The 230,686-nt window shown below is 69.0% G+C and carries 193 protein-coding genes and 1 tRNA gene (2 of these 194 cut by a window edge); 87 read left to right on the top strand and 107 right to left on the bottom strand.

The features are described from left to right. The 5 genes in view from KF684_10545 to KF684_10565 are tightly spaced (at most 29 nt apart) and all read right to left on the bottom strand, a layout consistent with a single transcriptional unit that may run on beyond the window. Positions 1 to 120, bottom strand: the beginning of a protein-coding gene (locus KF684_10545; GenBank protein ID MBX3353357.1) for an HYExAFE family protein. The gene continues 465 nt to the left of window position 1, outside the view; 120 of the gene's 585 nt are visible here — the first part of the coding sequence; the start codon lies at positions 118 to 120; its stop codon lies beyond the left edge, outside the window. A 29-nt stretch (positions 121 to 149) separates the two neighbouring features. Further along, entirely contained in the window at positions 150 to 686 is a 537-nt protein-coding gene (locus tag KF684_10550; GenBank protein MBX3353358.1) for a prepilin-type N-terminal cleavage/methylation domain-containing protein, read from the bottom strand. Further along, positions 683 to 2,482, bottom strand: a complete 1,800-nt coding sequence (locus KF684_10555; protein ID MBX3353359.1) for a hypothetical protein — start codon at positions 2,480 to 2,482, stop codon at positions 683 to 685. Before KF684_10555 ends, KF684_10550 begins: the two co-directional genes overlap by 4 nt. Then, positions 2,479 to 3,126, bottom strand: a complete 648-nt coding sequence (locus tag KF684_10560; protein ID MBX3353360.1) for a hypothetical protein — start codon at positions 3,124 to 3,126, stop codon at positions 2,479 to 2,481. The genes KF684_10555 and KF684_10560 overlap by 4 nt, the downstream gene beginning before the upstream one ends. After that, entirely contained in the window at positions 3,123 to 3,584 is a 462-nt protein-coding gene (locus KF684_10565; GenBank protein ID MBX3353361.1) for a hypothetical protein, read from the bottom strand. The genes KF684_10560 and KF684_10565 overlap by 4 nt, the downstream gene beginning before the upstream one ends. Before the next feature lie 279 nt (positions 3,585 to 3,863). Here KF684_10565 and KF684_10570 point away from each other — a divergent pair, with 279 nt between their 5' ends. Continuing rightward, positions 3,864 to 5,663: an LptF/LptG family permease gene (locus KF684_10570; GenBank protein MBX3353362.1), complete on the top strand. Its 1,800-nt coding sequence runs from the start codon at positions 3,864 to 3,866 to the stop codon at positions 5,661 to 5,663. Positions 5,664 to 5,681: 18 nt separating this feature from the next. Continuing rightward, positions 5,682 to 6,761 (top strand): LptF/LptG family permease, encoded by a 1,080-nt coding sequence (locus KF684_10575; protein MBX3353363.1) that lies wholly within the window; start codon positions 5,682 to 5,684, stop codon positions 6,759 to 6,761. A gap of 92 nt (positions 6,762 to 6,853) precedes the next feature. Here the strand turns inward: KF684_10575 and KF684_10580 are convergent, their stop codons facing one another. The 4 genes from KF684_10580 to KF684_10595 all read right to left on the bottom strand — a co-directional run bounded on the left by KF684_10580 (position 6,854) and on the right by KF684_10595 (position 10,185). Then, complete coding sequence (locus tag KF684_10580) at positions 6,854 to 7,696, bottom strand: DUF4190 domain-containing protein (GenBank protein ID MBX3353364.1); 843 nt, start codon at positions 7,694 to 7,696, stop codon at positions 6,854 to 6,856. Positions 7,697 to 7,804: 108 nt separating this feature from the next. Then, positions 7,805 to 8,404 (bottom strand): GNAT family N-acetyltransferase, encoded by a 600-nt coding sequence (locus tag KF684_10585; GenBank protein ID MBX3353365.1) that lies wholly within the window; start codon positions 8,402 to 8,404, stop codon positions 7,805 to 7,807. Between the two features lie 7 nt (positions 8,405 to 8,411). After that, positions 8,412 to 9,326, bottom strand: a complete 915-nt coding sequence (locus KF684_10590) for an aminotransferase class IV (GenBank protein ID MBX3353366.1) — start codon at positions 9,324 to 9,326, stop codon at positions 8,412 to 8,414. 10 nt (positions 9,327 to 9,336) lie between these two features. Further along, on the bottom strand, positions 9,337 to 10,185 hold the full coding sequence (locus KF684_10595) for a hypothetical protein (GenBank protein ID MBX3353367.1): 849 nt from the start codon (positions 10,183 to 10,185) through the stop codon (positions 9,337 to 9,339). A 37-nt stretch (positions 10,186 to 10,222) separates the two neighbouring features. Between KF684_10595 and KF684_10600 the strand changes: the two genes are divergently transcribed. The 3 genes from KF684_10600 to KF684_10610 all read left to right on the top strand — a co-directional run bounded on the left by KF684_10600 (position 10,223) and on the right by KF684_10610 (position 14,545). After that, positions 10,223 to 11,203, top strand: a complete 981-nt coding sequence (locus KF684_10600) for a carbon-nitrogen hydrolase (protein ID MBX3353368.1) — start codon at positions 10,223 to 10,225, stop codon at positions 11,201 to 11,203. A gap of 71 nt (positions 11,204 to 11,274) precedes the next feature. Then, the gene (locus KF684_10605; protein ID MBX3353369.1) at positions 11,275 to 12,345 is read left to right on the top strand and encodes an agmatine deiminase family protein; all 1,071 of its coding nucleotides are present in this window, start codon (positions 11,275 to 11,277) and stop codon (positions 12,343 to 12,345) included. A gap of 286 nt (positions 12,346 to 12,631) precedes the next feature. Then, complete coding sequence (locus KF684_10610; protein MBX3353370.1) at positions 12,632 to 14,545, top strand: PEP-CTERM sorting domain-containing protein; 1,914 nt, start codon at positions 12,632 to 12,634, stop codon at positions 14,543 to 14,545. 150 nt (positions 14,546 to 14,695) lie between these two features. On the opposite strand, the gene gatA is transcribed toward KF684_10610, so the two are convergent. The 4 genes from gatA to KF684_10630 form a co-directional block, all read right to left on the bottom strand. Beyond that, positions 14,696 to 16,207: an Asp-tRNA(Asn)/Glu-tRNA(Gln) amidotransferase subunit GatA gene (gene gatA, locus KF684_10615; GenBank protein ID MBX3353371.1), complete on the bottom strand. Its 1,512-nt coding sequence runs from the start codon at positions 16,205 to 16,207 to the stop codon at positions 14,696 to 14,698. 140 nt (positions 16,208 to 16,347) lie between these two features. Beyond that, entirely contained in the window at positions 16,348 to 17,127 is a 780-nt protein-coding gene (locus tag KF684_10620; GenBank protein ID MBX3353372.1) for a uracil-DNA glycosylase, read from the bottom strand. A 129-nt stretch (positions 17,128 to 17,256) separates the two neighbouring features. Continuing rightward, complete coding sequence (locus KF684_10625) at positions 17,257 to 18,087, bottom strand: response regulator transcription factor (protein ID MBX3353373.1); 831 nt, start codon at positions 18,085 to 18,087, stop codon at positions 17,257 to 17,259. Between the two features lie 234 nt (positions 18,088 to 18,321). Further along, entirely contained in the window at positions 18,322 to 18,936 is a 615-nt protein-coding gene (locus tag KF684_10630; protein MBX3353374.1) for a hypothetical protein, read from the bottom strand. 178 nt (positions 18,937 to 19,114) lie between these two features. Between KF684_10630 and KF684_10635 the strand changes: the two genes are divergently transcribed. The 4 genes from KF684_10635 to KF684_10650 all read left to right on the top strand — a co-directional run bounded on the left by KF684_10635 (position 19,115) and on the right by KF684_10650 (position 23,362). Then, entirely contained in the window at positions 19,115 to 21,010 is a 1,896-nt protein-coding gene (locus tag KF684_10635; GenBank protein MBX3353375.1) for a DUF262 domain-containing protein, read from the top strand. Beyond that, positions 21,007 to 22,218, top strand: coding sequence for an ATP-binding protein (locus KF684_10640; GenBank protein ID MBX3353376.1), 1,212 nt, complete (start codon positions 21,007 to 21,009; stop codon positions 22,216 to 22,218). Before KF684_10635 ends, KF684_10640 begins: the two co-directional genes overlap by 4 nt. A gap of 221 nt (positions 22,219 to 22,439) precedes the next feature. After that, on the top strand, positions 22,440 to 22,865 hold the full coding sequence (locus KF684_10645; GenBank protein MBX3353377.1) for a hypothetical protein: 426 nt from the start codon (positions 22,440 to 22,442) through the stop codon (positions 22,863 to 22,865). A gap of 35 nt (positions 22,866 to 22,900) precedes the next feature. Beyond that, on the top strand, positions 22,901 to 23,362 hold the full coding sequence (locus KF684_10650; GenBank protein ID MBX3353378.1) for a hypothetical protein: 462 nt from the start codon (positions 22,901 to 22,903) through the stop codon (positions 23,360 to 23,362). A 26-nt stretch (positions 23,363 to 23,388) separates the two neighbouring features. Here KF684_10650 and KF684_10655 read toward each other — a convergent pair whose 3' ends face one another. Next, on the bottom strand, positions 23,389 to 24,579 hold the full coding sequence (locus KF684_10655) for a ParB/RepB/Spo0J family partition protein (protein MBX3353379.1): 1,191 nt from the start codon (positions 24,577 to 24,579) through the stop codon (positions 23,389 to 23,391). A 47-nt stretch (positions 24,580 to 24,626) separates the two neighbouring features. Between KF684_10655 and KF684_10660 the strand changes: the two genes are divergently transcribed. After that, positions 24,627 to 25,163 (top strand): NUDIX domain-containing protein, encoded by a 537-nt coding sequence (locus KF684_10660; protein MBX3353380.1) that lies wholly within the window; start codon positions 24,627 to 24,629, stop codon positions 25,161 to 25,163. Between the two features lie 152 nt (positions 25,164 to 25,315). Next, entirely contained in the window at positions 25,316 to 26,257 is a 942-nt protein-coding gene (locus tag KF684_10665; protein ID MBX3353381.1) for a HAMP domain-containing histidine kinase, read from the top strand. 85 nt (positions 26,258 to 26,342) lie between these two features. On the opposite strand, the gene KF684_10670 is transcribed toward KF684_10665, so the two are convergent. Further along, positions 26,343 to 27,452, bottom strand: coding sequence for an ABC transporter ATP-binding protein (locus tag KF684_10670; protein ID MBX3353382.1), 1,110 nt, complete (start codon positions 27,450 to 27,452; stop codon positions 26,343 to 26,345). A gap of 361 nt (positions 27,453 to 27,813) precedes the next feature. Here KF684_10670 and KF684_10675 point away from each other — a divergent pair, with 361 nt between their 5' ends. The 6 genes from KF684_10675 to KF684_10700 all read left to right on the top strand — a co-directional run bounded on the left by KF684_10675 (position 27,814) and on the right by KF684_10700 (position 38,259). Beyond that, the gene (locus KF684_10675) at positions 27,814 to 29,688 is read left to right on the top strand and encodes a hypothetical protein (protein MBX3353383.1); all 1,875 of its coding nucleotides are present in this window, start codon (positions 27,814 to 27,816) and stop codon (positions 29,686 to 29,688) included. Positions 29,689 to 29,703: 15 nt separating this feature from the next. Then, entirely contained in the window at positions 29,704 to 31,566 is a 1,863-nt protein-coding gene (locus KF684_10680) for a hypothetical protein (protein MBX3353384.1), read from the top strand. A 15-nt stretch (positions 31,567 to 31,581) separates the two neighbouring features. Beyond that, positions 31,582 to 33,444 (top strand): hypothetical protein, encoded by a 1,863-nt coding sequence (locus tag KF684_10685; protein MBX3353385.1) that lies wholly within the window; start codon positions 31,582 to 31,584, stop codon positions 33,442 to 33,444. A 110-nt stretch (positions 33,445 to 33,554) separates the two neighbouring features. After that, the gene (locus KF684_10690; protein ID MBX3353386.1) at positions 33,555 to 36,200 is read left to right on the top strand and encodes a hypothetical protein; all 2,646 of its coding nucleotides are present in this window, start codon (positions 33,555 to 33,557) and stop codon (positions 36,198 to 36,200) included. Positions 36,201 to 36,469: 269 nt separating this feature from the next. Continuing rightward, positions 36,470 to 37,018, top strand: coding sequence for an orotate phosphoribosyltransferase (pyrE, locus tag KF684_10695; protein ID MBX3353387.1), 549 nt, complete (start codon positions 36,470 to 36,472; stop codon positions 37,016 to 37,018). Between the two features lie 140 nt (positions 37,019 to 37,158). Continuing rightward, positions 37,159 to 38,259 (top strand): methyltransferase domain-containing protein, encoded by a 1,101-nt coding sequence (locus KF684_10700; GenBank protein ID MBX3353388.1) that lies wholly within the window; start codon positions 37,159 to 37,161, stop codon positions 38,257 to 38,259. 199 nt (positions 38,260 to 38,458) lie between these two features. Here the strand turns inward: KF684_10700 and KF684_10705 are convergent, their stop codons facing one another. After that, positions 38,459 to 39,409 (bottom strand): site-specific DNA-methyltransferase, encoded by a 951-nt coding sequence (locus KF684_10705; protein ID MBX3353389.1) that lies wholly within the window; start codon positions 39,407 to 39,409, stop codon positions 38,459 to 38,461. Between the two features lie 145 nt (positions 39,410 to 39,554). On the opposite strand from KF684_10705, the gene KF684_10710 reads away from it, so the two are divergent. Then, complete coding sequence (locus KF684_10710) at positions 39,555 to 40,760, top strand: 6-phosphofructokinase (protein MBX3353390.1); 1,206 nt, start codon at positions 39,555 to 39,557, stop codon at positions 40,758 to 40,760. 463 nt (positions 40,761 to 41,223) lie between these two features. Beyond that, positions 41,224 to 42,345 (top strand): N(4)-(beta-N-acetylglucosaminyl)-L-asparaginase, encoded by a 1,122-nt coding sequence (locus tag KF684_10715; protein MBX3353391.1) that lies wholly within the window; start codon positions 41,224 to 41,226, stop codon positions 42,343 to 42,345. Between the two features lie 12 nt (positions 42,346 to 42,357). On the opposite strand, the gene KF684_10720 is transcribed toward KF684_10715, so the two are convergent. The 5 genes from KF684_10720 to KF684_10740 all read right to left on the bottom strand — a co-directional run bounded on the left by KF684_10720 (position 42,358) and on the right by KF684_10740 (position 48,972). Next, on the bottom strand, positions 42,358 to 44,751 hold the full coding sequence (locus tag KF684_10720; protein MBX3353392.1) for a hypothetical protein: 2,394 nt from the start codon (positions 44,749 to 44,751) through the stop codon (positions 42,358 to 42,360). Then, positions 44,748 to 45,794, bottom strand: coding sequence for a hypothetical protein (locus KF684_10725; protein MBX3353393.1), 1,047 nt, complete (start codon positions 45,792 to 45,794; stop codon positions 44,748 to 44,750). The genes KF684_10720 and KF684_10725 overlap by 4 nt, the downstream gene beginning before the upstream one ends. After that, positions 45,772 to 46,563, bottom strand: coding sequence for a DoxX family protein (locus tag KF684_10730; protein ID MBX3353394.1), 792 nt, complete (start codon positions 46,561 to 46,563; stop codon positions 45,772 to 45,774). Before KF684_10730 ends, KF684_10725 begins: the two co-directional genes overlap by 23 nt. Before the next feature lie 114 nt (positions 46,564 to 46,677). Next, the gene (locus KF684_10735; GenBank protein ID MBX3353395.1) at positions 46,678 to 47,976 is read right to left on the bottom strand and encodes a hypothetical protein; all 1,299 of its coding nucleotides are present in this window, start codon (positions 47,974 to 47,976) and stop codon (positions 46,678 to 46,680) included. A 39-nt stretch (positions 47,977 to 48,015) separates the two neighbouring features. After that, a complete protein-coding gene (locus KF684_10740) occupies positions 48,016 to 48,972 on the bottom strand; it encodes an ABC transporter ATP-binding protein (protein ID MBX3353396.1) in 957 nt (318 codons plus the stop codon). Positions 48,973 to 49,229: 257 nt separating this feature from the next. On the opposite strand from KF684_10740, the gene KF684_10745 reads away from it, so the two are divergent. The 3 genes from KF684_10745 (at position 49,230) to fliS (ending at position 53,114) form a co-directional block, all read left to right on the top strand. After that, a complete protein-coding gene (locus KF684_10745; protein MBX3353397.1) occupies positions 49,230 to 49,466 on the top strand; it encodes a hypothetical protein in 237 nt (78 codons plus the stop codon). A gap of 109 nt (positions 49,467 to 49,575) precedes the next feature. After that, on the top strand, positions 49,576 to 52,386 hold the full coding sequence (gene fliD, locus KF684_10750; GenBank protein MBX3353398.1) for a flagellar filament capping protein FliD: 2,811 nt from the start codon (positions 49,576 to 49,578) through the stop codon (positions 52,384 to 52,386). A 119-nt stretch (positions 52,387 to 52,505) separates the two neighbouring features. Then, entirely contained in the window at positions 52,506 to 53,114 is a 609-nt protein-coding gene (gene fliS, locus KF684_10755; GenBank protein MBX3353399.1) for a flagellar export chaperone FliS, read from the top strand. Between the two features lie 89 nt (positions 53,115 to 53,203). Here fliS and KF684_10760 read toward each other — a convergent pair whose 3' ends face one another. The 5 genes from KF684_10760 to KF684_10780 form a co-directional block, all read right to left on the bottom strand. After that, positions 53,204 to 54,265, bottom strand: a complete 1,062-nt coding sequence (locus tag KF684_10760) for an AAA family ATPase (GenBank protein MBX3353400.1) — start codon at positions 54,263 to 54,265, stop codon at positions 53,204 to 53,206. A gap of 13 nt (positions 54,266 to 54,278) precedes the next feature. Beyond that, positions 54,279 to 55,910 carry a hypothetical protein gene (locus tag KF684_10765; GenBank protein MBX3353401.1) on the bottom strand — a complete coding sequence of 544 codons (1,632 nt, stop codon included), beginning with the start codon at positions 55,908 to 55,910 and terminating at the stop codon, positions 54,279 to 54,281. 6 nt (positions 55,911 to 55,916) lie between these two features. Continuing rightward, entirely contained in the window at positions 55,917 to 57,503 is a 1,587-nt protein-coding gene (locus KF684_10770; GenBank protein ID MBX3353402.1) for a hypothetical protein, read from the bottom strand. A 33-nt stretch (positions 57,504 to 57,536) separates the two neighbouring features. Continuing rightward, positions 57,537 to 58,916, bottom strand: a complete 1,380-nt coding sequence (locus KF684_10775) for a hypothetical protein (GenBank protein MBX3353403.1) — start codon at positions 58,914 to 58,916, stop codon at positions 57,537 to 57,539. Between the two features lie 244 nt (positions 58,917 to 59,160). Continuing rightward, the gene (locus KF684_10780) at positions 59,161 to 60,738 is read right to left on the bottom strand and encodes a hypothetical protein (GenBank protein ID MBX3353404.1); all 1,578 of its coding nucleotides are present in this window, start codon (positions 60,736 to 60,738) and stop codon (positions 59,161 to 59,163) included. Between the two features lie 172 nt (positions 60,739 to 60,910). Between KF684_10780 and KF684_10785 the strand changes: the two genes are divergently transcribed. Beyond that, entirely contained in the window at positions 60,911 to 61,408 is a 498-nt protein-coding gene (locus tag KF684_10785) for a ferritin-like domain-containing protein (GenBank protein MBX3353405.1), read from the top strand. A 254-nt stretch (positions 61,409 to 61,662) separates the two neighbouring features. On the opposite strand, the gene KF684_10790 is transcribed toward KF684_10785, so the two are convergent. Further along, complete coding sequence (locus tag KF684_10790) at positions 61,663 to 62,052, bottom strand: hypothetical protein (GenBank protein ID MBX3353406.1); 390 nt, start codon at positions 62,050 to 62,052, stop codon at positions 61,663 to 61,665. Between the two features lie 414 nt (positions 62,053 to 62,466). Here KF684_10790 and KF684_10795 point away from each other — a divergent pair, with 414 nt between their 5' ends. The 3 genes from KF684_10795 to KF684_10805 all read left to right on the top strand — a co-directional run bounded on the left by KF684_10795 (position 62,467) and on the right by KF684_10805 (position 65,295). Then, entirely contained in the window at positions 62,467 to 63,123 is a 657-nt protein-coding gene (locus KF684_10795; GenBank protein ID MBX3353407.1) for a hypothetical protein, read from the top strand. 86 nt (positions 63,124 to 63,209) lie between these two features. Continuing rightward, positions 63,210 to 64,643, top strand: coding sequence for an MBL fold metallo-hydrolase (locus tag KF684_10800; GenBank protein ID MBX3353408.1), 1,434 nt, complete (start codon positions 63,210 to 63,212; stop codon positions 64,641 to 64,643). 16 nt (positions 64,644 to 64,659) lie between these two features. After that, positions 64,660 to 65,295, top strand: a complete 636-nt coding sequence (locus KF684_10805; GenBank protein ID MBX3353409.1) for a peroxiredoxin — start codon at positions 64,660 to 64,662, stop codon at positions 65,293 to 65,295. Between the two features lie 204 nt (positions 65,296 to 65,499). Here the strand turns inward: KF684_10805 and KF684_10810 are convergent. Then, a tRNA-Leu gene (locus KF684_10810) sits at positions 65,500 to 65,585 on the bottom strand. Positions 65,586 to 65,620: 35 nt separating this feature from the next. Further along, entirely contained in the window at positions 65,621 to 66,499 is an 879-nt protein-coding gene (locus KF684_10815; GenBank protein ID MBX3353410.1) for a hypothetical protein, read from the bottom strand. Positions 66,500 to 66,830: 331 nt separating this feature from the next. On the opposite strand from KF684_10815, the gene KF684_10820 reads away from it, so the two are divergent. Continuing rightward, on the top strand, positions 66,831 to 67,133 hold the full coding sequence (locus KF684_10820; protein ID MBX3353411.1) for a hypothetical protein: 303 nt from the start codon (positions 66,831 to 66,833) through the stop codon (positions 67,131 to 67,133). Positions 67,134 to 67,268: 135 nt separating this feature from the next. Here the strand turns inward: KF684_10820 and KF684_10825 are convergent, their stop codons facing one another. The 10 genes from KF684_10825 to KF684_10870 form a co-directional block, all read right to left on the bottom strand. Further along, complete coding sequence (locus KF684_10825) at positions 67,269 to 67,817, bottom strand: hypothetical protein (GenBank protein ID MBX3353412.1); 549 nt, start codon at positions 67,815 to 67,817, stop codon at positions 67,269 to 67,271. 124 nt (positions 67,818 to 67,941) lie between these two features. Then, positions 67,942 to 69,555 carry a hypothetical protein gene (locus KF684_10830; GenBank protein MBX3353413.1) on the bottom strand — a complete coding sequence of 538 codons (1,614 nt, stop codon included), beginning with the start codon at positions 69,553 to 69,555 and terminating at the stop codon, positions 67,942 to 67,944. Positions 69,556 to 69,631: 76 nt separating this feature from the next. Next, positions 69,632 to 69,907: a hypothetical protein gene (locus KF684_10835; protein ID MBX3353414.1), complete on the bottom strand. Its 276-nt coding sequence runs from the start codon at positions 69,905 to 69,907 to the stop codon at positions 69,632 to 69,634. Positions 69,908 to 70,100: 193 nt separating this feature from the next. Further along, the gene (locus KF684_10840; protein ID MBX3353415.1) at positions 70,101 to 70,469 is read right to left on the bottom strand and encodes a hypothetical protein; all 369 of its coding nucleotides are present in this window, start codon (positions 70,467 to 70,469) and stop codon (positions 70,101 to 70,103) included. A gap of 18 nt (positions 70,470 to 70,487) precedes the next feature. Then, positions 70,488 to 70,928, bottom strand: coding sequence for a hypothetical protein (locus tag KF684_10845; GenBank protein ID MBX3353416.1), 441 nt, complete (start codon positions 70,926 to 70,928; stop codon positions 70,488 to 70,490). 211 nt (positions 70,929 to 71,139) lie between these two features. Next, positions 71,140 to 71,760 (bottom strand): hypothetical protein, encoded by a 621-nt coding sequence (locus KF684_10850; protein ID MBX3353417.1) that lies wholly within the window; start codon positions 71,758 to 71,760, stop codon positions 71,140 to 71,142. 229 nt (positions 71,761 to 71,989) lie between these two features. Then, positions 71,990 to 73,162: a DUF5309 family protein gene (locus KF684_10855; GenBank protein ID MBX3353418.1), complete on the bottom strand. Its 1,173-nt coding sequence runs from the start codon at positions 73,160 to 73,162 to the stop codon at positions 71,990 to 71,992. Between the two features lie 206 nt (positions 73,163 to 73,368). Continuing rightward, positions 73,369 to 73,857, bottom strand: a complete 489-nt coding sequence (locus KF684_10860; GenBank protein ID MBX3353419.1) for a hypothetical protein — start codon at positions 73,855 to 73,857, stop codon at positions 73,369 to 73,371. A 181-nt stretch (positions 73,858 to 74,038) separates the two neighbouring features. Continuing rightward, a complete protein-coding gene (locus tag KF684_10865) occupies positions 74,039 to 75,583 on the bottom strand; it encodes a phage portal protein (GenBank protein MBX3353420.1) in 1,545 nt (514 codons plus the stop codon). 243 nt (positions 75,584 to 75,826) lie between these two features. Further along, a complete protein-coding gene (locus KF684_10870; GenBank protein MBX3353421.1) occupies positions 75,827 to 76,111 on the bottom strand; it encodes a hypothetical protein in 285 nt (94 codons plus the stop codon). Positions 76,112 to 76,329: 218 nt separating this feature from the next. On the opposite strand from KF684_10870, the gene KF684_10875 reads away from it, so the two are divergent. Then, positions 76,330 to 76,941: a UbiX family flavin prenyltransferase gene (locus KF684_10875; GenBank protein MBX3353422.1), complete on the top strand. Its 612-nt coding sequence runs from the start codon at positions 76,330 to 76,332 to the stop codon at positions 76,939 to 76,941. Between the two features lie 29 nt (positions 76,942 to 76,970). Next, entirely contained in the window at positions 76,971 to 77,936 is a 966-nt protein-coding gene (gene ubiA, locus KF684_10880; protein ID MBX3353423.1) for a putative 4-hydroxybenzoate polyprenyltransferase, read from the top strand. A 259-nt stretch (positions 77,937 to 78,195) separates the two neighbouring features. Here ubiA and KF684_10885 read toward each other — a convergent pair whose 3' ends face one another. From KF684_10885 to KF684_10910, 6 genes are all read right to left on the bottom strand, one after another. After that, positions 78,196 to 79,971 (bottom strand): hypothetical protein, encoded by a 1,776-nt coding sequence (locus KF684_10885; protein MBX3353424.1) that lies wholly within the window; start codon positions 79,969 to 79,971, stop codon positions 78,196 to 78,198. Between the two features lie 231 nt (positions 79,972 to 80,202). Next, a complete protein-coding gene (locus tag KF684_10890; GenBank protein MBX3353425.1) occupies positions 80,203 to 83,097 on the bottom strand; it encodes a zinc-dependent metalloprotease in 2,895 nt (964 codons plus the stop codon). A 215-nt stretch (positions 83,098 to 83,312) separates the two neighbouring features. Next, positions 83,313 to 84,212, bottom strand: coding sequence for a hypothetical protein (locus tag KF684_10895; protein MBX3353426.1), 900 nt, complete (start codon positions 84,210 to 84,212; stop codon positions 83,313 to 83,315). 8 nt (positions 84,213 to 84,220) lie between these two features. Then, on the bottom strand, positions 84,221 to 84,853 hold the full coding sequence (locus KF684_10900; GenBank protein ID MBX3353427.1) for a sigma-70 family RNA polymerase sigma factor: 633 nt from the start codon (positions 84,851 to 84,853) through the stop codon (positions 84,221 to 84,223). Between the two features lie 99 nt (positions 84,854 to 84,952). Then, the gene (locus KF684_10905; GenBank protein ID MBX3353428.1) at positions 84,953 to 87,988 is read right to left on the bottom strand and encodes a VWA domain-containing protein; all 3,036 of its coding nucleotides are present in this window, start codon (positions 87,986 to 87,988) and stop codon (positions 84,953 to 84,955) included. 21 nt (positions 87,989 to 88,009) lie between these two features. Continuing rightward, on the bottom strand, positions 88,010 to 90,376 hold the full coding sequence (locus KF684_10910; protein MBX3353429.1) for a hypothetical protein: 2,367 nt from the start codon (positions 90,374 to 90,376) through the stop codon (positions 88,010 to 88,012). A gap of 83 nt (positions 90,377 to 90,459) precedes the next feature. Here KF684_10910 and KF684_10915 point away from each other — a divergent pair, with 83 nt between their 5' ends. Continuing rightward, entirely contained in the window at positions 90,460 to 91,026 is a 567-nt protein-coding gene (locus KF684_10915) for a DinB family protein (GenBank protein ID MBX3353430.1), read from the top strand. A 21-nt stretch (positions 91,027 to 91,047) separates the two neighbouring features. On the opposite strand, the gene KF684_10920 is transcribed toward KF684_10915, so the two are convergent. Both KF684_10920 and KF684_10925 read right to left on the bottom strand, forming a co-directional pair. Further along, on the bottom strand, positions 91,048 to 92,229 hold the full coding sequence (locus KF684_10920; GenBank protein MBX3353431.1) for a hypothetical protein: 1,182 nt from the start codon (positions 92,227 to 92,229) through the stop codon (positions 91,048 to 91,050). Positions 92,230 to 92,331: 102 nt separating this feature from the next. Next, the gene (locus tag KF684_10925; protein MBX3353432.1) at positions 92,332 to 94,302 is read right to left on the bottom strand and encodes a transketolase; all 1,971 of its coding nucleotides are present in this window, start codon (positions 94,300 to 94,302) and stop codon (positions 92,332 to 92,334) included. A gap of 333 nt (positions 94,303 to 94,635) precedes the next feature. Here KF684_10925 and dnaN point away from each other — a divergent pair, with 333 nt between their 5' ends. From dnaN to KF684_10940, 3 genes are all read left to right on the top strand, one after another. Further along, positions 94,636 to 95,796: a DNA polymerase III subunit beta gene (gene dnaN, locus KF684_10930; GenBank protein MBX3353433.1), complete on the top strand. Its 1,161-nt coding sequence runs from the start codon at positions 94,636 to 94,638 to the stop codon at positions 95,794 to 95,796. Between the two features lie 24 nt (positions 95,797 to 95,820). Further along, positions 95,821 to 96,534: a glycerol-3-phosphate 1-O-acyltransferase PlsY gene (gene plsY, locus KF684_10935; protein ID MBX3353434.1), complete on the top strand. Its 714-nt coding sequence runs from the start codon at positions 95,821 to 95,823 to the stop codon at positions 96,532 to 96,534. A gap of 146 nt (positions 96,535 to 96,680) precedes the next feature. Then, on the top strand, positions 96,681 to 96,959 hold the full coding sequence (locus tag KF684_10940; GenBank protein ID MBX3353435.1) for a hypothetical protein: 279 nt from the start codon (positions 96,681 to 96,683) through the stop codon (positions 96,957 to 96,959). Between the two features lie 12 nt (positions 96,960 to 96,971). Here the strand turns inward: KF684_10940 and KF684_10945 are convergent, their stop codons facing one another. Next, the gene (locus KF684_10945; GenBank protein MBX3353436.1) at positions 96,972 to 98,000 is read right to left on the bottom strand and encodes a UbiA family prenyltransferase; all 1,029 of its coding nucleotides are present in this window, start codon (positions 97,998 to 98,000) and stop codon (positions 96,972 to 96,974) included. Positions 98,001 to 98,104: 104 nt separating this feature from the next. On the opposite strand from KF684_10945, the gene KF684_10950 reads away from it, so the two are divergent. Continuing rightward, complete coding sequence (locus KF684_10950; protein ID MBX3353437.1) at positions 98,105 to 99,526, top strand: hypothetical protein; 1,422 nt, start codon at positions 98,105 to 98,107, stop codon at positions 99,524 to 99,526. A gap of 308 nt (positions 99,527 to 99,834) precedes the next feature. Here KF684_10950 and KF684_10955 read toward each other — a convergent pair whose 3' ends face one another. The 3 genes from KF684_10955 to KF684_10965 all read right to left on the bottom strand — a co-directional run bounded on the left by KF684_10955 (position 99,835) and on the right by KF684_10965 (position 102,838). Beyond that, the gene (locus tag KF684_10955; protein MBX3353438.1) at positions 99,835 to 100,200 is read right to left on the bottom strand and encodes a cupin domain-containing protein; all 366 of its coding nucleotides are present in this window, start codon (positions 100,198 to 100,200) and stop codon (positions 99,835 to 99,837) included. Between the two features lie 216 nt (positions 100,201 to 100,416). Further along, positions 100,417 to 101,772, bottom strand: a complete 1,356-nt coding sequence (locus KF684_10960; protein ID MBX3353439.1) for a UDP-glucose/GDP-mannose dehydrogenase family protein — start codon at positions 101,770 to 101,772, stop codon at positions 100,417 to 100,419. A 70-nt stretch (positions 101,773 to 101,842) separates the two neighbouring features. After that, positions 101,843 to 102,838, bottom strand: a complete 996-nt coding sequence (locus KF684_10965) for an SDR family oxidoreductase (protein MBX3353440.1) — start codon at positions 102,836 to 102,838, stop codon at positions 101,843 to 101,845. A gap of 374 nt (positions 102,839 to 103,212) precedes the next feature. On the opposite strand from KF684_10965, the gene KF684_10970 reads away from it, so the two are divergent. The 10 genes from KF684_10970 (at position 103,213) to KF684_11015 (ending at position 112,410) form a co-directional block, all read left to right on the top strand. Further along, positions 103,213 to 104,271 (top strand): NAD-dependent epimerase/dehydratase family protein, encoded by a 1,059-nt coding sequence (locus tag KF684_10970; GenBank protein ID MBX3353441.1) that lies wholly within the window; start codon positions 103,213 to 103,215, stop codon positions 104,269 to 104,271. Positions 104,272 to 104,299: 28 nt separating this feature from the next. Next, complete coding sequence (locus KF684_10975) at positions 104,300 to 104,929, top strand: hypothetical protein (protein MBX3353442.1); 630 nt, start codon at positions 104,300 to 104,302, stop codon at positions 104,927 to 104,929. Positions 104,930 to 104,936: 7 nt separating this feature from the next. After that, complete coding sequence (locus KF684_10980) at positions 104,937 to 106,202, top strand: glycosyltransferase family 4 protein (GenBank protein MBX3353443.1); 1,266 nt, start codon at positions 104,937 to 104,939, stop codon at positions 106,200 to 106,202. After that, entirely contained in the window at positions 106,199 to 107,869 is a 1,671-nt protein-coding gene (locus tag KF684_10985; GenBank protein ID MBX3353444.1) for a WcaF family extracellular polysaccharide biosynthesis acetyltransferase, read from the top strand. The genes KF684_10980 and KF684_10985 overlap by 4 nt, the downstream gene beginning before the upstream one ends. Beyond that, complete coding sequence (locus KF684_10990) at positions 107,866 to 108,480, top strand: WcaF family extracellular polysaccharide biosynthesis acetyltransferase (protein MBX3353445.1); 615 nt, start codon at positions 107,866 to 107,868, stop codon at positions 108,478 to 108,480. The genes KF684_10985 and KF684_10990 overlap by 4 nt, the downstream gene beginning before the upstream one ends. Next, positions 108,473 to 109,345 (top strand): sulfotransferase, encoded by an 873-nt coding sequence (locus KF684_10995; GenBank protein ID MBX3353446.1) that lies wholly within the window; start codon positions 108,473 to 108,475, stop codon positions 109,343 to 109,345. Before KF684_10990 ends, KF684_10995 begins: the two co-directional genes overlap by 8 nt. Beyond that, complete coding sequence (locus tag KF684_11000; GenBank protein MBX3353447.1) at positions 109,335 to 110,216, top strand: hypothetical protein; 882 nt, start codon at positions 109,335 to 109,337, stop codon at positions 110,214 to 110,216. The genes KF684_10995 and KF684_11000 overlap by 11 nt, the downstream gene beginning before the upstream one ends. Further along, positions 110,213 to 110,812: a class I SAM-dependent methyltransferase gene (locus tag KF684_11005; protein ID MBX3353448.1), complete on the top strand. Its 600-nt coding sequence runs from the start codon at positions 110,213 to 110,215 to the stop codon at positions 110,810 to 110,812. The genes KF684_11000 and KF684_11005 overlap by 4 nt, the downstream gene beginning before the upstream one ends. Before the next feature lie 132 nt (positions 110,813 to 110,944). Then, positions 110,945 to 111,559, top strand: coding sequence for a helix-turn-helix transcriptional regulator (locus KF684_11010; protein MBX3353449.1), 615 nt, complete (start codon positions 110,945 to 110,947; stop codon positions 111,557 to 111,559). After that, entirely contained in the window at positions 111,550 to 112,410 is an 861-nt protein-coding gene (locus KF684_11015; GenBank protein MBX3353450.1) for an SRPBCC domain-containing protein, read from the top strand. The genes KF684_11010 and KF684_11015 overlap by 10 nt, the downstream gene beginning before the upstream one ends. A gap of 24 nt (positions 112,411 to 112,434) precedes the next feature. Here the strand turns inward: KF684_11015 and KF684_11020 are convergent, their stop codons facing one another. Then, positions 112,435 to 113,190 (bottom strand): nucleotidyl transferase AbiEii/AbiGii toxin family protein, encoded by a 756-nt coding sequence (locus KF684_11020; protein ID MBX3353451.1) that lies wholly within the window; start codon positions 113,188 to 113,190, stop codon positions 112,435 to 112,437. Further along, positions 113,187 to 114,173: a hypothetical protein gene (locus tag KF684_11025; GenBank protein MBX3353452.1), complete on the bottom strand. Its 987-nt coding sequence runs from the start codon at positions 114,171 to 114,173 to the stop codon at positions 113,187 to 113,189. The genes KF684_11020 and KF684_11025 overlap by 4 nt, the downstream gene beginning before the upstream one ends. Positions 114,174 to 114,390: 217 nt before the next feature. Here KF684_11025 and sat point away from each other — a divergent pair, with 217 nt between their 5' ends. Then, positions 114,391 to 115,560 (top strand): sulfate adenylyltransferase, encoded by a 1,170-nt coding sequence (gene sat / locus KF684_11030; protein ID MBX3353453.1) that lies wholly within the window; start codon positions 114,391 to 114,393, stop codon positions 115,558 to 115,560. Positions 115,561 to 115,572: 12 nt separating this feature from the next. Here the strand turns inward: sat and KF684_11035 are convergent, their stop codons facing one another. Next, entirely contained in the window at positions 115,573 to 116,400 is an 828-nt protein-coding gene (locus KF684_11035; protein ID MBX3353454.1) for an FkbM family methyltransferase, read from the bottom strand. Between the two features lie 129 nt (positions 116,401 to 116,529). Here KF684_11035 and KF684_11040 point away from each other — a divergent pair, with 129 nt between their 5' ends. Beyond that, complete coding sequence (locus KF684_11040; GenBank protein MBX3353455.1) at positions 116,530 to 117,693, top strand: glycosyltransferase; 1,164 nt, start codon at positions 116,530 to 116,532, stop codon at positions 117,691 to 117,693. Here KF684_11040 and KF684_11045 read toward each other — a convergent pair. Continuing rightward, on the bottom strand, positions 117,690 to 118,919 hold the full coding sequence (locus KF684_11045; GenBank protein MBX3353456.1) for a glycosyltransferase family 4 protein: 1,230 nt from the start codon (positions 118,917 to 118,919) through the stop codon (positions 117,690 to 117,692). The genes KF684_11040 and KF684_11045 overlap by 4 nt on opposite strands. An 85-nt stretch (positions 118,920 to 119,004) precedes the next feature. On the opposite strand from KF684_11045, the gene KF684_11050 reads away from it, so the two are divergent. Together KF684_11050 and KF684_11055 are read left to right on the top strand one after the other, a co-directional pair. Continuing rightward, positions 119,005 to 119,862: a sulfotransferase gene (locus tag KF684_11050; GenBank protein MBX3353457.1), complete on the top strand. Its 858-nt coding sequence runs from the start codon at positions 119,005 to 119,007 to the stop codon at positions 119,860 to 119,862. Between the two features lie 53 nt (positions 119,863 to 119,915). Next, positions 119,916 to 121,280 carry a hypothetical protein gene (locus KF684_11055; GenBank protein MBX3353458.1) on the top strand — a complete coding sequence of 455 codons (1,365 nt, stop codon included), beginning with the start codon at positions 119,916 to 119,918 and terminating at the stop codon, positions 121,278 to 121,280. Positions 121,281 to 121,307: 27 nt separating this feature from the next. On the opposite strand, the gene KF684_11060 is transcribed toward KF684_11055, so the two are convergent. Continuing rightward, positions 121,308 to 122,498, bottom strand: a complete 1,191-nt coding sequence (locus KF684_11060) for a hypothetical protein (GenBank protein ID MBX3353459.1) — start codon at positions 122,496 to 122,498, stop codon at positions 121,308 to 121,310. A 320-nt stretch (positions 122,499 to 122,818) separates the two neighbouring features. Between KF684_11060 and KF684_11065 the strand changes: the two genes are divergently transcribed. Then, the gene (locus KF684_11065) at positions 122,819 to 124,498 is read left to right on the top strand and encodes an oligosaccharide flippase family protein (protein MBX3353460.1); all 1,680 of its coding nucleotides are present in this window, start codon (positions 122,819 to 122,821) and stop codon (positions 124,496 to 124,498) included. On the opposite strand, the gene KF684_11070 is transcribed toward KF684_11065, so the two are convergent. The 5 genes from KF684_11070 to KF684_11090 all read right to left on the bottom strand — a co-directional run bounded on the left by KF684_11070 (position 124,436) and on the right by KF684_11090 (position 130,944). Further along, the gene (locus KF684_11070; protein MBX3353461.1) at positions 124,436 to 125,473 is read right to left on the bottom strand and encodes a hypothetical protein; all 1,038 of its coding nucleotides are present in this window, start codon (positions 125,471 to 125,473) and stop codon (positions 124,436 to 124,438) included. The genes KF684_11065 and KF684_11070 overlap by 63 nt on opposite strands. After that, a complete protein-coding gene (locus KF684_11075) occupies positions 125,474 to 126,400 on the bottom strand; it encodes a helix-turn-helix domain-containing protein (protein MBX3353462.1) in 927 nt (308 codons plus the stop codon). A 408-nt stretch (positions 126,401 to 126,808) separates the two neighbouring features. After that, positions 126,809 to 128,254 carry a hypothetical protein gene (locus KF684_11080; GenBank protein MBX3353463.1) on the bottom strand — a complete coding sequence of 482 codons (1,446 nt, stop codon included), beginning with the start codon at positions 128,252 to 128,254 and terminating at the stop codon, positions 126,809 to 126,811. A gap of 142 nt (positions 128,255 to 128,396) precedes the next feature. After that, a complete protein-coding gene (locus KF684_11085) occupies positions 128,397 to 129,890 on the bottom strand; it encodes a hypothetical protein (GenBank protein ID MBX3353464.1) in 1,494 nt (497 codons plus the stop codon). A gap of 196 nt (positions 129,891 to 130,086) precedes the next feature. After that, positions 130,087 to 130,944, bottom strand: coding sequence for a helix-turn-helix domain-containing protein (locus KF684_11090; GenBank protein MBX3353465.1), 858 nt, complete (start codon positions 130,942 to 130,944; stop codon positions 130,087 to 130,089). A 275-nt stretch (positions 130,945 to 131,219) separates the two neighbouring features. Here KF684_11090 and KF684_11095 point away from each other — a divergent pair, with 275 nt between their 5' ends. From KF684_11095 to KF684_11110, 4 genes are all read left to right on the top strand, one after another. Next, positions 131,220 to 131,633 carry a hypothetical protein gene (locus tag KF684_11095; GenBank protein MBX3353466.1) on the top strand — a complete coding sequence of 138 codons (414 nt, stop codon included), beginning with the start codon at positions 131,220 to 131,222 and terminating at the stop codon, positions 131,631 to 131,633. After that, positions 131,630 to 133,009, top strand: a complete 1,380-nt coding sequence (locus tag KF684_11100; protein MBX3353467.1) for an ATP-binding cassette domain-containing protein — start codon at positions 131,630 to 131,632, stop codon at positions 133,007 to 133,009. The genes KF684_11095 and KF684_11100 overlap by 4 nt, the downstream gene beginning before the upstream one ends. Positions 133,010 to 133,072: 63 nt before the next feature. Beyond that, positions 133,073 to 133,879, top strand: coding sequence for a hypothetical protein (locus KF684_11105; GenBank protein ID MBX3353468.1), 807 nt, complete (start codon positions 133,073 to 133,075; stop codon positions 133,877 to 133,879). Next, entirely contained in the window at positions 133,872 to 135,440 is a 1,569-nt protein-coding gene (locus KF684_11110; protein ID MBX3353469.1) for a hypothetical protein, read from the top strand. Before KF684_11105 ends, KF684_11110 begins: the two co-directional genes overlap by 8 nt. A gap of 136 nt (positions 135,441 to 135,576) precedes the next feature. Here the strand turns inward: KF684_11110 and KF684_11115 are convergent, their stop codons facing one another. Then, entirely contained in the window at positions 135,577 to 135,831 is a 255-nt protein-coding gene (locus tag KF684_11115; protein ID MBX3353470.1) for a hypothetical protein, read from the bottom strand. Beyond that, complete coding sequence (locus KF684_11120; protein ID MBX3353471.1) at positions 135,828 to 136,310, bottom strand: hypothetical protein; 483 nt, start codon at positions 136,308 to 136,310, stop codon at positions 135,828 to 135,830. The genes KF684_11115 and KF684_11120 overlap by 4 nt, the downstream gene beginning before the upstream one ends. A 255-nt stretch (positions 136,311 to 136,565) precedes the next feature. On the opposite strand from KF684_11120, the gene KF684_11125 reads away from it, so the two are divergent. Both KF684_11125 and KF684_11130 read left to right on the top strand, forming a co-directional pair. Next, positions 136,566 to 136,832: a hypothetical protein gene (locus tag KF684_11125; GenBank protein MBX3353472.1), complete on the top strand. Its 267-nt coding sequence runs from the start codon at positions 136,566 to 136,568 to the stop codon at positions 136,830 to 136,832. A 66-nt stretch (positions 136,833 to 136,898) separates the two neighbouring features. Then, a complete protein-coding gene (locus KF684_11130; protein MBX3353473.1) occupies positions 136,899 to 137,402 on the top strand; it encodes a hypothetical protein in 504 nt (167 codons plus the stop codon). Positions 137,403 to 137,774: 372 nt separating this feature from the next. Here KF684_11130 and KF684_11135 read toward each other — a convergent pair whose 3' ends face one another. From KF684_11135 to KF684_11155, 5 genes are all read right to left on the bottom strand, one after another. Further along, entirely contained in the window at positions 137,775 to 138,359 is a 585-nt protein-coding gene (locus tag KF684_11135; GenBank protein ID MBX3353474.1) for a SocA family protein, read from the bottom strand. 92 nt (positions 138,360 to 138,451) lie between these two features. Continuing rightward, positions 138,452 to 139,393 (bottom strand): hypothetical protein, encoded by a 942-nt coding sequence (locus KF684_11140; protein ID MBX3353475.1) that lies wholly within the window; start codon positions 139,391 to 139,393, stop codon positions 138,452 to 138,454. Between the two features lie 55 nt (positions 139,394 to 139,448). Further along, complete coding sequence (locus KF684_11145; protein MBX3353476.1) at positions 139,449 to 140,813, bottom strand: beta-ketoacyl-[acyl-carrier-protein] synthase family protein; 1,365 nt, start codon at positions 140,811 to 140,813, stop codon at positions 139,449 to 139,451. Between the two features lie 64 nt (positions 140,814 to 140,877). Beyond that, the gene (locus KF684_11150; protein MBX3353477.1) at positions 140,878 to 141,369 is read right to left on the bottom strand and encodes a GxxExxY protein; all 492 of its coding nucleotides are present in this window, start codon (positions 141,367 to 141,369) and stop codon (positions 140,878 to 140,880) included. 98 nt (positions 141,370 to 141,467) lie between these two features. Beyond that, positions 141,468 to 142,793, bottom strand: a complete 1,326-nt coding sequence (locus KF684_11155) for a hypothetical protein (GenBank protein MBX3353478.1) — start codon at positions 142,791 to 142,793, stop codon at positions 141,468 to 141,470. Between the two features lie 80 nt (positions 142,794 to 142,873). Here KF684_11155 and gatB point away from each other — a divergent pair, with 80 nt between their 5' ends. Together gatB and KF684_11165 are read left to right on the top strand one after the other, a co-directional pair. Then, positions 142,874 to 144,412 carry an Asp-tRNA(Asn)/Glu-tRNA(Gln) amidotransferase subunit GatB gene (gene gatB / locus KF684_11160; protein ID MBX3353479.1) on the top strand — a complete coding sequence of 513 codons (1,539 nt, stop codon included), beginning with the start codon at positions 142,874 to 142,876 and terminating at the stop codon, positions 144,410 to 144,412. A 253-nt stretch (positions 144,413 to 144,665) separates the two neighbouring features. Beyond that, positions 144,666 to 145,094: a hypothetical protein gene (locus KF684_11165; GenBank protein MBX3353480.1), complete on the top strand. Its 429-nt coding sequence runs from the start codon at positions 144,666 to 144,668 to the stop codon at positions 145,092 to 145,094. Between the two features lie 70 nt (positions 145,095 to 145,164). Here the strand turns inward: KF684_11165 and KF684_11170 are convergent, their stop codons facing one another. The 4 genes from KF684_11170 to KF684_11185 form a co-directional block, all read right to left on the bottom strand. After that, positions 145,165 to 146,565, bottom strand: a complete 1,401-nt coding sequence (locus tag KF684_11170) for a serine hydrolase (GenBank protein MBX3353481.1) — start codon at positions 146,563 to 146,565, stop codon at positions 145,165 to 145,167. A 319-nt stretch (positions 146,566 to 146,884) separates the two neighbouring features. After that, positions 146,885 to 147,877 (bottom strand): hypothetical protein, encoded by a 993-nt coding sequence (locus KF684_11175; GenBank protein ID MBX3353482.1) that lies wholly within the window; start codon positions 147,875 to 147,877, stop codon positions 146,885 to 146,887. A gap of 539 nt (positions 147,878 to 148,416) precedes the next feature. Beyond that, positions 148,417 to 150,195: a hypothetical protein gene (locus KF684_11180; GenBank protein MBX3353483.1), complete on the bottom strand. Its 1,779-nt coding sequence runs from the start codon at positions 150,193 to 150,195 to the stop codon at positions 148,417 to 148,419. Between the two features lie 144 nt (positions 150,196 to 150,339). Continuing rightward, complete coding sequence (locus KF684_11185; GenBank protein MBX3353484.1) at positions 150,340 to 151,383, bottom strand: SUMF1/EgtB/PvdO family nonheme iron enzyme; 1,044 nt, start codon at positions 151,381 to 151,383, stop codon at positions 150,340 to 150,342. Between the two features lie 470 nt (positions 151,384 to 151,853). Between KF684_11185 and KF684_11190 the strand changes: the two genes are divergently transcribed. The 6 genes from KF684_11190 to KF684_11215 all read left to right on the top strand — a co-directional run bounded on the left by KF684_11190 (position 151,854) and on the right by KF684_11215 (position 160,571). Further along, entirely contained in the window at positions 151,854 to 152,612 is a 759-nt protein-coding gene (locus KF684_11190; GenBank protein ID MBX3353485.1) for a sigma-70 family RNA polymerase sigma factor, read from the top strand. Between the two features lie 104 nt (positions 152,613 to 152,716). Next, positions 152,717 to 155,398, top strand: a complete 2,682-nt coding sequence (locus KF684_11195; GenBank protein ID MBX3353486.1) for a hypothetical protein — start codon at positions 152,717 to 152,719, stop codon at positions 155,396 to 155,398. A 30-nt stretch (positions 155,399 to 155,428) separates the two neighbouring features. Then, positions 155,429 to 156,169: an adenylyl-sulfate kinase gene (gene cysC, locus KF684_11200; GenBank protein ID MBX3353487.1), complete on the top strand. Its 741-nt coding sequence runs from the start codon at positions 155,429 to 155,431 to the stop codon at positions 156,167 to 156,169. A gap of 7 nt (positions 156,170 to 156,176) precedes the next feature. Further along, positions 156,177 to 157,199, top strand: a complete 1,023-nt coding sequence (locus KF684_11205) for a 3'(2'),5'-bisphosphate nucleotidase (GenBank protein MBX3353488.1) — start codon at positions 156,177 to 156,179, stop codon at positions 157,197 to 157,199. Positions 157,200 to 157,262: 63 nt separating this feature from the next. After that, positions 157,263 to 159,059, top strand: coding sequence for an SLC13 family permease (locus KF684_11210; protein ID MBX3353489.1), 1,797 nt, complete (start codon positions 157,263 to 157,265; stop codon positions 159,057 to 159,059). Between the two features lie 102 nt (positions 159,060 to 159,161). Further along, positions 159,162 to 160,571: a trypsin-like peptidase domain-containing protein gene (locus KF684_11215; GenBank protein ID MBX3353490.1), complete on the top strand. Its 1,410-nt coding sequence runs from the start codon at positions 159,162 to 159,164 to the stop codon at positions 160,569 to 160,571. Positions 160,572 to 160,750: 179 nt separating this feature from the next. Here the strand turns inward: KF684_11215 and KF684_11220 are convergent, their stop codons facing one another. Beyond that, positions 160,751 to 162,616 carry a hypothetical protein gene (locus tag KF684_11220; GenBank protein ID MBX3353491.1) on the bottom strand — a complete coding sequence of 622 codons (1,866 nt, stop codon included), beginning with the start codon at positions 162,614 to 162,616 and terminating at the stop codon, positions 160,751 to 160,753. A gap of 38 nt (positions 162,617 to 162,654) precedes the next feature. Continuing rightward, complete coding sequence (locus tag KF684_11225; protein MBX3353492.1) at positions 162,655 to 163,662, bottom strand: trypsin-like peptidase domain-containing protein; 1,008 nt, start codon at positions 163,660 to 163,662, stop codon at positions 162,655 to 162,657. 197 nt (positions 163,663 to 163,859) lie between these two features. Between KF684_11225 and KF684_11230 the strand changes: the two genes are divergently transcribed. The 5 genes from KF684_11230 (at position 163,860) to KF684_11250 (ending at position 171,675) form a co-directional block, all read left to right on the top strand. Beyond that, positions 163,860 to 166,334 carry a VCBS repeat-containing protein gene (locus KF684_11230; protein ID MBX3353493.1) on the top strand — a complete coding sequence of 825 codons (2,475 nt, stop codon included), beginning with the start codon at positions 163,860 to 163,862 and terminating at the stop codon, positions 166,332 to 166,334. Positions 166,335 to 166,404: 70 nt separating this feature from the next. Beyond that, positions 166,405 to 167,934 carry an FG-GAP repeat protein gene (locus KF684_11235; protein MBX3353494.1) on the top strand — a complete coding sequence of 510 codons (1,530 nt, stop codon included), beginning with the start codon at positions 166,405 to 166,407 and terminating at the stop codon, positions 167,932 to 167,934. 182 nt (positions 167,935 to 168,116) lie between these two features. Continuing rightward, a complete protein-coding gene (locus tag KF684_11240; protein MBX3353495.1) occupies positions 168,117 to 169,607 on the top strand; it encodes a VCBS repeat-containing protein in 1,491 nt (496 codons plus the stop codon). A gap of 325 nt (positions 169,608 to 169,932) precedes the next feature. Then, complete coding sequence (locus KF684_11245; protein MBX3353496.1) at positions 169,933 to 170,946, top strand: IS110 family transposase; 1,014 nt, start codon at positions 169,933 to 169,935, stop codon at positions 170,944 to 170,946. Between the two features lie 321 nt (positions 170,947 to 171,267). Next, positions 171,268 to 171,675, top strand: a complete 408-nt coding sequence (locus tag KF684_11250; protein ID MBX3353497.1) for a DUF559 domain-containing protein — start codon at positions 171,268 to 171,270, stop codon at positions 171,673 to 171,675. A 244-nt stretch (positions 171,676 to 171,919) separates the two neighbouring features. Here KF684_11250 and KF684_11255 read toward each other — a convergent pair whose 3' ends face one another. Further along, complete coding sequence (locus tag KF684_11255; protein ID MBX3353498.1) at positions 171,920 to 172,933, bottom strand: IS110 family transposase; 1,014 nt, start codon at positions 172,931 to 172,933, stop codon at positions 171,920 to 171,922. Positions 172,934 to 173,225: 292 nt separating this feature from the next. Here KF684_11255 and KF684_11260 point away from each other — a divergent pair, with 292 nt between their 5' ends. After that, positions 173,226 to 174,284, top strand: a complete 1,059-nt coding sequence (locus tag KF684_11260) for an SUMF1/EgtB/PvdO family nonheme iron enzyme (GenBank protein MBX3353499.1) — start codon at positions 173,226 to 173,228, stop codon at positions 174,282 to 174,284. A gap of 49 nt (positions 174,285 to 174,333) precedes the next feature. Here the strand turns inward: KF684_11260 and gatC are convergent, their stop codons facing one another. Further along, complete coding sequence (gene gatC, locus KF684_11265; protein ID MBX3353500.1) at positions 174,334 to 174,654, bottom strand: Asp-tRNA(Asn)/Glu-tRNA(Gln) amidotransferase subunit GatC; 321 nt, start codon at positions 174,652 to 174,654, stop codon at positions 174,334 to 174,336. A 166-nt stretch (positions 174,655 to 174,820) separates the two neighbouring features. On the opposite strand from gatC, the gene KF684_11270 reads away from it, so the two are divergent. Both KF684_11270 and dnaA read left to right on the top strand, forming a co-directional pair. After that, a complete protein-coding gene (locus KF684_11270) occupies positions 174,821 to 175,783 on the top strand; it encodes an MBL fold metallo-hydrolase (GenBank protein MBX3353501.1) in 963 nt (320 codons plus the stop codon). Between the two features lie 244 nt (positions 175,784 to 176,027). Further along, the gene (dnaA, locus tag KF684_11275; protein ID MBX3353502.1) at positions 176,028 to 177,500 is read left to right on the top strand and encodes a chromosomal replication initiator protein DnaA; all 1,473 of its coding nucleotides are present in this window, start codon (positions 176,028 to 176,030) and stop codon (positions 177,498 to 177,500) included. 491 nt (positions 177,501 to 177,991) lie between these two features. On the opposite strand, the gene mutM is transcribed toward dnaA, so the two are convergent. Next, positions 177,992 to 178,813 (bottom strand): bifunctional DNA-formamidopyrimidine glycosylase/DNA-(apurinic or apyrimidinic site) lyase, encoded by an 822-nt coding sequence (gene mutM, locus KF684_11280; protein ID MBX3353503.1) that lies wholly within the window; start codon positions 178,811 to 178,813, stop codon positions 177,992 to 177,994. Between the two features lie 205 nt (positions 178,814 to 179,018). On the opposite strand from mutM, the gene KF684_11285 reads away from it, so the two are divergent. Further along, positions 179,019 to 180,104 carry a MoxR family ATPase gene (locus tag KF684_11285; protein ID MBX3353504.1) on the top strand — a complete coding sequence of 362 codons (1,086 nt, stop codon included), beginning with the start codon at positions 179,019 to 179,021 and terminating at the stop codon, positions 180,102 to 180,104. A gap of 74 nt (positions 180,105 to 180,178) precedes the next feature. Here the strand turns inward: KF684_11285 and KF684_11290 are convergent, their stop codons facing one another. Then, positions 180,179 to 180,874, bottom strand: coding sequence for a hypothetical protein (locus KF684_11290; GenBank protein ID MBX3353505.1), 696 nt, complete (start codon positions 180,872 to 180,874; stop codon positions 180,179 to 180,181). Positions 180,875 to 180,942: 68 nt separating this feature from the next. On the opposite strand from KF684_11290, the gene KF684_11295 reads away from it, so the two are divergent. The 7 genes from KF684_11295 to KF684_11325 are packed head-to-tail and all read left to right on the top strand — an operon-like array spanning position 180,943 to position 193,713. Further along, positions 180,943 to 181,956 carry a DUF58 domain-containing protein gene (locus KF684_11295; GenBank protein ID MBX3353506.1) on the top strand — a complete coding sequence of 338 codons (1,014 nt, stop codon included), beginning with the start codon at positions 180,943 to 180,945 and terminating at the stop codon, positions 181,954 to 181,956. Between the two features lie 54 nt (positions 181,957 to 182,010). After that, positions 182,011 to 184,359 (top strand): BatA domain-containing protein, encoded by a 2,349-nt coding sequence (locus KF684_11300; protein MBX3353507.1) that lies wholly within the window; start codon positions 182,011 to 182,013, stop codon positions 184,357 to 184,359. Continuing rightward, positions 184,356 to 186,767 (top strand): hypothetical protein, encoded by a 2,412-nt coding sequence (locus KF684_11305; protein ID MBX3353508.1) that lies wholly within the window; start codon positions 184,356 to 184,358, stop codon positions 186,765 to 186,767. Before KF684_11300 ends, KF684_11305 begins: the two co-directional genes overlap by 4 nt. A 44-nt stretch (positions 186,768 to 186,811) precedes the next feature. After that, complete coding sequence (locus KF684_11310) at positions 186,812 to 190,618, top strand: hypothetical protein (protein ID MBX3353509.1); 3,807 nt, start codon at positions 186,812 to 186,814, stop codon at positions 190,616 to 190,618. Further along, positions 190,608 to 191,381, top strand: a complete 774-nt coding sequence (locus KF684_11315) for a hypothetical protein (GenBank protein MBX3353510.1) — start codon at positions 190,608 to 190,610, stop codon at positions 191,379 to 191,381. Before KF684_11310 ends, KF684_11315 begins: the two co-directional genes overlap by 11 nt. Beyond that, positions 191,381 to 192,460, top strand: coding sequence for a terpene cyclase/mutase family protein (locus KF684_11320; protein MBX3353511.1), 1,080 nt, complete (start codon positions 191,381 to 191,383; stop codon positions 192,458 to 192,460). Before KF684_11315 ends, KF684_11320 begins: the two co-directional genes overlap by 1 nt. Further along, a complete protein-coding gene (locus KF684_11325) occupies positions 192,457 to 193,713 on the top strand; it encodes a hypothetical protein (GenBank protein ID MBX3353512.1) in 1,257 nt (418 codons plus the stop codon). Before KF684_11320 ends, KF684_11325 begins: the two co-directional genes overlap by 4 nt. A 58-nt stretch (positions 193,714 to 193,771) precedes the next feature. Here KF684_11325 and tmk read toward each other — a convergent pair whose 3' ends face one another. Beyond that, on the bottom strand, positions 193,772 to 194,494 hold the full coding sequence (tmk, locus tag KF684_11330) for a dTMP kinase (GenBank protein MBX3353513.1): 723 nt from the start codon (positions 194,492 to 194,494) through the stop codon (positions 193,772 to 193,774). Positions 194,495 to 194,855: 361 nt separating this feature from the next. Here tmk and KF684_11335 point away from each other — a divergent pair, with 361 nt between their 5' ends. Together KF684_11335 and KF684_11340 are read left to right on the top strand one after the other, a co-directional pair. Continuing rightward, the gene (locus KF684_11335) at positions 194,856 to 195,440 is read left to right on the top strand and encodes a hypothetical protein (GenBank protein MBX3353514.1); all 585 of its coding nucleotides are present in this window, start codon (positions 194,856 to 194,858) and stop codon (positions 195,438 to 195,440) included. 314 nt (positions 195,441 to 195,754) lie between these two features. Further along, the gene (locus KF684_11340) at positions 195,755 to 196,810 is read left to right on the top strand and encodes a hypothetical protein (protein MBX3353515.1); all 1,056 of its coding nucleotides are present in this window, start codon (positions 195,755 to 195,757) and stop codon (positions 196,808 to 196,810) included. On the opposite strand, the gene KF684_11345 is transcribed toward KF684_11340, so the two are convergent. Beyond that, on the bottom strand, positions 196,788 to 198,383 hold the full coding sequence (locus KF684_11345) for a hypothetical protein (GenBank protein MBX3353516.1): 1,596 nt from the start codon (positions 198,381 to 198,383) through the stop codon (positions 196,788 to 196,790). The genes KF684_11340 and KF684_11345 overlap by 23 nt on opposite strands. 56 nt (positions 198,384 to 198,439) lie before the next feature. Next, complete coding sequence (locus tag KF684_11350; protein MBX3353517.1) at positions 198,440 to 199,381, bottom strand: hypothetical protein; 942 nt, start codon at positions 199,379 to 199,381, stop codon at positions 198,440 to 198,442. Positions 199,382 to 199,754: 373 nt separating this feature from the next. On the opposite strand from KF684_11350, the gene KF684_11355 reads away from it, so the two are divergent. Next, entirely contained in the window at positions 199,755 to 201,032 is a 1,278-nt protein-coding gene (locus KF684_11355) for an HlyC/CorC family transporter (protein ID MBX3353518.1), read from the top strand. A gap of 103 nt (positions 201,033 to 201,135) precedes the next feature. On the opposite strand, the gene KF684_11360 is transcribed toward KF684_11355, so the two are convergent. The 8 genes from KF684_11360 to KF684_11395 all read right to left on the bottom strand — a co-directional run bounded on the left by KF684_11360 (position 201,136) and on the right by KF684_11395 (position 209,399). Then, the gene (locus KF684_11360; GenBank protein ID MBX3353519.1) at positions 201,136 to 202,644 is read right to left on the bottom strand and encodes an insulinase family protein; all 1,509 of its coding nucleotides are present in this window, start codon (positions 202,642 to 202,644) and stop codon (positions 201,136 to 201,138) included. An 85-nt stretch (positions 202,645 to 202,729) separates the two neighbouring features. Then, positions 202,730 to 204,472, bottom strand: a complete 1,743-nt coding sequence (locus KF684_11365; protein ID MBX3353520.1) for an insulinase family protein — start codon at positions 204,470 to 204,472, stop codon at positions 202,730 to 202,732. 176 nt (positions 204,473 to 204,648) lie between these two features. Continuing rightward, positions 204,649 to 205,137: an rRNA maturation RNase YbeY gene (ybeY, locus tag KF684_11370; GenBank protein MBX3353521.1), complete on the bottom strand. Its 489-nt coding sequence runs from the start codon at positions 205,135 to 205,137 to the stop codon at positions 204,649 to 204,651. Continuing rightward, complete coding sequence (locus tag KF684_11375) at positions 205,122 to 205,421, bottom strand: hypothetical protein (protein MBX3353522.1); 300 nt, start codon at positions 205,419 to 205,421, stop codon at positions 205,122 to 205,124. The genes ybeY and KF684_11375 overlap by 16 nt, the downstream gene beginning before the upstream one ends. Position 205,422: 1 nt before the next feature. Further along, positions 205,423 to 205,929: a hypothetical protein gene (locus KF684_11380; protein ID MBX3353523.1), complete on the bottom strand. Its 507-nt coding sequence runs from the start codon at positions 205,927 to 205,929 to the stop codon at positions 205,423 to 205,425. A 348-nt stretch (positions 205,930 to 206,277) separates the two neighbouring features. Beyond that, the gene (locus tag KF684_11385; GenBank protein ID MBX3353524.1) at positions 206,278 to 207,183 is read right to left on the bottom strand and encodes a hypothetical protein; all 906 of its coding nucleotides are present in this window, start codon (positions 207,181 to 207,183) and stop codon (positions 206,278 to 206,280) included. 1 nt (position 207,184) lies between these two features. After that, a complete protein-coding gene (nuoF, locus tag KF684_11390) occupies positions 207,185 to 208,549 on the bottom strand; it encodes an NADH-quinone oxidoreductase subunit NuoF (GenBank protein ID MBX3353525.1) in 1,365 nt (454 codons plus the stop codon). A gap of 379 nt (positions 208,550 to 208,928) precedes the next feature. Further along, positions 208,929 to 209,399, bottom strand: a complete 471-nt coding sequence (locus tag KF684_11395) for an META domain-containing protein (GenBank protein ID MBX3353526.1) — start codon at positions 209,397 to 209,399, stop codon at positions 208,929 to 208,931. Between the two features lie 170 nt (positions 209,400 to 209,569). Here KF684_11395 and KF684_11400 point away from each other — a divergent pair, with 170 nt between their 5' ends. Together KF684_11400 and KF684_11405 are read left to right on the top strand one after the other, a co-directional pair. Next, positions 209,570 to 210,313, top strand: a complete 744-nt coding sequence (locus tag KF684_11400; protein ID MBX3353527.1) for a hypothetical protein — start codon at positions 209,570 to 209,572, stop codon at positions 210,311 to 210,313. Between the two features lie 469 nt (positions 210,314 to 210,782). Next, positions 210,783 to 211,223: a hypothetical protein gene (locus KF684_11405; GenBank protein MBX3353528.1), complete on the top strand. Its 441-nt coding sequence runs from the start codon at positions 210,783 to 210,785 to the stop codon at positions 211,221 to 211,223. Positions 211,224 to 211,230: 7 nt separating this feature from the next. Here the strand turns inward: KF684_11405 and KF684_11410 are convergent, their stop codons facing one another. The 6 genes from KF684_11410 to KF684_11435 all read right to left on the bottom strand — a co-directional run bounded on the left by KF684_11410 (position 211,231) and on the right by KF684_11435 (position 217,564). Next, complete coding sequence (locus KF684_11410; GenBank protein ID MBX3353529.1) at positions 211,231 to 212,766, bottom strand: FAD-dependent oxidoreductase; 1,536 nt, start codon at positions 212,764 to 212,766, stop codon at positions 211,231 to 211,233. 10 nt (positions 212,767 to 212,776) lie between these two features. Continuing rightward, positions 212,777 to 212,998 carry a hypothetical protein gene (locus KF684_11415; GenBank protein ID MBX3353530.1) on the bottom strand — a complete coding sequence of 74 codons (222 nt, stop codon included), beginning with the start codon at positions 212,996 to 212,998 and terminating at the stop codon, positions 212,777 to 212,779. A 7-nt stretch (positions 212,999 to 213,005) separates the two neighbouring features. Beyond that, positions 213,006 to 213,539 (bottom strand): NAD(P)H-dependent oxidoreductase subunit E, encoded by a 534-nt coding sequence (locus KF684_11420; protein ID MBX3353531.1) that lies wholly within the window; start codon positions 213,537 to 213,539, stop codon positions 213,006 to 213,008. 431 nt (positions 213,540 to 213,970) lie between these two features. Further along, the gene (locus KF684_11425; protein ID MBX3353532.1) at positions 213,971 to 214,723 is read right to left on the bottom strand and encodes a lamin tail domain-containing protein; all 753 of its coding nucleotides are present in this window, start codon (positions 214,721 to 214,723) and stop codon (positions 213,971 to 213,973) included. A gap of 162 nt (positions 214,724 to 214,885) precedes the next feature. Next, positions 214,886 to 215,764: a hypothetical protein gene (locus tag KF684_11430; GenBank protein ID MBX3353533.1), complete on the bottom strand. Its 879-nt coding sequence runs from the start codon at positions 215,762 to 215,764 to the stop codon at positions 214,886 to 214,888. 561 nt (positions 215,765 to 216,325) lie between these two features. After that, positions 216,326 to 217,564, bottom strand: coding sequence for an NADH-quinone oxidoreductase subunit D (locus KF684_11435; protein ID MBX3353534.1), 1,239 nt, complete (start codon positions 217,562 to 217,564; stop codon positions 216,326 to 216,328). A 395-nt stretch (positions 217,565 to 217,959) separates the two neighbouring features. Between KF684_11435 and KF684_11440 the strand changes: the two genes are divergently transcribed. Both KF684_11440 and KF684_11445 read left to right on the top strand, forming a co-directional pair. After that, complete coding sequence (locus KF684_11440) at positions 217,960 to 218,958, top strand: hypothetical protein (GenBank protein MBX3353535.1); 999 nt, start codon at positions 217,960 to 217,962, stop codon at positions 218,956 to 218,958. A 101-nt stretch (positions 218,959 to 219,059) separates the two neighbouring features. Further along, positions 219,060 to 219,827, top strand: a complete 768-nt coding sequence (locus KF684_11445; protein MBX3353536.1) for an SDR family oxidoreductase — start codon at positions 219,060 to 219,062, stop codon at positions 219,825 to 219,827. 238 nt (positions 219,828 to 220,065) lie between these two features. On the opposite strand, the gene KF684_11450 is transcribed toward KF684_11445, so the two are convergent. From KF684_11450 to KF684_11465, 4 genes are all read right to left on the bottom strand, one after another. Continuing rightward, positions 220,066 to 220,764 carry a hypothetical protein gene (locus KF684_11450; protein ID MBX3353537.1) on the bottom strand — a complete coding sequence of 233 codons (699 nt, stop codon included), beginning with the start codon at positions 220,762 to 220,764 and terminating at the stop codon, positions 220,066 to 220,068. Between the two features lie 45 nt (positions 220,765 to 220,809). After that, positions 220,810 to 221,436 (bottom strand): prepilin-type N-terminal cleavage/methylation domain-containing protein, encoded by a 627-nt coding sequence (locus KF684_11455; GenBank protein MBX3353538.1) that lies wholly within the window; start codon positions 221,434 to 221,436, stop codon positions 220,810 to 220,812. 197 nt (positions 221,437 to 221,633) lie between these two features. Next, complete coding sequence (locus KF684_11460) at positions 221,634 to 222,278, bottom strand: hypothetical protein (protein MBX3353539.1); 645 nt, start codon at positions 222,276 to 222,278, stop codon at positions 221,634 to 221,636. Between the two features lie 191 nt (positions 222,279 to 222,469). Beyond that, positions 222,470 to 223,771 (bottom strand): Glu/Leu/Phe/Val dehydrogenase, encoded by a 1,302-nt coding sequence (locus KF684_11465; GenBank protein ID MBX3353540.1) that lies wholly within the window; start codon positions 223,769 to 223,771, stop codon positions 222,470 to 222,472. A gap of 236 nt (positions 223,772 to 224,007) precedes the next feature. On the opposite strand from KF684_11465, the gene KF684_11470 reads away from it, so the two are divergent. Next, a complete protein-coding gene (locus tag KF684_11470; protein ID MBX3353541.1) occupies positions 224,008 to 224,445 on the top strand; it encodes a hypothetical protein in 438 nt (145 codons plus the stop codon). A gap of 10 nt (positions 224,446 to 224,455) precedes the next feature. Here KF684_11470 and KF684_11475 read toward each other — a convergent pair whose 3' ends face one another. From KF684_11475 to KF684_11510, 8 genes are all read right to left on the bottom strand, one after another. Continuing rightward, entirely contained in the window at positions 224,456 to 225,322 is an 867-nt protein-coding gene (locus KF684_11475) for a hypothetical protein (GenBank protein MBX3353542.1), read from the bottom strand. After that, positions 225,310 to 225,687 (bottom strand): hypothetical protein, encoded by a 378-nt coding sequence (locus KF684_11480; GenBank protein ID MBX3353543.1) that lies wholly within the window; start codon positions 225,685 to 225,687, stop codon positions 225,310 to 225,312. Before KF684_11480 ends, KF684_11475 begins: the two co-directional genes overlap by 13 nt. A 24-nt stretch (positions 225,688 to 225,711) precedes the next feature. Then, positions 225,712 to 226,449 carry a hypothetical protein gene (locus tag KF684_11485; protein ID MBX3353544.1) on the bottom strand — a complete coding sequence of 246 codons (738 nt, stop codon included), beginning with the start codon at positions 226,447 to 226,449 and terminating at the stop codon, positions 225,712 to 225,714. Between the two features lie 169 nt (positions 226,450 to 226,618). Next, a complete protein-coding gene (locus KF684_11490) occupies positions 226,619 to 227,377 on the bottom strand; it encodes a hypothetical protein (protein ID MBX3353545.1) in 759 nt (252 codons plus the stop codon). A gap of 41 nt (positions 227,378 to 227,418) precedes the next feature. Beyond that, the gene (locus tag KF684_11495; GenBank protein ID MBX3353546.1) at positions 227,419 to 227,841 is read right to left on the bottom strand and encodes a hypothetical protein; all 423 of its coding nucleotides are present in this window, start codon (positions 227,839 to 227,841) and stop codon (positions 227,419 to 227,421) included. Positions 227,842 to 227,872: 31 nt separating this feature from the next. Next, positions 227,873 to 228,622, bottom strand: a complete 750-nt coding sequence (locus tag KF684_11500; GenBank protein MBX3353547.1) for a type II secretion system protein — start codon at positions 228,620 to 228,622, stop codon at positions 227,873 to 227,875. A 180-nt stretch (positions 228,623 to 228,802) separates the two neighbouring features. After that, a complete protein-coding gene (locus KF684_11505) occupies positions 228,803 to 229,480 on the bottom strand; it encodes a TrkA family potassium uptake protein (GenBank protein MBX3353548.1) in 678 nt (225 codons plus the stop codon). 53 nt (positions 229,481 to 229,533) lie between these two features. Continuing rightward, positions 229,534 to 230,686, bottom strand: the 3' portion of a protein-coding gene (locus KF684_11510; GenBank protein MBX3353549.1) for a hypothetical protein. 614 nt of this gene lie beyond the right edge of the window; the window shows 1,153 of its 1,767 coding nt (coding positions 615-1,767); its start codon lies off the right edge, out of view; it ends in the stop codon at positions 229,534 to 229,536.

Consider the following 230,686-nt stretch of genomic DNA (forward strand, 5'->3'; position numbering starts at 1 on the left):
CTGCGCGGCGCTGGCCGGGAGGAGGGTGCGGCGTGCCTCGTCGACGGCGACATAGGGCACGCGCCGGGCGCGCAGGTAGTGTTCGAACGCCTGCTCGTAGTGGTGCCGGCGCTGCGCCATGGGCGCAGTGTACCATCGCGCGAGGGGGCTTATTCGATGTAGGCGTCGCCCGTTTCGGCGCGGATGCGCACGACGAGGGCGTCGTTCTCGGTGGAGAGCTCGAAGCGCACATCGACCGCCGGGGCGAGACGCCCGAAGGCGTCGAAGCGGACGAAGGGCAGCGCGCCGGCGACGATGGTGTCGGGGTCGACGCCGCCCGGGGCGAGCCGCACGCTCCAGAGGTTGGAGGCGGGGCCCTCGCCGAAGACGATGCGCCAGTCGCCCCCGACGCCGCTGGGGAGCGTCATCGGCGTGTCGGGATCGGAGTGCCGGGCGAGATACCAGCCGGCGCCTGCCGGGCTGACGACGACGCGGACGGGGTCGCCCGGGTCCTGCACGGTGAGCATGCGCGCGTTCTGGAGGTCTGCGGTGAAGAGGTTGGCGGCGGCGACGAGTCGCGTCCGATCGTCGCGCGAGAACGCGGGGATGACGGCGAAGAGCACGATCGACAGGACCGCCATGACGACGAGGACATCGATCAGCGTGAAGGCGCGCGGGGTGGGGTTGCGTCGTGGCATGCGGGTCATGGCGTGACGGAGACGATCCCGCCTTCCGACGCTTCCTTGTCGGCGTGTGCGTTCTTGCGGACGGTCGACGGGTTCGAGCGCTGCGTCGAGGCGAGCCCCTTCACGGTTGTGGCGAGCGTGCTGTCGTCGCCGGCGGCGAGGGTGGCGCCGAAGAAGGTGGCTTCGGGGAGCGCGCCGGCCTCGATGGCGCGGACGGCGCCCAGGAAATCGGCGACGACGATGTTGCGCAGCGGGTCGCGCGGGTCGGGGAGTGTGGCGCTGATGACGCGCGCGTCGTCGTCGGGGTCTGGCTCGACGCCCTCGCCCTCGAAGACGGTGACGATGTGGGCGATGAGCGAGTTGAGCCCCTGGGTGTTGTCGAAGGTGGCGAGCGCCTTGCGCAGGACGGGGAAGCGCTCGGGGTCGTAGACGGGGCCGAGGGTGTCGGCGATGCCGCCGCCGCGGTTGAGGGCGTGGTCGTAGAGGATGGACGCGTTGTCGCGCATGCGGAGGTCTCGCGCGGCGGCGCGCCCGATGACGGCGGAGTTGGACGCGATGTCGACGAAGGCGCCGGGCGCGTGGATGGCGCCGGCGACGAGCGCGCGGGAGGAGAGGGAGACGACCTGGTCGGCCTCGCCGCCGCCGTGGGTGTCGATGACGAAGATCTTGACGCGCGAGGAGTCGACGACGCCGGAGACGCTCTGGTAGGTGCGTGAGGTGTTGTTGCCGAGGGACTTGGTGAAGCCGACGACGGAGTTGGCGATGGTGACATCGTCGTAGACATAGATCTCGACGCGTGAATCGGCGCCGATGAGTTCGAGCGCGGAGCGGTCGTAGAGCTCGAAGTCGTTCCGGACGAGGATGCGGACATCGCCCGAGACGCGGATGGTGCCGTTGTTGGCGGTGAGGTTGTGGACGGAGTAGTTGCGCCCGAGCGCGCCGTTGAAGGTCACGACGCCGCCGCTGCTGGCGGAGACGTTGGCGGTCGGGCCCGGCGCGACGGTTGCGGGGAGCAGGGCGGTGATCGACGAGACGCCCAGGATGCCCGGGGCGATGGAGGTGAGGGCGGAGGGGACCCGCACGCTGGCGGAGGGGAAGACCAGGTCGCTGACGACGCCTCCGGCGAAGGGGGCGGCGGACGCCGCGTCGCGCAGGGATGCTGTGGCGTTGTCGCTGACGACGAGTCGCGCGTTCGCGAGCGTGCTGGCGCCGGAGACGCTGAGCTGTCCCGACGGGGCGAAGGCGACGCCGACGTTGGCGGTATAGAGGGATGGCCCTCGCACGCTGTCGGGCCAGGGGGCGATGAAGGCGCCGCTCTCGACGCGGAGGCGATCGACGGCGAAGGCGGCGAACTCTGGGAGCGTGGGGTCGATGGCTTCGGTGAGCCGGTTGGTGGGTCGGCGGATGACGCGCTTCTGCTGGATGGAGCCGATCTGGCCGGCGCCGCCGATGGCGCTGACGAGGTAGAAGCGGTCGGTGGCGGCGACCTGCTCGCCGGAGGTGTTGGTGACGAAGGCGTCGGTCTCGCCGAGGCGGAAGGCGGCCTTGGCGACGATCGCGCCGTCCGTGAGGTCGTCGCTGGGGGCGACGGAGGTCTGGAGGATGGCCATGGCGAGGTTGGCGCCGGACTGGGCGGCCCACTTGGCGTTGCTGGAGACCTCGGCGTTGGCGGCGATGGCCGGTGCGGCGTCGCGGCTGGCGACATAGGCGGAGCCCATGACGGTCGCGGTGCCGAGCGCGACGAGCACGAGGAGCATCGCGACGCCGCGGCGGGAGGCGCGCGGGCGAGCGGCGGTGGTGCGTCGTGTGGCGTTCATCGCGAAGGGCTCCTGTGATCGGCGAGGCCGAACGCCGCGAGCATGGTGGTCGTGGTCGCGTCGCCGGGGTCTGCGGCGATCAGGTCGAACTCGACGCGGAGGCGCGCGGAGTTTCTGAGATTCGCCTCGTCGCTGACGGACCAGCGGACAGCGTCGATGCCGGAGGCGAGGACGACCTCGCGCGTCATGCCCATGGAGCGGAAGGCCTCGATCATCGCGATCGGGTTCATGGCGCTGGTGATGACGCTGTTGGAGTTCTGCTTGAGGACGGCGTGCCAGACCTCCGGGAACGCGACGCGCTCGGCGAGGATGCGCTGGCCGGCGCTGTCGAAGCGGATGAGTCGCAGCTCGAGGAGGTTCGCGAAGCCGGGGGACACATCGTCCTCGAGCCAGAGCGCCACGGACGACGCGTCGGCCGAGAGCTGCACGGGCGCGAGCGAGGGCTCGACATAGGCGCGGAGCGATTCGCGCACGGCGTGGGCGCGCAGGAGCGACGAGCGGTTCTCGCGGTCGCCCTGCGCGACGCTGCTGACCGAGGTCATCATCGACGCGATGGCCATCGCGACCATGGCGGTGACGGCGGACGCGAGGAGCAGCTCGACGAGGGTGAGGCCGCGGCGTGATGGGGCGTGCGCGCGGGTCACGACGCGGGCTCCGCGATGAAGAGGGTGGCGGAGCAGAGCTCGCCGGTGTCGTCGAAGGCGAAGACGGTGACGGAACGACCACGGATGATCGCGCCGCTGGCGGATTCCTTGATGGTGACGTCGAGGACCTCGACGCGCCGCCCGACGGGCCAGTAGGCCTGGGGGTAGGGCGCGCCGTCGACGGTCTCGAGGGCGCCGGGGTTCTGGACGAGCTCGTCGAAGTCGGGCAGGTCGTCGTAGGGGACGCCGGAGAGCTCGCTGAGCAGGTCGTCGATGACCATGGCGCCCAGGAAGAGCTTCTGGCTGACGAGGGAGGCGGCCTGGCCGGCGGCGATGGCGCTGGTGAGGGCGAGGACGGTGATGAGAAGGATGGCGCTGGCGAGGAGCGCTTCGAGGAGCGTCACCGCCGCGCGCTGGGCGCCCCGGAAGTTTCGGGATGAGCGGGTCGTGGGTCGCACGAGTGAATCGCTCTCGCCTGGGGTGCGTGCCTGGTGGGATGTCCGAACGGGGTGTGGACCTTCCTCCATGACCGAGTGTCGGCGTTCGGTGGTCGCGGGTTTGGGCGAACGCCCCTCGCGCCGGGGATCGGCCCGAAAGAACCGGTGTGACTTGCCCAAACCCCGGAGAAACCGGGACCCTGACGGGGGAGAACCCCGGGACGCGCGGTTCCCGGTCCCGAACGGGATTCGTCCGAGAACGCGCGGCCCGGCTTGCCGCGAGGGGTCGGGGAGCGCAGGATGCACACACGCATGCGCCCGCGGATACCCCGGACCATCCTGAAGATGCTGAGCGCCGACCTGCTGCGTCTGGTGGTGGTCAGCGCGTCGGTGCTGGTGTCGATCGTGGCGTTCTCGACGGCGGTGAAGCCCCTGGCGGAGGGCACGCTGACGGCGGGGCAGGCGCTGAGCTTCATGGCGCTGGCGGCGCCCCCGATGCTGCAGTACGCCCTGCCCTTCGCGGCGGGGTTCGCGGCGACGCTGGCGTACCACCGCTTCGCGTCGGACAACGAGGCCAACGCCGCGTACGCCGGGGGGATCGGGCATCGGACGCTGCTGCTGCCGGCGCTGAGCGTCGGCGCGCTGCTGCTGATCGTGATGCTGGTGCTGCAGCACAGTCTCATCCCCCGGCTGCTGCGCCAGATGGAAGAGCTTGTGACGCGCGACATCGCGCAGCTGCTGGTGAACGCGGTGGAGCGGGGCGACTCGCTGCGCATCCAGGACGCGATCATCCACGCCGACACGGCGGACCGGCTCGGGCCCGACCCCGTCTCGGGCGCGCGCGAGCGTCTGCTGCTGGAGGGCGTGCTGGCGATCAGCCCGAACCCGGCCGGGGGCCTGTCGTGGGAAGCCACCGCCCAGCGCGCCGTCGTTTGGCTGTTCGACGGCGAGGTCGGGCCCGGCGCGGCGGGGGCGGCGGGAGCGAGCGGGACGCTGCTGTCGTCGACGAGCGGCGTGCCCGACGCGACGACCGAGGGCGCGCAGCGCGGCGCGAGCACGACGACGGTCGTGCTGCAGCTGATCAATCAATCGATCGTGCGCGAGGGGCAGGGGTCGTCGCAGACCGCGGGGGATGTCTACCGCTTCGCGGTGCCGGGGGCGTTCCGCGACAAGCCGAAGTTTTATGACTGGAAGGGGCTGCGCGAGCTGCGTCGCAACCCCGACTCGGTGACGGGCGTCGACCGGCAGAAGCGCGAACTGGCTCAGGCGCTGGCGATCGACGAGACGCGGCGCGCCATCCGGCTGAGCATCGAGGGCGACGGCGTGCTGCCGCTGGTCGACCCGGAGGGCCAGTGGGCGCGGCTGACGGCGGGCGGCCTGCGCTGGGATGAGTCGCGCTCGCGTTATGAGCTGCTGCCCCCTCGCGGCGAGGGCGGCGTCGAGGTGCTCTGGCGCCTCGAGGACGGGCGCGCGCGCATCCAGCGCGCCGAGCGGGCGTGGATCCGCGTCGAGGAATCCCGGGGCGTCGCGGGCGTGCCGACCATCACGCTCGACCTCGAGGGCGTGGCGACGCGCGAGCCGGGGTCGGCGTCGGCGTCGGCGCCGGGCGAGACGGTTCGCACGCGCCTGGAGCTGCGCGACCTGGGGCTGGCCGGGGCGGACCTCGCGTCGCTGTTCCGGCTCGGCTCGGACGGGCTGCTGGCGAAGGCGGACTCGCGCGTGGGGCTTGGCGCCGCGCCGAACTCGACGGACGCGGCGACGGTGGAGGACATCCGGTCGCGCGCGAAGAGCCTGCGCAAGCGCGTGCTGACGGCCAAGAACGAGGCGCTGGCGCTGATGCACGAGCGCGTCGCGATGTCGTTCGCGTGCCTGGTGATGCTGATGGCGGGCGCGGTGGCGGCGCTGCGCCTGCACGAGGCGCGCCCGCTGCTGGTGTATCTGAGGAGTTTCTTCCCGTCGCTGGCGACGGTGATCGCGATCAGCTCGGGGCAGAACGTGGCGACCGAGCGGGGGCCCGTGGGGCTGGCGCTGCTGTGGGGCGCGCTGCTGATCCTGGGCGTGTTTACACTGGTCGAGTATGTCCGCCTGGCGAGGCGATGAATCGGAGCTGAGTGTCTCGTGCGGATCCTCGATCGCTACATCGCGCGTCAGTTCGTCGTGAATCTCGCGACGCTGCTCGTGCTGCTGATGTCGCTGACGGTGGCGATCGACGTGCTGCTCAACCTGAACCGCTTCGTGCGCGTGGGCGCCGAGCTGGCGGGCGAGAGCGGGTCGGTGCGCCATGTCGTGAACACCACGCTGTGGGTGATCGACCTGTGGGGCCCGCGCCTGCTGCAGTTGTTCAACGCGATCGCGGGTCTGACGATGGTGATCGCGATGGGGTTCACCTGCTCGCAGCTGGTGAAGCGGCGCGAGCTGGTGGCGGCGCTGGCGTCGGGGGTGAGTCTGCAGCGTCTGGCGGCGCCCTTCCTAGTCGTGGCGCTGGGCGTGACGGCGCTGCAGGCGCTGAACCAGGAGCTGGTGATGCCCAAGGTGGCGCACCTGCTGACGCGCGGCTCGACCGACGCGCTGCGCCGCGAATTGCGCCCGTTCGAGACGCCGGTAGTGAAGGACGGCTCGGGCCGGCTGTGGTACGCGCGGGTGTTCGACGCCGACACGGAGACGCTCGAGGGCGTCTTTGTGTGGGAGCGCGACGAGCGTGGGCGCGTGGCGCGGCGGATCCAGGCGGACCGGGCGTCGTGGGACGGGGGCGGGTGGCGGTTCGAGAACGGTCGCGCCGGGCCCGACGCGGTCGATCGGATCGCAACGAGTCTCAACCCGCGCGTGCTCGTGACCAGACGGTTCGAGGGCTACGGGAACAACCTGTCGTGGAGACAGATCGGCGACATGTTCGAGGGCGCGCCGATGGAGCCCCAGACGCGCGAGCGGTTCGAGCGCATCCGCTGGGGGCGCTACGCGACGATGGCTGGGAATCTGCTGGCGCTGGTGCTGGTGCTGCCGGCGTTTCTGGTGCGCGAGCCGCGGAACATGCTGACGCAGTCGATGCGTGCCGCGCCGATCGCGGGGCTGGCGCTGGGCGCGTCGGCGTTCGCGCCGGCGTTCGCGTTGCCCGGCGCGCCGCCGCAGGTCGGCGTGTTCGCCGCGGCGTTGATCCTGGCGCCGCTGGCGCTGGCGGCGGCGGTGAGTGTGAGGACCTGAAGAAGGCACGGGGCACGAGGCACAAGGCACACGGGGGAGATGCCTGTGTGGTTTGTGACGTGAAAGTGTTCCTTCGTACGGTCGTTCTCGACTCACTCCGGCGCGTCGGGGAGCGTGGGCGTTATGACGGGGGCCTCGGGGGCCTCGGGGGCCTGGAGGGCGCGGTCGAGGAGTTGCTGGGAGGTGACGGGGGTGAAGTTGAGTCGGATGGCTTCGACCCTGGCCGGGCCGTCGTCGCGCAGGGTGAGGGCCTCGCCGTTGGGGAGCAGGACGAAGATGTCCTGGTAGCGGAAGACCTGCGAGGGCTGACCCGCGGGATCGAAGACGCCGAAGACCGCGACGCCGCCGGCGTCGGTGAAGAGGAGCGTGGGGACAGCGCTCTGGGCGGACCCGCCGAACTGGCCTCCGGTGCGGCCGAAGCCCTCGCCGGCGGCCTGCATCCATTCGTTGAAGGTGACGGGCGCGCCGCGGAACTCGCCGAACTCGGCGCGCATGGCCTGGCCGAAGGCGATGATCTCTTCGTCGGTGATGAGGCCTGCGCCTGCCGGGGTCATCTCGGCGCGGACGGCGGCGACATCGCCGAGGTAGGCGCCCTCAACGATGCGGCTGAGGGGCGGGGTGATATTCGTGACCCAGTACGACAGGCCCGAGCCGGCGCCCATCGCGAGCACGATCCAGCCGATGGTCGAGAGCAGGCCCAGCGCCATGCCGCTGATCGCGGCGGGCATGCCGCCCAGTCGCCCGCGCGAGCGCGAGACGCTGATGGCGCCCAGCATGCCCAGCAGCATGGCCAGCACGCCAAGGCCGGGCAGACAGCACAGCAGCCCCGCGATGAGCGAGAGCACTGCGGGGATGGACAGACGCGACGGGCCGTCGAAGGCGTCGACCGGGTCGTCCTGATAACTGGGGTATGACGCGTAGGGGTTTTCGCTCATGCTGCCTCCAGCGTATCGCTCGGAATCGGGGGATGCGAATTGCGGGGGGAAGGCAAGAGGCACAGGGCACAAGGCACGAGCCGGAAGGGTCTGCTCTGGACGCGTGCCTTATGCCTGATGCCTCGTGCCTGCTTCATCCAGGAGCAAGCCCATCTCGAGGTCGTCGCGTTCGGCGCCGTCGGGGTCGCGGGCGAATCGTCGGCGGTGGCCGATTTTTTCGAAGCCGAGGGACTCGTAGAGCGCGATGGCCCGGTGGTTGTCGGCGAGGACGTTGAGCTGGACGCGGTTCACCTCGGCGGCGCGGGCCCAGTCGAGGAGGCCGACCATGATGGCGCGCCCGACGCCCAGCCCCTGCGCCGCTGGGTGGACCTCGAGCGAGACCTGGACGACGTGGCGGATCTTGGCGGGTTTGAAGCGCCGGAAGTAGCCGGCGCCAAGGATGCGCAGGTCGGCCTCACGAGGGGGCGTTGCTTCGACGACGAGCATGAGCCCGTAATCGTCGGGGTGCTCGTTGGCGACCCATGGTCGGAGGGCTTTGCGATGGGCCTCGACGCTGGGGGGCAGGTCGGACTCGGCGCGGACCATGCCGCGCCCGTCGCGGACGACCTCGTGCTCGAGTCTCAGGATGTCCGGAGAATCGTCGGGCGTGACGCGTCGGAGGAGGGCTTGGGAGCCGTCCTTGAGCGTGATGGCGAGGGGCGGTCGCATGGGCGATTCAGGAATCGGAAGGGTTGTCGAGCGCGTGGAGCCAGCGTGCGCGCAGGTCGCGCGTGACCGGCCCGGGCCGGGCGTCGGCGATGTGTCCGGCCTCGACCTGCACGACCGGGAGGACGCCCCAGGACGAGTTGGTGAGGAAGACCTCGTCGGCGTCGAGGAGGTCGTTGATGGTGAGCATGCGGATGTCGGTCTCGGCGCCGATGTCTTTGGCGAAGTCGAAGATCGCGCTGCGGGTGATGCCCGGGAGGACGGGGGAGCGGAGGGCGCGCCCCTGGTCGGTGGGTTCCTCGCCGCGCGCGATGGGGGTGAAGAGGACGCCGTTCTTGACGAGGAAGAGGTTGCTGACGGCGCCGCCGGCGAGGTGGTTGGAGAGGGTGAAGAAGATGGCTTCCGCGCCGCCTCGTTGCGAGGCGATCTGGAGTTCTCGGAGGCGCATCCAGTAGTTGATGGTTTTGTGGCCGAGGGTCGGGTCGAGTGGGTTGAGGCGTGGCTCGGCGATGCCGACGATGACGCCGCGCTCGAACATGGCGTCGGGGTAGGTGGTGGCGGGCTGGGCGACGATGAGGACGGTGGCCTGGGGCTCGTCGGTCGAACCGGCGCGGGCGGCGGCGAGGAGGTTGGTGTCGCCGGCGGTGATGGTGACGCGGACGCGCGCGTCGGGGAGCTGCGCGCGTTCGATGGTGCGCGTGATGGCTTCGGCGAGTGGGTTGACGCGCAGCTCGGAGGAGAGGCCGAGCTCGCGGGCGGAGTTCTGCAGGCGCGTGAGGTGGCGCCAGAGGTGGAGCGCGCGCCCGTTCCTGGCGTGGAGCGTCTCGAAGAGTCCGACGGCGTGCTGGAAGCCGGCGTCGAAGGCCGAGACCGTGGCGTGCGCCGGGTCGATGAACTCGCCGTTGATCCAGACGGTGGTGGGCATGGGTTGGCGATCAGAATGCCGGAGGGCTGGCGCTGTCGATCTGGGGCGCGGGCTGGGCGCGTTCGGGCGCCGGGGGCCCCGGGGGCGCGTGGGGGTCGCGCGCCGGGAGGTGGACCATGGGCGCGATCCAGAAGAGCAGCTGCACGAACGCCCAGAGGATGAGGTGGGAGAGCGAGAGGACGAAGGCCTCTTTGACGGAGGTACGCGTGGAGAGCCAGACGATCGCGCCATAAATCAGCGCGCCCGACAGCCAGAGGACTGCGCCGGCGAGGGCGAAGTCGAGGGTGAGGGCCATGACGGCGTGGAAGGCGCAGACGGCGACGAAGAGTCGCGCGAGGGCGCCCTTCCAGTAGCCGAGCGGGCGCTCGGTGAGGACCTTGAGGGCGATGAGGGCCGCGAAGCCGAGGGCGGTGTTGATGGGGATGTGGAGGAACTGGTAGCCGACGGCGCGCCAGAGCCCGCCGGGGGTCGCGTTGGTGGCGGCGAGGACGACGGCGACGATGAAGAGTGTCGCGCCGACGAGGAGCGGGGCCTTCCAGCCGAGCTTGCCCATCGCGACGATGGGCCCCTCGTCGCTGCGCAGGGCGTTGGCGCCGGTGTCGGGGTCGGTGAGCACGCGCGGCTTGCGCTTGCCGGTGGAGTGGTCGTACTTCGAGTGCGTGTCGCTGGTCGCGGAGCGCAGGACGGCCTTCTCGTCGCTGGCGGCGTCGACGTCGATGCCCTCGGTGAGCGAGCCGATCGTCTTCAGGGGACGGTCGGGCTGCCTGGGCGCGCCGTCGTCGGGCGCGAGGGTGTACTCGTCGTCCGGGCGGGGCTGGGCGGGGGCGGGCTCGTCGGGCTTGCGGGGCGTCTCGTCCACGGCTCAAGGATACCACGCCCGGCGCTATCATCGCCCGATGACGACGAACACCGATCCTTCACGGTCCCGGGCCCCCACCTTCACCATCGGGCTCGTGCAGCGCGTCTGCGGCGAGGATGTGGCGCAGAACGTGGCGCGCGCGCTGGACGGCGTGCGCGAGGCGGCGTCGAAGGGCGCCCAGATCGTCTGCCTGCAGGAGATGTTCAACACGCGGTATTTCTGCAAGGCCGAGGACCACTCGAAGTTCGACCTGGCGGAGGGGCTGATGCCCCCGGACACGGGCGAAACGGTGCGGCGGGTGCGGGACTGCGCGAAGGAACTGGGCGTGGTCATCATCGCGCCGATCTTCGAGAAGCGCGGGCCGGGGCTGTACCACAACTCGGCGGCGGTGATCGACGCCGACGGTTCGCTGCTGGGCGCGTATCGCAAGATGCACATCCCCGACGACCCGCTCTATTACGAGAAGTTCTTCTTCGCGCCGGGCGAGACCGACGCGCACGCCGGGGCGATCGAGGAGCACGCTGCGAAGGTGCGGTCGGCGAACGGGTTCAAGGTGTGGCGCACGCGCTACGCGGACCTGGGCGTGCTGATCTGCTGGGACCAGTGGTACCCCGAGGGCGCGCGGATCACGGCGCTGCTGGGCGCGGAGATCCTGTTCTATCCCACGGCGATCGGGTGGATCGTGGGGGACGAACACGAGTTCGCCGGCGACCATCGCGAGGGGTGGCGCACGATCCAGCGCTCGCACGCGATCGCGAACGAGGTGTATGTCGCGGCGCCGAACCGCACGGGCAACGAGCCCCACCCCGGCACGCAGGGCGTGCGCTACTGGGGGTCGTCGTTCGTGGCTGACCCGCTTGGCAACATCGTGAAGGACGCGCCGGTGGACGAAGAGGCGGTGCTGGTGCACGTGTGCGAGCGCCGGCAGATCGAGGAGGCGCGCCGGCTGTGGCCGTTCCTGCGCGACCGGCGGATCGACGCGTACGGGCCGATCACGAAGCGTTGGATGGGCGCGTGAGGCGCGTCGCGCGCGACCCCGGATAAACCTGAACACTCACCCTGCCCCACGCTGCGGGCGGAGAACGAACGATGACGAACTATCGCATGCCTGTGGAGTGGGCCCCTCACGAGGCGACCTGGCTTGGGTGGCCGGCGGAGGAGACGGACTGGCCCGGCAAGCTGGAGCAGGCCAAGTGGGGCATGTGCGAGTTTGCGCGGACGATCACGCGCGACAGCGCGCTGCGCGGCGCGCCGGCGGAGCGCGTGGAGATGCTGTGCCGCGATGAATCGCAGCGCGACGAGGCGCACGACTTCCTGCGCATGGCGGGCGTGGACATGGGGCGTGTGCGCCTGCACGTGTTCGAGACGGACCGGACCTGGCTGCGCGACTGCGCCCCCACCTTCGTGCGCGACACGAAGTCGGACGCGCTGGTGGCGATCGACTGGCGGTTCACGGGGTGGGCGCGGTACCCGAACCATCGCAAGGACGACATGGTCCCGACGCTGGTGGAGAAGGTGACGGGGGCGAAGCGCGTGGAGGCGGCGCGTCCGGACAACGGGGAGCGTCTGGTGCTGGAGGGCGGGGCGATCGAGATCGGCGCGAACGGGGTGGTGCTGGTGACGGAGGAGTGCCTGCTGGATCAGGAGAGGCAGTGCCGCAACCCTCGGATGAGCCGGGCGGACTACGAGCGCGCGCTGAAGCAGTATCTGGGCGCGACGCGGGTGGTGTGGCTGGGGATGGGGGCGACGGCGGACGACACGCACGGGCACATCGACGACATCGCGCGGTTCGTGCCGCGGCAGGGGTCGGGCGGTCGCGAGGTGGTGCTGCTGGCGTATGAAGAGGATCGGCAGGACGAGAACCACGAGCCGAGCGTGGAGAACGCGCGCCGGCTGGAGGACGCGGGCTTCGAGGTCGTGAGGGTCCCGTATCCCGAGCCGGTGTTCTTCGACGGCGAGCGCCTGCCGGCGAGTTACGCGAACTTCTACGCGTGCAACGCGGGCGTGCTGGTGCCGGTGTTCAACGACCCGCGCGACGCGGAGGCGCTGCGGATCATCGGCGCGCAGTTCCCGGACCGGCCGGCGCTGCCGGTGTACGCGCGCGACCTTGTTCTCGGAACGGGCACGCTGCATTGCCTGAGCCAGCAGCAGCCGCGCTGAAGAAGGCATGGGGTGCGGGGGAGCAGGGAGCAGGGAGTGGGGAGCGGGAAGAGGGGGCGCGATAACTCGGGTGTGAGCGCCCGGACTCGCCAGACGGCGCAGGCGGTCGCGTGCGCCGGGGAAAGCGTGGTGGGCGCGTGCTTTTGGGGGTTGCGATTTGGATTGTTGGGGTGCGACGTCGGGGAGCCCGGCGGCCCGCGGGGTCGGTTCACCGAACGCCGGCTGCCCTGCCGCTCCCCTCGCGCCGCGATCCTGACGCACGCATCCCCTGGAGATCACCGAACCCATGCGACCGACCGCCCGCCAGACCAAGTTGACGCTGCTCGCCCTCGCCGGGGGCGCTTCGCTTTCGGCGGGCTCGATCGCGGCGCCCATCGTGTTCCACCAGGACTTCGAGAAGGCCAACACCGTCGGCAAGGAGTGGAGCCAGCGGGGCATCTCGAACACGCAGGAGCTCGGCAAGTTCTCCAACCGGATGAACAACGGCGAGCTGACCCTGACCGTGGACACGATGAACAACCAGGTCTACACGCTGGTGTTCGACCTGTATGTGTTCGGCGACTGGAACGGCAAGAACGGGACCTTCAGCGTGCGCGCCGAGGGCAACGAGCTGTTCCGCGAGACCTTCTCGAACACGGGCGACTTCTCGGCGCAGACGTATGCCGGCGCGCCGGACCTGTTCGGGGATCTGGGGTACGCGAAGTCGATGGACTCGGCGTACCGCGCGATCACGATGGAGTTCGACGGGCGCAACCCGTCGACGACGCTGCGCTTCATGGCGCAGGGTCTGGGCAACATGGGCTCGCAGTCGTGGGCGATCGACAATGTCAGCGTGTTCCAGGGCGTGCTGAGCGCGGCGGCGCCCGCGGTGCCCGGGCCCGCGACGACGGTGGGGCTCGGTCTGCTCGGCGGCGCGGCGATGCTGCGGCGCAGGCGCCGGACGGCGGTGGTCGTCGGCGCGCTCGCCGGCGGCGTGGCGGCGTCGGCGAACGCCGGCGTCGTGGTGTACCAGCAGGACTTCGAGAACGCCTCGCTCATCGGGCCCGAGTGGTCGAACACCAAGACCGACTTCGCGCCGGCGTTCACGCGCTTCAGCCAGCGCCGCTCGAACGAGCAGCTCACGCTGATGCTCGACACGACGCCGGGCGGGATGTACTCGCTGCTGTTCGATCTGTACCTGATCGACTCGTGGGACGGTTCGCACCCGAGCTGGGGCAACGACCGCTTCGAGGTGACCATCGGCGGCCAGGTCGTCTTCAGCGAACTGCTGGATAACAAGGTTGACTCGCCGTACTCGACCTATCGAAACCCCGACGAGATCGGGTACTTCGGCTTCGGCGCGCGCGACGTCGACCGCGACACGATCTTCCGCGGCATCGCGCTCGAGTTCGGCGCGACGGGCTCGCAGACGCTCGTGGTGTTCTCGGCGTCGGGGCTGCAGGAGCGCAGCGACGAGTCGTGGGGCATCGACAATGTCTTCGTGACGATGGCGCCGATCCCGTCGCCCGCGACCGCGGGCTTCGCGCTGTTCGGGGCGGCGGCGATGCTTCGGCGCAGGCGCGCCGTCGCGGCTGCGGCTCTGGCCGCTGGGGCTGCGGGCGCGGCCGCGACCTCGGCGAACGCGGGCGTCGTGGTGTACCAGCAGGACTTCGAGCGCGCGTCGCTCATCGGCCCGGAGTGGTCGAGCAACAAGACGGACTTCGCTGCGCCGTTCACGCGGTTCAGCCAGCGTCGCACGAACGACCAGCTGACGCTGACGATCAACACGATCGCCGGGCGCCTGCACACCCTGCAGTTCGATCTGTACCTGATCGATTCGTGGGACGGCTCGGACCCGACCTGGGGCCAGGACCGCTTCAACGTGAAGGCGGACGGGGCGCTCCTGTTCAGCGAGTTTCTGGACAACAGCATGAACTCGCCCAACTCGAGCTATCGCAACCCCGACGAGGTCGGGCACCTGGGGTTCGGGTCGCGTGATTTCGACCGCGACACGATCTATCGGGGCATCACGCTCGAGTTCACGGCGAACCACGCCCAGACGACGTTCGCGTTCTTCGGCTCTGGGCTTCAGAGCAAGAGCGACGAATCGTGGGGGATCGACAACGTGATCGTGACGATGGCGGCGATCCCGTCGCCCGCGACCGCCTGCGTGATGCTGGGCGCCGGCGCGGCGCTCGCCGGGCGTCGTCGTCGCGAATGAACGACCGCTGGAGGAGAGAGAGACCCCGTTCGGCGGCGTGACAGGCGCCGGACGGACGCTCGGAGGGAACCGCGCCGCGAGGCGCGAATGTGTGTACAGGGCGAACGCCGTTCCTGAAAGGGGACGGCGTTCGTTGTTTCGCGTGCGTGCTCAGCGCGCGAGCATGGCGGGCGCGTGGGTGTGCCACTCGGTGGCGTCTTCGTACATGCGCGCGACGCGGAGCATGCGGGATTCTTCGAGTGGAGGGCAGAGGATCTGGAGACCGACGGGGAGGTTCTCGCCCTTGCTGCCGGCCTTCTCGGCGAAGCCCATGGGGATCGACACGCCGGGCACGCCGGCGAGGTTGGCGGTGACGGTGTAGATGTCTTCGAGGTAGAGGGCGAGGGGGTCGCCGGTTTTCTCGCCGATGGTGAAGGCCGGTCCGGGCGCGCTGGGCATGATGATGGCGTGGGCGCCGGGGTTGCCGGGTTCGCAGGAGAAGGCGTTGTCGAAGTCGCGCTTGATGAGGCGGCGGGTCTTGAGGGCGGTGAGGTAGTAGGCGTCGTAGTAGCCGCTGCTGAGCACGTGGGTGCCGAGCATGATGCGGCGCTGGACCTCGGGGCCGAAGCCCTCGGCGCGGCTGCGCGCGTAGAGGGTTTCGAGCGATTCGTCTTTCGTGATGGTCGCGCGTCGGCCGTAGCGGATGCCGTCGAAGCGGGCGAGGTTGGAGGATGCCTCGGCGGGGGCGACGATGTAGTAGGCGGCGATGCCGTAGTCGAGGTGGGGCAGGTCGATGTCGACGATGGTGGCGCCGCGCTCGCGGTAGGTTTCGACGGCGTCTTCGAAGGCGGCGGCGACGGCGGGGTGGTTGCGGTCGCTGCGCGCCTGTCGGGGGACGCCCAGGCGCAGGCCGTCGATGGGGCGGTCGAGATCGTGGAGGAAGTCGGGGGTGTCGATCGCGGCGCTGGTGGAGTCGAGCGGGTCGTGGCCGCAGATCGTGTTGAGCATGAGCGCCGCGTCGGCGACGGTGCGGGTGAAGGGGCCGATCTGGTCGAGACTGCTGGCGAAGGCGACGAGGCCGGAGCGCGAGACGCGCCCGTAGGTGGGCTTGACGCCAACAAGACCCGTCAACGACGCGGGCTGGCGGATGGAGCCGCCGGTGTCGGAGCCGAGGGACGCGCTGACCATGCGTGCGGCGACGCACGACGCGGACCCGCCCGAGGAGCCGCCCGGCACGCGCGTGGGGTCCCAGGGGTTGAAGGTGGGGCCGAAGGCGGAGTGCTCGCACGAGGAGCCCATCGCGAACTCGTCGAGGTTGGTCTTGCCGACGGGGATGGCGCCGGCGTCGAGGAGTTTCTGGACGGCGGTGCCGGTGAAGGGGGATTCGTAGTGCTCGAGGAAGCGGCTGCCGCAGGTCGTGCGCCCGTAGTTGAGGCACATGTTGTCCTTGAGCGCGACGGGGACGCCTGCGAGCGGGCCGACGCGCTCACCGGCGGCGAGGCGTCGGTCGGTTTCCTTCGCGGCGGCGAGGGCGCGGTCGGGGAAGGTCTCGAGGAAGGAGCGCAGCGCGCCGTCGTGCGCGTCGATGCGGTCGAGCGACGCGCGGACGGCGTCGTGGGCCGAGACCTGGCGCTGGTGGATGGCGTCGCGGAGCTCGATGAGCGTGAGGTCGAGTGGGTTCACGGGGGAGGGTAGGGGGGGAAGGCACGGGGCATGAGGCACAAGGCATCAGGGGGGAAGGGAGTGGGGAGCAGGGAGTGGGGAGCAGGGGGAGGGAGATCTGACGGACATGCTCGCGCCTTCTCCCCCCCATTGCCTATTGCCTACTGCCTCTTGCCCTCTTGCAGCCGCTCCATGGCGGCTTTGAGGTCGCTCCAGACTTTTTTGCGGTTTTCGGGGGTGTAGGCGCGGAGGAGGTAGGCGGGGTGGAAGGTGGGCATCAGGGGGATGACGAGGGTGTCGTCGCGGTATTCGTGCCAGACGCCGCGGAGTGAGCCCATGGCGTCGCGGTTGTTGAGCATGTAGTTGGCGGCGGGCTTTCCGAGGGTGACGATGACGCGTGGGTGGATGATGCGGATCTGTTCGCGGAGCCAGACGCCGCAGCGCTCGGACTCGTCGGGCGTGGGCGTGGCGTTGTTGGGCGGGCGGGCCTTGAGGATGTTGGCGATGTAGACGTCTTCGCGCGCGAGGCCCATGGCGCGGATCATGTCGTTGAGTTTCTCGCCGGCGCGTCCGACGAAGGGGCGTCCGGTCTTGTCTTCCTCAGCGCCGGGGGCTTCGCCGATGAACATGAGGCCGGCGTCGGGGTCGCCCTCGCCGAAGACGGTCTGCGTGAAGGGCGGCGCGACGGTGCAGTGGGCGCACTGGGCGTCGTGGCGGCGTTTGAGGTCGTCGAGGAGGGCCTGCTTCCCCCCCACCGGCGCTTCGGGCGCTGGCGCGACGGCGGCTTTGACCTCGACCTCGATGATGGGCGGCTGCCCCCGGGGGGCTTCCTGCACTGCTTCGGGGGCGCGTGAGGAGACGGGGAGGAAGTCGACGCCCATGAGGAGTGCGGTGCGGGCGTGCTGGCGGAGGGCGTTTGACGATGTGCTGCGGGTCGCCATGCGTCGAGTCTATCGATGGGGCACTGACGCCGCCCGCGGCGACGGCGCGAGCTGGGCGGAACGACAACGCCCCGCGCCGTGATGACGGCGCGGGGCGTGGAGGAGTTGAGGCGTGACCGGGGCGGCGTGTTACTCGAGGGGTTCGAGGACGCCGTCTTCGGTTTCGAGGGTCTCGCTGGAGAGGCGGACGCTCTTGCGGTTCTCGAACGCGTCGGCGTGTCCGAGGGCGCGGGCGATGAGCTGGCCGCGGCTGCTCGCGTTGAGTTTGCGGTGCAGCGACTTCACATGGTCGTGGACCGTGTGGGGGCTGCGGCCGAGCTCGTCGGCGATGACGCGGACGCTCAGGCCCAGGGCGAGGAGGTCGAGGATCTCCTGCTCACGCGAGGTGAGCATGCGCGAGGGGACGATCGGCTCGTGGCCGAAGGCCATCACGGCGCGGCGCATCATGGGGCGCATCGACGCGTCGACGCTGAGGCGCAGGATGCTGGGGAACCAGTCGGACTTGGGTCCGACGGCGCCGATCTCGACGACGAGGACGCGCTTGTCGTCCTTGTCGCTGTAGCGAGCGGCGGAGGCGATGACGCCGTGCGCGCCGGCGTCGCGCCACTGGGACGCGGCCTTGGACCTGGCGAACTCCTCGTCCTGGAGGCACTCGCAGGCGGCGGTCTGGACGCGCGCGTTCCAGTCGCTGGGCTCGCAGACGCCCCAGTCGAGGGGCGCGGTGTCGCGGAACCGCGCGTTGAGAGCGCGAAGGGTCTCGGCGGAGACCTGTCGCCCGGAGAGCCCGAAGGCCTCGACGCGAAGCATCTGCCCGTTGAGTTCGCCGATCGCGATCGCGACGGGGCCGGGGGTGAGGTGGGAGACGGCTTGCGCCGCCCGATCGCACCAATCCTGGGTCGCGATCCCCGGAAGATCGCACAGGCGCTCTGTCGCGTGGACGAGCGCATGGGTTGCGGACAAGGCGCCGCTGGGTTCCATACTCATAGCACTACCGCCCTTTCAGTCATGGAAAAGGCCACTGGATGGACAGACAGGACACAACGCACCACTTCCCGAGACCCCGTGTCCGCAGGCGCCGACGGAGCCGCCGACGCGAACCTCACGGAACCTGAACAGGCAGGCACCGCAAGCGGGGAGTGACAAGAATCACCTTACCATGGTTCTTGCTGGTCGTCCAGCCCCGAAGACGCCTGTTCAGGGCCTTTTGGCGTTAACCTTTTGTGCCAACAGGGACTCGGCACGCAAATTTCGCGCTCCGGTGACCGTGTATTCGGGCTCCAGGCCGCGTCCGGCGAGGACACGGTCCGAGAAATCCCAGGCGTAGGCGACGCTGGTGGTGTCGATGCGCCGGCTGGGCCGGTACTCGCGGAGTTCGACCACCTCGAAGCGGAGCGTGCGCGTCCCGGGGTCCAGCCGCAGGTCGGGCGGATTCTTTTTGTCGTCGGCGCTGAACGTCGCCCGGGCCCGCCACGCGGTCCGGTGCAGCGACGCCCCGCCGGCCTGGCGCAGGAGGGGGGACTTGATGGCTTCCATCCCCCCCATCGGCTCGGTGGTGATGACCCCGGCGGCGGCGTCGACGCGATCGATCACGAAGCCGGCGGCCCGCAGCGCGTCGCGGGCGGCGTCGAAGACGGAGGCGTAGTCCTCGGCGCTGACGCTGATCGCCGAGTCGTCGACGAACTCGACGCGCGACTCGGCCCGGGCGGCCCGCTGCGCGCGCGAGTCCGAGGACCCGGCGCAGGCGGCGACCGCCGCGCAGCAGGCGAGGAGCGAGGGGACGAGCAGCAGACGCGAGGGGACGCGGGGCATGGAGGGAGTGTAGCGGAGGGGGCGGCGGGTGCGTGACGAGCATCTCTGCAGCGATTCGCCGCCCTGTCGCGGCTGTCACAGATCAGGTCACCAACAGTTCTACTTTGATACACTCTCCCGCAGATCCCCGGGGAACGGGGAAACTCGTCATCGTCCATATGCACTGGGGAGTTTTTCCATGAGCACGGCCGAGCAGATACAGCGGAAGAACATCGACGGCAAGGGTAAGACCGTCCGCGAGATCCTGTTCTCACGCAAGTTCTTCATCGACTACTACCAGCGCGAGTATAAGTGGCAGGCCAAACAGCTGGATGAGCTTATCAGCGATCTGACCGGCGTCTTTCTGCGCGGGTACGAGCCAGAACACGAGCGCCGCGCTGTCGCCGGATACGACCACTACTTTCTAGGCTCTATCATCGTCAGCCAGAAGGACGGGCGGGACTTCATCATCGACGGACAGCAGCGTCTCACGACGCTCACGCTCCTGCTCCTCTTCCTGATGAAGCGACAGCAAGCCGCGGGCCAGCAGCAGACCCTGCAGGAGATGATCTTTTCCGAAGAGTACGGCGAGAAGTCCTTCAACATCGATGTGCCCGAGCGACGGGATGTCATGCAAGCCCTGTTCAACGGCGAGACGCCCGACGAAGAAGGGCTTGCCGAATCCTCTCGCAACATCATCGCTCGGTACAGCGAGATCGAGGACATGTTCCCCGCCGAGATCGACGAGAACGCGCTGCCGTACTTCGTCGACTGGCTCACGAAGAATGTCCATCTCGTCGAGATCACCGCCTACTCCGACGATGTGGCCTACACCATCTTCGAGACCATGAACGACCGGGGTCTGTCGCTGTCACCGACCGACATGCTCAAGGGATATCTGCTCGCCAACATCACTGACGAGCAGTCGCGTACGCACGCCAGTGCTGAGTGGAAACGGCTGATAGCGACTCTGCGCGCGCTTACCCCCGACTCTCACGAATCAGACGCTGATTTCTTCAAGGCATGGCTCCGCGCCCAGCATGCGGACAGCATCCGCGAGCGCCGGAAGAACGCTCGCCCTCTGGCGTGGGACCTCATCGGAAGCGAGTACCACCGCTGGGTCCGCGACCAAGCCGAGCGCCTCGGACTGGTCCACAACGGGCATCCCAGATCAGGAGCGTACCGTGATTTCATCACGGCCGAGATGGCCTTCTACGCGAAGTGGTACCTCGTCATCCGGCAGGCGGAGATGACGCCCTCGAAGGGCTTCGAAACACTCTTCTGCAACGCCACGAATCAGTTCACGCATCAGCCCACGCTTCTTCTCGCGGCGATCCAGGCGAGTGACAGCGACAACACGATCCGGCTCAAGATGCGTCTCGTCGCCAAGTATGCCGACATCTTTCTCGCGCGACGGCACTGCAACTTCCGCAACACCGATTATAACACGCTTCAATACAATATCTTTACCGTCGTTCGCGACATCCGGCGCAAAGACCCCCCCGAGATCGCCGCGCTCCTGCGCACCCGCCTTGAAGAGCAGGAGGAATCACTCGTCGGGTTCGAGACCCTGTACCTGAACCAGTGGAGCCACAAGCCCATCAAGCGCCTTCTTGCCCGCATGGCTGACTACATCGAGGTTGGCTCCGGCGGTGAGGCCCGCTACGCCGAGTATGTCACGCTCCGCGGCAAGAAGGCCTACGAGGTCGAGCACATCTGGGCCAACCATCCTGAGGACTTCCGCGACGAGTTCCAGCACAAGGCCGACTTCGAGGACTATCGAAACCGTCTTGGCGGCCTACTGCTGCTTCCCAAGCAGTTCAACGCATCTTACGGGGACAAGCCCTACACCGACAAGCTTGAGTATTACTTCGGCCAGAACGCGCTGGCGCGCACGCTGCACCCTCGGGCCTACGAGCACAGCCCCGGCTTCCTGCGCTTCAAGAACGAGCAAGGCCTGCCCTTCGAGCCGCACCCACAGTTCAAGCGCGCCGACCTGAACGCTCGTCAGAATCTCTACCGCGCCATCGCTGAGCGGATCTGGGACCCCGTGTGGCTGGACCGCATCCTCGAGGGTGAGGAGGCGATCCCGTGATCAACAAAGCCATCAAAGATATCACGAGCAGCGACCTCGTTGCACTCGTCGCCAACGGGACCGAAGAGGGTCGAAATCTCGAATTCAAGCGTGAACTGCCGGGCTCCGCAGACAAGGACAAGGCCGAGCTGTGCGCCGATGTGTCCTCCTTCGCCAACACCGCAGGCGGCTACATCCTCTACGGTGTCGAGGAGACGAACGGAGCGGCGTCGGCGGTCCCGGGCCTGCGCGATGCCAACCCAGACGCAACGAACCTTCGGCTCCATCAGATACTGTCTTCGGGGATCGATCCGCCGATCCCGGGTGTTGCATTCCAGGCGATTTCTACGGACTCCGGAGCAGTCGTGATCGCCGTTCATGTGCCGCGGAGCTGGCGAGCGCCCCACCTGGTTAAGTACCGCGGTTCGTTCCGTATGTACGCGCGAACGAGCAATGGCAAACAGCCGCTCGATGCTCAGGAGATCCGGCGCGTGTTCGAGAGCACAGTGAGCGCCGCCGAGGCCATCCGGCGTTGGCGCGACGACCGCATCGCGGGGATCCTCGCGAACGACACTCCGATCCGACTCGTGCAGGGAGCAAAGATGGTGCTCCACATCGTGCCACTCGAATCCCTCGGTGACCCTTTCCGGTTCCCGGCTTCCGACCTCGACGGCAAGCTGAGGGATTTCATGCCGCTTGGCGTGAACGGGTGGGATGGGCGCATCAATCTTGATGGTGGGGTGACGCACGGTGGTCGCCCGTATGGAGACCCAAGTAGTCCAGACAGTTCCTACTGCCAAATATTTCGCTCAGGACGCATCGAGGCAGTCTTTTCAGAACTAGTTCTGGAGCATGCTGGCCGGCGACTCATTGCAAGCATTTGGTATGAGAAGTTGGTTCTGGAAGCTACTGCCAGATACATCAAGGTCTTGGCCGAGGTCGGCGTATCGTACCCGATCGTCGTGATGCTCTGCTTTCTTGAAGCGCGAGAAGCCATAATGGCGATCGATTCCAACCGCTCTGTGCGCGATGTCCACCCAATTGATCGCGATGTGCTCGTTTTTCCCGATGTCGTTCTAGACTCGGCACCTGCAGACTTACCTCGCGCTCTGCGACCAGTCTTCGATGCGGTGTGGAACGCAAGCGGCATCGCGCGCTCGCTCAACTACGACGAGAAAGGAAACTGGACCGCCGATCACCTCTCCGGAGTTCCTCTCGAGCGGGTTTGATGATGCTTGGAGTCGGATGGAGACAACGCTCAATCCCCCCTGTACCCCAACTTCTCCATCACCGAATCGAAGTGGTCCAGGTCGTAGAACTCGAACACGATCGTCCGATGGCTCGCGATCGGCGTGGTTGCGATAGACTGCGGTGGGCGTCGCTGTCGCATGCGCCGCTCGCTTCATGGGTCATGCTCTTGATCACATCTCCAGACAGAGTGCCGCACACCATGCCTTCCCGATCTGTCGGCCTCCGCCCCAAGCGCGTGGCGAAGACGATCAATGCTGCGTGCATGGTCGCCATGCTCATCGGGGCCGTCCTGTTGCGCTTCCGGCACGAGACCCTCGGGTGGTTTCTGTGGGCCGCCAGCGCGTTCACACTCGCGTCGCTGACTTTGTACCTCGTCGTCGCCCGCCGACGCGGACCATTATGGCCCCGCGGCGACGGATCCCCCAGGTGCACGAAGTGCCGTTATCCGATCGAGGCCGACTACGCCGTGTGTCCCGAGTGCGGCCTTGCCCTGACTCCGGAGAAGGTCGAGGCGTCACGCTTTGTCTGGATGGACAGGCGCCTCTTGACCATCCTGCTCGCGATGGCCGCGTTGGGGTTTGGCGGCGGGTTCCTGGCGCTGGGGATGATGCTGCGGGCGATGTGATGGAGGCCGTGCTTCGCGCAGGTACCATGCGAACCATGACGGGCCGATCATCGCGCACTCCTGACGCCCCCCGACAGCGGTTCACCGCGCTGGCGAAGATTTCCTTCCTGCTGGATGCTGTTTACATCTGCGCCGGTATCGCGATCATCGGCGCGATCATCCTCAACACGCAGTCGATCCCGACGCGGACCGCGTTGCTTCTGAGCGCCCTCGTCGTTCTGCTCCCCATGCTTCACACAATCATCTTTGTGACCACCTTTCAGCGTCGTGCGCTGGCGATCGTCCCCGGGCACACGCCCCACTGCCTGCGCTGCGGGTACCCGGCGGATGTGCCGGCGCCGCGGTGTCCGGAGTGCGGCGTGGTTCGGACGGATCGCACCGTGGTGCTCGGCACGCCGCGGTTTCTGCCGGCGGACACGGCGAAGGCGCTGTGGGGGATGATTCTGTTCGGCGCAGTGCTCGTCGCCGGGATGGTCGTGTGGGCGATGCGGTTCTGAGGGGCGAAGAAACCCGCGGCGTCTGCTCAGTCGCCCTTGTATCCCAACTTCTCCATCACCGAATCGAAGTGGTCCAGGTCGTAGAACTCGATCACGATCCTGCCGCGGCTGGCGCCGGGTTTGGCCTTGATCGCGACCTTGGAGCCCAAGTGGTCGCTGAGGGATTTCTCGAGGGAGACGATCTGGGCGGGGCGCTCTGATGCGGGTTCTGAGGCGCCTCCCCCACTCTTCGCGCGCGGCGTCACGAGTGAGGCGTCGCCGGTGATGAGGCCTCGCTCGAGGCGCATGGCGAGGCGGTCGTCGGCGCGGCCTTCGGCGATGGCGCTGAGTTCGTTGGCCGCCTCGCGCTCGAGGACGCGGACCGTCCAGTCGCCCTTGTGGGCCGAGTGGGCGAAGAGGCGGCGCGTCTCGCCCTCGGGGAGGGAGAGGAGGGCCTTGGCGTGGCCGACCGTGAGTTTCGCGTGGGCGAGCAGGTCGAGGATGTCGGGCTCGAGGTCGGTGAGGCGGACGAAGTTGGCGACGGTGGAGCGGTCGACGCCCATGCGCTGGGCGATCTGCGCGTGGGAGAGCCCGAAGCGCTCGGCGAGGGTGCGGAAGGCGCGGGCCTTGTCGACGGGGTTGAGGTCCTCGCGCTGGATGTTCTCGACGAGCGCCCACTGGGCGGCGGTCTCGTCGTCGATGCTCACGACGACGGCGGGGACGAGTTCGAGCCCGGCCAGGCGGCTGGCGCGCCAGCGGCGTTCGCCGGCGATGAGTTCGTAGGGGGGAGAAGACCCTCCCCCCGCCCCCTCCCGCGAGCGGGAGGGGGAGGCGGAAAAGCGGACGACGATGGGCTGCATCACGCCGGCGGTGCGGATCGAGTCGGCGAGTTCTCGCAGGGAGGCCTCGTCCATCTGCATACGCGGCTGGAAGGGGCTGGGCGCGATGTCGTCGAGCCCGAGGTAGGCCAGGCGGCGCTGATCGGACGGGGACGCCGGCGCGGCGGAGTGTTTGTGCGGGGTGGGAGAAGCCCCCCCCGCTCCCGGAGCCGACGGACGCGTCGAGGCGGCGGCGCCGTTGGCTGGAAGTTCTTTCTTTACAGTAGTTTGCGACGCTGGAACCTCGGGCGGCGCGGGCGGCTCGACGGGCACCGGGGCGCCGATCAGCGACGAAAGTCCTCTCCCGAGTCTGGACTTTGTTTGGGTCGTGTTCGTATCGTTCTGCGCTGCTCGGGCCATCCGTGGTCCTCCGTCGTGCGTCGTTGGTGTCCGATAGAGTAGAGTGCATGGGCACGGAACACAATCCCTCGTCATCGAAACCCCCCCACTCCCCTACCGCTGGACGCGATGTCGCCTCGACGATCGAGGTTCTGGCGCGTGGGCTGCTGTTCCACGGGGAACGGGTGCTGCTGTGCCGCAATGTGAAGCACGGCTACCGGTACCTCCCGGGCGGGCATGTGGAGCCGGGCGAGGCGGCGGCGACGGCCCTGGCTCGAGAGTTCCTGGAGGAATCCGGCGTCGCCGTGCGAGTGGGCGAACTGGTCTGTGTGACGGAAGGGGGGTTCATGCAGAAGGGGCGCCCTCGCCACGAGATGAACCTGGTGTTCCACGTGGAACTGGCCGCCGACGCCCCCCCCACCGCTCCCGCTGCGTTCCCGTCGCTCGAGCCCGACATCGCGTTCGACTGGGTGGCGCTGTCCGATATTCCGGGGGCGGACCTGCGTCCGGGCGCGATCCGGGACTGGGTGATTTCCCGGGTGAAGGCGGGCAACCCGGGCGCTGCGGGGCGACCCTGCGGGTGGCTCAGCGACGGGCTGGCGTGAATCGCGACGGCGAGGGCAGGGGGGTCAATCACACCCGAGAACGCGTCGATAGACCCTGCGGGCCCGATCGTTCGCAGGGTGTTCCACGTGGAACGCTTCTCGGACGCCGGCGCACGGATGTGCCGCGTACCCCGGGCCGGGAGGGAAGCGTGATGACTCGCACCCCTGCATCTGTCGACCTGCCGCGATCGGGCGTGAAGCCGTCGATCCCGGCGTCATCCCAAGAATCGGCCCAGGACACGACGGCCAACCCGCTGATGGCCCTCGACTCGATGGACCGCGCCACGCTCGAGCGGACGATGACCGCCGGGCAACTCGCCGGGATGTTCGCGCACGAGCTGTCCAACATCCTGACCCCCCTGCTGAGTTACGCCCAGTTGGCGCTCGCGCAGCCCGACGACGAAGCCCTGAGCCACAAGGCGCTCACCAAGGCCGCCGAGGGCGCGCAGCGGGCCGCGTTCCTCGTGGACGCCCTTCTTGGCAAGCGCGGCGGGCCCGAAACCCGCGATCGAGACGCCGAATCCGCGACCAGCCCCCTGCTGTCGCTCGCGCCGGCCTGCGAGGTCGGCGATTGCGTGCGGCACTCGCTTTCCGCGGTGTTTCGCGCTCCAGGGGCGGCCATGGACCGCTCGCGCATCGCGATCGAGTTGGATCTGAGCCCGAACATGCACGCCGCGATCCACCCGATCGCGCTCGAACAGGTGCTTCACAACCTGCTCAACAACGCCCGCCTCGCGGTTCGCGAGCTGCCCGACGCGTCGATCCGCGTCGAGGTCGGCTCGCCGGCAGGGGGGTGTTCCACGGGGAACAGCGCCGATGGGCGAATCGAGATCCGCGTGCGCGACAGCGGCTACGGCGTGCCCGATCACCTTCGGGCCCGGCTCTTCGAGCCCTTTGTCAGCAGCCGCGCCGGGCAGGGGGGGTTCGGTCTCGGCCTCGCGGTCTGCAAGCGTCTCGTCGAGCAGGCGGGGGGAACGATCACCCTCGAGCCCGCCAGCGAACACGCCGGCGCGTCGTTCCTCGTGACGCTCCCGCGCGCACGCCAGCCCGTCGCGGCGACGCCCGACACGGACGCCAGACGCCTCGCCGCGTAACGATGGGGGGGGCTCACTCGAAACACACAAGGGGTGTTCCACGTGGAACACCCCTTTGTCATTTCACCGGTGGGGGGGGTGGCGCTCAGTCGCGCAGGAGCACGACCTCGCGCGGGTCGATGGTGATCGAGACGGCGTCGCCCGGCGCGTACGCGTGGCGCGGGTTCATCTCGAAGAGCTTGACCCGCCTGGCCGCTCGATCGCCATTTGGCTTGAGTTCAACCCAATGCTGCGCCATCTCGCCGAGGTAAATAGTCTCTAAGTGCTTACCCGACAAAGCGTTATGCCCATCGAGCTCGGACGGGACGCCCTCGCTCCCGGGCCGCAGGTTCATCGACTCGGGCCGGATGAGGCATGTCAACTTCCCGGAAGTGGGGGGTGTTCCAGCGCCGTTCGTCTCGCTCGCCGCCAGCGCGCCGATCTCCGTCGTCACCGTGACACGCCCGTTCGAGCGCTCCGCGACCGAGCCCTCGAAGAAGTTCGTCGGCCCCAGGAAGTCCGCCACGAAGCGGTCGCGAGGCCTCTCGTACAACTCCCGCGGCGCCCCGACCTGCATGATCCGGCCGCCCGACATCACCGCCATCGAGTCGGCCATGCTCAGCGCTTCCTTCTGGTCGTGCGTCACATACACCGCCGTCACGTTCGTCGCGCGGCAGATCCTCCGGATCTCATCACGCAACTCGTGGCGAAGTTTCGCATCAAGGTTGCTCAACGGCTCGTCGAGCAGCAGCACATCCGGCTCGACCACGAGCGCACGCGCGAGCGCGACTCGCTGCTGCTGGCCGCCCGACAACTGCGCAGGGCGGCGCTCCGCCTTGTCGCCCATCTGCACCGCGTCGAGCGCGTGCTTCACGCGCCGTGCGCGGTCTTCCTTCGGCACTTTGCGGGCTTTCAGGCCGAATTCCACGTTGTCCCACACCGTCATGTGCGGCCACAGCGCGTAGCTCTGGAACACCATCCCGGCGTTGCGCTTGTTCGGCGGCAGTCTGGTCACATCGCGCTCGCCGAAGCGGATCGATCCCGCGCTCGGCTCGATGAACCCGGCGATCAAGCGCAGCAGCGTCGTCTTGCCGCAGCCCGAAGGGCCCAGCAGAAAGAACAACTGCCCGCGACCGATCGTCAGCGACACATCGTCCACGGCGACCGTGGTCCCGAAGCGCTTCGTCAGTCCCATCAACGAGATCGGTGTCGTCATATCGCGCACAGGGTAGCGCGGATGAGGCAGCAGGGAGCGGGGAGCAGGGAGCAGGGAGAGGGCAATGGGAAATGGGCAATGGGGGAGGGGGGGAGGGCAGTGGGGGTGGCGTGGTACGGCGCGGCCGTGCCACGATCCATGCGCGTCAGGGAAAGGCGCCCAGCGCACACGCCCAACCTCCCGCCGCTCCCTTCTGTCTGCTCCCCACTCCCTTCCCCCCCCATTGCCCATTGCCGACTGCCCATTGCCTTCCCCCCCGCCTTCTTTTCACAACTTTCATCTTGCACCACAGGACATTCGGTGGTAGTTATTGAACTGTCGCCGCGTGCATCCCCGCGCGGCAGCCGCAAGGGGCAGGTTCATGCGATCGACTTCGTTCGCCACCGTTCTCATCCTCGCCGCAGGTCTCGGGCTTTCGGCCTCCGCACAACCCCTCGAGCGCGCCGGCTCTCCCGCGGACACACGCGTGACGCGGTCCGAGCACCCGGCGCCCACATCCGCTCCGCGCGGCGCCGGCTTCGCGGGCGAGTTCGTCACCATGCGCGACGGGTTCGAGAACTACCCCGTCGGCGTCACTCTCGGTGGCCGCGGGCAGTTCGCGACGCCCTCGTCGTTCACGGGCCCCGATGGCTTCGAGTGGGGCGTGAATCAAGTGCTGGGACAGACGAGCACCGCGTACACCACAGTCGTCGATCTCGCCGGATCGCCCGTCGGTGGCAACGCGACTCGGGCGATCCGCATCACAACCGCCGTCGCACAACCGCCGGGGGGGTTCTTCACCGGCGCGCGGGTCCGCGCCGACCAGGTGCTGGTTGCCGACGCATCGACGACCGCGAGCGCGTCGTTCGAGTACTACGCGACCAGCATCCTCCAGTCCCACACCGTCGAGCCGACGAACTCGCTGGCTGGCTTCATCGTCTCGCGTCTCTACTGGGGCGGCACCAACGAAACGACGGATCTGGGTCTGCCCATCGGTCCCGTTCCCACCATGCATTTCCTTGGCTTATGCGACACCTGCGGGTTCGGCTTCTTCACCTACTTCTATCTCGCCCGGTACTGCGTCGGGTACAACGGCGTGATCGACCCCGACTGCACGCCCCCGATGGGCGTCGAATCAGGCGACGCCGTCGTCCCGCCCATCGGCGCGTGGACACGCGCGATCCTCGAGGTCAAGCCCGACGCGCGATTCCGCTGGTCGCTCGACCTCATGAACGGCGAGCCGCCCTTCCTCATCGGCGAGGACGACATCTTCGTGGCCTCCAACTTCAACCAGATCGGCTCCAACACATCCTTTGAGTCGCAGGACTCGGCGTTCTACTTCGACAACGCCGAGTTCTCCGGCGTGCTCGCCGATGTCCCGATGCCGCCCCCGCTCCTGTGCCCGTACCTCGACGACATCGAATGGCTCCCGCTCGGTGGCTTCCAGGACTCCTCAACGCTGCGCTGGCAGCGTGGCCCCATCAGTTCGTTCACGATCGTCGACGACGGCCCGCGCGGGCGCGTCGTCGCGCAGACCGACCCGGTCCTCGACAACAGGCACAGTTTCGGCTTCGCGACGCTGCTGCCCGCCAACACGCTCACGACCGGCAATGACCACGCCGTCTCCTTCGACGCGCGCCTGACGGGCGACGCGGTCCGCGCCTTCGCGCTCCGCAACAACAGCGGGCTCGTCGCACGCGTCTTCTGGGGCAACGAAGACCGCTCCGTCCCCGGCTCGCCCGTGTTCACCCCTTCGTTCTTCGTCCAGACCGACGGCGCGTTCGACCCCCTCGACTCCGCAGCCGGCAACCCCGACACCGTCCAGCCAGTCGTCGGCGTGCACATCCAGGACACCGGCTTCTCGCTCCCCGACGACGACTACGCGACGATCACCATGCGACTCTCCGCCAACGGCGCGCTCCGCGTCGAGGTCAACGGCCAGCGCGTCTACACAGGCCCCGCCTCATTCCGAGGCGGCTTCGTGAACGCTCTCGCGTTCGAGTCGGAACGCAACATCGCCGCATTCGAGCCAAGCATCCGCGTCGACAACATCGCCATGACCTGCGACGCGCCTTCCTGCGCCACCGACTTCGACTTCGACGACCTCACCTCCTTCTCCGACCTCAACGCCGTCCTCTCCAACTTCGGCGCCACCGGCCTCACCGGCTTCCACCCAGGCGACGCCAACGCCGACGGCGTCGTCAACTTCACCGACCTCAACGCCGTCCTCGCCGCGTTCGGGACATCCTGCAAGTAACCCAAGGGGCATCCGATGCGTGTCGCGACTCGATCATGCTCACTCCTCCTCGCCTGCGGCCTCGCATCGTCTGCGCATGCGGAACCCCTCGCGCCGCTCTCACGCACCGACACGCGCGTCCAGCGGAGCGACCACAGCGCCACGCCGCGCACCGTCGATCTCCGCGGCGAGTTCGCCTCCATGCGCGACGAACTCGAGAACTACCCCGTGGGTGTCAATCTCGCGGCGCCGGGCGTCGTCGCGCTGCCCACCACGACCACCGTCCCCGACGGCTTCGACTGGGGCACGAACAACCTGCGCGGGCAGCCCGCGGGCGAGTATGTCCGCGTCGTCGACCTCGCCGGCTCGCCCGTTGGGGGCAACTCGTCGCAAGCCCTGCGCATCCGCACAGTTACGGCGCAGAATCCCGGCGGTTTCTCCCTGGGCGCGAGTCTGCGCTGGGCCACCTCGCTCTACCCCACCGCCGACCACAACGCGCGTGTCTCCGCCGAGATGTACATCAGCACGATCGCGCAGCAATACACCTTCGAGCCCGTCAGCTTCCGCGTCAGCTTCATCACGGGGCGTCTGCTCTGGGGAGGAACCTGCGTCGAGGTGGACCCCGGTGACTGCACCGATGGCGGCCTCCCCATCGGCCCGATCCCCAACATCCTCGTGCTCGCAAGCACACCCTCGGATTTCTTGCCGCGCTTCTACCCCGCCGCGTACTGCTTCGACATCAACGGCGGCGTCATCCCCGGCTGCGTGCCGCCCCCGGGAGTGTCGGCCGGCGACCCGGTCGCGCCCCCCATCGGCGCGTGGGCGCGATGGGCCGCCGAGACCTCGCCCGACGCCCGCGTCTCGTACTACCTCGACCGCTTCGACGGCGAGGGCGAGTTCCTCATCATCCGACACCAGATCATCACCAGCAATTTCATCGACGCCGTCGCGTGGAACTCGTCCTACGAGTCTCAGGACGCGTTCATGCTCGTCGACAACATCGAGGCCAGCGGCCCGCTCTACACGCTCCCTAAGCCCCCGCCGCTGGACTGCCCGTACCTCGACGACATCGAGTGGCTTGAACTCGGCCTCGTCGGGGGCCAGTCCACGCGCTGGATCATCGGGCAATCGTCGCAACTCCGAGCCATCAGCGACGGCATGAACTCCGTCCTCTCCCAGATCAATGTGTTCCCCGACAACCGCTTCCGGCGGGAGTTCACCACACTCCTCCCAGACTTCGACGCCACGCTCGCCAACGACTTGGTCGTCTCCTTCGACGCGCGCTTCACCGGCAACGCAGTCCGCGCCTTCGCGCTCTTCGACAACACCCAGATGGTCGCCCGCGTCTTCCGCGGCAACGAGGACCGCTCCGTCCCCGGCTCGCCAGCATTCAGCCCGTCGCTCTTCGTCCAGACCGACGGCGGCTTCAACCCCATCGACTCGCCAACCGGCAATCCCGACATCGTGCAGCCCGTCGTCGGCGTGCACATCCAGGACGCCGGCTTCGTCATCCCGCCCGCCGCCTACAGCACGATCACGATGCGCGTCTCGGCCAACGGCGCGCTACGGATTGATGTCGACGGCCAGCGCGTCTACGCGGGGCCAGCCGCGTTCGCGTCCGGCATCGACCGCCTCGCCTTCGAATCCGAGAACAACGCCGCCGCCGAGAACGCCGAGCTGCGCCTCGACAACATCCGCATGACCTGCGACGCGCCTTCCTGCGCCACCGACTTCGACTTCGACGACCTCACCTCCTTCTCCGACCTCAACGCCGTCCTCTCCAACTTCGGCGCCACGGGCCTCACCGGCTTCACCACCGGAGACGCCAACGCCGACGGCGTCGTCAACTTCACCGACCTCAACGCCGTCCTCGCCGCGTTCGGGACATCCTGCAAGTAACCCAAGGGGCATCCGATGCGTGTCGCGACTCGATCATGCTCACTCCTCCTCGCCTGCGGCCTCGCGTCGTCTGCGCATGCGGAACCCCTCGCGCCGCTCTCACGCACCGACACGCGCGTCCAGCGCGATCGCGGCGAGCAGGGCGCCGCGCCGCGCGCGTATGACTTCCGAGGCCAGTTCGCCTCGATGCGCGACGAGCTCGAGCACTACCCCGCTGGCGTCACTCTCGCCACGCCCGGCGCGAGCGCGCTGCCGACATCAACCATCGTCCCGGACGGATTCGACTGGGGCATGAACAACCTCCGCGGCCAGGCCAATGTGAACTATGTCAGCATCGTCGATCTCGCCGGCTCTCCCGTCGGTGGCAACGCGACGCAGTCGCTGCGCATCCGCACCCACAACGCGCAGACCCCGGGCTACTTCTACACGGGCGGCTCGCTCCGATGGGATACATCGATATCGCCATCCCCGGACCAGAACGCTCGCGTGTCCGCCGAACTCTTCATCAGCACCATCGCCGAGCAGTACACATTCGAGCCGATCTCCGGCATCGCCGGGTTTATCGCGGGGCGCCTGCTCTGGGGAGGCACATGCGTTGACCTGTCGACGGGCTACTGCGCAGAGCTCGGACTACCCCTCGGCCCGGTCCCGACCCTCCACGCCCTCTTCGACAACGGCGGGTTCAGCACCGGCAGCTTCTACCCCGTCCGGTTCTGCACGAACATCGCGGGCCAGCCCATCCCCGGGTGCACGCCGCCCCCCGGCTTCACGGCCGGCGACTTCGTCCCTCCGCCCATCGGCGCATGGGCGCGATTCACGGCACAGATCGGGAGCGACGGCCGGCTCACCTACTTCATCGATTACCTCAACGGCGAGCCCGAGGTCGCCATCGCCAACCAGAACCCCTTCCAGGGACGAATCAACCGGCTGGGATGGAACACCTCGTTCGAATCCCAGGACGCGTTCATGCTCGTCGACAACATCGAGGCCAGCGGCACGCTCTCCCAGGTCTTCAGCCCGCCCCCGCTCGAATGCCCCTATTTCGACGACCTCAAGTGGCTGAGCGCCGGGTTGCTTTCCGGCCAGACCCCGCGCTGGATCGTGGACTTGACCGCCGCGCCAAGGGTTCTGAACGACGGCGCTCAGGGCCGCTTCATCCGAGAGATCAACACCGCCGCGAACGACCGATACCGGCAACAGATGCGGACGCAACTCCCGGTGGTCTCCACGACGCTCACCAACGATGTGGTCGCAAGCGTCCGGGTCCGCACCACCGGCTCGACCGTACGCGCCTTCGCGCTCCTGCACAACAACGATGTCGCCGCTCGCGCTTTCATCAATCTTTCGCCGCCAGGTTCGGCCTCGTTCGACAACGGCGTCTTCGTGCAGATCAACCCCGCGTATGACCCCATCGACCCGTTCCTGAGCGGGCCCGTCGACGCGAACAACCCGGTCCTCGACACCGACATCGTTGACACCGGTTTCGACTGGACACCCGACGCCGATCGCAGGCTCGAGATGCGACTCTCCGCGAACGGCGTGCTCCGAGTCTCCATCGACGGGCAGCGCATCTACACCGGCCCGGGCGCTTTCACACACGGGGTCGACTTCTTCGCCTCCGAATCCGAGAACAACAACCTCGGAGCCGGCTCCGTGTTGCAGATCAGCGACATCGCCGTGACCTGCGACGCACCCTCCTGCGCCACCGACTTCGACTTCGACGACCTCACCTCCTTCTCCGACCTCAACGCAGTCCTCTCCAACTTCGGCGCCACGGGCCTCACCGGCTTCACCCCCGGAGACGCCAACGCCGACGGCGTCGTCAACTTCACCGACCTCAACGCGGTCCTCGCCGCGTTCGGATCATCATGTCACTGATCGTTTCCAAACCGCTCGCAGCGCGGGCCCGCACAAGGGGTTCCGGTGCCGCAACACAGGCCCGCGCCGCACACACCCGCGATGGACGCGGGAGAGAGCAAGGGGCTCCTATGAACGCATCGCATCGTCTGATCCTCGTCGCGTCCCTGCTGGGCGTCAGCGGCCACGCCGCCACCGCCTCGCAGCAGCCCGAGCGCGCCGCTCGCGCCCTGACGGACACCGTCATCCCCCTCGCCGAGCGCAACGCCACCGGCGTCTCGCCGCGCGGCGGCGTCTCCGACTTCCGCGGGCTCCTCGAAACCTTCGAGGGCTACCCCGTGGGCGTCTCGCTCAACAACCTCTCCTTCCCGCCAGCCAACTCCTTCGGCCCCCCCGGGTTCGTCTGGCCCAACACCATCGTGCGCGGCCCGGCAAACCCCGGCATCTTCAGCGCGGTCGATCTCTCTGGAGCGCCAATCGGCGGGAACAACACCCGGGCGCTGCGCCTGGTCACACCCAACCCACCCGCCGACCCCGGCTCGTTCGCCCTCGGGTTCTGGCTCCGCTGGGATTCGCCTCCCATCGGCCCCTCGCAAGACGCCAACGCCCGCGCCGCCGCCGATCACTCTCTCAGCACCATCGATCAGCTGTACACCTTCGAAACCGTGAGCGTGAACGCCGGCTTCATCGCGTCGCGCGTCCTCTGGGGCGGCCAGTGCGTCGACGAGAACCCCGGCGACTGCGAGGCCAGCGGCCTGCCCCTCGGGCTCATCCCCACTTTCCACTATCTCTCGCTCGATCCCTTCTCGTTCCTCGCGCCCCGTTTCATCGAGGCGAAGCACTGCACCGACTACCGCGGCAACGCGATCCCCGGCTGCACGCCGCCGCCCGGCGCCCAGATCGGCGACCCTGTCGCACCACCCATCGGCTCGTGGTTCACCCTCGCCACCGAGATCACCCTCGACGCCAATGTGCTCACCCTCGTCGACCTCCACGACGGCGCCGGCGAATCGCTCGTCGGCAGCACGCCCGTCCTCACCGTCGGCAACTTCAACCGCGTGGGCTGGAACACCTCCTACGAGGCCGCCGGCGTCGCGCTCCTCGTCGACAACCTCGATGTCGGCGGCGTGTTCGCGCAGAGCCTCTCCCCGCCGGCGCTCGAGTGTCCCTCCTACCTCGACGACCTCGAGTGGCTCAACACCGGCGCGCTCCTCGGGCAGAACGCGCGCTGGTTCGCCGCCCTCTCCTCCGGAGTCACCGTCGTGAACGCCGGCGCGCCGCAGGGCCAGACGCTCCAGCAGACCAACACCCTCGCGAACAACCTCTACCAGCTCTCCGCGCGCACCACGCTCCCCACGACCTACGCCAACGCGTCGTCCCCGTGGTCGCTCTGCGTCGACGCCTCCACCGGCGCCGGAGACACCGTCCGCGCCCTCGCGATCCACTCTCCCAACGCCGCCGTCGCCGGCGGCCTGGTGACTCGCGTCTTCCTCGGCGCACGCAACCCCATCACCGGCGACTTCGACGACTCGATCTTCGTCCAGATCAACCCCGACTTCGATCCCTTCGACGACGCGCCCGTCGTCGGCGTCGACATCGTCAGCACCGGCGTGCAGTGGCCCGCGGACGACCAGTTCCGCGAGGTCTGCGTCACCGTCGCCTTCGACAACTCGCTCACCCTCGCCGTCGACGGCGTCACCGTCTACAACGGCCTCGCGTTCAACTCCTCCGCCAATTCCTTCCAGTTCGAGACCGCCAACGACGCCGCCGGCGCCGGCTCGCGCCTGCGCATCGACACCATCGCGCTCGAGTGCGCCGCCCTCCCGCAGGTCGTCCTCCCCGAGTTCACCCTGCCCTACTGCGACGACTTCGAGTGGGGCGTCGAGGGCCTCCGCCCCAGCCAGCACAACGCCATCGCCACCGGCGACCCCCCGCCCTCCCAGCGATACTCCGAGAACCCCTATGTCGTGATCGCCGACACCGGCGACGACCTCGCCGTCGCGATGCCCAATGTCTTCCGCGACACGGCGCACACCTCGCCACCCGACATCAACGCCAACGAGGCGTTCATCTTCCAGCAGTTCATCTCCCGCGTGCCCGGCGTCGAAGTCTCCTTCACCACCGGCTGGCGCGTCGACGCGCAGTTCACACTCTCCGACTTCACCACCTCGCGCGGCTGGTCGCCCCTCATGAACAACCCCGCCGGCGCGTCGTACTTCGTCGCCGGCTACGCCTGGTACTCCGCCCTCGACGACCGCTTCTACCTCTTCGGCGCCCAGAGCGCCTCCGCCGCGCCAGGCGCACCGCTCGCCACCGTCGTCGGACCAACCCGCGCCGCGCTCGGCATCGTCGCGGGCGAGCCCTTCGCCGCGTCGTGGCGATACAACCTCGCCGCCGGAACCATCGACTGGTCCATCAACGCCCAGCACATCGGCTCCACCTTCCCCATCGTCGTCATGAACCCCGTCACGAACCAGCCGCTCGTCGTGCGCAACCTCGACGCCGTCGTCATCTGGGGCGGCGACGACGACACCGCCCCGGCCGAACCGCTCTCCACCCTCTTCCTCCACTCCCTCTGCGTCGCCTCCGTCCAGCGCTGCTTCGGCGACACCAACGGCGACGGCGTGATCAACTTCGCCGACCTCAACGCCGTCCTCGGCGACTTCGGCATGGCCAGCTCCGACCCCATCCTCCCCGGCGACACCAACGGCGACGGCGTCGTCAACTTCTTCGACCTCAACATCGTCCTCTCCGGCTTCGGCAACAACTGCGACTGAACCCTCACCCCAGGCGCGAGGATCCCCGCGCCGCGCACTGCTCTCCCCATCGCCCCGCGCCCTCTCCAGCGCGGGGCGATCTGCCTTTCAGGCAATGGGCAATGGGCAATGGGCAATGGGCAATGGGCAATGGGATCGGATCATCCCCCTCCCGCTCGCGGGAGGGGGCAGGGGGAGGGCGATCTGACAGTCGCGCGCCTCGCGCACTCTCTTCCCCATTGCCCATTGCCGACTGCCCATTGCCCACACCTCCCCCCCTAAACTCGCTCATGCCCACCACCGCCTCCCTCGCACAGCACATCGCCGACGCCTGCGTCCTCCGCGGCACATTCACGCTCCGCTCCGGACGCACCTCGTCCTACTACATCGATAAGTACCTCTTCTCCACACGCCCCGAGATCCTCCGCGACCTCGGGCCCCTCTTCGCCCAGCGCATCGCCGCGATGGAGAAGGCCGCCAACGCCAAAGTCGCCCGCCTCGCCGGCGCCGAACTCGGCGGCATCCCCCTCGTCACCGTCGCCTGCATGGCTACCGGCCTGCCCTGCCTCTTCGTGCGCAACCAGAAAAAGAACTACGGCACCGCCAAGCAACTCGAAGGCAAGGTCGAGCCCGGCGACACCGTCATCCTCCTCGAAGATGTCGCCACCACCGGGGGCCAGGCCCTCGAAGCCGTCGAGGCCATCAAGGCCGCTGGCGCGAAGGTCATCGGCGTCATCGCCACGATCGATCGCCAGGAGGGCGCGCGCGAGAACATCGAAAACGCCGGGCTGCGCTTCGACGCGCTGTTCACCAAGGCGGACCTGGGGATCACCGAGTGATCCACGGGGGCACACGGGGGTAAACAGCCGCCTGACATCCTTTTTTCTCAGGTTTCCTGACACAACCCGCCATCGCTTCTCGCTACTCCCCAATGGAGCAGCAGAGCGATGTCCCACGCACCACAGTCAGGAGCCAACCTATGACCACCGCCGCCCGCGCCCCCGCGCCGGTCTCACCCGCGTTCTTCGATGAATTCCGCGCCAACGCCTTCGCCGAGCGCACCCTGCAGCGCATCGTCGACGCCGGCGTCTCGCTCATGACCTCCGTCGGTCATCGCACGGGGCTCTTCGACGCGATGGCGCACCTCCCGCCCTCCACCAGCGCGCAGATCGCCGCCGCCGCCGACCTCGACGAGCGCTACGTGCGCGAGTGGCTCGGCTGCATGACCAGCGCGGGCGTCGTCGAGTACGACCCGCGCGCCAAGACCTATTCCCTCCCGGCCGAGCACGCCGCGTTCCTCACGCGCGACGCCTCGCCCAACAACCTCGCGTGCGTCGCGCAGTGGATCGCCGTCCTCGGACAGGTCGAGGACCAGATCGTCGAGCGCTTCCACGAGGGCGGCGGCCTGCACTACCACTGCTTCTGCCGCTTCCACGAAGTCATGGCCGAAGAGAGCGCACAGACCGTCATCGCCGGCCTGCGCGACCACATCCTGCCCCTCGCGCCCGACATGGTCGCCCTGCTCGAGAAGGGCTGCGACGCGCTCGACCTGGGCTGCGGCAGGGGCCGCGCCCTCATGGCCCTCGCGCAGATGTACCCCAACTCAAGCTTCGTCGGCTGGGACTTCGAGAAGCCCGCCATCGACGCCGCCACCCGCGAAGCGCAGGAGCGCAACATCACCAATGTGCGCTTCGAGGTGCGCGACGCCGCCGCCGTCAACGACACCGGCGCGTTCGATGTGATCTTCACCTTCGACGCCATCCACGACCAGAAGCGCCCCGACACCGTGCTCGCCAACATCCGGCGCGCCCTGCGCCCCGGGGGCGTCTACTTCATGCAGGACATCAAGGCGTCGAGCCATGTCGAGAAGAACCTCGAGAACCCCCTCGCGCCGTTCATCTACACGATCTCGTGCATGCACTGCATGACCGTCTCGCTGGGCCAGGGCGGCATGGGCCTCGGCGCCGCCTGGGGACGCGAACTCGCCGAGCAGATGCTCGCCGACGCCGGCTTCGACGCGCCCGAGGTCCACGAACTCCCCCACGACCCGCTGAACTACTTCTACATCATGAGGGTGTGAGGGCGGAAGGGAGTGGGGAGCAGGCAGCCGGGAGCAGGCAGAGCGCAGAATGGTGGCGTGGTACGGCGCAGCCGTGCCACGAGCGAGCGTCTGCGCGCGCGAGTGCGCACCTGCCAGTTCTCCCTCCCCCTGCCCCCTCCCCCGAGCGGAAGGGGGACACAATCCCTTCCCATTGCCCCCTCCCCCTGCTCCCCACTCCCTACTCCCCACTCCCTACCTTCTTCGACTTCCGCCGCGGCCCGAAGATCGCCGTGCTCTGATTCAGCGCCTCGCCCAGCCGTATCGGCCCCTTCGAGATGCGCTCGAACGCGCTCTTCGCGAGCGTGGGTGAGTACTCGACGCCGATGCCGACGCGTTTCAGCCCCCGCGCCACCGTCGCCGTCGTGCCGCTGCCGTTGAAGGGGTCGAGCACGACGCTGCCCTCGTTCGAGCACGCGCGGATCACGCGCTCCAGATACACCTCGGGCAACTGGTTCTCGTGCGCCGGGCGGCGTTCCTTGTTGTTGCCCTGGATGCGCCCCCAGTGCTTGCCGTACCACACATCCATGGGCATGCGCATCCCCGCAGGGCCGGTGCCTTCCTTCTTGTTGAAGGTGCGCTCGTCGAAATAGATCGTCGCGCGGTCGCTGGGCTCGAGGATGTCCTCGGGGTTCCAGATGCGCTTCTCCACCTCGCGGTGCTTCGCGAAGTACAGCGCGTGCACCTTGCTCATGATGAACGAGCCCATCCGGTTCTGCCCGAACCGGAAGTGCCACACGCACCAGTTGATCATGTGCAGCCCGCGACCCTTCAGGTGCATCACGATCTCGGCGGCGGTGTCGTCGGGGATGTTCACCCAGATCGCGCCCTTGTCGGAGAGCGCGTCCACGCACACATCGAGCCACTTCTCGGTGAAGCGCAGGTACTCGTCGCGAGGCAGCCCGTCGTGCCAGTCGCCGTACTTCACCTGCCAGTTGAAGGGCGGGTCGGCGAAGACCAGATCGACCGACTTGCTCGCCGCCTCCGGGATGCGCGGCACCACCTCGCGGCAGTCGCCCACGAACACGCGCCCCAGCCCGTCGTCGGTGATGAAGGTCGGGTCGAGCAACCCGTCGGCGCGCTCGCGCGCGCGGACAGACTTGCGTGGCTTTGGTTTGGTCTCGGTCGTCATTGGGGGATTCTCTCCGAACGCGGAGGATAGCGCAAATCGGCCCCACGCGCCACCCGGCCACGAACCCCGCGCAGACCGCTTCCACCGGCGCGACCCGGGGGTTTGGGGGATTCTCGCCCCGCCCGAAAGCCACTACACTCCCCTCATGCCCACCCCCAATCTCATCGAAGGCAACGCCGTCATCGGCCAGGGCGGCGGCCCGACCGCCGTCATCAACCAGTCCCTCGTCGGCGTCGTCGAGACGCTGCGCGACCACGGCAGCATCCCCAACATCCTCGGGATGCGCCACGGCGTGAAGGGCATGGTCAACGGCGACCTGACCAACCTCTCCGAGGTCGACCCCTACACCCTCGAAGAGGTCTCCAAGGCCCCCTCCGCCGCGCTGGGCTCCACGCGCGACAAGCCCGATGTCGAGTACTGCGCGCGCATCTTCGACACCTGCAAGCGCCACGATGTCCGCTACTTCTTCTACATCGGGGGCAACGACTCGTCCGACACCTGCCGCATCGTCAACAAGATCGCCGACGAGGGCTCGTACGAACTCCGCTGCTTCCACATCCCCAAAACCATCGACAACGACCTGCTCGAGAACGACCACACGCCCGGCTTCCCCTCCGCCGCCCGCTTCGTCGCGTGGGCCTTCGCCGGCGACGACCGCGACAACGCGGCGCTGCCCGGCATCAAGATCAACGTCGTCATGGGGCGCCACGCCGGCTTCCTGACCGGCGCCAGCGCCATGGCGCGCACGCGCGAAGGCGACGGCCCGCACCTGATCTATCTGCCCGAGCGCAAGTTCGACCTCGAACGCTTCGCCGCCGATGTCGACCGCGTGTACACCAAGCACGGGCGCTGCCTCATCGCCGTCTCCGAGGGCATCCAGAACGAGGACGGGCTCCCCATCGCCGCCGCCCTGTCTGAGCGCGAGCGCGACGCGCACGGCAACATCCAGTTGTCCGGCACGGGCGCGCTGGGCGACATGCTGTCCGACTACCTCAAGAAGAAACTCAAGAGCGCCGGGGGCAAGCCGCCGCGCGTGCGCGCCGACACCTTCGGCTATTCGCAGCGCTGCTGGCCCGACGCGTCGCCTGTCGACGCCTTCGAGTCGCGCCAGTGCGGACGGGCCGCGGCACGCCTCGCGATGTCGGGCGACCTCGACGGCTCCATCGCGATCAAGCGCCTGAGCAACGCGCCCTACCGCGCCGAGTTCGTGCGCGTCGATCTCGACCAGGTCGCCGGCAAAACCCGCCACATGCCCGAAGAGTTCATGCGCGGCCACAACGACGTCAGCGACGCGTTCATCGACTACCTCCGCCCCTTGCTCGGCACGATCCCTTCCTTCGCGCGCCTGTAAGAGAAGAATTCAACGCGGAGGACGCGGAGGGCGCAGAGAAGAGAGGGGGATGGTGAAGAAGAGAGTCACTGGGTGGCGTGGTGCGGCGCGGCCGTGCCACGAACGCTGATCGTGTAGCCACGACACCGTCTGTTCTCCGGTCCCCTCGCCCCTCTGGCGAGAGGGCTGGGTGAGGGGTTCCGATCTGACAGTTGCGTTCGTCTGCGCGATCTTCCCGTGTGCCACTTGCCTCATCACTCGTGCCTTTCGACGCACACCCCTCACCTGGCTCGCTGCGCTCGCCGTCCTCTCCGCGCAAGCGGGGCGAGGGGGCAAAGAAATGCAGGCGGAATGGACACAACAATCAGTTCCCGTGGCACGGCCGCGCCGCACCACGCCACCCCTTCTCTCTGCTCTTCAACCCCTTCCCCTCTCTGCGCCCTCTAGGTCCTCTGCGGTACATCTCTTCCGGTACACTGCGAGCATGGACCACCTCTCCCGCCGGTCGTTTCTCGCTGTTTCCGGTCTGGCCGCCGCGTCGCCGCTGGCGTTTGCACAACTCGGCGCCGCCCGCGCGCCCGAGCGTGACGGTGACGAGACGCGCAAGACCGGTCGCGCGCCCATCGCGATCGCGTCGGCGAACGGCGTCCCCGCGACGACGCGCGCGTACGAGCTCCTGACGCAAGGGGCGGACCCGCTCGACGCCGCCGTCGCCGGCGTGAAGATCACCGAGGACGACCCCGACGACATGACCGTGGGCCTGGGCGGGCTCCCCAACGAAGAGGGCGTTGTCGAACTCGACGCATCGGTGATGCACGGGCCGACGCACCGAGCGGGCGCCGTCGCGAGTCTGCGCAACATCAAGAACCCCGCCGCCGTTGCGAGAGAGGTCGCGCGCCGCACCGACCATGTGCTGCTCGTTGGCGAGGGAGCGCTGCTGTTCGCGAAGCGCATGGGCTTCCAGGAAGAGAACCTGCTCACCGAGAAGGCGCGCGAGGCGTGGCTGAAGTGGCGCTCGACGCTGAGCCGCGACGACAAGTGGCTGCAGGAGGATGAGTTTGATCTGGGGAAGGGAGCAGGGAATAGGGAGCAGGGAGCAGGGGGAGGGGGCGCGCACAACATCGACTGGCGCGACGGCGTGCCGTACACCACCGGCACCATCCACCTCAGCACGCTCGACGCGAAGGGCAACCTCGCCGGCTGCACCACCACCTCGGGACTCTCGTGGAAACTCCCCGGGCGCGTGGGCGATTCGCCCATCATCGGCGCGGGGCTCTACACCGACAACGAGGTCGGCTCCGCCGGTGCGACGGGGCGCGGCGAAGCGGTCATCCAGATCTGCGGCGCCCGCACCATCGTCATGCGCATGGCCATGGGCGATCACCCCACCGACGCGTGCCTCTACGCCGCCAAAATGATCGCCGACAAAACACGCCTCAAGCGCCTGCAGGATGACAAGGGTCGCCCCAACTTCGACGTGAAACTCTACGCGCTGCGCAAGGACGGCGCGTTCGGCAGCGCGTCGATCTTCTCGGGCGGGACACTCGCCGTGTCCGAGGGCGGGCGTCACCGGCTGGAGCCCGCGGCGTACCTCTACGAGCGATGACGCACCGGCTACTCAGCGCGCGCTCTCGATGGCGCGCTCGATCCTGCCCCGGTGCGGCGGGCCCCCCAGCGACGGATCGATCAGGCGCAGTCGCTCGCCCTGCGCGCGGATGGTCGCGCTGCGCGTCCCGTCCGAATTCTGCGCCGAGAGGATCTCGAGCATGCGCCCCCACGCGAGCCAGTGGAACGCGCGTGTCCTCGGGTCGTCGGGGCGCGTCGCGTTCGACAGTTCGCGATAGGCGCCGAACGCGCGGGGCTGATCGCCCGCGACGCGCAGCGCCTCGGCGTACTCGGCGAGGAGCTCAGGCACGCGCCCGACGCGCTGCATGACGCGTTCGATGGAGGCGGCGCTCTCGCGGGCCGCGTCGGCGTCGCCAAGGAACCGCTGGGCGCGCGCGAGCAGCACGCGGTCCCCGTCCGACGCGCCCTCGCGCTGCCCCGAGAGTTCGACGAGCGCGCGCCCGAGGGCGGCGGCCACGCGCGCCGTCGCGCGGTGCGATTCGCTGAACGGCTCGCCCTGCGCATCGACCAGCGCGAGCGATTCGACGAGGCGCGACGCCTCGGCGCGCAGGATCGTCACGGCGCGGGCCGGGTCGGCGTCGGCGAGCCGGGCCGCGGCCCGCATCGCGCCCTGCTCGTCGCCGGTCTGGGCCGCGGCGCGCACCTCGGCCGCGGCGCGCACGGCGCGGGCGCGTTCGAGCGCCGGCGCGCCGTCCTCGCCTGCGCCGGCGGCGACGCGCTCCAGGTCGGCCGCTCGCTGCGCGACGCGTCGCTCGTCGCCGGCTCGCTCGGCGAGGGCCAGGCGCAACTCCGCGGCGCGGACGCCCAGCGCGCCGGCGACGACCTTCGCGAGCGCGTCGTCCGCCTCCTCGTCGCGCCCGCCCGCGGCGAGCAGGCGCCCGAGCTCGAAGCGCCAGGCGTCGGCGCGCGCGTCGCCCGCCGAACGCGGGTCGTCGAGCGCTGCGCGAAGGGTCCGCTCGTACAGCGCCGCCGCTCGCTCGTCCCCGGGCGAGGCGATGGCGACGCGCTGCGCACTGGCGGTGGCCCCGGCGATCGCGCCGAACGCGCGCTGATCGTCGGGAAAACGCTGCGCGAAGTCGAGCAGGAGCGCCGCCGCCTCGCGCTGCGCCGCGGCGTCATCGACGCGCTCGCTGCGCGAGACGCCCAGACGCCAGAGCGCGTCGCCGGCGAAGGGGCCGACCGCTCCCAGGGCCTGCGCGTTGACGCCCGAGCCGGGCAGGAGGATCGCGGCGCGCAGGGCGTCGTCGTCGCCGGTCTCGCGCGCGAGTGCGCGCATGACGCGCTCGAACGCCGACGCGTCGGACGGCTCGCGCGAGAGCCGCAGCAGCAGAGGGCCGCCAGACGCCGCCGCCTTCTCGACCAGCAGCGATCGCAGCGCGGGCCCGGGCGCGCCGGCGACGCCGCGCGCCGCGAGGTCGAGGTACGGGCGCGCCGCGTCGATCGCCCCGGCGCGCAGCGCGTCGGCGTCGGCGAACTCGGCCTGGGCGAGGGCGATGCGCCGGGCGGCGTCGGCGCGCAGGATCGACGCGAGCGCGTCGGCGCGCTCGATCTCGAGCCACGCGTCGTCGCGGGCGAGCGCGTCGATCTGGCGCAGCGCCTCGCGCGGGCCGTCGGTCTGCGCCGTCGCGAGGGCGGCGCCCAGCGCCGCTTCGGCCTTCGCGCGGGGCGACTGCGCGATCTGTCTCGCGCCGGTGAACGACACGCGCGCCTCGAGCGCACGCGCCTCCAGCAGCGACAGGCGAGCCAGGCACAGCAGACGCTGCGCTTCGGCCTCGGCGTTCTCGGCGGCGCCGTGCTCGTCCTCGCGCAGCAGCGATGGCACGGCGCGGATGGCCGACGCGGCGACGACGGCGCGCCGGCGCGTCTCGGCGTCGCCCGTCGACAGCGCCAGCGTGATCCCGGCGCGCGAACGCGCCAGCGCCGCGCGCGCCTCGAGCGCCGGGTCCACGGCGCGGACCGTCTCGCGCGCCTCGTCGAACCGGGCCGCGGCCCGCAGCGCGCGCTGCGAGCCCGCCTCGGCCTGCTCGCGCATCGACGAGGTCAGCACGCCAACGCTCGCCGTCGCGAGCAGCCCCTCCCACGCCATCGCGCTCACGATCGATTCGGCCAGTTCGATCGCGTCGCGCACGCGCGTCTCGGCCGGGGTGTCGCCGCGCTCGAGCCGGTCCTCGAGCGCGTCGATCAGATCGCGCATCGCGTCGAGCCGGTCCTCGCTGCGCAGCGATTCGTCGCCCACGCGCGCTCTGGCCGCGTCGATGCGCGCCCCCGGCGTGAGCGATTCAAGGGTGCGCGCCGGAGGGGGCCCGGGCTGACCCGGCGCGTGGGGCGCCAGCGCGAGACCGGCGCACGCGAGCAGGGCGAGTGTCGGGCGGGGACGGGTGGTCATTCGATGCCAAGCTCTCTGCGTGAGATGAAGCGGTGCCCGCGATCGGCCGGGCTGGTGGAGCCGAAGGCGCCGTGGCGCGCGCCCAGCTCTTCGAGCAGGCCCTCGGCGTCGGCGTCGAAGAACTCGACGGCGCGGATGCGCACCGGGCGCCACCCGGTCGATTCGTCGAGCGGGTTGAGCCGCTCGACCTCGGCGAGGAAGCCGGCGGCGGCGCGGGCGCGCTCGTCGCGCGTCATGCCGCGGTCGGTGATGCCCTTGCTGAGAAGGAAGACCACATCGGGCCGCTTGGTGAGCGCCCAGCGGATGGCGCCGAGCGCCTCCCCGTTGCCGCTGGCGTTCTGACGCTCGAGCCAGCGCCGGGCGGCGGCCTTGTTGGACTCGGTGGCGAGGGTGAAGCCCTGCCGGTCTTCGAGGTTGGAAGGCGACGCGACGCCCCACCCGCCGTAGACACCCACGCTGAAGCGCTGCGTCGGCGCGAGCGCGTCGATGGAGCGCGCCACCTCGCGCATCACGATGGGCAGGGCGGCGACCATGGAGCCCGACGCGTCGACGAGGTAGACGACGCGCTCGGCCTCGCGCTGGCCTCGCACGCCGAACACCGTCGGGGCCGCACGCACCGCGGAGGGCGCCGCCAGCGCGCCCGGGTCGCTCTGGAGCATCGCCGCGCGCAGGTCGGCGACCGGCGGCGCGTCGAGCGGGGCGGCGGCGGCGACGGCGCGATCCACGAGCGTCGCCGGCGCGAGCAGGGCGTCGGCGTGGCGCGCGTGCTCGGCGGGGCGCGTGGGCGCAGGGCGGGGCGCGTCGTCGCGAAGGGGTGCGTCGTCGAGGGGCGCGCCCGAGGTCGCCACCTGCGTCGCGAGCCCGGCCGGGGCCTGCGCCGGGCCGGGCGTGAACCGCTCGGCGCGCGAGAACGCCCCGACCGCGACGCCCAGGCAGACGACGCCCACATGCACGCCCACGGACGCGGCGAGGGCCATCCCGCTCAGGGAATCGATCCCCAGCGCGGCGCGCAGGCCGGGCTTAGTCCTCGTCGTCCTCGTCATCGTCAGAGTTGTACGACGCGTCAGAGCCCCCCGGCGATCCACGCGAGCCGAAGATCCAGCGGTCCACGCTCACCGCACCGGCCCCCCCGAACACCAGCGACAGGGCGCTGAACATCAGCAGGAGCTGCCAAAGGAACTTCGACCACCCGGCGTCGCCGGGGGCGAAGTTGTTGATCGGCGGCAGGAACCACAGCGTGCTCGGCCCGCCCCCGACGGTCGCCGGGCCGATCTGGGTCATCCACAGGGCGGTCCCCATGACGCAGGCGATCGCGAAGCCGGCCAGAGGCGTGAACAGGCCCACGAGCAGGAAGGCGCCGCCGATCAGCTCCGTCCACGCCGCGGCGTGGGCGAGCCGGACGGGCCACGCGTCGCGACCCAGGGTCGCCGGCATGGTGGGCTTGTCTGCGGTGGCGCTGCCCTGGATGAACAGGGCGAGCCCGTAGAGCCCGGGGAGCTGGGCGGGCCCGGAGAAGTCGGCAGGGGTGTAGACGCGACCGGGCGCCGCGCCCTGCGCGAGGATCACGCGCCCGGCGTGGGGCAGGGCGTCCTCGCGCGAGGCGCCCGGGTCGGGCAGCGCGCTCCCGGGCGTCGCGGCGGCGACCCTGGCCCGATCGACGCCCATGTTGGCGAGGCGCGCCAGCTGCTCGGGCGCGAAGTCCATGCGAACCATCACCTTGCCCCAGCCGGCCCAGAGGAAGGTGAGCCCCAGCGCCAGGCGCAGGAGCAGGGGGGTCAGATTCGTCGAGAGGCAGGTGCGCAGGGCGCCCATGGGTGTGTTCCTGTGTGGAGCGAGGGTCGCCGACATTGTTGGACGCGTTGGCGGCGCGATTCCGTCGGGACCTCAGACTTCCATCGGCATTCCGCGCCTTCGGCCCACCGGGATTCAGCGACGCTGGCGCTGGCCGATCACGAGATCGAGGAAGGCCCGCTCGGCCTGCTCGTACGACTGGAACGCGCGGTCGAGACGCGCGCCCATCTCGGCGGCCTGCGCCGGGCTGAGGGGACGCCCTCGCGCCTCGGCGGCGTCGCTGGCCGCCTCCAGGGCGGCGCTCGCGTCGCGCAGGTCGCTGACCGCCTGGGCGTAGATCCGCGCCGAGTCGTACAGCAGCTCGAACTCCAGCTCGCGCGTGTCGGGGCGGTACAGCAGGCGCCACGGGGCGCGCCGGACCTCTTCGAGCGTGAACTTGAGCTGGTCCGCCGCCAGGCGCGCGCTCGCGACCGTCCGGCGCAGCGCGGGCGACGACTCGGCCAGCAGCGCGTCGGCGCGCTCGACCGCGGCCCGCGCGCTCTCGGCGGTCCGTTGCGCGTCCAGCACCATCGCGTCGATCGCCGGCTTCGTGTCGCGCTCGAACGATTCGAGCAGCGAGTGCATCCGCTCCGACGCCGCCCGGGCGTTCTCGAGCGTCGTGCTCACGCGCTCGCGGTTGTCCTCGACGAGCGACCGGGCGTCGGTGACCATGGCGCGCGCGTCGCGCACGCCCTCCTCGACCGACTGGGCGATGCCCGGGAACCTGGCGACGGCGCCGTCGATGTTCCCCACGATGCGATCGCCCGTGGCGAACCAACCGTCGAGGCGCTCGCGTGTCGTCGAGACCATGGCGCGCAGGTCGGGCAGGGCCTCGTCGCGGAACTCGCGCGCGATCTGCTCGAGCTCCTCGGCCAGCTGCGACCCGCGCCGGAGGATGTCCTGCAGCTGGTTCTGCTGCTCGGGCCCGTAGCCGGCCTGCGCCAGGAAGCCCGGGGGCGCGATCATGCCCGGGAACGTGGCGCCCTCGGGCGCGACGGGCGCCTCGCCCACGCTGCCGACGGTCGGGAAGTTGATGGTGGCGCCGGCGCCCAGCAGGGGCCGGTTCAGCAGCGCGATCGGCTCGCCGTAGAAGGTGATCTTCTTGTCGACGAGGATCTCGGCGTACACGCCGTCGGTGAGGTTATTCGTGGAATCGAGCTCGAGGCGGATGCGCTTGACGACGCCGACGGGCCTGCCGTTGACGAGGACGGGCGCTTCGGCCTCGAGCCCCTCGGTGCTGGTCTGGAGGGGGAAGAAGACCTGGTAGCGCGTGCGCGCTTTGAGCGCGTCGCCCGCGCCGGCGAGGATCAGGACAATCGTGAACGCGGCGGCGAGCGCCACCAGCACGAAGAGTCCCGCTCTGATCTTGTCGGCGTCGGTTCGTACGCGAGCCATTGGCTTCCCTCGTGAGTGCGCGCGGGTCGTCGCGGTGCTTCAGCGGTCGCGCGTGGATTCGATGCTCGGGCGGCTGGGCAGAAGGGCGGGCTGGTAGCCGAGCAGGTCCTCGGCGTAACTGGACTGCGCGCGGCGCTCGGTGATGGGCCCGTCGGCGTCGCCGCGCAGGAACTGGCGGATCAGGCGCTCGCGCTGGGGCAGGGTCTGCGCCTCGTCGGCAGGGGTGGTCCGCAGCGCGTCGTACCACTCGCGCGTCTCGACGGCGATCATCTTTCCCTTGTCGAGCATCGCCATCCGGTCGGCGATCGTGAAGGCGCTGTCCATCTCGTGCGTGACCACCACGCTGGTCACGCCCAGCTTGCGCGACAGGTCGACGATCAGCCGGTCGATCTCGGCGCTGGTCACCGGGTCGAGCCCGGCGCTGGGCTCGTCATAAAAGAGCAGCGACGGGTCGAGGGCCAGCGCGCGCGCCAGGCCGGCGCGCTTCTTCATCCCGCCCGACAGCATCCCGGGGTATTTGTCGGCGTGCTCGCGCAGGCCCACCAGCTCGAGCTTGATCTTCACCTGGATATCGATGATGTCGGGGTCGAGCGTGGTGTGCTCGCGCAGGGGCAGGGCGACGTTCTCGGCGACGGTCATCGAGTTGAAGAGCGCGCCGCTCTGGAACAGCACGCCGAAGCGCTTGCGCACCTCGTTCATCCCGCGCTCGTCCAGGCAGGTGATCTCCTCGCCGAACAGCCAGATGCGCCCCTCTTCGGGGATGAGCGAGCCGATCAGGCATCGCAGCATCGTGGACTTTCCCGAGCCCGACCCGCCCATGATGACCATGGTCTCGCCGCGCCTGACCTCGAGCGTCAGCCCCTCGAGGACCGCCTTGCCGTCGAAGCGCTTGGTCATGCCCTCGACGCGGATCGCCGGGGGCGACGGGGGCGCCGGGGGGGGAGCCGTCGGAGCGCGGGCTGGCTGGACAGGGGATGTCCCGTTGGGGTCGGGCATGTTGGTAGACACTCTACAACACCCGGTATCGGTCGTCGCGGCGGCGCGGGTCCGGGAAACGGTCCCCCGGACCCGGGAATGCGCCGATTCTGCGCGGTCCGAGAACTCGACCGTGCCCAGGGGCGGGCCCCTGTTTTGCGTTCCCGTCACAGGTCTCCCGATCCGTTATTCGGCCCTCAAGATGAACCGAGGTTTGGCCGAACCTCCCAGTATCGGGTCGCCGGTCCCACGATGGGCCGGGACCGGAGGGAGTAACGATGGAAAGCACCAAGTCTCTGAACGCCGCGTCCGCCATGCTCCACGCCGATGTGTTCGACGAACACCCGGCCGTCGACCACGCCCATCGCATGTTCCGTCGTCTGGTGGCCTCCTGGGCCTCGGACATGATGTACCTGCGCCGGCTGGGTCTGGACGCCCCCTCGCACCGACCGGGCGACTCGGTCCCGGCGCTCGGCGCCGAGGTTGCGAGCGTCACCGCCAGACGCGCCGCGTGAGCGTGCACGGCGCAACGCACCGACTTTCTGCGCACCCGACGCGCCCCACGCGCGTCGGATGCGCTTCTTCGCCCGGCCACTGAGGGCCATCACAGGGAGGGATCCCACCATGGGCGGCATTTCCAGTTCCGGTCTCGTGTCCGGCATCGACTACCAGAGCATCATCAACCAGCTCCTCGCGATCGAGTCGCGCCCCAAGGTCTTCGCGCAGCAGCGCATCGTGCAGCTGCAGACCCAGCAGGCCGCCTACCTCGATGTCAACTCCTCCCTGCTCGCCCTGCGCACCTCGGCCGCGTCGCTGCGCTTCAACCGCGTCTTCGACTCCGCCAAGGCGTCGTCCTCCAACGCCGGCGTGCTCAGCGCCACCGCCGGGCCCACCGCCGTCCCGGGCGCCTACAGCTTCCTCGTCAACCGCCTCGTCACCACCGACCAGAAGGTCTCGCGCGGGTTCACCGACCGCGACACCTCGGGCGTCGGGCTCACCTCCCTCTCCGTCGAGATCGGGGGCGGGCAGCTCACCACCGAGACCAAGCTCTCCAACCTCAACGGCGGCGCGGGCGTCCAGCGAGGCAAGATCCTCGTCAGCGACCGCGCCGGCGGGTCGGCCGAGGTCGACCTCTCGACCGCGATCACCGTCGACGACGTGCTCAACAGGATCAACGCCGCCGCCGGCGTCCAGGTCCGCGCCTCGGTCGACGGCGACCGCCTCGTCCTCGAAGACCTCTCGGGCGGGGGCGGCTCCCTCAGCGTCCAGGACGTCTTCGGCTCCAACACCGCGTCGTCGCTGGGCATCGAGCAGACCGTCGGCGCCGCTTCGATCACGGGGTCTCGACTCAACTACCTGACCTCGACCTCGGCGCTCGCGTCGCTCAACGACGGCGCCGGCGTCGCGATCCGATCCACCGCCGCCGTCGACATGCGCATCACCTCGCGCGAGGGCACCGTCTACAGCGTGCGCCTCGGCGAGATCAAGAACGCGCAGGGCGAGGTCACGCGCACCACCGCGACGACCATCCAGGACGTCATCGACTACATCAACGAGGACACCGAGGGCAACGTCACCGCCGCGATCGGCGCCGACGGCGTGTCCCTCGTGCTCACCGACAACACGGGCGGCGCGGGCGACCTCATCGTCGCCGAGGCCGACGCCGGACGCACCACGGCGCGCGACCTGGGCCTGCTCGGCTCCTCGTCCACCGGCGAGATCCAGACCCGCCGACTCCTCGCCGGCATCAACTCCACGCTCGTCTCCTCGCTCAACGGCGGGTCGGGCCTCACCGGCGACGAGCTGAGCATCACCACGCGCAACGGCTCGGTCACCAACTTCACCATCGACGCCAACGGGTCGATCTCCGACCTGCTCAAGACCATCAACAACTCCGGCGCAGGCGTCACGGCGCGCATCAACTCCGCCGGCAACGGCATCACGCTCATCGACAACACCGCCGGCCCGGGCCAGCTCATCGTGGGCGGCTCCGCCGCCGAGTCCCTGGGCCTCGACGGCTCGTTCACCGACGGCTCGGCACGCTCGGGCAACCTGCAGACCAAGTGGCTGGGCGGCGCGACGCGCCTGTCCACCCTCAACGCCGGCGCAGGCGTGGGCGTCGGACGCTTCCGCATCATCGACTCCAGCGGCGCGATCGCCCAGATCGATGTCACCAGCAACATGCGCACCCTCGACGACCTGATCGGCGCGATCAACAGCCGCCCGCTCAATGTCAAGGCGCGCATCAACGACAACGGCGACGGCCTCCTCCTCGAAGACTCCTCGGGCGGCGCGCAGGCCATCCGCGTCGAAGACCTCGACGGCAGCGTCGCGCGACGCCTCAACATCGCCGGGACCTCGTCGGGCACGACCCCCGAGACCAACCGACTCGACGGCTCCTTCGAACGCACACTGACCTTCAACGCCAACGACACCCTCCAGCAGGTCGCCGACAAACTCAACTCCGAGGGCATCGGCGTGACCGCCTCCATCGTCAACGACGGCGGCGGCGCCACCCCCTTCCGACTCTCCCTCACCTCGCGCAGCTCGGGCCAGATCGGGCGCATGACCATCGACACCCAGGGCGTCGACCTCGGGCTCTCGACACTCACCAAGGGCCAGGACGCCGTCGTCTTCTACGGCTCGGCAGACCCCGCCGCGGCCATCGCGCTCACCTCGTCCACCAACTCGCTGTCCTCGGTCGTGCAGGGCGTCACCATCGACCTCAACGGCGCATCCAACACCGTCGTCGAGCTCGTCGTCGCGCGCGACACCGCCGCTATCGAGACCAAGATCAAGGAGTTCGTCGACTCCTTCAACAAGGTCATCGAAACCATCAACAAGTACGACTCCTACGACGCCGAGACCAACCGTCGCGGCGCGCTCCTGGGCGATTCGAGCGTCTCGCAGATCCGCTCCGCCCTCTTCAGCGCGATCCAGGGCACGCCCCTGGCCGTCGAAGGACAGTTCCAGCGCCTCTCGCAGGCCGGCGTCAAGATCGGCAGCGGCGCCAAGCTCGAGTTCGACTCCGAACGCTTCCGCCAGGCCTTCGAGACCGACCCGCAGGCGGTCAGGGACCTCTTCGCCGCCTTCGGCCTCGAGGAACGCCAGCCCACCGTGCTCCTCGCGGACGACGACGGCAACCCGCTCATCACCACGCCCAACCGCGACCCTCTGCGCCCCAACAAGATGGGCATCGCCGAGCGCATCAAGGACCTGGCCGACCAGTTCACCAACTCCATCGACGGCCTGCTCACCCGGCGCAAGAACACCCTCGGCGACCAGATCTCTCTGCAGACCACGCGCATCCGAAACTTCGACTCGCAGCTCGCGCGCAAACGCCAAAGACTCGAGGCACAGTTCATCGGCATGGAGCAGGCCATCGCCTCCCTCCAGAGCCAGCAGGCAGCCCTGGGTTCGGTCTTCGGTGGCTAAAGCCCGGCGCAGAAAGACGAAGTGTGGCCCCCCCTCGCCCGGGGGGCCGATGACAAAGACTGGCGTCGTTCTCCCCTCGCTGCTGAACACCCACCCCCGCTGAGCCGATCTTCAGGACGATGACTTCCCCGAACCCAGCCGACGCGTACCTTCGCAGCAAGGTCCTCTCCGCCAGGCCCGAGGAGCTGCGTCTCATGCTCATCGAGGGCGCGATCAAGTTCGCGCGCCAGGGGCGAGAGGGCATCGCGTCGAAGAACTGGGAGCAGGCGTTCAACGGGCTCACGCGCTGCAAGAACATCCTCCTCGAACTCATCTCCTCGCTGCGCCCCGAGATCGCCCCCGACATCTGCGCCAAACTCAGCGCGCTCTACATGTTCATGTACCGGCGCCTGCTCGACGCCAACCTCGAGAAGAGCGCCGGCATGGTCGACGAGGTCATCGAACTCCTCGAGTTCGACCGCGCCACCTGGCTCATGGTCATGGAGAAGGCCCGCGAGGAGCAGGGCCTGCCCCCCCTGCGCCACGAAGACGCCGAGGCGCTCGCCCGCGCCATCAACGACGCCAGCGCGCCCTCCACCCAGCTCACCGACGAGACCGACCCCGTCATCGAGACCCCCAACTCGCCGACCCCAGCGACCACCGCGACCCCGGTCGCGCCCAAGCGCCTGCCCCAGCCGGTGAAGTCCGGCGCCAACGGCGGCTATTCGTCGATCTCGATCGAGGGGTGATCGCCGACGCACGCCCGACGCGTGCCCGAACGCTCAACTCGCCCCAGACCCTCCCCCGGCCCCTCCCGCGAGCGGGAGGGGGGAAGGCGTCACCCGCGCGCCAGCGACGACGCCAGTTCCTCGAACGCGAACTTCGGGTTCACATTCGAGTCGATGTTGCGCTCGCACTCGCCCACGCGCTCGATCGCGTGCAGCGCCCGCTCCGCGTCGTCGGGGGTTCGCGCCGAGCGCAGCGCGAGCCGGGCCTCGTGCGTGAGCAGCGCGAACATCTGACGCGCCCCGTCCTTGTTCGCGGCGTCCTTGCTCGCGTTCTCGCGCGCCTCGACCCACGCCTGGGCGTACTGCTCGATCAGGTCGGCCATCGCCTTGCCCATGTCGGGGTTGAACCGCCCGCGCGACGCGTCGTCGAGCATCGGCGCGAGCGTGCGCGACCAGGTGAACAGCCCCTGCGCGTTCGCGTTGGACGCACGACCCGGGCTGCCGTCGGCGAAAGCCAGCAGCCACTCGCGCTGCTCCTCGCCCACGGCGCGCATCGCCTCGTCCCGCTTGGCCCACGCGCGCATCGAACGCTCGTCGAGCGCGCCGAACGACACGCGCTGGCAGCGGCTGCGGATCGTGGGCAGCAGCCGGCTCTCGCGGCTGGTCACGAGGATGATCACCGTCCCGGTCGCCGGCTCTTCGAGCGTCTTGAGCACCGCGTTCTGCGTGCCCTCGTCGAGGAGTTCGGCCTCGTCCACCACGAACACCTTGCCGGCGCGCGCCCCGGTGGGCACGCGCGCCGTCAGCGTCGCCGGGCGGATCAGGTGCTCGTCGACCACCTGGCGAGGGATCGTCATGAGCTTGCGCGAGCGCACCTGCGCGTCGTCGCTGAACAGCGCGAGTTCCTTCGTGACGATGTGCAGGTCAGGGTGCAGCCCCGCCGCGATGAGGCGCGCCGTCTCGCTGTCCGGGTCGGGCTCGAGCTCGCCCGCGAGGTTCGTCGCGAGCGTCGGGTCGAGCAGCATCGCGGCGAACGCGCGGGCCGTCGTCATCTTCCCCACGCCCTGCGGCCCGTGGAACACCCACGCGTGGTGCACGCGATCCGCAGACAACGCGCCGCGCAGCGTCGAGACGGCGCGGTCCTGGCCCATGATGTCGGAGAGGGAGGGCATGGGAGAGATGGTATCAGTCGGTCGTCGGCGAGGGCCCGGTCGCAGGGAAGAGCATCGGGGACCACTGGCCTTCCCAGCAGCGGAGATCGAGCTCGACGCTGATCGGCACACGGACAGGCTGGCCCGACCACGCGCTCGGACGCTCCGCCGTGCGCATCGCGAGGCCGGGCAGCGCGGTCAGTTCGAGCTCCCACCCCGTCGGGTTCTCGACAAGAAACCTGCCGATGGGCTCGTGCATCCCGAGCGAGAACCCGCCCTCGCCCAGACGACCCGTCGACGGATGGGCGGCCACGCCTGCCACGCCGATGCGCCAGTCCTTGTGGATCAGATCGATGCGCCCGAACACCGCCGGCGCATCGGCGGGCAGGGTCTTCCGATCCGGGCTCGCCGGGGCGATGTACACGAAGTGATCGCCCTGCGCCTGACGCACCACCTTGATGACGCTCCGTGACAGGTGCGCGCGAAGCCAGCTCTCGAAGTCCGGCTGCGAGAGTGTGTCGATCGTGATCGAGCCGTGCGGCACGATGCGCGTCGTGCCGCGGAGCGTGGTGCGCCCCGTGGTCGGCACGCCGCGATGCGCCAGCCATTGCTCGGCGGTCACCCAGCGCCCGGCCTGCTCGGGGTCTTGCTGGAGCCCGTGCTGCCCGCTCTCGCCGAAGTGCCACACAAGTTCGATCTCGACGCCGACCTCTGAGGCCGGGTCGTGCTCGGGCGCAACGGCGTGCGCCCAGGGCCCTCTGTTCACCCACCAGCCGACGGTGCGGACCCGGTGGTGCGCGGGCGTGTACGAGAGCGACCGCAGGTCTCGCAGCTCCTCGGGGATCTCGACCTCTCGCCCGTCGATGCGCATCGCGTCGACGCGGATCGTCGTCTGCCATTCCGTCTGGAGACTGCGCTGGTATCGAGTCACCCACGGCGTGCGTTCGATCAGCGGCGGCCCATGGGTGACCCCCGCCCGATGACGCGCCGTGATCGAGATCGGCACAGGCATCCCCGGCTCGATTGTCTCGGGAAGCGTGAGGCCGAAGATCCACTGGTTCTCCCACTCGCGATTCTGCTGCTCCTCGGTGACGAAGCCCTGCTCGGCGAGCTCGAAGAGCGCGTCCCCCGCGAACCCGAACCCGACGAGCGGATCACGCTGCCAGCGAAGGATGCGCTCGACCACACGCGGCGCGCTCGCCGGATCAATACGACCCGCGGCGGCTCGGTCGAAGAGCTCCTTCTGATGCGGCCAACTGTTGGCTTCGCTGTCCTTCTCCGCCTGACGCAACAACATCCACAGCGGCATGCTGCCGATCGCCTTCATGCTCTGCCACCTCGCGTACCCCTCGAACCCCAGCAGGCCCAACGACGGCAGCGCGAGGACGATCGCCAGCGCGAGCAGCGACCTGAGTTTCTTCCTGGCGCCACGGCGCGCGCGGGATTCGCTCTCCATCACGCGCCCGCACTCTGGACATGTGAGGGGCCATTCTGGCTCGTTCGCTCGCCGTCTCGCGTCGAGCAATTCGCGCAGCGGGTACCGGCACCGACGCGCGCGGCAGCGCGGGTCGCGGTCGACACGCACGCCGCGCACGCCCACGGCAAGAAGGATCGCGGCGAGGGCGAGAACGACGAGCGCGATGCGTGGGTCGAGCCAATGCGGCATGGGCGGTCACTCCGGCGCCGGTGGTCTCATCTGACGCGACCGACTCCCGCCGATCTTCACGGTGAGCGGGATGACGATGGGCTCGCCCGCGACCGCGGGCGCGTCGTTCGCGACATACGCGCCGAGATCGGGGCGCGGCGTGAGGACGAGTTCCCATCCCTCGGGGTTGGCGTGGACGAGCGTGAACAGGCGATCATGGTCGTCCCGGCGCGGCACGCGAGTCGCGAAGGGGTGTTGACCCGCCAGGCCCTGCGTCCAGAGCGTCGGGATCGATTCGTCCCCTCGACGGATGACCGCATCGGCGAGGAAGAGCGTCGGGGTTGGCGGCGGCGTCGGGCGATCGTACAGCGGGCCGAACACCACGATGGCGCCGCCGTCGTACGGCGAGAGATCGGGAACTTCGAGCGTCGCGGGCGCGAAAAGGTTCTCGATGTACGCGCGCATCTCCTTCGACGAATCGGTCCTGCGCGCGAGCGAACCCGTCGGCGCGGCCCTGGCCTCGCCTCGGAGCGTGATGAGACGCGTGGTCGCCAGATTGCGTCTGGTGAGTTCGTAGGTCAGGGAAACATCAACCGGCGGATTCCCCGGGGTCATCTCCAGCGTCGTCCGCGCCCCGATCGGCTCTGCGAGCCAGCGGATCGTGAGCTCGATCGTGGCGCGATCAGCGCTCTCGGATGGCGCCACGATGGACGCCCACACCGGGTCCGTCGCGAAGAACGACCGGTGGATCGTCGTCGGTCTGTCGATCTGCGTGTAGATGTACTGCAGAACGGGGTTGCGGCCTTCGAGGGAGATTTCGCGGCCGTTGATCGCGAGACGCTCGACGCGAAAGAGCGCTCTGGCCAGGATCTCATCATCGCCGTAGCTGGAAGGCAGGTAACTGGAGGGCAGCCTTCCGCCCCCCCGGTATTCGATGCGCACCGCGAAGGGGAAGGGGCCGTCGCGCTCCACCGCCGAGGGCAGCAGCAGCGTGCAGCGCAACGCGTGCTCCCAGAACTGATCGATCTGACGCTGGGGGAGGAGCCCCGGGTCGGCGAGCTCCCAGAAGAGGTCGCCGGCGACCCGCACCGTGCGCGTTGCGTCTTGCTGCCACGCGAGGATGCGCTCCGCGATGCGTTCGGCCTCGGCGCGGGTGATCGCGCCGGCGCGTGCGCGTGCGAGCAGCTCGCGTTGATGACGCCAGTCGTTGTGCTCGGCGTCGCGATCGGCGAGATGAAGGAGCGCCCAGACCGGCATCGACCCGATCGCGCGCACGCTCTGCGCCCGTGCGTAGGCATCGAGGCCGAGCACGCCGATGGATGGCGCCGCGAGAAGCGCGCCGATCACGACCATCGCCCGCACCGCTCGTCGCGCGCCCCACTTCGCGCGCGAGGGCGTCTCCATCACGCGCCCGCACTCGGGGCAGGTGACGGGCCATTCCGGCTCGCTCGCGTTGCGTTTCGCGTCGAGCAGTTCGCGCAGCGGGTACCGGCACCGACGCGCGCGGCAGCGCGGGTCGCGGTCGACACGCACGCCGCGCACGCCGAGGGCGAGCAGGATCGCGCCAATGGTGAGGGCCAGCAGCGCCAGTTGCGGGTTGATCCAGTTCGGCATGCGCGGGGTCTCGCTGACGACGGGCGCGCGGTGTCAGTCCGCGGGTTGGTGGAGGATCACGAAGCCGTCGAGTGATCCCCGGGTCGCGACGGTCAGGGGGACGACGATGGGTTCGCCGCCGAAGGCGACGGTCGAGAAGGCCTTGCGGCGAGCCCGTTCGGGGCGGGGAATGAACACGAGTTCCCAGCCCGTGGGATTGGCGTCGCTGAGCCTCCGGAGCGTGTCGGCATTCGGGCGGGGCACAACGGCCTCCACAATTCCAAGGCCGCTGATTGTGGTCTCCGGAAAGTTCGCGAGGATCTCATGGTCTCCTGCACGGATGACCAGGTCTCCGAACAGCACAGTCGACGAGTTCGGGACGCTGGCGCCATCCGCGAGCCTGGGAAAGCGGACGAACGTGGCGATGTTGTCGGGTCGTTCGGGCGCAATGCCGAGCATGGCTGCACGCATCTGGGATTCGATCCATTTACGCTCTGCGAGATCGTCGACGATCATGATGGGGCGCCCGGCTGCACGCTCCACGCGCGTAAACGCGTCGAGCGTCACCGTGCCCTCCCAGGGGAAACCGGGAACGAAAAGTATGCTTTGGAGCGTGCCCGGCGAGTGCACACGGGCTGGGTCCTGATTTCGAAGCCAGGCTGCTTGCCACTGCACGACGACCCGCAGCGGCAGTTGCGCCGTCGGTGTCTGGGGTGCGCGGACATTACGCCAATGCTCCGTATGTGACCACCATGACCACGCACGGCTGAACTTCCCGGGGGCGCGCAGCCACTCGCGGTGCATGCCGCCCTGACCGTGAGGGATATCGATCTTGTCGCCGCCGATGTGGAGTGAGATGATCTCGATATCCACACTGTTGAAGACATTTCTCAAGCCGATCCGATCGTGGATCGACAGATGCCCGAGTCCTGGGTTGCTGGATTCACCGCCGCGATAGTGTGACACGATCTCGAAGGGCAGCGCCTCGTCAGTCCCCACGCTCTCAGGCGTCGCGAGTTCGAAGCGCCGGATCTGGTTCCAGTACCGGCGCAGCTGCGCCGCGGACATCTCGCCGCTGGCTTCGAGGATCGCCGCGATATCGCCCGGTATCCCGAACTCAACGCGCAGATTGTTCTGCCATTCGAGGATCCGATCGATGACGCGCGTGGCGTCCTTTCCGGTGATGGCGCCTGCGCGTGCGCGCTCAAGAATCTCTTGTTGGTGAACCCAGTTGTTCGCTCGGGTGTCGCTTTCCGCCTGGCGGAGCAGCAGCCACAGCGGCATCACCGTCACCGCCCTCGCGCTCTGCCAGCGCGTGTATCCCTCGAACCCCAGCAGACCGACCGATGGCGCCGCGAGGACGATCCCCAGCGCGAGCAGCGGCCTGAGTTTCTTCCTGGCGCCACGGCGCGCGCGGGATTCGCTCTCCATCACGCGCCCGCACTCGGGGCAGGTGACGGGCCATTCCGGCTCGCTCGCGTTGCGTTTCGCGTCGAGCAGTTCGCGCAGCGGGTACCGGCACCGACGCGCGCGGCAGCGCGGGTCGCGGTCCACACGCACGCCGCGCAGGCCCACGGCGAGCAGGATCGCACCCAGAGCGAGAACGATCATCGCGAGTTGTGGGTCGATCCAGTTCGGCATCGCGAGGGATCTTTGCTTGAGGCGTGTGAGGAGCGGTTCAGTCGGGGGGTCTGCGTCGGGCGGGGAAGCCGTTTGAGGGCGCGTCGGGCTCGACGGTCAGGGGGACGACGATGGGCTCGCCGCCGAAGGCGATGGTGGGGACGGCCTTGTGGCGTGCCCGCTCGGGGCGAGGGATGAAGACGAGTTCCCAGCCGAGGGGGTTCGCGGCGCGGAGCTTTCGGAGCGTGTCGACCTCGGCGCGCGAGGTCGGGGCGCCGGGGATGTCGGCGCCAAGCCGTGTCTCTGTCCAGTTCACGGGGATCTCGCGGTCGCCCACGCGGATGACCATGTCTCCGAAGATCGCGGTGGAGGAGTTCGGGCGCGGCGCGTCCCAGGCGAGGATCGGGAATCGGACGAGCGTGGCGATATTGCCGGGCTGATCGGGCGCGATGAAGAGCGTCGCGGCGCGCATCTGGGATTCGAGCCACGCGCGCTCGGCGGGATCGTTGAGCACGGCGACCGGGGGGACGCCCCGTTCGACGCGCGTGAACGCGTCGAGCGTCAGCGTTCCGTGGGTGGGCAGCCCGGCGTTGTGGAAGACGCTCTCGAGCGTGCGCGGCCCGTGCATGCCGGTCATCGGAAGTCGGAGCCAGTCGGCCTGCCACTCCGCGACGATCTGCAGTCGCAGGCGTGTCACGGGGGCGCCGGGCGCGCGGGCTCGGAGCCACTGGTCCATCTGCGACCGCCACGACCACGCGCGGCTGGTCGGCGCAGAGCGGTGCAGCGTATCGGGGTAGAGCGTTCGTTGTTCCTCGGGGAGATCGATCTCGTTCTCGCCGATGCGCAGGGAGACGATGCTGACACCGAGGCGACTCACGATGTCTCTGTGGCCGATCCCGTCGTGGATCGAGCGACGCGGGACGCCGGGGTTGTGGGAGTCGCCGCCGCGGTAGTGCGATTCGATCACGTAGGGCATCGCCTCGCCGACGCCCACACGCTCGGGGACGACGAGCTCGAATCGCCAGAGCTGGCCCCAATATTGGCGCAGCTGCGGCCCGGTCATTTCACCGAGTTCGTCGAGGGAAGTCGCGACATCGCCGAGGATGAGGAAGTCCACGCGCGTGTCGTTCTGCCAGCGCAGGATCCGCTCGATGACGCGCTGCGCGTCGGCGCCGGTGATGGCGCCCTGACGCGAGCGCGCGAGGAGTTCTTTCTGATGCGCCCAGTTATTGCGCTGGCTGTCGTTGGGCGCCTGCCGCAGCAGCAGCCACAGCGGCATCGTGGAGGTGGCCTTCGTGCTCTGCCAGCGCGCGTAGCCCTCGACGCCCAGCGCGCCGAGCGACGGCAGCGCGAGGACGACCGCGATCGCGATCGGCGCCCTGAGTTTCTTCCTCGCGCCCCGGCGCGTGCGGGACTCGTTCACCATCACGCGCCCGCACTCGGGGCAGGTGATCGGCCATTCGGGCTCGCTCGCGCGCCGTTTCCCGTCGAGCAATTCGCGCAGCGGGTAGCGGCAGCGCCGGGCGCGGCAGCGCGGGTCGCGGTCGAGGCGCACGCCGCGCAGGCCGAGGGCGAGGAGGACGAGGGCCGCGCCGAGGGCGATGAGTGCAAGGGTTGGGTTGAGAAGGGTTTGCATCCCGGGTCTCCCGGCGGTCTTGCGGGCCGCGGGCGCAGGATACCAGATTTCTCGCGGTATGCAGGGGATTTCACGCGCGGTTCATCGCGTGGTCAGGCTGGGTGGCGATGGTGTGGACGCCCCGCGCGACCGGCGTCCGGCGCGTCGCGGGCGACAACCAAGGAGCACTCTCATGTCGATGAAAGTTGATTCGCTTCGGAAGCTGTTCGTCCACTCGCTGAAGGACCTGTACAGCGCCGAAACCCAGTTGCTGGAGGCGTTGCCCAGGATGGCGAAGGCGGCGCACGCGCCCGACCTTCGCGCCGGGTTCGAGGAGCACCTCGAGCAGACGCAGGAGCATGTCCGGCGCATCGAGAAGATCTTCGAGTCGCTGGAGATGAGCCCCCGGGGCGTGCGCTGCGCCGGCATGGAGGGGCTGATCAAGGAAGGCGAGGAGGTCATCAAGGAGGTGAAGGAGCCCGATGTGCGCGACGCGGGGCTGATCGCGGCTGCGCAGAAGGTGGAGCACTACGAGATCGCGTGCTATGGCACCGTGTGCACCTATGCCGAGGTGCTCGGCGATCGCGAGGCGCACGACCTCCTGGGGCGGACGCTCGACGAGGAGAAGGAGACGGACCTGAAACTGACCCAGCTCGCGGAGAGCGGGATCAATGTGGCCGCGGCGGACTGACGCCGCATGCGTGCCCGCCGCCCCGGCCTGCCTCGCGCACGCCGGGGCGGCGCGGCCTTGCTCGCCCGAACAAAGTCTTTACGCGACAAGGTCCCTTGAAGTTATTTCAGACTTTCTGGGACCTCCTCACCCACAATCGCTTTATCGGACCGTGTTCAACTTACCCAGCTTCCGCGACGACGCGCCGGGCGCGCGCCGTGGGCAGTTCTCCACGGTGTGGACATCGCTGGCGCGTCTCGCGTGATGCGGGGCGCTCAGCCCTGGATGTCGAGGGCGCGACCGACGCTGACGCCGGTGGCGGCGGCGTTGCGATCGCTCGGACGCGAATAGATCGAGAGCCCGCCGCCGACGCTCAGGGAGCCGGAGTTGAGGAAGCTGGCGTCGTCGAAGTCGACGCGCCCCGGGACGGTGGCGGCGACGATGCGCTCGATCCTGGCCGCGGCTTCCGGCGCGACGGCCGCGTCGGCGGCGCGAGAGGGCGTCAGGAACGAGACGCCTTGCACGGTGGCGACATCGCGCACGCCGGCGGCGCGGGCTTCGACGCTCGTGGCCGCTGGCCTTGGCGTGGCGACGCCAGCGGCGCGTGCGCGCTGGATGGACGCGGCCTTGAGGAGCGACTCGGTATAGGCGCCGGTGATCTTCATCGCCGGGAGGGTATCGGCGGACAGGGCTCGCCGCACACACAAAGCGGGGCGCGTTGTGGAGGGGACGGACGCTGCCCCTGGCGCGTGGCTCGGGGCCTCGATCGGACGCTTGGGGTCGAGCTTTACCGAATAACTTCGAGGCGACGTTGGGCGCAAGGGATGCGCCATAATTGTCTAATGCTGTGTCCAGAATGGACTTAGAACGATCGAGCCGAAAGTTGCCCAGACCGCGCAGCCGTCCGGGGCGTGTATTTTTGACTGGCGTCGGGCCGAAAAGCCCCGTACATTGTGGACGCCCGATCAAGGGAGCGAGGCCGCCTGTCAGGTGGGATACGGCCCGACGCGGCCGCTTGATCGGGGTGTCAGACGCGACGCACGCACAGGCGTCGCGAGAGAAGTGAAAGAGAGAACACCATGATGCGGACTCTTGCCAGCATTTCGATCGCGGCCTTCGCGGGCTGTTCGGCGTTCGGTTCGTTCGATGCTCTGGGCGGCGGCTCGGGCATGCTCAACGCGGGCGGGATGTCAGAGGCGTTCAATGTTCCGGTGCCCAGCAGTGTGAATGTCGCGCTGCAGGACCCGACGATTGGCTGCTTCGCGATCGTTCAAGGCGGCGCGACGTCGAGCGCCACCTCCTTCGGCTACGAGCTGCTGTTCCAGGGTCAGGGCTCCACCGGGGTGGCGAGCTCGCAGTTCAGCACTCAGATCTCGCTGACGACCGCCGCCGACTTCCTGATGACGGGCACGCTGGCTGGTCTGGCGGGCTATGACCTGCGCTTCCGCCCGCTCGACAACTCGTTCATGATCCGGGAGTACCTGGATTACGACGACCTCGGGTTCTTCGGCACACTGGTCGATGACTTCGAGCAGCCCGTGCCGCACTTCACCGTGCAGGGGATCCTCGGCCCGGGCTCGTACGAGCTCACCTGGACCATTCGTGCCGAGTCGATCGGGAACCAGCCGTACAACGGCGCAGGCGGTTTCAACCTTCGTCTCACCACCGTCCCCACCCCCTCCACCCTCCTCGCGATCGCGCTGCCCGGGGCATTCGCCCTGCGTCGGCGTCGCTGAGGGCGGTTTTTCGGCACGCAACGCACGCCAAGACGCGGGCGCGTCCCGTATCCTCGTAGCGAACGAGGAAAGGGGACCCGCCCGCGATGTTTTTGCGACAGATCTACGACGACGCTCTCGCCCAGGCCGCCTACCTCATCGGGTGCCAGCGCACCGGTGAGGCGGTCGTCATCGACCCCGAGCGCGACATCGACCGCTACCTGCAGCTCGCCCAGCGCGAGGGGCTGCGGATCGTGGGCGCCGTCGAAACCCATATCCACGCAGACTTCCTCTCCGGGGCGCGAGAACTCGCCGAGCACAGCGGCGCGCGTCTCTACCTCTCGGGCGAGGGCGGGCCCGACTGGTCCTACACCTACTTGAATCAAAAGAAAGGCGGCGGTTCGTACGACGCTACGATCCTGAAGCACGCCGACTCGTTCACCGTCGGCAACCTCCACTTCCGCGCGATCCACACCCCCGGGCACACGCCCGAGCACCTGTCCTACCTGCTCACCGACGGCGCGGTGTCGAAAGAGCCCATCGGGCTCTTCACGGGCGACTTCGTGTTCGTGGGCGACATGGGGCGCCCCGACCTGCTCGAGACCGCCGTGGGCGTCAAGGGCGTCAAAGAGGCGTCGGCGCGCGACCTCTTCGCCTCGATCGCCGAGTTCACGAAACTGCCCGAATACCTCCAGGTCTGGCCGGCGCACGGCGCGGGCTCTGCCTGCGGCAAGGCGCTGGGGGCAATCCCCCAGAGCACCGTCGGGTACGAGCTGCGCACGAGCCCCGCCCTCGCCCACGCGCGCGAAGGCCGGCAGGCCTTCGTCGACTTCATCCTCGCCGACCAGCCCGAGCCCCCGACCTATTTCGCGCGCATGAAGCGCCTCAACCGCGACGGCGCGCCCGTGCTCGGCGCGCTGCCGGCGCCGACCAGACTCGCGCCGCGCGAGCTGCTCGACTTCGCGTCGGTCGGCACGCACGTCGTGCTCGACACCCGCGCGTGGGACAACTTCCGCGAGGCGCACCTCCCCGGGTCGCTCTCGGTCATCCTCGACAAGACCTTCCCGACGATCGCCGGGTCGTACGTCGAAGAGGGCGAGCGCCTCGCGCTCATCGTCGACGAATCTCGCCTCGACGAGGCGCTGCGCCTGCTGGTGCGCGTCGGGCTCGATGATGTCGTGCACTACGCGACGCCCGACGCGATCGACGCTCTCAAACGCGAGGGCGCACGCCTCGCCACGACCGACGAGATCGACGCCAGAACGCTCCGCGACATGCTGAAGAAGGGCGGCGTGACGCTGCTCGATGTCCGGCGCGCCAGCGAGCACCACGCCGGGACGATCGGCGATTCGCCCTACACCAACATCGCGCACACCTCGCTGAGCACACGGATCGCCGAGGTGCCGCGCGGCGAGCCGCTCGTCGTGCACTGCGCCGGCGGCGTCCGCTCGGCCCGCGCCGCGTCGTACCTCGAGCGCAAGGGTTTCAACCCGATCAACCTCAAGGGCGGTTACGCCGCCTGGACCAGCGGCAACCGCTAACGGAAGGGAGAGAACGATGGCTCTGCAACTCGGCGACACCGCCCCCGACTTCACGCAGGACTCCACGATGGGCCCGATCCATTTCCACTCGTGGCTGGGCGACTCGTGGGGCGTGCTCTTCTCGCACCCCAAGGACTTCACGCCCGTCTGCACGACCGAACTCGGCGCGGTGTCGAAACTCAAGCCCGAGTTCGAGAAGCGCAATGTGAAGGTGATCGGCCTCTCGGTCGACCCCCTCAAGGATCATCACGCGTGGTCCAAGGACATCGAAGAAACGCAGGGCGCGGCGCTCAACTTCCCGCTGCTCGCGGACCACGACCGCAAGGTGTCGAACCTCTACGGCATGATCCACCCCAAGGCGGACGACACCTTCACGGTGCGCTCCGTGTTCATCGTCGGGCCAGACAAGAAGGTGAAACTCACGCTGACCTATCCCGCCAGCACGGGACGCAACTTCGACGAGCTGCTGCGCGTCATCGACTCGCTGCAGTTGACCGCGAAGCACAAGGTCGCGACGCCGGCGAACTGGCGCGACGGGCAGGACTGCATCATCGTGCCGGCGGTGAGCAACGACGAAGCGAAGAAGTTGTTCCCGAAGGGGTTCAGGGAAGTGAAGCCGTATCTGCGGGTGACGCCGCAGCCGAATAAGTAAGGGAAGGGAGTGGGGAATAGGGAGTAGGGAGCAGGAAGAGAAGAGAAGGGGTGGCGTGGTACGGCGCAGCCGCGCCGCGGGAGGTCCGAGGGTGATCATCACACCAGCCAGTTCCGAACCCTCAGCCCAAACGGGGCCAGAAGGGTGGGTGTGATTCTCTGTCTCCCCCCTGCTCCCCACTCCCTATTCCCTTCCCCAACCAAATGCGGGCGACAGGAGTCGAACCTGCACGGCCTTTTACGGCCACGGGAACCTAAATCCCGTGCGTCTGCCAATTCCGCCACGCCCGCGTGCGTGATGCCGGGGTGATCGTACCGCGGCGCGCTCAGCGCTCGGGGATCTCGACCAGGAACGAGGGCTGGGGCGTCGTGCGCGACGCGCCGGCGGTGCGCTGCTCGAGGCGTCGGCCGTTGAACAGGTTGTAGGGGTGGCGTCGGCGGAACTCTTCGAGGACCGCGCTGGGGATGGGCGAGTCGAGCCCGGCGTCGCGCGCCGTGAAGGCCCCGATGGTGACCATCGAGCGAGATGGGCCGTGGTAGTAGAAGGCCGGCTCCCCGCCGCGACGAAGCTCGACGGCGGCCTGCTCTGCGGCGCGGCGCGCCTCGGCCGGGTTGGCGGATTCGTACACGCCGATCTGCAGCGTGTAGCGGGCGGCGGTCCCGAACTCCTGGGTGGCGCGCGAGAGGTGGAACTGGGGCGCGCCGCCGGTGTCGTTGGTGTCGACGGGCGGCGCGAGGAACGCGGTGGCGAAGGGGCGCTGCCCGTCGAGCTCGAGCTCGCGCACGCGCTGCAGTTCGCGCTGGGCGGCGGGGTCGGAAGGGGCGCTGAAGGAGCCCACGACGATCGCGCTGCCTCGACCGCGATCCTGCACGCGCATCGTGGGCAGCGAGACGCGCGACGAGATGCCTTGCAGGGTGCTCATCGCCTGCGCGCGCGCGTCGGAGCCGGTGTAGGCGCGCAGGACGATCGTCCAGCCGGCGTCCGCCAGTCGCGTGGGGGCGCCGCCCGACGCGCCCGGGGGCGCGAAGACCGCCTGGCCCTCTTCGCGCGTGGGCGCCGCAGCCCGGGTCTGGGCGGGTTCGGACGCGGCGCAGGCGGTCAGGAGGCCCGCGGCGAGGGGGCCGAGAAAGGGGAGGAGAAATGTGAGGAGGCGAACGGGGGAGCGCCGATGATGGATGAGCATGTTTGGTTTCTGATTGGTCATGGGTTCTGGCTCATCGGTGGGGCGGATCGCGCGGTTTTCTGGCGGGTCCGGAAGAAAGTTATTGCTTGCAAACCTTTGAAGGACAGAGATTTAGGGTGTGTGTGCCGGCCTCAGGAAAGGTTGAAGGGTTTTCGGACTGGTCGACGATACAGGTGGGGTCATGGAAGGCAACCTCACCCTTGGAAGGGTACCGGGAGGAGACCGGGGGAGCGCGGCGAGATGGTGGTCGCCGCGACGAGAACGAGGGTTGCCGACGACGGGCTGGTGGGCTCGCGTCGGGTCAGGATGACGGCTCGAAGAGAGGCATTCTGCAGATCGGAGCGTGATGAAGATGACGGACTTTGCACCGATTGATGGGCGTGTGGGTTTGAGCGGCGCCGGCGGCGCTGGGGAAGGCGTGGCGCGTGTTCGTGCCGCGTCCCGCGGGCCGGAGGCGTCGTCGCTGGCGAAGCCGGCGCCGGCGCGCCAGATCGTGGACGAGGTGGACCTGTCGAACGACGCCCTCGCGGCGTCGGGCGGGCTTCGCGCCGACCTGGTCCGGGGGGCGCGTGAGCGCATCGCCTCGGGCTTCTACGACGACCCGCGTGTGACGGATCGCACGATCGACGCGCTGATCCGCGACCTCGTGGCGTGAGCGGCAACGGAGCGCCGCTCCCGGCATGATGGCACGGGGGCACGGGAACGAAGAACTTTCAGTGTTGAGTGACTGAGATCAGTCGCCCCTCTCGCGGAAGCGCGTGAGGGGCGATTTTCGTTCGGGCCGGCGCGATCACTGGGGATTGAGCCGGCGCGTCGCGACCAGACGCCTCCCGTCGGGCGTGGTCAGCTCGACGCGCAGGGTCGCCGGGGCGTTGTCGAAGAGCCACTCGGGCGCGCCGGGCAGGGGGATGACATAGGTCTGGGTGATGCGATCGAACTGTCGCGCGCTGCGCGCCGGGTCGGTCAGGTCGAGGTTCCAGACCGAGTCCTGGAGGGCGGAAGCGGGCGCCGCGTCGGGGTCGACGCCCGGCAGGCCCTGGAACAGCTCGAAGCGCAGGAGCCCGGTGTCGCGCACCGGCAGCCCGAAGGAATCGAGCAGCTCGAGGTGGGCCTCGATCTGCGGGCCCGGGACCTCGGCGTTGAGGGGCGCCGGGGTGACGCGCGTCAGAGGGTGGATGCGCAGCTCGACGGCGGCGAAGGGGCCGGGGTTGTAACTGGGGTTGGAAGGGGCGCCCATGCGCGGGCGCGAGGAGCGCGCGTCGGGAGACTCGCAGGCGCAGAGGGCCCCGGCGAGAGCGAAGAGCGTGAGCGTCGGGATGAGGCGCATCGGAAGGGGCATGGTCGTGGGGAAGTGTAGAGGACGGCGGTGGAAGGACGCCGGGAGCGGGTGAGCGCTCCCGGCGCCGAGACATCGGGGGTGTCAGGGGTGTCGGAGCCGGGGTCAGCGGCCCGAGGTCAGGGAATCAGGGGTACGAGACGACATCGGCGATGCAGTCGAGGAGGGTGTCCCAACTGTCTTCGTAGTCGCTGCTTGTGGGGTTGGGAATGACATCGGAGGTGATGACATCCCAGACGAGGATCTCGCGGACATCCTGCTCACCGGTCCCGGAGCCGATGAGCATCCTGTTGAGGTCCTTCCAGTTGTTCTCGGTGATGTAGTAGAGGTCGTCGTTGGGGGAGTTGTTGCCGTAGGTCTCGTAGTTCGTGTGGTTGTCGGGGAGGCCGTTGGTCACGAGGCGACCGTGGCCGGGTCGGTTGATCCAGGGCAGGAAAGGCTTGGCGGAATTGGCGGCGCGGATGCGCTCGATGGTCTCGCGCGAGTGCGCGATAAGGGCGTCCATGAGGTTGCCGCTGGAGGCGGCCCCCATGCCCGTGAACACGCCGGCGGAGGCGTAGACATCCGAGAACTCGGAGATGGGGTGGACACCCGGGAGATACTGGACATCGTTGTGGAAGTCGAAGGGGTGGGCGCGGTGCTTGTAGCGGTCGGTGAGGTAGTTGACCGAGCCCGTGGGGAAATTGAAGGCCGAGCGCGAGCGGTAGGTGCAGTCGGCCTGGTCGTACTCGGAGTTGGCGACCTGCCACTCGCTGGTCTTGATGCTGGGGAAGACGGCCTTCATGGGCTGGAGGAGGGTGTCGTCGAGCGCGAAGGCGCGGACGATGTCCTTCAGGTTCTTGTTGGCCCAGTCGCTGATGACGGAGTTGCGGTAGTGACCGGCGTTGTGGATCAGGGAGAAGGGCAGGTTGCTGGAGGAGGTGTCGAGGACCGGTCCGGAGGATCCGTAGGGGGTTTCGGCGCAGGCGTCGAGGAGGTCCTGGAGGTCGGCGGCCCAGAGTTGCGCGCCGGTGCGCGTGCCGTCGATGATCTCATTGTTCCAGCGGGTGGTGTCGGCGCTGGGCGCGCCGGAGTCGAGGACGGCGGAGAGCCAGCCCTCGGTCTGGTGGATGGCCTGGTTCTCCTTGGGGCCCTCTTCGAGGTCGAAGTGCATGCGCAGGACGCACTCCTTCTCGGCGGTGGTGAGGTTGTTGTCGAGGAAGTCGGCGTACTCCTCGCCCCAGATGCGCATGAAGTGGCGTGCGCGCGCCGTGAAGGGGGTGTGGAGGTGGCGCGGGTTGGTGTTGGTCGACTCGTCGTAGGTGGAGAGGGCGTCCTCGACGAACTGGCAGAGCGGGATGGAGTTCTTGAAGACCACGCCGTTCTTGTCGCGCCGGCCCCAGTTCTGGAGGAAGATCGACATGGGCTTGTAGCCGTAGATCGCGATGTAGAAGCGGATCCAGTCGATGGTGCGCTTGGCGACGGAGACGGCGGCGTCGCGACAGTTCTGTTCGGTCTGCGAGTCGTTGCCGGGGACATAGATGTCGTAGGTGGGGTAGTTGCCCGAGGCGCTGGGGCCGTCGAAGGGGTCGATGCCGGCGGCGGTGAAGTCGGGGGCGTAGGCGCCGCTGTTGGTGTTGCTGGCGCGGATGCGCACCATGAGACCGACATTGGGGTGATGGAAGAGGTCGTGGTCGGCCGGGCCTTCGAGGCTGGGCATGGTCCACATCCACCAGGTGCGCTTGGGAAGAGAGACTGGCATGAGGGTGTTTCCTTTCGAGAAACGGTGTTGAGCGTCGCGCCGATGGTGGCGCGACGCGGGACGAAGACGGGTTGGATCAGCTGTGGTCGGAGTCGATCGGGCGTGGCGCGTCGTGGCGCTGCGCGAGTCGCTCGACGACCTGGGTGAGGGCGCGCTGGGACGCTTCGAGGGCGGTGATGGCGCGGGTGTTGTCCTTCACGACGAGGAGGAGCGCGTCGAGGTGGGTGCGCGACTCGGTGAGGCGGTCGTGCGCCTCGGTGAGCTGCTTCTCGCGTGCCGCGGAGGCGCGCCGCTCGACCAGCCACATCGCGGCGATGAGCCCGGGGACGCCGAATTGGGTGAGGGTTTCCATGGTTGGGAGAGAGGGAGTAGGGAGTAGGGAGTGGGGAGCAGGGGGGGAGAGGGGTGGCGTGGTACGGCGCAGCCGTGCCACGGTCGATGGGTCGCGTGCGTGCACGTCTGGCAGATCGCCCTCCCCCCGCCCCCTCCCGCAAGCGGGAGGGGTGACAATTCTGTCCCATTGCCCATTGCCCATTGCCTTCGCTTCAAGCAAGCCGGATGTAGTCCGCCGTGTACGCGAGGGAGACGGTGCGGGCGCGGTGGATGGTGGGGGCGCAGCGGAACTGGAGGAAGGTCATGTTGGGCCAGACCTGGCTGGTGCTGTCGATGAGCGTGCCGGTGAGTTGTCCCTCGCCGGCGCTCTTGATCGCGTCGACCTGCGCCCAGAGGTTGGAGACGCTGGGCGCGATCAGTCTTCCCGTCTGGATGATGTGCAACTCGATGGGGCCCACGACATCGACCGTGGATTGGAAGAGGTCGAGCGCGAAGGGCGGGAACCAGAGGGAGCCGACGCGCCGGACGGCGAAGCGGTGCGGCCCGGAGTCGAAGAGGGATTGACCGGCGATAGAGGACATGGCGTGCTCGCGAAAGGGTTAGTGCGCGTCGGAGAGGGTTTCGGTGATGGGGTCGGTGTGGCCGTCGGGGGAGAGGGCGAGGAGCGCGAGGCGCTGACGCGCGACGGTGGTCTGATCTCGGCGCACGAAGTCGTGCTCGACGGAGGTCACGACGACGGTGGCGGCGATGGTGCGGCGCTGCGCGTCGGAGGCGCTGGGCGCGGTGGTGAGGCGCAGTTCGCCCATGTCGCCCGGGCGCACGAGCGTGGGCTCGTCGCGCGTGAGCGTGCGCGTGATGGAGACGGTGACGCGCTGCTCGGGCGCATCGGCGAAGACCAGGTGCGGCCCGTTGTCGGTGCGCTCTTCGGCGAGCGGGCCCGAACGCCGATCAATCGCGACGGCGTCGACCTGGTCGAGGGTGTGCGAGAGGAGAGAGACGGAGGTGGGGGTGAGGGAGAGCATGGGGAAGGCATGAGGCATGAGGCACAAGGCATGAGGGGGGAGAGGAGGGGAGGGCAATGGGCAATGGGGGAAGATGGTCCCCTCCCGCTTGCGGGAGGGGTTAGGGGAGGGCGAGCTGAAGGCGATGCTCATTCCGAAGACCCTCCCCCTGCCCCCTCCCGCGAGCGGGAGGGGGTTCGGGATCGTCTTCTCTTCCCCATTGCCGATTGCCCATTGCCCATTGCCCAATTCACGCTCGCAGCAGGTGGACCACGGTGATGCGGCGCGTCGCGTCGGGGAGGCCGTCGGCGTTGAGGTCGAGGTGGGCGGCGAGGGTGCGCCGGGCGCGGTCGAAGCGCTCGCGGTACAGCGCGGCCTTGGCCCACAGGGGCGACGCGTCGCCCACGAGCGCGGCGGCGGAGGAGAGGATGAGATGCAGCGCGCCGAGGGCTTCGACCAGCGCGAGGTCGTGCGGGTTGGTGACAGACGATGCGCTCTGCTCGTCGAGCCCGAGCGCGGCGAGGAGTTGTCGGTGCACGATCGCGCGCTGCGGGCCGAAGGTGCTGATGCGCAGCGACGCGCCGGACATCGGCAGCGGCGCGATGGGGTCGTCGTGCTCGTCGTCGCGCAGGCGCGAGACGGTGAGCGCGGTTGGCGAGAGAACCTCGACGATCTCGAGGGGCGCGTCATTGACGAGCGCGACCATGCCCGGCGCGATCTGCGCGGCGGTGAAGTCGGACGAGGCGCTGGTGAGCGTCGTCGAGGCGATCGCGGCGTCGCTCGCGGTGAGGCGCGTCTGCGCCGACCAGGCGATGTCGCGGAAGAGGGTGGGTTCGAGGGAGAGGAGGAGACGGTCGGTGGAGTAGGCCATGGGGGGAAGGGAGTAGGGAGTAGGGAGTGGGGAGCAGGAAGAGTGAGAGTGAATAAGCGGCGGAGCGGGGGGGAGACCCGCGCCGCCGCGGGAGAGAGAGAGAGAGAGAGAGAGAGAGAGAAGAGAAGGAACAGGAGGGGTGGAAGGAAGAAGGAGAAGGGGTAGCCCGGGTCAGTGCTGCGCACATGCCCCGGGGCACCGGGCCGATTGCCCAATCCCCATTGCCCTCTTACGAGACGGCGAGGCCGGAAATCATGCCGTGCGCGAGTTCGTTGCGGAACTCCATGGTGTATTCGCCGATGAGTTGGCCGACTTCGGAGTCGCCGGTGGAGGCGAGGGGTTTGTAGTGGAAGGAGCGTCCGGCGAGGGGCAGGACATCGATGCGTGAGGAGTCGAGCAGGAGGACGGCGTTGGCGGGGACCCATCGCGAGAGGACGACGCGCGCGACGCCGAAGTCGGACTCGTAGACGCTGACCATCTCGCGGAAGCGCGCGTCGGCGTTGGTGTAGCCGACATTGCCGGCGATGAAGGAGTTGATGCGCCGCTTCTGGAATCCGTTGACGACGATGGTGTCGATGACGCCGGAGGAGTTCTCCCAGATCTGTTTCATCGCGCCGTTGAGCACGGCTTCGCTGAGGAGGTTGTTGCCGGCGCCGTCGCCGGCGGGGATGCCTCCGACGCCTGGGGTGAAGCGGTTGGTGGCGATGGAGGGGATGACGCCGTTCATGGTTCGTCGGATGGTGGAGGAGCCGACCTGGGTGGCGGAGGGCGCGACGCCGTTGAGGACGCAGTTCTCGAGATCACGGAGGAGTTCGCGTGCGCGTTCCTGCTTCTGGTAGTCGAGTTCATCGGCGACGCCGAGCGATCGGACGGCGAGTTGCGAGCCGGAGACCTCGACGGAGGCGGTGAAGATCTGGGTGTAGTTGGCTTTGCGGGTGCGCGTGGTGAAGCGGGTGGCGGGTCGGTCGTCGCCTTCGAGGGCGGCGTTGCCGAGGATGAGGAGGGGCATGTCGTTGGCGAGCGTGGCGGGTGGCGTGCCGCCGTAGCCGCGGGTGACGGCGAGGGTGTTGGTGGCGACGGCGGTGACGAGCATGACCTCGGTGGAGTTTCCGGGCCTGACGAGGTCGCCTGCGCGGAAGCGCGGTCCGTTGTCGACGGTGATCGCGGTGGCGGTGGTGGGCGAAGGTGTGAACGAGGTCTGGTTGATGGCGTCGGTGTTGGGGAGGAGCGAGTCTTCGAGCCACTCGTGGACGGTGGAGCGCGCGATGCGCGAGGGGTCGCCGAGGTGATCGAGGAGCGGGGTTTCGAAGGGCGAGACGATGCCGATGATGTCGGAGACGTCTTCAGCGATCTCGGGGAGGGAGGGGCCTGCGGTGTAGGTGGCTTTGCCGGTGAAGGGCATTGGGGGTCCTTAGGGAGCAGGGAGTAGGGAGTGGGGAGCAGGGGGAGGGGGAAGGCACGAGGCACGAGGCACGGGGCACAAGGGGGAGAAGAGAAGAGAGAGGCAGAGGAGTGGTCGAGGGGGTAGGCACCACACTTTGTGTGGTGGCGCCGGGAGGGAGAGAGAGAGAGAGAGAGAGAGAGACGGACAGAGGCAGAGAGAGCGCGTCAGAGCGCGCGGCGGAGGCGGAGGTAGCGGAGGAGGGAGGGGCGGTCGCCTTTGGTCGCGGCGAGGTGGAGAGCGTCGTCGAGGTCGGTGGGGGAGTTGATCACAGGGCGAGTTGGGGGCATGGAGGCGGCGTGCGTCGAAGCGCGCAGCGCGCGGAAGAGGTAGGGCTTCTCTCGCTGCAGCGCGGCGACGGCGGCGACGGTGTTCTCGTCGGGCGATGCGTGGTTGAGGAGGACGAGCGCGGCGTCGGGGTCGATCGCGCCGGCGTCGTGCAGCAGCGCGGTGAGTTCGTGCGTGCGATGGAGTGCCGCGAGTTCGGCGCGGGCGCGGTCGAGTTCGGTTGTGAGGTGCGCGGCGAGTGTTTCGGCTTCGAGAGCGCGCGTTCGGTGCTCGGCACAATCGTCGGGGCGCGCGGGATCATCGTTGGTTGATTCAGGTGGAGGGTCGGGGAGATTGCCGGGGTCGGGGAGGTCGGGGTCGGTGGGCATTTTTTGGAAGGGAGTAGGGAGTGGGGAGTGGGGAGCAGGGAAGAGGGCAAGGGGTACGAGGCACGGGGCACAAGGGAGAGTGGGAGACAGAGAGGCGGGAGGAGAGAGGAGGTGGGGGTAGGCATCACACTCGCTGCGCTCGTGTGATGGCACCGGAGCGAAGGGCGGAGAAGAGGAAGGGTCAGGTGAGGCCGGGGTCGGTTGGGGTGTAGCCGAGTTCGGCGAGGATGCGGTCTTTGGGGACGCCGAGTTGTGCTTTGAGGAGCGCGGTGTTGAGTCTGTCGGGTTCGGATTGGGGGAGCGGTTCGGGCCAGACGATGCGGACGGCGCGGTCGCGCGGGTCGGTGGGGAAGAGGCCGGATTCGTGGAAGGCGTGGAGGATGAGTGCGCAGAGTTGCGAGAGGCCGCGGCCGTAGGTGATGTGCTTGCGCTGGGTTTTGGCGAGCATGCCCAGGAGTGTGATGCGCAGGGCGGCTTCGGAGGAGAGGTTTCCGAGTTTGGCGCGCAGGACTCCGGCGGCGACGGGCGTGACGCTGGAGATCTTGTCGAGCGCTTCGCGGATCTCTTCGATGTGTGCGTCTTCGGAGGGGGAGTGCGCGTCGCCGCCGATGGTGGCGATGGAGGCGTCGGGGTTGTCGGTGGAGAAGACAGAACCGGGCGCGACGGGTGTTTGCCCGAATGACTCGACGCCTTTGGCGAGGTACATGCGGAAGGACTGCATGGTGACGCGCGCGGCGCGATCGGAGAGGCGTGTGTTGAGTTCGTCCTGCAGGGGGATCAGCGGCTCGACTTCGGAGAGGCCGAGGTGGTGGAAGGGCTGGCTGATGTTCTGGATGTGGACGACGGGGAGGATGCGCAGGGGGTTGGGCGCGTCGTCGACGAGTTTGTGGTCGTCGTAGACCTGGCGGTGCGTGGCGGAGTGGATCTCGACGACGGGTGCGCGCTTGCGCGTCGCGGGGCGCGGCGTGTGGCCCAGGCGCGAGGCGATGGCGGCGAGTGTTGACTGGAGGGGTGCGCGGTCGAGTTCGGGTGTTTCGCGTTCGTAGTGGAGGATGAGCGCGTCGAGGGTGCGGTAGTCGTGCTGGGAGAGGAGCGGGACGGCGCGGGTTGGGTCGAGGAGTTCGAGGCGCGCGAGGTGGGCGTGTTCGAGGGCGTGGGCGGCGGCGCTGGAAGGAGTGCGCGCGGGTTTGACGGTGAAGAGGTCGTCGGCGCGGAGGAGGAGGTCGACGCCCCCGTAGACAGCGCCGAGGAGTGCGGCGTCGTGGAGGAGTGCGCCGCCGCCGGAGGATTCGAAGACCCGGTCGAGGAGTTGTTCGACGGCGCGGCGGGTTTCGGGGCTGCGCGCCGTTGAGACGATGGAGATGGGTCGCCCGAACATGACATCGACCATGGCGTGGATGCGCCAGGCGATGTCGTTCTCGATGACGATCTCTTTGGAGAGCGTGGGGGCGCGGTCGTCGGAAAGGCGAGACACGGACGCGCCCTGCGCTGCGCCGGCGAAGCGTGGCGGGAGGCCGGTTTCCTGCGCGAGGCGTGGTCGCCTGCGCGGGAGTGTGGTGGACGCGGGCGCGAGCGGGTTGGAGGGGGCGTTGAGCGCGGGGTTGCGGTAGTAGGCCCAGAGCCGCTGGAGGGAAGGGAGTGTGGAGGCGTGGTGCTCGGCGAGCAGATGTGAGAGGAGTTGCTCGTCGAGGTGGATGTCGGAGAAGGGGCTCAGGGAGTAGGGCATGCGTCCGTGTCTCGCTGGTGTGTGCACGCGGTGTGCGTGTACTCAGGGAGGCGCGGACGCTGCGGTGCGCACGGGGGGAGGTTCACCGCAGAGGTCGCGGGGGGCGCGGGGTTGAGAGGGTGTGGATGGAGAGGGAGTTACGGTGCGGGAAGATTTTTCGGGGGACGCGCGCGGAATCCCGCGGCGCGGGGTCGCGTCGTGCGCATGGATCGGTGAGTGGATGGGCGCCCGGTGGAGCGGCGGTTACGCGCTCTGGGTGGTCGGGGCGTCCTGCAGGAGCTCGACCCGGGAGTACTGGTCGAGGTTGCAGACGATGATCTCGCCGTCGTCGCGCTGGAGTTCGAGGCGGTCGAGCCAGACCTTGTTGTCCTTGGCGTGGGCGAACCAGGAGCCGGTTTTCTGCTGCCCGAAGCGGCGGACGACGCCCTCGAGGGTGATCGTGAAGGTGTCGCGGGCGCGCGGGATCTGCTGGGTGATGCGGACGCGCTGACCGACGCGGTACTCGTGGGCGAGGAGGGGGCGGGGCATGGGGGGATTCTAAGAGGGCACGGGGCACAAGGCACAGGGCACGCGGGGAAGATGAAGAGGGGGAGGTCCGGGTCGGGATGAACCGCGGCGCTGGGGGCCGGGGGCCGGGGGGGGAGCATCACACTCGCTGCGCTCGTGTGATGGCACCAGAGAAGGGAGAGAGGAGAGGAGAGGGCGGGGGCTGAATCGGCAATGATGGTGGGGGCGAAGGAGCGGCGATGAAGAAGCGGATCGTGATCGGGATCAGCGGGGCGTCGGGGGCCTTGTACGCGCAGCGGACGGTGAGTCACCTGCTCGAACTGGGGCACGAGGTGCATGTCGTGGCGTCGCCCAGCGGGGTGCGTCTGCTGGTGGATGAACTGGGCGCGGACGGGTTCGACCTGCACCTGCTCGGTGGGTTGAAGAAGGACGAGGACCCGAGGGAGCGGGGGCTGATCAAGCACAACATCCGGGATGTGGGCGCGGTGATCGCGAGCGGGAGTTTCCGGCACGACGGGATGGCGATCGTGCCTTGCTCGAGCCACACGCTGAACGCGGTGGGGTGCGGGCTGGGCGACAACCTGCTGGTGCGCGCGGCGGCGGTGACGCTGAAGGAGCGGAGGCGTCTGGTGGTGCTGCACCGGGAGTCGCCGCTGACGCTGATGGATATCCGGGCGATGGAGACGATCACGCTTGCCGGGGGGATCATCTGCCCGGCGAGCCCTGGGTTTTATCTGTTGCCGAAGTCGGTGGGTGAGATGGTGGACTTCATGGCGGCGCGTGTGCTGGACCTGCTGGGGGTTGAGCACGGTCTGGGGCAGAGGTGGGAGGGGGAGACGCCGAAGCGGTGAGCGAACGCGTCGGCGACTACGCTTGGCGCATGACGACAGCGGCGTCGAGCGGGACAGGTATGGGTGTGTCGACCTTCGGGGCGCGGGTGGGTCTGGCCCTGCGCGACATCAAGTTGGCGCATTCGGTGTTTGCGCTGCCGTTCGCGGTGCTGGGGGTGTTTCTGGCTTGGGGGGAAGGCACGAGGCACGCGGCACAAGGCACGCGAGGGGGAGGCGGGGGAGACCTCGCGATCGTGCTGGGGCTGGTTGTCGCGTGCATGGTGTGTGCGCGGACCTGGGCGATGCTGGTGAACCGGATCGCGGACCGCGAGTTCGACGCGAAGAACCCTCGGACGGCCAGGCGCGCGGTCGCGAGCGGGGCGCTGCGCGCCAGGGACGCGATGGTGTTCGCGGCGGCGTCGGGGGCGGCGTTCGTCGTGTTGACGGCGGGCTTCGGGGTGGTCTTCGGGAACTGGTGGCCGCTGTGGCTGAGCGTGCCGACGCTGCTGTGGATCGGGTTCTATTCGTTCACGAAGCGGTTCACGCCCCTGGCGCATGTGTTCCTGGGCGGGGCGCTGGCGGCGAGCCCTCTGGCGGCGGCGATCGCGGTGGACCCGTCGGCGCTGCGCGAGGTCCCGGCGCTGTGGTTCCTCGCCGGGATGGTGCTGTTCTGGGTGGCGGGGTTCGATGTGCTGTATGCGCTGCAGGACGAGGGGTTTGATCGCGAGGAGGGGCTGCGCAGCATCCCGGCGTGGCTGGGGACGCGCCGGTCGCAGTGGGTGAGCCGCGGGATGCACGTGGTGGCGGCGCTGCTGCTGATCGCGGCGTGGCGGGTCGAGCCGCGGCTGGGCGTGGTGTTCGGGGCGGCGGTGGGGCTGATCTGCGGCGTGCTGGTGGCGGAACACTGGTGGCTGTCGAAGAAGGGGATCGTGGGGCTGCCGATGAGTTTCGGGGTGCTGAACGGGGTGGTGAGTCTGGCGGCGGGGGGCTTCGGGGTGGTGGACCTGCTGGCGTAAGTTCCCCGTTGAAGGGGAGATAAAGGTCCGAGAAAAATGTCACAAAAATGTGACACTTGGGGGTTGTGGTGTAACAAATTTGTGCTATCGTGTCGTCATTGAACTTGCCCCCGGAAGGGCGGCGTGATTGCCTCTGGCGATCCGCCGCCTTTTTACTTTTTCCCTGGTTTTACGGGGTTTTCTCGCGGTTGTCAGGCATGAAAAAACGCCCGTCTCCGAAGGGGAGACGGGCGTGTGTGGTATTGCTGGGAAGGGGGGTTTAGAAGGGGGGCGCGTTGCGGTTGTTGCCGGGGTTCTGGGGGGCGGCGCCGGCGGCGGGGAGGAAGCCCTGGACGATCTCGGCGAGGGCGGCGCCGGTCTTGATGACGGGGGCCGGGACGAAGAGGTCGAACCGCATGGAGGAGTCGGCGGCGGAGACGCTGGCGCCGATGGGGGGCAGTTCAGACGGGATGGCGTTGGGGTCGAGGGGGCGGCCCATCATGCCCAGGAGGGGGGTGATCTGATCGAGGATGGGCTTGGGGGAGAGGTAGGCCTCGAAGATGCGGTTGGGGGCGAGGTTGCTCTGGACCTGGCGCAACACGCGGTTGGCGGCGAGGGGGTTGCCCTTGCCAGACGCGGCGTTGAGCGCGGTCTCCATGAGTCGCTGGTCGGGCTGGGTGGTGACGACGGCGCCCCCGGCGACCTTCCCGACGAAGCCGGACGGTCCGTTGGCGGGGCCGTAGATCATGGCCATGGGTGAGGCGGCCCTCGAGCCGGGGGCGGGCTGGACGCGGACGGAGTAGGCGGAGACCTTGGCGCCCCCGACGGTGGTGGAGTCGAGGTTGAACGCGCCGGAGTAGCTGAGCCCTGCGGTGGACTGGCCGTTGAGAGCGGTGATGGCGGAGCGGTATCCGGAGATGACGGCGTCGGGGTTGGGTGAGGCGAAGTAGTAGACGCCGCGAGCGAGGACGCCGCCGATGAGACCGGCCGGGTTGGGGTAGATGACGCCGGCCTGGCCCGAGAGGTCTTGGCGAACGGCCTGGAGGCCGGGCATCTGGACCTGCTGCTGGATGGGGTTCTGTGCGCGGAGCGTCTCGGCGTTGGCGAGGAGCGTCTGGGCGGTGGGGGCCGAGGCGTCGATGGCGTAGGCGAGGAGGAAGGGCTGATCGGGGAGTTTGGTGAGGAGTTCGGTGGAGTTGCCGCCAGCGGAGAAGAAGGAGGCGAGTTCGGAGTCGGGCTTGAAGTTGGCGGCGAGAGTCGCGGTCAGGCCCATGCCCGAGGCGCGCAGGGAGAGCACGCCGGTGCGTCCGTCGCGGAGGAAGTTGGTGAGGGCGAGTTCGAGCGGGTTGTTGTCAAAGTTGGCGCCCGGTCCGCCGGCGGGGCTGAGGGCGGTGAGCATCTTGAGTTGGTTGCGCGCGTTCTCGAGGGCCGGTGTGAGGAGGGGCGCGAGGGCAGGGATGTTGGCGATGAGGGCGGCGTCGCCCTGCTCGACGACGGAGACGCCGGTCGCGCCGAGCGCGTCGCGATGGGCGTTGAGGAGGCCGGCGTCGCCGGTGTAGCGCTCGAGGATGGAGCGGAGCGGGCTAACGGCGGCGTAGTCGCCCGGGATCTTCTTGATGAAGATGACTTCGCCGGCGGCGTTGCCCTGGGCGAGGGCGCCCGAGGTGTCGGCGCCGAGCGACTGGGCGATGGCGGCGTAGTCGCTGACCGGGAGGAGGAGGAGCGCCGGGGGCACTTCGCCCTGGAGGTCGCCGGGCATGATGGCGAGCGCGACGGCGCGGGTCATGTTGATGCCGCGCGACAGGCCAACGACCGAGAGGAGCTGCGCCGGGCTGGCGACGGCGGGCATCTCGATGGCGGCCAGGAGGGAGCCGATGTTCTTGTCGAGTCGTTCGACGCTGGGGGCGACGACGACGGCGAGCGCGTCGGTGGGGACGCGGTCGAGGGACTCGGGCAGCGCGGACGCGGCGGACGCGAGCGCGACGGCGAGGAGGGAGGCGGCGAAGGCCCCGGTGGTGCGGGGTGCGCGTCGACGGACACAAAGTCGTTGGATCATCGCTCTCTCGTCTCGGCTGGGTGGTGGGTGAGGGGGTCGGCGTGCGACCGACGGGACCAAGGATGATACACGCGGGTTCTGCGCGGGTTCCCTCGGGTGAGGGGGGCCCGTGGTTGTTGGGAAGGGGGTCGGGCGGCTTCCGGGCGGGCGTTGGGTGGGAGCGGAACGAAAGAGGCCGCGCCCTCGATGAGGAGGGCGCGGCCCGAAGGGGATCAGGTGCGTGGAGGCGGGTTAGTTGCCCTGGTTCTGACCGAAGGGCGAGAAGGGGGAGGAGATGTTCACGCGGATGTCGTCGATGTTGTAGATGTACTGCGCGTCGAGGGCCTGCTTGATGCGCTGGTGGCTGTCGGCGAGGTGCGCGAGGGTGTAGCGGTCGAGGCGGTTCTTGTTCTCGACGGCCTTGGTGAGTTTGGCTTCGAGCTCGCGCATCTGGAGAACGGCGAGGTTGGCGACGGGCTTGCCGGAGGCGCCGAAGGAGGCGGAGGGTCGCGCGAGGGCGACGAGACGGTCGATGTGCTGGCGCTGCAGGTTGCGGCGGAGCGAGGAGACCATCGGGTCGCGGTTGGTGTAGGACTTGGAGGGGGTCTTGTCGAGCTCGGTCCAGACCGAGTCCTTGATGGTGTCCATGATCTCGGCGACGGTGAGCGCGTCCTTCTCGTTGGGCACGCGGAATTCGTTGTCGTAGGCGCGACGCAGGGAGGTGGGGTTGAGGATCATGGTCATCGCGGCGGTGTGGATGGCGGCGATGCGGTCATGGACATCGAAGGTGGGGTCCTGGAAGAGGGAGCTGAGGCCGCCCTCGTCCCACCACTTGCTGACGGACATGCGATAGAGGAGCTCGTTGGTCAGGCCGAAGGCGTCGTCGTTGAAGGCGTTGTCGACGACGAAGCGCAGCGCGCGGCGCTGCATCTCGGGGTCGATGTCGACGATGGGGGGCACATCGTTCTTCTCGTCGCGGACGGAGCGGGTGATGTGGGACCCGCCGACCCAGTTGGCGGCGGTGCCGACGGCGAGGGTGTGCTGACCGAGGAGGGTGAGGTAGTGGAAGCGGACCTTTTCCCACTCGTCGCCGTCCTTGATGGCGCGGTCGAGGATCTTCTTGCGCAGGTCCTGGACGAGTCGCATGCGTGAGTCGGCCCAGTCGAGGGGGTTGGCGCCGAAGTCGTAGCGACGGGCGAGGGGATCGGGGCCGAAGGTGTCTTCGTCGGTGAGGTAGCGGTTCTCGCGCTTGGTGTACTCGGCGAGGATCGCGGGGACGTCCTTGTCGTCGGCGTAGCCGTAGCGGATGGCCCAGGTGTCGTAGGGCCCGGGCTCGTTCATGCCCCAGTCGCCCTGGACGGGCCCGTCGCCGTAGTTGATGTTGATGGGGTTGTAGTCCATGACGGACGCGGTGATGGGCCTGCCCTTCATCTCGGGCGAGTTCATCTCTTCGATGGAGTAGAGGGAGGAGGCGACGAAGTTGTGGCGCAGGCCCAGGACGTGGCCGACCTCGTGGATGACGACGTCGCGGATGAGGGGCCCGATGAAGTCCTCGGGGACGCCGTCGATGTTCTGTCCCTTGCTGTCGGCGAGGATGAAGGCGTCGATGGCGTCCATGCCGAGGCGGACCATGCCGATGTCCATGGACTTGAAGGCGCCGTGGTTGCAGTAGCCGGACATCTGGGAGACGCGATGGGAGAGCCCGTCGTACTGCGTGGAGCCGAGCATGTGGTGCGAGGCGTTGGCGGCGGCGTGGCCGGACATGGGGGCCTGATTGCCGGAGGCGCGCTCGGCGTTGCGCTGGGAGATGAGGCGCTCGCGGTCGCCCTTGGCGGCGAAGGCGATGCGCGGGTCGAAGTCGGGGTTCTGGTCGAGCCAGGCGAGGGTTTCGGGGGCGAAGCCCTCCATGGCGATCTCGGGGATGATGCGCTCGAACTGGCGCGCGTAGGCGCGGATCCATCCGTCGTTCATGACGACGTCGGCGTCGAGGATCTGGCCGGTGCGCGGGTCGACGCGCGAGGGCCCGATGGCGAAGGACGCGCCGTTGGCGTTCCAGCGGATGAAGTTGTACTTGACGTTCTCGGGGTCCTTTTCCATGTGGGCGCCGGTGAGGGCGTCCTGCTGGTAGACCTCGATGGCGTTGATGATGCCGACCTGTTCGAACGACTTGTTCCAGGCGGCGACGCCCTCGCGGACCCAGCGCCGGTAGCGCACGGGGGTGGTGTGCTCGAGGTAGAACACGATGGGCTCGCGCGGGGGAGACATCGCGAGCTTGGGGTCGGCCTTCTCGAGCTTCCAGCGGTTGATGTAGCGGGTGTAGGGCTGCTCGGCGGAGGGATCGGCGAGATCGAGGAAGGTGGTGGTGAAGTAGCCGACGCGGCTGTCGGCCTTGCGCGGGCGGTAGCCGGTGTTCTCGGGGAGGACGGAGACGGAGTAGTGGGTCTGGAGGAGTCGTCCGTCGCGGGCCGGGACCTCGAAGCGGAGCTCGACGTTCTCTTCGAAGGCCTTGGCGGAGATGTTGCGCCCGAGCTGGTTGCGCGCGCCGCGGACCTGGTTGCCGAAGAAGGTGTCGGCGCTGTTGACGAAGAGGTTGGAGACATCGATCACCGGGCCGCCGTTGGGGCCCATGGTGAGGATGGGGATGTCGATGATGACGCGGTCGGTGAAGAGCTGATCGCGCGAGGCGCGGACCTGCGCGTCGCTGGTGGCGCGGACGCTGAGGTTCGGCTCGACGAGGGCGAGGCGCTTGTCGTAGCGCTTCCACTTGGCGTACATGTCGCCGTACTGGATGCCGGCGGTGGGGAAGCCGCCCGCGAAGGTGAGGCCGATGAAGAGGTTCTGGTTCTCGTAGTTGCGCGGGAGGGACGCGAGGACCTTGCCGGACTTCTTATCGACGTAGATGTCCCACATGGTGCGCCCGTTGGACACATTGGAGACCTTCTCGTAGCCCTCGATGACCTTGTCGAAGGGGGGGAACTCGTCCTTGTTGTTGGCGGACGCGCCGGCGCCGCCGCGGGCCTGGGCGGCCATCGCGGCGATCTGCTCGGGTGTGGGCATGGCGTCGGGCTGGCCCGACGACTGCGCGAGGGCGGCGGGGACGGAGAGTCCCAGCGCCAGCGCAAGGGTGAAAGACTTTGATGCTCGCATGCGTGCCTCCTGGGCTGTCGCGGGGGGCGAAGACTGTGGATGAACCGTTCCGAAGACGAGTCAACGCGGCGCAGGGCGACGCCCAAGACGCCCGACGGCGCGCTGACGCGAACGCTCTTTATACGGGCTTTGGGGGCGCCGGTGGCGAGCCGGTGAAGATCTCGCGAAGGACGGGACGATCTGGAATCCCCGGAACGGGGACTCAGACGCTCCGGTCATCGCCCGGCGAGGCGTGCGACGATCTGGTCGGCGAGTTCGTCGGTGGGGGCGGCGACGAAGAGGAGGGCGCCGCGAATGTCGACGCGCGCCATGCGCAGGGCCGAGCCGTCGGGGCAGTGCCCGAGGGAGACGGGCGCGCCGGGGAGGGTGTCGGGGCTGCGCGCCGAGGCGTCCTGGAGGAAGACGCTGACCGGGGCGCAGGACTCGTCGTCGGAGACGAAGACGAGGTGGATGGAGGCGCCGCCGCCCGGCACGGCGCAGGGGCCGGCGCCCAGGAAGCGGAAGCCCTCGCCCACGGCGTTGAGGACGCGGTCCGGGTCGGTCGCGACGAAGCGGGCGATGAGGGCGGCTGCGTCCCTGGGGTCGCGCGTGGAGAGTTTGCGGTTGGCGTGGTTGGAGCCGATCTCGGCGCAGCGGCTGTGCTCGGAGGCGAGGAAGCTGACGAGGGAGGCGCTGGCGCCCTCGTGCTCGGACCAGACGGGCGCGCGGAACGCGCTGGAAGAGAGCACCAGCATGCCGGCGACGAGCGCGAGGAGGACGCCGGCGGCGGCGGCGAAGGCCCAGTTGGCGCGGAGGAAGGTGAAGCGGGCCGCGGGCGCGGCGCGTTGATCGCGCGGGTGCGCGTCGGCGCGCGCGGCGCGGAGGACGCGGTCGCGCAGGTCGGAGGGAGTCGGTGGGATGGACGCGAGGAGCGCGCGAGCGGAAGCGGCGCGCAGCGCGCGCTCGGAGGCGATCAGGTCGTCGAGGGCGCGGCGCGCCTCAGGCGTGAGTCGCTCTCGACGCGCGTCGAAGTCGGCGCGCTGGGCGGGGGTGGCCTCCTCGTCGGCGAGGAGACGAACCAGCGCGCCCAGTTCGGGGTCGTGGAGCGTCGGGTTGGCGTCGTCGCGGTTGGTCACGGCGTGTCTCAGTCGGTGTCGGAGGCGAGGGACGGGTCGGACGCGGAGCGGACGCGCACGGCGAGGTCGTCGTCGCTGCGCGAGGTGGCGGCGAGGAGGGTGTCGGCGACGGTGCGGCGCGCGCGGTGCAGGCGGCTCATGACGGTGCCGAGGGGGACGCCGACGATCTCGGCGATCTCGCGGTACTTCATGCCCTCGACGCCCCAGAGCAGCAGCACGGCGCGGTGCTCGTCGGAGAGGGCGTCGATCGCGTTCTTGAGCCGCGCGTCGACGCGCTCCCAGTCGAGGTCGCGCAGGTTCCAGACCGGCGCGTCGTCGGTGGGGAGGGCCGCGTCGTCGGGGGCGGCGTGGAGGGAATCGGAGAGGATCGGGGCGCGCCGGGCCTTGCGCCCGGCGGTGTAGTGCGCGTTGTGGAGGATGCGGAAAAGCCACGCCCGCATCGAGGCGCTGGCGCCCGACTCGCCCTCGCGCGGGGAGACGGAATCGCGCCGCTCGAAGGACTTCCACGCGCGGAACGCGAGGAGGTAGGCCTCCTGCACGAGGTCGGCGGCGGCGTCGGGTTGGCGCGTGAGGGTGTAGGCCATGCGGTGCATCGCGTCGAGGTGCGTGAGCGCGAGTTGTTCGAACTCCGTTCGGTCCAAGGGTCTGGGCACTCCCCACGAGGCCAGTGAGGCAACGCGCGAGGGCGAGGGGCTATTCCCCCAGCGCCCGGGTTGGCTGCGGGGGGGCGAGGGACGGCGTCAGGCGTCGCCCGGGCCCTGCATGCGCTCGCGGGCCCGGCGTTTGGCGGCCAGAAGACCGGCGGCGTTCTCGGGCTCGGCCTGGGGCGTCGCGCTCGGTGGGTCGGCGGCGAGGGGGGGCGCGGGCTGGGGCTGGGCCTGCTCGCGCTGGCGGGTCTGGACGGCGTGCCGGATGGCCTTGCGGCGCTCGGCCTCGGCGCGCGGGTCGAACTGCATGCGCTCGAGCTTCGCCGGGGCGGGCAGGCCATCGGCGTCGGCGCGATCGCGCGCCCGGCGCAGCGCGCCGGTGACGCCGGCGGCCTTGGCGGCCCGGGTGGCGGCGGCGGCTTCGCGCAGGTCGGCGATCGCTTCGCGCGACAGCCAGCGGTCCCACGCGACGCGGCGCGTCGCGACATCCAGCAGGAACACGAGCATCGCGAGCACGAGCAGGGGTCGCCAGATCGGCAGCGACGCGCGGCTGGGCTCGAGCCCGGCGCGGTCGAAGAGACCGGACGCCGTCGGGTCGTCGAGGGAGAGCACGCGTCCCCCGGTGCGCTGCGCGACTTCGCGCAGCAGGCCGACGTTGGATTGGAGGGTGCGCAGTTCGGGGCCGGTGGCGCGCGTCGCGCCGCCCAGGACGGGCGCGAGGGCGCGTTCGCCGAGTCGGGGCGTGAGGGCGACGATGTAGGCGCCGCTCTCGGGCGCGTCGAGGCGCGCCTCGTAGACGCCCGGCCCGGTCTGCGCGAGGGTGACTTCTTCGCGCGTGCCGTCGGGCAGGTAGACAACGCCCGGGACGGTGAGGAGGTCGAGCGGTCTGCCCTCGTCGTCGCGCGCGTCGAGGCGCAGCGCGAGGGTGTCGCCCTGGATGTCGGTCGCGAGGTCGTAGCCGCGCGTCGCGGGCGGGCGCGCGACGGTGCGCGCGAGTTGCGTCCAGAGCTGGGCGTAGCCGGGCCATGCGAGCCAGGCGCGCGCCCAGTTGTCGTGCGCGTCGGAGGTGAAGGCGGCGACGCGTCCGAGCCCGGCGTTCCAGTGCGCGAGGATCGGCTCTCCGGAGGGCGAGTCGATCGCGTAGGTGGCCTGCGCGCCGTCGCGTCGCTGGGTGAGGACATAGCCGAACAGCGGCGGGGTGGAGGGCGAAACGCCCGAGGTGATGGGCGAACCGGAGGGGAGCATGACGGGCGCGAACTCGCCCTCGCGCAGGAGGGGCTTGCGCACGACGCGCGTCTCGCGCAGGAAGATGCGAGGCAGGGTGTTGGGGTCGATGACGCGGTAGAACGCGCCGCTGCCTCGTCGGGCGATTTCCTGGAGGGTTTCGGTGTCGGCGCCGTCGCCCACGGCGATGGTGGAGACGGTGATGCCCTGGTCGCGCATGCGTTCGACGGCGTCGTAGCCGACGCGCGCCGATCCCATGGCGATGCCGTCGGAGAGGACGATGACGTGCTTGACCTGGGCGTCGACCTGCGCGAGGGCGTCGCCGGCCTGGGCGATCGCCGGGTAGAGGTTGGTGCCGCCGCCGGGGACGATGGATCGGACGCGCTGCGCCGAGGCGCGCGCGTCGCGGTTGGGGCCCAGGGGGACGACGAAGCGCGTGGAGTTGTTGAACTCGAGCACGCCCACGAGGTCCTGCTCGTCGAGCGAGAGGATGGCGCGCGCGGCGCCCTCGTTGGCGATGTCCTGCTGGCTGCGCCCGCTGCCCAGGACGGACATCGCCATCGAGCCGGAGGAGTCGAGCACGATGACGATCGCGGCGGGGGGGACGATGAGCTGCTCGGGCAGGTCGAGCGTGACGGGCAGGAGGGGCTCGAGGGGCGAGCCCTTCCAGCCGCCTGCGCCGAAGGAGTTGGGCCCGCCGATCATCACGAGCCCTGCGCCCGAGCGCGTGACGGCGTCGGCGAGGAGCTGCTGCACTCCGAGCGAGACATCGTCGGCGGCGACGTTCTGGAGCGCGATGAGGTCGTAGTTCTGGAGGGTGAGCGGGTCGGGTGGGATCTCGCGCGGCGCAACGACTTCGACATCGACGCCGCCCTGCGCGAGGGTGCGCGCGAGGGTGCGCCCGGGCCCGGCGGGGGAGGCGTCGCTGACGCCGTCGACGAGGAGGACGGCGCCGCGCCCGGGTGAGATGGTGAACGCTTCGGCGCGGTTGTTGGACGCGACGCGATCGCCGATGGGGACGCCTTCGTCGTCGGCGTCGGGGTCGAAGATGGCTTCGAAGCGGTTGACGCGCCGGTCGTCGAGGCGGACCTGGAAGGTCTCGACGGTGCGCCCGGGGCCGAACTCGACGCGGCGCGAGGTTGCGCCGGACTCGTCGCGCACGGGGCGTCCTTCGAGGAAGAGTCGCAGCGTGCCGGCGGTGCGCCCGGTGGCGCGCAGGGTGACGCGCACCGGGACGATGGAGTCGCGCGCGGCGGAGGGCGGCGCGTCGAGGGCTTCGATCATGGTTTCGCGCTGGGGCGCGTAGACGATGGGGAGCACATCGACCGGGGTGGCGGCGGCGCCGGAGGAGAGGTCTCTGGCCGCGGCGAGCGCGTCGCCGCCGGTCTCGACGCCGTCGGAGACCAGGAGGATTCGGCGCGACGCGCCGGGGGGGAACATGGCGTTGGCGAAGCGGAGGGCGTCCTCGATGTTGGTTCCCTCGCGCATGGAGAGGGAGAAGTCGAGCTCCCCGGTGTCGCGCGCCGCCGGCGCGAGGAGCGCGGCGCGCCGGGCGTCGAAGGCGACGACGCCGAAGAGGTCGTCGGGGTTGCGTGTGTCTTTGGCCCGTTCGAACCAGGCGCGCAGGGCGGTGGAGTAGGCCTCGGCGCGATCGGGGAAGGCGAGGGTGCGCACGGAGTCGGAGACATCGACGACGGCGATGACGGCGAGGCGCGTGGTGGTGCGCACGCTCGACGCGCCGGCGAGCGCGCCGGCGATGAGCAGCAACAGGAGCGTGCGCACGACGACGGCGCTCCAGCGCCGGGCGCGCGACATCGCGTGGAGCCATCGCAGCGCGACGAACGCGAGGGGGATCGCGAGGGCGGCGAGCGCGAGCCATGCTGGGTCGTCGAAGCGGATGGTCACGCGTGGGTTCCGGCGCTGTCGTCAGGGCCTGGGGGCGGCGTCGGGGGCTGTCGGCGCTGGGGCGCGCTGGGTGGGAGGCGTCGCGCCGTCGGTCGCCTGTCGTGCCGCGTCGGGGAGGCGCCGGAAGTAGCGGCTGATCATGTCGGCGTAGCGCGGCGGCGTCTGCTGCTCTTCGATGGCGCGCTGGGCGCCGCGGGCGGCGTCGGTGATGCGGCGCTGGGCGTCGGCGCGTCCGACGGCGTCGTCGCGATCGGCGCGTCCCTGAGAGAGCCACTCGGCGATGACGCGCCCGGCGTCGTCGGCGTCGTTGCGCGGGGCCTGGCGCGCGTCGAGATCATCGAAGCGCGGCGCGTCGAAGGGCTGCGTCGGGCCCTGCTCCTGCGCGAGGAGGTCGGCGAGCCGCCTGGCCTGCTCGCGTTCCTCCGGGCTCATCTGCTCGAGGAGTTGCTCGGCCTGTTCGCGCACGCGCTGCGCCGTCTCGCGGCTCTGCTGCGCGTCCTGCTGGCGGCGCTGCATCTCGCGGAGTTTGTCCATCGCGCGTCCGACGCCCTCGCCCTGCGCCGAGCGATCGCCCTCTCGGCCCGAGTCGTCTTGCGCGGCGGACTGCTGCTCGCGCTGCGCGTCCTGGTCGGCGCCGGGCGAGGGCGCGCCCTTGGTGTCGTTCTCCTGCGCGTTGCCCTGGGCGCCGCTTTCTCGCTGCGTGGGCTGCGAGTTGGGGGGCGGGGGCTGGCTGGAGGGCGAGGCGGCGTCGTCCTTGGCGCTCGAGGGCGCGTCCTGCGTGCCGGGCTGGGGCTTCTGCGCGTCGGGCTTCTGCGCGTCGTCGACGGTGCGCCCGCGCTCGGTGGATCGCTGCTGCTCGTCGCCCTGGTCCGTGCCGACATCGCGCGAGGGGCCCTGCTGCGGGTTGCGCTGCTGGGCGCCGGGGTCCTTGTCGGATTGCTTCTGCCCGGGCTGCTGGGGGTCCTCGCGTCCCTGGGTGGAGGGTGAGGTCTGGCGCTGCGGGTCCTGCGCGCCGTCGTCGGGCTGCGGGGGCTGGGGCGGTTGCGCCGGCTCGGGGGGCGGCGGGGGCGGCGGGGGCACGGCGTTGTCGCGCACGTCGCGCGAGAGGTCGCGCAGCGCGTCGGCGAGGTCCTGCGCGTCGCGCTCGGCCTGTTCCTGCGCGTCGAGACGCCGGTTCTGCTCGGCGATCTGTCGCGCGAGCCGGTCGGCCTGCTCGGGGGTGAGCCCCTCGCGCTCGAGGGCGTCGCGCAGGGCGCGCGGGTCGCGCTGGTCGGCGAGTTCGTTCGCGCGTGCGCTGGGGAGGCCCTGCTCGCGCAGCGCGTCGAAGGCGTCCGGGTTGCGAGGGGCGTCGGGCTCGGGCGTGGGGGGAGTGTCGCGAGAGGCGCCGGAGAGTTCGCGCTGGCGGGCGGCGTCCTGGAGCGCGCGGCTGATGGAGTCCAGGTCGCGCGCGAGGCGCTCTCGCGCGCTGTCGGTATCGGCGTCGTTCTGGCTCGCGAGGTCGCGCTGCAGTTGTTCGAGGGCGCGCCGGGCGGCGTCGAAATCGGCGCGTTTCAGGGCGTCTTCGAGGTCTCGTGCGCCGGTCTCGCGCGTGTCGGCGTCGAGGGCGCCGAAGCGCTCGGCGAGCGCGTCGGCGGCGCGGTCGTCGCGATCGGCGCGGTCTTCGAAGGACTGCGCGAGGTCGTCGAGGCGCGAGGCGGCCTGCGCGCGGGCCTCGTCGGGGCGGATGCGCCCCTGCGCGAGCTCCTGCTCGATCTCGTCGAGGGCGGCGAGCTGCTCGGGTGTCGCCGCGTCGACGGCGGCCTGCGCGAGCGCCTCGCGGGCGCGCTGGGCGGCGTCGTCGATGGTGCGCGTCGCCTCGTCGATCTCGGCGCGGCGCGCGACCTCTTCGACGCGCTGCGCGTCGCGCCCGAGCGCGTCCCAAGTGGGCAGCAGGATGGCGCCGGCGAGGAGCGCGCCGGTGGCGATGGGCGCGCCGACCCACCAGTTGTCGAACCGCAGCGGGATGGCCCGGCGCAGGTCGACGGTCTGCGAGGCGCGCTCGCCCTCGCGCTGCGCGAGGATCGCGAACGCGTCGGCGTCGTCGCGTTCGAGGGCGATCGCCGAGGAGACGCGATCGCGCAGGCCCAGCGCGTGGTCGACGACGACGGACGCGTCGCCGGCTCGCCGCCTGGCGCGCGCTCCGAGGGCGAGGGACGCGCCGGCGCCCAGCGCGAGCGGGGCGGCGACCAGCGCCCAAACGGGCAGGTGGAGCGCGAGGGCGCGGTCGGCGAGGACGAACGCGAGACCCCCTGCGGCTGCAAGGGTTGCGCACCGCCCGGCGGCGCGGACCACGCCGGCGAGCCAGAGGCGTCGGTGGGCGGCGTTCGCGATGTCGCGTGCCCGGGTCATCGAGAGATTGTACGGACGCCGCGGGCCGCCTGATCGCGCGCCGGGGCGGGGAATAGACCCAGGCGCACCACTATTGTTCTCGCATGGGACACCAGTTCGAAGGTCGTGATCTTCACCAGCAGAAACATTACATCGCGCAGACCATCATCCCCGGGGCGAAGCGCTCGCACGGGTACGCGCAGACGCTGCTTCCGGGCATCGACCCGAAAGCGGCCAACCTGATGCCGAAGGGGGTGAAGACGAATCACCCGACCTTCGTGTACGGGCATCTCTCGATCTATCCGGACAAGCTCTTCCCGATGCTGGGTCGACCCGACCTGGTGAAGGGCAACCCGGCCCGGTACGACGAGCTGTTCTCGCCGTACGCCGAGTGCGAGCACGACCCGGAGGGGACGAAGTACCCCTCGCTCGACGAGGTCGCGGCGCACTACAACGAGCGGACCTCGGCGCTGATCGAGTTCCTCGGGGGCGTGAACGACGAGGTGCTGGCGTCGGCGAACCCCGGGCCGATGAAGGAGATGTTCCCGACGATCGGCTCGCAGGTGGCGTTCATGCTGCAGGCGCACACGATGATGCACCTGGGTCAGGTGAGCGCGTGGCGTCGCGTGATGGGGCTTGGCGAGGCCATGCCGCGACCGAAGAAGCCCTGACGCGCCGTTCGTGGGCGCCGGTCAGTGGAACTCGGGCTCGGGCATCTCGCGCAGGAACTTGACGAGTTGGTCGAGCGTGGTGGGGGTGCGGTTGCGCACGTAGAACCCGCTGTTGGCGGCGCCCAGCGCGAGGCGGTGGGGCAGCTCGAGGTCGAGGGCCGCGCCCAGGGCGTAGCCGGCGTTGAAGTTGTCGCCTGCGCCGGTGCTGATGGCGGGGTCTTTGGTGAAGGCGGCGTCGAACTGGGCGGAGCCGTGCTCGTTGGCGGCGGCGGCGCGGTGGCGGGTGTGCACGCAGACGGCGTGGATGCCCATGATGTCACGGAGCGCGCCGGCGCGCGGCGCGAGGTCGGCGTCGTTCTCGGGGAGCGGCGCGCCGAGCACGCGCGCGATGCGCGAGGACTCGTTGAAGTTGCAGCCCAGGGTCAGTCGCGCGTGCTGGTTCAGCTCGCGCAGGGCGTCGAGCGCCTCTCGCAGGTCGGCCTCGCTGCGCTTGGTGGGGTCGGCGAGGTCGATGAACACCGCCGGGCGTTTGTCGGCCGGCACGCGCGGCATGACCTCGCGCGCGATGCGTCGCCACAGGTCGGTCATGCCGGTGAGCATCGTCCAGTTCATGGGCGCGAAGAGGGAGGCGTCGGTGAACATGCGCACGAGCGCTTCGGCGCCGCCCACGGCGTCGAGCACGCGCTCCCACGAGACCATGTCCTGGGCGGCGGTTTTGCCGATGATGACCTTGCCGTCGGAGAACTCGCAGGCGTCGGAGAGGGCCGGGGCCGCGACGGGGTAGACCTTCTCGCAGCGCTGGATGAACTCGTCGAAGACGGGGTGGGTCGTGCGCGAGTCGAGGGAGTCGTCGTCGAGGAGGAGCGCGCCGATGTACCAGGTCTTGGCGCCCCACTTGGTGAAGGGGTTGGCGAAGAGGGGCCCGTTGCCGCCGATCTTGACCTGCTCGGCGACGAACTCGATGTTGATGTTGCGTCCGACGTGGGTCTGGATGCGCTCGGCGAACTGGGCCATGGAGCGCATGGGCGAGTAGTCGTCGCGCGAGGCGCGGGTGTCGACGACGCGGATGATGGAGTCGACGGCGCCGTCGAAGCCCGCGATGAGCCGGAGGGCCTGGATGTCGCGCCGTCGCGCGTCGATCGCGTCGGCGGCGGCGTGCGCGAGGGCGAGGCGCTTGGAGGGCTCGTGTGTTTTGGTGCTCACGCAGGCATTGCAGCGTGCCGGGGGGGCGGGATCAAGGGCGTGGAAAAAGAACACGGGCCGAGCGTGGCTCGGCCCGTGCGGGTGTGATTCGGGTGGCGTTGCTCAGACGGCGCCGACGCCCAGGAGCTCGAGGACCCCGGCGACGATGTGCTTGTGCGAGAGCTCGCACATGTCCATCACTTCCTCGGGGGTGCGTGCGCTCTTGGGGATGCGCCGGACGAACATCTGCTTGAGGGTGAAGGCGTCGCCGGACTCGGTCATGGCGTCGGCGACAGCGGAGCCGATGGCGCCGCCGTAGTTGTCTTCGAGGGTGACGACGTAGCCGCCGTTCTTGTTGGCGAGGTCCATGAGTGCCTCGGAGTCGAAGGGGAGGGAGTAGAGGTCGACGAGGGTGGCGGAGACGCCGGCGCGGTCGAGGCCGTCGAGGGCCTTGTTGGCCTCGTGGACCATGTATCCGGAGGCGACGAGGAGGACATCGCGTCCCTCGTTGAGGACTTCGAAGCCGCCCAGGTTGAAGACGGTGTTCTCGTTGTAGAGGAACTCGGTCTCGGGGCGGAGGGTGCGCATGTAGCACATGCCGTCGTGCTCGGCCATGGCTTCGGTGAGGGCGTAGGCGGCGTAGGCGTCGGCGGGCTGGAGGATGTAGCAGCCGGGGTTGCCGCGATGGTCGCGGGTGGTGGAGAGGGATCGGAACCAGGCGATGTCGGGGAGGGACATCTGGCTGGGCCCGTCGGAGGCGAGGGAGATGCCGGCGTGGCTGCCGACGATCTTGATGTTGGCGCCGGAGTTCATCGCCATCTCGATCTGGTCGTAGGCGCGGGTGACGAACTTGGCGAAGGTGGAGACGAAGGGGATGAAGCCGGCGGCGGACATGCCAGCGGCGGCGGAGATCATGTTCTGCTCGGCGATCTTGCACTCGACGAAGCGGTCGCGCAGGGCCTGGTCCTTCTTGAAGTACTCGGCGAAGGTGGAGTTGGAGACATCGGCGTCGAGGACGACGACGCGGTCGTTGGCGTGCCCGAGCGCGCGGAGCCCGACGCCGTAGGCCTTGCGTGTGGCGAGCTTGCCGGTGTGGAGGACGGACTCCATGTCGTACTTACGCATGGTCTGCGCGAGGGGTGGGAGTTCGTCGGCCTTGAACTGGCGCGCCGGGGCCTGGGGCGGGGGCTGGATGGTGAAGCGGTCGGTGGAGGCGAGGGCGCTGGTGAGTTCGGCGCGGCGTTCGTCGAGTTCGGCCTTGGCGCGCTCGAGTTGCGAGCCCTCGGCGGGCTTGCCGTGCCAGCCGCCGCCCTGCATCATCGGGGAGCCCCAGCCCTTGACGGTGCGCGCGACGACGGCCATGGGGGCGGCCTCTTCGGGGAGCGCGACGAAGGCGTCGAAGGCGGCCTTGATCTGGGCGGGGTCGTGCCCGTTGATGTCGTGGACGGTGTAGCCGGCGGCCTTGAGCTTGGCGGCGAGGACATCGGCGGACTGCTGGTTGCTGACCTTGTCGGCCTGCCCGTAGTTGTTGCAGTTGAAGATCGGGAGGACGCGGCAGAGGCGGCGCTCGGCGATGAAGTCGAGCGCCTCGGCGATCTGGCCCTCGCGCGACTCGCCGTCGCCGATGATGCAGTAGATCTTCTTGTCGTACCCGTCGAGACGGGCGCCCTCGGCGAGGCCTGCGGCGACGGAGAGGCCCATGCCCAGCGAGCCGGTGGCGGCGTCGAAGAAGGGGAAGCCCTCCTCGGGGTTGGGGTGCCCGTCGAGGACGGAGTCGGCGTCGCGCAGGTGGACGAGGTCCTCGATCGTGAGGGGGCGGCGTTCGGTGGGGTCCTTGCCGACCATCACGCCCAGTTTGGCGCAGGCGGCGTAGACGACCGGGACGGCGTGGCCCTCGGAGAGGACGAGGCGGTCGGAGGTGGGGTAATCGGGGTGCTCGGGGCTCCAGCGCATCGTGTGGAACATGAGGACCGTCGTGATGTGGCTGAGCGACATCGCGGTGGTCGGGTGCCCGCTCCCGGAGGCGGCGCACATGTCCAGCGACAACTTGCAGAGTTCGATGGCCTGGGCGTGGATTGCGGCTTCGAACGACATGCGGGCTCCTTGCTACAACGATCCCCTGGGAGAGGGGGGAGGTTTTCGGGCAGGGTACAGGCGTCCGGCGCGGCGCCGGGCTTGCACAGTAGTCGGACTGCGTCCCAGTATCCGCTTTCGGCGCAGATTCCACAAGTACGACCGGGGCCGGGGCGCCGGGCCGGGCAAGGGCCTGATCCCGGGTGGCTGGCCCAACCTGTCGGGCGTCGCTGGCGCAGGTACACTGTCCCTCGTTCTCGCGCTGGTCGTTCGGTCCTGATCGTCGACGCGCGAGCGAGCCCTCGAGCGATCCTCGCGTCGGGGGTTGGCTGTTGTACTGAGAGAGGTGCGCTCATGAAGGTCATCTGCGATCGCCCCGCGTTGCTGGACGCGGTCAATCTGGTCAACAGCGTGGTCGCGTCGCGCACGCCGCGCCCTCAGCTCACCTGCGTGAAGCTGTCGGCGACGAAGGGCAAGGAAGGCGGCGTGCTGACGCTGAGCGCGACGGACGCCGAGGTCGCGCTGCGGATGACGACCACGCACGTGGACGTTCAGGAAGCGGGCGAGGCGCTGGTGCCCTCGGCGAAGCTGACGCAGATCATCTCGGCGCAGGAGAGCGACAGCACGATCACGCTCGACGCGGATAAAGAGGTTTGCCACGTGCTGGGGGCGGACGCGAAGTTCAAGGTGTTCGGGTACCCGCCGGGCGAGTTCCCTCCGGTGCCGGGCTACACGGACGCGGCCAAGGGCGCGCGCGACACCTTCGCGATCCACGCCGGCGACCTGGCGACGATCATCGCGCGGACGACCTTCGCGACGGCGCGCGAGACGAGCCGCTACGCGATCAACGGGGTGCTGCTGAAGCGCGACGGGAAGCGCATCGAGATGGTCGCGACGGACGGTCGCCGGCTCGCGCTGGCGAAGGCGTCGCTGACGAACCCTGCGCCGGCGGGCGATCACCCGACGAACTGCATCGTCCCGACCAAGGCGCTGGGGCTGGTGCAGAAGCTGATCGACGAATCGGACGAGGTGGTGCGCATCGCGGTGACGGATTCGCAGATCCTCTTCGCGTTCGGCGAGGGCCCGGGGGGCGAGCCGCGCGCGACGCTGTCGAGCAACCTGGTGGAGGGCGCGTTCCCCCCGTATATGGATGTGATCCCCAAGGATCAGGACAAGAAGGCGTCGTTCGATCGCGACACGCTGCTGTCGGGCGTTCGCCGCGCGGCGCTGCTGACCAACGAGGAGTCTCGCGGCGTGCGTCTGGCGCTGGACAAGGACAAGCTGCGCCTTTCGAGCCGCGCCCCGGAGATGGGCGAGTCGGAGATCGACGTGCCGACGTCGGCGTACGACGGGGAGCCGATCGAGATCGGCTTCAACCCGGCGTTCATCACCGACGCGCTGAAGGTCATCGCCGACGACAGCGTGATCCTGGAGCTGAAGGCGCCGAACAAGCCCGGGCTGTTCAAGTCCGGGGGCGACTTCGTCTATGTCGTGATGCCGGTGAACCTGCAGTGATGAAGCGCTGACGCGCCGATCGCGATGAGCGACACCGCCGCCTTTCTCGTCGCGCTGCTGCTCGCCTACCTCGCGGGGTCGATCCCCTTCGGGCTGCTGCTGGGGTTCGCCAGGGGCGTGGACATCCGCGCGCACGGGTCGGGGAACATCGGCGCGACCAACGCGATGCGCGTGCTGGGGAAGAAAGTCGGTTCGCTGTGCTTCGCGCTCGACGTGCTGAAGGGCCTGCTGCCCACGCTGCTGCTGGGGCTGTGGCTGGGCGTCGCGGCGAACCGCTTCCCGACGACGGCGCAGGCGTTCACGCATCTGGCGCTGGCGGCGGCGACGATCGTGGGGCATGTGTTCCCGGTGTGGCTGCGCTTCAAGGGTGGCAAGGGCGTCGCGACGGGCTTCGGCGCGATGCTGGGGGTGTTCCCCCAGATCACGCTCCCGGCGCTGGGCGCGCTGGTCGTGTGGATCGCGTGCGCGAGGGTGACGAGGTACGTGAGTCTGTCGTCGATCGTCGCGGCGTTGTGCCTGGCGCCCTTCGTGGCGGCGGGGGCGATGCTGGCGTCGCGCGGCGAGACGATCGGCGCGTTCGAGGCCGCGGCGCGCGCGTGGCCGTATTGGACGGTGGGCCTGGCGATGGCGCTGCTGGTGGTGGTGCGCCATCGCGAGAACATCCGGCGCCTGCTCGACGGGACGGAGCGCCGCTTGGGCGGCGCGTCGCGACGCCCGGGAACGACGCCGGACCCCTGATAGAGGGTGACGGGGTGCGCGGTTGGCGCCGGGTAGAGCGCGGCACGGTCCGATAGTGGACCCTTTGCACCGAATGGGGCTGAAGCGGCGGGCGAGTCGGGCCGATCCCACCTTCCAGGAACTGGAAGGAAAGGGGGATCGAACCCATGGTCAACCTCAGGTACATCAACGATCCAAGGCCGGCCCGCGCGAAGCGTTCCGCGACGAGTGAGAGCGAGCCGCGGGCCCTGCGATTCCCCGGCGGCGTGCGCGAGGTGCTCTCGCGCCCCGACCCTCGGGTGATGAATCATCACGAGTTGGCGCAGTCGATCGACAAGACGCTCGATCGCATGCAGAGCGCGCTGGACGCGCTGGCGGGCGATGTCGAGGCGAGCTACAAGCTCAGCGAGTTCCGCGGCGACAACGACCCGAACTCGGCCGCCTGATCGCGTCGCGGGTCAGCGGGTCAGCAGAGCCGCGGCCGCGCCGGGGTCGTTCCCCAGAAACCAGAACCACGACGCGGTGATCACCGCGAAGGCCCCGGCGCTCACCTGGAAGGGAAGGTCCTTCGTGGCGAGCTCGGTGGGGTCGTCGTGCTCGCCTCGTTCGAGGAGCACGATGCAGCGCAGCAGGCAATAGGTGGCCGGGAGCATGGTGATCCACAGCCAGGGGAACTGGCCGTGGTGGTCGGCTTCTTTCGCCTGCGCGTAGGCGGCGTAGCCCATCAGGGTTGCGACGCCGGTGACCACGACCATCATGCGCAGGAGATCGTCGGTGTAGACGGATTGCACGGGTCGATGGGCGCTGGCGTCGCCGGAGATGATCGGCGAGGCGCCGCGAGAGGAGGCGAGCGTTCGTCGTTCGCCCAGGCGCTTGCCGAAGGCGAGGAACATCGCGAGGAAGAGCGTGACGTTGAGGAGCCAGATGGAGGGCGCGATGCCGACGGCGGCGCACCCGCCCATCACGCGCAGGACGAAGCCCATCGCGAGACTCATGACGTCGGCGATGACGATGTGCTTCATGCGCGCCGAGTAGGCGAAGACATTGCCGACATAGAGCGTGAGGAAGAGGGCGACCCAGGGCCTGGCGGGGGATGGGAGCAGGACGAGCCCGCCGAAGGCGAGGACGAGCAGGCAGGCCGCGAAGACGCGTGCGACGGGGACGCGCACGGCGCCGCTGGCGATGGGCCGGCTGCGCTTGCGCGGGTGGAGGCGGTCGGCGTCGCGGTCGGCGATGTCGTTGACGACATAGCACGCGCTGCTGGCGAGGGCGAAGAGGACGGCGGCGGTGAAGGCGGGGATCGCGATGTCGCGCAGGGAGTAGCCCTGGGCGGCGAGGTCGCGCAGGCCGTAGAAGGGCCCGATGAGGACGAAGACGCTCTTGGCCCACTGCTTGGGGCGCGCGAGCTTGAGGAGACTGCGCCAGAGCGGTCGCTGTCGCGCCGCGGAGGCGCCTTCGTCGTCGTGATGCGTTGTGGTGGTCGTCACGCGTGAGGGCTGGTGCGGGGGGGATCCGGTGGAAGGCGGGGTGTCGGCAGGCCGATATGCTACGAAATCGGCCGGATCGCGTTCGGCATGCAGGAAGGGCGCCCGTGAACACGAGGAAGAATCACACGAATCGGCTGGTGGGCGCGCTGGTCGTGGGGGCGATTCTTGCGCTCCTGGCGGGGCCGGTGATCCTGTTCGGGCAGGACCTGGGCGCTCCCGGCGACGACGGGGTGCGGCGGTACACGACGGGCGAGGCGTACGACGCGAACGACTATCACCTGCCCGTGGTGCGGGCGATGGCTGCGCAGTGGCCGGGGGTGAACATCCGCGATTACAACTCGGCGACGGCGCCGGGGTATCACCTGCTGCTGGCGGGGGCGAGCCGCGCCGGCGTGAGTGACGAGGGGCTTCGGGGCGTGACGCTGGCGCTGAGCGTGGTGTTCGTCGGGGCGGCGGCGTGGTTCGCGTCGGCGCTGGCGGGCTGGAAGCGCGGCGTGGCGCTGTGCCTGCCTCTGGTCGCGTCGTCGTATGTGCTCGCGGCGGCGTCGTGGATGACGACCGACAACGCGGCGCTGGGGATGGTCGCGATCGCGGTCGGGTGCGCCGCGTTCGGGGGCGGGCTGGCGTCGAAACTGGCGATCGGCGGGCTGGGCGCGACGCTGGCGGTGGCGACGCGACAGATCCATATCTGGACGATCGCGCCGCTGTTCGTCGCGGCGTGCGCCGGGGCCGGCGCGACGGGGTGGATCGGGTTCGTGCGCCCGATGGCGGATCGCGTCGGGCTCGTGCCGCGCGCAGAGGCGTCGAAGCGCGACGCGGCGGCGCGTCTGGTCGTCGGCGCGTTCGCGTGCCTGGCGCCGCTGGCGCTGCTGGGGTGGTTCGCGTGGATGTGGGGCGGGCTGATCCCGCCTTCGTTCGTGGAGAAGCACGCGAGCGGTGTGTCGCTGTCGGTCCCGGCGCTGGCGCTCTCGCTCGCTGGGATCTTCGGCGCGGCGTTCGTGCCGGCGGCGTGGGAGCAGGCGAAGGCGCTGCGTGCGCGCGACCCGATCGTGCTCGGGACGGTTGCGCTGGGGCTGTTCGCCGCGCTCGCGCCGTCGACGGCGTGGGACGCGGACGCCGGGCGCAAGTTCGGGTGGCTGTGGGAGGTCGTCCGGCGCGCGCCGAGCGTGGGGGATCGTTCGGTGGTGTTCGTCGCGCTGGCGCCGGTCGGCGCGCTGGTGTTGCTGCTGCTGTGGAGAGCGGCGGCGGCGCGGGGCGATGCGCGGGCGCGCTGCGCGACGATCCTGCTGGTGGCGGGCGCGTGCTGGTGCGCGGCGCAGATGGCGAACTCGCAGGCGTGGCAGCGCTATGTCGAGCCCCCGGTGCTGTGCGGCGTGATCTGGCTGGCGGCGTGCGCGCAACCCTCGAGAGAGTCGCTGCGCGCGTGGCCAGCGCCGGTGCGCGTCGCGTGGCTTTTCGGGCCGGTTGCGCTGGCGGGGATGCTGCTGGTGGTGTCGGCGGCGACGATCTATCTGAAGGTGTTGTAGGGGAAGGGAGTGGGGAAGAGGGAGTGGGGAGCAGGGGGGAGAAGGAGGAGACACTGCGCTTCGTGCGGTGTTTGCCCCTTCTTCTTTTCTCAGTTTCGAAGAGCGAGTCAGAGAAGAGGAGCGAAGCCGGGAGGCGGTGAGCACCACACTTCGTGTGGTGGCGCCGAAGAAGAAGAAGAAGAAGAAGCGCAGAGGAGGCAGAGGTTGGGGAGGGAAGCCCGGAGGTTGGGTAGCCCTCACCCCAGCCCTCTCCCATTCGGCTGCGCCGAACAGGAGAGGGGGCAGGAATGAAGACAAACCGGAGCGTGTTACAAGCGTTCGAGGTCGGCGCGCGTGCGCGGGTCGGTGGCGGCGTTGCCGGTGTTGAGGGTGGTGGCGGGCTCGAAGAGGAGGACGTGGCACTCGCCGTCGACGCTGGCGGGGCGGTGCTCGACGCCTCGGGGGACGACGATCATCTCGCCCTCGCGCACGAGTTCGGAGCGGTCGGTGAAGTCCATGCGCATCGTGCCCTTGACGACGAGGAAGAGTTCGTCTTCGTGGTCGTGGTGGTGGAAGACGAACTCGCCCTCGAACTTCACGAGTTTGACCATCTGCCCGTTGAGTTCGGCGGCGATGCGCGGGGACCAGTGGTCGGTGAAGGTTGCGAAGGCGTTGTGGAGGTTGATTGGGTGCATGCGAAAGGCACGGGTGATGAGGCGAGAGGCACGAGGGAAGAGGGCCAGGATTGGTGCAATTGTAAGTGCGTGTGGTTGTTGTGTGTGCGAGGCGGGGTAGCCCGGGTCAGGAATGCCCCGGGGCACCGAGAAGGAGTGGAGAAGAGCATGAAAAAACGGGCGATCTCTCTCGCCCGTTTGGCTCGTGCCTGATGCCTTGTGCCTCGTGCCTTCTTCTTACGCGTCTTTGCCGTTGACGACGGGGGGTCGTCCGACGGAGTAGTAGGTGAAGCCGGCGGTCTTCATGGCTTCGCGGCGGTAGAGGTTTCGGCCGTCGAAGATGACGGGTTCGCGCATGAGTTCGCGGACGGTCTCGAAGTCAGGGGATTTGAAGGAATCCCAGTCGGTGGAGATGACGAGCGCGTCGGCGCCGCGGAGGGCGTCGTCCATGTGGTCGACGAGGTTGATGGAGTCGCCCATTTCCTTGCGGCAGTTGTCCATGGCGACGGGGTCGTAGGCGACGACGTTGCCGCCGGCGTCGAGGACGTTCTGCATGAGTGTGAGTGCGGGGGCCTCGCGGATGTCGTCGGTTTCGGGCTTGAAGGCGATGCCCCAGAAGGCGACGGTTTTGCCCTTGAGTCCGCCCTTGCTCGCGAAGTGCTTCTCGATCTTCTTGAAGAACTCGCGGCGCTGCTGCTGGTTGACGTCGTGGACGGCCTTGAGCAGCGTGGTGGGGTGGTTGGCGCGATCGCCCATGGAGATGCAGGCGAGGACGTCCTTGGGGAAGCAGGAGCCGCCGTAGCCGACGCCGGGGTAGAGGAACTGGTTTCCGATGCGCTTGTCGGCGCACATGCCCTCGCGGACGCGCTTGATGTCGGCGCCGTAGTGCTCGCAGAGGTTGGAGATCTCGTTGACGAAGGAGATCTTGGTGGCGAGCATGGCGTTGCTGGCGTACTTGACCATCTCGCTGGAGAGGATGTCCATGATGAAGATGGGGTGTCCCTGGCGGACGAAGGGCTCGTAGAGGGCGCGCATGGCGTCGGCGGTGTGCTCGTTCTCGACGCCGCAGACGACGCGGTCGGGCTTGTTGAAGTCGTTGATCGCGGCGCCTTCTTTGAGGAACTCGGGGTTGTTGGCGACGTTGAAGGGGTATTCCTTGCCGATGCGCTCGATGATGCGCGCCTTGACGGCGAGGGTGGTGCCGACGGGGACGGTGGACTTGACGACGACGGTCTTGGGCTTCTGGGTTTTGCCGAGGGACTTGATGACGTCGGCGATGTCGTCGGCGGCGCCGAAGACATACTTGAGGTCTGCGTGGCCGCTCTCGTCGGAGGGGGTTCCGACGCAGATGAAGATCATGTCGGCGTCTTTGTACGCCTTGGCCTTGTCGGTGGTGAAGGTGAGCCGTCCGGCGTCGACGTTGCGCTCGATGAGGTCGGTGAGGCCGGGCTCGTAGATGGGGCAGCCGCCGGAGTTGAGGGTGTCGATCTTGGAGGGATCGACGTCGAGGCAGGTGACGTGGTTGCCGGTGTTGGAGAAGCAGGTGCCGGTGACGAGCCCGACGTATCCGGTGCCGACCATGGTGAGACGCATCGATGATCTTCCTGTTGGCTAGGCCGGCGGGTGTGTTGGCCGGCGGGAACGGCGTTACGAGCGGGCCCGGTCAGTAGTTCGGGGTGGGCGCGCGGTACTTGGTCATATCAATGGACTTGAACCAGGCGATGGTCTTCGCGAGACCTTCACGGAGCTGGACGGTTGGCTCCCAGCCGCCCAGCCACTTTTTCGCGAGGTCGATCTGGGGCTGGCGCTGCATCGGGTCGTCAGCGACGGCGGGTCGGAAGACGATGCTGGAGCGCGCGCCGGTGAGTTCCTTGACCAGCTCGGCGAGCTGGAGGATGGTGAACTCGCCGGGGTTGCCGAGGTTGACGGGTCCGACGAACTCGTCGGGCCCGTTCATCATGCGGATGATGCCCTCGACGAGGTCGTCGCAGTAGCAGAAGGATCGGGTCTGGGACCCGTCGCCGTAGATGGTGATGTCCTCGCCCTTGAGTGCCTGGCGGATGAAGTTGGAGACGACGCGTCCGTCGTAGGGGTGCATGCGCGGGCCGTAGGTGTTGAAGATGCGGATGATGCGCATGTTGACGCGGTGCATCCGGTGGTAGTCCATGAAGAGCGTTTCGGCGGCGCGTTTGCCCTCGTCGTAGCAGGCGCGCGGGCCCAGGGTGTTGACCGAGCCCTTGTAGGATTCGGGCTGTGGGTGGACTTCCGGGTCGCCGTAGACCTCGCTGGTGGAGGCCTGGAGGACCTTGGCGCGGCAACGCTTGGCGAGGCCGAGCATGTTGATGGCGCCCATGACGGAGGTCTTCATGGTCTTGATGGGGTTGTACTGGTAGTGGCCCGGTGCGGCGGGGCAGGCCATGTTGTAGATCTCGTCGACCTCGAGCCAGACGGGGTTGACGACGTCGTGGCGGATGAGTTCGAAGTTGGTCCTGCCCAGCAGGTGCTCGATGTTGGATTTCTGGCTGGTGAAGAAGTTGTCGAGGCAGATGACGTCGTGTCCCTGCGCGACGAGTCGGTCGCAGAGGTGGGAGCCGAGGAAGCCGGCGCCGCCGGTGACCAGGATTCGTTTGACGAGCGACACGGTGCGGGCTCCCACCATGGGGGGTTGGAGGGTCGTGGCCCCTGCCGGGGCGTGGTCCGACCGGTCCGGGAAAAAGGGGCGGGACTATAGCGATCGGCCCGTCGGGGGCGCCGGTGAAGCGCGCCGGGGGAAGAACTTGGGATCGCCCGGGGGCGTACGACGCCGGCGGGCGCGTCGTTCGTCGTCGAAAGGGTTTACGCGACGCACACACGCGTTCGGGCCCGGTCGCGGATGGGGGGGTCTACGATTGCGGCTCCCTTGGGTCTCGTGTCGGGGCACGGGCGCTCGCGGGGCTGGATCGAGGGTCGCGGATGGCCGATAAGCCCGCCCGCGACTGGTCAGTTTTCACGCCCCCCGGCGCTCCGGGGCGGCATAGCCAAGAGGTCCCCACGATGCGTGTTCTCGTCACCGGCTCCAGCGGTCTGATCGGCTCCGAAGCGGTCACCTTCTTCGACGCGATGAACTTCGACGTCCACGGCGTGGACAGCAACATGCGCAAGGCGTTCTTCGGGCCCAAGGGGGACACCTCCTGGAACCGCGACCGTCTGAAGAAGGTGTGCAAGCGGTTCACGCACCACGAGATGGACATCCGCAACCGCGAGGGGATCGAGGCGCTGATCTCGAAGGTCAAGCCCGAGCTGATCATCCACGCGGCGGCGCAGCCCAGCCACGACCTGGCGGCGGCGATGCCCTACGAGGACTTCGACACCAACGCGACCGGCACGCTGAACATGCTCGAGGCGACGCGCCGGCACGCGCCCGAGGCGGTGTTCATCCAGGTCAGCACGAACAAGATCTACGGCGACGCGCCGAACTTCATCAAGATGAAGGAGCTCGAGACGCGCTGGGACTACGACGACGCGCGCTACGAGCACGGCATCGCGGAGGACTTCCAGATCGACCGCTGCACGCACTCGCTCTTCGGCGCGAGCAAGCTGGCGGGCGACATCATGGCGCAGGAGTACGGGCGGTACGACTCGATCCGGCTGAAGACCGGCGTGTTCCGCGGCGGGTGCCTGACGGGCCCGAGCCACAGCGGCGTGGAGCTGCACGGCTTTTTGAACTACCTGGTGATGGTGGCGCTGCGCGAGGGCGACTACACGATCTTCGGGTACAAGGGCAAGCAGGTGCGCGACCAGATCCACTCGTACGACGTGATCAACGCGTTCTGGCACTTCGCGCAGAACCCGCGCCCGGGCGAGGTGTACAACCTGGGCGGGGGCAAGGACAACGCGGCGTCGCTGCTGGAGTGCGTGGAGATGATCGCGCAGGCGTCGGGCAAGCGTCCGAAGCTGACCTACAGCGAGACGAACCGCATCGGCGACCACATCTGCTATTACAGCGACATGCGGAAGTTCAAGCAGCATTATCCCAAGTGGGATTGGACCTACTCGCTCGACCGGATCGTCGAGGAGATGGTCGAGGGCGTGGCGTCGCTGCAGCGCGCCTGATCGCCCCGTCCCATTCGGAGACAACGCCGTGGACCAACGCTCGCTGAAGATCCCCAAGACGATCGCGCTTGTGTGCTTTCTGATCCTGGTCGCGTGCACCTACACGGTGCGTGGCAAGGTGATCGAGTTGAACGAGGTGCGGCTGTCGTCCGACCACGCGCGTGCGGAGGCGGGGATGGAGGCGTTCCTGGGCAGCTACGAGGCGCGCCGAGCGGCGTACGACGCGGAGCGCGCGGTGTATGAGCGGGACATGCGCCTGTTCAACGAGAACCTCGAGGAGTTTCTGAGGGAGCAGAGCGAGCGCCGGATGTCGGGCATGTCGCGGGCGCCGCAGATGCCCATGCCGCCGCAGACGCCGGAGGTGACGAGCGAGCTGGCGCGGATCAACGCGGAGTTCCGGGCGGCTCGTCACGAGTATTTCAAGATGGCGCGGTGGCTGAACCTCGTGGCGGGTCTGGCGTCGCTGGGGCTGGTGGGTTCGCTGGTGTATCTGGCGATGACCGACCGCGAGACGGGTCGGTGGGTGTATCTGGGTGTCCTGTCGGTGGCGTTCGTGTTCCTGATCGGTCCTTCGTTCCACACGGTGCTGTCGTCGATCGTGAGCGCGTTGAAACCGCCGCCCTACGAGTCGTTCGGGTACGGGTGGATGCCCTACTGATTCGACCATGCGCATCACGATCATCAATCAGTTCTACACGCCCGATGTCAGCCCGACGGCGCACCTTTCTGCGTCGCTGGCGGAGCATCTGTCGTCGCGCGGGCACTCGGTGACGGTGGTGGCGAGCCGGGGCGGGTATGTGCCGGCGTCGAGGGCGGACGCGCGGGCGCAGGTGGACGGGAACCCGAGCGTGCGTCGGATCTGGACGCCGCAGTTCGGGAAGGCGACGATCGTGAAGCGTTGCGCGGACTACGCGGTGTTCTATCTGGGCGCGTTGTGGACGCTGCTGACGCTGCCGAGGCAGGACGTGGTGGTGTCGCTGACGACGCCGCCGTACATCGCGTGGGCTGGGGTGGCGCACTCGTGGCTGCACCCCGGGACGAAGGTGGTGCTCTGGAACATGGACTGCTACCCGGACGCGGCGGAGCGTCTGGGGGTGATGCGGCGTGGCGGGCTGGCGAGCCGGGCGATGCGCTGGATGAACCGGCGCCTTTTCCGTCGTCTGGACCGGCTGGTGTGCCTGGACACGGCGATGGTGGAGCTGCTGATGAGCCAGTACGGTCCGGACCCGTCGCGCGGGGGGCGTGCGCTGCCGGTGGAGGTGATCCCGAACTGGGAGAAGGCGTCGTTCTTCCCGGATCGCGCGCCCGGGGAAGAGTGGGAGGGCGTGGAGCGTCTGGGGCTGCGTGGGCGGTTCGTGGCGTTGTACCTCGGGAACACCGGGTACGGGCACGAGTTTGACACGGCGCTGGACGCGGCGGCGGCGATGCGGGACGAGCCGGTGACCTTCCTGTTCGTGGGCGGGGGGTCGCGTCTGAAGGAGATCGAGGAGGGGGCGAGGGCTCGCGGGCTTTCCAACGTGGTGGTGCACGGGTATGTTGCGAAGGAGCAGACCCCGGCGCTGATGGCGAGCGCCGGCTGCGCGTTGATCACCCTGCGCGACGAGGCGCTGGGCGTGATGAGCCCGAGCAAGCTTCACTCGAACCTGGCGATGCGCCTCCCCGTGATCTATATCGGCCCCGAGAAGAGCAATGTGGACGACGCGATCCGTCGCTTCGGGTGCGGCGTGAGCGTTCGCATCGGAGAGGTCGATCGCGTGGTGGAGTCGTTGCGGGGGATGATGCGTGACGCGTCGTTGCACGCCGGTCTGCGTGCGAAGGCGCGTGCGGCGTTCGACGGCGCGTACTGCGACCTTCGGACGATGCCCGAGTTCGAGCGCGTGCTGTCGGAGACGACGGGCGCGCGTTCCCCGGCGGAGGGCGTGTCGGCGTGAGCGACCTTGTTTCCCAGAACGGCCCGGGTGCGCCCGGGGTTTCGGACGCGTCGCCCTCGCTGGCGACCGGGGAGTCGCCCGGCGCGTCGGGGGGCGTGCGGACGCGCGCGAACATCGAGGTGGTGATCCCGACCTTCAACGAGGAGCTGAACCTGGCGCACGCGCTGAACAGCGTTGTTGGCTGGGCGGACGCGGTGTGGGTGGTGGACAGCGAATCGACGGACCGGACGCGTGCGATCGCGGAGGACCTGGGCGCGCGGGTGGTGATCAGGCCCTGGCTGGGGTACGCGAAGCAGAAGAACTGGGCGCTGGAGAACCTGCCGATCGAGTCGGACTGGGTGTTCATCCTTGACGCGGACGAGTCGATCTCGCCGGAGCTGCGCGAGGAGTTGCTGGAGATCGCGCGTTCGCCGGTGGAGGAGGTGCGTGAGTCTGGTTTCTACGTGAACCGGCTGACCTATTTCATGGGGAAGGCGATCCGTCACTGCGGGTATTTCCCGAGTTACAACCTTCGTTTCTTCAAGCACGGTCGCGCGTGGTACGAGGACCGCGACGTGCACGAGCACATGGTGGTGAGCGGTTCGACGAGGCGGCTGCGTCACCTGATGCGCCACGAGGACCGGCGGGGTCTCGAGCACTTCATCGCGAAGCACAACCGGTACTCGACGCTGGAGGCGCGCGAGCAGATGCGCGAGCGCGTGCGCGTGCGGAAGGACCGGGCGAAGGAGCTGGAGCGCGGGATCGCGCTGCGCCGGTTCCTGAAGCATCACGTGCAGCCGCGCCTGCCCTTCGCCGGGCTGTGGCGGTTCGTGTACATGTATTTCCTTCGCGCCGGCTTCCTGGACGGGATCAACGGGCTTCGGTTCTGCCTGTTCCTGGCGACCTACGACTTTTTCATCTCGCTGAAACTGCAGGAGTTGAAGCAGCGCGGCGCGCTGGTGAACTCGGCGGTGATCGAGGCGGCTGCGACGCAGGGCCTGGCGGTGCCCGAGGGCGCGAACGCGACGCCCAGCGGGAAGGCGAGCGACCATTACGCGGCGACGCGCGCGGCGGGGAGCGCGCCGGCGGTCGAGCGGCGCGACGCGTCGAGGGTGCGTCACCAGCTGACGCCCGATCCCGGGACGCACCTGGGGCAGATGACGCCGGAGAGCAGCCCGTGGACGACGCGCGAGAAGCTGGCGCGCGCGGTGTGGATGGTGGCGGGCAAGCCGGTGTTCCGCCTGTCGTTCCACAACTGGTACGGGTTCCGCGCGGCGCTGCTGCGCCTGTTCGGAGCGCGGATCGGCCGGGACGTGCGCATCCGCCCGAGCGCGCACATCGAGATCCCCTGGCATGTGACCATCGGCGACGACGTGACGATCGGGGACCACGCGATCCTGTACTCGCTGGGGCACATCACCATCGGCGCGCGGACGATCGTGAGCCAGTACGCGCACCTGTGCGCCGGGACGCACGACTACACGGACAGGCGGTTCCCGCTGCTTCGTCTGCCGATCGAGGTGGGCGAGGACGCGTGGATCTGCGCCGACACCTTTGTCGGGCCGAACGTGAAGATCGGGAAGCTGACCGTGCTTGGCGCGCGTTCGAGCACCTACAAGTCGCTGGAGGCGGGCTGGGTGTACTCGGGGAACCCGGCGAAGGCGCTCAAGCAGAGGGAGCTGCGATGAGCGGCGCGCCTCACGAGACGGGCGGCGGTGGCGCGAGCGGGGCGGTCGATCCGCTGGCGCGGCGCGTGAGCCCGTATTCGTTCCGCCAGAAGGTGATGCGCGTGCTGTGGATGGTCGTGGGGCAGCCCGTGATGCGCATGACCTTCCATAACTGGTATGGCATGCGCTGGTGGTGGGTGCGCCTGTTCGGGGCGAGACTGGGCCCGGGGGTGCGTCTGCGTCCGACGGTGAAGATCGAACAGCCCTGGAACCTGACGATCGGGGAGAACTCGTTCGTCGGCGACCACGTGATCCTGTACTGCCTTGGTCCGGTGACGATCGGGAAGAACGTGAGCGTGAGCCAGTACGCGCACCTGTGCGCCGGGAGCCACGACTACCGGCGTCCGGACCTGCCGCTGCTGCGTCCGCCCGTGACGATCGAGGACGATGTGTGGGTTGCTGCGGACGCGTTCATCGGCCCCGGTGTGACGGTGGGTCGCGGCGCGGTGATCGGCGCGCGAGCGAGCGTGTTCAAGGACCTGCAGGGCGGGAAGGTCTATGGGGGCGAGCCGGCGCGCGCGTTGCGCGATCGGACGAGCTGGGCGCCCGATCGGGGCGAGAGCGATGTCTGAGCGCGCGGGCCGCGCCCGTCTGGACAGGCCGATCATCATCGTGGGCGCGCACCGCTCGGGGACGACCTTTCTTGGCGGCGTGATCGCGCAGCACCCTGGCGTGGCGTTCTGGGAGGAGCCGCGTCATGTGTGGACGATGGGGCACGGGTATAGGAAGGACGACGTGCTGACGGCGCGCGACGCTTCGGCGCGGATCGCGCGGAAGATCACGGAGACCTTCGCGTCGTACACGGCGGAGCGCGGGCGTGCGCGCTTCGCGGAGAAGACGCCCAGTAACTGCCTGCGTCTGGAGTTCATCGAGGCGATCTTCCCGGACGCGGTGTATGTGCACATCTATCGCGACGGTCGCGCGGTGGTGTCGTCGACGATGAAGATGCTGGGGAACAAGCCGCAGGGCAAGTGGGTGGTTGAGCGCCTGAAGGGCACGCCGATCTGGGAGTGGCCGGCGTACGCGCCGCGTGCCGCGCGCACGATCGGGAGGAAGTTGCTGGGGAAGGACATGAGTTTCTGGGGGCCCAGGCCGCCGGGCTGGCGCGAGTGGGTGAAGCGTGATCCTGCGCATGTTCGTCTGGCGCGTCAGTGGGTTGGCACGGTGGAGCCGACGCTGGCGTTCCGGGAGCGTGTGGACCCGTCGAGGTGGCTGGACGCGCCGTACGAGCGGGTCGTGACGGACCCGGCGGGGTGGGCGACGCGCGTGCTGGAGCACGCCGGGCTCGAGGTCGACGCCGGGACGCTGGAGTACATCCGACGCGAGGCGGACGCGGGTCGTCGCGAGACATGGCGCGAGGCGCTGAGCGACTCGATGCTGGAGGAGATGCGCCCGGTGATGGAGCCGACGATGCGTCGGTTCGGCTATGCGTGGTGACGGCGCGCGAGGCAAGATTCTCGTGCACCTGCACATCCCGAAGAACGCGGGGACCTCGTTCAGCCGGATGCTGAAGATGGGGATGCTGGTGCGTCCCCCGACGAACCTGCTGCGTCAGCGCGTGACGCTGGGTCTGTACGATGTCCCGGGGCTGGAGAACCGGCTGGACGCGATCGGTCGGCTGGCGCCGCGCGACGCGTCGCGGGTGCGTTTCTTCGAGGCGCACTGCGGCTGGGGCGTGCACGAGCGTCTGCCGGGCGAGTGCCTGTACATGACGCTGCTTCGCGAGCCGGTGCGCCGGGCGCTCTCGGTGCACGCGTTCCTGCAGCAGGACGGGGTGATCCCGGTGGGCACGCCTCTGGAGGAGTTTTTGCGCACGGAGCCGGCGGACCGCGTGTGGTCGGTGGACAACGCGCAGGTGCGCTACCTGGCGGGCGAGGGGGGGATGAACGACACGCGCCCGATCGGTTCGTGCACGCGCGCGATGCTGGAGACGGCGAAGGAGCGGCTGCGCTCGATGTTCATGTTCGGGCTGGTGGAGCGGTACGACGAGTCGTGCGCGATGCTTCTGGGCGCGCTGGGGTGGCGCGGGGGGTTCTCGATCACCTCGAACGTGACGACGAAGGCGAAGAAGATCGAGACGACGCCTGCACAGGACGCGCTGCTGCGCGAGATGAACGCGCTGGACATCGAGCTGTACGACTACGCGATGGCGCTGTTCGCGGAGCGTGTGGAGGGTGGCGGGCCGGCGCTGGCGCGCGACGCGGCCCGGTTCGGGGCTCGCAGCGCGCGGATGGCGCGTCTCGCGGGCGCGACGATCGATCGCGCGCTGACGGCGAGGCGGAAGCGTCGCGAGGGCGAACGCGCGTGAGGGCCTCGCAGCCGCTGTTTCGCGCGTGCGGCGTGGGGGCGGGGTGCGTCACGGTCCTCGACTGCACCGCCGGGCTGCTGGGCGACGCGCTGCTGCTCGCGCAGCGCGGGATGACGGTGACGGCGTACGAGCGGAACCCCGAGATGGCGGCGCGTCAGCGCGAGATGCTGGAGTCGCTGCGCGACGCGGCGGCGGCGGGCGAGGGGGAGTTCGACGGGCCAACGCTCGCACGCGTGACGCTCGTGGAAGCGGACGCGCGCGAGGCGCTGAGGGGGATCGCGGAACGGGGCGGGGGTTTCCCGGATGTGGTGTACATCGACCCGATGCACCCGGAGCGGAAGAAGGGGCTCAGCGCCAAGGAGATGCGCGAGGTCCGTGAGATCGTGGGTGTGGACGAGGACGCGGGCGAACTGCTGGCGTGGGGCCTGCTGGCGGCGGGGAGGCGCGTGGTGGTGAAGTGGCCGCGGGTCGGACCGGGGCTCGAGACGAAGATGCCGGCGTGGGCCCTGGAGCGGTTCGCGGGCGTGAAGCCGGCGGGGAGGATCGAGGGGCGGGGGACGAGATTGGATGTGTTTACGCCGAGGAGAAGGGAGTAGGGAGCAGGGAGCAGGGGAGGAGAGGGAAGAGGGGGCGATGGGGGGAAGAAGACCCGGGTCACCGCTGCGCGGATGCCCCGGGGCACCGGCATTGGTCTTGACAAGTTTATTTGTCAATGGTATTCTGGGGGCATGCTGGATGTGCGCGTGATTGATGATCCTGAGGCGGCGGCGGTGGCGCTGGACCCGATGCGGAGCCGGCTGCTCGCGGAACTGCGTGAGCCGGCTTCGGCGGCGATGCTGGCGGAGCGCGTCGGGCTGACGCGCCAGAAGGTGAACTATCACCTGCGCAGTCTGGAACTGCACGGGCTGGTCGAACTCGCGAGCAAGAAGCAGTGGGGCGGTCTGACCGAGCGCCTGGTGGTGGCGACGGCGTCGTCGTATGTCGTCTCGCCCGCGGCGCTGGGGCCGGTGGCGGTCGACGCCGAGCGCGCGAAGGACCGGCTGGCCGCGAGTTATCTGATCGCGCTGGCGGCGCGTGCGGTGCGCGAGATCGCCGGGCTGATCCGCGGCGCGGAGCAGGCCGGCAAGCACCTCGCGACGATGTCGGTCGACACGGTGATCAGGTTCCGCTCGGCGCGCGAGCGTGCCGCGTTCAGCGCGGAACTGACGGAGGCGGTGAATCGCCTCGTCGCGAAGTACCACGATGAGAGCGCGGAGGGGGGGCGGTCGCACCGGGTGGTGCTGATGGCGCATCCCCTGCCGCTGAATGAAACCCATGCACCGGAGGATGCATCATGCCAGTGAAGAAGGGAAAGAACGGCGAGCGTTCCGTCGAGGCGGAGGTCGAGGTCCCGGGATCGCCCGAGGAGGTGTGGCGCGCGATCGCGAGCGGCGAGGGCATCTCGTCGTGGTTCATGCCCAGCACTGTTGAAGAGCGCGAGGGCGGGAAGGTCGTGTGCAGTTTCGGCCCCGGGATGGACTCGGTCGCGACGATCACTGCTTGGAACCCGCCGCAGAACTTCGTGGCGGAAACGGAGGAGGGTCCGGGGAAGGTCGCGACGGAGTGGATCGTCGAGGCGCGCGGCGGGGGGAAGTGCGTGGTGCGCGTGGTGCATCGCTGGTTCGCGAGCACCGACGACTGGGACGGGGAGTTCGAGGGTCACCAGTACGGCTGGTCGTCGTTCTTCCGCATCCTGCGGCTGTATCTGGAGCATTTCGCGGGGCAGAGGTGCGTGATCGTCCCGCTGTCGGCGTTCAGCAAGGCGAGCGCGCCGGAGACATGGCGCGCGATGAAGAGCGCGCTGACGATAGACGAGAAGGCGCAGCGCTTCGCGTCTGCGCCGGGAGCGCCGGTGTTGTCTGGCGCGACCGAGACGATCGTGATCGACGACCCGGAGTTGCTGAGTGTTCGAGAGAGGTCGCCGCAGATCGTGGCGGCGCTGGAGGGCATGGGCGACGAGAACCCCGAGTTGCTCTTGCGTCTGGACCGTCCTGCGCCGGGCATCGCGCACCTGTTCGTGATGGCGATGGGCGAGACGACGATGGTGTCGATCCGGTTCTTTCTGTACGGGGAGGAGGGCGCGGCGGGCGCGGAGGGCGTGCAGCGCGAGTGGGGCGAGTGGCTGGCGCGGCGGTTCCCCGAGGGAGCGTCATGAGGAAGGCGCTTCGTCGGGACGCGCTCATGCAAGCCCGTACACTGCCTTGAGCGTGTCGATCGACTGCTCGAATGAGACCCCCCTGATCCCAAGGGACTTCAGGTCCGGGGGCTCGGCCTTCACTTCGTCAATGAACCGATTGATGTCGGTGCGAACCTGGTCCGGGAGATCGCGCAGCGCGGCGGGATCGATGATCTGGATCAGGCTGAATACATCCCTCTTGTGCTTGCCAATCGATCTGCTGTCCACCTGCTCGCCCGCGTCTCGTCGACTGCGGAGGTCGAGCCACGCCCTCGCTTTGAGCGGAATCAGGTGTTCCGCGCGAACGAGGGTTACGCCCTGGATTTCGATCTTTCCGTCATGTATCCAGCGGTAGTAGTCTTCGTCGAGGAGGATCGCGGAGAGGCTGGACACCTCGTCGTCAACCGGTATCGGTGTCAGCACGCTCTCGCCGGAGACCTCGATCGCATCAGGCTGGCGTGAGAACAACTCCAGCATGGCCGGGTAGGAGCCGTCCCGGGGCTTCTGGAATCGGTAGAACTGCTTCTGGCCAGCAGACGACTCCCGCTGTTCGTAGCCCCCTGCTCTCACGAACGTCCAGAACGCTTCCGCGAACTCACGGTCCAGCGCTTCCACACACAGCACGATGTCGAGATCACGCGTGGCTCGGAATGGCAATCCTGCTTCCGTCATGAGGAGGTCGCACGCCGTGCCACCGATCAGGACATAGCGGTCCCTGAACGCGGCGAAGTGATCCCGGAATCGCTCGAGACCTCTCACCACGGCAACCCCCCGAGCAATTCATCGAGCGCCCCCTGCACCCTCTCGTCGGCGTCCTCACGAAGTGAGATGTACAACGAGAGCGGGTCGACGGCATCGCCGTCGCTCAGGATGTGGGGAGGGTACTTCCATACCTCAACATCCACCGCCCCCGGCTCACGCATGGGGATCGTTTCGACTGCACCTTGCTTTATGCACGATTGCCAGTCGTCGCGGCTCACGGCGACCACTGGGCTGCTCGGCTCTGCGAGCATGGAGCGACGAGCCAGCGCGCTGAGGCCCGCAACGAACCCACGGAGCGCGTGAATCTCACCTTTGACATGTTCCACACGAAGGGCCGGGTTACGCATGAGCGGCAGCGCCTTCTCCCATATGGAGCGTCTGTCTGCGACAAGCGTCAACTCCCTCGATCGATCGATCCTTCTCGATTCGGCGAGCCCTGCGGCCTCAAGCTCGTCGAACGCGCGGCTCAGCGTGATCGCCGAGTATCCCAGGCGCGGCTTGAGATCAGCGGCCTTCACCGGAGAATCATCGAAGCCGCGAAGCAGCATGTGGATCAGGACGGCCTGTGTCGAGGGGCCGATCGCGTCCCGCGCGGGCTTCTTCTGGTCGAACCGCTCCCGGAGGTCGAGCCCGAGGGGGGGCAGGTACATCTGTCTTCCGGGGACGATGAACGGGATTCGGTGATCGATCAGTCGCCTGCGGTTGTACGAGGTGACGCCATCGCGCACATACACGACCTCGTCATGGGTTCTTTGGCGCGCCTGGTCGATGTGCTTGCGGATCGTGGCGGGCGTCTCCTCGTCCGGCGTTCGCGCCGCCATGAACAGGAGCGGGGTGTCGTGGAGTCGCCCCCCGAAGAACGCGTACCTCTCGCGAAGAAAGAGCGGCAGCCCCTTATGCCCTTCCCACGGACGGAGAGAGACATGCTCGCCGAGAACCTCGGCGAGGTAGCGGGCCAGATCCTGGGCGATTCGCTTCATCGGGGTATTCTACCCTTTTTTCTGCACATTACCATTCTTAATGGTATCGTGCAGATTGGCGGTAGACTGGAGTCGCCGGCAGATCTCCCCTCACCCGTCGGCTGCGCCGACACCCGCTCCCCGCTCCCTGCTCCCTTATCCCAGACAGCGCCTACCCTCCGTTCCTGCCCGAAACCCGGGTTTTTGCACTTCCGACTGCTTTGGAGGACAGAGGCGTATGCACGGTCTGATCGAGCCGCACGGCGGCACTCTCGTGAATCGCGTCGCGACTGGCGACAAGCTGGCGTCTCTCAAGAAGGAGGCGTCGTCGCTGCCGCGGATCGATCTGTCGATGAAGCAGTCGTGCGACCTGGAGATGATCGGTGTGGGGGCGTTCAGCCCTCTGACCGGGTTCATGGGGGAGGCGGACTTCACGAGCGTGTGCCGCGACATGCGTCTGGCGTCGGGCGATGTGTGGCCGATCCCGATTTTGCTGTCGGTGGACAAGTCGAAGGCGCCGGCGGCGGGTTCGCGCGTCGCGCTGTACGCGCCCAACGGGGTGCTGCAGGGCGTGATGACGGTGACCGAGGTGTACGCGCACGACAAGAAACTCGAGATCCCCAATGTCTTCCGCACCGACGACGACGCGCACCCGGGCGTGGCGCAGGTGAAGAAGGAGGGCGATGTGTGCCTTGGCGGCCCTGTCGAGGTCGTCGAGGTGTGCGTTGATCCGAAGGGCCCCGAGGCGTTCCTGGATCACCGGCTGACGCCTCACCAGACGCGCGAGCAGTTCGCGAAGCGCGGGTGGAAGACGGTGGCGGCGTTCCAGACGCGCAACCCGATCCACCGGGCGCACGAGTACCTGTGCAAGGTCGCGCAGGAGATCTGCGACGGTCTGCTGATCCACCCGCTCGTGGGCGAGACCAAAGAGGGCGACATCCCGGCGAATGTGCGCATGGAGTGCTACCAGGTGCTGATCGAGAAGTACTTCGTGCCCGAGCGCACGATGCTCTCGGTGATGCCGGCGGCGATGCGGTACGCGGGCCCTCGCGAGGCGATTTTGCACGCGATCGTTCGCAAGAACTACGGGTGCACGCACTTCATCGTCGGTCGCGACCACGCGGGCGTTGGGAACTATTACGGCACCTACGACGCGCAGCAGATCTTCGACACGGTGAACATGGACAACCTGAAGATCATCCCGCTCAAGTTCGAGCACTCGGCGTACAGCAAGCTGGCGCAGGGGATGGTCACCAGCAAGTCGTTCCCGAAGATCGAGGGCGACCAGGTGTTCCTGTCGGGCACGAAGGTGCGCGACATGCTGGCGGCGGGTCAGCGTCCCCCGGTCGAGTTCTCTCGCCCCGAGGTGGCGGATGTGCTGATCCGCTGGGCGACGGGGAAGAACTGATCGGGTCGGCGTTCAGGCCGGCAGGAAAGTGATATTGAGCGTGTCGCCGCGCTGATGCCGTGTTTCGGCGCGGTAGCCGCGCGCGAGGATTTCGCGTTCGAGGTCGGCGGCGGACTCTCCCTGGGATTCGAGCGTGGAGAGGTGGAACTCGACGTCGAGGCGTCGGATGGCGCGTTGCTGGATCCAGGGCATGAGGCCCCGGATGACGCCGGCTTCTGCGCCCTCGACATCGCACTTGACGACGGTGGGGGGCGCGAGAGCGCGTTCGCGCGCGTAGTCGGCGGGGGTGCACACCCGGACGGTGACGGTGGACTGTTTGGACTCGGGGCTGTTGGCGTGGCCCTTGACGAGGGAGTTGGTGCCGGAGCCGAGCTCGCCTGCGACGATGAAGTCGAAGGAGCCCTCGGAGTCGGAGAGGGCGACCTCGTGGACGGAGGCGTTGGCGAGTTTGTTGCGCGCGATGTTCTCGCGGATGCGAGAGGCGGTTCTGGGCTCGGGCTCGAAGGCGTGGACCTGAGCGTCGGGGTGGAGGGCGGCTGCGGCGCAGGTGAACATGCCGATGTTGGCGCCGATGTCCCAGAAGACATCGCCGGCGCGAAGGAAGCGGGTGACGGACTCGATGTGGGCCTGCTCTCCGACGGCGTTGACGACGCGGATGGCTTCGCGCCTGGTGGAGACGAGGAACTCGACGGGCTTGTCGTCGATGAGGACGGTGTGCGAGCCCTTCGCGATGACCTCGTCGAGGTGTCGGTGTCGGAGGGAGGCGCGGAGTCGGGAGATCCCGAGCGTGCGCGCGAGGCGTGTGATGAGCGGGTGGCGTCGGGTGGCGGTTGCGTGCATGGAGTCGCCGTGGCTGGAGGTCGGGTCTGGTCGACAGGATACCGTGCGGGTCGTGGTTTCCGAAGCAAATGATGGTGAAATCGAGGGTTGGGGGAGGGCGCGGCTGTTTGGGATGAAGTAGGATGTGGCATGCGAGTCGTGCACTACCTTGATCGGATCCGTCTGGAGCTGGGGGGCGTGGTTCGGGCCGTGCTGGACCTTGCGGCGGCGACGGCGCGTGCCGGGGACGATGTGACGGTGCTGACCCACGACGGGAGCGACGTGCCGGGGGAGTGGCGTGGTGGGGGTCCGGGCGTGCCGCGGGTCGTGACGGTGGCGTCGCCGGCGTTGCCGGGCGGGTGGTTCGCGCCGTGGCAGATGGGTGCGGTTCGGTCGGCGCTGCGCGGGGCGGACGCGGCGCACGTGCACGCGATGTGGACGCCGAGCAACACGCAGGTGGCGGGCGCGGCGCGCCGTGAGGGTGTTGGATATGTGCTGACGCCGCACGGGATGCTGGACGACTGGTCGATGTCGCAGCGTCGCGCGAAGAAGAAGGTGTACCTGGCGCTGGGTGGTCGAGGGATGCTGGAGCGTGCCGGGGCGGTGCACTGCACGGCGAGCGCCGAGGCGACGCAGGCGCGAGCGTGGTTTCGGAACCCTCGGGTGGAGGTGGCGCCGGTGCTGTTTGATCTGGGGCCGTATCGCGAGCTTCCCGGGGTGGGTGCGAGCGCGCGCGCGTTTCCCTTTCTGGAGACGGGGAGGCCGGTGCTGGTGTTCCTGAGCCGGCTGCACGAGAAGAAGCGTCCCGACCTGCTGCTGGACGCGGCGGGCCTGCTGCGCGAGGGGGGCGTGAGTGTGGAGGTGGCGATCGCCGGGACGGGCGATGCGGCGCTGGAAGAATCGCTGCGCGCACAGATCAAGCGGCTGGGGCTTGAGGGGAGCGCGCACCTGCTGGGGATGGTGAAGGGTGTCGAGAAGGTTTCGCTGCTGGAGCGTGGGGATGTGTTCGTGCTGCCCACGAGTCAGGAGAACTTCGGGATCGCGATCGTGGAAGCGATGGCGTGCGGGACCCCGGTGATCACGACGAAGGGCGTGGACATCTGGCCCGAGCTGGAGGGCAGCGGCGGGGCGGTGATCGTGGACCGCGTGGACGCGCCGACGCTGGCGCGCGAGGTGCGTGCGCTGCTGGAAGACGGCGCGCGGCGCGCGTCGATGGGGGCGCGTGCGCGCGAGTGGGCGCTGCGCGAGCTGGACGAGGGCGCGGTGGTGGAGCGTTACCGGGAGATGTACCGGAAGGTCGCGGCGCGGGGTTAACGCTTCGCGCGCCGTTCGCGCGCGCGTTCGGCGGCGAAGCGGAGCGCGTTCTCGAGCCCGTCGGCCATCCGCGTGATGGAGTACTTCTGCGTCGCGGTCTGGTGGGCGTGGGCCGAGAGGCGTTCGCGCAGGGGCTTGTCGGTGAAGAGGCGGCGGAGCGCTTCGACGAGTGCGTCGAGTGAGCCGTGGGTGTAGGTGAGCCCGTTGCGCTCGTGCTCGAGTGCTTCGATCTCGGGGTTCTGGGTCTCGATGCGATCCGAGGTGACGACGGGGAGGCCGTAGCCCATGGCGTGCAGGATGCTGAGGCCGATGTTCTGGGGGTAGCAGAAGCAGTCGGCGGCCATGAACCACGGGGCGATGCGTTCTTCCTCGTAGATGGCGCCCAGGAAGCGCGCCCGATCGCCGAGGTTGAGGGTGGCGGCGAGTTCGCGGAGCCGCTCGTCCTCGGGGCCTGCGCCGATGATGACGGCGGTGGAGGTTGGGAACTCGGCGGTGAGGGCGGCGACGGCGCGGAGGAGCAGGTCGACGCGGTTCTCGGGGTAGGTGCGCGAGACGAAGAGGACGACGGGGGCGTCGCCGAGGTTCTGTTCGCGCCGGAAGGCGGCGATGCGCGAGGGGTCCTCGATATAGGGCTGGCGGGCGGCCTGGATGGGGGCCTGGTCGAGCGAGTTGAGTGCGACGAAGACGCGTTCGGGGGCGACGCCGGAGTCGATGTACTGCTGGGCGACGGACTCGCTGTAGAGGGCGATCGCGTCGGCGAGACCGACGACCTTGCGCCGGATCCATTTGCGGTGGGGGGCTTCGCGTTTGGAGTAGCCGTGGCCCCAGAGGACGGTTCCGATGCCGGCGCGGCGCGCCTTGAGGAGGGAGGGGATGAGGGAGAGGAAGCGAGTGTTCCAGGCGACGGTGGTGGCGTCGAGGGCGCCGGGCTGGAGCTTGCGGAGGAAGACGGAGTCCCACATGAAGTTCTTGTAGACGACGCGCATCTCGCGGAACTCGGCGTCGAGGTCGGGGGCGTCGACGTTGGGGAGGGCCATCTTGCCGTAGAGGACCTTGAGTTGGACCCCGGGCCGGTTGGAGAGCTCTCGGTAGCAGGGGACCCGGAACTTGGGCATCGCGGACTGCTGGAGCATGAACCGGAGGGGCCTGGCGGCGGGGTCGGCGCCGGCGCTGGGCCCGGCGCTGGTCTGATTGGTCCGGGCGATGTCTTGGGTCCGGGTGGGCATGTGTCGAGTATAGAGGGCGGGCCCGAACGCCCGGCGCGTCGGGGTCGTACGCTGGTGTGAGCTGGACCAAAGGAGCGGATGCGGCATGAGATTTCCGGACTTTCTGATCATCGGCGCGATGAAGTCGGGGACCACGACGCTGTATCGCGACCTGCAGACGAACCCGTCGATCTTCATGCCCGAGGACAAGGAGCCCCACTCGCTGTGCGACGACGCGGTGCTCACGCCGGCGGGTCGCGAGGCGTACGCGCGTCTGTTCAGGCCTGCGCGCGAGGACCAGTTGTGCGGCGAGGCGTCGACGGGGTACACGAAGCTGCCGGACTATCCCGGGGTGGTGGGTCGTGCGGCGGCGACGCTGCCCGGGCACGCGAAGTTCATCTATGTGGTGCGCGACCCGATCGCGCGTCTGGTGAGCCATCATCACCACGCGCTGACGGAGGGTCGGTGCTCGTCGTCGATCGAGGAGGCGCTGCGGGAGCTTCCGGAGTTGATCGAGTACTCGAGGTACTGGACGCAGGTGCGGCCCTGGGTGGATCGCTTCGGCGCGGAGCGCGTGCGCGTGGTGGTGTTCGAGTCGATGGTGAAGGACCGGGTGGGGGCCTGCGTGTCGCTGTGCGAGTGGCTGGGGGTGAGGGCTCGCCCCGAGCTTGTCGATCCGGGGACGGTGCACAACGCGAGCGAGCGGAAGCCGGTGCTGACCGGGGGGTGGCGGGCGTTGCAGCAGTCGTGGGTGTACCAGAGGGCGTTGCGTCCGGTGCTGTCTCACACGGTGCGTCGGACGCTGCGAGAATCGCTGCTTCCGAAGGCGCCGGAGCGTCCGGGGGGGCCGAGCGAGGGGGTGCTGGAGCGTCTGAGGGCGGAGTTCGCGCCGGAGGTGCGGGAATTGCGGCGTATCGTGGGGGGTTCGGGCGAAGAGTGGTTGTCGAAGTACGACGGGGGCTGAGACCCGGAGACTCGTGGTATGCCGCGGCGTGAGTCGCGGCGGGAAGGCCGAAGATGTCGACGAAGATGCTTGCCGCGATCCTGGGGATCATGTCCGTCGCGATTCTCGCGAAGATGATGATGGACCACCTGCGTGGTCGTCACCCGCTGATGTCGCTGAGGAACTTCGCGCTGCTGGGGCTGGTGCTTTTCCAGAGCGCGAGCGGGATGACGCACCTGTGGGTGGGTGACTACCGGAAGTACCCGGTGTATCAGCCGGAGGAGTCTGGCCTGACCTTCCTGCTGATGCTGACGGTGTTCACGGTGCTGTTTTTCGTGTTTTACAAGTGGGGTTGGCCTTCGCGGACGCTGGCGAAGTGGACGCCGAAGTCGACGGCGGTGCCACCGGACAGCGTGCTGATCATCATGGCGTGCGTGTTCACGGTGGTGGCGGGTGTTCTGCGCGTCGGGGTGAATGTGCCGCTGATCGGCATTCTGGCGTCGCTGCTGGGTCTGGGTTTCGCGGCGATCGCGTGCGGGCTGGCGGGCTGGGTGTGGGGCAAGCAGCTGTGGAACCCGATGCTCGCGGGCATCGCGGGCGGGGTGTTCCTGGTGAACGCGCTGGTGGCGATCACGGGCGAGTTCGGTCGTCGGAACCTGGTGGCGGTTGGGGCGGCGTTGCTGTGGGGGATGTTCCACAGCCGGCTGAAGCACCTGCCGCCCATGAAGAGCCTGCAGATCATGGGCGCGCTGGCGGTGCCCCCGGTGATCATCGTGGCGATGTTCACGGCGGTGCGCACGGCGGGCGATTTCAGCCGCTCGGCGACGCAGCACGTGCAGGCGATGACGCAGGGGAGTCTGAAGACGGGCATGGTGGACCTGCTGTCGGGTCAGGGCACGGCGGCGGCGTCGCTGTTCGTGATCGAGCGGTACCCGGCGGTGCACCAGGGCGGGTTCCTGCAGTCGGCGATGTACTCGTTCGCGGCGCCGATCCCGCGGGCGTGGTGGACGACGAAGCCGATGCCCCTGAGCACGGAGATCGCGTCGAAGGCGGACATCCCCGGGGTGACGCACGATCGCATCACGCTTCCGCCCGGGATCATCGGGTACGCGCGCGCCGAGGGGAACTGGATCGCGGTGGTGTTCTACGCGTTCTTCTTCGCGGCGCTGATCCGGTACTTCGATCAGTTGTCCTGGCTGTCGGTGAGCCCGCTGGTGATCATGCCGATCGGCGCGCAGCTTGGGCAGATCCTCGGGTTGTTCCGTGGCGACCCGGGGCTGTTCATGAGCGCGTACATGATGACCTTCGCGATGTCCTACGGGATCTGCGTGGTGCTCGCGAAGGTGCTGGAGCGGACGGGCGCGCCGAAGTTCGCGTACGAGCAGACGCCGGACCCTGCCCTGGAAGAGGCGGAGCCCGGCGTTGCGTACGGTGACTGAGGTGTTCGAACGGGAGATCGAGCGCGGTCAGCCGCCTCGACGGACCTGCGCGCCGGTGCGCACGACGCCTGCGCCCTGCAGGATCGTCTGGAGGACGCCGACCCGGTAGCCCATGGACTCGGCGCGAGCGCGGAAGTCGCGGTACTCGCGCGCCGACCACCCGCCGCCGACCATGAGGGCGACGACCTCGGAGCCGGGGTTGACCGCCTGATAGACATCGAGGGGGGGCAGGGTGTCGATGGTGAAGCGGCCGCCGGTCTGGGCCGATCGGCTGGAGCAGGCGACGATGGTGGGCGCTTCGGCGACCATGGGGCCGGCGGGCAGGAGTCGCTCGGTGGAGATGGTGATGCCTCGGAGGTCGCTGCGGCTGTTGAGGTAGGTCAGCAGGTCGAGGGTGATGCCCCGGTCGCGCGGGCCGGCCTCGCGATGGGGGGGCAGGTTGACGTTGGGGGGCATATCGCGTGTGTTGAGGAGCGAGCTGGCGGCGTCGAGGCCCACGGCGTGGAAGCCGAGGTCCTTGATCTGCTTGATGGTGTCGCCCACGAATGCGAAGTCCTCGCGGGTGAGGAAGCGGTGGTCGGGGTTGGCGGCGGTGCCGAAGTTGGGCGCGTAGACGCCGCCGAGCCAGAAGCCGAAGGTGACGCCCCGATCGTTCCACTTGCGGACGAAGGCGGGCCAGGAGGCGCGCATGGCGGGGGTCTGTGTCTCCGGGGTGAACCAGGACATGACGCGCGCGGAGAGGTGGGTGGGGTCGTCGCTCTGGACGTGGGCGCCGCTCCAGAACCAGAACCAGATGTCCTTGAAGCCGGCGTCGGCGAGGTCCTGGATGTAGGGGTCGAGGACGTCCCAGCCGCGGTTGGGGAAGTCGCCCATGCGGGTGTTCCAGCCGCGCGGGTTGTTGCGTCGCTCGGCCTCGGTGGTGGGCGGGTAGGCGATGAAGACAGCGGCGAAGGCGTCGGTTCTGGCGTCGTATTTGGCGGGGAAGGTGATGAGGTCGCGTCGGCGTGTTGGGCCGTGCTGGACGAGGTAGGGCGCTTCGCGCGCCGAGGGCAGGTTGATGATCTCGTCGGGGTCGTGGCTGGAGGACGAGCCCATGCGGTCGTTGATGCGTGCGGCGCGTGCGATGTCTTCGTCGCAGTCGCCCAGCGGGCACGCGCAGGCCGACGCGAGGAGGCATGCCCCTGCGAGGAACGAGGTGACGAATGAGTAACGCGGCATGCGGGTGCTCCTGAGTTCGAGTAGCCACGCGAGCGTCGAAGCGATGGCGCGGCGAGCGGGTTGCCAGAGAGAGTGTCGTCGCATCGTCATCGTGGGTTTGCTCGGGAGGGGGACAGCGTCGAGAGCGGGCGCAGCTGGCGCGAGTCGGGGCCCTCGGGGGGGCGAGCGGGGTGTGCCGGGCGTGCCGGGGGGCGGGTTGGTTTCTTCGGGTCGGTTGCTTGACAGCGTGGTGCGGCTAGTCTTGGCCGGTCTGGACGCGTCTTGGGGCTCGTGAGTCGCGGGGTCATCCAGCGGCAGGCGGTGTGTGCGAGGATCGGTGCATGGCGAGCGAGCTGAAGCGTGGGGCGGTCCGGATACTGACGAACTACACGCGCCTGCTGTTCACGGTTTTTCTTGGACTGGCCCTGGTTCCTGTGCTGCTGCGCGGCGTGGGGACGGACCTGTACGGGCTCTGGGTGGTGATCGCGTCGGCTGTGGGCATCGGCGAGATGTTCCGGGACATCGTGCGCTTGTGCATGAATCGGGAGCTGGGCGCGGCGCTGCACTCGAAGGACGAGGGCGAGTTCGCGAGGGTCTACAACTCGGCGATCTTCCTGAGCGTGGGCGCGGCGGGGCTGGCGCTGGCGACCTTCGCGGCGCTGGCGGTGTGCGCGCCGCTGCTGTCGATCCCCGACGAGCTGCTGTGGACGGCGCGGGTGTTCATCGCGTGCAAGGCGGCGTCGTCGATCGTGTGGATCGCGCTGACGCCGCAGCTCAACATGAACCTCGTGACGGAGCGGATGGGCTGGCACAACCTGTGGCTGGTGCTGGACCGCGCGTCGCAGCTGACGGCGGCGGTGGTGATCTTCTTCGTGTTCGGGCTGGCGTCGGGCGGGGCTGACGCCGACCCGGCGGAGGCGTCGCGCGCGTTCGTGTGGTTCGGCGTGGTGGCGGCGTGCATCTCGATCACGATCGCGCTGGCGGCGCTGTTCACGATCGTGCGTCTGCAGCGCGGTCTGCGCCCCCGGCCCTGGCTGGCGACGCGTCAGAGCGTGCGCTCGCTGCTGCGCACCAGCTCGTGGAACGCGGTGACGGTGACGGCGATGAACCTGCACACGCGCGTGGACCACCTGATCATGAACGTCGCGTTCGGGCTGGTGGGCAACGCGGTGTTCGGGGTGGCGTCGCAGCTGGGCGCGTATGTGCGGATGCTGACCGTCGGCATGACCGAGGGCCTGGACGCGGTGACGGCGCGGTTCAGCACGACGAAGTCGGGCGAGGCGCTGCGCGAGCTGTTGAAGCACTCGACGCGGATGCACGCGGCGGTCGCCGTGCCGGCGGCGGCGCTGGTGATCGTGCTCGCGGAGCCGGCGCTGCGCCTGTGGGTCGGCCGCTACATGGCGAGCCCGGACGAGACGATCCCTGCGGCGGTCGTGCTGACGCGCCTGCTGATCATCGGGTACAGCATCCGCGCCGTGTCGGAGTGCTGGACGCGCGTGGCGTACGGCGCCGGGCACGTAGCGCGGTATGCGAAGTGGGTCCTCGCCGGGGGCGTCGCGAACCCGGTCCTGGCGGTGCTGTTCCTCGCGACGCTGCCGGGGGGCGACGACCTGCAGGGCGCGCGGTTCATGTCGCCCGCGCTGGCGTTCGTCGTGTCGATGGTCGTGTTCCACTTCGGCGTCCTGCCGGTGGTGTGCGCGAGGGCGCTGGGCGTGCCTCTGAGCGCGCTGCTGCGCCCGATCCTTCGCCCGGTGGTGGTCGCGGGCTTTGCGCTGCCTTCGCTGCTGGCGTTCCACGCGCTGGTGGACGAATGGACGGTGTTCTGGCTGGCGTCGGCGGCGGCGAGCTACGGCGCGCTCGTGGCGGCGCTGACCTGGTTCGTGGTGCTCGACTCGAAGGAGCGCGGGATGTTCGTGGGGGCGGGGCGTCGTCGCCTGCCCGGGAGCGGGCGTCGTCGCTCAGGGAGCGCGCACGTGGCCGGGGACGAGGACGAGGTCGTAGACGATCGGACGATGATCTGAGTTGAACGCCGGGCCGACGCGCACGCGCGTGCAGACGAACTCGCGGGTGGTGAACACGCGGTCGATGGGGAGCGAGACGACGGGCGAGAGCTCGGCGGGCCATGTGCCTGCGCCGAAGGGGCGCGCCCACCCGCGCATGCCGGACTCTCGGCGCAGCGTCCTGTGGACCCGGCCCATGGGCGTGGAGTTGATGTCGCCGGCCAGGATGGTGGGGACGCTGTCGCGCTCGTAGACGGCGCGGGCGCGGGTCGCGATGGTGCGCGTGTCGCGCAGCGCGATGTCGAAGTCGCGCTGGGTTCGTGGGGATCGGAGGTGGAGCCCGGTGATGCGGATCTCGCGCCCGTCGCGCAGGGTCGTGCGCGAGGCGCGCTGGACGGCGTGCGTGAGCAGGTGGGGGCGCACCGCGTCGTCGCCCTCGATGCGCAGAGGGTCGGGGGCCAGGGGCGTGCGGCTGTAGATATGGAACGAGAGCTCTCGCCCGGGGTCCGCCTGCACGCGATAGGGATGGAGCGAGAGCGCCCTGTCCCAGTCGCCCGTGGTGTATCGCATGGGCTCGACGAGCACGAGGAAGTCGGCGTCCTGCTCGACGAACCACCGGAGAAAGTCGTTGTCGTGGAGCGATTTGACATGCAGCCCGTTGTAGACCACGACGCGCACCGGCGTGCCGGCCGGATCGCGCCATGGCAGGGGCGTGTCGCGGCAGGACCAGAGCACCATGCCCCACAGCGCCAGCGTGGGCAGCGCGAAGCCCGGCGCGCGCCGGCGCGGGCCGAAGACGACCAGCGCGATCACGATGAGCGAGAGCAGCGCCGCGGCGTGGGGCAGCGCGTGCGAGACGATGTCGAGCGTGCGCGGGCGCTGGGTCCACACAGCGAGCGCCACGAGCGACCACAGCGCCAGGCGCGTCGCCCAGCGCTCGGCGCGACGGGCGAGCGAGGCGCGTGCGCGCGACGGGTTACGCTCGCGCCGGGTCACTCAGGAACGCTTGCCCAGGAAGAACCCGGCGAGGGTGGCGATGATCGTGACGCCGGCGAGGGCTGCCACGACGATCATCATGCTGCCGGCGATCGTGTCGACCATCTGGGCGGCGCCGACCATGCCGAGCACAGCGACGGTGAGCGCCATCGCGAGCGCGAGCGTCGCGCCGAGGGTGAGCCCGCCCACGAGGCCCGAGCCGGCGCCGTCGTAGGGCTCGGCGGCGATCATCGCGCCGCCTGCCGGCGCGCCGATGCCCCCTGCGCCGACGGAGAGGGGTTCGTCGGACGACGCGCCGGTGGCTTCGAAGAGGCCCGAGGCGCCGATGGTCTCGGCGGAGGCGTTGTCCTCGCCGGCGTAGATGTCGTCGAGGAGGTTGGCGCCCAGCGAGGTGTCGTCCTTCTCGCGCGTGAGGTCCATGAGGCCCGAGCCCGAGCCGACGGTCTCCATCGAGGCGGAGTCGTCGAGGAGGGCGCCGAAGCCGCCCTGGTCGTTGACCTGCGTGACGGCGGAGGGGTCGGCCTGCTCGAGGTCGTCGACATCGAAGACGGAGATGCCCGAGCGCCCGGCGGCGGAGTCGGCGGCGTTGGAGCGCCCGCCCACCGAGGGCGAGGGAGCGGGGTCTTCGCCCAGGTCGAGGTCGAGGGCCGAGCCACCGGCGGAATCGCCCAGGGAGAGCGAGCCCATGCCGGAGTCGGCGAGGTCGAGGCCCATGCCCGAGTCGGAGGAGTCGAGGGGGATGCCGCTGAGGTCGGCGCCGAGGTCGTCGTCGGGGGCGAGGAGGTCGACCTGCTCGACCTTGAACATGAGCCTGTCGCCGTCGCGGAACTCCTGGAGCTGGCCGCTGGAGGACATCTTGCGGACTTCATCCGGGGACTTGTGGAGGCGCTGGGCGGCTTCCTCGAGGGTGTAGAACATCTTGGCCATAGGGGTGGGTCTCCGGTGGTCGAGCGGACAGGACGGCGCAGGGGCGCTGGGTGAGAAAGATAGTACGGCCGGGGGCGGGATGTGTTCTGGGTCGGGGGAGGTCGAACGGGGGGTGGCGTGGTACGGCGCGGCCGTGCCACGGGGTGAGAGATTCACCGCTGAGGGCGCAGAGGGCGCGGATCAGAGCCCCGGGCGGGAGAACGGGGCTCGAACCATGGGTGGTTCGTTGATCGCGCCTCGCGCTGATGTGAGCGGGAGAAGTTCACCGCGGAGGACGCGGAGGGCGCGGAGGGGGGAGAGCGGAGAGAAGATAGAGAGTGAGGAGTGAAGCCGGGAGAACGGGTAGCCCTCATCCGTCTCGCTGCGCGAGACACCTCCTCCCTGTGGGAGAAGGGGGGAACGCGCGGTTCAGTTCGGGGCAAGGCAGGGGGAACCGAAGAGGACCAGGACGATGTTCAGGTCGGTCATATCGACCTCGCCGTCGCGGTTGAGGTCGCCGGGCAGGTCGGGCCCGGATTGTCCGAAGTTCGAGAGGATGATGCTGAGGTCGGCGAAGTCCACGACGCCGTCGTTGTTGGCGTCGGCGCGCAGGTCGCGGAAACACTCGGGGCTGCGGGGCGCGATGAAGACCGTGCCGCGTGTTCCGCCTGGGGCGGAGAAGAATGCGTTGTCGCCGGAAGCGGCGACGGCGGAGCCGGCGTAGCGGTCGGCGGGGGGGATAACGATGCGCGCCGCGACCCAGGCGTCGTCGGTGCGCTCGTAGATATGGGCTGCGCCCGGCTCGAGCACGGGATCGCCGGCGAGCGGCTCACCGATGACGAGGAAGTCGTTTCCGATGTCGACGGACCACCCGAACTGCGTGGGGTTGGGCGGGTCGCCGATGGGGGTCGGGTTGAGGATGGTGTGGGTGAGGGCCCAGGCGTCGGCGTCGCGCTCGTAGATGTATGCCGCGCCGATGGGGAGGCCGTCGACAAGCCGGTAGGGTGATCCGACGAGGACGACGCCGTTGCGGATGGCGACGGAGTTGCCGAAGAGGGAAGGGTTGCCTGGCGCGGGGTTGTCGATGGTCTGCGCGTGGACGAAGGTATCCCCGCTGCGGACGAAGATATGCACGCGCCCGTCGGGCTCCGGCAGGTACGGGGTTGAATCGTCGGGCGTGCGCCGACGCCCCGGCTCGCCGATGACAAGCGTGTCGCCCTCGCGCGCGATGGAGTGACCGAAGCGCCCGTACTCGCGTCCCTCCACCGGCAGGATCGTGTGGGTGGTGACCCACGCCCCGGTGGTGGGATGTGGCCCGAGGATCGTCACGGCGCCGCGCTGGGCGTTGCCTGCACGGGGCGAGGAGAGCAGGAGGCGCTCGGCGTCGAACACCGATTCCGCGCCGCCCAGAATGCCGGCGATCTGCTGGGGCGGGGGCGAGGCGACCCAGTCGTCCCCGACGCGGACATACTGCGAGACGACGCTGTTAAAGCTCGGGGCCGCGAAACTGCCCTGGGTCACGAAGGCGATGCGACCGGGCTCGATCGCGATCCGCCTGGGCTGCTCGAGCGAGCGCCGGGACGCGATCACCTGCGGCAGGAGGTCGAAGGAGCGTTCTCGCAGCCACCCGCGCGGCGTGCGCGTGAAGATGTTGATGGCGGGGACCTCTTCGACACGGTTCCCGATGTCATACGTGAACTGATGGGAGGCGACGAGGGTGTCGCCGAGCGCGGAGACGCCGAGCCCGTTGCGGGTCGAGCTTCCCGGACCACGCACGCCGTAGATTTGGGACCATTGGTCTTCGGCGCGCGCGTCCCCGGCGAAGGTCGCGAGAAACGCGGCGAGGGTGATCACGGATGCGGTGATGCGTTGCATGGAGCGCCTCTTTTACGGAAACCACCGACGGCCGATATCCGCCTTCACACAGGAGTTGATCGGTCGTCGTTGCTCGATACGGGGCGGAGGGTACGGTCGTTGCCTTGCGTGGTGTTTTTGTTGCTGCTCACGAACGCCGCTGCTAATTCGGGGGCAGGCAGGGCGAGGCGAAGGTGAAGAGGACGAAGTTGATGTCGAAGAAATCGACGACGCCGTCGTTGTTGAGGTCGCCGGGGAGGTCGTCGCCGGACTGTCCGAAGGAGGAGAGGACGAGACTGAGGTCGGCGAAGTCGGTCATGCCGTCGTTGTTGGCGTCGCCTCGGAGGTCGCGGAAGCAGAGTGCGTCGCGCGTGGCGAGGATGGCTCGGTCGCGTTGATTGCCGGAGGCGACGAACTGGAAGGAGTTGTCGATCTGGCGCGCGGCGAGGGACCCGGCGTTGACGAAGCGGACGGTCGCGTCGCGGCTCCACTGCGTGTCGGACCACTGACTGCTGTAGATGTTCATGATCCCGCCGCCGATGGCGCGATCGCCCGCGCCGACGATGAGCGTGCGCTGGATGAAGTTGGAGGGGATGGCGATGCTTCTGCCGAAGTGGAGTCCGGTGAAGTCGGCGGGCGGCGTGAGATGGGACTGGAAAAGGAAGTCGTCGTCGAGTTCGAAGCCCCTGTCGAAGACGAGCACGACGTCGCGGAGACCGCCTTCGGGGCGTTCGCTGCGCGGCGCTCCGACCGCGAGCGTCAGGCCCTCGAGCGAGGTCGCGAGCGAGGTTCCGAGGCGCTTGAGGTTCCCGATCTCGGGCGGCCCGTCCTGCGGCGAGATGATCTGCGTGAGTTTCCATTCGGGGATGGTCAGCGGGTTGTCGTAGACCACGACGCGCCCGCTCCGGTTGGCGAAGCCGGGCCAGCCGACGATGACGGACCGGTCCGTGAGGGCGACGGCGTAGCCGAAGTATCCGTCCTGCGCCAGCGTTGGCGCGGTGAGCGTGGTGCGCAGGACGAACCGCTGCTGGACGGAGTTGAAGGAATAGACGAAGACCGCGCCGGCGTTGGGCACGCCGAACACCGTGGCGAAGGGCGCGCTGACCACGAGGTAGTCGAAGCTGCGCGCGATCGAGGCGCCGAAGCCCGAGCCGTCCTGGCCGAGTGGATCTTCGAGAGTTTGCTCGTGTGAGAGGGCGCCGTCGGGGAGTCGTCTGAAGACTTCGACGCGCGCGGGCCCCGTCGGGCGCGTGGGGGTATTCCCGGCGTAGAAGGTGGGGTGCTCCGTGGGGTCGGTGTAGCCGGCGTTGGCGACGAAGACGCGCTGGGCGTCGGCGAGCATCGGGTACCCGAAGCCGATCGACGGTTGCGGGGCGGGGTCTTCGATGAACGAAAGAAGCCGCAGCCCCGAGGGCGTGATGCCGAACGCGGCGATGCGTCCGACCGGGGGCGACACGCCCGGGACGCCGGGCCGCATGCCCGTGGAGTAGAGAAACTCGCCCGACAACGCGACGGCGCGCCCCTGGTAGGCGATGTCAGCGGCGTTCGCCTGGACGAGGCGCGTGTCGGTCCACGGGTCGTCGGGCCAGGCGCCCTGCGCGTGCGCGGGGGCGGCGATGAGTGCGAGCGGGACGAGCGCGGCGATGTGTCGGATCATGGATGTGCCCCTGACGGGTGTGCCCTGCGGATGGCGCCGGTGCGCCGTTGCCGAAACACTGTATCACAGTTGTCAAGGAAAATCGGAAGATTTTTCAACGCGGAGGAGGCGGAGGGGGAAGGGGGTGGGTCGCAACCGTCTTGCCCGCCACGCTTTCCCGCCTCTGCGCACTCTGCGTCCTCTGCGGTGAGCCGCTTCAGCGCGGACGCACGGGTCGTATCACGCTGACGGCGACATAGAGGCCCGCGACGCGTTCGCGTGGGAGCGTGCGCGCCGGGTAGGCGGGGTTGAGGGGCTGGAGGCGGATGTGCTCTTCGCCCTCGAGCGTTTCGAAATAGACGCGCTTGAAGGTTGTTTCGGCGTCGGGTTCGAGACGCACGAAGCAGTCGTCGGCGTCGACGGCGGTGCGCTCGGGGGAGAAGACGACGATGTCGCCCTCGCGGTAGTCGGGCAGCATCGAGTCGCCCACGACGCGCGCCGCGAAGGCGTCGGGGTCCATCACCTCGGGGACCGCGACATACTCATCGGCGACGCGCGCCGGGTAGCCAAGATCGGTGAATTCCGTGGGATATCCGGCGGCGACCTTGTTGATGAGGGGCACCTGCACGCGCAGCGGGACGGGCGACGCGTTGCGCATCGAGGCATCGGCGTCGGCCGGCGCGAGCGCGTCGACGAGCGACGCGAGCTGGCCGGACTTGTAGAGGTCGTCGAGCGAGGCCGTCTTGAGCTTCGTCGCGAGCGCCTGCGCGCGATCGCGGTGCGCGCGCAGCGCGTCGACCTCGGTGCGAAGCGCGTCGGGCAGCGAGAGCAGGGCGGCGTGGCGCGCCAGCGAGTCGGGCGCGAGGCGCAGGGCGCGCTCGAGCGACGCGAGGATCTCGCGCGAGGGCGGCGAATCGCGGTAGCCCGTCTCGATCTGCGAGAGGTACGACTTGGTGCACCCCACCCCGGACGCCAGCTGGCTGAGCGAGAGCCCCAGTGACCGGCGTCGTGCGCGGATCGCGTCGCCCAGGACGCGCAGCGCCCGCTGGTGTGCGCTGTCTTGTGGAGATACCATACAGAACCCTTGCAAAGCGGCGACGGATGCGGTAAACCATAGGCATCATGGTTTACTCAATAGTACACGATGTCCGGGGTGGTGCAAGGGGCGCCGGGGCTTTCGAGGCGTCCGGGGCGCTGGGGAAGGCGAGGCGCACGGCGCCCGCCGCGTCGCCGCAGAGCCCGACACCCCCGACACCCCCGGCCCCCCGGGAGCCCCGGGGGCCCCGGGGGCCGGCTCTCTCCCCAGCCCCTTCTGCACCCCCTGCGCCCACCGGCGGCCCGGTCCGGGAGGTGAAGCGTCGGGCGATGGAGCGGGTGGACCTGCGTCGGCGCGAGACGCGCGAGATGGCGGAGGTGATCGTGGATCGGTCCGAGTGGCTGCTGCCGCCGGACCGGGACCTGGTGCGCGCGGTGTTCGCGCGAGGGCTGACGACGCTCGAGGCGTCGTCGCTGACGGGTCTGGCGCTGCGTCGGACGCGTCGTCGGGTGCGTCTGCTCGCGCGCCGGGTGCTGTCGGCGGAGTTTGCGTTCGTGGTGTCGAGGCGCGAGGCCTGGCCGCCGCTGCGCCGGCGCGTCGCGACGGCGTGCGTGCTCGAGGGTCGGACGCTGCGTGAGGCGGCGGCGCACCTGCGCGTGTCGCTGCACACGGTGCGGACGCAGATGGATGTGCTGCGCGCGATGATGGACGAGGGGTGCTCGCGATGATCACGGTGCGAGCGCCACGGTTCGCGCCCGGCGCGCCGACGCGTCGTTCGTGCGAAGCGGCGAGCCGCTTCGGGCTGCTGCTCGACGAGCACGCCGGGGGATCGTTCGTCGGCGACGGCGTGCGCCTCGCGTGCGCGCCGGGGACGGTGACGCTGCTGACGGGCCCGAGCGGGGCAGGCAAGAGCACGCTGCTTCGCTGCGCGGCGGACGCGCTGCGCGAGGGCGGCGTGCGCGTGCTGCGTCTTGACGAGGTCCGCCTGCGCGAGGCCCCGGCGGTCGACCTCTTCCGCGGCACGGTCGACGACGCGGTCCGGGCGCTGGCGCGCGTCGGGCTTGGGCAGGCGTCGTGCTTCCTGCGCCGCCCTCACGAGTTGAGCGACGGGCAGCGCTGGCGTCTGCGCCTGGCGCTCGCGATCGACGCGCTGGAGCGCGGCGCGCCCGGGGATCGCGCGCTCGTCGTCGACGAGTGCTGCGCGACGCTGGACCCGGTGTCGGCGCTGGGCGCGTGCGGCGCGCTGCGAGGGGCGGCGGCGAGGACTGCGGGCCTGCGCGTGTTGGCGGCGTCGTCGAACCCGGCGCTGCGCGCGTGGTTGCGGCCGCAGGAAACCGTGTTGCTGGGGCCGGGCGGCGCTGCGCGCGTCGAGCGCGACGCCGGTTCGGTCGACGACGGCGCGCCCGTGACGATCGAGCGCGGGACGATGCGCGACTACGCGGCGCTCGGCTCGGCGCACTATCGGGCCGGTCGGCCCTCGCGCCCGACGCTGGTGCTGACGGCGCGCCTGCGCGACGGGCTGGCGCCGGGGCACGGCGGCGCGCCGGTGGGGGCGCTGGTGGTGACGAGCCCTCCCCTGAACTCGACGCTGCGCGAGATCGCGTGGCCCGGGGAGTATCGCACGGGCGACCGGCGCGCCGACGCGGCGCGCCTGAACGCCCAGGTGCGCACGATCGCGCGGGTCGTGGTCGACGAGCGGGTGCGCGGGCTTGGGATCGCGACGGCGCTGGTGCGCGCGTGTCTGGACTCGGCCCGGACGCGTCGGACCGAGACGCTGGGCGCGATGGCGGGCGCGCTGGGGTGCTTCGGGCGCGCCGGCATGGCGCGCCACGCGCTGCCGGTGCGCGAGCCGGACGCGCGCCTGCTCGATGCGCTGGCGCACGCCGGGGTGGAGCGGTGGCGTCTGGCGCAGGGGTTGGTGGCGCTGGAGCGTGCCACGACGAACGCGGGGCGCGGGTTCGTGGAGCGCGAGGTGCGCGCGTGGGCGAGGTGGGGTCGTGCGCACCGTCGCTGGGCGGACGCCCCGCTCGAGGAGGTGTTCCTGCGCGCGTGTCGCTTCGCGGGGGCCGAGTCGGTCGGCTTCACGCACGACGCCGGCGCGTGAGCGTGTCTCTGTCTGTGTTCTTCTGCTTCTTCTTCTCCTTTTCCTTCTTTCGACGGACTCTGCATGACCACCACGACGACCACGGGCGCTTCGTCTCAGGACGGGCGCGAGGATCTGCCGCACGCGCTGACATTCTTTCTGACCGCAGCGCAGCGGCGAGCGGTGCTGGCGCGTCTGCGCCGGCACAACGCGCACGACCGCGCCGACGCGCTGCTGCGCGCGCTTCGCCTGGACGATCGGAAGGGGGGGTGCGCGATGAGCGCCGACCTCCCCCGCCCGGCGGGCCTGGCGCTGGTGGAGCACGACGGGCCGGTGTTCATCGGCGCCCCGACCGAACCCCCGCAGCCCCCGGAAACCCCCGAACCCCCGGAAGCCCCGGAAGCCCCGAACGCTGGCGCGCGTGCGCGTCGGCGCGAGCCGGTGGACCTGACGCCCGATTCGCTGGCGGAGTCGCTCTATGCGCGCCGGGGCGAGCTGCGCTCGATCGCGCGCCGGCACGGCGTGTCGCTCGACGAGTTGGCCCGGCGTTCGGCGCTGCCCGAGTTGTCGTCGGGCATCGCGTCGCTTCGTTCGCTGGCCGAGGCGCGCGCGTCGGTGCTGCTGGCTCGCGCCAAGGGCGACGCGGCGCGTCTGCTGCTGTCGATCGCGTCCGGTTCCGATTCCGACGAGACGCGGCGCAAGGCGTGCGTGGACATCCTCAAGGCGCAGGCGACCGAACCGGCGCGCACGCGTGAGGAGGAGGACGACGACGCGATCGCGGACGGGGCGGCGTCGTCGCTGCTCGCGCTGCTGGAGCGTCTGGGCGACCCGGCGCGCGAGATGATCTCGCCCCCGGCGACGCCGAACGAGGGGGAGCGCGACGATGGGTGAGTCGAATCCTTCGCTGACGCGTCGGGACCGGGCGGCGTTGCTGGGGGTGCGCCCTCGCACGCCCAACCAGTTGCACGAGTGGCTGCGATTGACGCTGGGGGTTGAGGCGCCTCGCGTCGCGCTTCTGCCGGGGTCTTCGGCGGCGTTTGACTATCTGTGCCACGCGTTCTTCGAGGAACGCGGGGACTCGCCCGGGGATTGCGTGGTGTGGGCGTGCCGCGGCGGCGGGAAGACTTTTTATGGCGCGCTGGCGACGCTGCTGGACCTGCTGTTCAAGCCGGGGATCGAGGTGCGCATCCTTGGCGGGTCGGCGGAGCAATCGCAGCGGATGCACGAGCACCTGCGCCGGTTCTTCGAGCGCCCGGAGTTGTCGCGTCTGCTGGAGGAACGCGTGACGCAACGGCGTGTGCGGTTGCGCAGCGGGAGCGTGGCGGAGATCCTGGCGCAGAGCGAGACGAGCGTGCGCGGCTGCCGCCCTCAGGTGCTGCGCTGCGACGAGGTGGAGTTGTTCGACCCGGAGGTGTGGCGCGCGGCGCAGCTGGTGGCGCGCAGCAAGCGGTGCGGGCCGGTGGGAGTGCGTGGGAGGGTGGAGGCGTTCTCGACGATGCATCGCGCGCACGGGCTGATGGCGGAGATCACGGGCGATCGCGGGTCGCGGCGCGTGTTCCGGTGGGGCGTGGTGGACGCGCTGGAGCGGTGCGCGCCCGAGCGCGCGTGCGGGGCGTGCGCGCTGCTGCCGGAGTGCGCCGGGCGCGCGAAGGCGGCGCGAGGGCATATCGCGGTGGAGGACGCGCTGGCGATGAAGCGCAGGTCGGACGATGCGTCGTGGCGGAGCGAGATGCTGTGCGAGAGGCCGCGGCGGGACGACCTGGTGTTCCCCGAGTTCGATCGCGCGACGCATGTGTTCGCGCACGAGTGGCCGGTGCGCTCACGCGTCGAGCCGGTGGAGCGCGCGTCGGTGGTGGGGGACGGGCCCCTGGTGGAGGCGGGGATTCTGCCGGCGTCCGGGCGGGGCGACGAGGAGCGGTTCGACGGGTCGCTGCTGTGGGTGTGCGGGATGGACTTCGGGTTTCGCGCGCCGACGGTGGTGCTGTTCGCGGCGGTGGACGCGTCGGGCGTGGTGCGCGTGGTGGAGGAGCGTGTGGCGCGCGAGGCGACGCTCGAGAAGCACATCGGGGCGATGCTGGGGTCGCGCTGGCCGCGGGCGGCGTGGGTGGGCGTCGATCCGGCGGGAAACCAGCGGAGTCTGCAGAGCGGCGTGAGCGAGGTGACGGCGCTGCGGCGCGCCGGGCTGACGGTGCGCGACAGGCGGTTCGCGCTGGAGGCGGGGCTGCGCATGGTGCGCGCGCGCCTCGCGCCGGCGAGCGGCTCGCCGACGCTGTTTATCCACGAGCGGTGCGCGACGCTGATCGAGTCGCTGGAGCGGTACCACTATTGCGCTGATCGGCCGGACTCAGACGCGCCGGTGAAGGACGGGGCGGATCACGCGGTCGATGCGCTGCGGTACCTGGTGCAGAACCTCGACGGGGTGAGGGGGGAGTGGGTGGGGAGGTATGTGTGAGGCAATGGGCAATGGGCAATGGGAGGAGATTTTCCCTCTTGCGAGCGGGAGGGGGTTCGAGCGCGCGACGGGCGCGTCTTCTCTGCCCCATTGCCGATTGCCCATTGCCTATTGCCTAGTGCCTAGTGCCTTCCGCTCACCCGTACATCGGCATCAGCCACTCGATGACCAGGTACATGCCCAGCGCGACGGCGGTGATGCCTCCGAGGACCTGCGCGAACATGACGAGGGTGGCGCGGGGGAGGTCCTTGATGTCGGGGATGCGCACGGCCTTGTAGGTGAACGACACGCCGAGCACGAGGGGGACCGCGAGGAGCAGCCACCACGAGTGCGCCGGGAGCGGGTCGAGGAAGGGCGTCCAGGCGAGGAGCGTCGGCGATGAGTGGGTCACGCTGGGGCTCCGGTGGTGGGTCGTGCGCGCACGATGCGGGCGCGTCCGTCGGGGCGCCAGCCGGCGTCGATCATCGCGATGAGGTTGAGGAGGCCGGCGAGCGCGCAGTAGAGCGCGCCGATCTCGTTGATCTTGCCGAGAGACTTGGTGTAGCGCGGGTTCTCGTCGGGGTGGGGGGATCGGCGCTGGCCGGTGACGGGGTCGACGACCTTGAGGGACTGGTGGGCGCGATCGGTGACGAAGGCGACGGGCCCCACGCCGCTCTGGGCGACGAACCACCAGAAGTCCTCTTTGCGGTCGACGGCGTCGATGCCCCCGATGAGGAGGCCGGCGAGGAAAAGGGAGAGGACGCCGGCGCCGACGCAGACGCCGCGACGGAGGTCGCCCAGGTAGGCGTGGCCGGCGCCGGGGAGGAGGAACGCCAGAATGAGGGCGACGGGCTGGAGTCGGTCGGGCTGGGATCGTGGCTGGTCGGTCACGGGTGGCTCGGGGCGTGGTTCTCGGTTGGGGAGCGTAACCGACGGGGCGGGAGGGGGTTCCGGTGTCGGCGACGTCGTCGGGAATCCGGCGTGGGCGGGGCTCTCGGGCGGGCGCGAAAATCGCGTGATTCCGGGATTGACAGCCACCCGGCCTGCTGTAGTGTAACCGCCCCCGGCCCGACGGGGGTCGACGCTCGGCGCGGGCGCGGATCCCGCCGTCTTTTCACGAGATTCCACCTCACCGGGATTGCTCCGATGATCAGCCTGCTCAACGCCGTTTCGTCCCTCGAGACCGAGCTCATCGAGTCCGAGAATCCGTTCGCGCTCACCCTGTCGTCCGGCTGTGCGGTCCTGGAGCCGCTTTGCGAGGACGAAGAGGTCGAGGAGGACGAGGAATGGCTCGATGATGACGACGACGACGAGTTCGACGACGACGAGGACGAGTTCGAAGAGGACGAGTTCGAGGAGTTCGAGGACGACGACGACGAGGACGAGGACTTCGACGACGACGAAGAACTCTGAGACGCGCGCCTTCGCCCGGTGAGAACCCACGGCTCGTCAAGACCGACGACCCGCGGAGAGCCCACCATGGCGAGCGACAAGCGAACGAACAAGCCCGTGAACAACCAGCAGCCGTCGCGCGCCGCGCGTGACGGCTGCTCTGCTTCCCGGGGTGGGACGTCGCAGGACGCCCCCCCGCCCGAGTGGGCCGGCTTCAGCGTCGTCGACCGGCGCTCCGGCGTCGACCGTCGCGAGATGAACGCGGCACTCGGCCACGACGCCCCGGGCGACACCGGGCTGGAGCGCCGCCGCGGGCCCGGTCGCCGGCGCAGCGATTTCGCCAAGGCCGCCGAAGAAGGCGAGATGACGCGCGAGCAGTTCCTGTTCGTGCAGGCCATCGAGGCCTTCAAGCGCGTGAACGGGCGGACCTTCCCCAGCTGGACCGATGTCCTCGAGGTCATCCGCCTGCTGGGCTACCGCAAGACCATGCCGAGCGAGCTGAACCTGCCCCAGTGCGAGGACTGGCGCGAGAGCGCCGAAGCCCCCGCCGGGTGCGCGTGGTCGAAGCGGGGGTCGTCGGAGGCGGCGTGAGCGGGCGCTCTACTCGATCAAGCCCTGCTCCCGAAGCATTTCCTGCGGCCCCATCGGCATCTGCAGACTCTGCGAAGCCCCACGCAAGACACGATCCAACACCTCCGGGGCCAGCGATTCGCGTCGCTTTGCGTAAGCCAACAGGAACGGGACGGACACGATCCTCGCCTTGTCATATCGCACGGTGCTCTCGTGCTGAATAAAGGGATGATCTCCCGGATGTAGAACGCAGGTGTTTTCGCACCGCGCCCGCCAAGTCGACACGCTGACGAGCACCACCCGGCGCTCATCGTCCTCGTTCGAGAGAACGATGCAGAGGTGAAGTCCAACAGCCGCGAGATCAACGAGGTAGGCATCCCCCAGCATCGCGCCTCACCGATCCGCATCAAAAAAATCATCCATCGCCGATTCCTCGCGAAGGTCGTCTTCGATTTCGTCGGCGATGTCACTCAGCCCCACAGCCTCGAGAATGTCCCTCAGCGGAATCGGCCGAGAAGTTTTGTCATGAGGTGGCTTATTGCGAGCCCATTCCGGACAATTGTCGTGAAGGTAGTCCACGATGTGCCAATCATCACCCAGCTTTCGGCATTGATCGGCCACCTCATGAAGCACCCCGACCTCCGCCTTCGAGAGATGTTCGGAGCGCGGGGCACCCGAAGTTCGCAGCCGCACTTGGTACTCATCACGCACGATCACGCGAGACCACTGCGGAGCGTCGGGATGCTCTCCCTTAATCAGGTTATAGATCTGGCTCGGCACTGGTCCATGCTTGAGGGCGTAGTAGTAGTCGTATGTGATCGGCCTGCCAAACCTCTCAAGCGATGTCCGATCCGCGAGGTATAGGAGTTTCAGCAGCCTGAGGTAGCTCATCCTGTTCCCGCGCTCCAGGCGCAGCAACTCCGCCGACGCTTCAATCGCCTTGGAAAGCTTCAACCTCGTGCGCGGTGCATACACCATGGTTCTATCGGTCTGCCGCCTCTCGCTGATCGGGCATTGTAGTGGAATGATATGTTAGATAATTGTTTGGTCAAGTCTAATCTCCCATTGACCTACCGCCGCACCGTCACGCACGTCAGCACCAGCCGCCCCTCTTCCACCCTCACCCCCGTCACGCGCACCACGCGCCCGTCCGCCAGGCGCAGCTCCGTCGGCGCAGGGATCTCGCCCGACAGCGTCGACGCCGCGCGTTTCGCGCCGTCGCTCTCGCGGTACGGCTCGGGCACCTGGTCCAGCCCGCGCTCGCGCAGCATCCCCGCCGGCAGGCGCAGTCTCCCCACGCTCAGGCCGGTCGCCGGCGTCCACAGCGCGCCGCGCTCGTCGAAGCGCGGGCGCAGCGAGACCGTCGCCATTCGCTCCGAGTCGCGCCGCTTGAACCCGATCCGGATGCGCCCCTCGTCAAACGCGACGCGCACCTCCGGGAACACCTCGGGCCGGCGCACGCCCTGGTTCGCCAGCCACATCGGCAGCCGGTCGGCGATCCACGCGTTCGCGTCGTCCTGCGCGATGCCCACCATCCACGCCTCGCCCAGCGGTCGTCCCCGGTGCAGCGCGTTGCTCACGCCGCGCTCCACGTCCTCCGCGACCTGCGCCGCGCCCGCCCGATCCACGCCCGACGCGCCCCACCACGCCGGCTCGCTCACCGCCAGCGAGAACGCCGCCAGCGCCGCGACCGTGAACCCCGCCGCCAGCGTCATCATCGCGCCCGTCAGCACGCGCCAGCGCGTCCAGCGCGAGTTCGCGGCACGCCTGCCCGTCGACGCCGCCCACGCGCCCATCGCGCGGAACGCGTCGCGCAGCCGGTCCTCCGCTTCGGGGGTGTCGATCGACCTGGCCGCCCGCTTCACCTCGCGCAGCACCCCTCGCGCGCTGGGCGCGTGATGCCTCGCCGAGCGCGCCGACGGGTCGCGCACCGTCCCGCTCGCGCGCGAGGGCTTCACCTCGACGCCCTGCGCCGGTCGCGCGTCGCTGGATGTCCGGGTCTCTCTCGGCACACGCGGCTCCGGCCCTCCCGACGGGTGGCCCCGATCGTACCGCCGCGCGCCCCCGTCAGCCCCGGAAACGCCGCACGATCAGCGTGTCGTTCTGCCCCCCGAACCCGAAGGAGTTCGACAGGCACACCTCCACCCCGCCGCGATCGCGCTCGTCGCGATACTCGTTGGGGATGTAGTCCAGGTCGCACACCGGGTCCGGGTGCCGGTAGTTCACCGTCGGGGGCAGCATCCCCGTCCGGATCGCCTCCACGCACACGATGCACTCCACCACGCCCGCCGCCGCGATCAGGTGCCCCATCGACGACTTGATCGAGCTCACCGGGATCTTCGGCGCCAGCCCCCCGAACACGCCCTTGATCGCCTTCGTCTCGATCGAGTCGTTCTCCTTCGTCCCCGTCCCGTGCGCCGAGATGTAGTGGATCAGCGGCCTGCCGCGCTCGTCCGTCGACGCCGGGTCGAGCCCCGCCTGCTCCAGCGCCTCGCGCATCGACGCCTGCGCGCCCAGCCCCTCGGGCTGGATGTCCGTGATGCGGAACGCGTCCGCCGAGCTCCCGAACCCGATGATCTCCGCCAGGGGCGTCGCCCCGCGCTGCTTCGCGTGCGCCAAAGTCTCGAGGATCACGATCCCCGAGCCCTCGCCCATCACGAACCCGTCGCGCGTCTGGTCGAACGGGCGGCTCGCGCTCTGCGCCTCGTCACGACGCGACGACAACGCCGTCAGACGGATGAACCCCGTGATCCCCAGCGGGTGGATCATCGAGTGCGTCCCGCCGGCGATCATCACGTCCGCGTCGCCGCGCCGAAGGATCTCGAACGCCTCGCCGATCGCCTGCGTGCTCGCGGCGCACGCCGTCAGACAGTTGTACGCCGGGCCCATCGCGCCAAACGCCGCCGCCAGGTGCGACAGGGGCATGTTGGGCTCCTGCTCCACCTCGCGCACCGGGTCCATGCCCCCGTACGCCGCGCGCGACCAGCCCTCGCCGCTCACCGTCTTCGTGGCGTCGTCCCACCCCGCCAGGTTTGCGCCGACGAACGCCTCGAAGTCCAGCGCGCCCTCGCCCGACCCGAGATAGATGCCCATCCGGGTGCGGTTCAACTCCGGGAAACCCGCGTAGGTCTGCCCGGCGCGCGAGACATCGCCCAGCCCCGACTGCTTCCACGCCTGCGCCGCCGCCGCCAGCGCGAAGCGGCTGTTCAGCCCCACCCGCGCAAAGGGCGAGGGGTCCGCGAAGAAACCCGCCAGATCGAACTCCGGGACCTGCGCCGCGAAGTTCGTCGGGAAGGTCTCCGCCGCGAACCGCCGGATCGGGCCAACGCCCGACACCCCACGCAACAACTTCGACCACACGCTCGGGACATCCGTCCCCAGCGGCGTGACCCAGCCGACTCCGGTGATCACGACGCGCGTCGCGTCGTCCAGACCGTGATGCGTCCCTGCTGCGCCGTTCAACACGCGCTCCTGTCCTGGCGACACGACCCGACGATCACTCGTCCTCGTCGTCGTCCTCGTACTCGTCGTCGTCCTCGTGCTGGTCGCCGCGCACCGCGTTCAGCTTGTCCGGGTTCAGCACGCGCACCAGACCGTCCTTCAGGCGACGCTCGCCGAAGTTGATGATCAGGCCCAGCTCCAGGTCCGCCGCACGCAGCTGCGCACGCAGCGTCGTCCGGTCCAGGCCGTCGATCTCACGCGGCTCGTCCATGATCGTCACCGCGAAACGCTCGTTCACGATCAGGTCCAGCGTCAGCTCGCCCACGCTCACGTCGTGGTACATCACCGACACCTTCGCGTTCTGCTTGTGCGGGATCTCGGCGGTCTTCAGCTCGTGCGCGAGCGCCGCGCCATAGACCTCCTTGGTGAACCCCGGGCCGAGCGTCTTGTGGACCTCGATCGCGAAGCCGATCACGCGACGGGACACATCCGTCAGCGTCGGGTCGAGCGCTTCGAGCGGGACTGCGGGGCGGCGATTGTTGTGCATGGCAGAAGTTCTCAAAGGGGGACAAGCGATGCGGGAGAAACACATGGAAGCCGGCTCTCTCGGTCAGCGCCCGCCGCGCCGACCCGCCGGGAGAAGATCTAGGGTACGGATTGAAGCACCAGCGCGGCGTTCTGGCCTCCCAGCGCGTTCACCGTCACCAGCACCCGACGCAGGCGAGCGTCCCGAGACCCGCCCCGACCCGCCTGCAGGTCCGCGGCCGGCGAACCCGCGTGCAGACGCGCCGGCAACGCCTGACGACGCACCGCCATCGCCGCCACCGCCGCCTGCACGGCGCTCTGGCCCGCCATCGAGTCCCCGATCGCAGGGGTCAGCGTGATCAGCGGGATCTCCTTCAGCCGATCCCCGAACACCCGACGCAGCGCCGACGCCTCTTCCTCATCGAACTCGACGAAACCGGCGCCGTGCGGCACGATCGCGTCGATCTCCGACGCCACGCAGCCGGCATCCTCCAGCGCTCGCCCGATCGCCGCCCCCATCCCCAGACCACGCTCCGCCGGGTCGCTCGAACGGGGGGAATGCCCCGCCCCGAACCCCGCCAGCTCCGCGTAGACCCGCGCCCCGCGCGCCGTCGCCGCGTCCAGGCCCTCCACGATCAGGATCGCCCCGGCCTCGCCGAGGATCTGACCCCTCGACTCCGGATCGAACGGCCTCCCGAACGAGCGAGGGTCGTCGCCCTCGCGCGTCGGCGCCAGTCGCCCCGCCAGGTCCATCCGAAGCACGCCCATGTGGTTGATCTTGCTCTCGGCGCCCCCGGTGAAGCACGCGTCCGCGTCGCCGCGCTCGATCACGCGCATCGACTCCCCGATCGACAGCGCCCCGCTCGCCTCGGCGCAGGTGATGGTGTTCGAGGGCCCGCGCGCGTCGTGCAGGATCGTCACATGGCACGCGAGCATGTTGGGCAGATACTTCAGCATCCACAGGGGGGGCAGGTTGTTCATCGCGCCAGAGCCCCACGCGCCCAGGTCCACGCCGCCGCCCGAGTCCCGCGCCGTCGCCAGCGCGCTCGTCAGTTCCTGCGTCTCGGCCGCGATCAGCCCGGCCCCGATGTGACACCCCACGCGCGTCGCCGGGTAGGTCGGCGATCCCGCCCCCTCGCCCGCGTCCTCGAGCGTCGCCTTGGTCTGCAGCCCGGCGTCCTCGACCGCCAGACGGGCCGCGCCCACCGCGATCTCCGTGTCGCGGGCCATCACCTTGACCGCCTTGCGATAGCTCTTGGGCACCATGTCCCGGACGGAGAAATCCTTGATCTCCCCCGCGTACGCGCTGCGGAACCCCGACGCGTCGAACCGACCGATCGGCCCCAGCCGACACTCGCCCGACAGCAGACCCTCCCAGAGAGCGTCCGCGCCCACGCCGAAGGGCGAAACGACCCCCACTCCAGTGATAACCACGCGTCTACGCATGAGCCCGGGAGTGTAGCGGGGTGAAACCCGGGGGATCGCGTCGCCGGGGCGCGCGGACCAACCCGCTACCATCGATCACTATGCCCGAAATCGTCTCCAAGCGTCTCCTCGTCGGTCTCGAGGTCCATGTCGAACTCGCCACGCGAACCAAGATGTTCACGCGCGCGCCAAACCCCGCCTACGCGGGCCACTTCGACGCCGAGCCCAACACCCTCATCGACCCCGTCGTCCTCGGGCTCCCCGGCGCGCTCCCCGTCCTCAACGAGGCCGCCATCGAGATGTCCATCGCCGTCGGCCTCGCCCTCGGCTGCTCCATCTCCGAATTCACCAAGTGGGACCGCAAGAACTACTACTACCCCGACCTCCCCAAGGGCTACCAGATCAGCCAGTTCGACCTCCCCCTCTGCTTCGACGGCGCCGTCGACCTCCCCATCGGCGAGAACGACAAGGGCGAGCCCGTCACCAAACGCATCGGCATCATCCGCGCGCACCTCGAAGAAGACGCCGGCAAGTCCATGCACGAAGCCCCCGGCGGCGGCAAGATCGACTTCTCCATCGTCGACTTCAACCGCGCCGGCGCGCCCCTCCTCGAGATCGTCACCCAGCCCGAGTTCCACGACGCCGACGAGGTCGTCCGCTTCGCGCAACTCCTCCGCAACATCTGCCGCTGGCTGGGCGTCTCCGAGGGCGACATGCAGAAGGGCCACATGCGCTTCGAGCCCAACATCAACTGCCACCTCGAACTCTCCGACGGGCGCCTCGTCAAAACCCCCATCGTCGAGATCAAGAACCTCAACTCCTTCCGCGCAGTCAAGGCCGCCATCGAGCACGAGTTCGAAGAGCAGCCCAAGCGCTGGATGCAGGACGGACGCGTCATGGGCGCCGGCGCCAAACGCACCCGCGGGTGGGACGATGTCCGCCTCGTCACCGTCGAGCAGCGCCAGAAGGAAGACGCCCACGAATACCGCTACTTCCCCGACCCCGACCTCATCCCCGTCGTGATCAGCGCCGAGTGGCGCGAGCGCGTCCGCCAGTCCATGCCCGAGCTCCCCCACGCGCGCGAGGCCCGACACCGGCGCGACTACAACCTCGGACCCAAGGAAGCCGCCGCCCTCAACAGCGAACGCGCCGTCAGCGACTTCTTCGAACGCTGCGTCGACATCCACGCCTCCGCAGGCCACGACCGCGAGCAGGGCGGGCGAAAGATCGCCAACCTCCTCCTCCAGTCCGGCGCCAAGCGCGCCAACGAACGCAACGCCCTCATCACCGAACTCGGCATCACCGAGCAGCAGGTCGTCGGCATCGTCGCCCTGCGCGACGAGAACAAGATCAACTCGAGCGCCGCCGACGAACTCTTCGGCATCCTCTGCGACGCCTCCGTCGACGAATCACCCGAAGACGCCGCCAAACGCCACGGCCTCCTCCAGGTCCGCGACGAGGCGCAACTCGTCCGCTGGTGCGACCAGGCCATCGCCGCCAACGAGAAGAGCGCCAGCGACTACCGCGCCGGCAAGCAATCCGCGATCGGCGCCCTCGTCGGCGCAGTCATGAAACTCAGCAAAGGCCAGGCCGACCCCAACGCCGCCCGCGCCATCCTCGCGGAGAAACTCGGGGGATAAAGCCGTGACGCACTCCTCTCCCTCCCCCCCGGCGCCACTACACGAGCGAAGCGAGTGTAGTGCTCCCCCATCTTCAAACCTCACGGTGCCACTACACGAGCAACGCGAGTGTAGTGCTCCCCAACCTACCTCCCCTCTCCCCTCTACCCCCTCCCCACACCGAAAGAAACTCAAGCGCCACGAATCCCCGACCCGTCCCCGTTTCATCACCTTCTCCTGCTACCTGCGCCTTCCCTTCCTCAGCGAACCCCAGGTGCGCGACCTCTTCCTCACCGAACTCGATCGCGCGCGCACACTCGACGGCTTTCTCCTGCACGCCTTCGTCGTGATGCCCGAGCATGTTCACCTCGTCGCCACGCCGCGTACGACACCGCTCGCAAACTCGCTGGCCGCGATCAAGCGTCGCACGGCGCAGACCACGCTGAAGGAATGGCGCCGCACAGGACACCCGCTCCTCGCGTCGGCGCTCGCCCCCGATGGCTCGGCGCGCTTCTGGCAACGCGGCGGCGGCTACGACCGCATGATCCGCGACCACGACGAGCTCGCCGAAAAAGTCATCTACACAGAGAACAACCCCGTGCGTCGCGGCGTCGTGGCCCGCGCGCACGAGTGGGCGTGGTCCTCCGCCGCGTCGAGGCACTCGCCAGAAAGCGCGAGCGTCCAGGTCGATCGGATCGCGTGAGCAACACAGATCACCGCGGCATCACACTCGCTGCGCTCGTGTGATGGCACCACGCCACCCTCAATCCCCCTCACCTCCCCCAACCCTCCAGCAACGCCACCGCACGCTGCGCGATCTCCACGATCGCCGTCTCGTTCAGCGGCCGCGCCGTGTCGTTCACACCCACGCTCAGCGCGAACTCCACCCCGTCGCTCCGCTTCAGCCACCAGGTCAGGTTCATCACCCCCGGCTCGCTCCCGCCCTTGTACGCGAACGCGACCCACTTCTCACGATCCAGCTGCACCCCGGGGTTCTTCGACATCGCGCCCACAACCTCCGGCTGACCCTCGCGCGCCAGCCACGCGACCGTCTCGCACAACTCCTCCGCGCTCGCGAACCACTCCAGCGTGTCGATCCGTCGCGGCAGGTGCCACAGCTGCTGCAGGTTCATCCTCGCCGTCGACACCTCGCCCTCCAGCATCGCGCGCCGACCATCCGCGTCCTTCTCCAGGAACCGCTCCGCCAGCGTCTCGTCCTCGCCCAGCTTCAGGGCGAACATGTCGCGCGTCGTCAGCACGGGCACGTTCCGCTCCCAGCCCGACACGAACCGGCGCATGAACGCCTCCACGCGCTCGCGCCCCACATGCAGCAGCAGGTGATCCGTCGCCGTGTTGTCGCTGATCGAGATCATCTTCTCCGCGTACTCGCGCAGCGGAAACTCCTTACCCGCGACCTCCAGCTGCATCGTCCCGCTGGGCAGACTCTTCCACGAATCGCGGATCGCCAGCGCGTCGCCGAACCCCATCGCGCCCTCGCGCACCGCTTCCCCCAGCGCGCCCAGCACCCACAGCTTGAAGGTCGAGCCGATCGCCAGCGAGAGGTCCTCGTACAGCATGTGCACCGGCACGAAGCCCGCGTCACCGTTCACGCGCATCGCCGCGATCGACACCTGATCCCCCAGCGCCACCAGACTCTCGTCGATCTTCCCCCAGGTGTCGCCCGCCGGCGCCTGCCTGGGCAGCGGGCGCAGCATCAGGCCCGTCATCCGGAATGGCTCCGCGTCTTCCGTCGTCACCGACAGCGCGAACGGCGCGTTCACCATCGCCGAGTGCAGCGTCGCCACCAGCGAGTGCGCCGAGAACTCACGCACGCCGCGCAGCTCCAGTTCGCCCAGCTGCATCTTCAGCATCTTCGTCGTGTTCAGCAGCTGCAGCGCCGGCACCTGCGCGCGAAACTCATCCGTCAGACGCGCATCAAACTCCTCCAGCCCGGGCAACTCCTGCGTGTTCAACGCCCTCAGGAACCACTCCAGATGCCCGCCCGCCGGCGTCTGAGGGATCACGATCGCCTGTGCGTCCTGCTGCTCGACCGCGCCACGCGCCGTCGTCTGCGACAACGCCATCCCCATCACAAACCCAACCGCCAGCAGCGACAGCCGCCCAAACCACAAACGCCCGCCCCACCAACCGCCGCGCCGTGTCTCGACTCGCATCCGTCCGTCTCCCTCAAGAGTTCCCGTCCATCGCGGCCACGCCGCGCCACGCATTCTTCACCATACCCCAATGAAAAGCCGCCCAGGGCCGTGCGTGAACCCGGGGCGGCAAGCGGAAGCCGATGATCGCGTCAGGCGTTTCGGAGGAGATATCAGTGCGCGGCCCACACGGGCTCAGTCTCTCCGGCTCCGCCCCCGTATCGCCCCCGACTCCCCCGGGTTACATCCGGGTCGGTCGGGATTTCGCAGCGCTGTCCCTTGCTCTGCGTACTTAACCGACGCACGAGGACAAGGTTTCAGGCAATCGTCACGACTTTTTTCACTCGATCACGACCGGACGCGTCGCCATCGGGACCGACGACTGCGCCGCCGGCTCGCTCGGACGATCCTGCGCGCCGCGGCCCGAGGGCGTGATGTACAGCACCTCGCCCGACTTCGTCCGCGCCGGCGTCTCCGCCTGCCGCAGCGCGTTCTTGATCTCCTCGCGCCCTCGCAGGTCACGATCGAGTTCGATCTTCGCGCGATCCTCGTAGTTCTCACGCGCCGCGCCGTTGGCCAGCGCCTGCATCCGCGCCTCCTGCTTCGAGCGGATGTCGCCCAGACGACCCTTCAACTGATCCAGCGACGCCGCCTCGTAGCGGGTGTGACGATCAATCGTCTGCTGACGCTTCTCGAGGATGTCCAGCAGGCGCTCGTTGCGAGCCACCGCGTCGACCTGGCGGTCGAGCTGGAACAGCTGCGTCTGGAACTCCGCCTGCTCGCGCTCGAGCGTGGCGAGGATCTCGAGCAGACGCTCCTCCTGCTGCTGCATGTACACGAGGTCGCGGTCCGACTCCTCCAGACGCGCCGCGTACGCGTCGCGCGTCTGCAGAACATGGTTCGCTCTGCGATACGCGCCGTCGAGGTCCAGCACCGAACCGCCGAACGACACACGCACCACGCGCCCGGTCGTGTTCGCGTCCTCGGCCCGGGCCAGCATGTCCTTCAGTTCAACGAGGTCGCTGTCCGCGAGCGCGACGACGCGCTCCGCGACCTGACGCTCGCGCTCCACCTGCGCCGTGTGCGCCTGCAACTGCGCCAGGTCCGAACGGACCGACGCGATGCGCTCGGGGTACTGCTCCGCCAGCTTGCGGATCTGCGCACGCAGCGCGACCGGGTCCTGGATGCGGCTGTCGATCTGGTTGTTGATCGACCCCCTCGCCTGCGTCAGCGCCGCCCCGACACGGTCGGGCCCGGCGATGAGCAACGCGGCGCCGCCGGTCAGACCGGCGATCACGCCAAAACGAATGACGGGCTTCATGATGCTGACCATTGGCGAAACTCCTGCCACGATCTCCGTGGCGTCGCGTGCCGGGCGTCGCCCCCGACCCCACCGGGCGGGACAAACGCGCCCGGATTGGGTGCGTGCCTCTGGTTCGGCAACCCCCCACGCCAATTTCGCGCTCCCGCTCTCCCCACCTCTCCCCCCGGGAGAGGTCGCGGAGCGCAGCGACGCGGGTGAGGGTCTTCCCTCTCTCACCACTCCCGCGCCGGGGGCCGGGGGCCGGGAGGGGGTAGGGGGCCGGGAAGGGGCAGGGGGAGGGTCTTCCCGCTCTCCCCACCCTCTCCCCCCGGGAGAGGTCGCGGAGCGCAGCGACGCGGGTGAGGGTCTTCCTCACCGGCTTCCCTCCTCCCTCTCTCTGTCTTTCTCTCCCCCTCCGGCGCCCCGGGTCATCCCTGACCCGGGCTCTTCCCGCTCCGCTCGGATTCCGTGTGACCCCCCGTACAGCCCACCACCCCAAAACAAACCGCGGCGGGCAGCCCGAAAAGCCGCCCGCCGCGCGTGTTCATCCGGTTCGTTCGCTCACCCGATCAATCGAGACTGTTGTACAGGTTGATCGCCTGCACCAGTCGCGCCACATCCTCCGAGCAGGTCGTCTCGTCGCCGTTGAGGTCGACGGGGTTGTTCATCCACTCGGCGATGTCCTGCGTGCACAGGTCGTCGTCGCTGTTGAGGTCGAATCCGAGCAGGAGGTCGGTCTTGCAGTTGTTCACACGCACCAGCGGGATCGTGAACGACTCCTGCCGGGGTGAGCCGGTCACATCCTGCAGGGTCAGGCCGCCGCGTTTTTCAAGCGCGGGTTTCCCCGACTGGTAGTCGTTCGTCGGGTTCTTGGCGTAGCGGATCTCGTAGGCGCCTGTCGAGCTGTAAGTCCCCGTCGTGCGGGTGATCTTGAGATACCCGCGACCGTCCGTGGTCTGGAACGAGAAGCTGAACTTGTCGGTGATCTCCTCCATGTCCCCGGGGCTCAGAACATTCTCGGCGTTGGACCAGATCGAGACCGGCCAGCCGTTGTCATTCGTGCCCGGGAAGGTCTGCGTCACGCCGCCGTAGAACTGCAGAACGACATCCGGCGTCTTCGCCTCGCACACCCAGAGTTCCGGGTCGAGGATGGTGCCGGCGGGCCCGGATTCTGGACCCCACTCGAAGGCGACGATGGGATTGCCAAGCACGCCCTTGGACTCCGCGGTGTAGATCTCGAAGGGCGCGAGACCTGCGACGCCGCCGCCAACGGCCGCGCGGGCCGGGGCGTACGCCGGCTCGTCGAGGACCAGCGAGCTTCCGAGCTCGATCTTCGCCTCCGGGTGCCAGACACCGCCGTCGTCTTCTGCGTTGATGACCACGCGGCCCACCAGTCCGTTCTGAGGCAACTCGAACCGCGAATAGAAGTCGTTCGGGTTGGGGTCGCCCGGGGTCGGAGAATAGAAGCCGCCGCCGATGCGGACGATGATGTGCTCGTTGGCCGTGCCCAGCGGCTCCTCGACCTTCACGATGGAGGGAGTTGAAGTGCTGCCGAAGTTGCCGAGAATGCGCATGCCATCCGCACTTGTTGTGCTGAACCCGATCTCGCTCGCGTCGATCGTTCCGATGAAGTCGCCGCTTGTCCCGTTGAGACCGGTAGTCTCTAGATACCTGAGCAGGTGTTTCGCGGGCCCCAGTGAGCCAGGGGTGATCGTCGCGTAAATCTCGCCGCCGATGATCTCATCCATGTAGGAGAAAGCGCTGATCTCGATCGGGTCCGTGATGGTCCCGACGACCCCGTTCCGAGCGGAGATGATGTTAATGCCTCCACTCTGCGCCTTGATGTCGCCGAGGATGCTCCCGCCCACGGTGAGCCGCTTGAGCTGCGAGTTGTCCTCGTCGAACAGGTCGTCTTCGCCTGCATCCAGGATGATGTCGCCCACCACATCTCCGTCAACATCGAGGCCGGTGACGATCTGCGTCTTCAGATCTCCGATAGCCGTCAAGCCGGGCGTCGCGTTCACGCCGCTGACGCCGAGGTCGCCGCTGATGCCACCCGTGAGCGCGAGTTGTGTGAGACCGGCGCCACGGGAGATCGATCGGACATCGTTGAATCGGTAGAACCCGGCCATGGGGACGTCGACTTCGGGCATCGCAACGAGCGCTTCCGTCGCGGCCCCGGCTTGGCCGCCCTGGACCACGGACAGTGACTCGATGTCCACGCCGCTCGTGGTGGCGAAAATCTCAACCACCGAGAAGTTGTCGTTGGTGGACGCCGTCGCCACGACAATGGTCCACCGGCCGTTGCTGAACGAGAAGCTCACCCCATCCACATGGAGGTAGCCCACGATGATCGTGGGGCTGTTGCAGTCATCGGCCCAGAAGAATGAACTGGGGGGGATTGCTGCCGGGACAGGGCGTCTGCGCGGCGCAGACCGCTGTGTTCATGGCGACAGCCAGTCCGGCAAGGTTCCGAATCATCCGGTGCGTCATCATCGACTCCTACGCAAGGAAACAAGCGCGGCGATCGCGCCAAGCCCCAGAGCACCCGGAGAAGGGATCGCCGCAGCGAAACGGACCGTCACATAGAAACTGTTGATGTCTCTGTCGAAGAAGAAGAACTCGATATCGTCCACGAAGAGCGGGTCGCCCGGGGTCAGCGGCGTGGGGCGCCGCCCGCTCGACATCACATAACGGCCATCGAGCGGGGCGAACGCCTGCGAGTCCGTCCACTCCCGACCGCCGCCCGACGCGTCCAAAAGGCCCCAAGGGGTCTGCACATCCGGGTAACTCCCCACATCCCACGGCTGGAAATGATCCGCGGGCCACTCCGCCCCGCTGCCCGCGTTGGTCTCGCCGCCCAGCCCCGGGTCGCCCGGCGTCAGCGGCGTGTCGCTCGCGTCGGGGTACAGCCAGTACCCACCCTCGCCCTGGCCGTTTCGATTGGGGTCCCAGTACGCCGCCTTCACCCACTCGTCCCACGAGGGGATCCACACCTGCGCGCCCGACGCGCGCGGCCCGATCACCGTGTCGTTGTACGCGCCGGTGGTGAAGGTCTCGTGCGTCGCGTTGGCCAGGTCGGGGGCGCCGTGGTGCAGCCAGTTGGCCATGCGCGCGAAATAGCGGAAACTCGCAAACGCCGGGCGGTTTTCCCAGCCCGGATCAAGGGCGTAAGTAGGAACACCACCCGACATCCCGAGGTAGTCCAAAGATCTTCCGGCGAGTGTCTGTCGCTCATCGGCCGGCACGAAGTGACGGTAGACATCGACGAACTGCGCGTATTGAGACGCTGTCGTTTCGGTAGTCGCGATGCGGTACTCGTAGTCGACCGCGCCGATGGAGTAGTTGATGTTGAAGGGTCCGCGGAAGTTATAGGACGGATTGCCGACATCGCCGATCGTGCTGAAGGTCATGCCGTGGGCCTGCGTGAACTGCAGGTACTGGTTGTTGTGCACGCCCTGTGAGAACGCCGCGCCGCTCAGCGCAACGGCGGCGAAGAGGGCACACACGACGGGTTTAGACTGGCGAAATGACATCGCGCTCGGACTCCTCTCAGAAGTCTCGGTCCCGTTCGCTCGCTCGTGGCCTTCGTCCCCGGTTGCCCCCATGGCCCCCGAAAGACATCCAGCCCGTCTTAACAGACGCAAGGTACCAAACTCTCGCGTCGCCGCAAGCCCAAAAAGACCGAGAATCATGAAAAACTTCTCGGACCGGCCACACGCCGGTCGCTCCTGTGCTCTTTCAAGGTAGCGGGAGACGGCGTGAACACAAGAGAAAAATGGTCGCAAACACGCGGTCTCTGAGGTTGTAAACGGAATAACCGCGAACCTGCCCCCCGCCGCCCCCCTCCGGCCCAGCGGTATCCTCTTTGCACACTCTCCGGCCTGAAACCCGCCACATCCCGCCCCCAACCACCCCTTGCGGGCGTCCCGACCCGGCGCACACTGCTGAAACGGCAGTCCCCGCCCCCCGGCCCCCCAGCAGCCCGCCCGCCCAAGGAAGCCCGATGCTCAACCAACTCACCACCACCTTCGTCGCCCGGCTCCGCGCGCGCGACGAATCCGCTTGGTACGAGTTGTGGGAGATCTTCGGCCCCGTCCTGCGCGCCCAACTCAACAAGTGGGGGGGCGGACGCATCGGCTCCCAGACCGTCCGCGACCTCTCCCAGGAAACACTCGCCGCCCTGTCGGACTCCATCGACCGCTACGACCCCTCGCGCGGCGCCCGGTTCTCCACCTGGCTCCTCTCCATCGCCAAGCACACCCTGGGCGACGAGATCGACCGGCGCATGGCCCAGAAACGAGGGCGCGGCAAGCGGGCCGCCTCGCTCGAAGAAGACTGGATGGGGGGGGGCAGCAGCCCCGCCGCCAGGCCCGACGCGCAGTACGAAGCGATGGTCTTCCGCGCCAAGGTCGACGCCGCCATCCGCATGGTGCAGCGCGAGGCCGACTTCATGGACTTCCAGATCTATCGCATGCGCGTGCTCGACGGCATCGAGGGCAAGGACGTCGCCGTCCAACTCGGCGTGTCCGAGCCCACGGTCAGCCGGCGACTGGCCAAGGTCCGCACCCTGCTGCGCGACCGGCTCCGCCAGGTTATCTCCACCTATTCCTTCACCGAGGACGAGATCGCCGAGCCCGGACGCTTCGGGCTCGAACTCAACCCGTCGAAATCCGACGACGCCCTTTTCGATGAAGCCGTCGCGGAGATCTATCTGAGACAGATGGAGCTGCGCAAGCAGGACCAGGCATCGATGCTGGAGTGATGACCCTCGCCACGACGCGAATCACCCGGTGAACCGAGCCGGGCGCGGTGGGCGCCCGACCCCACGCATCGAGCAGACAGAGCAACTACGACCGGAGAGCCGTCATGGCCCCACTGCTGGGATTCATCGGGATAACGCTGGGCATCGTGCTGGCCATCATCATCGCGATCTACATCATCGCGCCCGCGTTCCGGGGCGTGTCGTGGCTCGTCCGACACATCTTCGCCTTCATCAGCGGCATGATCGGCTCGCTCCTGCGCGTCATCGGGGGCGTCCTCGCCACCATCGTCTTCGTCCCCCTCGTCCTCCTCAACATCATCATCGGGCGATGGTCCGCCGCCGCCCACTTCGGGCGCGGCGTGCAGGACGAGATCCGCTCCGTCGGCACGAACCTCTACCGCTTCTTCATCGGGCACCCCGCCCGCTTCCTCCTCCTCTCGCCCCTGGTCGAGGGCATCGAGCGCCGCGTCCCCCAGGCCGTCGCCCACGCGCCCACCAAGGACAAGCCCAGCAAGCGCACCGGCCAGTTCGAGGGCTACGAGATCGTCGGCTCCCTCCGCGGCGGCGGCTCGGGCGGGCGCCTCTACATCGCCAAGCCCGACGAGAAGAAGCGCGCCCAGTTCGCCCGCCGCGGCGTCGACGCCGACACCGTCGTCATCAAGGTCTTTTCCCTCGCCGACGGCTCCTCCCTCCCCCAGATCGTGCGCGAGAGCCGCGCCCTCGACGCCGCCAAGAAGCTCGGCCTCGTCCTCGAGCACGAACTCACCGACAAGCGCTTCTACTATGTGATGCGCTATGTCCCGGGCGACACGCTCAGCATCGTCACCCAGCGCCTCCACGACAAGTCCGGGCCCGTCGGCCTGCGCCCCTCCGAACTGCGCGACGCCATCGCGTATTCCTGCGACCTGGCCGCCTCCCTCGACCAGTACCACCGCGGCGGGCTCTGGCACAAGGACGTCAAGCCCGACAACATCATCGTCCACGACGGGCGCGCCGAACTCGTCGACTTCGGGCTCGTCACGCCCCTGCGCAGCGCGATGACCCTCACCACCCACGGCACGGAATACTTCCGCGACCCCGAGATGGTCCGCCTCGCCCTCAAGGGCGTGAAGGTCCACGAGGTCAACGGCGCCAAGTTCGACATCTACGCCGCCGGCGCGGTCCTCTACTCGCTCCTCGAGGGCTCCTTCCCCGCGCACGGCGTGCTCTCGCAGGTCACGAAGAAGAGCCCCGACGCGCTCAAGTGGATCATCCGGCGCGCGATGGCCGACTACGACAACCGCTACGACACCATCGGCGCGATGCTCGCCGACCTGCGCGTCGTGCGCGACGCCGCAGACCCCTTCAGCATCCGCGTCGCCGACCTGCCCAGCATGCGCGCCCCCGGCGCGCCGGCGCCCGACGACATGGCCTTCGCCCGCCCGGCCTCCTACACCCCCGAGGACGAGTTCGCGCACGCCCCGCGCGCCGCCTCCCCCGTCCCGCCGCGCAACGACGCGCCCTTCAACGAGCCGCCCCGCCCAGCGCAGGACGGCGCGCGCCCGGTCGTCGTCGACTGGTGGACCGGCAAGTTCCGCGTGGATCGCGCCGAGCAGGACAAGCCCTTCGCCCCCTTCGAGCGCGCGGCGCGCAAGGCCGAAGAGTTCCTCGGCTTCTCTCGCCCCGCCGCACAGCGCGCCGAGTCCCCCTTCGCCGCCAGCGCGCGCGCCGCCAGGGGCTCGCGCGACACCGCCGCCGAGCAGCTCCGTCGCGCACGCGAACGCGTCCGCGCCGCGCAGGACCGCGCCAACAAGCGCATGAACCCAAACCGCGCCACGCGCGTCTACGGCGCCCAGATCAACTCCGGCGTCGCGATCGCCCTCCTCATCTTCCTGGGCGGCTGCGTCTTCCTCGCCAGCATCATCATCGTCAGCGCCACACGCTCCGATCGCGCACGCGCCCAGAGCGTCAACGCCGGCGGCGTCGAGGTCCACACCGTCACCCCCGACATGTTCAGCGACTTCGACCCCGACACGGTGCGCGAATGGGCGCGCTCCTTCGCCAACATCCGCACCTCCATGGAGAACGAGAACGCGACGATGCGCGACCAGATCGCCGCCTACACCCGCCACTTCACCGAGATCGCACGCGTCGCCGCCGACGAGGCCCGCGCCGCTCGCGCCGAGATCGACGCCGCCTCCCCCGTCTCCCCTCCCTCCCCACGCGCCCCGCTCGCCCTGCCCTCGGGCGCCAAGGTCGTCGTCGGGGGCAACCGCGGCGTCTCCATCAACATCGACGCCTCCGCCTCGGCCCCCGCAACGCCCAACGCCGCGTCACGCCCGATCAGCCCGGCCCTCCTCGGCGCAGGCGCGTGGGTCGTCATCGACGACGCCGCCCCCGAAGGCGTCTCACGCGACAAGGCCAACGCCCTCCTCGCGTCGCTGCGCGCCGCAGGGCTGCCCCTGATCGCCGACGACGCGAACGCCACCCTCGAGACCCTCGAGGTGATCGCCTCGGCCCGCGCCGCCGCCGGCATCGCCCTCGCAGACGATCGCTCCTCCTCCTCGCGTCTCCTGCGCTGGCTCGCCGAGCGCCAGGGCGACCCCATCGGCGTCCTGCGCATCGGCCGCGCCGACGACCCCGACCAGCTCCTCACCGTCGTCCTGACCTGGGCCACGCCCCTGGGCGACCTGATGCGCGACGCGATCCAGGACGCCGACGCGGGCCGCCTCGCCGCCGCCGCCCCTGCGGCGCCACCCCGCGCGCCGCCCGCCCCCGCCGCCCCCGCCCGCCGCGACCGTCGCTGACCCCTCGCCCATACCCCTCGCGCGCCGCCGATACCCGCGATCGCGGCTTGTTTCGTTTCCGGCTCGACTCCTACCCTCCAACCCCCGGACACCGGCCCACTGACGCCGCCCGGGCAGCACCCCATCGCACCGAGGAGGAGACGACCCGTGGCCGAAACCAAAGCGACCAATGTCCACTGGCACGAGGGCAACATCACCCGCGACGAGCGCTGGAACGCCCTCGGCTGCAAGGGCGCAACCCTCTGGTTCACCGGCCTTTCCGCCTCCGGCAAGTCCACCATCGCCGTCGCCCTCGAGCAGGTCCTCGTCCAGATGGGCCAGCCCGCCTACCGCCTCGACGGCGACAACATCCGCATGGGCCTCAACAAGAACCTGGGCTTCTCCGCCGAGGACCGCGCCGAGAACATCCGGCGCATCGGCGAAGTCGCCAAGCTCTTCGCCGACAGCGGCGTCATCGCGCTGACCTCCTTCATCAGCCCCTACCGCGCCGACCGCGACCTCTGCCGCGAACTCCACAAGAACGACAAGCTCGACTTCATCGAGGTCTTCGTCGACACCCCCATCGATGTCTGCGAACAGCGCGACCCCAAGGGCCTCTACAAGAAGGCACGCGCCGGGCAGATCAAGGGCTTCACCGGCATCGACGACCCCTACGAGGCCCCCAACAGCCCCGAGCTCGTCCTCAAGCCCGCCACCATGTCCGTCCAGGACTCCGTCGACGCCTGCGTCGACATGCTCAAGAAGCGCGGCCTGCTCAAGGGCGGCATGTAAGCAAGCCATGAGCGAACTCCACTCCCTCCTCGACGCCACGCGCGACGCCGTCGCGCAGGCATCCGTCGTCTGCCGCGCCGTCCAGCGCGACCTCAACGGCATCCGCTCCATCACCAAAGACGACAAGAGCCCCGTCACCATCGCCGACTTCGCCTCCCAGGCGATCGTCGCCAAGGTCCTGCGCGACCGGCTCGGCAGCGTCATCCTCGTGGGCGAAGAGGGCTCCGCCACCCTGCGCCAGCCAGAGTACGCCGGCCACCTGCAAGCCGTCGTCGACGCCGCGCGACTCGTCTGGAACGACGCGACCACCGACGATGTCCTCGCCGCGATCGACCTGGGCGACGCGCGATCACCCGGCGCTTCCGGCGCCTTCTGGACACTCGACCCCATCGACGGCACCAAGGGCTTCCTCCGCGGCGAGCAGTACGCCGTCTCCCTCGCCTACATCCTCGACGGCAAAGTCCTCGTCGGAGGGCTCGGCTGCCCCAACCTCTCCCTCGACTTCGCCCGATCCTTCGACGACCCCGACCCACGCGGCAGCATCTACCTCGCCGCCAAGGGCATGGGCGTCCTCGAAACCACCGCCGAACTCGACCACGCCGACCCGAAGAAGATCACGCGCCCCGCCTTCAACCCCGCCACCGGCATCCGCGCCTGCGAGTCCGTCGAGAGCGCCCACAGCGACCACTCCGCCTCCCACAAAATCCTCGCCCACGCCGGCGGCGCCGGAGAGCCCGCCAAGCTCGACAGCCAGGCAAAATACGCCGTCGTCGCGCGAGGCCAGGCCGACGCCTACCTGCGCATGCCCACCAAGAAGGGCTATGTGGAAAAGATCTGGGACCACGCCGCCGGCGCGATCGTCGCCTCCGAAGCCGGCTGCGCCGTCTCCGACATCACCGGCGCGCCGCTCGACTTCGGCCAGGGCGAAGGCCTCTCCAACAACCGCGGCATCGTCTGCGCCGCGCCGGGCGTCCAGCCACGCCTCGTCTCGGCAATCCGCGAACTCGGACTCGCCAGCGCCGGTATGTGATCCGCTCCCGATCAGGCCCCATCACGCACGATCGGTTCGCATCTGACCGATAAGGGCTGACCTATGGGCTTCGACGGCTGGTTCACCCTCATCCTGATCGTCGGCATGATCGCCACCCTGGCGACCAACCGCTTCGGCACCGACATCGTCATCCTGGGCGTCCTCACCACGCTCATGGTCGCCGGCATCGTCACGCCCCGCGAAGCCATCGCCGGCTTCTCCAACACCGGCGTCCTCACCGTCGGGATGCTCTACATCCTCGCCGCCGGCCTCAAAGAAACCGGCGCGATGCAGATGCTCACCTCGCGCATGCTCGGCAGACCCGGCGGGCTCCGATCCGCGCAGGCGCGCATCATCGCGCCCGTCGCGATCCTCAGCGCCTTCGTCAACAACACGCCCATCGTCGCCATGTTCCTCCCCGTCCTCTCCGACTGGGCGCGCCGGCACAACCTCTCCGCCAGCAAACTCTTCATGCCCCTGTCCTTCGCCGCCATCCTGGGCGGGCTCTGCACCCTCATCGGCACCAGCACCAACCTCGTCGTCGCAGGGCTCATCGAAGAACACAACAAGCGCGCACCCCTCGACGAGGTCAGCCAGCTCGAACCCTTCACGATGTTCAGCATCACCCCCGTCGGCCTCCCCGTGGCCCTCGTGGGCATCGCCTACATCCTCGTCGCCGGTCGCAAACTCCTCCCCGACCGAGACCCCAAACGCGAACAGACCGAGGGCGCACGCGAGTACGTCACCGCCATGGGCGTCGCGCCCGGCAGCGGCATCGTCGGCAAAACCGTCGAACAGGCCGGACTGCGCCACCTCCCCGCCCTCTACCTTGCACGCATCGAACGCGCACGCGAGACCGTCGTCGCCGTCTCGCCCAACGAGGTCCTCGAGCCCGGCGATGTCCTCGTCTTCGTCGGCGCGCTCGACTCCGTCGTCGACCTCCAGAAGATCCGAGGCCTCGAGCCCATCGCCGAGGGCGACCACCCCGGGGGCGTCCGCCAACTCAACAAACTCGTCGAGGTCGTCGTCTCGCGCGTCTCCCCACTCGTCGGACGCTCCATCCGCGAGGGCGCCTTCCGCACCACCTACAACGCCGTCGTCATCGCCGTCCACCGCCAGGGCGTCAAGCTCCAGGGCAAACTCGGAGACATCGTCCTCCGACCCGGCGACACCCTCCTCGTCGAAGCGCCCACCGGCTGGGCCGACCTCGTCAAGGACTCCGACGCCTTCCACCTCGTCAGCGAGCTCCCCGAAGCCGCCGCCCCGCGCCACGATCGCGCCTACGCCGCGCTCTTCATCCTCGTCGCCACCGTCGCGTGCATGACACTCTTCAGCCAGTACACGATGGTCGTCGCCTTCTGCGCCGCAGGCGCGATGGTGCTCCTGCGATGCTGCACCGGCCCCCAGGCGCGCAAGTCGGTCGAGTTCCCCGTCCTCGTCGTCATCGCCGCCGCGTTCGGCATCGGCACCGCGATGGAGAACTCCGGCCTCGCGTCCTTCCTCGCAGACAACGCCCTTGGCTTCGCGGCACAGGCCGGAACGCTCGGCCTCCTCGCCGCCGTCTACATCACCACCGTCGTCTTCACCTCACTCATCACCAACAACGCCGCCGCCGTCCTCGTCTTCCCCATCGCGATGAACCTCGCCATCGCCGCCGGCATGCGCGACTTCACACCCGTCGCCATCTGCATCGCCATCGGCGCCTCCGCCGAGTTCATGACGCCCATCGGCTACCAGACCAACCTCATGGTCATGGGCCCGGGACGCTACAAGTGGGTCGACTACTTCCGCTTCGGCAGCCCGCTCATGCTGCTCTGCGGCGCCACCTGCGTCCTCATGGCGTGGCTCCTGTACCAATAATCCAGGCACGCCCCCCCAAGGCGAAGGGAACCCGGCCGACGCCCCCACGCGTCCAACACGCGACCAGGGCGCGTCGCGCCCCCGATCAGGAGGTCCTCACGAATGACCCGTTCCCGTCCACTCGCACGCGCACTCTGCATCGGCGCGATCTCCCTCGGCGCGCTCTCCAACCTCGCGCTCGCGCAGACCGAGACCGAGCAGCAGGCCATCCACGCCGCCAACAACCTCTCCGCCGCATTCCGCTTCGCCGCACAGCGCATGCGACCCTCCGTCGTCGCGCTCTACACCACGCGCGACGAGACCTTCTATCGCACCGATATCTACGGCCGGCGCATCCCCTACAGCCAGCGCCAGCGCACCGGCCTCGGCTCGGGCGTCATCCTCGACGCCCAGGGCAACATCCTCACCAACAACCATGTCATCGAGGGCGCCAGCGAGCTGCGCGTCCGCCTCGAGTGGGGCGAAGAACTCGTCGCGCAACTCGTCGGCGCCGACCCGCGAACCGACCTCGCCGTCATCCGCATCGACCCCGGCGCGCTCACCCGCGCCGTCACGCCCGCTTCCTTCGGGAACTCCGACGCCCTCGAGGTCGGCGACTGGGTCCTCGCCGTCGGCTCGCCCCTGGGTCTCGAACAGACCGTCACCGCCGGCATCGTCAGCGCCATCGGACGAACCCAGCAGGGCATCCTCGGACGCGACGGCTACGAGGACTTCATCCAGACCGACGCCGCCATCAACCCCGGAAACTCCGGCGGCCCCCTCGTCACCCTCACCGGCGAGGTCGTCGGCATCAACTCCGCCATCCGCACCGCAGGCCCCATCGGGGGCAGCATCGGCCTGGGCTTCAGCATCCCCGCCGCCCTCGCGCGCAACATCGCCCAGCAGCTGATCGACACCGGCTATGTCAGGCGCGGCTATCTGGGCGTCGGTGGAAACCCCCTCACCGCCGAGGCCGCGATCGCGCTCGAACTCCCCCCCACAACAAAGGGCTTTATTGTGCGCGAGGTCGAGCCCAACGCGCCCGCCGCCGAAATCGGCGTGCGCCGGGGCGATGTCATCACGACCATCAACTCCCGACCTATCAACGACTTCAACGACCTGCGCCTCGCCGTCTCCACCGTGCGACCCGGCGAAGAGATCGTCATCGAGATCCTCCGGGGAACACAGCCCCTGCGCCTCGCGACGCGCGTCAGCGAGCGACCCGGCGCGATCTTTACTGACGCAAACTACGGACTCTTGCTCACCGATTCGGGGCAGCGAGGCGCCGCGCTCCTCCGACAAACCGGCGTCCGCGGCGCAAGCGTTGCGCGGGTTTTCCCCGGAACTCCCGCCTCCGAAGCGGGCATCACCGAGGGCGAGATCATCCTCGCCATCGACCGCGCAGGCGTCGACTCGCCCGCCATGGTCACCCAGATCCTGCGCGGATACCCCCTCGGCGCCTCCGCCGTCCTGACCGTCGTCGACGACCAGGGCCGCCGCGCAGAGAAAGTTTTGCGGATACCTCAAAGATGAACCGATAACGCTACCATTCTCATGATCTCTCTCTCTCCTCCAGCGGGGCGCCGTCTACCGATGGCGCCCTGCTTCTTTTTTACCCCGGGCCGGTGACGCGACTCCCCACGCCAAAAACAGCGGCGCCGGGAGGGCTCCCGACGCCGCCGCGTTGAAACTTCATTCGACCACACGATCGGTCAGCGCGCCGGCTTCAGCACCACCACCCGGCCCTCGATGCCGCGCTCCGTCGAACGGAACACCGACACCACGTCGCCGATCACCCGCGTGATCGACGCCACCGGGGGCGCCGTCCGCGACGACTCGGGCGTCTGCTCCAGCATGAACTCGACATACCGGTCGAGCTCTTCCTGAGGCATCCCGAACTGCGCCGCCTGCTCGCGCAGCACCTTCTCGTAGTTCTCCGCGTTCCACGCGGCCATCTCGAGCGAGGTCTTCGTGTCGCTCCAGCCCATCGCCATACCGCCCGTCCCCAGCGCACGCGCGACGCTCGCCCAGCGCGGGTCTGACGAAAGCTTCGGCGCGTCCGGACGGCTCGCCGCGAGCATCGTCGACTCCACGCCCAAAGGATTGCCCACGAACAGATGCGTCGTCCCCATACCGATCGCGATGGGGGGGAAGGGCGCTTCCCAGATCTGCGAGCCCGCGAAGTCGCGAGGCATCAGACCGATCATCCCGCCCAGCGAGTTCAGCGCGTCGCGCACCGCCTGCCCGTCGCGCATCGAGATCGCCACCACGCTCGTCTGGCTCGTCGTCGACAGCGGACGCGACACCTGGCTCAGCTGCACGACCTCGGGCCCGATCGAGTTCAGCAGGGGCTCGATCTGACCCGCGAACTGCTCCACCACGAACCCCACGCCGCCGTCGTCGCCCTGCGACGCCGCCAGCACCTCGCGCACCATCGGCAGGATCCCGCTGAAGTTCACGCGGAACGTCCCCAGCGACGACGCGTTCGGACCGACGAACGCCGGCGGCGCCGCCGGAAGATCCGGCCCGCTGATCAGCGCGAAGATCCCGCGCTTCTCCGGCATCAGCGCCGAGAACCGCACCTCCGCAACCCCGTCGGGCGTCGAGGTCAGCAGCCCGGCCGACAGCGAAGTCACCTGCGACAGCCCCAGCACACCGAACAACTCGCGAGGCGGCGCGCCCATCGGCAGCAACGCGCCGAACTCCTCGATGCCGCCCTCCGCCAGCGCCTTGGGCAGCACCACCATGTACGCGCGAGCGCTCCGAGGCAGCGCGTCGCGCCCGCTCGTGAACTCCAGCACGTCGCCCACCGTGTCGCCGCGATCACGACCCGCCAGACGGTCCACCGAGTCACGCACCGCGTCGAAACTCGTGCACGCCACCAGGTGATCGCTCGCGCGCGCCACGTACTGCACGTCGACGACCTCGCGCACCACCGGCTCGGGCATCTCGTTGTCGCCCTCGGGGTCCCAGTTGCGCCACGCGTCCTCGTCCCACTCCTCCGTCTCGTACCGGGTCACGATGCGCCAGATCGTCGCCCCCGCGTACTCGATCGGCGTCAGCTCCAGCTCCCCGTTCTTCTCCGCCAGCTCCAGCGCCTCTTCCACGACCTCCCACAGGTCGCGACCGTCCTCGCCCTTGCCACCGTCCAGCGACGCCACCAGCATCATGTGCGGGATCACCTCCGCGCCCTCGCCCATGATCGCCTTGCCCTCCGGGTCCTCCTTCGGACCGAAGAACGACGCCGCGCCCACCGTCTTGCCCAGCGGCGGCAGCTTCTCGATGTCGATCCCGAACTCCTCGAAACGAGACTTCATCTCGTCGAAACCCCCGCCGGCCACGCCCCCGCCCATCCCGAACAGGTACGAACGGAACGACTTGTCGTCCCACAGGCCCTTCAGCCCGCTCGCCTCCAGCTCGCCCTTCGTCGCGTTCCAGTCCGGCATCGACGCCACCAGGAACGACGAACGCGGCGCCAGGTCCGCGATGTCAGCGCCCAGCGCCGTCGTCGCCAGACCACAGACCGACCAAGCAGCAAGGGCAAGGCCCGCCGCACGACTCCGAGTAAAGACCGACATGAAAACCACCTTTGGTGTTGCGCTCTCTCTGAACGAGCTCATCGTGATTCCGAATCATCCAGCGCCGGCGCCACGCCAAACTCCAGGCGCGGCGGCGGGGCGTTGTATGTGTACCCGCTGTTCGGGTTGGTCTTGTCGTACGCGAACGCGTCCCGATTCCTCACGAAATCACGCACGTACCGCATCGGGATCGCGAACCCCAGACCCTCCCCGAACGGGATCTTCATGTTCGCCACGCCGATCACCTCCCCGCGCGTGTTGAACAGCGGACCGCCCGAATTCCCCGGGTTGATCTGCGCCGTCGTCTGAATGTACGTCACGCCCTGGAAGTTCCGCAGCGTCGTCGCGATCACGCCCTCCGTCAGCGTCCGCTCCAGACCCAGAGGCGCCCCGATCGCAAACACCGTCTGACCAGCCACCAGCTCGTCGTCCAGGTTCAGATGCACGAACGGGAATCGCTCCCCGCGCGGGTGCGTCAGACGGATCAGCGCCAGATCCAGATGGTTGTTCACCGCCAGGATCTCGACCTCCTCGATCGACAGACGACGCAGCGCGCCCGCTTCCTTCAGAAACACCGTCGCGCGAAGTCGCGTCTCGCCCTGGATCACATGCGCGTTCGTGATCGCGTACCCCTCGTCGTTGATCAGAAACCCCGAACCCAGCGCGCGCGGCGTGTTGATCAGCACCACCGCGCCGCCCACCCGCTCCGCCTGCTCCTTGGGCGAACGCTCCGGCGCGTTCCCGTCCGCCACCCGGTACAGCCGACCCGCGGGCCCCGACGCGTCCACCGCGTCCTCGTCGCCGTCACGCTCCGCACGCTCGATCCGCTCCACGCTGGTCCGCGGCACGCGCACGACGTCGTACCCAAGGTCCAGCCAGACCGCGTCGAGCGCCTCCTTGATGATCGGGGCGCTCACCACCCGCCCGTCCGTGAACACCACCCGATCCACCGCCCGGTCGGCGCCCTGGGCCCACGCGCCGCACGACGCCGACGCCACCACGCACCCCGTCAGCACACCCAGCAGCCTGTCTCGTCGTGTCGTCACGCCGTGCTCCGTCTGCGCTCCGCGCCGTTTGCGCCCCCGGCCACCCGCCGGGCCACGCCGGGCCGATCCGCGAACCGGCCCCGCCTCAGGGGATTACAGTAGTTTGCCCGCCGCGGTTCCGCCCGCTCCGGGCCAGATCCCCTCGCGCGCCCGCCCCGCGCTCCCGGAACAGCCCTCCACACGCGCCCAGGACCGACATGCCCACCCCCACGCACCCCCTCGCCGCCCTCGCCCTCGCCCTGACCTCCTGCGCCGGGCTGAGCGCCTCCTCCACCGCCCCCTCCACGCCCGACGCCGCCGGCGCCGAGCGCAACCTCGCCCGCTACTTCGGCTTCGACGCCCCTCGCTTCATCGTCGTCGACCCCGGCTTCGGCCCCGTCGCCGTGGGCGACTTCAACGCCGACGGACGACTCGACCTCGCGATCGTCAACAACCGCAAGAGCCGCATCGAGGTCCACCTCCAGCGCGCCGCCAGCCGCGTCGACGAGCCCTCGCCCACGCGCACCGGCGCTCGCGCCTCCAACGTCAACGAACTCACACCCTCCGAGTGGTTCGACCGCGTCGACATCGCGCTCCGACAGCGCGTCACCGCCATCGTCGCCCACGATGTCGACCGCGACGGACGCGCCGACATCCTCTACGCCGCCGACGGCGCCGAACTCGTCGCCATGCGCCAGACCGAGGCCGGACGATTCGACGAGCTCTCACGCACGCGCGTCCCGGGCCTCTCCGCCACCAGAGACGGGCTCAAACTCGCCGATGTCATGGGCCCCGCCGGCAGCGGGCCCGAACTCGTCACCCTCGTCAACGGACGCATCCGCGTCTACCCCATCAACGAGCGCGCCCGGCTCGGCGAGCACCTCGAACTCGGCGCCAGCGACGGCGCACGCGACCAGATCGTCGCCCTCTACTGCGCCGACTTCACCGGCAACGGTCTCACCGACATCATCGGCGTCTCCCCCGACTCCTCCACCCCCATCCGACTGTGGGCGCAGGAGAGCAGCCCCTACGACACCGCCGACGCCAGCGGCCAGCGCCGTGGGCGCCGACCCGGCGCCGAACTCCGCTTCGAGTCGCCGCCCCTGCGCGACGCGCAGCCCGTCGCATTCCCCAACCGCGCCGCGTCCTCACTCGCCGTCATCGAACGCACCACCAACCGCGTCGCGATCTACGACTTCGTCGAGCAGACCATCGAACCGCCCGCGCCCAGCGAGGGCCGCGTCTCCGAGCGCGATGTCCAGGCCGATATCCTCCCGCTCCCGGGCGGAGGCGGCGCAGACCGCTCGCGCTCCGTCGTCGTCGCCGACCTCACCGGCAACGGGATGACCGACCTCCTCGCCGCCGACGCGTCCGGCAACGCCATGCTCCTCTTCGCGCAGAAGCGCGGCGTGCCCCTGCGCGAGCCCGAACGCTTCAGCGCGTTCAAGTCACCCAAGGCGCTCGCCGCCGGGCGCTGGCACAACCCCGGCGCCTCCGGCCCGCTCGATGTCTTCGTCCTCAGCGAAGAAGAGAAAACCGTCGGCGTCAGCCGCTTCGAGAACGGGCGCCTCACCTTCCCCCAGCCCATCTCGCTCAAGACCGCCGGCGCGACGCCCCAGGCCGCCGCCTTCGTCGACCTGGGCGCCAAGGACTCGCCCCGACCCGCGCTCGCCGTCGTCGTCGAACTCCGCCGAGAGGTCTTCCTCGAGATCCACGAGCCCGACGCCTCCCAGCGCGCGCCCCGCGCCGTCAAACTCGACGGCGTCCGACGCGCGCCCAGCGCGATCCTCAGCGCCGATGTCGATCAGGACGGCTCCGTCGATCTCCTCCTCATGACCCCCGGCGAGCCCATGGTCATGGTCCAGGGCGCAGCCAGCGACGACCAAGACGCGCTGCGCGTCCTCACCGACCGCCTCATGCCCCAGTTCGGCCTCGTCCAGGCCGCCGGCCCCGACAACACCGCCCACTTCGACATCGACGGCGACGGCGCCGACGAGCTCCTCATCGCCGACGCCAACTTCATCCGCGCCGCGAAGTTCGACGCCGCCTCCGGCTGGCGCGTCGTCGAGCAGGTCACCGACCCCGAAACCCGCGGCCGATTCACCGGGCTCACGCTCCTCACCGAGGGCTCGGGCGCCCGGCTCGTCGCCGCCGACCGCGCCGCGCGACGCCTCGTCGTCTTCGAGAAGCACAACGACGCCTGGCGCGTCGCCGATCGAATGCGCCTCGCAGGCGTCGAGCCCGCCTCCATCTTCGCCGGCTCCTTCTCGGGCGACTCCCAGCCCAACCTCCTCGCACTCTCCGGCGAAGCCATGGGCATCGTCCGCTTCGGCGGCACGCGCATCGTCGCCAACGCCGTCGCCGGATTCCGCGCCGACAGCGACCGACGCATCGACCACGACCTCGAAGCCGGCGACATCAACTCCGACGGCTTCACCGACCTCGTCGTCCTCGACGCCGGCCAGAAGATGTGCACCATCCTCACCTTCTCCAGCCGACGCGACCTCCTCTTCGCCACCGAGTTCGAAGTCTTCCAGTCGCGACTCTTCGAGGCCGAGCAGCAGCGCGACCTCCAGCCCGCCCAGTCCATCATCGCCGACCTCACCGGCGACGGCGCCGACGACCTCATCCTCCTCGTCCACGACCGCGTCGTCATCTACCCCCAGTCCACCAAACCCCCCGTCTCGCCCTGAATCGCGCCGGAAACACGCTTCTCCACGCAACCCACGCATCCACCCCCGCGAACCCCACCCGGGAGAAGAGATGCGCACCACCACCGCAACGCGCGCCGCACGCGCCGCGACCATCCTCGCCGCGACCGCGACCGCACACGCCGGCGTCGACCCGGCCCGAGACGGGCTCCTGCCCTGCGGCTACGCGACGCACCTCGCCTCCGTCGCCACCATCGAACTCGTCGCACGCGTCACCCCGCCCGGCGTCACCTTCGGACGCGAAGGACGCGCGCTCGCCCTCGGCGACGTCGACGCCGACGGCGTCGACGACATCGTCATAGGCTTCGCCGAGTGCGCCTTTGGCGACTGCGCGCTCCAGAACAACGCCACACGCGTCGGCGTCGTGCGCGTCGTCTCGGGCGCCTCCGGGCAGACCATCCTCGAAGTCACCGGCCAGCCCTGGACAACCCCCTCGCAGATCGACGCCTTCGGATGGTCCGTCGCGCTCGCCGACCTCACCGGCGACGGGCGACTCGACCTCCTCGTCGGCGCGCCCCTCGCCAACAACGCGCGAGGACGCGTCGACGCCTTCTCCTCCGACGGCGCGCCCCTCTACTCCGTCGACGGCCCCGAGGGCGCGCAGCGCTTCGGCGAACTCATCCTCACCGTCGGCGACGCCACGCGCGACGGACGCGACGACTTCCTCGTCCTCGACTCACAGGCCATCGGACGCACGCCCACCCTCTGGGCGCTCCGCGCCCTCGACGGCTCCGTCATGCACTCGCGCGTCGTCAACTCCCATCGCGTCACCGTCATGGGCGACCGCGACAACGACGGCATACCCGAATACGCCACCGGCGCGCCGGGCCTGCCCATCCCCGAAGAACGCGCGCGCGCCTTCCGCGCAGACACCGGCGCGATCGTCTATCAACTCCTCGCCGCCGAGGGCTACCTCGCCTGGCTCGGCGATGTGGACGACGACGGCTTCGGCGAGTTCATCCAGTTCCAGTCCCTCTACGAGTGGCGCGCCCCGAGCCAGTATGTCCTCGAAGGCGCCTTCGGCCTCCCCGCCTTCCCGCTCCCGCGCCGCACGCTCGGCGCCGCCGACTTCGCCGGCGACGGCGCGCTCGATGTCCTCACGCTCCTGGGCCCCATCGTCGATGTCCCCGACCCCGAACGCGACGCCCTCGCCCTCACCTCGGCGCGCGAGCGCGCGAACTACGGCTTCTTCCTCCCGCGCCATCGCGCGCTCGTCGAAGGCGAATGGCTCGCGCACAACTACCAGCGCGTCGCCGCCGGGCGCGTCCACCAGCGCGACGACGCCCACGACATCGCCATCGAGGTCGTCGCGCACAACCTCCCCGACGACCGATTCCTCGTCGCGCTCTACGCCGGGCCCTGGCTCCCAGGCGATGTGAACCACGACGCCTCGGTCGATTTCCACGACCTGAACAGCGTCCTCACACGGTTCGGACAAAGCGCGAACAAAGACGCCCGCGCCGACGCCGACTGCTCCGGGACCGTCGACCACGACGACCTCCGCATCGTCATCCGCTTCTTCGGCGCCAGACTCACGCCCCTGACGCATCACAGTGGATCGTCGCACCCCTCGCTCCGGTGACGAACAACGCCGGCCGGGCGCGCGGATGTGTGAACTTTCACGCCGACCCGCATCCCGAGGCGCTCCTTGCCCGTAAAACCCCGCAAGGGACCGCCAGTCGATCCCAAGGATGAGTCCAGAGAGAACGCGACGGCGCCGCACAGGGCCGGACGCACGCAGCAACAAACCCCGCGGAGATATCCATGATCCTGAGTCGTCTGTCGTCACGCGCGCTCGGCGCCGCCTGCTGTCTCGCCCTCAGCGCCGGAGCCGCTCACGCCGCTCCCTGCGCCGACGGCGTGATCAGCGACCTCTCCGTCTCCGTCACCGTCAACAACCGCATCGCGCCCGGCGTGGTCGTCGGCGACGGACGCAACCAGGTCGCCCTCGGCGATATCAACAACGACGGCTTCCTCGACGTCATCGTCGGCTTCAGCGAGGGCGCCTTCGGCGATGTCGGCGCCGTCAACCGGCGCGGCGTCGTCCGCGTGTTCTCGGGCGCCGACGGCTCACTCCTCCGCGAGTTCACCGGCAACACCTGGACCACCCCCGCGCAACTCGACGGCTTCGGCTGGCGCGTCGGCTCCGCCGATGTCAACGGCGACGGCTTCGACGACGTCCTCGTCGGCATCCGACGCTTCAACAACAACGCCGGACGCGTCGTCGCCTACTCCGGCGCCACCGGCGCGCCCCTCGTCAACTTCAACGGCTTCGGCGGCGACTTCGGCGACACCATCGTCAACCTCGGCGACACCAACAACGACGGACGCGACGATGTCCTCATCACCCTCCCCAGTTACAACCCGCAGGGCGCCGCCGTGCCACCGGGCGCCGTCGCTGTCTTCAGCGGCGCCAACGGCGCGCTCATCGACTCCTCCGTCGGAGGCGGGCTCAACCCGCGCCTCGGACGCATCGCCGGCCTCCTGGGCGATGTGAACGACGACGCCGTCCCCGACCTCTACGTCGCCACCAACCAGTCCATCATCGTCTTCTCCTCCGACGACCTCGCCGCCGGCATCTGGATCCGCATCGTCGACCAGTTCGGCGGCGCGCCCCTCGCCGCCGCCCCCGTCGGCGATCTCAACTCCGACGGAAAGCCCGACCTCGCCGTCATCCGCAACGGCTTCTACTCCGTCCGATCCGGCGCCACCGGCGACATCATCGTCGCCGAACGCGCCATCCTCCCGGCCGGCGCCGATGTCGCCATGCAGGGCGGCGTCGGCGACCTCAACGACGACGGCGTCGAAGACCTCGTCATCGTCGTCCGCGGCGGCGCAGCCGAAACCGAAGAACTCCTCTACCTCGACGCCGCCACCGGCGACGTCCTCGCGCGCCGCGTCGGCCCCGCCTACTTCGACCCCAACCTCGGCGAGAGCGACCTCGGCTACGGCACCGGCCTCGCCGTCGGCGATGTCAACAACGACGGCACGCCCGACGTCGTCGTCGCGCGACGCATCGAGCAGTACGCCTCCGCCCCATTCAGCGAGGCCATCCAGGCCCTCGTCTACACCTCCCTCCCCTGCGTCGGCGACGCCAACGGCGACGGCGTCGTCAACTTCGCCGACCTCAACACCGTCCTCGGCTCCTTCGGCCTCTCCGGCATCGGCGTCAGCGGCGACACCGACTGCAGCCAGCTCGTCAACTTCACCGACCTCAACACCGTCCTCGGCGCCTTCGGCTCCAACTGCGACTAAACACGCGCACCACCACAACCAAACCCTTCACGCGCCGCGCGCGCCTTCACGGGCGCCGCGGCGTCTTCCTTTTTCTCCCTCTCCCCCGCTCCCCCTCCTATCGAGCGCAGCGACATGGCAGGGGCCAGGCGAGGGCTCCCCAACCTCCCGGCTTCCCTCCCCAACCTCTGTCTTCTCTTCTCTCTCTCTCCCCGCCCCCTCTCCTGTTCGGCGCAGCCGAATGGGAGAGGGTTGGGGTGATGGCATGAAAGCCCGTTGCTCCCGAGTCGTGGGGCGGTGTACACCGTCCCTGTGTGACAACGACTCACCGAAAGGAGCAACGGACATGGAGAAGACCTCAGTGTATGTGGGACTGGACTATCACCAGTCGTTCATCCGTGTGTGCGTGGTCGACGCCGCCGGCCGCGCCCTGTACAACCGGCCCTGCGGCAACCACTGGCGTGAGGTGGTCGAGGCCGTCTCGGGACGCGGGGCGGTGGCCGGCGTGGCCATCGAGGCCTGCTGCGGCGCAGCCGACCTGGCCGACGAGCTCGTCGAGCACGCCGGCTGGAGCGTGGCCCTGGCGCACCCGGGCTATGTCGCACGCATGAAGCAGAGCCCCGACAAGAGCGACATGGCCGACGCACGCGTGCTCGCCGAGCTCACCCGCGTGGGCTGGCTCCCGCGTGTCTGGCTCGCGCCCGCCCCGATCCGCGAGCTGCGTCGGCTCGTGGGGCTGCGTCAGACCCTGATCGATCAGCGACGCGCCGCGAGGCTCCGTCTGCGCGCGTTGCTCCGCGACCTGCGCCGGCGACCCGCGGGCGTGCGGACGCGTCCCTGGTCCCGCGCCTGGCTGGCGTGGGTCGACACGCTGGACCTGGACGACGCGTCGCGTCTGGTGCTCGACGAGTGTCTTGCTCAGATCGCCTTCTTCACTCAGCGGCTGACGCGTGTCGAGCACGCGTTGGAGGGGCGCACCCACAACGACCCGGTCGTGCGTCGCCTGCGTGAGATGCCCGGCGTGGGCCCGGTCACCGCGTGGGTGCTGCGCGCCCATGTCGGACGCTTCGACCGATTCCGCAGCGGCAAGCAGCTCGCGCGGTTCTGCAGCCTGTGCCCGCGCAACGCCTCCAGCGGCGATCGCGTGGCCGACTCGGGCCTGATCCGCGCCGGCGACCCGACGCTGCGCTCCACGCTCATCGAGCTGGGCCATCGGCTCGTCCGCTGCGACCAACGCTGGGGATCCCTGGCCGCGCGTCTGCGTCGGGCGGGCAAGCACCCCTGCGTGATCGCCGCCGCCGTGGCCAACCGCTTCGTGCGCTGGCTCCACCACCAGATGCAGGAGCCCACCATGACCTGACGCCCCAGGAAGAACCCGCGACGCAACGACCCGACCGACAACGGACATCGCACGCCGGGCCCGCGCTGTGCGCGGCGAGCTCGAGAGCCCTCTGGGCCAGACGCTCGTCGGGTGATAGGGCAGCCGCGCACGCCGCTCGGAAGCGCCACCATGGGCAAGGGCTCACGCCCGACGCTCGGATAGATGAATGGGCCCCGGCGACGCGATCTCCCCTTGACACGCAACGGGCTTTCATAGATGAGGGCTACCCAACCTCCGGGCTTCCCTCCCCACCCTCTGTCTTTCTCTCTTCTCTCTCTCTCTTCTGATACTCTCCCCCTCATGCACGCCCCCCGCGGCGACTGGCGAACCGACCTCCGCGCCGCCCGGCTCCGACGCGAATCGTCGCCTCCAGAGCGCATCCTCTGGTCTCGTCTTCGCAACGCGAAACTCGGCGGCCTCAAGTTCCGGCGCCAGCGCTCGCTCGGCCCCTACATCCTCGACTTCTTCTGCGCCGAGGCGCTGCTCTGCATCGAGATCGACGGCCACTGCCACGCGCACCGCCGCGACCACGACGCGCGACGCGACGAGTATCTGCGTGAACGCGGCGTGCACACCCTGCGCATCGCCGCGTCGGAAGTCACGAAGAACCCCGACGGGGTCTTGATGCACATCCTCCGCCTCGCGCGTGCGCGGATCGAAGAGAAAGAGAAGTCAGAGACGGAGGAGGGAAGCCCGGAGAAGGCGTAGCCCTCATCTATGAAAGCCCGTTGCGTGTCAAGGGGAGATCGCGTCGCCGGGGCCCATTCATCTATCCGAGCGTCGGGCGTGAGCCCTTGCCCATGGTGGCGCTTCCGAGCGGCGTGCGCGGCTGCCCTATCACCCGACGAGCGTCTGGCCCAGAGGGCTCTCGAGCTCGCCGCGCACAGCGCGGGCCCGGCGTGCGATGTCCGTTGTCGGTCGGGTCGTTGCGTCGCGGGTTCTTCCTGGGGCGTCAGGTCATGGTGGGCTCCTGCATCTGGTGGTGGAGCCAGCGCACGAAGCGGTTGGCCACGGCGGCGGCGATCACGCAGGGGTGCTTGCCCGCCCGACGCAGACGCGCGGCCAGGGATCCCCAGCGTTGGTCGCAGCGGACGAGCCGATGGCCCAGCTCGATGAGCGTGGAGCGCAGCGTCGGGTCGCCGGCGCGGATCAGGCCCGAGTCGGCCACGCGATCGCCGCTGGAGGCGTTGCGCGGGCACAGGCTGCAGAACCGCGCGAGCTGCTTGCCGCTGCGGAATCGGTCGAAGCGTCCGACATGGGCGCGCAGCACCCACGCGGTGACCGGGCCCACGCCGGGCATCTCACGCAGGCGACGCACGACCGGGTCGTTGTGGGTGCGCCCCTCCAACGCGTGCTCGACACGCGTCAGCCGCTGAGTGAAGAAGGCGATCTGAGCAAGACACTCGTCGAGCACCAGACGCGACGCGTCGTCCAGGTCCAGCGTGTCGACCCACGCCAGCCAGGCGCGGGACCAGGGACGCGTCCGCACGCCCGCGGGTCGCCGGCGCAGGTCGCGGAGCAACGCGCGCAGACGGAGCCTCGCGGCGCGTCGCTGATCGATCAGGGTCTGACGCAGCCCCACGAGCCGACGCAGCTCGCGGATCGGGGCGGGCGCGAGCCAGACACGCGGGAGCCAGCCCACGCGGGTGAGCTCGGCGAGCACGCGTGCGTCGGCCATGTCGCTCTTGTCGGGGCTCTGCTTCATGCGTGCGACATAGCCCGGGTGCGCCAGGGCCACGCTCCAGCCGGCGTGCTCGACGAGCTCGTCGGCCAGGTCGGCTGCGCCGCAGCAGGCCTCGATGGCCACGCCGGCCACCGCCCCGCGTCCCGAGACGGCCTCGACCACCTCACGCCAGTGGTTGCCGCAGGGCCGGTTGTACAGGGCGCGGCCGGCGGCGTCGACCACGCACACACGGATGAACGACTGGTGATAGTCCAGTCCCACATACACTGAGGTCTTCTCCATGTCCGTTGCTCCTTTCGGTGAGTCGTTGTCACACAGGGACGGTGTACACCGCCCCACGACTCGGGAGCAACGGGCTTTCATGCCATCACCCCAGCCCTCTCCCATTCGGCTGCGCCGAACAGGAGAGGGGGCCAGTGAGGGCTACCCAACCTCCCGGCTTCTCTTCCCAATCTCTGTCTTTGCTCTCTTTTCTTTCCCGCTTTCCGGTTCTCAGACCTTCCATTCCCACGCCATCCCCGGTACATTGTCGATGCACAGCCCGCGCCGCGCGCGGCAACCGAGGAGCAGCGCCGTGAAGATCGTTCCGTATCTCGCCGTCTCGGTGATCGCCTGCGCCGCCGCACACGCTACACCCAACACCCAGCGCCTCGAGTTCTCCGAGGAGTACGGCCTGCCCTTCAGCCGCATCGGCGCGCCGGGCAACGCGCCCACGCTCATGCGTCGGCTCGGCTTCCCTCAGGACGCACGCCTCATGGGCGCGGTGAACCACGAGTACCGCATCATGACCCGCGAGGTCACTAACGGCGAGTTCCTCGAGTTCGCCCGCGCCATCGCGCCCTACATCGATGCCATCGGGAGTTCTGGAGGGACCATCGGGGGGGACGGTCTTCTTGTTCAGCGAGTCGGCAATGGCTACTCATTCTCGATCCAGCCCGGCCGCACCGCTGACGAGCCGATCCGCACGACCTTTTACGCCGCGGCGATGTACGCCAACTGGCTGCACAACGGGAAGGGCTCGACCATCGAGGCCTTCCAGGACGGCGCGTACGACGCCGAGACCTTCCGGCGCTTCCCAGGCCAGCCGATCCCAGTCGGGCAGGCGTCGCGCAATGCCGATGCGCGGTTCTGGATCCCGTCGATGGACGAGTGGGTGAAGGCCGGGCATTACGACCCCGACCGCTTCGGCGAGGGGGATTCCGGGGGCGAGTCCGGGGGTGGTGGGTGGTGGGACTTCCCGGATTCGAGCGACACGCAGCTGATCCCCGGACGCCCCGAACTCGGCGGCCAGACCAACGCGGGGTCTCCGACCGAGTGGCCCTCGGGCCAAGAGCGACCTCACGAGGTCGGGCTGTACCCCGACACGCAGAGCCCCTGGGGCCTACTGGATGTGTCGGGCGGGGCGAGCGAGTGGACCGAGAGCCTGCTGGGTGGCGGCAATGCGCGCCTAGCGAAGGGCACGGATACGCGTTACGGCGGCGATCTCTTCGCCGACGAGTTGGTGTGGTTCGGGCACGGTAGCCCAGTGCAGTTCGGCGGGATCCGCCTTGCGGCAGTCATTCCGGCGCCATCCGGGGGCGGCATCGTGCTCGTCGCGTGCGCCGTCACGCTAACCCGCCGCAGACGCCGCTGATCTGCGCCTCCCCCCGCTCCCTATTCCCTACTCCCCACTCCCTTCCCCCTCACGCCCCATCCCCGCCCAGCACCTTCGGCACCTTCAGATACGGCGGCATCGTCTCCGGCGCGATCTTCATCAGCGCCTCGGTGTCCAGCGTCGCGCCGACCTCGTCGCGTCCGAGCCGGTTGGTCTGGTCGAGCGGGTTGGTCAGGGGCTCGACGCCCTCGAGGTCCAGCTCGCGCAGGCGCTCGATGTAGCCCAGCGTCGCGCCGAGCTTGCCGGCGTAGGCGCGGACCTGCTCGTCGTTGAGTTCCAGACGACCAAGACGCGCGACGCGTCGGACATCGGCTTCGGGCAGGGGGGCGTGGTCGGGGGTCGCGTCCATGACGCGATAGTAGGGGAGGGGACCCCCGCCCGACCGCTCCAGCGACCTCCGACGGCATACAGTCAGGCGTGCGGCATACGCCGCGGACACCCGCCCCGCGCCACGCGCGACATCATTCCGAGATGCCCCAGGCGCGGGCGGAAGCCCGGCCTCTGGAGATTGCCCGATGCTCCCTAAGCCACCGCCCCGCGAGGGCTCGCTCGGTTTCCTCTACCTCCCCCCGTACCGCGTGCAGGGAACCAGCGTCGCAGGCGAAGCCACCTGCGTCCAGGTCCCCGAGCTCGATGTCTGCTTCGACATGGGCGTCTGCCCACGCCCGGCGCTCGCCAGCAAGTTCTGCTGCATCAGCCACGGGCACATGGACCACATCGGCGCCCTCGGCTACTGGTGCTCCCAGCGCAACTTCCAGGGCATGGGCCCGGGCACGATCGTCTGCGACGCGCGCATCGCGCCGGCGCTCGACGCCATGCTCAAGGCCTTCCACCCCGTCGAGCAGCAGGAAACCCCCTACACGATCATCCCCCTGGAGCCCAACCAGGAGATCGAGATCAAGAACAGCGTCGTCCTGCGCGGCTTCGAGACCGACCACACCGCGCCGTCCTTCGGCTACTCCATCATCGAAAAACGCAGCAAACTCCGCGAAGAGTTCGCCGGACTCCCCCAGGAGAAGCTCCGCGAGCTCAAGGACCGCGGCGAGGACATCACGCGCATCCTCGAGGTGCCCCTCGTCGCCTACCTGGGCGACACCTCCCCGGGCGCAGCCCTCATCCGCAACGACGTCCTCAACGCCCAGATCGTCATCAGCGAGTGCTCGTTCGTCGACGCCGAACACAAGGACCGCGCCAAGATCGGCAAGCACCTCCACATCGACGACATCGCCGAGTGGCTGCGCGTGCTGCGCTGCCAGCACCTGGTCCTGATCCATGTCTCGCGCCGCAGCAACATCTCGTTCGCGCACAAGCGCCTCCGAGAGGTCGTCAGCCGCGAGCTCGCCCAGCGCGTCCACTTCCTGATGGACCACCGGACCAACAAGATGCGATACGAGGATCAGGTCGCCGACGCCGAGCGCCAGGAGCGGATGCGCCAGCGCTCCACGCCCTCGGGCCCGGCCAGCGCCCCGCGCGCGTAAACACCGGTTTTCCCGGGGTTCGGCGCGGTTTCCTCCGATCTCGCGCAGAAAGGTGTTGACAGACGACGCGCCGTTTCGTACCGTCGCCTCACTTTCGTAGCGCCGCCGGCATGGTGGGACTCTCGCCGGCGTCTCCTCCCTCCTTTGTTCGTCGCGCAGGGCCGCGCGGCGTGTGACCACGGCGACGGCGGCGCGAACATCCACGAGCATCTCACCCGGCGCACTCAGCCGGCGAGGCATAGACATGGCCAGAGGCGATCAAGCCGTCTGGGGCGACATCCTTGCGCACCTGCGGAGCCATCATGTCTCCATGTGCCGCCAGTGGTTCGACGAGATCGAACCGCTCGGGGTCGATTCCGGCGTCCTCTCCCTGCGCGTGAACCACTCCGTGCGGCGCGCCTACCTCGAGCGCGAGTGCCAGCCCACCTTCGCCGAAGCGGCGCAGGCCGTCACCGGCTGCCTCCTCTCGGTCCGCTTCCTCGGGCCAGACGACGAGCTGCCCCATCACACGCGCGCCTCCTCCAACGGCGCGTCACGCGCCGCAGGCGCCGCCACCGCCGGCAGCGCGCTCGTCGAGCCCAAGCCCCACCCGCAGCCCACCCCCGCAGCGCCCCAGCACGCCGCGCCCCCGCCGCCCTCCTGGGCCGCCGCCGCCTCGGCGCGCACCAACGCCTCCCAGGACCGCCTCCGGCTCAGCCCGGACCACTCCTTCGACAACTTCGTCGTCGGCCCCGGCAACCGCCTCGCCCACGCCGCCGCCACCGCCGTCGCCGACAACCCCGGCAACGCCTACAACCCGCTCTTCTTCCACGGCGGCGTCGGGCTCGGCAAAACACACCTCCTCCAGGCCATCTGCCTCCGACTCCTCGAGCGCAACCCCGCCACGCGCATCCACTACACCTCCTGCGAAGAGTTCCTCTCCGGATTCGTCGAGGCCCTGCGTCAGGGCGACATGTCCTCCTTCCACCACGCCTTCCGTGACGCCGATGTCCTCGTCATCGACGACATCCACTTCCTCGCCAAGGGCGAGAGCGCCCAGGAAGAGTTCTTCCACACCTTCAACGCCCTCCACCACCAGCGCAAGCAGCTCGTCCTCTCCAGCGACGCGCCCCCCGAGCAGATCCCCCAGCTCGAAGAACGACTCATCTCACGCTTCAAGTGGGGCCTCGTCGTCGAGATCGAACCCCCCAACACCGACACACGCGCCGCCATCGTCCGCCAGAAAGCCCGGATGCGCGGCGTCGAGATGCCCGACGATGTCGCCCGCTTCGTCGCCGAACGCATCAGCGCCAACATCCGCGAACTCGAGGGCGCCGTCGTCCGACTCCAGATCCAGTCACAGGTCGAGAAAAAGCCCATCGACCTCGCCCTCGCCAAATCCGCCCTGGGCGAAGCACCCACCAAGGCAAGGCCCGTCCTCTCCGTCATGGCCATCGTCCAGACCGTGGGCGACTACTACGGCGTCAAGGTCTCCGACCTGCAGTCACGCCGCAAACAGAAGTCCATCGTCCAGCCCCGACAGCTCTGCATGTTCCTCGCACGCAAGCACACCCGACACTCCCTCGAAGAGATCGGCGGCTACCTGGGCGGACGAGACCACACCACGGTCATGCACGCCCTCAGCACGGTCGACACCCGCCTCAAGTCCGAGCCCTCCCTGAGCGCCGAACTCCAGGCCATCGAGCTCAAACTCGCGTCCCTCGACGCCACCCCCTGAGCCCGACGCGATCGCCCACCATCGCGATGTTCGCGCTGTGTTCACCCTCATCCCCACTCGCCCGCGGCCTTTGCGCCGTCTTTGCGCAGCTTCCCACCCCATGTGGGAGCCGTGTGGATAAGTCCGGGCGCTTCTGACACGCCCCTGGCGCGAACCCATCCTCGCCGACAGGGCGCCGGGATTCGTGTCCGCTTTCCCCGACGCCCTGCGCCAGACCCGTTCGGTTCACGACACCCACGCGACAAGACATCCACGCCCGATCGATCGAATTAAACCCATATATTGAAACAACTTAGAACCGCCATGCCCATCGAGGCCCCCATCCCGACAACGCATACAACAACGAAGACGAAGATGTCTCTTCTCTTCTCTTGAAGAGAGAGGGGAACCCGACCCCCTGTCGTCCGAGCGCAACTCGTGAATCCGCGCACCCCAACGGAGGGCGACCCGCCGGTGCGCACCCCGTGTGGATAACGCGTCGACAGATCCGTTCACCCCTGGCACACGCCGCAGGCGACCGTCGTGCGCTGCCCGAGCGTGAACCGTTCCAGCGCCCTCCCACACTTCATGCAGGGCTCCCCTCCTCGCCCATAGACGAGATGTCGGGTCTGGAATGAACCCGACGCCCCCGACGCGTCCCGGTAGTCGCGCAGCGTGCTGCCCCCGGCCTCGATCGCCTCGCCCAGCACCCGTCGGATCGCCGCGGCCAGCGCGTCCCACTCCCCATCCCCGATCCCGGTGCACACGCGCCTGGGATCGATGCCCGCCGCGAACAGCGCCTCGTCCGCGTAGATGTTCCCCACCCCGGCCAGCGCGCGCTGGTCGAGCAGGCCCGCTTTCACCGCCCGGGCCGACCTCCCCAGCGCCGCACGCAGAGCGTCGCCCGTGATCGTCGCCGCGTCGGGCCCCAGCGCCGCCCAGCGGGTCTCGCACAGCGTCCCCACGCTCGGGAAGGTCCACAGCCCGCCGAACCGGCGCGGGTCGCGAAAGAGCACCCTGCCGCCTGCGTCGCCCAGACGCCATTCCGCGTGCACATGGTCCGTCCTCGCGGCACGCGCCCCGTGCGCCAGCCACAAGAGCTGCCCGGTCATCCCCAGATGCACCCCCAGCACGCGCCCGTCATCCCCGACGATCGCGAGCTGCTTGCCCAGCCGACGCACCTCGACGATGGTGGCGCCCTCGAGCAGCGCCCGCTTCCCGCTGTCGCCCTCCACGATGTCGCGCCGGCGCAGACATACCCCGATCACGGTGCGCCCCACCAGGGCGCGCTCCGCCGACCGCCGCACCGATTCGACCTCTGGGAGTTCGGGCATCGCTCGCTTCCATGAAATCTACGCGCCGGCGCCCCGCCCTCGCTGGCCTGACGACGCGACCGAGCCGATCCAAGAGGGTTGAACACGGGCCGAGAATCTTCCGCTTCCCGACCCCGAAACCCCTCCCGACGCGAACCGCGACGATGAGCCCCGCGTCCGACCCGTTCCGACACGATCAACCCCCTCCACGAGAGGCCTCCCGAACATGCCCGAGATGAACGACGCGATCCAGCACCCCGAGCACGCCCAGCAGGCCGTCGCCGAGGTGCGCGCCGCCCACGAGTCCCTCAAGCGCGAGATCCACAAGGTCGTCGTCGGCCAGGACGCCGTCATCGACGATGTCCTCATCTCGATGTTCTGCCAGGGCCACGCCCTGCTGGTGGGCGTCCCGGGCCTCGCCAAGACCCTCCTCATCTCGACCATCGCCAAGACCCTCAACCTCGACTTCTCGCGCGTGCAGTTCACCCCCGACCTCATGCCCTCCGACATCACCGGCACCGAGGTCATCCAGGAAGACAAGGCCACCGGCGACCGCGCCCTCCGCTTCGTGAAGGGCCCCATCTTCGCCAACATCATCCTCGCCGACGAGATCAACCGCACGCCCCCCAAGACCCAGGCCGCCCTCCTCGAAGCCATGCAGGAGCACCAGGTCACCGTGGGAGGCGAGCGCCACGCCCTGCCCGAGCCCTTCTTCGTCCTCGCGACGCAGAACCCCATCGAGCAGGAAGGCACCTACCCCCTCCCCGAAGCGCAACTCGACCGATTCCTCTTCAACATCACCGTCGAATACCCGGGCGAAGACGAGGAACTCGACATCGTCCGCCGCACCACCGCCGGCTCGATGGAGCAGCCCAAGGCGGTCCTCTCCGGGACCGATGTCGCGCGCGTGCAGGACCTCGTGCGCCAGACCCCGGTCGCAGAGCATGTGATCCGCTACGCGCTGCGCCTCGTGCGCGCCACGCGCATCAAGGAAGACGCCGCCGGCGCACAGGGCACGCCCAAGCCCCAGATCGTGCGCGACTACCTCGCCTGGGGCGCCGGCCCGCGCGCCTCGCAGGCCCTCATCCTCGCCGCCAAGGCCCGCGCCATCCTCAGCGGCTCCTACCACGTCACCCCCGAGCACGTGATGCGCGTCGCCAAGCCCGTCCTGCGCCACCGCATCATCACCAACTTCAACGCCGAGGCCGACGGCATCTCCACCGACGCCGTCATCGACGCGCTGCTCGAAGAGATCCCGGTCGAGGACCTCACCACCGCCGACCGCAAGACCATGCGCGCGGTGATGCGGTGAACCGCGACGCGAGCCCGACATCCCAACCCTTGCGCGCCGATGCCGGTTCGTCCGTCAGCGCTCGCGCGTCGCGCTCACGACCCGCCCTTCTTCACCCCGTACTCGAACTCCACGCCCATCAGCCGCTCCATCGTGCTGGGGCCGAAGTTCATCATCCCCGCCTGCCGGCGCGCCTCGTTCAACTCCACCCCCCGGTGACGCACCAGGTACGCCGCCCACAACTGGCTCACGCGCCCTCCGACCGAGCAGTGCGCCAGCGCCGCGCCCGAGTGGCGCGCCAGCGCCTCCGCGAACGCGTCGACCTGATCGGGAGTGGGGGGGTGCTCCTCGCCGCCCATGGGCAGGTGCAGGAACTCCACGCCGTGGCTCGCCGAGTACTCGCGCATCAGCGCGAACTCGTCGAAGCCCGCGCGCGCCGGCTGCGTGTCCGTCGCCTCGCGACCCTTCCTGACCGTCTCCATCTCGCTGGGCGTTCGCACGCTGACGACCAGCGTCACGCCGCGCTCCTCGATCATGCGCCGCAGCGCCGCCTCCGTGGGCTGCCCGGTGATGTACACCTCGCCCACGCGCCACGCGCCGCGCTCGAACTCGCCCTCCAGCGTCTCCGCCTCCTGGGGGAACTGCACCCGCTGCGCGTTCAGCCCGGCGGGCGTGCTGTAGACCCTCGTCCCGTCGCGAAACCCGCGCGGCTCGAGGTCGCTCACGCACCCACTCACCAGCCCCGACGCGACCAGCGCGCCCACGATCACCGTCATCCCGTTCGTCCTCATACCGACCTCCTTCGTCCGCCTCAGACGGAAACCGCGCTCCGCGGTTCCACCCATCCTTGCCCCAACGCATGAGCGAAGCACCACCCATCCCGCCCGGCAGGCCCGCCCCCCTCCCAGAGGCCGACGCCACCCTCTACCTTCACCCCCAGACGCTCTCGCGCCTGGGCTCCATGGACCTGCGCGCCAAGCACATCGTCGAGGGCGTCATGAGCGGCCAGCACCGCTCGCCCTACCAGGGCTTCTCCGTCGAGTTCGCCCAGCACCGCCAGTACACCCCGGGCGACGACACGCGGCACCTCGACTGGAAGGTCTTCGCGCGCACCGACAAACTCCACCTCAAGCAGTACGAGCAGGAAACCAACCTCGATGTCGTGATCCTCGTCGACTCCTCCGGCTCGATGGACTACGGCAGCCGCTCCTACGCCGAGGCGTCCGGCGCTGGGCGCAAAACCTCCGCCGACGGGCGCGCCCACTGGAGCAAGTTCGACCACGCCACCGCCACCGCCGCCGCGATGGCCTATATGTCCCTCCACCAGGGCGACCGCGCCGGGCTGGCCGTCTTCGCCGACAAGGTCTACCGCATCCTCGACCGCTCCAGCGCGCAGCGCCAGTGGCGCCAGATCGTCGGTGCGCTCTCGACTAACCCCGTCGAGAACCCCACCGACCTCCCGCGCGCCGTCGAGCAGACCCTCGCCAAACTCAACAACCGCTGCCTGCTCGTCATCATCAGCGACTTCTTCTCCGACCCCGAGCAACTCCGCACCGCGCTCGCGCGCATCAAGCACCGGCGCCACGACGCGATCCTCTTCCAGATCGTCGACAAGCGCGAAGAGACCTTCGACTTCAACGAGACCCTCCCCTTCGACGGGCTCGAGGGCGAGCCCCGCCTGCGCGTCGACCCGCGCTCGCTGCGCAAGGCCTACATCGAGGCGTTCGAGGCGCACCAGACCCAGGTTCGGCGCATCGCGCGCTCGTTCAACTTCGACTACCAACTCGTGCGCACCCACGACTGGCTCGGCCCGCCCCTGGCCGCCTTCGTCGCGCGCCGCAACGCGCAGCTCAAGAAACTCAAGATGGGCTAACCCGTCGACCCCGTCACCGACCACGACGACACGCACGGATCGCAGCACTCTCCGATGACCTTCCTCCACCCCAGTCTGGCCCTCCTCGGCGCGTCGCTCATCGCGATCCCGATCCTCATCCACCTGCTCGCGCGCCGACGCAAGAAGCCGGTGAAGTGGGGGGCCATGCGCTTCCTCGTCGAGGCCTACAAGAAGCAGCGCAAGCGCATGACGCTCGAGCAGCTGATCCTGCTCGCGACGCGCTGCCTCGTGCTCCTGCTCCTCGCGCTCGCGCTGGGGCGCCCGGCGCTCCAGGCCGCCGGGCTGCTGGGCGAGGGCTCGGGGCGCACCATCTACCTTGTGCTCGACAACGCCGCCGCCTCGCAGACCCGCGACGGCAGCGCGCCCGACGCGCCGCGCGCGCTCGACCGGCACAAGGCCGCCGCGCGCGACATCCTCGCCGCCCTCGCCCCGGGCGACCGCGCCGCGCTCGTCACGCTGGGCGCCCCCTACGACGCGATCGTCGTTCCCCCCTCCATCGATCCGGGCGCCGTCGCCACGCTGGTCGATCGCGTCGAGCCCACCGACTCCGCCGCCGACCTCGCCGGCGCGTTCAGCGCCGTCGCCGCCGAACTCGAGCGCGCCGCGCTCGAAGGAACCGCCGGCGCGCGCGCCGAAGCCGTCGTCGTCGTGCTCTCCGACTTCCTCGCCGGCACGCTCGACGCCGGCGCGATCGGCGCAGGGCGCGCCGACGAGCCCGGCGCGCCGGGCCCCTCCACAGGCGGCGCGATCTTCGGCCCGCGCGTCCGCCTCGCCGCCACCACGCCCGCGACCTCGGGCGTGGGCAACGTGCAGATCCTCGCCGTCGAGCCGCTCCGCTCGGTCGTGCTCACCGGCGCGTCCACGCCAGGCGCGGCCGACCCAGTCGGCGCAAGCAACACCGAACAGGTGCGCGTGCGCCTGCGCCGCACCGGCCCGCTCGTGAGCGAAGCGGGCGTCACCACGCTCACGGCGCGCCTCGTCGCCGCCGGCAGCGCCGCGTCCGGACCGCTGCGCGACCTCGCGCCCCCGGTGCGCACCACCGTCCGCTGGGCGCCGGGCCAGGCCGAGCAGACCGTGAGCGTCCTGGTCGAGGGCTTCGCCGAGGCGGCACGCGCCGGGCGCGCCGCCGCCATCGTCGCGCAGATCGACCGCGACGCGCTCGACGCCGACAACATCCATCGCGCGCCGGTCCGCGTGCGCAGCGCGCTGCGCATCGCCATCATCGACCGCCGGCGCTTCACCCCAGCGTCCAGCGTCGCCGACCTCGACGCCGGCGACTGGCTCCGCCTCGCCCTGCGACCCTCCGAGGGCGCCCTCCTCGAAACCTCCACCCTCTCGCCCAACAGCGTCGACGAGCCCTCCCTCGCCGGCCTCGACGCCGTCTTCCTCCCCAGGCCCGACCTCCTCGACGACGCCGCGTGGACGCGCCTGCGCGCCTTCGCCGACGCCGGAGGCATGGTCGTCGTCGCGCCGCCCGCCGAAGCCACCGTCCACCTCTGGCCCGACGCCATGGCCCGCGCCTTCGACCTCTCCCTGCGCATCGCGCGCGAGCCCTCCACCCACGAAACACCCCTGCGCCTCGCCGCCGAACAGCCCGCCACCCGCGCGCTCGAACTCCTGCGCGCCGAACTCCCCGAACTCGCGCGCCCCGTCACCCTCTCGCGCACCCTCGACGTCGAAGACGCCGGCCCCTCGTCCACCACGCTCCTCACCCGCGACGACGGCGCGTCATGGCTCGTCTCCTTCGAGCCCAACCCGGCCAACGCGTCCGACAACGACGCGCGCTCGCGCGGCCTGCTCGTCTACCTCGCCAGCGCCGTCTCCCTCGAATGGACCGACCTCCCGGCGCGCCCACTCATGGTCCCGCTCCTGCAAGAGCTCGTCCGCCAGGGCGTCGGCCTCTCCACCGGTGATTCCTCCACCATCGCCGGCGCGTCCATCCTCGCCCCGGCGCGCAGCGCCGAGCTGCGCGTCCTCTCCTCCGACGCGCCCGACCAGCGCGCCATCCCGCTCCGCGACAACGTCGCGCCCCCGGCACGCCGCGCCGCGCTCCTCCACGCCCTCGACGCCAACGGCGCCGAGCGCGGGCTCCTCGCCGTCAACGCCGACACCGGCGCCTCACGCACCGACGCCAACGACCCGGCACTCGTGCGCGCCTGGCTCGCGCGCGCACTCCCGCCCGGCGCGCCCGAGCCCGTCTTCCTCGACCCGCCCACCGCCGCCGCCACCCTCGCGCGCGCCGATCAGGGCTCACCCATCTCCCTGCCCCTCCTCATCGCCGCGCTCGCCCTCGCCGCGCTCGAGACGGTCCTCGCCAGACTCTTCAGCCACGCGCAGCAGGACCGCGCCGCGCTCGCCTCCACCCCGGAGGCCGCCGCGTGAACGAGCTCCTCCTCAGACTCCTCGACCTCGACACCCTCTCGCTCGACTCGGGCGCCGAGTTCTCCTTCGAGCGACCTCTCCCGCCCTGGGCGTGGGCGCTCGTCGTCGCCGCCGCCCTCTCTCTCGCGTGGTGGAGTTACCGCCGCCTCACCGGGTCGGGCGCCATGCGCGTCGTGCTCGCCGCCCTGCGCGCCACGCTCCTGGTCGCGCTCGTCGTTCTCATCAGCGGCCCGCGCCTGGTCGAGCGCACCGAGCGCGTCGAGCGCGACTGGGTGCTCATCCTCGCCGACCGCTCCGAATCACTCATCATCGAAGACGCGCCCACCGGCGCCGATCGCGTCTCGCGCGAGCAGCAGCTCCGCGACGCCGTCCGCGCCAACTGGCAGGCCCTGCGCGCCCTCTCCGAAACACGAGAGGTCGTCTGGCTCGGCTTCGACGCCGGCGCCTTCGACCTGCGCACCACGCGCGACGCGCCGCCCCCCAGCGCCGACGACGCCGGCGCCGCACGCTCCGCGCCCCTCGCGAGCGTCGATCTCGGACAGGCCGCCGGCCGGCGCACGGCGCTCGGCGCTTCGCTCGAGCAGGCCCTCCGACGCGCCGCCGCGCGACCGCTCTCGGGCGTCGTCATCCTCTCCGACGGACGCTCCATCGACGAGCCCTCGCGCGCCGCGATGCGACAGCTCCAGGCAGAGCGCGTCCCCATCTTCGCGTTCCCCCTGGGCGACGCCGACGCCGTCGGAGACCTCGCCATCCGCTCGGCGCAAGGGCCCGGCGTCGCCTTCGTCAACGACCTCGCGCCCGTCACCGTCCAGCTCGAACGCCTCGGCGCCGACGCCGACACGCCCCCCGCGAGCGCCACCGTCCGACTCACCGACACGCGCACCGGCATCACCCTCGCCGAGCGCCGCGTCGAGGTCGGCGCCGACACGCTCTCCGTCACCCTCACCCACCGGCCCAGCGACCCGGGCGACACCGCCTGGATGGTCGAACTCATCCCCGACGCGCCCGACCTCATCGAAGCCAACAACCGCCAGACCCTCGCGCTCCGCCTCGTCGACGAGCCCATGCGCGTCCTCTTCATCGACGGCGGCCCGCGCTGGGAACAACGCTACCTCAAGAACCTCCTCATCCGCGAACGCTCCATCCTCTCCTCCAACCTCATCCTCGCGCCCCAGTACCGCTACCTCCAGGAAGGCGAGATCGAAGTCTCGCGCCTCCCCGAATCCCCCGAAGAATGGGCCCGGTACGACGCCATCGTCCTGGGCGATGTCTCACCCGGCGTCTTCACCCAGAGCCAGCTCCTCACCCTGCGCGACCACATCGCGCAGCGCGGCGGCGGGCTCCTCTGGATCGCCGGCCCCGCCTTCACCCCCGGCGCGTGGTTCTCCACGCCACTCGCCGACCTCCTCCCCATGGCCAGCGCCGCCGGCCAGATCGCGCCCTTCTCCAGCGATGTCCTCGTCGAACCCTCCTCCACCGCCGAACGCCTCGGCGTGCTCCGTCTCGGCGAAAACGCCGACGACCCCTGGCCGCGCGAACTCAGCGACCCGCGCACCGGATGGTCCACCCTGCGCTGGGCCCAGCGCATCGACCCCGCGCTCCTCAAACCCGCCGCCGAACCATTCGCCTTCGCCGTCCCGCTCGCAGGGCCCGGCGCAGACGAACGATTCCCCCTCGTCGTCTCCATGCGCTACGGCGCCGGGCGCGTCGTCTATGTCGGCGCCGACGAGATCTGGCGCTGGCGCTTCGGTCGCGGCGAAGCGCTCCCCGAACGATTCTGGCTCCAGATGATCCGACTCCTCGGGCGCGAATCCCTCGCGCGCAGCGGCCAGCAGGCGATCCTCGAAGCAAACCCCACGCGCGCCGTCGTCGATCAGCCCGTGCGCGTCGCGATCACACTCCTCGACCAGTCCCTCATCGACACCGGCTTCGGCTCCGTCGCCGTCCGCCTCGAACGCGCCGCCCGACCCGGCGAAGAATCGCCCACCACCTTCGAGCTCACCCTCAGCCCCGAGGGCGAACCCACCAGCGCGTCGCGCTCCTCCGGCCCGCGCTCCTTCGCCACGACATGGCTCCCCAGCGAGGCCGGCGAGTGGACCGTCCGCCCGGTCGAGCCCGGGCTCGTCAACCTCGCCCTGCGCGCCGCGGTCTCCGTCTCACTCCCCGACGACGAACTCCGGCGCCCCCAGGTCGACCACGCGCTGCTCGCGCGCCTCGCCGACGAAACCGGCGGCGCGATCCTCACCAACGACGACCTCTCGCGCCTCGCCGAACTCCTCCCCAACCGGCGCGAGCGACTCCTCTCCGAACGAGCCGAATCCCTGTGGGATACGCCCCTCGCCCTCCTCCTCATCGCCGCCCTCCTCACCTTCGAGTGGATCGGGCGACGACTCATTCGACTCATCTGACCCGACCCGGCATCGCGCCCCGCCCGTACACCAGAGCAGGACCAGTGACCACGCGAAACCACCACGAGATCCGCTCCGCGACCGCCTGGCTCCGATCGATCCGGAGCCGCGCCCGGGCCGCGCTCGCCCTCCAGCGCCTCGCCCACCTCGGCGCAGGCGCCCTCGCACTCGTCCTCCTCGCCGGGCTCCTCGATTACCTCTTCCGATTCCCAGCGCCCCTGCGCACCCTCGCGCTCGCGCTGGGCGTCATCGCCCTCGTCGCCATCCTCCTCCGTCGCATCACGCCCGTCGTCCGCTTCAACCCCTCCCTCTCCTCCATCGCGCTGCGCGTCGAGCGCGAGCGCCCCGACCTGCGAGGCCTGCTCGCCTCCGCCGTCGATTTCGCCGGCGAGACCCGCGACAACCACGACGACCGCGCCCTCTCCTCGGGACTCGCCGCCCTCGTGGTGCGCGACGCCGCCGCCCGCTGGCACGGATCGAAGCGACCCGCCCTCGTCAACCACCGGCCCGCGATCTTCGCGACGCTGCGCCTCATCGCCGTCCTCGCCGCCAGCGTCACCCTCTTCGCGTTCCAGACCAACCTCTCGACCATCGGCGCGCAGCGCGTCCTCCTGCCCTGGTCCGGCGCCGAGTGGCCCCGGCGCACCGGCGTCGTCGATGTCACAGCCCTCGAGGTCCACCCGCGCGGCGCCGCGGTCCCCCTGCGCGCCGCGCTCGTCAAAACACCCCGCGACCCCGACGACACCACCGTCCTGGTCCTCTACCGCGCCATCAGCGACACCGGTCGCGCCGGCGCGACGCGCACCGCGCTCCTCACGCACCAGTCGCGCGCCGCGCCCGTCCCCCCCGACGCGCGCGATCGCGCGCCCTCCGGCAAGGGCGCCCTCTTCGAACGCCTCGTCGAGGTCGACGCCGCCTTCGTCGAGTACCGCTTCGAAACATCCGACGACGCCACCGCGTGGAAGCGCATCCGGCTCGTCGAGCCGCCCGCCGTGCGCGCCGCGCGCGCCGAGATCATCCCGCCCGCCTACGCCGCCAACCTCGCGACCCTCGCGCAGCAGGCCGGCGCCGCCGAGGCCGTCGCGTCCCTCGCCGCGACCCGCACCGACCTCGACCTTGGCGCAGGGCGCGACGAACGCGCCATCGCGCCCCCGGCCCTCGTCGGCTCGCGCGTCGCCCTCACGCTCAACCTCAACAAGCCCCTGCCCCAGCCCCAGACCATCGACCGGGGCTTCCTCGCCAGCGCCTTCGGCGAGCAGATCGCCGCACTCCCCGACGCGCGCCTCGACGCCACGCCCTCCACCTGGACGCTCTCCTTCACCCTCCCCTCCACGGTTCGCATCCCCGTCTCGCTGCGCGACGAGCACAACATCGAATCCCCCGAGCCCGCCGTCTTCCGCTTCGAAGCCGTCGAGGACCGCGAGCCCAGCGTCTCCATCACCGAGCCGCCCTCGGACATGCACGTCCTGCCCACAGCCACGGTCCGCGTCCTCGCCGAGGCGCGCGACGATGTCGGGCTCTCCACGCTCTGGATCACCCTCCAGCGCTTCGCCCCCGAGGGCACGCCGCCCAGCGGGCCGGGCGGCGCGCTGCGGCCCACCGCCGACCCGGCAGAGCTCACCATCACGCGCGCCGCAGGCGTCCGCGCCGCGCAGGCGTCCTCCACCGTCGACCTCGACGCTCTCGACGCGCGCCCGGGCGAAGAGTTCGAGCTCCTCGCCCTCGCGATGGACATCCGCATGAGCACCATGGGCGCCGCCGGCGCGCCCCCCTCACGCTCCCAGGCGCGCCGACTGCGCGTCATCACCGAGAACCAGTTCATCGAAGAGCTCCGCGGCGAGCTCAACGCCCTCCGCTCCGAAGCCATCCGCGCCGAGCAGCAGCAGCGCGAGGTCCAGTCCCAGACCCAGACGCGCGGGTCCGACCGCGTCACCCGCCGCGGCCAATCCCTCGTGGGCGAACGCCTCTCGCGCCAGCGCGAAGCCATCCAGCGCCTCAACGACCGCATCGAACAGAACAACCTCGCCGACCAGCGCATCCGCGAACTCCTGGGCGAAGCGAACGCCGCCGTCGGTCGCGCCGGACAGGCCGCCGCCGGCGCGCAGCGCTCCCTCGACGACGCCGCCCAGCGCCGACGCGACGAGCTCGCGCGCGCCGGCGAAGACCTCCCCCCGGCAGGCGACGAGTCCGCGTCGCTCAACCCCGAGCAGGCGCGCGACACCAACGACGCCCAGCAGGAAGTCCGCGACCAACTCAGCGACCTCATCGCACTCCTCGACGCCGGCGAGGACAACTGGGTCGCGCGCCGATCCCTCGAGCGACTCCTCGAGCAGCAGCGCGCCCTGCGCACCGACACAGCCCAGACCGGCGCCCAGACCGCCGGCGCATCCCCCGAACAACTCACGCCCCAGCAGCGCGCCTCCCTCCAGGACCTCGCGCAGCGCCAGCGCGAACTCGCCGAGCAGACACGACAGACCGGCGAAGAACTGCGCGAACGCGCCGCCCAGCTCTCCCAGAACGACCCCGACGCCGCCGCCGGAATGCAGGAAGCGGCGCGACGCCTCGAGCAGAACCGCGTCGCCGAAACCCAGCAGCAGGCATCCCAGAACACCCGCGACAACCGCACCAACGACGCCAACCAGCAGCAGGACCAGGCCATCGCCGCCCTGCAGGAAGCGCTGGAAAACCTCGAACGCGGCGAGGACGCCCGACGCGATCAACTCCGTCGCCGACTCGCCAGCATCATCGAATCGCTCCAGGCGCTCGTCGCCCAGCAGCGCCGCGAACTCGACGCCCTCAACGCCAACCCCGACGCGCCCGGGCTCGACGCCGGCATGATCGCGCTCAACCGCAACACCCTGGGCGTGCTCGACCTCGCCAACGCCGGAGGGCGCGAACTCGCCGGCGTCGCGCGCCTCGTCGCCCGCGCCAGCGAGTCGCAGGTCACCGCCATCACCGCGCTGCGCGCCAGGCCTGTCGACCCCGACGCAGCGCGCGACGCCGAGCAGCGCTCCCTCGCGTCGCTCGAAGAGGCGCTCCGCGAGTCGCGCCGCATCGACCAGAACCAGCAGGCCGTCGAGAACCAGCGCATCCTCGCCGAGCTCCGCCAGAAGTACCGCGCGCTCCTCGAGCGCGAAGTCACCCTCCGCGCGCGCACCGGCGAGTACGCCTCCATCGACGAACTCACCCGCCGCCAGCGCTTCGAGGTCCGCTCCCTGGGCGAGGAACAGGTCGCCATCGCCGACGAGCTCGCCGCGATGCGCCGCGACACCGCACAGCTCGCCGAGGCGCGCATCTTCGAATTCGCCCACGAACGCCTCCAGACCTTCACCAACGACGCCGCCTCCGCCCTGCGCGACGCGCGCCCGGCCGACGCCATCACCCCTGAAGACCGCGCCATCGCCACCCTCGCCATGCTCGTCCAGGCCCTCGACGACGCCCAGCGCCAGCAGAACCCCTTCGACAACCCCGCCGGCGGCGACTCCGGCGCCGGCGGCGCCAACGCCGGCCAGCAGCCCACCATCCTCCCCATCCACGAACTCAAGCTCCTCCGCGCCATGCAGGCCGAGGTCCTCGAACGCACCCGCGACGCCGAGGCCGCCCGCGAAACCCCAGCCCGCGCCTCCCAACGCCTCTCACGCGAGCAGGACGAGCTCCACACCCTCGCGCAGGAACTGCTCGAGCGAATCCAGCGTCAGATGCAGGGCCCCGGGGGTCCCGGGGGTCCCGGGGGTCCCGGGGGTCCCGGGGGCCCCGGGGGCGCCGGGGGTCCCGGGCCCACACCCACGCCGCCGGCGCCCGTCGTCCCCCCGGCCCAGCAGCAGGAGGAGGCAGCACCCGATGCGCCGTAACCAACGCCTCACCATCGCCGCGGCCCTCGCGCTCGCCTGCGCCCACGCGTCGCTCGCGCAGCCGACCGCTCCGCCCTCCTCGCCCCCGGCCCCGGCAAAGCCCGACGAGAACGCCGAGAAGAAGCCCCCGGCACCCCCGGCACCCCCGGCGCGCTCCCTCGACGACCTCCTCGGCATCCCCCGCCCCAAACCCGCCGAGCAATCCGAGAAGCCCGCCGACGCCGCACCGCCGCCCGACGCCGCGGGTCAGGCCCAGCGCGACCTCGAGCGCGCGCTCCGCGGCGAATCCCTCGGCGACATGTTCCAGGAAGCGATCAAACTCATGCGCGACACCGCGTCGCGCATCGACACGCGCCAGGACATCGGCGCCACCACCCAGCGCATGCAGGAAGAGATCCTCGCGCGCCTCGACGCCGTCATCGCCAAGGCCGAGCAGCAGTCCAACCAGAACCAGCAGCAGCAGCAACAGTCCGGGCAGTCGCGCGAACAGCAGCGCCAGCCCGGCCAGCAGCAGCGACAGCAGGGCGCCGAGGCAAACCAGCCACAGCAGGGCGAGTCCACCGACGCCACCAGCGCCGCGTCCCGACAAGACGCCCAGCAGTCGCGCGGCTGGATCGAATCCGCCCAGCCCACCTGGGGGCGCCTCCCCGTCCGCCTGCGCGACGCACTCCTCCAGGGCGCAGGCGACACCTTCTCCTCCATGTACGAACGCATGACCGAGGAGTACTACCGACGACTCGCCGAAGAAAGGCCCACGCCCTGATGCGCACACCACGCACCATCCTCGCCGGCGCCTCCATCGCGCTCGCCTCCGTCACCGGCGCGCAGGACGCACCGACGACCGAACGCCCCGGCGCGTCCGCCGAAAACGCCGCCCTCGCCGACGAGATGAACCCGCGCCTCCACGCCGCCGTCGACAAGGGCCTCGCCTGGCTCGCCGCACAGCAGAACGAAGACGGCTCCTGGGACTCCGGACGCTGGCGAGGCAACGTCGGCATCGTCTCCATCGCCTGCCTCGCCTTCATGGCCGACGGCCACGTCCCCGGGCGCGGCGAGTACGGCGAGAACGTCCGCAAAGGCCTCGAGTTCATCCTCTCACGCGTCACCGACACCGGCTTCATCGCCACCGACTCGCCCACCCACGGACCAATGTACGAGCACGGCTTCGCCGCGCTCTTACTGGGCGAGGTCTACGGCATGACCATCGGAGGGCCCGACACCGCCCTCTCGGCGCGCGTCCACGACGCCGTCGTCCGATCCAACCGCGTCATCATCATGTCCCAGAACGACGAGGGCGGCTGGCGCTACAACCCCGTCCCCTACGACGCCGACCTCTCCGTCACCATCTGCCAGATCATGGCCCTCCGCTCGGCGCGCAACGCCGGCATCGACATCCCGCGCGACCCCATCGACCGCGCCGTCGAATACGTCAAGCGCGCCCAGAACACCGACGGCGGCTTCATGTACCAGCTCTCCGGAGGACGCTCCCTCTGGCCGCGCTCCGCCGCTGGCGTCGCCTCCCTCTACTACGCCGGCATCTACGAAGACGACGCCATCAACCCCGGCCTCGACTACATCATGCGCAACGCGCTCCCCGGCGCAAACCGCGTGCCCGACAGCCATTTCTTCTACGGCCACTACTACGCCGCGCAGGCCATGTACCTCGCAGGCGGCGACTACTGGGCCACCTGGTGGCCCGCCGTCCGCGACGACATGCTCGCCCGCCAGTCCGAGAACGACGGATTCTGGGTCGACTCGAGCAATGGTCCGGTCTACGGCACCGCCATGGCGCTCGTCGTCCTGCAAATGCCCAAGCGATATCTCCCGATCTTCCAGAAGTGACCACGATGCGCCCCCAGCACCGACGCGACGACCAACGCACGACGCGACCCCTCGCGCGCGCCCTCGCAATCGTCGGCGCGCTCCTCGGCGCGCACGCGCACGCCTCGCCCTCCGTCGTCATCCTCAACGACCAGCTCCAGCCCGCGCGCGTCAACCTCGTCGCCGTCACCTCCGGACCCGGCGGCTCGCGCGCCTCCATCATCTACCTCGACGCCAACAACATCCGGCGCGAAGCGTCCGAGGGCGCCGGCGCCGTCGCGATCCTCCCTCCACTCGACGCGCTCTGGGCCCCGCGCCGCCCCTTCACCCCAACCTCCAAAACCGAAGCCGCGCAGCGCGAGGGCGTCCTCGTCCTCGCCGACGGCCAGCGCTTCCCCGGCCGCTACGCCGACAGCGAACCCGCCAACGACGCCGTCGCCTGGTCACACCCGCGCTTCGGGCTCATCGTCGCGCCCATCGACCGCGTCGCACGCATCACCATCGACGCCGCACCGGGCAGCTCCGTCCCCGTCTCCGGCCCGCTCTTCCGCGACCGCCTCGCCCTCGTCAACGGCGACGCCATCGAGGGCTTCGTCCTCTCCCTCTCCGACCCCGTCGAGATCGAGACCGACGCCGGCCTCGTCGCCGTCCCGCGCTCGCGCATCGCGCGCGTCGACCTTGCCAGCGACACTATCGAGCCCGACGGGCTCACCGTCTGGCTTGAAGACGGCTCCGTCGCCTCCCTCGCCGACGCGCGACTCGTCGACGACGAAACCCTCCTCCTCACCCTGCGCGACACCGGAGGACAGGCCCGCTACGCGATCACCGCCGTCACCGCCGTCGCACTCGACGCGTCGCGCATCATCCCCCTCGCCTCCCTCGAGCGCACCAGCGAAACGCCCCTGGGCGAACGCGCGCTCCTCGAAGGCGCCTCCGTCACGCCCACCACCAACCGCGAAGTCGCGCCGCTCCACGCGCGCGACCTGCTCATCCCCGAACCCATGCGCGTCGACTTCGCGCTCCCCCAGCGCGCCACACGCTTCGCCGCCGTCGCCGAACTCCCGCGCGACGCCTGGCCCTGGGGCGACTGCGAACTCGTCGTCTCCGTCGACGGCGCCGAGATCCTCCGCGAACGACTCAACCCCTCACGCGCCGCCGTCGAGTTCGCCCTCCCCGCACGAGGCGCGACCCTCACCATCAGCGTCGAACCCGGCGCCTACGGCCCTATCCACGACCGCGTCCTGCTCCGACGCGCCGTCATCCTCACCGACTGACCGGTGCCCCGGGGCATCCGCGCAGCGGTGACCCGGGTTCGTGCTCATCGGTGTACGCTCAGCGCCCCGCCCACCCGCGCAGCCCCTCAAGCATCGCCCCCGTCACCTCGTCCTCGCTCCCGCGCGCGTCGATCACCGCGTAGCGACCGGGCCACTCACGCGCCTGCGCCAGATACCCCTCGCGCACCTTCGCGTGGAACGCCGCCCCCTTCGCCTCCATCCGGTCCAGCAACGGGTTCAGCCGTCGCGCCGCCGTCGCCTCGTCCACATCGAACACCAGCACCAGGTCCGGCGTCACCTCGCCGCACGCGACCTCCGCCACGCGCAGGATCTCCTCGCGCGTCAGACCGCCCGCCGCCCCCTGATACGCCAGCGTGCTCGCGACGAACCTGTCCCCCAGCACCACCTCGCCGCGCGCACGCGCCGGGCGGATCACCTCTTCGACCAATTGCGCGCGGCTCGCCATGAACAGCATCGTCTCGCAACGCACCGCCAGATCCGCCGACGCCGGGTCGTTGTCACGACGACGCAGCAAAATCGTCCGGATCTCCTCCCCGATCACCGTCCCCCCCGGGTCGCGCGCCTCCACCACCGTCAGCCCCACGCCGCGGCACAACCTTCCCAGCCGCTTCAACTGCGTGCTCTTCCCCGACCCGTCCGGCCCCTCGAACGCCAGAAACCTCCCGCGCAACGCCGACAGCCACGACACATCCCCGCGCAACGCCCCCGCAGACGCCTCCGCCTCGAACAACCCCTCACGATGACCACGCGTTTCACTCACCGCGGGAGTGTAAGGGCGAAGCGAATCGCCAGCAGGCAACTCCGCCCCCTCTCCTGTCCCGCGCAGCGGGATGGGAGAGGGCCGGGGTGAGGGCTACCCAACCTCCCGGCTTCACTCCCCACCCTCTGTCTTCTCTTCTCTCTCTCTCTCTCTCTCTCTCTCTCTCTCCGCCCCCTCTCCTGTTCGGCGCAGCCGAATGGGAGAGGGTTGGGGTGAGGGCTACCCAACCTCCGGGCTTCCCTCCTCTCTCCCTCCGCGACGCCCTGTCCAGCTCATCCGGCTATATTGATGGCACGAACTCGTGGGGCTCTCGTATCAACGGCCTTGATGACGAGCAGGTGTTTGCACTGGAAGCGATTGAATGAAAACGAAATCAATGACATTTCTGGCTATTCTTGCGACATGGATGTCGCTTCAAGTTCTTGGCGCGGAGCCTCACAATCCTGCTGTCTTTACACACATTGTGAAGAGGCACTTTACGGAAGGTTTCTCTGCTGGCGATGGTGACCGGTCGACTCTGTACTTTGGATTTATTCCTGCCGGAGATTATCGCTTGGGCGTTCGCGTTTATTCATTGGACGGCAAGCATTACAGGTTCTATGAGTATCCGCAGACTGTTGCGGAGCATGCTCGGATTCTGGACGAGATCGGCTGGGAGATGAAAATCCAACTCCATGACCGCCGTGAAATGATTTGGGGCGAAAAAGTCAGAGCAATCGATCCGAACCGAATCCTCGACGAGGATGATCTTGGGGATGCGGTGCGGCTTATGCCTGTTCACGGCCATGCTGGTTCATATCTTGAAATCCAAGATGTTGCTTTGGGCGAGCGAGATTACATGGACTTAACTGTCGAGATTGAAATCTCCATTCGTGAAAGACCGGCAACAAATGTTCTGATCCTTTTTGAGATTGTTGAGATCATCACGCCTCATGATGAGCAATAAATCGCTCGCTATGCTATAACGCCGAATGTGGAGATGCGAAAAGCAAAGGAAGAGGAGCGAAGCTCGGTGAGGGCTACCCCATCTTCCATACTTCTCTCCCCACCCTCTGTCTTCTCTTTCTGAATCTTCCCCCTGCTCCCTACTCCCTGCTCCCCACTCCCTTCCCCTCACAACGCCGCCTTCCTCGTCACCACCGTCCCCTGCGCCGACGCGAGGTGAGTCCCCGGGGGAGGCGGCGGCCGAGAGAGGGCGGAGCCGCAGATGAACCTTGCCCCTCAACCACCCCGTAGAATGTCGCTCAAGAGGAGCGAACCATGCGCCGGATTCTGCTCATCATTGTCGCACTCGCCCTATGCGCCACGCGCACGAGCGCCGACGATCCAGAGTTCTACGACGATTTCGTCGCGATCATGGAATCCCAGGACCGGCGCGAGATCTCTGATCTTCTTCCGCACGAATGGGAGAACAATCGCTCAGCGCTTGCCGCCCGTGCGCGCGTGTTGGAGGACGCGGCCAACAGGGTCGCAAAGCGCCTCGATGTCGATGTGACGCGACTGCTCCAGATGCCGCTCGAACAACAGATCCGGGACGCGGGTCCTCAAGACTTGATCAAGGCGATCATGTTCGCGCTGGCCATCGGCCACGCGGGGCAGGACCACGCGACCCGAGCGGGTTTGCGGCTCATGTTCTCGCGAGAAGAGAATCCATTCGGCTTTGTAGGCGGCATCGCCTACATTCTTCTCGCCCCGTCGAACAGTGCGGATGTGTGGGATGCGGCCACTCCAATATTGAATGAAGGCAAGAGCAATTCAGGCGTAATGTTCCTCAGCGTTTACCATCCTGTCGAGGACGAATCGATACAGAAGATAGCCGGGGGGCTGCGGCCCGAACTTGTTGCTCCTATTCCGCTTCTTTTGTTGGCGGACACCATCGAGAGTCCTATGGCCTTCATTCCCGGCCAGCGTCCTCAATTGGCAGAGGACGCCCCGCGAGCAATCCCCGAGCCCATTCTCGACCACATCCGAAACAACTGGCGAGAGATACCTTCGTTTGCCGGGTGGATAGCGATTCGATCTGAGATGCCGCGGGAGACCAGAGACGAGGCGTTGCGGAGCTTCCTGCAATGGCGATTCGAATTTGATGACCTCGTGGGGAGTTCGGAAGAGAGCCGGTACGCGGCATCGCGTTTCTTTGGTTTGCTCAAAGACGACCATGCGCGCCGGATCATCGAAGACGCTGTGGCTAATGGGCCGTGCAGCGAGTCGATGGCTCGCGTGGTGATGGAAATGATGGAAGCGGAGAAGGCGGTGAAATCCTTCATGGAGAACCCTCCGCCGAGGGATCCGGTCAGAGACGAGCACGACGGGTGACCACCGTCCCCTGCGCCGTGTCCTTCACCTCATACCCCATCGCCACGAGTTCGTCGCGCAGGCGATCACTCTCCGCCCAGTTCTTCGCCTTCCGCGCCTCGTCCCGCGCGACGCGCAGGGCGTCGGTCTCGTCGCCCGCGCCTGAGTCCGCCTGCGCGCCGCCAAGGTCCAGCAGCACGCCCGTCAACTCGCGCAGCAGCGCCGCGTCCTCGCGCGAGGGCGACTCCACGCGCCCGATCCACGCGTTGAGCGCGCCGATCGCGCCCGCCGTGTTCAGGTCGTCGCTCATCGAGCGCACGAACTCGGCGCTGACATTCTCCCGCAGCGACGCGTCCCCGCCCGCTTCGGTCCCGCGATCCACGAACGCGCGCCACCGCTCCACCATCTTCTGCGAATCCCGCAGCCCCTGGCTCGTGAAGTTCGCATTACTCCGGTAGTGCGTCTTGATCAGTTCCAGCCGGATCGCCGCCGGATCGAACCCCTTGCCCAGCAGGTCCCTGATCGTGTAGAAGTTGCCCTTGCTCTTGGACATCTTCTCGCCCTCCACCATCAGGTGGCGCACATGCAGCCACTGGCGCGCGAAGCGCTCCGTGCCCCACGCGCACCGGCTCTGCGCGATCTCGCACTCGTGGTGGGGGAAGATGTTGTCCTCGCCGCCGCTGTGCAGATCCACCTCGTGCGCGAACCCGGGGACCATCGCCGAGAGCGACGACTCCGCCATCGCGCTGCACTCGATGTGCCACCCCGGGTACCCGACCATCCCCGCCAGCGCGCCCGCGTCGGCGCCCAGCATCTCCGGCGCGCCCGGGTCCCACTTCATCACATGCGACGAGTCGCGCTTCCACAGCAGGAAGTCCGCCGGGTGCCGCTTCCCGCTCTGGTTCGCGTCGCTCACGCGCCCGCCCGCGCCGGCGCGCACCTTGTCCAGCGTGTTCCCCGACAGGCGTCCGTACTCGGGGAACCGCTGCGTGTCGAAGTACACCGCGTCACGATCCGGCGAGACATACGCGCACCCGCGCTCCAGCAGCCCGCGCACCATCGCCAGCATCTCGCGCACATGCTCCGTCGCCCGCGGCATCACCCGCGCATCCCCATCCTTCTCACCCGCCACCTTCAGCCCCAGCAGCCTCGCGTCCTCCAGGAACGCACCCTCGTAAAACCGCGCGATGTGGTGCGGGTTCGACGGGTCGAAGTCCTTCGGCGCGTCCGGCGGCAGCTTCCCGCCCTTCTTCGCCTCCAGCAGACGCTTCGCCGCCGCCTCCATCTTGTCCTCGCCCGCCCCGTCCGCCGCCTCGTCGTCGGTCATGTGCCCGACATCCGTCAGGTTCATCACATGCGCCACGGTCCGCGGTCCCTCGTGTTCCTTGCCCGCCTCGTCCCGGATCGTGCACAGAGGCGACTCCAGCCACCGACGCGCCACATCCGCCACCAGGAACGACCGGAAGTTCCCGATGTGCGCGTAGTCGTACACCGTCGGCCCGCAGGTGTAGAAGGTCACCCGCCCCGGGTCCCGCGCGACGAACTCCTCCACCCCACGAGTCAGCGAGTTGAACAGCCGAAAGGTCTGGCCCATACCCCCAGCGTAGGTCGCCCCGGTCGCCCCGCCCCCTCTTTCCCGCTCCCCACTCCCTACTCCCTGCTCCCTTCCCCTCGCGCCCTCTCTCGTAACACCAGCTCCGGCTTCTTCCCCCGCACCACATGCCCCGGGGGCACGCTCTGCGTCAGGAACACCGCGCCGTTGATCACGCAGTCGTCGCCCACCGCCGTGTCCCCGCCCAGGATCACCGCGTGCGCGTAGATCGTCACGCGGTCACCGATCGTCGGGTGACGCTTCACCTTCGTGTCGTAGTTCCCCACCTCGTCGCGCGGGAACGACTTCGCCCCAAGCGTCACGCCCTGATAGATCTTCACCCAGTCCCCGATCTCCGTCGTCTCCCCGATCACCACGCCCGTCCCGTGGTCGATGAAGAACGCCTTGCCGATCCGAGCGCCCGGGTGGATGTCGATCCCCGTCCGCGCGTGCGCCTGCTCGCTGATCATCCGCGGCAGCAGGGGCACGCCAAGCCCGTACAACGCGTGCGCCACGCGGTGCGCGAACACCGCGTCCAGCCCGGGGTAGCACAGGATCACCTCGTCCGTGTGCGTCGCCGCCGGATCGCCGTCGTACGCCGCCTGCACATCCAGCGCCAGCGATTCGCGCAGCGAGGGCAGCGCGTCGAGGAAGCACTCCGCCAGGCGCGTGCCCTCGACCGAACAATCGCGCGAGTTCCCCCGGCGCGACGCGTCGATCCGCTCCACGTACCGCAGCGAGCGCGCGATCTGGTCCTCCAGGTGCGCGCGCACCCGCGCCACCAGCCACTCCACCGTCGTCTCCAGGCCCTCCGGGTGCACCGGCAGCGCGTCGAAGTACCCCACGAACACCAGCCGGCGCAGCAACTCCACCAGCGCCTTCACGCTCTCGCGGCTGGGGGGCAGCGCCGCGTCGGTCGACAGGTGCGCCAGGCGCCCCTCCGACCGGATCGACGCCGCCAGACGCGCCACCAAGCCCGAACCGTCGTCGTGATCGCCCATGAGCCGATGCTAGGGGAGCAGGGGGGGCGCCCACCCCGCCCGAGCAGGTCCCGATAACGCCCCGCCGACTTTGCGTCCGGTTCGAACTTCGTTCGCATCCCGCCCGGCCCGATGCCGATATGCTTCTCACCTGCCGGCCCTCTCGGGCTCGGCGGGTCGACGCGTGGGCAGGACTGGCGAAGCGTTCGCCGCCTCGCGGATCGGGTCTGGGCCGCCTGGTGGCCCGCAGGATGTCGTCGCCGATGGGCGCAGTTCGCCGCGATGGATCGGGAATCGTCTCGCACACCGCCGAGCAATCGGGCGGGTCCGAGAGCGCCCCGGACGGGATTCCCCGAAGTAGCGCCTCCCCGAGCACGCGACGGGAGGCGACCCGGTGCTGACCGCGCTCGTCATCGTCACGGCAATCAGTCTCGTCGGCTCGTTCCTCTGCTCCCTCTGCGAGGCCGCGCTCTACTCCGTCTCCGACTCCGCCGTCGCAGGGATGCTGCAGCAGAAGGTCCGCGGCGCGCGCATCCTCGCCAAACTCCGCGTACGCATCGACCGCGCCATCGCCGCCATCCTCGCCGTCAACACCATCGCCAACACCGTCGGCGCCTCCGTCGCCGGCTTCCTCGTCGGCAAGCTCTACGGCAGCACCGCGCTGGGCGTCTTCTCCGCCGCCTTCACCCTCTCCATCCTCTTCGTCGCAGAGATCATCCCCAAGAGCATCGGCGTCGCGCGAGCCACCTCCATCGCCCCGCGCGTCGCCTGGATCATCGAACTGATGATCCTCATCACCTACCCCCTCGTCATCCTCTGCGAACGCCTCACCACCATCATCAACCGCGGCGCCAAGAAAGAGGGCCCCACCGAGCACGAGATCCTCTCCCTCACCCGCATGGCCGTCCGCCTCGGCTCCCTCGAGCCCCACGAGGCCGCCCTCGTCTCCAACGCCCTCGAACTCGACGAGTACGAGGTCCGCGAGATCATGACGCCGCGCTCGGTCACCTTCGTCCTCCCCGACGAACTCAAGCTTAAGAACGTCGACCAGCACGCCCAGCACTGGATCCACTCCCGACTCCCCGTCGTCCGCGACGACAACCCCAACGAGATCGTCGGCGTCGTCCACCGGCGCGACGTCTTCGACCTCCTCGTCTCCGAGCGCGAGGGCGAGAAGAAAATCCGCGACGTCATGCGCCCCGTCCGCTTCATCGGCGCCTCCGCCGGCGCCGACGAGGCGCTCCGCGAGTTCCTCGCCGGGCGACAGCACATGTTCGTCGTCGTCGACGAGTACGGCACATGGGTCGGCATCGTCACCCTCGAAGACGTCCTCGAAACCCTCCTGGGCAGCGAGATCATCGGCGAGCACGACCCCGTCGCCGACATGCAGGACCTCGCCCTGCAGAAGGCCGCCGAGCAGGGCATCGAGGTCGACGACCCCGACGACGACGACGAGTCCGAAGAAACCGAGGACTGGTCCGACCCGGCCCGCTGGGCCGAGACCCTCGAGCGACGCGACGAGCGCGAAGAGCGCCAGGAACGCCAGGACGAGGCCGAGATCGAGCGCCGCAAACGCGCCGCCGCCGACCGACGCGCCCAGGACGACGCCCCGCCGCCCGAGGTCGATGTCCCCCAGCGCGAAGACCGCGACCCGGCCGAAGAACGGCGCTGACCCCCGGCGCCGCGTCACCCATTCCTCGGCCACAAAAAACCGGGGCGCCGGCTCTCCGCCCGCGCCCCGCACTGCTGCCTGCTCCCCGCTCCCGACTGCCTTCTTACCTCAGGGTCTCGGGGTCGCGCAGCGGGATCTGCGTGGTGCGCCCGTCGAAGAACTCGTTCATCGTCGCGCGCCCTTCCAGGTCGCCCGCCTTGATCTCGTCCCACTTGCCCACGACCAGCACCGCGACCTTCGTCGGGTCCAGGTGGCGCTGCGCCACGCGCAGCAGCTCGTCGGCCGTCACGGCGCGAACCTTGTCGCGATAGGTCGCCCAGTAGTCGCGCGGGCGCCCCGTCCGCTCGTCGTCGATGAAGGTGTTCACGATCGCCTGCCGGCTCTCGAACCGGCGAGGGAAGGTCTCGATGAACTGGTTCTTCGAGGTGTTCAGCTCCTCCTCGCTCACACGCTCATTCCGGATGCGCTCCATCTCGTCGAACACGATCTTCGACGCGAACGCCACCGTCTGGTTCTTGCTCTGGAAGCCGGCGCGCCACTCGCCGGGGTAGTGCACCGGCGTCACCAGACTCGAGCCCGCGCTGTACGCCAGCCCCTCGTCCGAGCGGATGCGCTTCGTCAGGCGCGAGGTGAACCCGCCCCCGCCCAGCACGTCGTTCAGCACCGACATCGCGATCGCGTCCGGGTGGTCGCGATGGATGCCGCGCTGCCCGATGAGCACGCGCCCCTGGGGGATGTCCTTCTCCACGAAGAACACGCCCGGCGCCACCGCCGGCGCAGGCGCCGTCGGCTCGGGGTTGGGCGAGCCCCGGCGCATCGCGCCCAGCGCCTTCTCCAGGCGCTGCGTCATCGCGCTCTCCTCGAAGTCGCCCGACACACCGATGATCAGGTTCGCGCTGGTGAACACCCGCGCGTGGAACGCGCGCATGTCCTCGGTCGTCAGCGACTCCACCGACTGCCTCGTCGGCTGGCGCGCGTCGAAGTGGTCCTCGCCGTACATCAGCCGGGCCCACTCGCGACCGCTGATCGACGCCGCGTCGTCGTTGCGCTGCTTCAGCGACTCGAGCACCTCGCCCCGATAGATCTCCGTCTTCGCCGCGTCGAACCCCGGCGAGACGAGCATGTCCATGAACAGCGCGAAGCTCTCGTCCAGGTTGCTCGACAGCGAGTTGAGCGTCGCCCCGCTCGTCGTCCCACCGCTGAACACGAACGCGTTCGCCGCCAGGAAGTCGAACTGCTCGTCCATCTCCTCCGCCGTCACGCTCGCCGTCCCGCCCCGACGCATCATCGACGCCGTCATCTGCGCCAGCCCCTCCTTGCCCGCCGGCACGAGGTACGCCCCGCCCTGGAACGAGAAGGTGATCGTCACCAGCGGCAGCTCGTTGCTGGGCGCCATGTACACCACCACCCCGTTGCTCAGCACCCGGCGATAGTCCTCCCGGTCCGGGGGCGTGAACTCCATCGCCTTGAACTGAAGATCCGACGGACGCGCCGGGATCGACGGCGCCGACGCGCCCCGACCCGACCGCCCCGCGCCCTGCTGCGCCACCAGCGTCGAAGACGCCGCTGCCAAACCAACCACCGCCGCCGCCATCATCGTGAACCGTCTCATATATCTCATTCCTCGTTCGAGGGTGTACTCATCGAATCCGCCGTCCGGCTTGTGCCTCGTGCCTTGTGCCCCGTGCCTTCTCTGCTTACTTCATCGATTCGATCCGCGCCTTCAGCCACGACTGGATGTACTCCACCGCCGGCCGGAACTGCTCGGGCGCCTGCGCCGCCTGGCTCTGCACCGACGCGTAGACCCGCTCCAGCATCGCCAGGTCTTCAATCCCTTCGAGCTGCGCGATCTGCTGCTTGACCATCCCGCGCATCTGCGGATCGAGCGCCATCAGCGCCGGGTCCTCCGGCGCGCTCCCCGCCTTGCGCGTATAGAACGCGATCGCCCGGTTCTCCCTCGTGAAGTACTTCTCCACCACGCGCCGGATGTCCTCCGGCGTCACCTGCTGCAGGCGCGAGGGCGACTCGTTGAGGTACTGCCACGAGTCCAGCGCCTCGTAGTACCCAAGCTGCACCATCAGGAAGAAGTTGCTCTGCAGCGCGCGGTACTGGTTCGCGACGATCTGGTTCCGCACCTTCTGCAGCTCGCGCTCGCTCACCGGGTTCTCGCGCAGGTCCTCGACGATCGCCTCCCACGACGCCAGCAGCTGCTCGGGCGTCGCGTCCCCGCGCGTCTCGGCCTCGAACGCGAACGCGCTCGCGTACCGACGCGCATCCAGCTGCGCCGACGCGCTGCTCGCGATCTGCTCCTCTTCCACCATCCGCTTGTACAGGCGCCCCGTCCGGCCGTTCAGGATCGCCGCCAGCACGTTCAGCGCGTACGCGTCCTCGTGCGCGAAAGGCGGCGTCTTGTGCCACACACGCACCTGGGGCTGGCAGTCGCACTCGGCGAACATCCGCATCTCCGCGCGGCTGGGCATCTCCATCGTCACCACCGGCGGCGGCTTCGGCCCCTTCTTCAGACGCCCGAAGTACCGTTCTATCGTCGGCTTCACCTCCGCCGGGTCGAAGTCGCCCACGATCACGCCCACCAGATTGTTCGGCGCGTAATAGGTGGCGTAATACTCCTGCGCCTGCTCGTACGTGTACGAGTTCAGGTCGCTCGGCCACCCGATCACCGGCCAGTTGTACGGGCTGCTCAGCCAGAACATCGACTCGAACTGCTCGTCGAAGATCCCCGTCGGCGTGCTCTCCGTGCGCAGCCGGCGCTCCTCGTGCACCACGTCGCGCTCCGAATAGAACTCGCGGAACACCGAGTCCACCAGCCGGTCGCTCTCCATCCACGCCCACAACTCGAACTTGTTGCTCGGCACCGTGATGAAGTAGAAGGTCAGGTCGTTCGCCGTGAACGCGTTCATCGCCGAGGCGCCCATCTCCGTGTAGACCTGGTCGAACTCGTCCTTCACGATGATGTCGCGGTGCGCCTCGATCAGCCCTCGCAGCTCCTCGCGCAGCGCCGCCATCTCGGGCGTGTCGTTCCGCGCGTCCCACGGGTCGTCGATCTCGCCGCGCCGCCACCGGTCGTACTGCCCGCGCAGCGTCATCTCGCGCAGCTTCAGACGCGCGTCCTCCGCCTTGCGCATGAACTCCGCGTCCTTCGCCGCGTCGCGCGTGCCGATCGTGCGCGTCCCCTTGAACATCATGTGCTCGAAGAAGTGGCTGATCCCCGTGATCCCCGGGCGCTCGTGCACCGACCCCACCCGCGCCATCCACCCCGCCGCGATGTTGTTCGGCTGGTCCTCCCGGGGAACAAGCAGGAACCGCATCCCGTTGTCCAGGGTGAACTCCTCGACCTTCACCGACTGCGCCGACGAAACCGCCGACGCCGCCGCCACGATCGACGCCGAAACCACAGGCATAATCACGCTGGGAACACGCATGGCAAGACTCCGTTCGGCGCGCAACGCGCCGTAAGTGATTTGTTCAGAATAGCACGAGGCCGGCCGGGCCGGGTGCGCGCCGCGCGCCGGGGCTCGCACCTCTCTCATAACACCCTTCGATCCAGCGGTTGCTTCGGGCACGCGCGTACGGCCCACGGTCGGGTGCGCCCCAGACTTCATCCCGAATACACCGACCCCACCCCGATCGCGCGCAGGACCTCGTCCTCCGCCGCGTGCATCCGCGCCGCGTCGGTCTCCGTCAGGTCGTCGAACCCCGCCACGCAGTGCAGCGCCCCGTGCACGACATACAACAACAGCTCTCGCTCGGCCCCGTGCCCGCGCTGCGCCGCCTGACGCGCCGCCTCGTCCACGCACACCACGATGTCCGCGTCGATCCGCCCGGCGCCCCCGTCCTCGCCCCCCAGCAGGTCAAAGGTCAGCACGTCCGTCGTCTCGTCGATGCCCATCGTCCGCGCGTGCAGCGCCGTCATCGCCGCGTCGCGCACCACGCCCACGCGCACCTCGCCCGACACCCCGAACCGGCGCGACAACTCCGCCAGAGCGTCCCGCGCCTTCGCGCGAAGCCACTCCCTCGCGCCGGCGTCGCCCAGCGCGTCAAGACCCTCGATCTCCAGCGAGATCCCGCCGCTCACTGCGGCGTCCACACCTTGCTCGCCCGGATCACCTCGCACCAGTCCGGGATCGACAGCGGGATCGACGACTTCGCGTAGAACACGAACCCGCGATAACTCATGAGATAGGTGTGCGAGTTGCTGAACAGCACCCGCTGAAAGCACTCGATCACCAGCGGCTCCTCGACCCGCGCCAGCAGGTCCATGAACACCACCGGCTCCACGCGCACGATCGCGCCCGACGCCTTGATCGCGTTCGCGATCGCCTGCTGCGCCGCGACAGCGCCCGCGCTCGCGGCTCCAGCCGCCGCGCTCATCTCAGGAACCCGGCAGCTTCGGCATCGACGCCGAGAACTGCTCCTTGACCTGCGCGAAGGTCCGACGGATCTCGTTGTACGAGTTCGTGAACGACTTCGACGCGTCTTCCCACGCGTCGGCGCCGGCGCTCTGCACCTTCTGCAGCTCGACCTTCGCCTTCGCGACCTGGTTGTTCAATTCGTCGCGCATCCGGTTCAGCTCCGCGCCGCCCGAGGGCATCCGCTCGCGCGCCGAGGCGATGAACTCGCCGATGTCCTTCTCCAGCGTCTTGAGCTGCTCGGTCGAGGTGTTCACGAACTCCGTGCGCGCCTTCGCCGCGGCCTCGACCGCCTTGTCGACCGCCTGCTCGGCCTCGCGCTTCACCTCGGCCCCGGCGCTCTTGGCCTGGTCGACCACGCTCTGGCCCTGCGTCGCCGTCCCGGCCGGCTTCTCTTCGCACGCCGTCATCGCCAGACCCGTCGCCGCCAGAATCGCCAGAACCGGGATCGCGTTGCGGTTGAGTGTCATGTCCGTTTCCCTTCGACGCCCGTCCGCGCGCCCGCCCACCGGGCCACGCAGCGGGCGATGTGTTTCCGAGAACCAATCCTACCACCCCCGAGCGGGGGACTCTCTCACACCCTTGTTCCGCTTCGCGACGCCCGATTTCAGCCCGGGGGGAGCAGGGAGTGGGGTGCAGGAACAGCAGAAGGGTGGCGTGGTACGGCGCAGCCGTGCCACGAGCGCTGACAGTTGCGAGCGCCCCGCACTCTTTCCCCCCTCCCGCTCGCGGGAGGGGGCAGGGGGAGGGTCTTCTCTTCCGCCCCCTCGTCCCGCATGCGGGGAGACGAGGGCGAGCGCAGCGAGCCAGGTGAGGGCCTAGGAGCGGCCGGGTCCGCTTACTCCAAGAAGATCTGCTTTCGGAAGCAGATACCTCAAGAAGGTCATGCATCGAAGATAAAAATAAACACGCATGTCATCACATGGAATGGGGTGCTTGTCGGTTTCGTGATGCCTGATGCACCATTCATTGCCAAGTGTGGTGAGGTACTTGATCTCAGATTCCAGCACATTCTTAACCGCAACATTCCCGCCAGCGGCTGCATGGATGAGATTCTGAGCCGACTTCTTCTTATTATTGCCAGCAGGAACAGTCTTGACTCGTTCCAGTGCATCCCACAATTTCTCAAGGGCACCCTGTAGATCCCTCGGATCTCTCAAGAATCTGTCCACCGAATCATTCAGCAGATTTGTGAGGTCAGCATCTGCGGTTTCGAAGCGCGTAATCAGTAGCGCCGAGTCTGCAGGGACACGCCGTTCAAAGCCCGTCTCTTCGAGTCTCCAGGAGACACGATGGCTCTGAAGAATGCCATTTACATCGTGAGCAAAACCTGTGCGCGCTTCTTGCTCACTGAATGTATTATGATGATAATGCTCCAGATAATCATGAAATGTCGAGGAATTCGGCTTCGAGACATTTTGGTAGACAAACTCAAGGAGATCGAGAATGGTCTCCGTACTTGGGTGTTCGCAAAACTGGGTGCCACATACCGCCTCAGGCACTCTGCCAGCGATGCGATCAAGCACTGCACGTCTATCACAGCCAATGATTGCTGTCTTGCCAGGATCAGGGCATCGCTCGGCTCCCAAACTGGTGAGCCATGCAGCGTCTATTTTTGTGTTTAGTAATTCGCGCAGCGCATTCCAAGCTATCAACGAGATTTCCGATGACGTCGCATCGGGAATGCCATGCTCACGCTCAGAAAAGAGGTCCGCCGGATTCATTTCAGTTTCGAGCCGACGCGCCGACCGTCATGCTCACCGGCACGAACGACGGCTTCACGCGCGACTCGAACTCCTCGCGGTACTTGTTCATGATCGTGCGGATCGCCCAGTTGTTGCCGTCGGCGAGGCCGCAGATCGTCGTGCCGGGCATCGCGCCCATGCTCGTCGCGATCTCCAGCGCGATGTCCAGGTCCTTGGTCTTCGCGTCGCCCCGCTCCACGCGCGAGAGCAACTTATAGAGCCACGCCGAGCCCTCGCGGCAGGGGGTGCACTGGCCGCAACTCTCGTGCGAGAAGAACCGCGCGATGTTCCTCGCCACGGCCACCATGTCGGTGTCCTCGTCGAAGATCGTCGGGCACGCGGTGCCCAGCCCCAGCACGCCGTAGTGCTTGCCGATGTCGAAATCCATCGGCGCATCAAACTGGTCGGGCCCCAGAATGCCCGTCGACACGCCGCCGGCGATCGCGCCCTTGAACTTCTTGCCGTTGCGCATGCCGCCGCTGTGGTCGTTGACGAGTTTCGACAGGGGGATTCCCAGGTCGCACTCGAACACGCCCGGGCGGTTCACATGGCCCGACACGCCCATCAGTTTCGTGCCCGCCGAGCCTGGCGTGCCGAACGACTGGAACCACTTCACGCCGTCGCGCCCGCGCTCCAGAATACTGGGCAGGTGCGCCAGCGTCTCGACGTTGTTGATGATCGTCGGGCGCCCCCACAGCCCCTTGATCGCCGGGAAAGGCGGCTTATTCCGCGGCCACCCGCGCTTGCCCTCGAGCGATTCGAGCAGCGCCGTCTCCTCGCCGCAGATGTACGCGCCGGCGCCGCGGTGCAGGTGACACTCGACCTTCACGCTCGAGCCCGTCCCGGTGGTCGCGCCGTTGAGCAGGCCCTTGGGCCCGAAGATCCCGTGCTCGTACGCCTCGCGGATCGCGCGCTCCATCATGCGCGCCTGGTGGTAGTACTCGCCGCGGATATAGAAGTACGCGACATCGAGTTTGCACGCGTAGCACGCGATCGCGATGCCCTCGAGCACGCTGTGCGGGTCGAAGTCCATCAGCAGCCGGTCCTTGAAGGTGCCCGGCTCCGACTCGTCGGCGTTGATCGCCAGGTACCGCGGCTGCCCGTCCGGCGGCGGCAGGAAGGTCCACTTCAGCCCCGTCGGGAAGCCGGCGCCGCCGCGACCGCGAAGGTTGCTGTCCTTCACGATCGACACGACCTCCTCGGGCTTCATCGCGATCGCGGCCTTCAGCCCCTCGTACCCGCCCGTCTTCACGTAGTCGTCGTACGACACGAAGCGGCGGTCCGACTCCTTCCCAAAGGGATAGGACGGGATGCGCTTGGTCAGGATGCCTTCGGTCATGGGCATGATGCAGGGCCCTTCGTGCTCGCGAGGGGAGAGGATTTCGAGGACGGGATAGTAGGGGCCGACGACCAAACCCGCGTAGGGCCCGCCCGGGGATCACCGGATCGGCAAGACCCCTGCCCACTTGTCCGGCCCCCTCTCCCCCGAGGGGAGAGGGCTGGGGTGAGGGGTTCCGAGCTGACCGTTGTGATCGTCCGCGCGATCTCCCCGTGTGCCTCGTGCCTGATCCCTCGTGCCTTCCGAGTCGAACCCCTCACCTGCCTCGCTGCGCTCGCCGTCCTCTCCCCGCAAGCGGGGCGAGGGGGCAGCGAGGATGCGTCAGTCAGCTTCCGTGGCACGGCTGCGCCGTACCACGCCACCCCTTGTCCTCTCTTCCTGCTCCCTACTCCCTGCTCCCTTCTCGCCGCAAGACCATCACCGTCTTCCCGTCGCGCGTGAACGCAAGGAGCCCCTCGCCCACCAGCACGCCGTTGGCCGTGTTCATCGCGTTGAGGAACGCCGCCTCGACCGCCATCGCTTCGGGCGTGCCCGCCATCATGGTCGTGACGCCCGGCGCGATCGTCAGCGCGCCGTCCACGCCCACCGTCGCGCGCGTCGAGTACCGGTTCACGCCCGTGAAGCCCACGGCGCCGCCCATCATCGTGAACTCCAGCTCCGGCGCACGCTCCACCGTCGACATATCCCTGCCCCCGATCGACACCACGGTCCACTTGCCCACGAGCGGGCGCATCGACCCGGGCGCGCTCATCGCCGGTTGCGCCGCCCCCGGCGCCTCCGCCTCGGGCGCGGTCGCGCAACCGGAAGCGAAGGAAAGACTTGCGAGAACGACCGCGATCGGCAGGAGTTGTTTCATATGTGTTCTCATCGTACCCGAGCAGGCGCGAAGATCCGACGCCCGCCCACCCCCTCCGGTTCACGCGTAACGCAAAGCGACAAACTCGCGCGAAAAAAACCGAAAAGGGCTTCCCCCCCCCCCCCCGATTCCCTGTATGCTCGGTCGAACACCGAAAGGGGAACCGGGCCATGCGCCGACGCGCCGTCACCATTCCTGAACTCCTCGTCGCGATCGCGGTCGTCGTGATTCTGGTGGCGATCACCATCCCGGTGCTCCGGACGGGTTCGATCCGAGGCCACGACGCGAGAAACCAGTCTCGCCTCCGGTCGACGCACCAGCACTTCCAGTTGTACGCGAACGACCACGCCGACGCGTTCGTGAACGCCGGTCCGCCCGCGATCCCCGGGTATCCCATCGTGATCGATTTCGGCGCCGGGAACGGCGGCGTGGCGCTGGACTATCTGATGCAGGCATGGTGGTGGCCCTATGTCGTCGCCGCGCATTTCGGCGAGGCATTCCCGACCTGGCACAGCACGCACCCGCCCCCGTATCCCCAGCACCAATCACCATCGAGGCCGGTGGGGGGTGTGACGAACAACCAATACGCGGCCGACTCAGACTTCGTGTACTCCCGGGCGATGCTCGTCGACCCGACTTGCTTCACGAGCGAAGAACGCATCCGCGACCCGCGCTGCCACCGGCTGGTCCGATGGTCAGAGGTCGCCTTCGCCTCGAGCAAAGGCCTGATGGCCGACACGGCGCGGCCCTCGTTCGAGAGTGGCTCGCGACACCGGAATGTGTCCTTCGTCGACGGCTCGGTCGCGCTCATGAACATGGCCACTCGCGCTCCGGCCCCGGCCGAGATCGGCTGGGAAGGCATACCTGTCTATGCCACGCCGCTGGGCGTGCTGGGACGAGACTTCGTGAGATGACTCCACACCACGGCGCAGAAAGGAACACGATGTCAATCGCCGTACCCGACGAATGCGCCGCGCGAATCACTACGGCGATCCATACGGAACGCTCGCTGTGACGCCGCGCGGTCGACGACACATCGTGATCGGCGCGACCACAACCGGCGCGCTTCTCGTTGCAACTCTCGCGATCGTCACAGTGAGCGGGAATCGAGGGTCAGGGCGCACCGGGGCCTCTGGGGGCACCGGGGGCGTTGAAGGCGGATCACCACTCGGATCCTCATCTGGTGGACTGATAGACAATGATGAGTCACCTCGCGTGGCGGTGGAGCGGATCGAGCGATCACTTCTCGACGAGGGGCTTCCGCCGAGCGCTGCGGTCGACGCGGCCCGTTCACTCTCCGGGTATATCGAGGCCGTCGCGCGACGCGAAATCGCGCACCTTGAGCGCAGCGCCCGAGAACATGGCGCCGGGTTCGATCCGTTCATGCTCGAAATGGCGCGCAAGCACCTGTCGATCCTCCCGGCGTCCGTCCGGGCCGCAGATGGGCAGCCGTGGACCGACGACCGCTTGCTGCGCCAGCATTTCCGATCATCGCCCGATCGCTGGCAGCGCATCGACGACGACAACATCGCGGTCACCCGCTTCCAAGGCCCTGGAACGCTGATGACAGACCTTGGGTTCTACAGAGGGGGCCTGAAATCGGATGGCTCAAGGAGCAGCGTCTCCGCCTCCCCCTTCACCATCCCCGACCTCGAGCGCAGACTCCAGGAGGGACACGCCGCCGGCGCCGTCGTCACCTTCCCCGTCACCAATCAGGACGGCGAAAAGCAACTCGTCACCATCCTCCTGGGCGAGTACTCACCCGGCAGGTGGTTCCCGGTCCGTCACCGCACCGAGTCGTTTGCGAAAGCCGGCGCCCGCTGAACCCCGCTCATCGAGCCGCGCCGCGCACGCCCGCGAGAATCCCCTCCGCCGCGCGCACGCCCGATTCCAGCGCGCCCTCCATCGAGCCGACGAACGCGCTCGAGCAGTGCTCGCCCGCCAGGCGCAGCGACCCGCGCACCTCGCGCAGCGCTTTGCCGATCGTCGTCACCTCGCCCGGCGCCGGGAACGAGTACCCGCCCAGCGACCACTCCTCGGCGCTCCAGTTCAGGTAGCGCACCGTCTGGATGTCCTGCGCGTGCCCTGCGTGCAAGGCCCCCAGCGCGCCCAGCAGCACCCCGTCGCGCTCCGGACGCGTCGCCGCGCTCAGCCGCGACGACATCGACCCGGCGGTGAACCCGCACACCACCTCGCGAGGGTCCTCGTTCACCGAGGTTTGTCCCAGCGTCGACGCCCAGATCCAGGGCACATCGGTGTCCGTCAGCGCCGTCGACGACGCCCCAGATCGCGCCCAGAACGGGCCCGGCGCGATCGCGAACAGCTTCGACGCCGCCCCCGTCCGAGGGCGCAGCTCGGGCGGCAGCCCGGGCTCGATCCGCATCTTCCCCCACACACCCGGCGGCGTCGCCAGCACCACCTCGTCGCCTGCGTACACCCGCCCGTTCGCGAGCGTCACCGACGCGCGCGCCCCGTCATGCGCGATCCGCGACACCGGCGCGTTGAGCAGGATCATCCCCCTCAGCCGCGCCGCGAACGCTTCCGCCAGCGCGCGCACGCCGCCCACCGCTCGATAGTCCGCGCTGTGCTCCCAGAAGTCGCCGCCCCCGCCCCCGGCCCCGCCCCCGCCCCCGGCGACGAGCGCCAGCAACCCCAGCAGCGACTGGCGCTCCACCGGCGCGCCGGTGTGCGCCTCCAGCATCGCGCCCACCATCCGCTTCACGCGCGCATCGACATCCTGCTGCCCGGCCAGCCACGCCTGCACGCTCAGCGCGTCCAGCGCCGGGGCGTTCGCGCTCGCCCAGGGCTCGCGCGCCACCACCCGCGCCGACGGCCCGTTCAGACGCGATACCGTCGTCCGGATCGCCGCGGCAAGGTTGTCGCTGTCGGGCGCGACAACCCGCTTGCCCTCCAGCAGCAGCTCGTGGCCGATCCCCGTCGGCGCGTCGTCCACCTCGCGCAGCTCGATCCCGAACCGCTCGGCGTACGCCTGCCACAGCGGGTGGTTCGAACCCACGAACTCGCCGCCGCCCTCGACAGTCTTCCCCGACACCAGGTCGTCCATCGTGAACGCGCGCCCGCCAACGCGCGAACGCGCCTCGAACACCGTCACCGACACGCCACGACGCGACAACTCGTACGCGCACGACAGCCCCGCAAGCCCGGCGCCCACCACGAGCACACGCGCCCCCGAGTCCTTCCCCAGACGCGACATCGCCCCCGCCCCAGCCCCCGGGGCCGCCCCCGCGCCCCCGAGCATCAACGCGCCCCACGCCAGCGCGCCGGCCCGAAGAAACTCCCGACGCTCGATCAGCTCCGACTCCGAAACCCCACGGCGCATCACCCACGACAGCGGCGAACGAGACATCCCTCTCTCCTCACCCGCGATCGTGCGGCTTCTCGACCTCGACTTCTTCAATCACCGTCCGCCGCAGCGTCACCTTGCCACCCGGCGTCTGCGCCTCGCGCTCTTCCACGCTGCGCGACACCTCGCGCCGCTCCGCCGAGCCCGGCTTCGTCTTGATACCCGACCAGATATGACCCACGAACTCGCCCAGCGAGCGCGCCAGCGACTTGTCCTCGTGGTCGCGCCTCGTCATGACGGGTTCAGTGGTGATCGTGCGAGTGGGGGGGCTTGATCTTCCCCGCCTTCGCGTCGTCGATGAGCCGCGAAACCTGCTCGGGCGTGATGAACTCGTGCAGCGTCTCGTCGAACAGCGCCGCAGGCGCCCCGCCGCACGCGCCCAGACACTCGAGCTCCACCAGCGTGAACTTCCCGTCGTCGGTGGTCTCGCCGATCTCGATGCCGAGTTTCCGACGCACCGTGTCGGTGATCTTGCCCGAGTCGCAGAACTCGCACGCGATCGAGCGGCACACCGCGATCATGTGCTCGCCCTTGGGCTTGAGCCAGTACTCCTCATAGAACGACGCGGTGTCCAGCACCTCCGCCGCCGACAGCCCGAGGAACTCCCCGACCTCTTCCAAGGCCTGCGCCGGCAGCCAGTTGTGCTCGTGCTGCACCAGGTGCAGGACCGACAGCAGCGCGCCCTGCTTCGTCGCGTACCGCGGCAGGATCTCCTTGCTCGCCCGGTCCTTCAGAGACTGGGTGAGGTACGGCTCCGACCGCCGCGGAATCTGCATCGTGCCCGAGGGTTTCGAGATCCACGCCATAGGTCGGGATCATAGCCGCAGGACGAAGGGAGCAGGGAGAACACAAAGACGGTGGCGTGGTACGGCGCAGCCGTGCCACGAGTGCCGACGCCATCTGACACCCCTCCCGCTCGCGGGAGGGGGCAGGGGGAGGGTCTTCTCTCCCGCCCCCTCGCCCCGCTTGCGGGGAGAGGACGGCGAGCGCAGCGAGCCAGGTGAGGGGTGCGTCTCAGAAGGCACATGTGCCGCGGCACGAGGCACGAGGGGAGAGCGAGCAGCAAGATGAAGAAACAAGATGGGTGGCGTGGTACGGGCGCAGCCCGTGCCACGGAGCAGACAGACGCGCGTTCGGCACTCCTTCCCCCCCTCCCGCTCGCGAGAGGGGGCAGGGGGAGGGTCCTCTCACCTTCCGAGAGCCGTCGTTACTTCGTCGCCCCCGCGTACGGCTTCCCGGGCGAGTACGCCGTCGTCCCGACCTTGGTGTGGTGCTCCATGACCCCGTCGGCGCCGGTGCGCACGTAGCTGCCCCCCAGCGTCCGCTTGACCGTCTGCACGCGCAGGCACCCCTCCGGCGCCGCCGCCGAGGGCTCGCCCCACGAGACCGCGTCGATCGCCTTCCCCGACGCGTCCAGCAGCACCACCATCTCGTCCGAGTTGTTCAGCGAGCGGAACCGCATCGAGTTGTTCATCGTGAACACCCACGCGTTCTCGAACTTGTCGTTCTTCGAGGTCGGCGCGTTGTTGGGCGTGCCGTGCGCCCCGGCGATCCCCGTGTTGTACCCGTTGAACACCACCACCACCTCGCCCGGCCCCAGCGTGAACTTCGGGAAGACGAACCGCACGCCCCGCTCGTCGTCGGGCCGGCCGATCGCCAGCGCGTCGGCCAGCACATACCCCGTCAGGTCGATCGGGCGCGTGTGCGGGTTCACCAGCTCGATGAACTCGTCGCCCACCGGGTCGCGCACATTGTCGCGCGAGGGGTCCACATCGTTCGTGTTCGGCACGAACGCCAGGATCTCGCTGATCACCGGGTGCGGGAACGGGATGGACTGCGGCTGCGCCGACGGCGCGCCGCCCTGCGCCGCCGCTTCCTGCCCGAGCGAGTCACCCGACGACGCCCCCAGCGCACACGCCAGGGCCGCGAAGATCACGATTCGAGGTGCGGATCGTTCCATGCCTGATTGTCCCTTCCAGAATCACGATGGCCCACCGCCAGTCCCCGGAAACGCAGGGGCTCGCGCGAGGGCAAGCCACCACCCCCGCCCGGTCGGCTCCACCCGGCCAGCCGCGGGGATGTCGGGGGCCAATATACCGAACAAAGACCGGGTGTCAAGGGCTTAGCGTCTGGGCGTCCCGGGCGTGACGACATCGTGGTACTCCCACGGGCGCGACCCCGGTTGGAGGATCATGCCGCGCTGACTTCCGCTGGGTATGTCAATCCGCGTGCTCAGCGTCGTGCTGCCCCGGAAACTCGGGCGCATCTGGACGGCGTGGATCGCGACCTCTACCGCGACGACCTCGCCTTGCACATCCAACCTGGCCACGCCGCGCGTTGGAAGCGTCGTCGTGAACTCGATTCGGGATGTCGAATGCGGCTCTTTCGTAGTTGATTCGATCCTCAGCGTGACGGGCTGGCGATGCCCGCGCTGATTCACGAGCACGAACGCGTCGCCGATCCGGTACTCGAACCCATCGGGCGCTGTCGCGTCGGGGTCGTAGACGCCCAGGATCGGCGGCGGCAGCCATTCTTCGGGCGGGATGAATGCAACATCCTCCATCCAGGTCGCGCCGTGCTCATCGCGCGTCACGGTGATGTCTGCGCCAAGAACATCGAAGGTAAAGAACCCGGACGACACGGTGTCGCGCGTCTTCAGCGAGATGTGCGCGTGCCCGACGCCGGGAGGGAACACATCACTCACGACGGCGCCGCGCGCCGGCAGCGTGACCTCGAAGGCGCCCATCGGGCCGGGCTTGCCCGCAGCGTCGTGCGGCGTGATCGTGGCGAGGAACCGCCGCCCCGTCGTGTTGCGGAGCACCAGCCGCCCGCCGACGCGCAGCACGCCGACCTCTTGCGCGTCGGGGTCGTCCTCAACGAATCGGAACCCGTCGGGGAGCGTCAACGTCGCGGAAAGGGGGGGCTCTTTCGGCGTGTCGCGATCGCACGCGCAGAGCGTCACAGCGCCGGTGAGTGCCGCGAGTATCAGCAGTCTCCGCATGGGTTCCCCATCTGCATGGTTTGATGACCCCCAATACTGGGACGATATAACACCGCCCTCTTGGGGCCACCATTCCTGATCCGCTCGAATTCGCGACAGTCTATCCACACCAAGCGAACACATGTGGAAAGAGTGTGGACGACCTGACGCCGTCTCCCTGCGTGTCATTCCGGCCACTAGGCTCGGCCTGTCGCCCGAGACAGGGGACGGATCTCCTCTCCCGGCAATGACATCGGATTCGACAATGTCAAAATCGCACAGGCGCCGGATGAAGACAATTCGGGAAACTACAGAGCTGATCGGAGAGGTTGCAAAGTTGATCCAGGGATGTGGTCAGGTCAGCACCGGGATCATGCTCTTCTGTCGTAACTTTGTGTTGACACTGATGATGCTCGGTGTTGCGATCACCGCAATAACGCGGGTCGTCAATCCGGGTATGGATCCGCGCATCATCGTTCTTCTTTGCGTATTGGGGTGTGCTGCAGCGTCTGGCGGCAGACGATCCCATCAGAAACTAAGGTCTCCTATCGCTTAGAAGCCGGGGCGCCTCGATCGGTTCCCTTACCGATCCAACTCCGCCGCCACGATGTTCAGCGAGCCGATCACCGCCACCGTGTCCGCCAGCATGTGGCCCTCGAGCATCTTGCTCACGATCGCGAAGTTGATGAAGGACGGCGGGCGGGTCTTCACGCGCCAGGCGCGCGGGCCGCCGTCGGAGACCACGAAGTAGCCCAGTTCGCCGTTCGCCGTCTCGTGCGCGCCGTACGCCTCGGCCAGCGGGGCCTTCCAGCCGCGGTTGGTCATGATGAGTTCGAAGTGCTGGATCAGCCCCTCGATGCTCCCATAGACCTCCGCCTTGCGCGGCTTGGTCATCTTCGCGTCGGCGAACACATCGATCGGACCGCCCGGGATCGCGTCGATGAGCTGGTCGATGATGCGCACCGACTGCTTGATCTCCTCCACGCGGATCATGAACCGCGCGTAGACATCGCCCTCGTCGCTCAGGGGCACGCTGAACTTGACGGCCTCGGCGCCGTTGTTGTCCCAGTTGTCGGCGTAGCACAGGTAGGGCTCGTCCTTGCGCAGGTCTCGGCGCACGCCCGAGGCGCGCGCGATCGGGCCCGACTGCGACCAGGCGATCGCGTCTTCCTTCGAGAGATGCCCGATGCCGATCGTGCGGTCCATGAAGATGCGGTTGCGCACGACGAGTTTCTCGAGGTCGCGGATCGCGCCGGGCAGGTCGTCGTGGATGAACGCCTTGACCATGCGCTTGAAGACCGTCTCGTCGGGCAGGTCCTGCATCAGCCCGCCCACGCGCGTGTAGTCGGGGTGGTACCGCTGACCGGCGACATAATCCATGATGTCGTAGATCTTCTCGCGCGGGTTGAACGCGTAGAGGAAGCCCGTCAGCGCGCCCAGGTCGAGGGCCGCCGCCGCCACGCACAGCAGGTGGTCCTGGATGCGCGCCATCTCCGCCAGGATCGTGCGGATCACCTTGCAGCGCGGCGTGATGTCGATCCCGAACAGCTTCTCGACCGCGTGGTGCCAGCAGATGTCATTCGCGACCGGCGACAGGTAGTTCATCCGGCTGACGATCGTGACATACTGGTTGTAATCGAGGTGCTCGCCCAGTTTCTCGAAGCCCGAGTGCAGGTAGCCGATGTGCGGCGTGCAGCGGGCCACGCGCTCGCCGTCGAGCTCGAGCACCAGGCGCAGCGTCGTGTGCGTCGCCGGGTGCTGGGGGCCGAAGTTGAGCACCCACCGGTCGCCGGTGTCGATGTGCTGCTTCAGGTAGTCCAGCCGCTCGTCGTCGAGTTCGAACTGCTTGGCGGGCTTGAGGGTGTACGGCACGGGCGGGGGTCCTTTCGGTCCGACGGATCACGAACTGGCGAGGGTCGGGAGTATAGGGGAGGGGGGGCAACGGGCAGTCGGGGAGGGCAATGGGCAGTCGGCAATCGGCAATGGGCCAGAAAGAGGCGCCGCGCCACATTCCAGATCCCCTCTTCCCCCATTGCCCATTGCCGACTGCCCATTGCCCTCTTTTCCCTAGCCACCCCCGCCCCGCCCGTCGCATGACTCTCCGAGCGACCCGAAGCCCCGGCATCCCCGCGGCCGACGCCCGCCACGCCCTCGCTCTTCCGCGAGGGGACAAACCGACCACCACCTCTGAAAGGTTCGTTGTGACCACCAAGACCATGAACCGCGCCCGTGGCGCGGGCACGCTGTCCCTCGTCTCGCTCGTCGCCGCCCTCTCGGGGTCGAGCCTCGCTCTCGCCGGCGACCTCACCCCGCCCGCCGGCGCCATCGTTCCCACGATGAAGACCCTCGACCAGGTCGAGGCGCGCACCCCGATCCCCGGGGGCGTGAACCCCGCGAAGTTCACGATCACCCAGCCCGGCTCGTACTACCTGACCGGGAACCGCCTGCATACGCAGGGCTCTATCGGGAGGTCGATCCAGATCATGGTCTCGGATGTCACGATCGACCTCAACGGCTTCGCCATCACCGTCACCAACGCCAGCGGCGCGCAGTACGCCATCGCCGACCGCGGCGACGACGGCTCCAGCGGCATCTCCGGCGTCGTCATCCGCAACGGAGTGATCTCCGGAGCCGGGTACGACGACGGCGGGATCAACCTCTCCTACACCACCGGCGCCCGCGTCGAGAATGTCACCGCCCGGGGCATCACGGGGGGCACGGGCATCTATGTCGGCAAGGGCGGGATGGTCCTCGACTCCACCGCCATCCAGTGCCGCAACGGCTTCGGAGGCGATCAAGCCACCTTCGTTCGCTGCGCCGCGTACTCCAACTCGCAAGTCGGATTCAGTCTCTACCGCTCGAACGCGCGAGACTGCATCGCCAACAACAACTCGCAGTACGGCTTCTCTCTGAATCATCGCTCCGCCGTCGAGCAATCCGTCGCCAACGACAACGGGACCGGTATCTATGCCGCCGGCGACGGGTGCCGCATCGACTCGAACACCGTCACCGGCGGGAACTGGGGCATCTTTCTCTGGAGCGGCGCCGCCAACACCGTCGTCACTCGCAACGCGGTGCGTCAGGGCAGCCAGAGCCCCTACGGCATGAACCTCCAGTCGTCGGGCAACTTCCCCAACAACCACGTCGCCCAGATCATCACCGACCCCGCGAACCAGTTCGCCAACACCAACCCCTGGGCGAACCTCGCCTACTGAGCAACACCGCGCTCACCTCCCCATCGCGCGACACGCGCCGCCGCGAGCGACCCTAGCGTTGCCCGCCGCGGCGCTTTGTCGCGCACATGTGGAGAAGCAGAATGAGCGTCCTCGCCACCAAAGTCGCCATCGTCACCGGCGCGTCCAGCGGCATCGGAGAAGCCACCGCCCGACTCCTCGCCGAGAAGGGCGCGCGCGTCGTCCTCGTCGCCAGGCGCGCCGAACGTCTCCGGCACATCGAGCACGAGATCACCGCCAACGGCGCCGCCGGCAGAGCCCTCGCCGTCGAGTGCGACATCACCAGCCGCGACAGCGTCCGCGCGATGGTCGACACCGCCGTCGCCACTTTCGGACCCATCGACATCCTCGTCAACAACGCCGGCGTGATGCCCCTCAGCCCCCTCGAAGCCCTCCGCGAGGACGACTGGGCGCAGATGGTTGATGTCAACATCAACGGCGTCCTGCACTGCACGGCGGCCTGCCTGCCCCACATGACCAGAGAGGTCGAAGGCAAGGTTCGAGGCGGGCACATCGTCAACATCAGCAGCGTCGCGGGCCGGCGCGTCTTCCCCAACGCCGCGGTCTACTGCGGCACCAAGTTCTTCGTCCACGCCTTCTCCGAGGGGCTCCGCGCCGAACTCTTCCGCAAGGGCGTGCGCGTGACGGTCGTCGCGCCCGGCATCGTCGAAACAGAACTCCAGACCCATATCCCCGACAAGGCGCTGCGCGACGCCTTCTTCGAGCGCACGAAGACCATGCGCAAACTCAAAGCCGAAGACATCGCCCGCGCGATCCTCTACGCGATCGAATCGCCGGCGCATGTCAACGTGAACGAGGTGCTGATCCGGCCCACCGATCAGGAGACTTGAGGGGAAGGGAGTGGGGAGCAGGCAGCAGGGAGCAGGAAGAGAGAGGGGTGACGTGGAGCGGCGCAGCCGCGCCACAAGCGCGTGACGGCGCCATCACACGAGCGCAGCGAGCGTGATGGCGCGACAACCCCTCCTCGCCCCGCTTGCGTGGAGAGGACGGCGAGCGCAGCGAGCCAGATGAGGGGTGCGAGTCAGCAGGCACGAGGGATGAGGCACGAGGCACACGGGAAGTCCGCGCTCAGCGCGGCCCGCGGTTGCCGCCGCGACCGCCGCCACCCGGGCCGCCCCCGGGGCCGCCCCGGCCCATGCCGCCGCGACCCATCATCTCGCCTCGCAGCGCGCCCGACTGGGCGTTGCCGGTGGCGAGCTGCTGGCGCATCTGGTCGGCGGCGCGGTTGCGCATTTCTTCCATGCGCGCCGCGCGCTCTTCGGGCGTGGCCGCCGCCATGCGCTGGAATTCCTCGCGCATGCGCTGGCGTTCCTCGTCGGTCATCTCGCGACGGGGCGGGCCGAACTGCGACCAGTCGACCTGCTCGCCGCGCGCCACGCGATAGGCCATGTCGTCGAACGCCTGCTCGCGCAGGGCGCGCAGCGCCTCGCGGTTCTTCTCGTCCTCGAACAGCTTGCGTCGCTCCTCGTCGCTGAGCGACCACAGGATGCGGCGCGCCTCTTCCGAGTACTGCGCGCGACGCTCCGGCGCCATCTTGTCCAGCTTGCCCGACGACATCACCGCCAGCGCCTGATCCATGTTCCGAGGCAGCGAGGGCGTGCGCATCTGCGTGTACGCCCACGCGCTCCCGCCGATCGCCACCGTCGCCACGCACGCCGCGGCCACGCCGACCATCGCCTTCTTACGCGACGACCAGTTCGCGTCGATCGCCCGGCGCTTGCCCTCGTTCATCGCGTCGTCGAGGTCGAATCTCTTGTGATCGGACATGGTGTCGCTCCGTGGTCGTCGGGCGCGCTCGCGCCCGTGGACGTGTCAGTCGGTCTGTGTGTTGGAGGCGTCGAGCGGGCCGACATGCCCGTCGACGAAGAGGATGTTGCGCCGCGGGTGGAAGAAGTCGACGCGCACGGTCTGCCCGTCCTGGCGCTCGAAGGTCCCCCCGTCGAAGTCGTGCATCACGGGCGTGTCGGAGGGCGAGAAGCGCAGGAACCTCGCGAAGAAGGTCTCTTCGTACGACCTCGCCGAGAGCACCGCGACATAGGTGTAGCTGACGCCGCAGGTCTTCTCGACGCCGTCTTCCTCGTAGGTCTGCGTGTGCACGACGCGGTCCGAGGGGCAGACCCACGCGGTCGAGTAGGGCTCGATGTAGTCCTTGAGCGCCTGGTTGATGGGCGGGCGCTCGTCGCTGGTGAGCCACGGGTCGGGCATGTACCGCGCCTCGGGGTACTTGCCGCTGTTGTTGTCGTTGTGGATCGCGAACGCCTGCCCGATGCCGTACAGCTTCGCGCCGCACGCGGTGCTGGCGGCCTTGGCCCGCGCGAACGAGAGCGTCGGGATCGCGATCCCCAGGATCAGCGCGATGATCGCGACCACCACCAGCAGCTCGATCAGCGAGAAGGCGCGCCGGCGGGAAATCGGGTTGGAGTGCGGGTGCCTGGTCATGGAGGGGTTCGGCCCGGGGGGGTTGCTCACGAGAGGGGAACGCACAAGGGCATCGGCGATTGCCCCGCCGCCGCAAAGAAAAACCGCCCCGGGGCCTTCGGGCTGCGTCCCGGCGCGGATTCCAGACCCGGTCGATCCCCCAACGAAAGACGCCCGCCGAGTGGGCGGGCGTCCGGGAGAAGCGTCGGGGACCGGGCTCAGCGACGCCGGCGCGCGGCGCAGAGGCCGGCCAGGGCCATCACGCCCAGAGCGCCCGGGGTGGGCAGGATGCGGATCTCGTCGATCCCCAGCCCGCCGGCGTGCAGGGGGGGGTTGCGCCCGTAAGGGGGCGTGTCGTGGCGGAACAGGATGCGATCGGCGTTGCGCAGCGCGTTCTCGAACGACCCGCCTCCGATGATCCGCGTCCACTGCGAGGGGTCGTCGAAGGTGATCGTGAACTCCTGCCACTCGTCGGTGGGGCGCAGCGCGATGTTGCTCTGCCAGAAGTTGCTGAACGCGAGCCCGATGCCCAGGTGGATCTCGAGATCGCCGGTGCCGCCGACATCGCGAAGCCAGAACGAGATGCCGGTCGCGCCCGCCTCGATCCAGTCACCGGCGTACGCCGACGAGCCCGAGCGCGCCGCGAAGTTGATGGGGACGGGGTTCGACACCAGGAGGAAGCCGTCGTTCGCGCCGTGCACGCCGCCGGTCCCGGGGTTGTCATAGATGAACGACCCGCCCCCCCAGCCGTTCAGCTCGCCGGCGACGGAGAACGAGTCGAGGTGACCGACATCGACGGCCAGCGCGCCGGTCGAGCCCAGCGCGACCGCGAGAAGGACGGGAGCCAATCGGGTGGAACGCATCTTCGTACTCCTCCAAGGGTCCGGGAACACGCGCGACGGTGGCGCGGCCGAGATCTCTCTGTCATTTCAATATACCACCCGGACCCAGCGAAGGAAGCAAAAAAATCGGCAGTCGCGCGCCGCGCGACAACGAACAGGGCCCGCCGGCGTGCGCCGACGGGCCCTGAAGTGGTTGCTCCGGCTCGGGCGCGTTACGGGAAGATGCCGCGCATCTGGTAGACCTTGCCGATGTTCTCAAGCGCCCCGATGTACGCCGCGGTCCGCATGTCCACGTCGTAGCGCTGGCGCGCCAGGACGGTGCGACGGGCGGCCATCACCATGTGGCGGTTCAGTTCCTCGTCGACGCGCTCGCCGTCCCAGTACTGGTTGGTGCGGTTCTGCACCCACTCGAAGTAGGAGACGGTCACGCCGCCCGAGTTGCAGAGGATCGCCGGGAGGATCTCGATGCCGCGCTCCAGGAGCAGGCGCTCGCCGGCCGGGGTGGTGGGGGCGTTGGCGCCCTCGGCGATGACCTTGGCGTCGACCCACGACGCGTTCTTCTCGGTGATCATCTGCTCGAGCGCCGCAGGGATGAAGAGGTCGACCTTGGTGCGGTAGAACTCCTCCTCGCTGATCGGCGTGCCGCCGTGGCCCGGGTTGGGCGCGCCGTTGTTGGCGTGGCCCTGGAACTTGTCGTAGCCGGCGACGCCGCCGTGGCGGGCGCAGTGCTCGGCCAGGGCAACGGTGTCGAAGCCGTGGTCGTTGCGCAGGGCGCCGGTGTGGTCCATGACCGCGACGACCTTGGCGCCGCGCTCCGCGATGAGGCGCGCCGCCCACGAGCCGACGTTGCCGTAGCCCAGCACGCTGACGCGCGCGCCCTTGAGGTCGAGCCCGAGCGCCGGCGCCATCTCGGCGACGACGTCCACCACGCCCTGACCGGTGGCCTTCTCGCGCCCGACCGACCCGCCCACCTCGACGGGCTTGCCGGTGACGACCGCCATCGCGTTGGGCTGGTGCGAGATCTGCGAATAGGTGTCGGCGAACCACGCCATGACCTGCGCGTTGGTGCCGACGTCGGGCGCCGGGATGTCGTAGTCCGGGCCGATGATCTGGCTGATCGCGACGCAGAAGCGCCGGCTCACGCGCATCAGCTCTTCCTTCGAGAGCTGGTACGGGTTGCACTTCACGCCGCCCTTGCCGCCGCCGAAGGGCACGCGCACGAGCGAGCACTTCATGGTCATCAGCAGCGCGAGGGCCTTCACGTCGTCGAGCGAGACATGCTCGTGGAAGCGCATGCCGCCCTTGAAGGGGCCAAGCGCGTTGTTGTGCTGGACGCGATAGCCCTTGAACAGCGAGTAGCGCCCGTCGTCCATCTTCACCGGGAAGTGGACCATCACCTCGTTCTTGGGCTGCGCGAGGATGATCTGCAGGTGGTGGGGCAGCTCCAGCACCTCGGCGGCCTGGAGGACCGCGTCGATGGTCTGCAGGTACAGGTTATTGGGGTCACGCGCCATCCCCAGCTCGTCGTACACCGGGCTCTCGAGGTGCCCTCGGTTGCGAGACGACGAAGGGGCGACAATGCTTGCCGTAGCCGGCGTGGTCGACATTGCAGATGGTTCCAGCGTTCGTCCAGCCCGAGGGAAAACAACGCAGGGGCCGCGACTCACGGTTGTGCTTGCGAAACTCCCACCAACCCGCCGACGCGCCGCCCCGACGGGCGAACCGAACGCGAACGACAGGATCTCCACTCATGATAGTCTTCTACGCCTCGGACCTCACATGGGGGGTCAAGATCAAGTCGACCGCCGAGACGCTGGGCGTGCCGGCACGCCCGGTCCGTTCCATCGACATGCTCGAGGCCCGCCTTGCGGATTCCCCGGTCGTCGCCTTCATCGCCGATCTGGCTGCGCCGGAGGTCGCCCTCGCCCTCATCGAACGCGTCCACGACGAAAACCGACGCCGGTCCGAGAACCCGGCCCCCGAAATCACCCCCGGAACCGCCACCCACGCAGCCCCCGACGGCGCGGGCGCCGCCCCCCGGACACGCCAGATCCGCATCCTCGCCTTCGGCCCCCATGTCGAGGTCGACGCCCTCCAGCGCGCCCGCGACCTGGGCGCCCACGAGGTCATGCCCCGCGGCGCCTTCAGCCACAACCTGCCCGACATCCTCGTCCGACTCAACGGGTGACTGTGCTCACTCACATCGGACGCGGGCGTCGCTCCGGATCAGACGAGACCGACGAACTCTCGGGGCCTTCCTTGACGGTCACCCGAGCGCCGATCGGGTACCACTTCCCCGGCTCGTACTCGACGAGGATGGCCTGCGTCACGGTGCGGTCCCCATTCACGAGCGCCGCCGGGATGGTCAGCACGACGCCCCGCAATTCCATCTGTTGAAAGCGCCTCGCGATATCGGGCAGCGGGAATGACATCGGCGCATAGCCGATCGTCAGGCCCGACCCATCGGGGGGCGTCATATCCGACAGCGCTTCGACCTGCGACGGATCGCTGATGACCTCGGCGGTGATCGAATCGAACGCGACGCCTTCCCATCGAGCGCGCGCCGTGATCATCGCGCCCCAGCGCAGCACCTGCACCGAGTTCCAGGTTTCGACATCGCGAGGGCGCAGACGGTCCGGACGAGCGTCGGCCAACCCACGATAAAACGCGACGCGGCTCGCCGAGGGCTTCGCGCCGTGCTCGAGCGCGAGACCGGCCAGACGGTCGATATCTCCATCCGCGACGCCCAGCGCATACTCCACCGCGGCATGCGTCGCAGCATCGGCCGTGTCCACACCCGTGCCGGCGAGCGCTGCGGAAATCGCCGTACGGAGTCGAGTCACCGCGTCGGGATCGAGTGAGGAATCGACAGGCCCTTCGTCATCGGTCATCACCTTGCGGAGGGGATCGACAGCAGCATCGAGCAATGGGGCAGTAGTGGCGGGCCCCGGCCCGCTGGTCACGACGACAACCGCGATGAGCAGCGAGATGCCGCCGAAGAGAGCGAACGCAAGCGAAATACGGCTCGTCTGCATGATATTGAGTTCCTCAATCAGCCCAGCCATCCGGCGATCGTCGTGCCGCACTTGGTCTGTGTTCCGATGACGGCGCCACCTTCTTTGAGGTAAACATACCGGTACTCGCCCTGGGTTGCGCAACAGAAAACGACCCACAACTCAACCGGAAGCTTGTAGTACGCCCATCCGGTCGAGCCGGGGTCGCACCACTTCGACGCGGTGTAATCGTCCTCCGTCCAAGTCCACTTCCGCGCGCAGTTCTCGGGGTCCTGCACACAACTCGGGCTGGGCCCGGCATCGTTGGCTTGCTGTGCGTTTTGCCAACTGCCGTAGTGAATGCCGGTGTCAGCGGGTGCGACAGTGCCAGCAAGAACCATGCTGGCTGCCAGAGCGACTGCAGATCGAACAAGCATGTGGGCTCTCCATGGAACGATGCTTCAGAAGTCCCGACCGAGTATTCCTTCCGGAGTCCACGACACCGGCCTTCCCCGCCGGCGCGCCCCCTCGGGCGATGCAACGGGCGAGAAGAAATCGTAAAGTCCAGCCGATCCATCCACGAACACGACATTCCTCCGGTCGGTCCGGTCGTCGCGAGACGGCGACACGCCGTCGAACAGCATCCCTTTCGACGAGGGGTGCGCCGTCGTCGACCATCGCACGAGTTGGTAATACCTGTCGAAGCCGCCGCTCGCGTCGGCGCTGTCGCGCCAGAGCGAAGGGTCCGTGACGCACGCGAGCGAGTAGATGAAACCCGACTCCGCGATGTACCGCGTGTTGGTGTACCCCGCGTGCACATGCGCCGGGCCGCGCTCTGGAGGCGGCCAATGCGTGCTGTGCCAGGTGGGGAAGCCCTCTTTGGTGTATGTCGACAGCACCATCGGCCACCACGTGTCCTGCCCGAGGTACGAGATGTGCTCGAACCCGTTGCCCGGACCGTAGTCGATCGCCGCCGGGTACCCCGGCCTGCGTGGCAGCCCCGCGTTGAGGAAGTAATCCTGATGATCGTTCGCGTACTGCCGGAACTGCTGGTGCGTCGAGCGCAGACTGGTGAGGTTCTTCACATCGTGACGCTTCATCGCCACGGTGCGCAGCACCGGGATGGTGATGCCCACCACGATCGCGACCACCGCGACGGTGACGAGGAGTTCAACGATGGTGGCCGCCCTTCGGCGCATAACCCGGTTCCCCTACGGTGTTCAGAGGGCAATATACCAGAGAACCGGGGGGGGGGGGGCAAGCGCTTTTTGAGATAGTCGATTCAAAAACCGTCGGGCCATCCGCGCTGCAGGGGTGGATGTGCGCAAGCCACTGAACGAATGCGACTTATGGCATGGCGATACGCCTTTAGAGCACCAGCTGCGACCACAGAGGCAGCAGGTTCCCGTCGAGAAGGACGGCGATCACCCCTGCCCGCCCATCCGGAAGTTCGTAGAGAAGCACACGCGCGTGCAGCACATCATCGCCCGCGGCCTCGGCGCGCAGGCCGAAGGTCGCACGCAGCACGAACAGCTCACCCGTCTGAAGAAAGAACTCGGCATCATCGGGTGTGAACATCGACATGTACGGGGTGGGTGGGCGACCTTTCGGCGCGCCGGCCGCCTTTGCCGACCATGACGCCACCCACTCGCGCCCCATCGCCCGCCCCGAGTCCTCGCGTATCGGCGCGAGTGAGACCGACCGGAGGTCCACCCACGCCCATGGCTCTGCCGTTCTGAACCACCAGAGGGCGAGCGCTCGCGCCTCGCTCTCACCGGTCGCGGGAGCGCGATCGCCGTGAACCGCGGCGCCCTGCCTCGCCATGGACATGAGTTCCTCGTGCCACGCGTCCCCGTCGCGCAAGTTGATCATGGCATCGGCGCAGCCCGACATGGACGCGTGCAGATACTCGATCGCGAACGCGACGACCCGGTCGCTGGCCCCAACACCGCCCGGCGATCGGCGAGTGAGGCGTGCCGCGAGGACATCCTTTGCTGGCATTGACCTCAGAGTTATCGTGGCGCAGGGTTCGTTCGTCATCGCGACGATGTATGTGCGATCCTCACGACCTCGCAGCATCATGACGATCACGAGACCGATGATCACCATCACGACATACGCGGCCACGCGCCGTCGATGACGATACCGCCGCGTGCCAGTAATGGCGTTCAGAATGGCCACTCAGAACCCCGGCAACGGTGTTCCTGCCGAATGAAGACACCGTTGACCCAGATGTTGTAGACGGCGCCGACCTCGGCGCTCCCGCAGCACATCGAGTAGCGAAGACTCGGGCCGAAGGCGCCGCCGCTCAGAACATTGAACCATCCGATCTGGAAGGGGTTCGCGGGGCACGGGTGCGTGAAGGTCGCGGAGCTGCAAGACGTCCACGCCCAGATATATCCAGCCGGCGAGCCGATCTGTCCGCCCCCACCCTCGTCATTCCCGCTCGGCCCGCTTCCGTAGTACGGCTGGCATTGCTGACCGGCGTCCATGTCCATGAGGTAGATCGGGCCGTCCTGCGCCGAAAGCGAAGCTCCGATACCGGCGATGGTCGCGACGACCATGCAACGAAGTGAAACTGGTCGTGACATGGACAGACTCCTTCGCGTTGAAGAGGATTTCTCACTGGTTCACAAAGTCTCTTCCCATGATTCCGAGAGGCGTGTCCTCGAACGGTCTCTCGGCGCAGCGCGACCCTGGAAGCGTGATCGCGCCGGCGGCAGGCACGGGTCTCGCCGCCCCATCGACGGTCACGAGCGAGACGCCTGGCTCGTTCCTTGTCGGATCTGTCACCTGCCCACTATGGAAGAGCAGGACCTTCGAGGAGGGGAACGCGGCCTCGCTCCAACGCACCGGCCGGAACACGCTATTGCCGAGGCGCGAACCGCAGTCGGGGGTGAACCGCTGCGGGTCCATGTACATCGCGTTCGAAACCTTGAACATCGATGCCCTGAAATGCAGCGCACCCGGGTACGAGACCATCATCGATTGCAGCCGGACCTCGCTCTCGGGGAGCGGGCGTTCTTCCGCCGGGTGCCATGTCGGGTATCCCTCTTCCAGCCACGCGCCGAGGGGCCATGTCCAGTACTCGGTCTGCATGGTGTAATGCCCGACGATCGTTCCGGGGCTCGAGCCCGCGCGCAGCACGAACGGCGTCCCGGGCGCAGGCAGCCCTTGATTCACAAAGACATCCCGATGCGCAGCGCCCCACTGGAAAAACTGCTGGTGCGTTGATCGAAGGCTCGTCAGATTGACCGTGTCTTTGCTTGAGCGGAGGGCCCCTCGCAGCGTCGGCAGCAATATGCCCAGCAGGATCGCGAGGACCGCGATCACGACCAGCAACTCGACGATGGTGACCGCCCTTCGGCGCATAACCCGGTTCCCCTACGGTGTTCGAGCCGCAATATACCAGAGAACCGGGGGGGGGGCAAGCCCTTTCGGGATGATCGAAAGAAAGAATCATCGAACCATCTGCGCCGCGGGCGCTGGATGCGCGCAAATTCCTGAAGATACAACGCTTGGCGCGTCGATCCCGGCGCGAAAGCGTGGTCGTCAGCTCGGCAGGTTCTCGAGGTCGCGGTCGAAGCCGGCGATGACGAGTATGTCGTTGACGCCCAGGCGCGACGCGGGCATGGGCACCTCGACGACGCGTTCGGGCCTGCCGTCCTTGGCGCCGTGGGCGGCGACGGCGCGCCGGATCGCGACGATGGTGACGCGATATTCCTTGCGCAGTTCGAGCTCGCTGAGGGCCTTGCCGACCCACTGCTTGGGGGTCATGCGCTGGATGAGGGCGTAGCCGTCGCCGAGTTCGATGTGGTCGATGGTGGTGGGGGCGAGGAGGCGGTGCGTCCATCGCTCGGCGGACTCGTCCTCGGGCTTGACGACGCCGTCGGCGCCGATGCGCGTGAGGATCTCGGCCTGCATCTGGTTTCCGGCGCGCGAGACGACGCGCGTGACGCCGAGGGACTTGAGGAGCGCCGTGGTGAGGGCGTTGGCCTCGAAGTCCTGCCCGATGCCCACGACGGCGCAGTCGACCTGGTCGACGCCCTGGATGCGCAGGGCCTGCTCGTCGGTCGCGTCGAGGGCGATCGCGAGGGTGACCTTGTCGCGCAGGTCTTCGACGATCTGGCGCGAGCGGTCGATGGCGATCACCTCGGCGCCCGCGGCGGCGAGGTTGCTCGCGAGGCGCGAGCCGAAGCGTCCGAGACCGATGACGGCGAAGCGGTTCATATCTGGTCAGCAGGGTAGCGGGGGACGGGGGGGCGTGCCGGTGCGCACCGGGCTCAGGTCATCAGCACGCCCTCGCTGGGATAGGCGTAGCTCGCGCGCTCGCTCTTGCGCACGCTGGTGAGGGCCGCCAGCACCGCGAGGGGGCCGAGACGACCGAGGAACATCGCGACGACGACGGCGATCTTCCCGGCGTCGCTGAGGGTGGGCGTGATGCCCATCGAGAGCCCGACGGTCGCGGTCGCCGAGACCGACTCGAAGAGGATCTCTTCGAGCGAGGGCCCCGTGCCGTCGGCGCGGACCTCGGTGACCGAGAGGATCGCGACGAGCGTCGCCAGCGTCGCGAGCCCGAGGGTGATGAGAACCGCCGCCTTGCGCACGAGAGCGTCGGGGATTGTGCGCTTGAACGCCTCGGTCGCGTCGCGCCCTCGCAGGGTGGCGACGACCGTGAGGAACAGCACCGCCGTCGCGACGGTCTTGACGCCCCCCGCCGTCGACGCCGGCCCGCCCCCGATGAACATCTGGACGGTGATGGTGAAGCGCGCGAGGGGCCCGAGTTCGGCCGGGTGGATGGTGTCGAACCCTGCGGTTCGCGACGCGATCGCCATGAAGTGCGCGTCGAGCAGCGCGACGCCCGGGTCCTCGAGTGTCTGGATGTAGTCGCTGATGAAGATCGTGATCCCGCCGACGACATACACCACGAGCGTGGTCACCAGCGTGAGTTTGGTGTGCAGCGCCAGGCGCACGAGGCGCCCGCCCTTGACCCGCTTGCGCCGGAGCCGGGCCGTGATGACCTGGCGAACGTTGTCGAGCGCCGGGAAGCCGGTGCCCCCGATGACCACCAGCCCGGCGATCACGGTGTGCGTCGTCCAGTGCAGGCGCAGCGATTCCACGCTGTCGGGCGTGGTCGCGAAGCCGGCGTTGCAGAACGCCGAGACGGAGAAAAACACGCTGTGGAACAGCCGGTCGCCGAAGGTCGACATGTCGGGCGCGTTGGCCCAGGTCTCGGGCCAGCCGAAGAACAGGATCGCGGCGCCGATAGCCTCGAACCCGAAAGTGAAGACGACGATGGACGCGAGCACCTTGCGGATGCCCCGGGGCCCGTGCCGGTTCTCGAGCGAGGAGTCCGACAGCGTCGAGGTCGCGCGCAGCCCCAGCGACGAGCCGATCGCGAGGATGAGCACCGACGCGAACGCCAGCAGGCCCAGC

The organism is Phycisphaeraceae bacterium, assembly GCA_019636675.1.
Lineage (GTDB): Bacteria > Planctomycetota > Phycisphaerae > Phycisphaerales > UBA1924 > JAHBXC01.

Bases quoted from the DNA above. Each gene is read 5' to 3' on its own strand.
- KF684_10550 (MBX3353358.1), bottom strand. From the start codon at position 686: ATGACCCGCATGCCACGACGCAACCCCACCCCGCGCGCCTTCACGCTG.
- KF684_10555 (MBX3353359.1), bottom strand. From the start codon at position 2,482: ATGAACGCCACACGACGCACCACCGCCGCTCGCCCGCGCGCCTCCCGC.
- KF684_10570 (MBX3353362.1), top strand. From the start codon at position 3,864: ATGCACACACGCATGCGCCCGCGGATACCCCGGACCATCCTGAAGATG.
- KF684_10580 (MBX3353364.1), bottom strand. From the start codon at position 7,696: ATGAGCGAAAACCCCTACGCGTCATACCCCAGTTATCAGGACGACCCG.
- KF684_10585 (MBX3353365.1), bottom strand. From the start codon at position 8,404: ATGCGACCGCCCCTCGCCATCACGCTCAAGGACGGCTCCCAAGCCCTC.
- KF684_10590 (MBX3353366.1), bottom strand. From the start codon at position 9,326: ATGCCCACCACCGTCTGGATCAACGGCGAGTTCATCGACCCGGCGCAC.
- KF684_10600 (MBX3353368.1), top strand. From the start codon at position 10,223: ATGACGACGAACACCGATCCTTCACGGTCCCGGGCCCCCACCTTCACC.
- KF684_10605 (MBX3353369.1), top strand. From the start codon at position 11,275: ATGACGAACTATCGCATGCCTGTGGAGTGGGCCCCTCACGAGGCGACC.
- KF684_10610 (MBX3353370.1), top strand. From the start codon at position 12,632: ATGCGACCGACCGCCCGCCAGACCAAGTTGACGCTGCTCGCCCTCGCC.
- KF684_10620 (MBX3353372.1), bottom strand. From the start codon at position 17,127: ATGGCGACCCGCAGCACATCGTCAAACGCCCTCCGCCAGCACGCCCGC.
- KF684_10630 (MBX3353374.1), bottom strand. From the start codon at position 18,936: ATGCCCCGCGTCCCCTCGCGTCTGCTGCTCGTCCCCTCGCTCCTCGCC.
- KF684_10635 (MBX3353375.1), top strand. From the start codon at position 19,115: ATGAGCACGGCCGAGCAGATACAGCGGAAGAACATCGACGGCAAGGGT.
- KF684_10645 (MBX3353377.1), top strand. From the start codon at position 22,440: ATGCCTTCCCGATCTGTCGGCCTCCGCCCCAAGCGCGTGGCGAAGACG.
- KF684_10650 (MBX3353378.1), top strand. From the start codon at position 22,901: ATGACGGGCCGATCATCGCGCACTCCTGACGCCCCCCGACAGCGGTTC.
- KF684_10655 (MBX3353379.1), bottom strand. From the start codon at position 24,579: ATGGCCCGAGCAGCGCAGAACGATACGAACACGACCCAAACAAAGTCC.
- KF684_10660 (MBX3353380.1), top strand. From the start codon at position 24,627: ATGGGCACGGAACACAATCCCTCGTCATCGAAACCCCCCCACTCCCCT.
- KF684_10665 (MBX3353381.1), top strand. From the start codon at position 25,316: ATGACTCGCACCCCTGCATCTGTCGACCTGCCGCGATCGGGCGTGAAG.
- KF684_10670 (MBX3353382.1), bottom strand. From the start codon at position 27,452: ATGACGACACCGATCTCGTTGATGGGACTGACGAAGCGCTTCGGGACC.
- KF684_10675 (MBX3353383.1), top strand. From the start codon at position 27,814: ATGCGATCGACTTCGTTCGCCACCGTTCTCATCCTCGCCGCAGGTCTC.
- KF684_10680 (MBX3353384.1), top strand. From the start codon at position 29,704: ATGCGTGTCGCGACTCGATCATGCTCACTCCTCCTCGCCTGCGGCCTC.
- KF684_10685 (MBX3353385.1), top strand. From the start codon at position 31,582: ATGCGTGTCGCGACTCGATCATGCTCACTCCTCCTCGCCTGCGGCCTC.
- KF684_10690 (MBX3353386.1), top strand. From the start codon at position 33,555: ATGAACGCATCGCATCGTCTGATCCTCGTCGCGTCCCTGCTGGGCGTC.
- pyrE (MBX3353387.1), top strand. From the start codon at position 36,470: ATGCCCACCACCGCCTCCCTCGCACAGCACATCGCCGACGCCTGCGTC.
- KF684_10700 (MBX3353388.1), top strand. From the start codon at position 37,159: ATGACCACCGCCGCCCGCGCCCCCGCGCCGGTCTCACCCGCGTTCTTC.
- KF684_10705 (MBX3353389.1), bottom strand. From the start codon at position 39,409: ATGACGACCGAGACCAAACCAAAGCCACGCAAGTCTGTCCGCGCGCGC.
- KF684_10710 (MBX3353390.1), top strand. From the start codon at position 39,555: ATGCCCACCCCCAATCTCATCGAAGGCAACGCCGTCATCGGCCAGGGC.
- KF684_10715 (MBX3353391.1), top strand. From the start codon at position 41,224: ATGGACCACCTCTCCCGCCGGTCGTTTCTCGCTGTTTCCGGTCTGGCC.
- KF684_10720 (MBX3353392.1), bottom strand. From the start codon at position 44,751: ATGACCACCCGTCCCCGCCCGACACTCGCCCTGCTCGCGTGCGCCGGT.
- KF684_10725 (MBX3353393.1), bottom strand. From the start codon at position 45,794: ATGACGAGGACGACGAGGACTAAGCCCGGCCTGCGCGCCGCGCTGGGG.
- KF684_10730 (MBX3353394.1), bottom strand. From the start codon at position 46,563: ATGGGCGCCCTGCGCACCTGCCTCTCGACGAATCTGACCCCCCTGCTC.
- KF684_10735 (MBX3353395.1), bottom strand. From the start codon at position 47,976: ATGGCTCGCGTACGAACCGACGCCGACAAGATCAGAGCGGGACTCTTC.
- KF684_10740 (MBX3353396.1), bottom strand. From the start codon at position 48,972: ATGCCCGACCCCAACGGGACATCCCCTGTCCAGCCAGCCCGCGCTCCG.
- KF684_10745 (MBX3353397.1), top strand. From the start codon at position 49,230: ATGGAAAGCACCAAGTCTCTGAACGCCGCGTCCGCCATGCTCCACGCC.
- fliD (MBX3353398.1), top strand. From the start codon at position 49,576: ATGGGCGGCATTTCCAGTTCCGGTCTCGTGTCCGGCATCGACTACCAG.
- fliS (MBX3353399.1), top strand. From the start codon at position 52,506: ATGACTTCCCCGAACCCAGCCGACGCGTACCTTCGCAGCAAGGTCCTC.
- KF684_10760 (MBX3353400.1), bottom strand. From the start codon at position 54,265: ATGCCCTCCCTCTCCGACATCATGGGCCAGGACCGCGCCGTCTCGACG.
- KF684_10765 (MBX3353401.1), bottom strand. From the start codon at position 55,910: ATGCCGCATTGGCTCGACCCACGCATCGCGCTCGTCGTTCTCGCCCTC.
- KF684_10770 (MBX3353402.1), bottom strand. From the start codon at position 57,503: ATGCCGAACTGGATCAACCCGCAACTGGCGCTGCTGGCCCTCACCATT.
- KF684_10780 (MBX3353404.1), bottom strand. From the start codon at position 60,738: ATGCAAACCCTTCTCAACCCAACCCTTGCACTCATCGCCCTCGGCGCG.
- KF684_10785 (MBX3353405.1), top strand. From the start codon at position 60,911: ATGTCGATGAAAGTTGATTCGCTTCGGAAGCTGTTCGTCCACTCGCTG.
- KF684_10790 (MBX3353406.1), bottom strand. From the start codon at position 62,052: ATGAAGATCACCGGCGCCTATACCGAGTCGCTCCTCAAGGCCGCGTCC.
- KF684_10795 (MBX3353407.1), top strand. From the start codon at position 62,467: ATGATGCGGACTCTTGCCAGCATTTCGATCGCGGCCTTCGCGGGCTGT.
- KF684_10800 (MBX3353408.1), top strand. From the start codon at position 63,210: ATGTTTTTGCGACAGATCTACGACGACGCTCTCGCCCAGGCCGCCTAC.
- KF684_10805 (MBX3353409.1), top strand. From the start codon at position 64,660: ATGGCTCTGCAACTCGGCGACACCGCCCCCGACTTCACGCAGGACTCC.
- KF684_10815 (MBX3353410.1), bottom strand. From the start codon at position 66,499: ATGACCAATCAGAAACCAAACATGCTCATCCATCATCGGCGCTCCCCC.
- KF684_10820 (MBX3353411.1), top strand. From the start codon at position 66,831: ATGACGGACTTTGCACCGATTGATGGGCGTGTGGGTTTGAGCGGCGCC.
- KF684_10825 (MBX3353412.1), bottom strand. From the start codon at position 67,817: ATGCCCCTTCCGATGCGCCTCATCCCGACGCTCACGCTCTTCGCTCTC.
- KF684_10830 (MBX3353413.1), bottom strand. From the start codon at position 69,555: ATGCCAGTCTCTCTTCCCAAGCGCACCTGGTGGATGTGGACCATGCCC.
- KF684_10835 (MBX3353414.1), bottom strand. From the start codon at position 69,907: ATGGAAACCCTCACCCAATTCGGCGTCCCCGGGCTCATCGCCGCGATG.
- KF684_10840 (MBX3353415.1), bottom strand. From the start codon at position 70,469: ATGTCCTCTATCGCCGGTCAATCCCTCTTCGACTCCGGGCCGCACCGC.
- KF684_10845 (MBX3353416.1), bottom strand. From the start codon at position 70,928: ATGCCTCATGCCTTCCCCATGCTCTCCCTCACCCCCACCTCCGTCTCT.
- KF684_10850 (MBX3353417.1), bottom strand. From the start codon at position 71,760: ATGGCCTACTCCACCGACCGTCTCCTCCTCTCCCTCGAACCCACCCTC.
- KF684_10855 (MBX3353418.1), bottom strand. From the start codon at position 73,162: ATGCCCTTCACCGGCAAAGCCACCTACACCGCAGGCCCCTCCCTCCCC.
- KF684_10860 (MBX3353419.1), bottom strand. From the start codon at position 73,857: ATGCCCACCGACCCCGACCTCCCCGACCCCGGCAATCTCCCCGACCCT.
- KF684_10865 (MBX3353420.1), bottom strand. From the start codon at position 75,583: ATGCCCTACTCCCTGAGCCCCTTCTCCGACATCCACCTCGACGAGCAA.
- KF684_10870 (MBX3353421.1), bottom strand. From the start codon at position 76,111: ATGCCCCGCCCCCTCCTCGCCCACGAGTACCGCGTCGGTCAGCGCGTC.
- KF684_10875 (MBX3353422.1), top strand. From the start codon at position 76,330: ATGAAGAAGCGGATCGTGATCGGGATCAGCGGGGCGTCGGGGGCCTTG.
- ubiA (MBX3353423.1), top strand. From the start codon at position 76,971: ATGACGACAGCGGCGTCGAGCGGGACAGGTATGGGTGTGTCGACCTTC.
- KF684_10885 (MBX3353424.1), bottom strand. From the start codon at position 79,971: ATGATCCAACGACTTTGTGTCCGTCGACGCGCACCCCGCACCACCGGG.
- KF684_10890 (MBX3353425.1), bottom strand. From the start codon at position 83,097: ATGCGAGCATCAAAGTCTTTCACCCTTGCGCTGGCGCTGGGACTCTCC.
- KF684_10910 (MBX3353429.1), bottom strand. From the start codon at position 90,376: ATGACCCGGGCACGCGACATCGCGAACGCCGCCCACCGACGCCTCTGG.
- KF684_10915 (MBX3353430.1), top strand. From the start codon at position 90,460: ATGGGACACCAGTTCGAAGGTCGTGATCTTCACCAGCAGAAACATTAC.
- KF684_10925 (MBX3353432.1), bottom strand. From the start codon at position 94,302: ATGTCGTTCGAAGCCGCAATCCACGCCCAGGCCATCGAACTCTGCAAG.
- dnaN (MBX3353433.1), top strand. From the start codon at position 94,636: ATGAAGGTCATCTGCGATCGCCCCGCGTTGCTGGACGCGGTCAATCTG.
- plsY (MBX3353434.1), top strand. From the start codon at position 95,821: ATGAGCGACACCGCCGCCTTTCTCGTCGCGCTGCTGCTCGCCTACCTC.
- KF684_10940 (MBX3353435.1), top strand. From the start codon at position 96,681: ATGGTCAACCTCAGGTACATCAACGATCCAAGGCCGGCCCGCGCGAAG.
- KF684_10955 (MBX3353438.1), bottom strand. From the start codon at position 100,200: ATGCACCCAATCAACCTCCACAACGCCTTCGCAACCTTCACCGACCAC.
- KF684_10960 (MBX3353439.1), bottom strand. From the start codon at position 101,772: ATGCGTCTCACCATGGTCGGCACCGGATACGTCGGGCTCGTCACCGGC.
- KF684_10965 (MBX3353440.1), bottom strand. From the start codon at position 102,838: ATGGTGGGAGCCCGCACCGTGTCGCTCGTCAAACGAATCCTGGTCACC.
- KF684_10970 (MBX3353441.1), top strand. From the start codon at position 103,213: ATGCGTGTTCTCGTCACCGGCTCCAGCGGTCTGATCGGCTCCGAAGCG.
- KF684_10980 (MBX3353443.1), top strand. From the start codon at position 104,937: ATGCGCATCACGATCATCAATCAGTTCTACACGCCCGATGTCAGCCCG.
- KF684_10990 (MBX3353445.1), top strand. From the start codon at position 107,866: ATGAGCGGCGCGCCTCACGAGACGGGCGGCGGTGGCGCGAGCGGGGCG.
- KF684_10995 (MBX3353446.1), top strand. From the start codon at position 108,473: ATGTCTGAGCGCGCGGGCCGCGCCCGTCTGGACAGGCCGATCATCATC.
- KF684_11000 (MBX3353447.1), top strand. From the start codon at position 109,335: ATGCGTGGTGACGGCGCGCGAGGCAAGATTCTCGTGCACCTGCACATC.
- KF684_11010 (MBX3353449.1), top strand. From the start codon at position 110,945: ATGCTGGATGTGCGCGTGATTGATGATCCTGAGGCGGCGGCGGTGGCG.
- KF684_11015 (MBX3353450.1), top strand. From the start codon at position 111,550: ATGCCAGTGAAGAAGGGAAAGAACGGCGAGCGTTCCGTCGAGGCGGAG.
- KF684_11025 (MBX3353452.1), bottom strand. From the start codon at position 114,173: ATGAAGCGAATCGCCCAGGATCTGGCCCGCTACCTCGCCGAGGTTCTC.
- sat (MBX3353453.1), top strand. From the start codon at position 114,391: ATGCACGGTCTGATCGAGCCGCACGGCGGCACTCTCGTGAATCGCGTC.
- KF684_11035 (MBX3353454.1), bottom strand. From the start codon at position 116,400: ATGCACGCAACCGCCACCCGACGCCACCCGCTCATCACACGCCTCGCG.
- KF684_11040 (MBX3353455.1), top strand. From the start codon at position 116,530: ATGCGAGTCGTGCACTACCTTGATCGGATCCGTCTGGAGCTGGGGGGC.
- KF684_11045 (MBX3353456.1), bottom strand. From the start codon at position 118,919: ATGCCCACCCGGACCCAAGACATCGCCCGGACCAATCAGACCAGCGCC.
- KF684_11050 (MBX3353457.1), top strand. From the start codon at position 119,005: ATGAGATTTCCGGACTTTCTGATCATCGGCGCGATGAAGTCGGGGACC.
- KF684_11055 (MBX3353458.1), top strand. From the start codon at position 119,916: ATGTCGACGAAGATGCTTGCCGCGATCCTGGGGATCATGTCCGTCGCG.
- KF684_11060 (MBX3353459.1), bottom strand. From the start codon at position 122,498: ATGCCGCGTTACTCATTCGTCACCTCGTTCCTCGCAGGGGCATGCCTC.
- KF684_11065 (MBX3353460.1), top strand. From the start codon at position 122,819: ATGGCGAGCGAGCTGAAGCGTGGGGCGGTCCGGATACTGACGAACTAC.
- KF684_11075 (MBX3353462.1), bottom strand. From the start codon at position 126,400: ATGGCCAAGATGTTCTACACCCTCGAGGAAGCCGCCCAGCGCCTCCAC.
- KF684_11080 (MBX3353463.1), bottom strand. From the start codon at position 128,254: ATGCAACGCATCACCGCATCCGTGATCACCCTCGCCGCGTTTCTCGCG.
- KF684_11085 (MBX3353464.1), bottom strand. From the start codon at position 129,890: ATGATCCGACACATCGCCGCGCTCGTCCCGCTCGCACTCATCGCCGCC.
- KF684_11090 (MBX3353465.1), bottom strand. From the start codon at position 130,944: ATGGTATCTCCACAAGACAGCGCACACCAGCGGGCGCTGCGCGTCCTG.
- KF684_11100 (MBX3353467.1), top strand. From the start codon at position 131,630: ATGATCACGGTGCGAGCGCCACGGTTCGCGCCCGGCGCGCCGACGCGT.
- KF684_11105 (MBX3353468.1), top strand. From the start codon at position 133,073: ATGACCACCACGACGACCACGGGCGCTTCGTCTCAGGACGGGCGCGAG.
- KF684_11110 (MBX3353469.1), top strand. From the start codon at position 133,872: ATGGGTGAGTCGAATCCTTCGCTGACGCGTCGGGACCGGGCGGCGTTG.
- KF684_11125 (MBX3353472.1), top strand. From the start codon at position 136,566: ATGATCAGCCTGCTCAACGCCGTTTCGTCCCTCGAGACCGAGCTCATC.
- KF684_11130 (MBX3353473.1), top strand. From the start codon at position 136,899: ATGGCGAGCGACAAGCGAACGAACAAGCCCGTGAACAACCAGCAGCCG.
- KF684_11135 (MBX3353474.1), bottom strand. From the start codon at position 138,359: ATGGTGTATGCACCGCGCACGAGGTTGAAGCTTTCCAAGGCGATTGAA.
- KF684_11150 (MBX3353477.1), bottom strand. From the start codon at position 141,369: ATGCACAACAATCGCCGCCCCGCAGTCCCGCTCGAAGCGCTCGACCCG.
- KF684_11155 (MBX3353478.1), bottom strand. From the start codon at position 142,793: ATGCGTAGACGCGTGGTTATCACTGGAGTGGGGGTCGTTTCGCCCTTC.
- gatB (MBX3353479.1), top strand. From the start codon at position 142,874: ATGCCCGAAATCGTCTCCAAGCGTCTCCTCGTCGGTCTCGAGGTCCAT.
- KF684_11170 (MBX3353481.1), bottom strand. From the start codon at position 146,565: ATGCGAGTCGAGACACGGCGCGGCGGTTGGTGGGGCGGGCGTTTGTGG.
- KF684_11175 (MBX3353482.1), bottom strand. From the start codon at position 147,877: ATGGTCAGCATCATGAAGCCCGTCATTCGTTTTGGCGTGATCGCCGGT.
- KF684_11185 (MBX3353484.1), bottom strand. From the start codon at position 151,383: ATGTCATTTCGCCAGTCTAAACCCGTCGTGTGTGCCCTCTTCGCCGCC.
- KF684_11190 (MBX3353485.1), top strand. From the start codon at position 151,854: ATGCTCAACCAACTCACCACCACCTTCGTCGCCCGGCTCCGCGCGCGC.
- KF684_11195 (MBX3353486.1), top strand. From the start codon at position 152,717: ATGGCCCCACTGCTGGGATTCATCGGGATAACGCTGGGCATCGTGCTG.
- KF684_11205 (MBX3353488.1), top strand. From the start codon at position 156,177: ATGAGCGAACTCCACTCCCTCCTCGACGCCACGCGCGACGCCGTCGCG.
- KF684_11210 (MBX3353489.1), top strand. From the start codon at position 157,263: ATGGGCTTCGACGGCTGGTTCACCCTCATCCTGATCGTCGGCATGATC.
- KF684_11215 (MBX3353490.1), top strand. From the start codon at position 159,162: ATGACCCGTTCCCGTCCACTCGCACGCGCACTCTGCATCGGCGCGATC.
- KF684_11220 (MBX3353491.1), bottom strand. From the start codon at position 162,616: ATGTCGGTCTTTACTCGGAGTCGTGCGGCGGGCCTTGCCCTTGCTGCT.
- KF684_11230 (MBX3353493.1), top strand. From the start codon at position 163,860: ATGCCCACCCCCACGCACCCCCTCGCCGCCCTCGCCCTCGCCCTGACC.
- KF684_11235 (MBX3353494.1), top strand. From the start codon at position 166,405: ATGCGCACCACCACCGCAACGCGCGCCGCACGCGCCGCGACCATCCTC.
- KF684_11240 (MBX3353495.1), top strand. From the start codon at position 168,117: ATGATCCTGAGTCGTCTGTCGTCACGCGCGCTCGGCGCCGCCTGCTGT.
- KF684_11245 (MBX3353496.1), top strand. From the start codon at position 169,933: ATGGAGAAGACCTCAGTGTATGTGGGACTGGACTATCACCAGTCGTTC.
- KF684_11250 (MBX3353497.1), top strand. From the start codon at position 171,268: ATGCACGCCCCCCGCGGCGACTGGCGAACCGACCTCCGCGCCGCCCGG.
- KF684_11255 (MBX3353498.1), bottom strand. From the start codon at position 172,933: ATGGAGAAGACCTCAGTGTATGTGGGACTGGACTATCACCAGTCGTTC.
- gatC (MBX3353500.1), bottom strand. From the start codon at position 174,654: ATGGACGCGACCCCCGACCACGCCCCCCTGCCCGAAGCCGATGTCCGA.
- KF684_11270 (MBX3353501.1), top strand. From the start codon at position 174,821: ATGCTCCCTAAGCCACCGCCCCGCGAGGGCTCGCTCGGTTTCCTCTAC.
- dnaA (MBX3353502.1), top strand. From the start codon at position 176,028: ATGGCCAGAGGCGATCAAGCCGTCTGGGGCGACATCCTTGCGCACCTG.
- mutM (MBX3353503.1), bottom strand. From the start codon at position 178,813: ATGCCCGAACTCCCAGAGGTCGAATCGGTGCGGCGGTCGGCGGAGCGC.
- KF684_11285 (MBX3353504.1), top strand. From the start codon at position 179,019: ATGCCCGAGATGAACGACGCGATCCAGCACCCCGAGCACGCCCAGCAG.
- KF684_11290 (MBX3353505.1), bottom strand. From the start codon at position 180,874: ATGAGGACGAACGGGATGACGGTGATCGTGGGCGCGCTGGTCGCGTCG.
- KF684_11295 (MBX3353506.1), top strand. From the start codon at position 180,943: ATGAGCGAAGCACCACCCATCCCGCCCGGCAGGCCCGCCCCCCTCCCA.
- KF684_11300 (MBX3353507.1), top strand. From the start codon at position 182,011: ATGACCTTCCTCCACCCCAGTCTGGCCCTCCTCGGCGCGTCGCTCATC.
- KF684_11315 (MBX3353510.1), top strand. From the start codon at position 190,608: ATGCGCCGTAACCAACGCCTCACCATCGCCGCGGCCCTCGCGCTCGCC.
- KF684_11320 (MBX3353511.1), top strand. From the start codon at position 191,381: ATGCGCACACCACGCACCATCCTCGCCGGCGCCTCCATCGCGCTCGCC.
- KF684_11335 (MBX3353514.1), top strand. From the start codon at position 194,856: ATGAAAACGAAATCAATGACATTTCTGGCTATTCTTGCGACATGGATG.
- KF684_11340 (MBX3353515.1), top strand. From the start codon at position 195,755: ATGCGCCGGATTCTGCTCATCATTGTCGCACTCGCCCTATGCGCCACG.
- KF684_11345 (MBX3353516.1), bottom strand. From the start codon at position 198,383: ATGGGCCAGACCTTTCGGCTGTTCAACTCGCTGACTCGTGGGGTGGAG.
- KF684_11350 (MBX3353517.1), bottom strand. From the start codon at position 199,381: ATGGGCGATCACGACGACGGTTCGGGCTTGGTGGCGCGTCTGGCGGCG.
- KF684_11360 (MBX3353519.1), bottom strand. From the start codon at position 202,644: ATGAGACGGTTCACGATGATGGCGGCGGCGGTGGTTGGTTTGGCAGCG.
- KF684_11365 (MBX3353520.1), bottom strand. From the start codon at position 204,472: ATGCGTGTTCCCAGCGTGATTATGCCTGTGGTTTCGGCGTCGATCGTG.
- KF684_11375 (MBX3353522.1), bottom strand. From the start codon at position 205,421: ATGAGCGCGGCGGCTGGAGCCGCGAGCGCGGGCGCTGTCGCGGCGCAG.
- KF684_11380 (MBX3353523.1), bottom strand. From the start codon at position 205,929: ATGACACTCAACCGCAACGCGATCCCGGTTCTGGCGATTCTGGCGGCG.
- KF684_11385 (MBX3353524.1), bottom strand. From the start codon at position 207,183: ATGAATCCGGCGGACCTCTTTTCTGAGCGTGAGCATGGCATTCCCGAT.
- nuoF (MBX3353525.1), bottom strand. From the start codon at position 208,549: ATGCCCATGACCGAAGGCATCCTGACCAAGCGCATCCCGTCCTATCCC.
- KF684_11395 (MBX3353526.1), bottom strand. From the start codon at position 209,399: ATGAAACAACTCCTGCCGATCGCGGTCGTTCTCGCAAGTCTTTCCTTC.
- KF684_11400 (MBX3353527.1), top strand. From the start codon at position 209,570: ATGCGCCGACGCGCCGTCACCATTCCTGAACTCCTCGTCGCGATCGCG.
- KF684_11405 (MBX3353528.1), top strand. From the start codon at position 210,783: ATGCTCGAAATGGCGCGCAAGCACCTGTCGATCCTCCCGGCGTCCGTC.
- KF684_11410 (MBX3353529.1), bottom strand. From the start codon at position 212,766: ATGTCTCGTTCGCCGCTGTCGTGGGTGATGCGCCGTGGGGTTTCGGAG.
- KF684_11415 (MBX3353530.1), bottom strand. From the start codon at position 212,998: ATGACGAGGCGCGACCACGAGGACAAGTCGCTGGCGCGCTCGCTGGGC.
- KF684_11420 (MBX3353531.1), bottom strand. From the start codon at position 213,539: ATGCAGATTCCGCGGCGGTCGGAGCCGTACCTCACCCAGTCTCTGAAG.
- KF684_11425 (MBX3353532.1), bottom strand. From the start codon at position 214,723: ATGGAACGATCCGCACCTCGAATCGTGATCTTCGCGGCCCTGGCGTGT.
- KF684_11430 (MBX3353533.1), bottom strand. From the start codon at position 215,764: ATGCGGAGACTGCTGATACTCGCGGCACTCACCGGCGCTGTGACGCTC.
- KF684_11440 (MBX3353535.1), top strand. From the start codon at position 217,960: ATGAACCGCGCCCGTGGCGCGGGCACGCTGTCCCTCGTCTCGCTCGTC.
- KF684_11445 (MBX3353536.1), top strand. From the start codon at position 219,060: ATGAGCGTCCTCGCCACCAAAGTCGCCATCGTCACCGGCGCGTCCAGC.
- KF684_11450 (MBX3353537.1), bottom strand. From the start codon at position 220,764: ATGTCCGATCACAAGAGATTCGACCTCGACGACGCGATGAACGAGGGC.
- KF684_11455 (MBX3353538.1), bottom strand. From the start codon at position 221,436: ATGACCAGGCACCCGCACTCCAACCCGATTTCCCGCCGGCGCGCCTTC.
- KF684_11460 (MBX3353539.1), bottom strand. From the start codon at position 222,278: ATGCGTTCCACCCGATTGGCTCCCGTCCTTCTCGCGGTCGCGCTGGGC.
- KF684_11465 (MBX3353540.1), bottom strand. From the start codon at position 223,771: ATGGCGCGTGACCCCAATAACCTGTACCTGCAGACCATCGACGCGGTC.
- KF684_11470 (MBX3353541.1), top strand. From the start codon at position 224,008: ATGATAGTCTTCTACGCCTCGGACCTCACATGGGGGGTCAAGATCAAG.
- KF684_11475 (MBX3353542.1), bottom strand. From the start codon at position 225,322: ATGGCTGGGCTGATTGAGGAACTCAATATCATGCAGACGAGCCGTATT.
- KF684_11480 (MBX3353543.1), bottom strand. From the start codon at position 225,687: ATGCTTGTTCGATCTGCAGTCGCTCTGGCAGCCAGCATGGTTCTTGCT.
- KF684_11485 (MBX3353544.1), bottom strand. From the start codon at position 226,449: ATGCGCCGAAGGGCGGCCACCATCGTTGAACTCCTCGTCACCGTCGCG.
- KF684_11495 (MBX3353546.1), bottom strand. From the start codon at position 227,841: ATGTCACGACCAGTTTCACTTCGTTGCATGGTCGTCGCGACCATCGCC.
- KF684_11500 (MBX3353547.1), bottom strand. From the start codon at position 228,622: ATGCGCCGAAGGGCGGTCACCATCGTCGAGTTGCTGGTCGTGATCGCG.
- KF684_11505 (MBX3353548.1), bottom strand. From the start codon at position 229,480: ATGAACCGCTTCGCCGTCATCGGTCTCGGACGCTTCGGCTCGCGCCTC.